This window comes from Pseudomonas sp. 3B-A001-10F (assembly GCF_056313565.1).
This window is the reverse complement of the sequence record NZ_JBQYFW010000005.1, coordinates 1-230686: the sequence shown is the minus strand read 5'-3', so window position 1 is coordinate 230686 and position 230686 is coordinate 1. Positions and strand designations below refer to the sequence as shown.

Genomic DNA, 230686 nt, shown 5'->3' with positions numbered 1-230686 from the left:
CAAAGTACCGATGGTCAACGCCGACAGCCCGGTGAACGAGCGCATCAACTATTACCTGCAAACCGAAATCAACCCGGGGCTGGCCAGCCACGGCGGTCAGGTCAGCCTGATCGATGTGGTTGAAGACGGCATCGCCGTTTTGCAGTTCGGTGGCGGTTGCCAGGGCTGCGGCCAGGCGGACGTAACCTTGAAGGAAGGCATCGAGCGCACCTTGCTCGAGCGTATTCCGGAGCTGAAAGGCGTTCGCGACGTGACCGACCACACGCAGAAAGAAAACGCCTACTACTAAGGTGTTCGCTGCGGACATGAAAAACGGCGCCCCGTGAGCGCCGTTTTTTTATGGGTGAAATGTACCGACGCCTTCGCGAGCAAGCTCGCTCCCACATTTGATCGCATTCCAAATGTGGGAGCGAGCTTGCTCGCGAAGGCGGCTTCATGGGCGATAGAGATGCGCATGCCCGGCGCGATACAACGATGACTCGCTGAACACCTCACTGCCCAACACCCGACCCACCAGAATCAACGCCGTACGCCGAAACCCTTTGGCCTCAACCTTTTCGGCAATATCCGCCAGCGTCCCCACCACCCAATCCTGATCAGGCCACGTCGCCCGGTGAATCACCGCAATCGGGCAATCCGCGCCGTAATGCGGCAGCAGTTCCACCAGAATCTTCGGCAAATGGTTAACGCCCAGATGAATCGCCATGGTCGCGCCATGCTGCGCCAGACTGCCAAGCTCTTCGCCTGCCGGCATCGCGGTTTTGTCGGCATAGCGAGTCAGAATCACACTTTGCGACACGTCCGGCAGCGTCAATTCCGCGCCAAGCAGCGCCGCACAGGCTGCGGTGGCCGTCACGCCGGGAATGATCTCGAACGGAATATCCAGCTCACGCAGATAACGGATCTGCTCGCCAATCGCGCCATACAGACTCGGATCGCCGGAATGCACCCGCGCCACATCCTGACCCTTGGCATGCGCGGTCTTGATCAATTCGATGATCTGTTCCAGATGCAGTTCGGCGCTGTTCACCACCGTTTCGGCTTGATGGCCGTCGAGTACCGCCGCCGGCACTAGCGAACCTGCGTAGATAATCACCGGGCAACTGCGAATCAGCCGCTGGCCTTTGACAGTGATCAATTCCGGGTCGCCGGGGCCGGCGCCGATGAAGTAGACGGTCATCGTTGAATCCTGAGTAAAAGAGGGCACGACTGCGTTGCAGATGAACAACGCTCATGATCAATGGCGGGGATTATCGGGATTTTACGCCGCGCCGGCCAATGCCAGCGTGGCCTGAGCGTATTTTTGCCGGGAGATCAGCAGTTTTGCCGGCGCTTGAATCAGCTGTTCAGCGAGCGCAAGCGCGGCACTTTCGGCGACGCCGTAGCAACCGGTGCGTTCGTAAGCAATCTGTGAATGGTGACTGAGCCGCTGTTGGTAGCTGGCCAGTTCGTCACTGCTGAAGTACAACAGGGGCAGAGCCAATTGTGCAGCAAGTTCTTGCAGGCCCGGCTCGTCGCGCTTCAAGTCGATACTGGCCAACGCTTTCACCGCCTCAAGCTCAATGCGATGCGCCTGTAACGCTTGATCGAGTAACGCGCGCAGCGTGCTGGCCGGGCAGCCGCGCTGGCAGCCCAGGCCGACCACGAAGGTCGGCGCTGCGCGGTCATCGGTCATGCGTGGTATTGACCAGCGCTTTTGCGGCGGAACAACCAGGCGCTGATCAGGCCCAGGGCCAGCCAGAACGCCACGTTGGTCAACTGCGAAGCGATTTTGAACTGAGCTTCGAGTGCTTCGGGGGCGAGCATCGAATGCACTTCCGGTTGCGGTGCGCCGATCACGTGGGGCACAGCGAGGATGGCCACACCGAGGACCTTCATAAGCCAGTGACGGCTGAACGCGATCAGCGACAGACCTACAGCCGTCGAAGCGGCCGTGCCGATCCACCACGTCTGCCGCGAAGCCAGATCGGCCGCAGCGGTGCCCGGCAGTTCTGGTGGCAGGCCCAAGGTCGGAGCAAGCACGAACGTCGCGTAACCGGCCAGGCCCCAGAGCAGGCCCTGCGAAGTTTTGGTCGGCGCGCGCAGGGTGTAGAGGCCGGCGAGCATCAGGGCGAAACCGACGGCTACGACCAGATTACCGCCAGTGGTCGAGACTACGCGTTGCCAGCCGTCTTCCGGCTCCCAGGCCTCGGCATCATGGGTGTGCGCAGCCACGCCAGCGGCATGTTCGTGAACCGCCACCGGCTCGGACTTCTCGAAGGTTTCCGCCTGCAGAATCAGCGGCGAAACCCAGAAGCTTTGCAGCAGAGTGAGGAGCAGGGCGGCCAGCAGACCAGAGAATCCTGCAGTTTGCGCGATACGCTTGATCATGTCGGCAGGTCTCAATGGCACGGGAACGCGGCGCTGTGGCGGGTATCGTGGGCGGCGTTGTGCACCGCTTCGATGTGCGAGAAGCCGGCAAAGTAAACCAGACTGGCGCCGAGGATCGATGCAAAGATCGCGGCGGTCAGGCGTTGGCTCAGGGTGGTGGTGCTGGCGATTTTGTCCGTGTTGCTGCCGGTGCTGCTGATGATCGACATGGCGCTTCCCTCTGGAGTGTCAGCGGGTGAATAGAGCGCATGAAAACCCCTGCGGGTCAGGCTCGCAGAGGTTCGAACAGCGCCCGCCCACCGCGGGTTTGTTATGTGCAGCGCCGCGCAAATGCGGGCTGTGTGTTGCGGGCCGGTCTCCGGGCTCACGAGGGGTTGGCGTCAGGCCGACCTGCAAGCGTCACCTTCCCATACCGTATCGGCACAGTGGTTTTGACGCTTCGCTCGCTTACCGTTGCGGGGGCAGCACCGGACTGACATGGGCTTGAGTAAAGCACATGATTCACCGGTTTCCCGTTTCACCCTGTGAAGGGCACCCGTAACAAGTTGTGTAGGAGAGCATGGGCGGGGGATTTGAGTCAATCGGCGCCTAGCGCATGATCAGCAGGACGTACACCCCCAGCGCCATCAGGAACGCATAATAGGATTTGATTCGCGTCAGGCTCAGCAGCCACGCCAACGCCACCGGGAGGATCCATGGCATGGCCGCCAGGTGCTGGCTGGCCAAAGGATAGAGTGAGACCGCCAGCAGGCTGACGAGCATCGCCACCGATGTGTATTTTCCCAGACGATCGATGAAAGCGCGGGCAGTTACCGAAAGCCGTTCGACATCGACGGCCAGCGGCAGCAAGCGGCAGACGATCGAAACCAGCGCGCAAATCAGTACGTACAGCCAGAAAGTACCAGGTTCAATCATGGACATAGCTCGTCAGAACGGTGATGGCGAGCACCAGCAGCAAGCTGACCTCGCCCAGCCACAGCAAGCTCGCGGCGGTGGCCAGGCCGGCAATCCATTGCGCATGGAAGCTGTGACGGTCGCGGGCCATCTTGCCAAGCGAAGCGCTGATGAAAATCGCGATTACTACACTGACGTGATCCATCACTGCGTTGTCGGCCACGCTGGCGAAACAGTACCCGACCACGGTGCCAAGCAGGGCGGCGGCGTACAGCAGAAAGCACACGGTGTTGGCATACGGGCGGCTGATCGGTTGCTGATCCTTGCGGATCGACATCAACGTGAAAGCCGCATTTGCCATCACCGCCAGGGCGGGGACGAACGCTTTGACCGGGCCCTGGAGGCTGGATTTCAGGCTCAGTGTGAAGACCAGAAAACGCAAGTTGATACTCAGCGCCGAGACCAGCACGCCAAAGGCGTTAAGCAGGTGCGCGGGGGTTTCCAGCAGCGTCAGTTGCAACGGCGAGGCCATTACCGTACCGCTGAAAACCACCATGGCCGGAAGATCCAGACCATGGCGGCGCCCGAGCATGCCGATCAGGGTGAAGGTCAGCAGCAGCGAGAAGACGAACGGTAGCGCATCGCGGATACCGGTCGCGATCTCGCTGCGCGACGCCGGTTTTGCCAGGTTCGACTCAACCAGCATGAGTGCTGTGCCGCGAGCCGGCCAGCAATTGCTCTACGCCGTTCTTGTAGGCCAGGGCTTTTTCCAGGTAGTACTCGGTGGAGAAGCGCGGAATGAACTCTTCCACCACGGCCACACCCCGATAGCCGTTGACCGCGAAGCGATTGAGCACATCGCTCAGGCGCAAGTTGCCTTCGCCAATCGGCAGATGTTGATGGTGGGTGTTGTTGAGGTCGGCAATGTGCAGATGCCGGGTAACCGGCGCCAGATCGGCAATGGCTTTGAACAGGCTTTCACCATACGGCAGCAGTGAGCACAGATGCGTCACGTCGATGGTCACGAAGCACCCGGTCTCCTTGTGAAAGCGCAGGTGTTCCTCGACGGTGAAGACCGGGAATTTCGGCCGCTGACCGCCCATGTTCTCCAGGCACAGGGCGATGCCATCGGTGTTGCAGCGCTTGGTCACCTGGTTGATCGCTACTATCAGGTTGTCCAGCAGTTCGCCGTTTTCCAGTTGATCTTTGTAGCCGGGATGAAAAGTGACGCTGGTGGCGCCGGCCTCGTGGGAAAACTCCACGGCGGCACTCAGGCAGTCCACCGCTTGGGCACGTTCGGTCAAATCCGGGGAGCACAGGTTGTACTGGCGACCCCACCATCCGGCGTGGACGGTCAGCGTGATGCCATTGTGTTCGGCGAAGCTGCGGATTTTCCCGGCAAGCTCAGAGCGGTCTTCGGCGCTCAGCGACCAGAAGGTTTTTTCGGCGTCTTCGCCGATCTCGAACTCGACCGCTTGGAAATGTCTGGCCAGATCGGTGATCGAACCCAGGATGTCCGCAGGGTTGTCGTAGACATTGGTGGAAAAGGAGATCATCGGGAAGTGAGCGCTGATCGGGCCTTCGATATGATATAGCGGGTCTTTACGGGTCATTGCGCTGGTCCTTGCGTAGTGAACTCTGGGTGGGTGATCGCGGCGTTGAAGTCCGCCGGATCGTCGGCGTCGCTGCAGCCCAGCAGCGTGTAGCCGTGGCGGTCTGCGGAACGGCTGATGCTCTGGCCGAACTTGTCGGGGTTGAGGTTCACGCGTAATGCAAACGGGTGTTGCAGCAGGCGTGCCTGGAGCTGTTGCGGATCGGCGGTCGGGGCCGCCTCGATGTAGCGGATCGCCATTTTGGCGTAGGTTTTCTCGGGCGTCGGCAGTGACGTGCCGGTCATCGCGGCGATGGTGCTGGCTGCCAAATGCACCCCTGTGGTTTTCCAGACCATCTCCCAGATCTGGTCACCGCCGAAGCGGGTCTGGGTTTCGATGAATTGCAGGCGTGAACCGTCCAGCTTGATTTCCGTGTGGGCCGGGCCCCAGCGGTTGCCCATTCGCCCGAGCAGCCACAGCACCGCTTCTTCGATCTGCGCGGCGGTTTTCTCGTCGAGCCCGGCAGGAAAGTCATGCCCGGTTTCGACATAACCGGGGGCACCGCTGGTGTATTTGCGCGTGATGCCGAGAATCCGGTGCTGGCCATCCAGGCTGAGGGATTCAACGCTGTATTCGTCGCCGCTGGCGAAGGCCTCGATCAGATTGTTTCCCTCCAGCGAGAGGTGTTCGACATCCTCGGGCCTGTCTATGGCATAGACGCCCTGACTGCCCGAACCGTTGACGGGTTTGACGATGGCCGGGCCATGGCGCAGCACGAAAGCGCGAGCCTCGGCACCATGGTTGATAGCGGCAGTGGGCAACTCGTAGCGACTGCCTTTGAGCAATTGGCGAAACAGCAGTTTGTCGCGACTGACTTCCACACTGCGCAGGTTGTTGTGGACGATGCCCAGACGTTCGCCCAAGCGTGACGCGGGCAGCAGGCCCAGTTCCGAAAACGAAACCACGGCATCGAATGGTGATTGCCGGTGCAGCCGTTCTACCATCGTGCTGTAGGCCGGCAGATCGGCGATGTCAGGTGTCAGCACTAGCGTTGCGCGCTCGCGCTGATAGTCAGATAACTCGCCGGGTTGCTGGACGAGAGTAAATCGAAACTGCCGCGCAGTATCCCAATCCAGTCCCGAATCACGCCCGCCGATGAGCAGAATGTGTTTGGTGTTCGCCGCCGTGGGCTGCTCGCCATAGACATCAATGTCGCTGACGGCGAGCAAGGATTGTCGCAGGCGGGCGGTGTCGGGTTGCCTGAACTCGATGTACAGGTAGTTCTGAAAGCCGTTGCTGACCGGCCCGATGGCTTCGCCCGGAGTGACGTAGGCGTACCAACGCTGGAAACCTGGCAAGCGGCAGATCCGGTCGGCGCCGTGCAGTCCGTCATAGAGCCGGTCTGTGCGGGCAAAAGGGGTGGCGATGCCGAACGCATCCGGCGCTTCGCTGGCGCTGGGCAGAGGCTCGGCGGACAGCGCGCGGTGGTAGCAGACATCCAGCGCCAGCCCCCAGGCTTGACGAATCACATGAATCCGGCTGCCGCCGGGGCGTGCGCCGACTTCGAGAACTCTTGGCCCGCGGGGGGTGAGAATGAACTCGACATGGGCAAACGTGCCTTTGAGCGCTAACGCTTTCACGGCGTCATGGGCCAGGCGATGGCAACGCTCCTTCAGCGCTGCGTCGGGCTCCAGCAGCGACGGCGTGTAGCGGGCGAAATGGTGAAAGTCGCCGCGATCGATATCGACGCCGGCAATCACATCGACGATCGGAAAACTGCTGATCGTGCCATCGGCGGCAATCGTGCAATCGATGGAATGGTTGGAGCCCTGGAGAAATTCCTCCAGCAGCAGTTGATCGGTTTCGCGGCTTTTGCCCGCCACATAGCGCTGCAGCGCCGGCCATTCATGACGGGCGTAGTCGAGCAGATCCTGCTGATCGTCGATGCAGCGTACGAACAGGCTGCTGTAAAGGTTCGCTGGCTTCAGGATGAACGGGTAGGGCAGCTCGCCCGGGCGCGCCAGCAGGTCGTCGATACGAACCTGGCGAGAGACCACGTGCAGATCCAGGTTGCGCGACTGTTGGAAGTATTGGCGTTGCAGCACCTTGTCCAGCGTGTTTTCCACGTTACGGTGCAAGTGGGCCAGCGCCGGCAGCGCCGCACACAGCCGCCCCGTGATCGCGACATAGCCTTCACGGAAATTCAGGACACTGGTGAAGCCATGCTCGTCCAGCAACTGCTGCGTCAGCTGGATCAGATCCGCGGTCAGCCCTTTGGAAAAGTCGTACAGCGCCACCGGCGAGATCTGTTTCGCATCGGCGATCTTGCTGGTTTTGCGACTATCGGCAATCAGCAAAGGGGTGATGCCCTCGGCAATCAGGCCCTCGTATTCTCCGTCACGAATATTGCCGATGATCAGGCAGGCCGCAGCACTCATTAGTCAACCTCCTGATCGAAGCTGTAGTGGACCCGGTTCAGGCGCTGGCAAATGTGAGCCAGACGAATCCGGTCCACGCCGTAGGCGCCACCGCTCAAGACATTGCGAATGATGTGCGCCATGGCATCCAGGTCTTCGCTGCTGATGCCCAGACGAGTGACTTCCTGCAGGCCGAAGCGCAGGCAGTCGCGGCCATTGATCTGTTTATTGTTGATCCGGATCCCCAGTTCATTGAGCTGCTGCGCCGCTTGCCGGGCCCGTTCGCCTTCGAGCAACAGCAGGTGCGTGTCGGAGGGGTGCAGCGTCCAGCCCGGCAGGTCGGCGAGTGCGTCGTGCAACTGGCGAGTATTGGCGCACATGCGTTGGGCGTAGGCCTGGCCGTAGCGCTGGGTTTCCAGCAGGCTGACGAACAGTTGCAGCAGACCGGGCAGATTGGGCGAGGACACCAGCGCACCGCTGAGCGTTTGCTCGATCCGCTGGGCCAGATCGGCACGCCGGCAGACGATCAGTGCCCGGTGCGGACCTGCCAGGGATTTGTGGGTGTTGCCTTGAAGAATATCCGCCCCCTCGTCAAGCGGATTGGGAAAGGCCTTCCCGGCGATGAGGCCCAGAGTGTGCGACGCATCGTAGATGATCAGTGTCCGCTCAAAGCCCCGGCGGTTCAGCAGCGCGCGCAGTGGTTTAAGGGCGATTACCCGTGTGGTCAGACCATGGTCGAGCAGTACGGCTGCCGGTTGTACACCGCACGCCTGGAGTTGCCGATCAACGTCCCCGAGATCAATTTGTCCGTCAGCCGTCAGTTTCAAAAAGACGCTGTGCCGGCCCATCTTCTGCACCAGAGGCCCGGTTGCGAAATGCCCGCCGCTTTCAGGCGCCAGTGATAATACGCAGTCGCCCGGCTCGGTCAGGGCGGCCAGCACGCTCAGCGTGCAGTGCACGCCGGAGAGCACACGGTATTCGACGAACGGCGCGTTGAACATCGCCTGCACGGCTTGGGTCGCCAAAGCCTTTAATGTTTCGACTTCGGGGAAGTGTTCGACCTGCATGCCATTGAATTCGGCGGCATAGCATTGACCGTCAATGGCCTGTGCATTGAACAAGTAACGCTCGTAATGGCGATTCTGTCCTAGCGTGCGTGCAGTCTCGGACAATATGTTTTCATTGGCGGTCAGCGATAGTGTGGAAGTTCTTCGTGCGCACGCCTGTTGAAACTGTTCAATGATGAAGTTATGCGCGAGTGGGGTACTGACTGAAAGTGCATGAGTCGAATGATTCATTAGTAGTCCGCCAGGTCGAAGTCGATAATCAACATATCGCGACTGCCGCGATCCGAATTAATGCTCGATGTTTGCAGTGGGGAAACTTCATGCAGAAGTATTCGGTCATTCAATACGACGGTTTCCAGATAGTCAGTCAACGTTGCACTGAATACTTGGCCACCTTCTTCATCAAATATCCGGCTTTCGCCACCGATGACATGCTGACGTTGAATCAGGTGTTGAAAGACAAAATCGTGCCCGTCGCGATGTCTGCCCTCAGGGGTGGCCTGGCCAGCATTGCCTTGATCGCAGAGGATACGGAACTGATGGCAGGTCACGAGCCAGTCGCGCGGGCCCAGCGCCATGTCCAGCAGTGCCAGGTCGGCGGCCAGCAGTGTCTGCAGAATCGGGGAGTCAATGAACGTCGCCTCGCAGCGGGTGTAGGTGCGCTGCACCCCGCCCAACAGCGGGTTGTCGGTCTCGGCTTGAAAAAAGTGGCAGTCTTGCAGCGCCGTCCACTGGCGTTCCCGTTGGCGATACTGGAACTTGCAGATGCGTCGTTCGCGAAGACCGTTCTCTGCGCTGAGATACGCATCGGTATGCAAATGCTCCCAGGTCGCATTGAATGCCCGGCATGCTTCGCGTCCCAGCAGCGCAACATCCAATGCTGGATAGTGGGCACTGTGCGCATAGTGGCAATTGCGCAGTAGTTCGGAAAGTTCCTTTAGTCCGGCATCACTTGAAAGCCGTAACGCGTTACCGGCACTCATGTTGTGGATACCCATGGGTGCAGGAAAGAAACAGGCAGGATCAAATACTGATAATAATCAGCCATGCAAGAAATCCTTTCTTGAGAGACTCATAGTCCTTGTGCGAACTCATCGTTCATATCTTGTATTGATTTATCAATTTGGTTTTTGTAAAGATATGTAATCGAATGCGCGCAGCCGCTCTATTTCAGGGTTTAACCCGGTGGTGGTTTTTTAATTTAACGGATAGGGCATGTAAGACATAACTTACAACTACTTCTTAAGTGAGAAGTGTTCGCGATCATTAGATGAAAAAGTTGCTGTCCTTATAACCACAATGATCCAGGCGTTGACCCGCCTGCCGTGCATGCGTAGCCTTGCGCAATCGAGGTTCTCCGGCGTGTGCCGGAGCTAAGAAGGGAACGCGGTCAATGCCGCGGCTGCCCCCGCAACTGTGAACGGTGATGTTCGCTGCCACGCCACTGCCAGCTCAATCGATGAGCCCGCGGGAAGGCGCAGCCAACGCCAGGCCCAGCGCCTGAACGCCGTCAGCCAGGAGACCTGCCTCGTCACAGATTCTCACTACAACCGGGCGGGGTGATCCGGTGGCGAACTCTCCAGGCACGCGCGCGCGTTGCCGGTTCTCGTCCCGTATGCCCGCCGCTTGCCAAAGGGCATACCGATGAAAACACTGGCCAAACTCCCCGTCACCATCGTCACCGGCTTCCTCGGCTCGGGCAAGACCACGCTGCTGCGGCACATGCTTGATAACGCGCAGGGCCGTCGTATCGCGGTGATCGTCAACGAGTTTGGCGAGTTGGGCATTGACGGTGAAATCCTCAAGCAATGCACCATCGGTTGCACCGAAGAGGAAGCCACCGGCCGCGTTTACGAGCTGGCCAACGGCTGCCTGTGCTGCACCGTTCAGGAAGAGTTCTTCCCGGTGATGCGCGAACTGGTTGCCCGTCGCGGCGATCTCGACCATATCCTTATCGAAACTTCGGGCCTGGCCCTGCCAAAACCGCTGGTACAAGCCTTCCAGTGGCCGGAAATCCGCAGCGCCTGCACCGTTGATGCGGTGATCACCGTGGTCGACAGCCCGGCCGTCGCCGCTGGCACTTTCGCCGCGTTCCCGGATCAGGTTGATGCCCAGCGCAAACTCGATCCGAACCTCGACCACGAATCGCCACTGCACGAACTGTTCGCCGATCAACTGGCCAGCGCCGACCTGGTGATCCTCAACAAGGCCGACCAGACCAGCGCGGAAGATCTCGCTCGTGTCCGCGCCGAAGTCGCCGAAGAACTGCCGCCAGCGGTGAAAATCATCGAAGCCAGCAACGGCCGTCTGCCGCTGGACGTGCTGATCGGCCTCGGCGCCGGTTCCGAGGAGCACATCGACAGCCGCCACAGCCATCATGATCACCACCACGGTGAAGGCGATGACGACCACGATGACCACGATCACGACGCCTTCGATTCGATCTCCATCGAACTGCCACAAGCCGACGAAAGCCTGCTGCTCGACGCCCTGACGCAACTGGTGGTCAAGCACGGCATCCTGCGCGTCAAAGGTTTCGCCGCCATCCCGAACAAGCCAATGCGTCTGCTGATCCAGGGTGTGGGTACGCGTTTTGACAAGCATTTCGACCGTCAGTGGGGCGCTGATGAAGCGCGCGTCACGCGTCTGGTGTTGATCGGTCAGGAACTCGACGCCGCGCAACTCGAAGCGCAACTGCGCGCTGCGCTCAGCGTTTAAGCCATGCACCTGCTCAGGACTCAGCCCGGCGGTTTCGTCTCGGATGACAATATTGCCGACCTTGGCCAAACCCCCGCCGAGCTGGTGATCCTGTGCAGCGGCGACTCCAGTCTGGCGCTGCTCGCCGAAGCCGCGCAGCAGTTGCCGGAAGATTACCCGAGCCTGCGTCTGGCCAACCCGATGCAGGTGCAGAATCACGCTTCGGTCGATTTGTACGTCGATGAAGTGCTGCGCCACGCCAAGGTGATTCTGATCTCGCTGCACGGCGGCATCGCCTATTGGCGCTACGGCGTCGAGCGTCTGATCGAACTGTCCGAGCGCGGTGTGCAGGTGATTCTGGTGCCGGGCGATGACCGTCCTGACCCGGAACTCAGCGACCTGAGCACCGTCAACGCTGTGGATCGTGATCGCCTCTGGCAATTCCTGCGCCAGGGCGGACTGGGCAATGCGCTGGACTTTTTCCGCTGCCTCGCCAACCGTTGGCTGGCTCGCGATTACGTCTGGGAAGAACCGCAGGCGCTGCCGCGCACGGCGATTTACCACCCGAATAAAACCAGCGCCGCACTGAGTGACTGGCAAGCCGATTGGCTGCCTGCACGCCCGGTCGCGGCGGTGTTGTTTTACCGCTCGCATTTACAAGCGGCGAACACCGCGTTCATCGATGTGTTTTGCCAGCGCTTGCAAGCGGCGGGGCTGAATCCGCTGCCGATCGCGGTGGCCAGTCTGAAAGAACCCGGCTGCCTGACGGTGATCGAGGACTGGCTGGACGAGGTTGAGGCCGGGGTGATTCTCAACACCACCGGGTTCGCTCAATCCAGCCCGGAAGCGCCGCATCTGCGACCGTTTCGCCGCAATATCCCGGTGATCCAAGCAATCTGCGCGCAGGACAACGAGCCCGGCTGGCGCGACAGCGAGCAAGGCCTGGGGCCACGGGATCTGGCCATGCACATTGCCTTGCCGGAACTCGACGGGCGCATCATCAGCCGGCCGATCAGTTTCAAGGATCTGGCCTGGCGCAGTGAGCGCAGTCAGTCCGATGTCGTCTGCTACCGCGCGCAACCTGAGCGCATGGATTTCGTCGCTGAACTGGCGCGGCGCTGGATTGATCTGGCGCGGGTGCCGAATGGCGAAAAACGCATCGCATTGATCCTCGCCAACTATCCGACCCGTGATGGGCGCATCGGCAACGGTGTCGGTCTCGACACGCCGGCGGCGGCGCTGAACATCCTGCGTGCATTGCAGGCTGAGGGATATCCGCTCACCGCTGAACTGCCGAATAGCGGCACCGAGTTGATCGAGCAATTGCTCGGTGGCGTCAGCAACGATCTCGACACCATTGATCTGCGTCCGTGCCAGCAAAGCCTGGCGATGGACGCTTATCTGACGATGTTCAACGCGCTGCCCGAGGCTAATCGCAGCGCTGTGATCGAACGCTGGGGCACGCCGCAAAACGACCCGATGTGCCGCGACGGGAGGATGATGATCGCCGGTCTGCGCTTCGGCCTGACCTTCGTCGGTATTCAGCCGGCGCGCGGTTATCAGGTCGACCCGAGCGCGGTCTATCACGACCCCGATCTGGTGCCGCCGCACGCTTATCTGGCGTTCTATTTCTGGTTGCGCAACACCTACGGCGCCCACGGCGTGATTCACGTTGGCAAACACGGCAACCTCGAATGGCTGCCGGGCAAAGGCGTCGGGCTTTCGGAGAACTGCTGGCCGGATGCGTTGCTCGGTCCGCTGCCAAATATCTATCCGTTTATCGTCAACGATCCGGGGGAGGGCGCGCAGGCCAAACGGCGCACACAAGCGGTGATTATCGATCACCTGATGCCGCCGCTGACCCGTGCCGAAACCTACGGCCCGTTGCGCAATCTGGAGCTGCTGGCCGACGAGTATTACGAAGCGCAGCTGCTTGATCCGCGCCGCGCCCGTGAACTGCAGCGCGACATTCTGCAACTGGTGCGCGAGACGCAGATCGACCGCGAACTGCAACTCGATGCCGCGCTGGACAGTGATGCGGATGCGGCGATCTGGCTGCCACGTCTCGATACCTATTTGTGTGATTTGAAGGAATCGCAGATTCGCGATGGCTTGCACATTTTTGGCGAGTCACCGACGGGGCGTCTGCGGATCGATACGTTGCTGGCGCTGCTACGGATTCCGCGCGGAGACGGGAAGGGCGCACAGTCGAGTCTGCTGAGAGCACTGGCCAAAGCATTCGAACTCGGTTTCGATCCGCTCGATTGCGCGCTAGCCGATCCATGGACCGGTCCTCGCCCGCCAGAGCTGCAATCGCAAAGCAATGAAGTCTGGCGTAGCGCCGGCGATACCCGCGAACGCCTTGAACTGTTTGCCACACAGCTGATTTCCCAAGCCCTGCACGATCCATGTGGGAGCGAGCTTGCTCGCGAAGGCGTCGTGTCAGCCAACACTTCATTCACTGACACACCGCTTTCGCGAGCAAGCTCGCTCCCACAGGGTCCGGGGTGGTCTGATGTAAATGTGATTATCCAGTCGCTGCGCGAAGTCGTCGCCCCACGCCTCGATGCCTGCGGCCCCGCCGAAATGCGCGGCCTGCTCGACGCCCTCAGCGGTTGCTTCGTCCCCGCCGGCCCCAGCGGTGCACCCAGCCGTGGTCGCCTTGATGTGCTGCCCACCGGCCGCAACTTCTACTCGGTCGACGTGCGCAACCTGCCGACCACCACCGCGTGGCGCATCGGTTTCCAGTCGGCGACGTTGATTCTGGAACGGCACCTGCAAGACCACGGCGATCACCTGCGCCAGCTCGGATTATCCGTGTGGGGCACCGCGACCATGCGCACTGGTGGCGACGACATCGCCCAGGCCATGGCACTGATGGGCGTGCGTCCGGTGTGGGCCACTGGCAGTCAGCGCGTTGATGATTTCGAGATTCTGCCGCTGAGCCTGCTTGATCGTCCGCGCGTCGATGTCACGCTGCGAGTTTCCGGTTTTTTTCGGGATGCCTTCGCCAATCTGATTCGCCTGTTCGACGCCGCCGTGCAAGCAGTGGCAGCGCTGGACGAGCCGGACGACCTCAACCCGCTGGCCGCGAAAGTGCGTGCCGAGCGCGAGGCGCTGCGGCAATCGGGCCTCGATGAGGACACCGCGCGGCGTCAGGCCGGATGGCGGATCTTCGGCGCCAAACCCGGCGCGTACGGCGCAGGCGTGCAGGGCGCCATCGACGGTCGCTTGTGGCAGAGCCGTGAAGATCTCGCTGAGGTTTATCTGAACTGGGGCGCGTACGCCTATGGCGGTGCTGATGAGGGCACCGCTGCGCGCGAGCAGTTCGTTCAGCGCCTGAGTCAGGTACAAGCGGTGCTGCAGAATCAGGACAACCGCGAGCACGACCTGCTCGATTCCAATGATTACTACCAGTTCCAGGGCGGCATGCTCGCTGCCGTGGAAAGCTTGCGCGGTGAAGCGGCGGCGAGTTATCACGGCGATCACAGTCAACCGGATCTGCCAAAGATTCGCACCTTGAAAGAAGAGCTGAACCGGGTGATCCGCTCGCGGGCGGCCAATCCGAAATGGATCGACGGGGTCAAACGCCACGGCTATAAAGGCGCGTTTGAAATGGCCGCGACGGTTGATAACCTGTTTGCGTTCGATGCCACCACGCAGTTGATCGATGACCACCAGTACGCTTTGCTGGCCGATGCTTATCTGCTGGATCCGGCAACCCGGGAATTTGTTCGCGAGCACAATCCGCATGCGCTGCGGGACATGACCGAGCGCCTGCTTGAGGCACAGCAGCGGGGGATGTGGCAGGAGCCTGGGGCTTATAAGGAAGCGCTGGAGAATCTGCTGCTGGATATTGAGGAAGATATGTAACCGGCCAAAAGCTACCCTCACCCCAGCCCTCTCCCGGAGAGAGAGGGAGCCGATTTGTGTTGCTGTCGAAGTCTGAGTTCGGCCCGACGTATCAGGTCGACGGAATTCGAAAGAACACCTAGGTCAGTTCCCTCTCCCCAAGGGAGTAAGGGGGTAAGGGAGCCGATTTGTGTTGGCTTTGGAGCCTGAGTTCAACTCGATAATTCAGGTCGGCGCAACTTGCAAGAACACCGCAATCAGTTCCCTCTCCCCCTGGGAGAGGGCTAGGGTGAGGGCCACCCCGACTGACACACCACAACACTCAAGCACACCAAAGACCACGACAGAGAAAACCCAAATGACCGACACCCCGCATTTCCCGCTCTCCGCCGTGGTCGGCGCCGATGACCTCAAGCTCGCCCTGTGCCTCACCGCCATCGACCCGAAAATCGGCGGCGTGCTGATCGAAGGCCCGCGCGGCATGGCCAAATCCACCCTGGCCCGGGGCTTGGCCGATCTGCTCGCCAGCGGTCAATTTGTCACCTTGCCGCTGGGCGCCACCGAAGAACGTCTGGTCGGTACCCTCGACCTTGACGCTGCCCTCAGCGAGGGCCGCGCACAATTCTCACCAGGTGTGCTGGCCAAGGCTGACGGCGGCGTACTCTACGTCGATGAAGTCAATCTGCTGCCCGATCACCTCGTCGATCTGCTGCTCGACGTTGCCGCCAGCGGCACCAATCTGATCGAGCGCGACGGCATTTCCCATCGGCATTCGGCGAAGTTCGTGCTGATCGGCACGATGAACCCGGAAGAGGGCGAGTTGCGTCCGCAACTGCTCGACCGCTTTGGCCTGAACGTCGCCCTCAGTGGCCACACGGCACCGACCGAACGCGGACAGATTATCCGTCGCCGACTGGATTTCGACAGCGACCCGCAAGCGTTCTGCGCACAGTGGCAAGCCGAGCAGCAAGCCTTGCGTGCGCGTTGCGAAAACGCTCGTGATGCCTTGGCCAATATTCCGCTGGATGATGCCGCACTGGCGCAGATCACCGAGCGTTGTTTCGCCGCCGGGGTTGATGGTCTGCGTGCCGACCTGGTCTGGTTGCGCGCCGCACGTGCCCACGCGGCATGGCGCGGAGCTGAGGTGATTGGCGCAGAGGATATCGACGCTGTCGCCGAGTTTGCCCTGCGCCATCGGCGCCGTGAGCAAGCGCCATCGAGTCCGCCGCAACCGGCCCAGTCGCCGGCCGCGACTCAGGCATCACCGAGTGAAGGGCAGGGCCAGTGGGGCGACATGCCGGCGCCTGCGCTCGCCACCGGCGCCCGCCGCGAAGTGCCGAGCTGGCCAAAAAAGCCTTAGGCATTCGCCCCCGATCCGACGCGGGGGCGAATGCCAGACCCCGCGCCGGTCGGCTGGACAACGGACGCCAAGGCAAGCGCCATAAGGCGCGCAGCGGTACGGTAAATTGGCCGGGCACGTTGCTCAACGGGCGGCCCCGGACGCGTGAAGATTTGCTGTTTCAACTGCGCACGCGCTCACCGCATGAATTGTGGCTTGTGATTGTCGATGCCTCCGCCTCGACCCGCCGCCATCAGGCCTTGAGCGATGCCAAAGGTTTGCTCGCGCAATTGTTCGATGATGCTTACCGCCAACGGGCGCGACTCGCATTGTTGACGGCCAGTGGCTCGGTGCCGAAATGGCAGGTGCAGGGATTGAAGGCGTCCAGCGGCTTGCGGGTGTGGCTGGAAGCTTTGGGTGCAGGCGGTGGCACGCCGTTGCTGGCGGCGCTGGAGCAGGCCGGGCAGTGGCTGACGGTTCGGCGCAAGCGCTTTCCTGCCGAGCAGCAACGCTTGCTGGTGGTGACCGATGGGCGTCTGAAACAGTGGTCGGGATTACCGGCGCTGGCGTGCCCGGGGTTGTTGATCGATATCGAGCGTGGGCCGATCCGGTTGGGCCGGGCCAAGGATCTGGCGACGGCATTGGATGCGCAGTATCGACATATCGATGAACTGATTTCCCTCTGATACTTTCTGTGTCTGGTCGGGCCTCATCGCGAGCAGGCTCACTCCTACAGGGGAACGCATTCCAAATGTAGGAGTGAGCCTGCTCGCGATTGCATCGACCCGGTCTAGAGCCGAACACTCAAAACCCGCATCACTGCTCTATGCTGCCCCCAGCCCAATCACAAGGAGTGAGCGATGCGCGTTCTGGTCAAAAACCCTCAAGACGACTTCCGCGTCAAAGCCTACGCCGGCACCAACGGCGTGCTGCTGGCCATGGACCTCGCCGAGTCCCGGCGCCAAGGCCTGCTCGGGTTTGCCATCGAAAAGCAGCAGGGCGCCAAACCCTGGTTGTTCCTGTTCAACAGCCTGACCTTCCCGAATAAGGCTCACACCTTTCCCCAGTTCCACGCCACCCCAAGCGATAAAGCCCCGCTGCAGAAATTTCGCTGGGCCGATTACGCGGTCAATCCGGGCATGACCCTTCACTATCGCGTGCATCTGGCCTACGGCACTGCGGATGCCGTGCAGTTGGGTGAGTCGCTGGAACTGACGATCACCTCCGATGACGGTCACCCGAGCAATCAAAGCGTGATATTCAACCGTGCGGTCGCCGCCAGTCAGGCATTCCAGCGCAAGTTTCCCGATCTCGACGCGCAGATCAGCGCCAACAAAAACATGCCCATCGAAGCCTGGCCCGATGCCGCGCGACAGTGGCTGGAAAACGGTTTGCTCGGGCGTTTGCTGGGGTTTATCGAGCGTGCGGTCGATGGTCAGTGGGCGCTGGACATCGCGATTTACGAGTATCAGTTGCAGGCAATCGTCGATGCGGTCAACGCGGCGTTCACGCGAGGCGTACAGGTGCGGGTGCTGTATCACGCCCGGCCCGATGATGAAGACACCACGCTCAACGAAGCGAGCCTGGCGGCACTGCCTCCTACGAGCAAACGCGGGCGGGTGACCCACAACATCTTTCACAATAAATTCATGGTTCTGAGCCGCGTCGATGCCAGCGGCACTCATCAGCCTGAAGCGGTTTTGTGTGGCAGCACCAATTTCACCGCCAACGGGGTTTATCGTCAGGCCAACGTGGTGCATGTGCTGGACGATGCATCGATTGTCGCCAGTTATCTGCAAACATTCGAGCAGATCTGGGCGCAGCCGGATGATATCGGCGTTACCCGTGACTGGATTACTGAACACAACCCGATGGATCCGCAGCAACCTGTGTTCGCCGGGTTCTCGCCGCGCACCGGCGGGGCCGATCTGCAGGCGTTCGTGCAGATCATCAGCGCGGCGAAAAAGGACGTGCTGTTCGTCACCGCGTTCTCGCTGCCGGACGCGATTCTTAACGCGTTACTCGGCCAGCCCCACGACGATGTTTTGCGTTATGGCCTGCAGAACACTGCCAGCCGAATCACCGGTTTTCACGCCGACCGCAGCGCCGAATTCGCCGCCACCGCATTGCTCAACACCGGGCTGGAAGGCTGGCTGCGCGAGAACATGAAAGGCCAGAAAGGCAATCTGCTGGTGCACACCAAAGCCGTGGTCACCGACTTCACCACGGACACACCAACGATCATCAGCGGCAGCCACAACCTCAGCGTTTCGGCGAGTAATGGCAACGATGAAAACTACCTGATCATTCGCGGCGACACCGATCTGGCAGATCGTTACGGGCTGGAGCTGCTGCGGTTTTATGAGCATTACCGCTTTCGTTATTTCGCCAAGAAGCTGGCGTTGAAGCAGGTGAGTCCGTTGGCGGTGGATGACCATTGGACGAATGACTATTACATCGAAGGGGATTTGCGGCAGTTGTCCCGCCTACGCTTCGCTGGCCGCTGACATTGCCCCTGCGGCAGCTCCTACGGGGGAATCTGGAGCGCTGTTACAAATTTAGAAATGATTTGCCGCTGTAGGAAATGTTCCCAAAGCCTGTACGCTCCAAGGCCATTTTTCATTCAGGATTTGCATGAACACCCTCTCGGAGCCTCCCAGTCGCACCTTCCCCTCGCGCCATGGCGCGGTCTTGACCCACTCGCAGCATCCGGTTTTCCGACATCCGACTATCGTTGCTAACGCGGCCCCAGAGCCTTCGCGTTGCGCTTTGCCGTGTCCGGCAGCCTGAATTCATCGAGAGAGATAGAGACGTTTTATGGAATGGTTAGCGGATCCCACAGCCTGGCTGGGCTTGTTGACATTGATCGTGCTGGAACTGGTGCTGGGTATCGACAACCTGGTGTTCATCGCAATTCTGGCAGACAAGCTGCCACCGCATCAGCGTGACCGCGCGCGGATTATTGGCCTGTCGCTGGCGCTGATCATGCGCCTTGGCCTGTTGGCGAGTATTTCCTGGCTGGTCACCCTCACACAGCCATTGTTCGAGGTGTTCGACAAGAGTTTCTCTGGTCGCGACCTGATCATGTTGTTCGGTGGTGTGTTCCTGCTGTTCAAAGCGACGATGGAGTTGCATGAGCGATTGGAAGGCCACGTTGGCGAACGCTCGAGCAACACCGCCTATGCGCTGTTCTGGCCGATCGTTGCGCAAATTGTGGTGCTCGACGCGGTGTTCTCGCTGGATGCGGTGATCACGGCCGTCGGCATGGTCGATGAACTGGCGGTGATGATGATCGCGGTGATCATCTCGATTGGCTTGATGATTGTCGCCAGCAAACCGCTGACGCGCTTCGTCAACGCGCACCCGACGGTGATCATGCTGTGTCTGGGCTTCCTGATGATGATTGGTTTTGCCCTGACGGCCGAAGGTCTGGGCTTCCACATTCCGAAAGGTTATCTGTACGCCGCCATTGGCTTCTCGATTTTGATCGAGGTGTTCAACCAGATCGCCCGGGCTCGGCGCAAGCGTTCGATGCAGGGTTTGCGGCCGATCCGCGAGCGCACGGCTCACGCGGTCATGCGCTTGCTGGGTGGGCGTAAACTGGCGGCTGAAGAGGTCGGCGAGGAAATTTCCGACCTGCTCGACGACGGTGACGCGTCAAGCGCGGAACTGTTCGACCGTCGCGAACGGGTGATGATCAGCGGCGTGCTGCAACTGGCCGAACGCCCGATTCGCGGGCTGATGACCGTGCGCGCCGATGTCGACACGCTTGATCTGGCCGATGATCGTGAAGCGATTCGGACTCGCTTGATGCACTCGTCCTACTCGCGTCTGCCGTTGATTCGTAACGGTGCGGTGGATGAGCCGTTGGGCTTCGTGCACAAGAAAGAATTGCTCAAGGAGTACCTGGCCGGCGCCGAGCCGAACCTGGAACACCTGGCGCGCAAGACCATCAATTTGCTCGACAGCTATTCGATCCTCAACGCGCTGGAGCAAATGCGCGCCGCCTCGACGCACATTGCTTTTGTGGTCAACGAGTTCGGTGATTTCGTTGGTGTATTGACCATGACCGACATCCTCGAATCGATTGCCGGTGAGTTGCCCGATGCCAGCGAAATCGAAGGCCCGGATGTGGTCGAGGAGCAGGGCGGGTTTATCGTCAGTGGTGCGTTGAACCTGTCGCGAGTGCGCCAACGCACCGGGTTTGGTGCGCAGCCGACCGAGGACTATCAGACGATGGCCGGGCTGGTCATGAGCCTTCTTGATCGTCTCCCGGTCATTGGTGATCGTCTGGAACTTGAAGGCTGGCAGATGACGGTCAAAGCGGTGGAAGAGCGGCGGGTGACGCGGGTGCTTTTGGAGCGCGCGCCAGCGTAATCCTTGAGTTCTCTACTAACTGTGCCGGCCTCTTCGCGAGCAGGCTCGCTCCCACTGGAACGCGTTTCAAATGTGGGAGCGAGCCTGCTCGCGAATGCTTGGGCTCAGGCACCGCAGTATTCACTGATGAAAAGTGTAGCGATCCTTCCCGATATGCTTTGACGCAAACAACGCCCCTTACGCCTTGAGCGCCGCCTGATTCAGCGAATCGCAATCCTCGACCCGGGTCTCACCGATACTGGTTGTCACCGGTCGAGGAATTTCCGCAGGCGAGCACGTGCAACAGTGCGCAGAGTACGAAGTGTCTGACGCAGCCAAGGCAGATCATGCGTTTGTTTGCGGACGGCAACGGGTGCTTTGGTCTTGCCGATATGCTCGGCGAAATCCCGTGCGAGGGTTTCTTCGGTGCCGATGCCTTTGAGTTTTTTCACCAGTCTACCGTTCTTGTAAAACAGCACGGTGGGCGTGCCGGTGACCAGCGGATGGCGCGGGGACTCGCTGGTATTGAGCATGTAGATATTGGCGCGATATCGGTATGGCTCGGCCGTCTGGCGAAAAATCGGTCCGGCCCATTCGCAGGCGGGGCAGTGTTCGTTGGCGAAATACAGAATCACCGGGCGCCAGGTTTTCAGCGTTTTTCGATAGGTGGCCGGCAAGGCTGCGAAAGGGGTTGTCGAGTTCATTGGAAACTCCCTTTTCGGAATGCAGTGGTTCACGGAAAAAGCGAGCCGTCACGAGATGAAAGCTCGCTTTCAAGAGTATTGGCTCAGAGCAACTTGGATAGCGTTAAATCGCTGAAATAAGAGCCAAGTTCATGAAACGTACCGTCATTTGACTCTGCCTTCACCGTGAATTTGAGTGTCGCAAGAGGTGCTTCGAACTCTTTGAACTTGATCGTCCAGTTCTGACCTCCAGAGACGTCAAGTTCAACCGGGTTGCCTGTCGGAAGTGGTTGCACAGTGACGCGGCCAGCATAGCCAGGCAGTGTTTTCATTCTTGCCGAGATCATGAATTTACCGCCGCCCTCGCTACCCAAGAGAACGTCCTGACTAATGGAGTCAGGAGTCGCGATTATGCAGTGACCATTCACATAACTGACGTTTTCTTTATTTGTTGCGGTCCAGTGGTCGCCTTGATTGGCAAAATCACCATTTTTAATCAGATTGGCCATTTCAAAAGTCCTTATTGAGATTCTAACTTCGGTTCCTGACCCGTTCGGTCCAAACCAGTAGGCCTATCAATCCACCGGTCAACAACTGTCAACTCTGACAGGTTCAGCCGCAAATCCGATGAACGGTCACCTGTGCTCAGTTCATTTTTCAAGACCGATTCATTGCTCTATGTGTGCATCAATTGGTCGCGCACATGCCCTTGAATGTGACGTTACTTCCCAATTGGTTGCCCTCAGTAGCGATGGTCAAACTTCTACTGGCAATAGTCGCGTGTAGATACGCGGGCTAACTTGTTGAACCGATTAATGTTTCCGAGGACCTGGGTTTTATTGCCAAAGCTATGGCACACTTTCTGCTGTCTATTCCGTAGTAACAAACCGTGTTCCGGTATAGCGGAATAAACACCATCCTGGAGTGCTTGCCATGCATCGCCGTCCTTCGTTGTTCAAAGCGTGTGTTTTTGTTCTTGTGGCTTCGTCCGCTGTCATGGGTATGGCCCAGGCAGCCGACAGCAAGCTCGACAGTGTTCTGGCCCGTGGCAAGTTGATCGTGGGCACTGGCAGCACCAATGCGCCGTGGCACTTTCAGGGCGCGGACGGCAAGTTGCAGGGTTTTGATATCGACATCGCCAGGATGGTGGCCAAAGGTCTGTTCAACGACCCGAGCAAGGTCGAATTCGTCGTGCAGTCGTCCGATGCGCGGATTCCCAACCTGCTCACCGACAAGGTCGACATGAGTTGCCAGTTCATCACCGTCACCGCTAGCCGTGCGCAGCAAGTGGCGTTCACCCTGCCGTACTACCGCGAAGGCGTCGGCCTGCTGCTGCCGAACAACAGCAAGTACAAGGAAATCGAAGACCTGCAAGCCGCCGGCGACGGCGTCACCGTGGCCGTGCTGCAAAACGTCTATGCCGAAGAGCTGGTGCATCAAGCCCTGCCCAAAGCCAAGGTCGATCAGTACGACAGCGTCGACCTGATGTACCAGGCCGTGAACTCCGGCCGCGCCGATGCCGCCGCCACTGACCAGTCTTCGGTCAAATACCTGATGGTGCAGAACCCTGGCCGCTATCGCAGCCCAAGCTACGCATGGAGTCCGCAAACCTACGCGTGTGCTGTGAAACGCGGCGATCAGGATTGGCTGAACTTCGTTAACACCGCACTGCATGAAGCGATGACCGGCGTTGAATTCCCAACCTACGCGGCGTCGTTCAAACAATGGTTCGGCGTTGACCTGCCGTCGCCTGCGATCGGTTTCCCTGTCGAATTCAAATGATCCCGTGAGAGTGGGGCGATTAAAGTCGCCCCGCTCAAGGTACTGCTGACCATGAACTATCAGTTGAACTTTGCCGCCGTGTGGCGCGATTTCGACACCTTGCTGGCGGGGCTCGGTCTGGGCCTTGAACTGGCCTTGGTGTCGATCGCCATCGGCTGCGTGATCGGCCTGCTGATGGCGTTCGCCTTGCTCTCGAAGCATCGCGCCTTGCGCGTGCTGGCCTCGGTGTACGTCACGGTGGTGCGTAACACGCCGATTCTGGTGTTGATTCTGTTGATCTACTTTGCCTTGCCGAGTCTCGGGATTCGTCTGGACAAGATCCCGTCGTTCATCATCACGCTGTCGTTGTATGCCGGGGCGTACCTGACCGAAGTGTTCCGTGGCGGTTTGCTGAGTATCCCCAAAGGCCAGCGCGAGGCCGGACTGGCTATTGGTCTCGGCGAGTGGCAGGTCAAGGCCTACGTCACCGTGCCGGTAATGCTGCGCAATGTGCTGCCGGCGCTGTCGAACAATTTCATTTCGCTGTTCAAGGACACCTCGCTGGCCGCCGCAATTGCGGTGCCGGAGCTGACCTATTACGCGCGCAAGATCAACGTCGAGAGCTACCGGGTGATTGAAACCTGGCTGGTGACCACGGCGTTGTATGTCGCGGCCTGTTACCTCATTGCCATGTTGCTGCGTTACCTCGAGCAGCGTCTGGCGATCCGCCGATAGGAGGCTGCGATGTACGAATCTCCCAGTTGGTTACATGAATTGTGGGTCGCGCGTGAGCCGTTGTGGCAGGGCTTTCTGACCAGCGTGCAAGTGTCGGCGCTGGCGATTCTGCTCGGCACGATGCTCGGCGTGGTCACCGGTCTGGTGCTGACCTACGGCAAATTCTGGATGCGCGCGCCGTTTCGTTTTTACGTCGACCTGATTCGTGGCACGCCGGTGTTTGTGTTGGTGCTGGCCTGCTTCTACATGGCGCCGGCACTCGGTTGGCAAATCAGCGCATTTCAGGCCGGGGCCTTGGGCCTGACGCTGTTTTGCGGTTCCCACGTCGCCGAGATTGTTCGCGGTGCATTGCAAGCCTTGCCGCGCGGGCAGATGGAAGCGAGCAAGGCCATCGGCCTGACGTTCTACCAATCGCTCGGCTACGTGCTATTGCCTCAGGCGCTGCGGCAGATCCTGCCGACCTGGGTCAACTCGTCCACCGAAATCGTCAAGGCGTCGACCTTGCTCTCGGTGATCGGCGTCGCCGAATTGCTCCTCAGCACCCAACAGATCATCGCCCGGAACTTCATGACCCTGGAGTTTTACCTGTTCGCCGGTTTTCTGTTCTTCGTCATCAACTACGGCATCGAATTACTCGGCCGGCACATTGAAAAGCGGGTGGCCTTGCCATGACTCAAGCTCAAGTTTCCCCACAGAATCAGGCGTTGCTGGACATCCGCGGCCTGCACAAACAGTACGGCGCAGTCGAAGTGCTCAAAGGTGTCGATCTGAGCATGCAGCGCGGCAACGTGGTCACGCTGATCGGCTCCAGCGGCTCGGGTAAAACCACGCTGCTGCGTTGCGTGAACATGCTCGAAGAATTCCAGGGTGGGCAGATCCTGCTCGACGGTGAATCCATCGGCTATGACGAGGTCAACGGCAAGCGTGTGCGGCATGCGGAAAAACTCATCGCCCGTCATCGTGCGATGACCGGCATGGCGTTCCAGCAATTCAACCTGTTCCCGCATTTGACCGCATTGCAGAACGTCACCCTGGGCCTGCTCAAGGTGAAGAAAATGCATAAGGATGAAGCCGTGGCGCTCGCCGAGAAATGGCTGGAGCGCGTCGGCTTGCTGGAGCGGCGCAATCACTTTCCCGGTCAGTTGTCCGGCGGTCAGCAACAGCGCGTGGCGATTGCCCGGGCGATTGCGATGAACCCGAGCCTGATGCTCTTCGATGAGGTCACTTCGGCACTCGACCCGGAGCTGGTCGGCGAAGTGCTCAACGTGATCAAGGGCCTGGCCGAAGACGGCATGACCATGCTGCTGGTGACTCACGAAATGCGTTTTGCCTTTGAGGTCTCGGACAAGATCGTTTTCATGAATCAGGGGCGGATCGAAGAGCAGGGGCCTCCCAAGGAACTGTTCGAACGCCCGCAATCGCCGCGTCTGGCTGAGTTTCTGAAAAATACGCGGTTTTAATCTTACGTTTTCACATCAGGAGAAACACCCATGAGCATTACGCGTTACGGCACCGGCAGCACCGCCGCTGGCGGCCAGCCACGTCCCTTCGCTCGCGCCGTTGAAGCGGATGGCTGGCTGCATGTGTCCGGCCAGGTACCGGCGGTGGATGGCGAGATTATTGTCGGCGGTATCGTCGAGCAGACCCATCAGACCATGAAAAACCTGATCGCGATTCTCGAAGAGGCCGGGTATGGCCTCGAAGACGTGGTGCGCGCGGGCGTGTGGCTGGATGATCCGCGGGATTTCAGCAGTTTCAACAAGGTCTTTGGCGAGTACTTCAAGCCTGAGCACGCACCGGCGCGCGCCTGTGTGCAGGCGAGCATGATGGTGGATTGCAAGGTCGAGATCGACTGCATCGCCTACAAGAAAAAGCCTTGAACATTGCTGCGTTGCTTAGGCCGCAACCCCTCACCCTAACCCTCTCCCAAGGGAGAGGGGACTGATCTGTATCGATGCGGATTTTGCGTATGACGCTTACATTTACATCGATACGGTCAGGCTCTTTCTCTCTGGCAGAGGAGACTGATCGCTGTCGATGCAGATTTTGGCAAATGACCACAACATGTGCATCGATCCAGTCAGGCTCCCTCTCCCTCTGGGAGAGGGCGGGGGGTGAGGGCAGCAATCCAACTGACACAACACCAAGGGCCAGTTACCATCCGGCGACTTTGAATGGGAACCACTGAAATGACCGAAGACACCATCAAGCGCCGGGCTCGCGGTCTGGACCGGGCGTTCGATATTCTCGATTTCCTCAAGGAGATCGGCCAGCCGCTGCGCCCGAATGACATCGCCAACGGCATCGGCAGCCCGAAATCCACGGTCTACGAACTGGTTGCATCGTTGCTGGAGCGGCGAATTCTGGAGCCGGTGGGCAAGGACGGTCACGTCTACCTGGGCCGGCAGCTGTACTTCCTCGGTCAGGCGCATTTGCGTCATTTCGACCTCAGCCGCGAGGCCGATCACGCCTTGCAGGAGATCGTCAGCCAGACCCATGAAACCGCGCAGATGTGCCTGCTCAACGGCCGTAAATACACGGTGGCACTGATGAAGGAGGGCGAGCGGCATTTCCGCATTTCCTCCGACATCGGTGAAAACGCGCCCATCCCGTGGACCGCTTCCGGGCGCCTGCTGCTTGCGCATTTAAGCGATCAACAGATCATCGACCTGATCGACGAAAACGACTTCATCCTGCCCGACGGCGAGCGCCTGCCGCTGGAGCGTTTTCTGGCGGAAATCCGTCAGGCCGGCATCGATGGTTTCTTCTCCTTCGACAGTGTTGCCGACACCTTTACCCATTGCTTCGCCGCGCCGGTCAAAGACGCGCAAGGCGTGGCCATTTGCACCTTGTGCATCGTCGCGCCACGGGCCGATGCGAAAAACAATTACAACGACTATCGCCGGGTGCTGATCGAGAGCGCCAACAGCCTCGCCCGGCGGATCAACGAATAACCGCGGCTGGCTGCAGCCGCGAATGTGAGGAGTTCGACCATGACCACTGCCATCAATACTGCTGGAGAAAAGGGCGACGCTGCCATCGGCGCGCACCTGGTACGTGACGTCAGCCTGCCGGCGCTGGTGCTGCATCGCGCAGCGCTGGAGCACAACATCCACTGGATGCAGAAATTCGTCAGCGACAGCGGCGCGGAACTGGCGCCCCACGGCAAAACCAGCATGACCCCGGCACTGTTCAAGCGTCAGCTCGACGCCGGTGCGTGGGGCATCACCCTCGCCAGCGCGACCCAGACCCGGGCGGCTTATGCCCATGGCGTGCGTCGGGTGCTGATGGCCAACCAATTGGTCGGCACGCCGAACATGGCGTTGATTGCCGACCTGCTTGCCGATCCGTCGTTCGATTTCTATTGCATGGTCGATCACCCGGACAACGTCGCTGATCTCGGGGCGTACTTCGCCTCGCGCGGGGTGAAGCTCAACGTGATGATCGAGTACGGCGTGGTCGGCGGGCGTTGCGGTTGCCGCAGTGAGCAGGAAGTCATTGAGCTGGCCAAGGCGATCAGCGCGCAACCGGCGCTGGCCCTGACCGGCATCGAAGGTTACGAAGGGGTGATCCACGGCGATCACGCCGTCAGCGGCATTCGTGAATTTGCCGCGTCGCTGGTGCGCCTGGCGGTGCAGTTGCAGGACAGCGGCGCATTCGCCATCGGCAAGCCGATCATCACCGCCTCGGGTTCGGCCTGGTATGACCTGATTGCCGAGTCGTTCGAAGCGCAGAATGCTGCTGGACGTTTCCTCAGCGTGTTGCGTCCGGGCAGCTACGTGGCGCACGACCATGGCATCTACAAAGAGGCGCAGTGCTGCGTGCTCGACCGCCGTAGTGATCTTCACGAAGGTTTGCGCCCGGCGCTGGAAGTCTGGGCGCATGTGCAGTCGCTGCCGGAGCCGGGTTTTGCGGTGATCGCACTGGGCAAGCGTGATGTCGCGTTCGATGCCGGTTTGCCGGTGCCGTTGCTGCGCTACAAGGCGGGCGTAGTGCCGGCGCTGGGCGAGGATGTCGGTGCGTGCAAGGTCACGGCGGTGATGGACCAGCACGCGTTCATGACGCTGGCGCCGGGCGTTGAGTTGCGCGTGGGCGACATCATTTCCTTTGGTACGTCGCACCCGTGCCTGACGTTCGACAAGTGGCGTGTGGGGTTGTTGGTGGATGAGCAGTTGTCGGTGATCGAGAGCATGGAGACTTGTTTCTAAAGCTTGAGACCGAGTCGCGGCCATTCGCGAGCCTGCTCGCTCCCACAGTGGAATGCATTCCAAGTGTGGGAGCGAGCTTGCTCGCGAAGGCGCCAGTCCAGACACCACCGATCAACCAGAGACAGCACAAGATGAACACCCTCAGCCCCTTGGGCCCGAACACCCCACGCATTGCCCTGATCGGCGAATGCATGATCGAACTGCAGCAACGCGCCGACGGCAGCCTGCAACAAAGCTTCGGCGGCGACACCCTGAACACCGCGGTGTATCTGTTCCGCGCCATGGGCGACAAGGCGCAGGTCGATTACGTCACCGCACTGGGCGATGACAGCTTCAGCGACGCCATGTGCCAGATCTGGACCAGCGAAGGCATCGGCCTGGATCTGGTGCAGCGTCTGCCGGGGCGTTTACCGGGCCTGTATTGCATCCAGACCGATGCCAGCGGCGAGCGGCGTTTTCTCTACTGGCGCAACGAAGCGGCAGTTCGCGACTGTTTCACCACCCCGGCCGCCGAGCCGATTCTGGCGGCGTTGCCGGATTACGATGTGCTGTATTTCAGCGGCATTACCCTGGCTGTGCTCGGTGCGTTGGGCCGGGAAAAACTTATCCAGACTTTGATCGAAGCGCGGCAGCGTGATGCGCGCATCGTCTTCGATAACAATTACCGGCCACGCCTGTGGGCCTCGGTAGAAGACGCGCGGGCGGCTTATCGCAACGTGTTGCCGTACGTTGATCTGGCGTTGCTGACGGTGGATGACGAACAGGCGCTGTTCGGTTTCGCCGATTGCGAAGCGGTGTTTGCTGCTTACGCGCAGTTCGGCACGCCGGAAGTGGTGCTCAAGCGTGGCGCCGAAGCTTGTTTGATTCAGTGTGATGGTGAAGCGTTCGAAGTGCCGGCGCAGAAGGTCGAGAAAGTGGTGGATACCACGGCGGCGGGGGATTCGTTCAGTGCGGCGTATCTGGCCAGCCGGTTGCTGGGAGAGAGTCCGGCCGAGGCTGCGCAGGCCGGACACCTGCTGGCCAGCAAGGTGATTCAAGTACCGGGTGCATTGATTCCGAAACAGGCTTGAATGGCCGCTTGCTGCGCAATCGGTTCGCGAGCAGGCTCGCTCCCACAGGGGAATGCATTCCAAATGTGGGAGCGAGCCTGCTCGCGAAGAGGCCCTGGAACCAAGCACTAATCGCGGTAAAACACCTGCACCAGGTGGTACCCGAACTTGCTCTTGATCGGCCCATGCACGGTGCGCAGCGGTTTTTTGAAAATCACCGCATCAATCGCGCCAACCATCTGCCCGGGCCGCACTTCACCCAGATCACCGCCGCGCTTGCCGGACGGGCAGGTCGAGAATTTCTTCGCCAGCACATCGAACGCTTCACCCTTGGCGATGCGTTGTTTGAGCTGTTCGGCCTCTTCGGCGGTTTTCACCAGAATGTGGCGGGCTTGGGCTTTCATCGTGCGATACCTGATAACGGGGTGACGGCGGGGCGCGGATTATGCCTCAAGTCACAGGGGTTGGCTGATCATCGTGCGGATCTTGCTGGCCAGCAGCTCAATGGCAAAGGGTTTGGCAACCATGTCCATGCCATCCTCAAGAAATCCCTGACGCTCGGCGGCTTTCTGCGCATAACCGGTCATGAACAATACCTTGAGGCCCGGCCGATGCTGGCGGGCGATCTCCGCCAGTTGCCGGCCGTTCATGCCTGGCAGGCCGACATCGGTGACCAGCAGATCGACGCGTAGATCGGACTCCAGCAGGGGCAGGGCGGTCTTGGCATCTTCGGCTTCGTGGGCCTGATAACCCAACTCCCGGAGCAGATCGAGCACCAGCATGCGCACCGCCGGGTCGTCCTCAACCACCATCACGGTTTCACCGGTCGCCCTCGCCGACGGTTGTTCAACGGCGACGATGGCCGGCCGTTCCGGTTCGACGCCATACAAGCGCGGCAGGTACAAGCGCACGCAAGTGCCCTGGCCCGGCAGGCTGTCGAGGCTGACATGACCACCCGACTGCTGGGCAAACCCATAAATCATCGACAGCCCCAGCCCGGTGCCCTGGCCGATGGGCTTGGTGGTGAAGAATGGATCGAAGGCCTTGGAACGAACCGAGGGCGTCATGCCGGTGCCGTTGTCGCTGACCGCCAGCATCAGGTAATCGCCGGCCTTGACCGGTTCGAGCGTGGTGATGTCGCTGCCGTCGAGGTAGACGTTGGCCGTTTCGATCACCAGTTCACCGCCATCGGGCATCGCATCACGGGCATTGATGACCAGGTTGAGCAGGGCGTTTTCCAGTTGGCTGACGTCGGTGCTGACCGGCCAAACGTTCTCGGCCAGACGCAGGGTCAGTTCGATCGGGTCGCCCTTGGTACGGCGGATCAGATCTTCCAGCGAATGCACCAGTTCATTGGCGTCGAGGGTTTTGCGATCCAGCGACTGGCGCCGCGAGAACGCCAGCAATCGATGGGTCAGCGCTGCCGCACGGTTGGCCGATGACACAGCGGCTTCGGTAAAACGGCCAATTTCGTCAGCCCGGCCGTTGGCGATGTAGCGCTGCATCAAATCGAGGCTGCCGATGATCCCGGTGAGCATGTTGTTGAAGTCGTGGGCGATACCGCCGGTGAGCTGGCCGACAGCCTCCATCTTCTGCGCGTGGCGCAAGGCATCTTCGGCGCGCTCGCGTTCGAACATCTCGTTCTGCAAACGCTGGTTGGCCTGGGCCAACTGTTCGGTGCGGGCGCTGACCCGTTCTTCCAGGGTTTCGTTGAGATTGCGCAAGGCTTCTTCGGTTTTCTTGCGCTCGGTCTCATCGATCACAAAGATATAGAAACCACTGATCGCGCCGTCGGCGGCGTAACGCGGCAGGTAATTCATCAGCGCGTGGCGATTGCTGCCATCGCGGTGCGGGGTATACAGGCTGAATGAGCACGGTCTGCCGGCCAGCGCCTCGGCAATGTAGGGCAGGCGCAGGAAATACGCTTCTTCACCGATGACTTCGCGAATCGTGCGCCCGTAGAGTTCCTGTGGCGTGAGGCCGTACCAGTCCAGATAGGCCGCGTTGTTGAGGCGAAAGCGCTCTTCACAGTCGACATAACTGATCAGGATCGGCATGGCGTTGATGATCAGTTGCAGTTCGGTCTGGCTTTGGCGCAACGCCTGTTCGGTGTGTTTGCGCTCGGTCAGGTCCAGCGCCGCGCCGAGAAAACGCATGGGCCGGCCATGATGATCTTTGTAGCAGCGCCCGCGGGCGAACACCCAGCGTACCTCGCCATCGCCTTGCTGCAAGCGATATTCCTCAGCGTATTCGGTGCCGTGGGTGATGCAGTGCTTGATGCTGCGCGCAATCATGGCGCGGTCTTCCGGGTGCACGCCTTGCAAGTAATCGCTGATCGGCAACCGGCCGGCGAGGCTGGGGTCGACGCCATGCAATTGGGCGAAATGCGCATCGGCGATAAAGCGGTCTTCGCCGATGTCCCAATCCCAGGTGCCGACAGCATCGGTCGCAGCCAGGGCCAGTTGCAGGCGCTCCTCGGTTTCCCGTTGGGCTTTGAGGCTTTCTTCCGAGCGTCGCTGCAGCTCCAGAGCGATGCGGCGGCGTTCGTTGGTTTCGATCGCGGTGACGAGGATTCCGGCAACTTGCGCGGTCTCATCACGAATCGGGCTATAGGTCAGATCCAGCCAGAAGTCGGATTCTCTGCCGTCTCGTTGCAGGGTGAAGCGTCTTTCGCTGTAGGTGCGAACCTGGCCCTGTAGGACGGCGCTGTAAATAGGGTCGGTAAAGTCGCGAAGTTCCGGCCAGATCTGGTGCGCAGGCTGTCCGAAAGCGTGCGGATGCTTGTGGCCGGCAAGCAGGGCGAAACCGTTGTTGTAGATCTGCGTGAGCTGCGGCCCCCACAACAACAGCATCGGCATCGGCGAGTGAATCACGATGTCCACCGCGGTGCGCAGGCTCTGCGGCCAGTTGCCGGCAGCGCCCAGGGGGCTGCGGCTCCAGTCGGTACGGGCGATCAGTGCCTGTGCGTCGTCGGTGTTCGGTACAGCATTCATTACATCAATCCTGAGCGTGGTTCGTTGAGGCGACGTCTATCATTGTTGCAGTTGATCTGCGCCAGGCGCAGGCCGTTGTCTGTTCATTGAATGCTTCGCGGGTGCTTTTTGCCATGGAAATCGATGCACTGTTGTCAATTTTGTCCAATAAAAACGGTTCGGATCTGTTCCTGTCAACGGGGGCACCGCCCAGTGCGCGTATCGACGGCGTGCTCACGGCGTTGAGCGAACGACCTTTCAAAAACGCTGAAACCGCCGCCATCGCTGCCTCCCTGATGGACGCCGAGCAACGACGGGAGTTCGACCGGGATCTGGAAATGAACCTGGCGATTTCGCGAGCGGGCATCGGGCGTTTTCGCGTCAATATCTTTAAGCAGCGCAACGATGTATCGATCGTCATTCGCAATGTCAAACTCGACATCCCGCGTTTTGCCGATCTGAAATTGCCGACAGTACTGCTCGACACCGTCATGCTCAAGCAGGGGTTGATCCTCTTTGTCGGGGCCACCGATTCGGGCAAGTCGACCTCGCTGGCCGCGCTGATCGATCACCGCAACCGCCATAGCAGTGGGCACATCATCACCATCGAGGACCCGATCGAGTACATCCATCGCCACCAGCGCTCGATCATCAATCAACGGGAAGTCGGGGTCGATACACGCAGCTTCCACGCGGCCCTGAAAAACACCCTGCGCCAGGCACCGGACGTGGTGCTGATCGGCGAAATCCGTGACCGCGAAACCATGGAACATGCCTTGGCGTTTGCCGATACCGGGCATCTGGTGCTCTCGACGTTGCACGCGCACAACGCCAATCAGGCACTGGATCGGATTATCAATATGTTCCCGGAAGAACGGCGACCGCAGTTGTTGCATACGCTGGGAAACAACCTGAAAGCATTTATCTCGCAACGCTTAGTGCGCACCGTCGATGGGCAACGCAGGGCGGCTGTCGAGGTGCTGTTGGGCACGCCAACCATCGCAGATCTGGTTCGGCGCGGACAGTTCGAGGAGCTGAAACCGATAATGGAAAAATCCCCCGAACTGGGTATGCAGACATTTGATGCGGCGCTGTACGCATTAGTCGCTGAAGGTGCAATCAGTGCACAGGAAGCTTTAAAGAATGCAGATTCGGTGAATAATCTGAAGTTACGGATGAAACTTTCTGAAGAGGCAAATGCTGGTAACGATACTGCGTCCGAAGAATGGGGTTTGATCGATTAATATTTTCTTGATTGTTTGTGTGTGGGTGCCCGGAAACAGTTATTCATGTTTTTTAGATGGATTGGTCGTATCAAAGAAAGTAGAACGTCATCGCGCTGAAGTTGTCAGCTAATTAACTTGATGAGGTTCTAATATGAATGATAAGACCCGGAATAAAACCTTCTGGTCTTCGCCTGTTGCTCTTTCCGAATGGAAGAGCAGGGATGAAGCCGATGCCGTTGAGCGTCAATTGGTTTTGGCTCAACTAGAGGGGGCGTTAAGCCAATACACGGATGATCAAAAGATCAATTGGTATGGGCATGAAGTAGAGTTGCAAACCGGATCGTCGTTGTTCGAGATCTATAATCCCGGCAGTCTTTTGCTTAATGAGTTGCTTGCTACCGGCCCGGTATTCGGTGCGATTGCCAGGGAAGGCGCAAGCGATCATGACGGACTTCTGCGTGTTACGCCCGACGGCAAGATGGAAGTCCGTGCGGTCAGGGGGTGGGTGGATCTGGTCGCGGCGCGGCACTTTGAATACAGTGTTCCGACACAATCTGCACTAACGTTGATTTCGGATATAGCAAAAGTGGCCGGTGGTTATATATGGCCTGATAACGCTATAACCCTCGATCAATGGTTCCGCTTTCATGACATAAACTTGCCCGACAACAAGGCAAAGGTCAGGAATTTGATCGATTTATTCGAGTTTGATCCGCCAGTGCCAGAGCCGGGCAACTACTGGGAGCATTTTCAAACCGAAGATCCGGCATTGGTCGTATTAAGCGAGGAACAGTTTTCAGCTATTCGTAATGCGACTGCCAAGTTGATGCCCAACAGAAAACTTCTCACGGCCCTCTACAATGTTACCGGTCGCGCCGCCGTCACACATGAACGTGCGGCTCAACGGGTCATTGAACTCGTCAATCATCCGATTGCTCTGAATCTCGCCGGTGACTACCTGAAAGAACTGGGCTGGTTCGGTGTGAACGAGGGACAGCAGGCTTCCGATGACATTCTCCGGCAATTGCTGATGACGGCGATATTGCTCGACCTTGATCCATCGATTGGTCACGGCATACAACGTAATCGCGTGGTCGGACTTGATCTGTATGCGCCGAAAAATGTTGATCGTCACCCCTCGGTCATACTTGAGGCGCTGACGGCTGTGCTGCGAACCCGACAATGGGTTGAGGCTGGTCTGGAGCCGTTGGTTGCCCACTTGCTGTTGGCACGCAACGCACCCGAGTTTCTGGTCAGGGAGATTCCCTCGTCGGTTACCTTGGGTTCGATTGGATGGATCAATTTCTGTCGCGCCGTCATGCTGGTCGAGACACTGAAAACCGGTGCGACGCGTGGCATGACCTACGCGCAGGTCATGGCGTATGGCGAGCTTGAACCGGTCAGTGAGTCGCAGAAACACAAGCGTGACCTGGCCATGATTGACCCGATCGTCGATTGGGCATTGATCAACCAGATTGTGACCGCCGCTGAACTCGAGCAGGCCGAGCAAACCACTACCCGACGTGCAATTGACGCATTCGAGCGCCACTCGGAAACGTTCGCTCAAATCGCCAAGGCATTTTCGACGCCGTTACCCGACAGAGCGAAGATTGCCCGATCCGCTTTGCAAGTCGCCGCGCCTGGTTGCGACAGCCTGGACGAAAAAGCACTGTCCGAGAAAGGCGGACAGCAAGTCATGTCGATGGTCGACTTGCATCAATCAGGTGATCTGGTCACTGGCCAGTGGGATAGACGTACCGTGCGCCTGGTCACTAACGGTGTCCTCAGGCCGGCCATCAACTACAACCCGTCCGGTGTCAGCCTTTACGCGCGTTACCCGAACCTGTTGAAGCTAGGATCCTGTGACGAGGAGATGGATCGTCAGCTGGCTGTGCATTTCGATGATTTGAACAGCGCCATGTTGTCTAGCGTAAAACTGGCTTTGGCGCAGATGCCAGAGGCGGATTTGCACGTCTTCATGAATGCCGATATTCACTTCCTGACCGTACGCGAGTCCGCCATTTATTCTAAATCGCGCGGCCTGGGCGGGCCCCTGAAAATTGATCTTGACCAGGAAACAATGCAAAGCAGAGATGCCGCCACGGGACGTTTTGGCATTGTGATGTATGCGTCTCACGAGAATGCGGACATCTGCTACGAACTGTTCACATCGCGCGCCGAGACTCGAAAAAATGACGCCTTGGCGGTTTTCATCAAGCGAGAGCGAAAACTGCGACAACGTTCAAGAATGAGTGCCAGTGCGGATCTAACGTTTCCACTGAGCATCACCGCGACGCAACTCCTGCCGCTCGATGTAAAACGCTATACCCATGCGACTGCTGAAGACTCTTCGATCACCAGCAGCATGGCCATTATCGATAATTTTGGCCTGCTGAACGCACCGCGAGCACCTTCGACGCCAAAGCCGGGGTTCTATCAAAAATTCAACGACCCGAATATCGAACGTATCGCCACGTTTCTGGTTAAAAATCGACCTTATCTGAACAAGAACGAGCTGAGAGAACTGGTACGCGTACCGACTCCGCTTGAACTTTCCAGGGAGGAGGGCGAGCGATTGCTGACTTATTTCATCGACCTGGTGGTGCCTTTCAAAAAGTGCATCGAGGATATTGCCTCGGGTGAACATGACAAGGTCGTCGACGGAGTTTACGGATGTCTGATGGATGGCATCGGCCTGGTGGGCACGGTGGCAGGAGCCACCTCCAAAGTCTTGAGCATATCGGCGAAGGCTATTTCAACCACATCCAGGGCGGCGCGTTTTACCCGATTGGCATTCACCTCGGCCGTTTCCCTTTTCAACCCGCTGGATGGGGTGCCCTCTGGCATTCAGTCGGGCGGAAAACTGGTGAATAAGGGCTTGTTGCGTTGTAGCAAAAACAGCCATGAACTGGTTGCCAGGGCCAATAGCCAATTGCACAAACTCAGTGGTCGTCGGCAGTCCTATGATTTGCTCGGTGCGTCGCAAAGTACCCATTTGGGGTTGGGTCATTGGCAACCTCGCGGCACGCCTGGCAGCGTTGTTGTTCTGGCGGCCCGCAGTGGCAACGAATGGTACGCCTTGAACCGCCGTGGCAAGTTGTGGGGTCAACCGCTGAGCGGCTTCGCCTATCAAACGCCCTTGCAGTTGCCGTATTCAACCAAGACACTTCCCGCTAGCTACACGCGCAACTTCATCGAAACAAGTCTGCCTCGCGCTCGGGCGAAGATTGACAACGCTATTGCTGTGATCAGCCGACATGAGTTCAAGCGAGACGGCGATCTGCTGATGAAAGCACTGTTCGGTAGCACGCCGCAGGTAGCGACCGATCGACTGGTGAATTATCTGCGCTTGATTCGCTTTGATTTCGCTGGCTTCTCGGTGAGCAACACGCTTCTCGATGCAGTGAAGCATAACGAGACACTCGCCTCTTTTGATGTGAACAACTACAAGCGATGGAAAAGTGCCAGCTCCAACGACGCATCGGGTATTGCGTTTATCGAGATTTATACTCAAAACCTGAACAAACACTTCGTCAATCTGGGCTTCAACCATGACGTGGTGGCCGATGACCTGATCCATGAACTGTTCCATGGCAGTGCGCAGACCGTGGATGTCGGCTACGCCACGGACACAGAGCATGCAAGCCACAGCGGGCAGCGACTGGATGTAGCGCAATTGCTGAATCTTGCGTCCGGCAACCTCCCTGTCGCGGACTCGATCGCTGGCAATCATGCGGTATCCAAGGCCTTTGAGAATGCCGACTCGCTGGCAATTGCCACTTCGTTACTGAGTCAAATGGCTACGGACAAAACGACATTCGACCGCAACATGACGATCATTCGCAGGGCACTCGATGCCAGTGGCGGTAGAGCGATTGGTCAGCCGGTTGTGATTACGCTGAACAAACCCCGCTGACGCCAGGCACCGTCGCCAACGCTTGCCGTAAGCGTATCAGCGCCGGGTTCAAATGCTCAGTTCCAGCCGATCCCGAAACTGCTCCAGCGCTTCGGGATTGGCCAACGCATCGGTGTTTTTCACCGGCCTGCCGTGCACCACCTCGCGCACTGCAAGTTCGACAATCTTGCCGCTGATGGTGCGCGGAATGTCCGTCACCGCAACGATCTTCGCCGGTACATGCCTTGGGGTGGTATTGGCGCGGATCTCCTGACGGATGCGTTGCTCCAATGCGTCATCCAGTGCCAGCCCTTCGCGCAACTTCACAAACAGCACAACCCGCACGTCATCCTGCCACTGCTGACCGATAGCGACGCTGTCCAGCACTTCGCTGACTTTCTCGACCTGCCGATAGATCTCCGCTGTGCCAATGCGCACGCCACCCGGGTTGAGCACTGCGTCAGAGCGACCATGGATCAGCATCCCGCCGTGAGGCCGTTGCTCGGCATAATCGCCCTGTGCCCAGACCCCGGGAAACAGGCTGAAATACGATTGCCGCAATTTTGCGCCGTCCGGGTCATTCCACAGGCCAATCGGCATGGCCGGGAAATGCCGGGTGCAGACCAGTTCACCTTTTTCACCGAGCACCGGTTGGCCGGCGTCATTCCAGACTTCGACCGCCATGCCCAGGCTCTTGCCCATGATCTCGCCGCGCCGCACCGAGGACAGCGGATTGGCGTTGACGAAGCACGAAACAATATCAGTGCCGCCCGACATCGACGCCAGGCATACATCCGCTTTCAAGTCGCGATAGACGAAGTCATAGCTTTGCGGCGATAACGCTGAGCCCGTGCACAGCAGCGTCTTCAGGCTGCTCAGATCATGACTTTCCCGGGGCTTGGCGCCGCTGCTTTCCAGGGTGGCGAGAAACTTGGGGCTGGTGCCGAACACACTGATGCGCTCGTCGTCGATCAAGTCGAGCAAACGCTGGTTGTCCGGGTGAAACGGCGAGCCGTCGTACAGCACCACGGCGCTGCCGACCGCGAGCGCCGAGACCAGCCAGTTCCACATCATCCAGCCGCAGGTGGTGTAGTAGAAAAGTCGATCGCCGGGGCCGAGATCGCAATGCAGGCCGTGTTCCTTGACATGTTGCAGCAACACGCCGCCGGTGCTGTGGACGATACATTTCGGCACGCCGGTGGTGCCGCTGGAATACAGCACGTACAGCGGATGATGGAACGGCACCGGGACAAAGTCCGGTTCGCCACCGACCTGATAAAAGTCATCCCACAAAGTCACTTCGGCGGGAGTCTTGTAAGCCTCGACACGGGCCTGCGGCTGGGCGTATGGCACGATGATCAACTGCCTCAGGGTTGGCAGTTGCTCAAGTATTCCGTTGATCTTGTCGGTCTGCCCGATGACTTTGCCGGCATAGCAATAACCGGCGCAGGTGAGCAGCACCTTGGGTTCGATCTGGCCGAAGCGATCGATCACCCCATGGGTGCCGAAATCCGGTGAGGAGCACGACCAGATCGCACCGAGGCTGGTGGTGGCGAGCATCGCCACCAGGGTCTGCCAGGTATTGGGCATGCAGGCGGCGACGCGATCGCCAAGACCAACACCGGCGGCCTGCAAACCGGCCTGAAATCCGGCGACATGCTCGGCGAGTTCGGCCCAGGTCAACTGCTCGCGTTGACCGTTTTCCGCCACGCTGATCACCGCCACGGCATCGTCACGCCGCCGCAGCAGGTGTTCGGCGAAGTTCAGCGTGGCGCCGGGAAACCACTCGGCGTCGGGCATCTTTGAGCCTTCGCGCAGCACGGCATCGGGTTGCGTGTGGAAGCGGATATCGAAGAAATCGACAATCGCCTGCCAGAATTCCGCGCGCTGCTCGACGCTCCATTGGTGCAGGGCAGGGTAATCGTCGACTTTCAGTGAATGGCGTTGATTGACCGCACGACGGAAGGTGTCCATGCGCGACTGGGCGATACGGTTGGCGTCGGGTTGCCAGAGGATGTCGGACATTGTTTGCCTCTTGTTTTATTCATGCACAAGGTCGAGCGCACACATAGCACCTGTGGGAGCGAGCCTGCTCGCGATAGCGGTGTGCCAGAACGGTAAAATTTAACTGACACAAAGCTATCGCGAGCAGGCTCACTCCTACCGGGACGCAGCATTATTGCGCCAACCACCCACCATCAATATTCCACGCCGCGCCGCGCACCTGGCTGCCAGCCTCGCTGCACAAAAACAACACCAGTTCGCCCAGATGTTGCGGCGTCACGAATTCCAGCGATGGTTGCTTCTCGGCCAGCAAATCATGCTGCGCCTGCTGCGGATCGACCCCCTTGGCCGCACGGTCGTCGATCTGCTTCTGCACCAGTGGCGTGAGCACCCAGCCCGGGCAGATCGCGTTGCAGGTGACATTGCTGGTCGCGGTTTCCAGGCCGACCACTTTGGTCAAGCCGATCACACCGTGCTTGGCGGCGACATACGCCGCTTTGCCGGTCGAACCGACCTGGCCATGCACGGAGGCGATGTTGATGATCCGCCCCCAGCCTTTGGCGCGCATTCCCGGCAAGCTCAAACGCGTGCTGTGAAACACCGAGGACAGGTTGATGGCAATGATCGAGTCCCAGCGCTCGACCGGAAAATCCTCCACGGCGGCGACGTGCTGGATGCCGGCGTTGTTGACCAGAATGTCGACACCGCCGAATTCGCGCTCGGCGTAATTGATCATGTCGGCGATCTGCGCCGGGTCACTGACATCGGCCGGGTGATGGCCGACCTTGCCGCCGAACCGGGCGACTTCGGCGATGACTTTCGACGCGTCGCCAAAACCATTGAGAATCAGATTCGCGCCAGCCTTGGCCAGGCTCAGTGCGATGCCCAGACCAATGCCGCTGGTGGAACCAGTCACCAGCGCGGTCTTGCCGGAAAGAGTCGTCATGAATACCTCACACAATGCCAGTGGCGTAGAAAGTGCCGATCACTACGAAAACCGCCAGGGTCTTGATCAGCGTAATACAGAAAATGTCTTTGTAGGCTTCGCGATGGGTCAGGCCCGTCACCGCGAGCAAGGTGATGACCGCGCCGTTGTGCGGCAGGGTGTCCATGCCGCCACTGGCCATCGCGGCGACGCGGTGCAGCACTTCCAGCGGAATGTTCGCGGCGTGGGCCGCACTGATGAACTGCTCGGACATCGCCGCCAGCGCAATGCTCATGCCGCCCGACGCGGAGCCGGTGATACCGGCCAGAAGGGTCACGGTGATGGCTTCGTTGACCAGCGGATTGGGAATCTGCTTGAGCCAGTCCGCCAGCACCAAAAAGCCTGGCAGCGACGCGATCACCGCGCCGAAGCCATACTCCGAGGCGGTGTTCATCGCCGCCAGTAATGCGCCGCTCACGGCACTTTTGCTTCCTTCGGCGAGCTTGCTGCGAATCGCCTGAAAGCCAAACGCCAGCACCATCAGAATGCCGACCAGCAAAGCCGCCTGCACGGCCCAGATCGCCGTCAGTTTGGCGATCTCGGTGGTCACCGGAGCCGCCATGCCCGGCAGCGCGAGACTGTGGGTCTTGCCGTACCACTGCGGAATCCATTGGGTGAACAGCAGGTTCATGATGCCCACCGCCAGCAATGGCGACAGGGCAAGCCATGGGTTTGGCAGTTTCAGATCTTCAGCGGTTTCCGGCTCGTTGCGCAATTCAGTGCCGTAGCCTTCGCCAGCACGTTGCGCCTTGTTGCGTTGCCGCTGCAGAAACAGCATGCCGGTGCAGAACACGAAAATCGTGCCGATCACCCCCAGCCACGGCGCCGCCCATGCGGTGGTGTTGAAAAAGGTGCTGGGGATGATGTTCTGGATCTGCGGCGTGCCCGGCAGGGCGTCCATGGTGAAGGAGAAAGCGCCGAGAGCGATGGTGGCCGGGATCAGCCGCTTGGGGATATTGCTCTGGCGGAACATCTCGGCAGCAAACGGATAGACCGCGAAGACCACCACGAACAGCGACACGCCGCCGTAAGTAAGCAGAGCGCAGACCAGCACGATCACCAGCATCGCTTGCTTGGTGCCGAGCAAGCGAATGGCCGCCGCGACAATCGAACGGGAGAAGCCCGACAGTTCGATCAACTTGCCGAACACGGCGCCGAGCAGGAATACAGGGAAATACAGTTTGATGAAGCCGACCATTTTCTCCATGAACACCCCGGTGAACGCAGGGGCGACGGCGGAAGGGTCGGTGAGCAGAACTGCGCCGAGGGCGGCAATCGGGGCGAAGAGGATAACGCTGTAGCCACGGTAGGCGGCCAGCATCAGCAGCGCCAGGGCTGCCAAGGCAATGATCACACTCATGGTGTGTCTCTCCAGAATTGTTATTTTTGTGGGTAGAACGGGTGTGGGAGAGGCTATAGCGAGATCTGTGCCAGATAGCTAACTCATTGAAATATAAGGATGTTATTGATTGGTTTGAGGGGTTTTCAGGTGTTTTGTCTCATTTTAGAGACCGGGTTAAGCCGAAAAGATCGCAGCCTTCGGCAGCTCCTACAGTGCGGACGCGAATTTCCCCTGTAGGAGCTGCCGAAGGCTGCGATCCTTTGATCTTCAAACAATCGATCTACAGAAAGAGATCATTGTCTCTATTTAGAGACTCAGGCAATCCCCAACGCCACCATCTTCTTGTACAACGTCGACCGCCCAAGCCCCAATCGTACCGCCGCTTCCGGCACGTTCCCCGCACATTTCGCAAGAGCTGCCTGAATCAACTGCCGATCAAACCGCTCCCGCGCCTGAGCAAAAGTCTCGTCAGCCAGCGTCTCCATCGTCGGCACCGAGGCACGCTCAACTGGCGTCAACGTGCCAATCGCCGCACGAATATCCTGCTCGGTCAGCATCAAGTCATCACTGAGCAACGCCGCCCGTTCGAGCACATTACGCAGTTCGCGAATGTTCCCCGGCCAGGCATGCTGGCCGAGCAACGCCAGCGCATCCCGGTGCAGTTCGTGTTGGCTGCGCAGTTCTTCCAGAATCGCTTCACTGAGTGCCGGTAAATCATCAAGGCGTTCACGCAATGGCGGCACCTGAATCGGCAACACATTCAGGCGATAGTACAAATCGGCGCGGAACTCGCCGCGCTTGATCGCCGCTTGCAGATCGGTCGAGGTAGCAGCGATCACGCGCACGTCGCTCTGAATCACCTCGTTGGAGCCGACCGGTTCGAACTCCTTTTCCTGCAACACGCGCAGCAGCTTGCTCTGCAAGGGCAGCGGCATGTCGCCGATCTCGTCGAGGAATAACGTGCCGCCCTGGGCGATTTGCAACTTGCCGGTGCGACCCTTACGGTCGGCGCCGGTGAACGCGCCCGGTGCCGTGCCGAAAAATTCCGCCTCCAGCAGTGCCTCGGGAATTGCCGCGCTGTTGATGCTGACGAATGCTTTGTGCGCCCGTGGCGAAGCGCTGTGAATCGCTTGGGCCAGCAGCTCTTTGCCGGTGCCGGTCTCACCGAGCAGCAACACCGGTGACTCGGCGCTGGCACTGCGCCGGGCGCGGCGTTTGACTTCAAGGCTGGCGGCGCTGGTGCCGATGAAATGGGCGAAGTTGTATTTGGTCTGCCGGGCGCGCAGCAGAGAACGGGTCGAGGCCAGTTCTTCCTGCATGCTCAAGTAGCGTTTGAGCATCGGTGACAACGTGCGCAACTCGTCGAACAGGGCAAAACCGATCGCGCCGATGACCGTGCCGGCGTCATCGTGGATCGGCAGGCGCATCACCACCAAAGGCTCCTTCGGCGTGTCCTGCATGTCCAGAAGAATAGGGCGACCGGTGCGCACGACTTCCCGCAACAGGCTGCCGGGAATCACGCTTTCACAGGATTTGCCGATCGCGCCTGCAGCCGATTCAAGACCGAAACGCCGAGCATAACGCTCGTTCATCCAGACGATGTTGGCATCGCGGTCGACAATCACCGTGCCTTCGCTGGATTGCTCGATGATCTCGAACAGCGAACGGATCGCCAGGGTGCGCACCCGTTGGTAGTCCTTGAGGCTTTCGGTGGTGTTCATGGAGGCTGATCCTGATTGTATGTTGCCTGTGCCGGCCCTTTCGCGAGCAAGCTCGCTCCCACAGTAGATTGGGTCGTGGCCAAATTTTGTGTCCGGCGTGAACCTTGTGGGAGCGAGCCTGCTCGCGAAAGCCTCGACCCGGTTTCACGCCGAACACATATGACGCCTACCCCGGATGCGCCGCCGCCAACAGCTCTTTGGTGTACGGATGCTGCGGCGCATCGAACACCTCATGGCTGGCGCCACGCTCGACCACTTTGCCGTCCTTGATCACGATCATGTCGTGGGCCAGGGCGCGCACCACCGCCAGATCGTGGCTGATGAACAGATAGGTCAGACCGTGTTTTTCCTGAAGCTGGCGGAGCAGGGCGACCACTTGTTTCTGCACCGTGCGATCCAGCGCCGACGTCGGCTCATCAAGCAGGATCAGCGCCGGTTTCAGCACCAGAGCTCGGGCGATAGCGATGCGTTGGCGCTGGCCACCGGAGAATTCGTGGGGATAGCGATGGCGACTTTGCGGGTCGAGACCGACCTCTTTGAGTACGCGGATCACTTGCTCATCGCATTCATCAGCTGTCGACTCGCAGTGCACTTCCAGGCCTTCGCTGATGATCTGCGCGACTGACATGCGCGGGCTGAGGCTGCCGAACGGATCCTGAAACACCACCTGCATCTGGCGGCGCCATGGGCGCATTTGCTTCTGATTGAGACCGTCGAGTGCCTCGCCCTGAAAGCGGATACTGCCTTCGGAGTCGAGCAGACGCAGGATCGCCTGACCCAGCGTCGACTTGCCCGAACCGGACTCGCCGACGATGCCCAGCGTCTTGCCACGCTGGATGCTCAGGCTGATGCCATCCACCGCCCGCAGGTACTGCTTGCGCTGGAACAGACCGCCACCGACGACAAACTCAACCTTGAGATCGTCGACCTCCAGTACGTTTTCGCGCTCATCCCGAGGCAGTGCTTCGCCTTCGGGCTCGGCGTTGAGCAGCACGCAGCTATAAGGATGCTTCGGTTCGGTAAACAGGGTTTCGCAGGGCGCCTGCTCGACGATTTCCCCGGCCTTCATCACGCACACCCGTTGCGCGATGCTGCGCACCAGATTGAGGTCATGGCTGATCAGCAGCAGCGACATGCCCAGGCGCTGTTGCAGGGATTTGAGCAGCAGCAGGATCTTGCGCTGCACGGTCACGTCGAGCGCGGTGGTCGGTTCATCGGCGATCAACAGCTCCGGTTCGCAGGCCAGGGCCATGGCGATCATCACCCGCTGTCGTTGTCCGCCGGAGAGTTGATGTGGGTAAGCCTTGAGGCGTTCCTTGGGTTTCTGGATGCCCACCAGTCCGAGCAGTTCGAGGATCCGCGCCTGCGCCGCTTTGCCGCCGAGGCCACGGTGTAGCAGCAGGGTTTCGCCGATCTGTTTTTCGATGGTGTGCAGCGGATTCAGCGAGGTCATCGGTTCCTGAAAAATCATGGCGATGCGGTTGCCACGCAGTTCGCGCAAGACTTTGGGATCGGCGCCGATCAGTTCCTGTCCGCGATAGCGAATGCTGCCAGTGGTTTGCGCTTCGCTTTCGGGCAGCAATTGCAGAATCGAATGGGCAGTCACCGATTTGCCTGAACCCGACTCGCCAACCAGGGCCAGACACTCACCGGGGCGAATGTCCAAGCACAGGTCGCGCACCACGGTCTGGTCATGGAAGGCAACGTTGAGGTTACGGATTTCAATCAGGTTGTCAGTCATGGCCACGCTTCAGGATCGAGGGTCGAACGCGTCACGCAACGCTTCGCCGATGAACACTAATAAAGAAAGAATCAGCGCCAGGGTGAAAAACGCCGTCAGCCCGAGCCACGGTGCTTGCAGATTCTGTTTGCCCTGACCGATCAACTCACCCAGCGAGGCGCTGCCGGCGGGCATGCCGAAACCGAGAAAATCCAGCGCGGTGAGGGTGGAAATCGCCCCGGTCAGAATGAACGGCAAGTAGCTCAATGTTGCATTCATGGCGTTGGGCAGAATGTGTCGGAAGATCACCTTGCGATCGCTCAGGCCCAGCGCGCGGGCGGCTTTGACGTACTCCAGATTACGTCCGCGCAGAAACTCGGCGCGCACCACATCCACCAGCGCCAGCCATGAGAACAGCGCCATGATCCCCAGCAGCCACCAGAAATTCGGCTCGACGAAACCGGAGAGGATGATCAACAGGTACAACACCGGCAGCCCCGACCAGACTTCCAGCAAGCGCTGCCCGAGCAAATCGACCCAGCCACCGTAGTAGCCCTGCAATGCCCCGGCGGCGATGCCGATCAGAGCGCTGACAAAGGTCAGCATCAAGGCAAACAGAATCGACACCCGAGCACCGAAAATCACCCGCGCAAGCACGTCTCGCGCCTGATCATCAGTGCCCAGCCAGTTGACCGCCGTCGGCGGGCTCGGCGCCGGTTTGTTGAGGTCGTAGTTCGGTGTGTCGTCACTGAACGGAATCGGCGGGAACAGCAGCCAGCCACCGTCCTTGCGAATCAGGTTCTGCACATAGTCGCTGCGGTAATCGGCCTGGAACGGCAGTTGTCCGCCGAACTCCTGCTCGGTGTGGCGCTTGAACACCGGGAAGTACCACTGGTCCTGATAGCTGACGACCAGAGGCTTGTCATTGGCGATCAACTCACCACCCAGTGTCACCACAAACAGGCCGATAAACAGCCATAACGACCACCAGCCACGACGGTTTTTCTTGAAGCGCTCGAAGCGCCGGCGGCCCAGAGGCGAGAGCTTGAACATCAGGCGTTCCTCGCAGCGAAGTCGATACGCGGGTCGACCAGCGTGTAACACAGGTCACCCACCAGTTTTATCAGCAGGCCGAAGAGGGTAAAGATGAACAGCGAACCGAACACCACCGGATAATCCCGCGAAACTGCTGCTTCGTAGCTCATGCGCCCAAGACCATCGAGGGAGAAGATCACTTCGATCAGCAAGGAACCGGCGAAGAACACACTGATGAATGCCTGAGGAATGCCGGACACCACCAGCAGCATCGCGTTGCGGAACACATGGCCGTACAGCACGCGACGCTCGCTCAGGCCTTTGGCGCGCGCGGTCACCACATACTGGCGGGTGATTTCATTGAGAAACGAGTTCTTGGTCAGGATCGTCAGCGTGGCGAAACCGCCGATCACCAGCGCCGTCACCGGCAGCACCAGGTGCCAGAAGTAGTCAGCGATTTTGCCGAGGGTCGACAGCGATTCGAAGTTGTCCGACACCAGGCCCCGCACCGGAAACCAGTTCAGCGACGTGCCGCCGGCAAACACCACGATCAGGAACATCGCAAACAGAAACGCCGGCATCGCGTAGCCGATGATGATCGCCGTGCTGCTCCAGATATCGAAATGACTGCCATGGTGCACGGCCTTGCGGATCCCCAGCGGGATCGACACCAGATAGGTGATCAGTGTCGCCCATAGCCCGAGGGAAATGGTCACCGGCATTTTTTCCAGGATCAGGTCGGTGACTGTCGCGCCACGGAAAAAGCTTTTGCCGAAATCCAGTTGTGCGTAGTTCTTCAGCATCAGCCACAAACGTTCATGGGCCGGTTTGTCGAAGCCGTACTGTTTTTCGATGTCCTTGATCAGTTGCGGATCGAGGCCGCGACTGGCGCGGGAAGTACCGCTCATGGTTTCGCTGGCGCCGCCGATCCCTTGCAGGTGAGCGATGGCCTGTTCCACCGGACCGCCGGGCGCGGCCTGGATAATCACGAAATTGACCAGCAGGATGATCACCAGCGTCGGGATGATCAGCAGCAGGCGCCGCAGTATGTAACCCCACATCAGTGCGGCCCTCCGGGTCTGCCACGGGCAATTTTTTCCGCGGTCATCTGCTGATTGGTCAGCGGTGTGCTGCTGATTTCCCACCAGCTCTCGATGGCTTCGTCATTGCTGGCTTGCACCGACGGTATGCCGAAGCGGTTCCACCACACGGTCGAGGTGCCCGGTGGATAGTAGTTGGGAATCCAGTAGTAATTCCATTGCAGGACCCGGTCCAGGGCGTGCGCGTAATGCAGCATGTCGGACTGGGTGGAGGCGCGGATCAGGCCGTTGATCAACGTATCCACGGCAGAATTTTTCAACACCATATAGTTGTTCGCGCCTGGGTCGTTGGCCGACGCGGAGGCGAAGTAATTGAGCAATTCGCCCCCCGGCGAGGTGCTGACCGGGTAGCCGGTGACGATCATGTCGTAGTCGCGGCTCATCAAGCGATTAACGTATTGCGAGGAGTCGATACGGCGAATGTTCAGATCGATGCCGATCTGTTTCAGTGTGCGCTTGTACGGCAGCAGCAAGCGATCCATGCCGTTCTGGCTGACCAGGAAGGTGAAGCTCAGTGGTTCGCCCTGGGCGTTCACCAACTGATCGCCATCCGGTTTCCAGCCCGCCTGTTCGAGCAGTTCGAGGGCCTGCAACTGTTTGTCACGGATGACGCCGCTGCCATCGGTTTTCGGCGCTTCGAAGACTTTAGTGAAAACCTCTTCGGGAACCTGGCCGCGCAGCGGTTCGAGGATTTTCAGTTCCTGCGCATCGGGCAGTTCGCTTGCCGCCAGTTGTGTGTTGGAAAAGTAGCTCTGCTGGCGGATATACATACCGCGCATCATCTGCCGGTTGCTCCACTCGAAATCCCAAAGCATGGCCAAGGCCTGGCGTACGCGGCGATCGGCGAACATGGGTTTCTGCAGGTTGAACACAAAACCCTGGGCTGACTGTGGCGCCTCGGTGGCCAGATGCGCCTTTTGCAGGCGTCCGTCGCTCAGTGCCGGGCTGTCATAGCCGATCGAGTAGCCAGTGGCCGAAAACTCGCGGTTGTAGTCATAGGCGCCACCGCGCAGCACTTGGCGGGCGACGTCGGTATCACCGAAGTACTCGATGCTGAAATGATCGAAATTGTACAAGCCACGACTGACCGGCAGATCCTTGCCCCACCAGTCGGCGTTGCGTTCAAACGTGATACTGCGCCCCGAATCGACCTTGCCGACTCGATACGGGCCGCTGCCCAAGGGGGCTTCATAACCGCCGCCGCCGGCGAAATCGCGACGCTTCCACCAATGCTCGGGGAATACCGGCAGGGTCGCGATGTCCAGTGGCAGGGTGCGGTTTTCATTACTCTTGAAATCGAAGCGCACGGTCAGCGGCGCTTCGACTTCGACGCCTTTGACGTCGGCAAACTGGGTGCGATAACGCAGGCTGCCCTGGGTCATCAATAAATCGTAGGTGTAACGCACGTCTTCGGCGGTGATCGCTTTGCCGTCGGCGAAGCGTGCCTTGGGATTGATGTAGAAGCGCAGCGACAGACCATCGTCCGAGCGTTCCATCTTTTGCGCGACCAGACCGTAGACCGTGTAAGGCTCGTCGAGCGAACGCTGGGCCAGCGGCGAATAGAGCAAGCCATCGATCTGAGTGACGCCGATGCCTTTGTCTATATAAGGAAGAACATGGTCGAAGTGGCCGATCTCGATGGCCGAGCGGCGCATTGTCCCGCCCTTTGGCGCTTGCAGGTTGGTGTAGTCGAAATGACTGAAACCGGCAGGATACTTGGCAGGCTCGCCATAAACGGTCAACGCGTGTTGCGGTGCAGCGTTTGCGCCGGTGGCGCCCGTCAACAGGGCGAGGGCGGTGAGCATCAATGTGGGGAAAACCAGTCGCATTGTCAGCCTTGGAACCGGGAAATCGATAAGCGCAAGTTGTACGCGAGAGGCGCGTCAGTCGCCAGCCGTATATGTAACTGAAACACAACGGCCCACCAGAAGGCGGGCCGTTGGCAAGCAATCAGGCGACGGATCAGTCCTGACGGCTGGTGACTTCCAGCAGGTGATAACCGAACTGGGTTTTTACCGGACCTTGCACGACGTTGATTGGCGCGCTGAAGACCACGGTGTCGAATTCCTTGACCATCTGGCCAGGACCGAACGAACCCAGATCACCGCCCTGACGGCTCGATGGGCAGGTGGAGTTGGCCTTGGCGACTTCGGCGAAATCAGCGCCGCCTTCGATCTGGGCCTTGAGTTCGTTGCACTTGTCTTCGCTGGAAACCAGGATGTGGCGGGCAGTGGCTTTAGCCATGGGGAAACTCTCCAATCTATTTCAGTAAAAGTGTGGAGCCTACCGGATTCAGTGGGCGAATTCTCGGCAAAGTTCCGTTCGGTTGTCCGTGGCTTTGATCAGAGATTCGCGGCTCGCAGGCGTTCAGCATGTTCGACGTACAGCTCAATCGGGTCGAGCAGTGCGGTTGCCGTGCTGGCCGTGCGGCGCAGGCTGCCCAGATGGTCCAGCGGGTAGTCGGAGCGGATCACTTGCCCCAAGTGAGAACTGAAGCGGCCAACGAAGCCGTCATTCTGCTGCGTTTCGGTCATGAAGTACTGCGATAACGCGTGGCAAATGCTTTGGGTTGGATCGAGTGTCGACGGGCTGTTGGCCGGCAGGACGCCGCTCCATGAGTAATAGCGTACGCCGTTGACCTGTTCCGGGCCTTGTCCGCCCCAAGTGCTGGGCAATCCCTGCGGAAACTTGTCGTTGAACTCGCCTACGCCTTCGGTCGTCAGTGCATTGAGCGCCGCCAGTGCGTTCTGCGGCAAGGTGACACTGCCACTGAGCAACGATAGAAAATCGGCAAATAGCGTCGCTATATTTTGGGCGACGACCTCCGGCAGCCGCCCGGGTATCAGGGCCTTACGCAGAAAGTCGGCCAGTTCTGAACCGTGATTCGGGCCGCTGACAGAGGTTACGGAAGCGACGGCGTGTGGCGCGAGCGCCGCAGCGTATCGAGCAGCCAGTGCTCCCTGACTGTGTCCTATGAGGTTGACTTTGTCTGCACCTGTGCCTCGCAAGACACGATCAATCTGTGCAAGTAATTGTTCACCCCTGATTTCGTTTTTATGGGTGGCAGAAAGGTGCGGAACAAACACTCGGCTGCCGGCCGTTTTCAGAGCGTCCTTTACGTCATGGAACAGCTCGAAGTGACCGATGCGCTCGAATCCGAACAGGCCATGTACCAACAGGACGGGATAGCGAGTTGAAGCATTCCGTTGCATGTTCTTACCTTTTTCGCAGAAGTTCATCGGGGAATCCGGAGGCCACTCTAAAACACTCATCCCGTTGAAGAAGTAAGAAGGGGCTTCTCTTGGCCGTTGAATCTGGACTAGTGGCTGTACGAATTTTCAGATACTTATGAAATCCGAATCGGAAGTTGAGGACATCTTTCGCTCGGTTGATGGCGTTTTTGCGTAGTTTGCCTACCCGGTGGGAGGCCTTTGCCGGATGTTCGCGGCGGCTGAGGCTGACATCGAAAGTGTGCGCAATAGCGTTCAATGTTGGCTGTCGACGCCGCCCATGAAAGCGGCGTTCTTTCCAAGGAATGGAGCCACTAATGCACACGCACGAAGTCGAGTTTTGCTACCGGATGCGCCACCCCGCCAGCCCCTGTGTTTCGAACGAACTGCTGCCAGCGGCAACCGTTGATAGTCTGAAGGGGGCGGTGCTTGATCCATCGCTGGGCAAGGTCGTTGTCCGTATTGCTCCTTATGCAAACATGAGCTGCGGCGATCAGTTGCTCTTGAGTTGGGACGGTCTGGACATAGAGGGCTTTGCTTATCAGCATGAAATGGTTCGCTATATCAGCGAAGCCCAGGTCGGCAAAGATATCGTTTTCGTGATCAAAGGCCTGCACATCGCTGCACTGGATGGCGGTTCGCTGGCGGTCTACTGGAAACTGCTCAGTGCGCGCTCGGCTGAACCGGCGGTGTCTGCCCGTGTGCATTTGTCCGTGGGCGATGTCCGGCCACAATTGCTTGCACCGATTGTCGAGGGGGCGATCGGAGGGGCGCTGGATCCGGCGCGGGTGCCGGACGGCACGCTTATCGTGCTCCAGCCTTATGCCCGAATGGCGGCGGGGGATCGAGTCACGTTGCTGTGGGGCGCTGACGCATTGTCAGCAACGTTCAGCGACAGCTTGAAGGTCGAAACCTTTGCTGTCGCAGACGTACTGTCATTCTGGGTTGAAGGGGCGCACATCGCTGCTCATCTCGGCGGCGAGGTGGTGGTGCGTTATCAGGTCGAGCAGGCGGGCGGAGTCATTCGCGAGTCCGAGGCGGCAAGAATTCTCGTAACCCCGTTCCTGCGGGGAGAACTTGAGGCTCCCGATGTACTTGAGGCTGAAGACGGCGTGCTGTTGAAAGAGGACTCCGTCGATGGCGTCACCATCGTGATCGGTAATGCCCGGACGCAGGAAGGCGAGTTGGTCTATCTCAAGTGCGACGGGGAACTGTTCAATCATCGGGATGACCGTGAAATCACTCGGGAGACGGCGGGGAAGCCGCTGATCTTCATTGTGCCGCACCGATTCTGGCGTGAGCACCTTGGCACGACCGTGCGGGTGGCCTACACGGTTGAACGTCTGGACGATGTCAGTCAGACGTCTGCGGCCACACAGGTGCGAGTGGAGGGGTAACGCGGCGTGACCAGCCCTGCGGTTTGCAATAAATCTGCGGGGCTGGCCGGATAATCAGCCTTTTGTCTGTGTACTGAGGCGTTGAGAGGCGTCCAGCAGCAAACGCTCCGTTGCGCTGAAACCGAGGCAGCCATCGGTAATCGAAACCCCGTAACGCAGGGATTCGCTCAGCGGCTGGCAGCCCTCGAACAGGTGAGACTCGATCATCATGCCGATCAGAGAACGGTCACCTTGCAGGCGTTGCTCAAGCACTTCGTTGAAGACGCCAGGCTGGCGTAGCGGGTCCTTGCCACTGTTGGCGTGGCTGCAATCGACCATGATCCGGCTCGGAATCTTCAGGCGATCCAGGTCGGCATGGATTTTGGCCACACTCTCGCGATCATGGTTCGGCCCTTTATGGCCGCCGCGCAGAACGAGGTGGGTGTCGGGGTTGCCTGGCGTTTGAATGATGGCTGGATGGCCCTGACTATCGACGCCGAAATGCCGGTGCGGATGGGCTGCCGAACGCATGGCGTCAACTGCAATGGCGGCACCGCCGTCGGTGCCGTTCTTGAAGCCGACGGGCATGCCCAATCCACTGGCCATCTCCCGATGGATCTGCGATTCAGTGGTGCGCGCGCCAATGGCCACCCAGCTCAACAGGTCATCGAAGTAACCGGCAGCCATGGGTTGCAGCAGCTCGGTGGCCACCGGCAGGCCGAGGCGGATCATTTCCAGCATCAGCTCACGCGAAAGCGTAAGGCCGCCAGCCATGTCATCACTGCCATCCAGATGCGGGTCGTAGGCCAGACCTTTCCAGCCGACCGTGGTGCGCGGTTTTTCGACATAGGCTCGCATCACCAACAGCATTTCGCCGCTGACTTCTTCAGCCAGTCGAGCGAGCTTGCCAGCGTATTCGAGTGCGGATAGCGGATCATGGATAGAGCAGGGCCCGACGATGACCAGCAGGCGCTGATCCTGGCCGTTGAGAATGGCGCGAACCGCCTGACGGTGGGCGGTGACTTGCTGGCTCAAGGCATTGCTCAGGGGCAATTGCTGTTTGAGTTGCAACGAGCTGGGCAGACGCAGAGTCAATGCTTCGTTGGCAGGATTCAGAGTGGACAGCGGCAGAGCAGAAACGGACGAGTTCATATTCGGTCTTCCTGGGCTGGCGGCGGGTTCTCCCGCTCGCTCGGCCCTACTGGGGTGTTCGACAATTGGCCGTATTGGCTACGTGTGTGTGCTTGCCACCTGTAGGTGACCGATCGGAGGCGGCAGGCTGTCCCGAGCGGAAGCTGGTAAATCGCCAGGCGTTAAAGCTGTCGTAACGGTAATAAGTGGCGTAGTTCATTTCGTGAATCCTCAAAGTGTCTGGTGTGTTGCTGAAAAGTTTGGGGCTGAAAAAACAAAACCCCCGGTCGGGAGGCCGACCGGGGGTTGAGAATTCTCTGGTAGGCGACCCGTTGTTATGGGCGCCGTTTGGGTATCAGGCGCGCCAGTGGCTAAACCAATACCCAAAATAAAAGCTGACCGGAGCGCAAACGTCATTCACCCGGGCAGCCGCAACCGAGCGCAAGGCGCTGGCTGTACGAAGCTGTGAGAGGGCGTTGAACATGGTCTGTCTCCAATGAATGGGCCGAGCTTACTAGAGGGCGATACGCCTCAGCAATCAGAAATTGCTATCGCGTAATCAACAAAACATCTATTGCTAGCGTCGCGCTGGAGTTGTGACATTCTGCACTTCGCTTGATGACCAAGGATGAACCGTGTCGACACAAAACATTGCTGCTGCTCAGTCTCTGCTCATTGCCGATGATCTGTTGGTCAAGGCCGAGCGCGTCGTGGGTGCGTGGCTGGGGCGAATTGTTCCTGCTGTGCAAGCCTGATGACATTCCACTTACGATTGGCGGTTCCAGAAGATCTGGCGTTTGCCCGTGATCTTACCTGTCAGAACATGCTGCGCTACTACATTCGCCATGACCTGCTATGGCAGGACGAAGCGTTCGACGTGGCATGGTTGGGGCGGCAAAACTGGCTGATAGTGAAGGGTGATGTGCCAGTGGGCTTTCTCAGTCTCAGTCGGGATATGCGCGCGCTGTACATTCGTGAACTGCAGGTTGCTGAAACGCATCAGGGGCAGGGCGCTGGTTCTTGGGCGATCGATCAGGTTATCGACATGGTCCGCAAAGAAAGACGCCCGGCTCTACGCCTGACCGTATTTGAAAATAATCCGGCGAGAAACTTGTATGAGAGAAAAGGACTACAGGTTCGGGGCGCGGACGAGTGTTTTCTGCGAATGCAGCTTGATATCAGTACACATGTGCTCTGAAACCCACGGCCGGCAAGCCTTCAATGATGAATTGAAACTTTTTAAATGACGCTTTCCGCTAGGTCTGCGTGGCACTTTTTGCTAAGGTGTCCGGCATCCCAATATGACCATATCGCGAGGTGTCTGCTTGATTAGGGTGCTAGTGGTCGATGACCATGATCTCGTTCGTACAGGCATTACACGTATGCTGGCCGATATCGATGGCTTGCAGGTGGTTGGCCAGGCCGAATCCGGGGAAGAGTCCCTGATCAAGGCTCGAGAGTTGAAGCCCGATGTGGTGCTGATGGACGTCAAGATGCCTGGCATCGGCGGCCTGGAAGCCACGCGCAAACTGTTGCGCAGTCATCCGGATATCAAGGTGGTCGCGGTCACGGTGTGTGAGGAGGATCCTTTCCCGACACGCTTGTTGCAGGCCGGTGCTGCGGGTTATCTGACCAAGGGCGCGGGTTTGCCGGAAATGGTCCAGGCGATTCGCCTGGTATTTGCCGGCCAACGCTATATCAGTCCGCAGATTGCCCAGCAATTGGCGATCAAATCCTTCCAGCCCTCCAACGATTCTCCCTTCGATGCCTTGTCCGAGCGCGAAATTCAGATCGCCTTGATGATTGTCGGCTGTCAGAAGGTACAGATCATTTCCGACAAATTGTGCCTGTCGCCGAAAACCGTGAACACCTACCGCTATCGTATTTTCGAGAAGCTTTCGATCAGCAGCGATGTCGAGTTGACCCTGTTGGCGGTTCGTCACGGCATGGTTGATGCCAGCCTCTGACCATGACTGAAACATTCGATTCCGGCGCGTTTCTGTCGACAGTCAGCGGGCGCCCAGGCGTCTATCGCATGTTCGACAGCGATGCACGCCTGTTGTACGTGGGCAAGGCCAAGAACCTGAAAAAACGCCTGGCCAGCTACTTTCGCAAAACCGGCCTGGCGCCGAAGACTGCCGCGTTGGTGGGGCGCATTGCGCAGGTCGAAACGACCATCACCGCCAACGAAACCGAAGCGCTGCTGCTTGAGCAGACGCTGATCAAGGAGTGGCGGCCGCCGTACAATATCCTGCTGCGCGACGACAAATCCTATCCCTATGTGTTTCTGTCCGACGGCCAGTTTCCGCGCCTGAGCATTCATCGCGGGGCCAAAAAGGCCAAGGGCAAGTACTTCGGTCCCTATCCGAGTGCCGGCGCCATACGTGAAAGCCTGAGTCTGCTGCAAAAGACCTTCTTCGTTCGGCAGTGTGAAGACAGCTACTACAAGAACCGTACCCGTCCATGTCTGCAGTATCAGATCAAGCGCTGCAAGGCGCCTTGCGTGGGGCTGGTCGAGCCTGACGTGTATGCCGAAGACGTGCGCCACTCGGTCATGTTTCTTGAGGGGCGCAGTCACGCGCTGACCAACGAGCTGTCCACGGCGATGGAGGAGGCGGCGATCAACCTGGAGTTCGAACGAGCCGCCGAGTTGCGTGACCAGATCGCGCTGCTGCGCAGGGTTCAGGATCAACAAAGCATGGAAGGCGGCACAGGGGACATCGATGTCATCGCGGCATTCGTTAACCCGGGTGGCGCCTGCGTGCACCTGATCAGTGTGCGTGGCGGGCGCGTGTTGGGGAGCAAGAATTTCTTTCCGCAAGTCGGCATCGAGGAGGACGTGTCGGAAGTCATGGCCGCGTTTCTTGGCCAGTATTTCATCAGCAGCCCTGAGCGCGATTTGCCGAGCGAACTGATCGTCAACGTGGTGCATGAAGATTTTCCAACGTTGATCGAAGCGATCCATGAGTTGCGTGGTCGCGAGCTTGCCATCAGTCACCGGGTGCGCGGTACGCGGGCACGCTGGCAGCAACTGGCCGTCACCAACGCCGAGCAGGCATTAGGTGCACGCCTGGCCAACCGCCAACACACCGCTGCGCGCTTTGAAGCCTTGGCCGAAGTGTTGAATCTCGATGAACCGCCGCAGCGCCTGGAATGCTACGACATCAGCCATTCCAGCGGTGAGGCGACGGTTGCTTCCTGTGTGGTCTTTGGCCCGGAAGGCGCGATCAAGTCGGACTACCGGCGCTATAACATCGAAGGGGTCACGGCGGGTGACGACTATGCCGCCATGCATCAGGCCTTGACGCGACGCTTCAGCAAACTCAAGGAAGGCGAGGGCAAGTTGCCAGACATCTTGCTGGTGGACGGTGGCAAGGGCCAGCTGTCGATGGCTCGCGATGTTCTCAACGAGTTGGCCGTACCAGATCTGATTCTGCTCGGTGTTGCCAAAGGCGCTACTCGCAAGGCGGGCTTCGAAACGTTGTATCTGAATGATGCGGCGCATGAGTTCACCTTGCGTGGCGACTCGCCGGCGCTGCACTTGATTCAACAGATTCGCGATGAGGCGCACCGCTTCGCGATTACCGGACACCGCGCACGCCGTGGCAAAACCCGCCGTACGTCAACGCTGGAAGGCGTTGCCGGCGTTGGGCCGACCCGACGTCGCGACTTGTTGAAACATTTTGGTGGATTGCAGGAGCTGACTCGTGCAAGCATCGAAGAGATCGCCAAAGCCCCGGGGATCAGTAAAAAGCTCGCAGAGTCGATTTATGCGAACCTGCATAGCGAGTAGAATGCCCCTTCACCTCGTAGCCAGTTGTGCCGATGAATATCCCTAATCTGATTACCGTTCTACGCGTCCTGCTCATTCCGATCTTCATTTTGCTGTTCTATCTGCCTTATCAGTGGAGTTACATGGCCTCCGCCTCGGTGTTTGCCTTTGCGGCAGCGACGGATTGGCTGGACGGTTATCTGGCTCGCCGTCTGGAGCAAAGCACTCCGTTCGGGGCGTTTCTCGATCCGGTAGCCGACAAGCTCATGGTTGCGGTGGCACTGGTGCTGCTGGTTCAAGAGCACGGCAATCTCTGGCTCACTCTGCCGGCTGCTGTCATCATCGGTCGCGAGATTGTGGTGTCGGCATTGCGTGAATGGATGGCCGAGCTTGGTGCTCGTGCCCACGTAGCCGTTTCAAATCTGGGCAAGTGGAAAACTGCGGCGCAGATGCTTGCGCTGGTCATTCTGTTGGCCAACCCGAAGGACTTCAGTTTCTGGGTTATCTTGGGTTATGCCTTGCTGATGGTCTCTGCCGGCCTGACCTTGTGGTCGATGGTGCAGTACCTGCGCGCCGCCTGGCCGCACCTGAAGACTGATGTTGAAAAGAAATAAAACTTTTTTGAATCAAGGGGTTGACGGAGCTTCTTAATTCTATAGAATGCGCATCACCAAGCGGGAATAGCTCAGTTGGTAGAGCACGACCTTGCCAAGGTCGGGGTCGCGAGTTCGAGTCTCGTTTCCCGCTCCAAGTTTGTACAGTGTTTGTTGTTGTGCTACTGACAGCAGATACTTTGAGGCCGAGTAGCAAAATGGTTATGCAGTGGATTGCAAATCCACCTACGCCGGTTCGATTCCGACCTCGGCCTCCACTATAAACAAGCTCCGTAGATCCATGATTTACGGAGCTTTTTTATTTGCACTGCGCTGCAAGATTTAGTCTTGAATAACGGCCATTGCAAACTTGCTTCACCGGGAAGTGATGTATATATTTCCCGCACTGCTGTTCAAGGCTTGATCCTGTCAGGATCGCGACTGTGCAGCAGAAGATAGCAGCACCGCGCTACCGCCCGAATGGCGAAACTGGTAGACGCATGGGACTTAAAATCCCCCGCTCGTAAGGGCGTGCCGGTTCGATTCCGGCTTCGGGCACCATCTTAAATCAAGGGTTTGCGGGCGAAAGCTGATGCAAGCCCTTGTTTGTTTCTGGTCCACAATCATTTGGTTGGCATTGCTGTTTGCCCTTGCAATTCCTGATGTATGGCTCGGTCATTATCACGGTCGTACACTCAAGTTGATTCCCCGCCTGCAAAATCTCACGCTGGACTCTGCCTTGTCTGTACCTGCCTAGGCGCGCAAATCTTGCCTCTGAAACTCAGCCTTAAGCCATCCGTTCCGCTGGTTGCCGTTGGGCGCGGAGGGGAGTGCATTCAGGTGGTGTGCCAGCGGTTTGGTACGAGACGGTTGTCATAGCTCGCAGTTTCATCCAAATCTCTCGATTGCCCAGCGGCTAATATCTGCAAGCTGCATGGCGTTACGAAAAGATGCCCGGACGTAGCCGGGCTTTTAGGGAAGAGTTCAGCGCGAATCCACTTCTTTCGGAGAACGAGACGAAGTTTTTTCACTTCGTCTCCGAAGCCAGCTAAAGAACGCGTGTACCGGATGCAGGAAGGCCACAAGCACGCCGATGAGCATGATGATGAAGATGGCCACAAGCGGGATGCTTTCGTGCGAGAACATGGTGGGTTACTCCTGTAGTCACTATGTCGGAACCCGCAGCCTAGACGCATCGAACCATGTTTTCGATGAACGTATATTCATCCTTCAGCGCCTCGGTTGTGCTACAGCGAGGCTCACCAGTCAGGCGGTATCTGGAAATCAGCGAGCAACCAAAAGACCCTCCCGAGTTGGCTGGGTTATTTGAAATTTGGTTCGTAAAACATTCGCTGTATCGCCGCGCAACCGCCAGACAAAACCATTTGCTCAATGCTGAACCCGCTTGTGAAGTGCCTGTTCGGGTATTAGCACCCGGCAAACTGTGCGTCCGCCGGGAACCCGGCGCGTTTAAGGCATCAAGACAGAATCGACAACGTGGATCACGCCGTTTGACTGCATCACGTCTGCGATGCTGATACTTGCCTTACCGCCTTTGGCGTCCACCACCCATAGCTTGCCTTCGTACAGCTTGATACTCAGCGACTCACCTTGAACGGTTTTCAGCATAACGGTGCCGCCGTTCTTTTTGGCCTCGGCCATTATTTGTGTGGATGTGTGAGTGCCGGGCACAACATGGTAGGTCAGGATTTTGGTCAGATCGGCTTTGTGTTCAGGCTTTACCAGCGTGTCGACGGTGCCTGCCGGAAGCTTCGCAAACGCTTCGTTTGTCGGAGCGAAGACGGTGAATGGACCTTTGCTGTTGAGCGTATCAACCAGCCCGGCAGCCTTGACCGCCGCTACAAGTGTCGTGTGATCCTTCGAGTTGACTGCGTTCTCAACGATGGTTTTAGTGGGGTACATCGCTGCGCCTCCGACCATCACCGAGTCGGCGGCAAAGCTGAGCGTTGCAGTTACACAGAGAATGGCGAAGCAGGCTGCTGCAGCAATTTTTTTGTAAAAGGCATGCATGATGTATCTCCTTGGCTCTTGTGCCCTCCGAGTGAGGGTATTGGATCTACGAGCCAGCGATCAAAATGGATGCATCGGTTGTTGAAATGATTTTGTGAGTGCTGTCGGTGTCAGGCTTTTGTCCTGGTACTGGTGGCCGCTCATAACGGTGTGCCGGTTCGGCCACCCTGAATAGCAAAGGCCTACATGAGTTTCCTCATGCAGGCCTTTTTTGTGCCTTGCTTACACGCACTGCTAGACGAATGCTTGCCCGCTAAAGCCGCGAGGCAAGCGCTGAAGACCGGCCATTGCAGTCAGGCGCTCGATCCACTCTGCGCGCCAGTTGGTTGCACCGTGGGAGGTTTTGGCCTGACGGGCCATGCGGCGGGTGGCGTTGCGCTGATCCTTTCGCGCCTGTTTGTAGGCATCGGTATTGCGGCAACTGCGGCACTTCACGCGATTGAGTTCGCGGCTTGCCGACAGTTGTTTGCCTTTATGGCCGCAGGCCAGATGCCCGTCGACGTTGAAATGGATAACCATAACTGTCTCCTTTGCGACATGTATAAGTTATGACAACTCACGCACGGCAACCGTTCGCCATTTGGGCGCTGGTCAAAAAAACACCCACATGCGGGCGGGAGAGGGCGTTACTTTGCAAAGGAGTGATTTCACTGTCGTCGCGCAGATGCAGTCGTCACGTGAAAAACTGGAAAAATAGACATTACGGGCAGACACAAGCGCGGTGACTCCTGTGTCACCGCTAATGAGCAAATTCCTGACACCCTGGCCGGGTCGAGGTCATCTGAACCGAGGCAGTGGCCGATCAACAGGCTTTAGCGCCGACAGCGTGTTGCGAATCAGCGGAGCATCCTTCTCGATGTCGTTCAGCCGGTCTCGAATGCGCAGGGCGGTGGGGTGTCCACCTTGGTGATCGACCCAGTCGGCGATCTCTTTGCAAGCGGCGGCGAGGCGCGCTTGTCGAGCGTCGAGCAGGGTGAGGAGGGTGGTGATGGACTCTTTTTCGGACATGGAACACCTCCGTTCTATGAAACCTGAGCTGCAGCAAAAAGCCCGCGTGTTGCGAGCCTTCTGCCGTGGGGCGCTGCTCCTTCAGCTGGTTTCAGTATAGACCCGCTTCTGATCGGCATCAGCCTGAAGACTGGCGGGCCGCTGATGGGGAACTCGCTGCGTTGAGGCGTCTGCATTCACCTCGTGCTTCACCCTCCGTGTCGTAGCCATCGCCGATGAAACCGCCAGTACGTGTGTCGCAGATGCGAAACCAGCTAGTGGCTTTGGCGGGATCATGCTGGCTGTCTTCGGCACGTCGGCCGTAAATAATGATCTTGTTGCAACGCTTCACGACGAAAATGTCTTCCATGGCGTCACCGCAGCTGATTCGTGTCAGATCAACTATAGAAGCCCTCGGCAATCGTGCAAAAAATAGGCAGGTCAGCTCGTCGGTTGCCAGCGCCAGCCTTCGGGGTGCCAGGTCAAACAATGGCTTGGGTTTAACGCCTGTAGAAACGCTTGATCGTGGGAAACCGCGACAATCGCTCCGGGAAATGCCTGCAAGGCGTGTTCGAAAGCGTGCACCGACGCCAGGTCCAGATGATTGGTCGGCTCATCCAGCAGCAGTAATTGTGCGGGCGTCTGGCGCCACAACGCCAGCGCAAGGGCTGCTTTCAAGCGTTCGCCGCCACTGAGTGAGGCGCACGGGCGGTTAACGCGTTGTGCGTCGAGTTGCAGATGAGCGAGAAAGCTGCGCAACTCACCTTCGCTCAAAAGTGTTTGCTGTGCCTGCAACTGATCGACAATCGACGTTTGATCATCCAGCAGCTTCAGTTGTTGGTCGAGAAAGGCAAAAGGCACGTGCGTGATGCACTCGCCGCTTACCGGCGCCCATTCACCTGCCAGCAATTTCAACAGCGTCGATTTGCCACAACCGTTGTGACCGCTGACAGCGATGCGCATCGGCCCTTGAATGGCGAGGTCAAGGCGGGTGCTGGGCGCATCTGCCGGTAACCATGGCAAGCACGCGTCGATCAGCGTGCACACCCGCCGATTGCTCGGCACCATGCTGCCCGGCAGATTGATCAGCACGCCGTCGGCGGGCAGGACGTTTTCGTACGCCTCGCGAACACGCTGATCCAGATCGGCCTTGCGTACCTGGTGACCGACTTTTACCTGCCCCATGATGTCCCGCGCAGCGGCTTTCAACGCTGCCTGTTCGAAGCCCGAAACGTTGGCACTTTGTGCGTGGCGACGGCTGCCGGCCGCATGGCGCTGGATCGTGTCGTGCTCGCGTTGCAGCCGCGTACGTTCGCGCTGACGTTCGATACGGGCCCGATCGAGCAGTGTCTGCGCCGCCTGTTGATGGATCCTGCGTTGCTCGGTGAAATCCGAAAACCTTCCGCTGAAAACCGTTACTCCCAACGCCGTGAGTTCGACAAATCGCTGCATCTGCTCCAGAAGCTGGCGGTCGTGACTGACGATAATCAGGCCGCCACGCCAGCGCTCAAGCAGGCTCATCAGCCATTGCCGACCGGCGCTGTCGAGGTGATTGGTGGGCTCGTCGAGCACCAGCAATGGCGCCTGACTCAGCAGTGCGCCGATCAAAGCGATTCTGGCTTGCTGGCCACCGCTGAGGTGCTCCGTCAGATCCGACCCGGTGAGGTCGGTCAGCCCGGCCCCATCGAGCATCTGGCGCAAGCGTTCGGCCAGATCCCAGCGTTCATCGATGAGGTCGAAGTCGTGCGCAGTGGCAGCACCGCATCTTAGTCGCTCCAGTGCGCTGAGCGCCGGGGCCGTCCCCGTTGCATCGGCGACGGTTTGCCCGGGTGTGGCGATGAACGTTTGTGCGACGTAATGCACGCAAACCAAGCGTGCCACGCTGCCGGTGCCGGGTTGTAATTGCCCGGCAATCAAACGTGCAAGCACGCTTTTGCCAACACCATTGCGCCCGACGATCGCAGTCGGTTGATGATCGAAAGTCAGGTTCAGGTCTTCGAACAGTGTTGCGCCATTGGCGAACTGAAAGCCCAGTTGATTCAGGGAAACGAGTGCGGGTGTACGCGAGACGTGAGTCATCGGCACCTCCAAAAAATGTCGTGAAAACTGACAAGCGCCGAGAACGGCGTGTCGCGATTACATTTTTAGAAGGCTGGATTGTTCACTGCTGCGGTCGTCCGAAGGAGGAGAGGTCGCTAGCCTAGATGACGCTCCCTTGCGGATCAAGATGCATCGGTCATCTCGCTCATTCGCTCGAGAAACATCGCCAGTGCCACTTCCTCCGCACGCAGGCCTTTGCGCACGCGCGGGCGAGGCAGTTCAGCGAGGGCGCCGAGCATGAATTTCTCCACCACGGCGGGGTGAATGTAGCATTTTCGGCACACCGCCGGGGTGTTGCCCAACTGCTTGGCGACGCCTTTGACCATCTCCACCACATGCCGCTTGGCCTCGGTCTCGGACTCCCATTGCAACTCGCGCAACACCGCCAGCGCCAAGGCACTGCCGGCCCAGGTGCGGTAATCCTTGGCGGTGAAATCGGCGCCGGTCAGGGTTTGCAGGTAGGCGTTGACGTCGGAAGAACTGACGGTGTGTCGCTCACCGTTTTCATCGAGATACTGAAACAGGTTCTGGCCGGGAATCTCCAGGCAACGCTTGATGATGCGCGCCAGACGCCGATCCTTGACGGTGATCTGGTGTTCGATGCCGCTTTTGCCGCGAAACTGGAACAGGATCGCGCTGCCGTTGACTTCGACATGTCGGCTGCGCAGGGTGGTCAGGCCGTAGGAACGGTTGTCGCGGGCGTATTGCGTATTGCCGACCCGGATCAATGTGGCGTCGAGCAGAGTGATCACCGTCGCCATGACCTTGTCACGACTGAAGCCGGGCGCGGCCAATAGCGCCTCCAGTTGCTTGCGCAGTTTCGGCAACGCGAGACCGAACTCACGCAGGCGCGAATACTTGTCGGCATCGCGCACTTCGCGCCAGCGCGCGTGATAGCGATATTGCTTGCGGCCACGGGCATCACGGCCGGTGGCTTGCAGATGACCGCGCGGATCCGGACAGATCCACACATCGGTATAGGCGGGTGGTACGGCAAGGGCATTGATGCGTTTGATTTCATCCGGATCACTGATGCGCTGGCCGGACGGCTCGAAATAGCTGAACTTGCCACGCAGCTTCTTGCGGGTGATACCGGGCTGGGTGTCGTCGACGTAATGCAGGTCGGATGGCAGGTCGGCAGTCAGCACGGTGTCGGGCATGGCAGTTTCCTTTGATGGCGCGGCGGTCTGTAAAACGATTGACCGCATGCCGTTGCCGTGGTGCCGAATGATTTAAGCGAGGACTGCGACCGCTTTGATCTGCGCCCATAAATGCTGGCCCGGATGCACGCCCAACTGGTCCCGGGAGTAGCGTGTAATACGCGCGAGCAGCGGGGTGCCGCCAACATCCAGGCGAATCAAAACGTGGGCGGCGTTGTCCGCCGATTGTTCGCTGACCACCGTCACCGGCAGTCGATTGAGGATGCTGCTGAATTCGCTGTTCTGCAGGCTCAGGCTGATATCCCGCGCGTGTACTTTGCAGCGCAGGGTCTGACCCGGTTCCATCGGCGCGTGCGTCACACGGATGCTCATCTCGGTGGCCGGCAATTGCAGGCTCAGCAGTTGATATTGCGCATCGTAGGCGCAGACCTGACCTTCAATGATCACCCCGGCGTCATCACCCATCGCCATCGGCAGGTCAAGACGTGCGAGGGTTTCGCCAATCGGGCCGCTGGCCAGCGCTTTGCCTTCGCTGAGCAAGACCAGATGATCGGCCAGTCGCGCCACTTCATCCTGGGCATGACTGACGTACAACAGCGGAATGTCCAGTTCGTCGTGCAGACGTTGCAGGTACGGCAGGATTTCACTTTTGCGCTGGCTATCGAGAGCGGCCAGCGGCTCGTCCATCAGCAGCAGTTTCGGGCTGGTCAGCAGGGCGCGGGCGATGCCGACACGCTGGCGTTCGCCTCCCGACAAATGCTGCGGATGACGCTCGAGCAAATGCTCGATGCCCAAGAGTTCAGTGGCCTGCGCCATGTCGACCCGACGCTGGGACTTGGCGATGCGCTTGAGGCCGAACTGCAAATTGGCCAGCACTGACAGATGCGGAAACAGGCTGGCTTCCTGAAATACATAGCCGAGCGCGCGTTTGTGTGGCGGGACAAAAATACCGTTATCGCTGTCCTGCCAGACTTCATCGTTGATCTGGATGAAGCCATGTTCAGCGCGCTCAAGCCCGGCAATGCAACGCAGACAGGTGGTTTTACCCGAGCCGGAATGCCCATAAAGCGCAGTCACGCCACGGCCTGGCAAGTGCAGGTCGACATCGAGGCTGAAGTCCGTATAGACCCGTTTCAAACGCACATCGATCATCGATCAGCTCCAGCCTGCACGGGTCTTGCGGCTGGAATACAGCGCCAGCAACACCAGAAACGAAAACACCAGCATCGCCCCGGCCAGCCAATGGGCCTGCGCGTATTCCATCGCTTCGACGTGGTCATAAATTTGTACGGAAACCACGCGGGTCTTGTCGGGAATGTTGCCGCCAATCATCAGCACCACGCCGAACTCACCGACGGTATGCGCGAAACCGAGTATCGCTGCGGTGATAAAACCGGGGCGCGCCAACGGCACAATCACGCTGAAAAACGTGTCCCACGGATTGGCACGCAAGGTCGCGGCCACTTCCAGGGGACGGGTGCCGATCGCCGAGAACGCGTTTTGCAACGGTTGCACCACGAACGGCATGGAATAGATCACCGAACCGATTACCAGCCCGGTGAAGCTGAACGTCAAAGTGCCCAGGCCCAGCCATTGGGTGAACTGGCCGAGAAAGCCGTGCGGACCCATCATCAGCAACAGATAGAAACCGATTACGGTCGGAGGCAGTACGAGGGGCAGGGCGACGATCGCTCCGATCGGGCCGCGTAGCCATGAATCGGTGCGCGACAGCCACAGGGCGATCGGCGTGCCGACCACCAGCAGGATCGCGGTGGTCAGGGACGCCAGTTTCAGGGTCAGCCAGATCGCCGCGAAATCGGCGCTCGTCAGTGACATTTTAGAGCTGGTAACCGTAGGACTTGATCACCGCAGCGGCTTTCGGGCCTTTGAGGTATTCAACCAAGGCTTTGGCGGCGGCGTTGTCTTTGCCTTTGTTCAGAATGACCGCGTCCTGTTTGATCGGGTCGTGCATGCTCGCAGGGACGATCCATGCCGAACCGCTGCTGACTTTGCCGTCCTTGTAGATCTGCGACAGGGCTACAAAACCCAGCTCAGCGTTGCCGGTCGAGACGAATTGGTAGGCCTGAGTGATGTTCTGGCCTTCAACGATCTTGGCTTTGGTGGCGTCGGTCAGTTTGAGTTTTTCCAGCACTTGCGTGGCTGCCAGACCATAGGGCGCGGCTTTCGGATTGGCGATGGACAGGTGCTGGTATTCGTTCTTTTTCAGCACTTCGCCTTTCGCATCGACATAACCTTCTTTCGCCGACCACAACGCCAGCGTGCCGATCGCGTAGGTGAAACGCGAACCTTTGACGGTCTCGCCTTCTTTTTCGAGTTTTTCCGGGGTGGTGTCGTCAGCGGAGAGGAACACTTCGAACGGCGCGCCGTTCTTGATCTGAGTGTAGAACTGGCCAGTGGCGCCATAGGCTGCGACCAGTTTGTGCCCGGTGTCTTTTTCGAAATCGGCGGCGATGGCCTGGATCGGCGCGGTGAAGTTGGCTGCCACAGCCACCTGCACTTCATCAGCCTGAACTGCGCCGATGGCGAAGACGGCGAGCAAAGAGGCCAGGCAACCAGGGGCAAGACGTGAGGCACGAATGGTCATGTAACAGCTCCGTTATTGACGAGTGCAGCGGGCAGCTATTGTTTGAAGTGGGCTGCGCCGATGCGAGGGGTGAATTCGCTATATAGCGAAATATATAGCGAAATGCCGCCAAACAGAAAGTGTTGGTTAAAACCAGCGTGAGGATGTTTGAATCTTCACGCTGTGCAGCTTCAGCGGCGAGCGAGTTTTGCCAGTGCGCCTTCGGCCAATTGTCGAGTCAGTTCAGCGCTACCGAGGTCTTTGCCCAGGGTGAATGCCTGACCGGCCCAGAGGTTGGCAAACTCTGCTTCGTTGATCGCTCGCAGCGGCATCAGCGCACCCCCGGCCAAGGGAAATGCTGGTGCCTGGGGCGAAATCGGGCCCAGTTCACGCATGACGCGATTGAGAATGCCCCGTGCCGGCCGCCCGGTAAAAATATTGGTGATTGCCGTTTCGCTTTCCTTGGCGGTGCGCAGCGCCTTGTGGTGAGCGGCGCTGACTTTTGCTTCCGGCGTGAACAGATAGGCGGTGCCGACCTGTACCGCTGAGGCCCCCAACATAAATGCCGCCGCCATGCCGCGCGCATCAGCAATTGCCCCGGCGGCAATCACCGGTACGCTCACCGCATCGACCACCTGAGGCACCAGGGCAAACGTGCCGACCTGACTGCTCAGATCATCACTGAGAAACATGCCGCGATGGCCGCCGGCCTCGTAGCCCATGGCGATAATCGCGTCGCAGCCGTTCTGTTCCAGCCAGATCGCTTCATCGACCGTCGTGGCCGATGAGAGAATTTTCGCCCCGGTTGCCTTGACCCGCTCGAGCAAGGATTTCTCTGGCAGGCCGAAATGGAAGCTCACCACTTCAGGTCGAAACTCTTCCAGCACTTCACAGGCTGCGGCATCGAACGGCGCGCGGTTGGACACCGGCGTCGGTGCAGCGAAATCGGCGCCCAGTTCACGGTAATACGGTTCCAGTAAATGCTTCCAGTCACGTGCACGTTGCTCATCGGCTGCCGGTGGCTGATGGCAGAAGAAGTTCACGTTGAAGGGCTTTTCGGTGTGCTGGCGGATGGTTTTCAGCTCTTCGCGCAATTGCTCGATGCTCAACATCGCGGCCGGCATCGAACCCAGGCCACCGGCATTGCACACGGCGATGACCATGGACGAATTCGTCGCACCGGCCATCGGGCCCTGGATGATCGGCAATTCAATGCCGAGCAGATCAAGAAGACGGGTGTCTGGCCATTGGCTCATGAGGGCGGTTCTCCAAACGGTGTAGCGGGCAGGGGGCAAAACCGGTTTTTAGCAGCAAAACCGGATTCGGGGCCAGTTGGAAATTCAGAACAACCCGTGCAGTTTTTCAGCGTCGATGACATCCGCCGTTCTTCGGCCTCCAGGAGCGTGATGAAAATTGCTGGTACGTCGGTGGTCGCGGCAATGGCGGACTGTTTAAAAATTTCAGCGAAACCACGACCGTCGAAAAAGCATAGATGCGGGCCATGGAAATGCCCGGCGAATTCGCCGATTGGCGCAAAGTCGAATGTGGCAAGGTGTTGCGATGTGCTATTTCAAGGCACGACATTCTGAAAACAGTCCAGCGAGGCAGTCATGTTTAACGCCATTGTGATCGACAAAGACGACAGCGGTTACCGCGCCAACCTGCAACAGGTCAACGAGGAGCAATTGCCTGAAGGCGATGTCACCGTGGCTGTTGCGTACAGCACGCTGAACTTCAAGGATGGCTTGGCGATTACCGGCAGCAGTCCGGTGGTGCGCAAGTTTCCGATGGTGCCGGGGATCGATCTTGCGGGCACCGTGGAAGCCAGTTCACACCCCGACTATAAGGTGGGTGATCAGGTGCTGCTCAATGGCTGGGGTGTTGGCGAGAATCACTGGGGCGGTCTGGCGCAGAAGGCGCGACTCAATGGCGATTGGCTGATTCCATTGCCCAAGGCCTTTACGGCGGCGCAAGCGATGGCTGTCGGTACGGCCGGTTATACGGCGATGCTGTGCATTCTGGCGCTCGAGCGTAATGGCGTGACGCCAGAGCAGGGTGAGGTGCTGGTCACGGGGGCCAACGGCGGTGTCGGCAGTTTTGCCATCGCCCTGCTGAGCAAACTCGGCTACCGCGTCGTCGCGTCCACCGGCCGGGTCTCCGAGCATGAATATCTGCAGCAGTTGGGCGCCGGCGAAATCATTGACCGTGCGATGTTGTCAGCGCCCGGCAAGCCACTGGCCAAAGAGCGTTGGGCGGCGGTGATCGATTCGGTTGGCAGTCACACCCTGGCCAATGCCTGCGCGAGCACCCGCGCCGAAGGCACCGTCGCCGCCTGTGGTCTGGCCCAAGGCATGGACTTCCCGGCGTCAGTGGCGCCGTTTATTTTGCGCGGTGTGACCCTCGCCGGCATCAACAGCGTGACCCAGCCCAAGGCCCGCCGGCTGCAAGCGTGGGAGCGTCTGGCCAAGGATCTGGATTTCTCGCTGCTGGCATTGATCAGCCACGAAATCGGCCTGAGTGAAGCCATCGAGGCGGCGCCAAAACTGCTCGCCGGGCAACTTCGCGGACGGGTTGTGGTGGACGTCAATCGCTGACAGATTTTCAGGTTGCGTAGCATCCATTGACCGTTCACGCCGGCGTCTCGCGCTCAAGCAACTGACGCTTGCGCTCGACCCCCCAACGATAACCGGAAAGGTTGCCATCGCTGCGCACCACGCGGTGGCAAGGGATTGCCACCGCCAGGCGGTTGGCCCCGCACGCCTGAGCCACTGCGCGCATGGACGTCGGCGCGCCGATGCGCTGGGCAATCTCGGCATAGCTGGCGGTGCTGCCGAGCGGAATCTCCCGCAACGCTTGCCAGACACGTTCCTGAAACGCCGTCCCCCGTACGTCCAGTGGCAGATCCAGGCCAATGGCCGGCGCTTCGATAAAGCCCACGACTTTGGCAATCAACTGTTCAAACCCGCTGTCTGCGCCAATCAGGTTGGCTTTGCGAAACTGATCCTGCAGGTCGCACACCAGTTGATGCGGGTCGTCACCCAGCAAAATCGCGCACACTCCACGCTCGCTTTGCGCCACCAGAATCGCGCCCAGCGAGCATTGGCCTACGGCAAAATGGATGTCGTTGTTTTGACCGGCAGCGCGGTAGTCGCCAGGTTTCATACCCAACAGTTGGTTGGCCGATTCGTAGAAACGGCTGTTGGAGTTGAAGCCTGCGTCATATAGAGCATCCGTCACCGAATTGCCGTCCGCGAGACGTTCACGCACTCTGCGCGAGCGATGGGCGGCGGCGTAGGCTCTTGGCGTCAGACCAGTGGCGGCTTTGAACACGCGATGAAAGTGAAACGGGCTCAAACCGGCCGTCTCTGCGAGCTCGTTCAGGGCGGGCGGATTTTCGGCTATCTCGATTTGCCGGCATGCCGTGGCGACGGTCGCGGCATGCTGCGCGGCGACATCACTTTGATCCTTGCTCGCACGTTTGCTCGGCCGATAACCCGCGGCTTCGGCCTGTTGGGCGGTGTCGAAAAACTCGACATTCTGCGGTTTCGGCAAGCGTGCCAGGCTGCTCGGGCGGCAGTAGATGCCCGTGGTTTTTACCGCATAGACAAACTGTCCGTCCGCCTGCGGATCCCGTGCAAGCACGGCGGCCCAGCGTGGATCATGTTCGGTATCAAGCGGGGTCGAAAGCGTTTTCATGATGAGTAATCCGTTGACCTGTTTGATTCAGGTTAACCAGCCTCGCCAGGCACAACACTCCGGGCCTTGCGGTCAAATTTTTCGGGTTTAGCGAGCCAGCCGAAATGTCAGATTGATCCGCTGTTGACCCAAGCGCGGATGCTGACCTTGCTTGATTGGCAATACGCCGTGGTAGCGCAATCGGTCGACGCCGCCCCAGACCACCATGTCACCGTGCAGCAGCGAAATTCGCCGGGTCTTGTCGCTGCGCGCAAAACCGCCGAACAGAAATATGGCTGGTAATCCGAGTGACAGGGAAACGATCGGCGCGGCGTAGTTCTTTTCGTCTTTATCCTGATGCAATGACATTTTTGCGCCGGGGACATAGCGATTGATCAGGCAGGAATCTGCATTGAAGCCAGAGAAACCAGCTCGCTCGGCTGCCGAATGCGCCAGAGCAGCGAAGGATTTCGGCATCTGCGGCCAAGGCAGCCCGTTGAGCGGGTCGACAGCCGAATAACGATAGCCGCTGCGATCAGTGATCCAGCCCCACTCACCGCAACTGCTGGTGCCGACTGACATGCTGAAACCGCCCGGTGTGACCATGTGGCGCAAGGGGGCCGTTGCGAGAACGGCGTCCAGTGCCGGCAGCAATTGATCGACAATCGGCAGGGCGAAGCCGCGCAATAGCCAGGATTGCTCGCCAATCTGTTCGGCTCGGGCTTGTTGTTCGGGTTCGTGGTCAGCGAACAGGTCGAGAGTTGTTGAGGACATGGCCATCAGGTTGCGTCGTGAAAGATGATGCCTAGGGTATGCCTTTTTCCACTGTGCAGGCGACTGACGCCGTGGCGCATGGTCACCCGGTAGTCGCCGCGCACGCCTCTGACCGGGCGCTGATTCACGGCAAAAATCAGCGCATCACCTTTCGTCAGATCGAGTACGTGCGGGCGAGATTGCATTCGCGGGCGCTGCTCGGTGAGAACGAACTCTCCGCCGCTGAAGTCTTGTCCGGGTTCTGACAGAAGAATCGCCACTTGCAGCGGAAAAACCGATTCGCCGTACAGGTCCTGATGCAGGCAGTTGTAGTCCTGCGGGCCGTACTGCAACAGAAGAGGGGTAGGGCGTCGTTGACCGGCGGCATGGCAACGCTGAAGAAACTCGGCGTGGTTCGCCGGAAAACGTTCGGGCAGGTGCATGCGTTCGTACCAGCGATTGGCTAAGGGGACCAAGCGCGGATACAACGCGCAGCGAAGGCGTTCTACCGGTGTCGGCAGGGGATATCGAAAGTATTTGTACTCGCCGCGACCGAAACCGTGGCGGGCCATGATGACCTGCGATCGAAACGGTTCGGTCTGTGGATACAGCGCACTCAGGTGATCGCAGGTTTCGGCCAGCAGCAGCGAACGGATGATCGCGTAGCCGTCCTGATCCAGTTGCTGCGCAAGGCTTGCCCAGTCGAGCGAATCCAGACGCGAGGGTGACATCGACATGCTGACTCCTTGACGCTTGGTCGAAGAAAGTCAGTCTAGGCAGGACGTAGCGGCAGAACACTCCGCCGCTTGCGGTCGAATTCCTGCCGATGCTTACAGCGCTTTGCTGACGGCGATCTCGCTGATCACATCATCTTTGCCGTGGATCGCGTCAAGCGCAGCCTTGGCTTCTTCTTCAGTGCCGTTTTCCAGCTGCGCGAACTCGAAGCGGCGTTCACCGTTGAGTTTGTACTTGATGACGTATTTGGTTGTTTGGGCCACGGTCATGCTTTCCTTTCTGGTTGAGCGGCGTGTCTCAGCTGAGTTTGGTGCTGGAGCGACGGATGATCTTGATCGAGTGGGTCAGCGTCGGCTTGCGGGTTACGCTGATCGCACGGCGGTTGACCGTGTCTATGGTGATGTTCCAGAAACCGGTGCTCGGCGCGGTGATACGGGCCGGGAAGGTGTCGAAGGCGCCGCCGTGATAGGTGTGACGGCCGCCGTTCTTGAAGCTGCGGAAATTGGCGTCGTTCATCAGACGGATGTTGCACATTTGCGAGCATTGGATGACGACGATGTCGTCTTCGTTGAGGTGTTCGCGCTGGTGAATGAATTTCATGGGCGCCTCCAGAAGGGCTTTTTCTACAAAATCAAAACGATAGCTTGTAATTGCGCGCAGTTTATCAGCCCGCACGGGTTATTATCTGGCCGTCGGGCGTTGGTTTGACAATTTTGAACAGATATTCGCAATCGGATGCGGGTTAAATGCAGAAGGCCCCGGAGAAAAACGGCATTTGTGCTGTCGGACGGTCTTTAACGGAGGTTTTGTATGAAGTGGGGTGTGGTGTGTCTGCCGTTGATTCTGGCTGTGGGTGGTTGTGCGAGTGTTTCCGAAATCAATGAAACGCTGCCGACCATGAGCGTGATCTCCGGCAAGAAACCCCATGAATATGCCCAGTGTCTGGCCGATAAACTGGCAGACAGCCGCGGCGCGCTGCAAGTGCAGCCGCACAAGGACGGGGTTCGGGTCATCGTGCCGGGGAAACTTTCTACCGGTGCAGCCGCAGTGTTTGATATCGAAGATCGCTCCGGTGGCAGCAGCATCAAGTTGCATGAGCGCATGTCGAATGTGCCGGTTCGCCCGCGTGACGTGCAAAAGGCCGCCAATGCGTGTATTTCCGGCTGATAGACTGACAGTCATCAGCACCGATGCCGTCGCAGTCATGCTGTGACGGCATTTTCATTTCTGGAGTCGCGATGAAGCGAGAGCAAGTACGGGAGCGCCACGTAGAGGGCCTGATCTCTGCCACCCATGTTATCCAGAACCCGGCGAATCCGGGTGAGTGGATCGTGTTTTTCAAGAAGAGCGCCGGGCGCAGCTACTTTCTGGTCGACGATAACGACGAAGTCGAATCCTTCAACCGTCTCGACGATCTGATCGAAGTCGTTCGTGGACTCGGGATCAAGTTCGCCGAAATTCATATGTAAGGTCTATTTGCAGACCACGACAACGCTGCGGTTTTTGTAGTTGCCGACATCAACGCCCAGGGTTTTGTCGCTTTCCTTGGGCTGGGGTGTGCCGTCGGTGCCAACGATTCGGTAGCCAGTGCCCGCGCAGGAGGCATCGGCTTTTTCATAGCAGGTCGCCCAGGAATTCGCTTCGCCGGAGCAATCGATCGACAGCCCCTGTTCACCATTGTTCAGGTACGTAGGTTGGGAGGTGGCGCAACCGGCCAGTGCCAATACCGCGATCAGGGGCAGCCATTTTTTCAGATTCATGTTTGTGGTCTTCAGCGAGGGGGACTAGACGCTCTGACAGCGCCGGTGTGAAAAGGTTATAGCGTTTGGCCACTTGTTTGTAAGTGGGCACAAAAAAGCCCTGCGCAAGGGCAGGGCTTGGGGTGTCGCAGTCGATCAGTCCTGATCTTTGCCACGGCGCTTGGCCGATGCCGGAGTGTCGGTGAACACTGCCGCTACATCGGTCGCCATTTGTTCGCTGTCGAAAGGCCCGGCGATGTGTTCGCCATTGGTCGTGGTCAGCGTCCACTTGCCGTCTTTCTTGTCGATCACATACCCGTTGACGATTTTTACCGCAGCCATCTATCTGTCTCGTTCGCTGGTTCAAAGGCGCCATGATACCGGCAAATGCTCGCATTGGGGGGCGATGAGCGTATGGTGATTCAGTTTCTCGGCTGCTTTGAGCTACGCTGATCTGGCTGCGCCAGGATGTCGATGGAACTATCGGCGAGAATATTTCTCTATGTTGGCATCGGTTAGCCAGTGCGGGGCATTGTAAGGTGCACGCCGCCTGATTAGACTGCGCCGAAACTCGTACACACAGCCCTTTCAAGGACTTATATGATCAAGAAATGCTTGTTCCCAGCAGCCGGTTACGGTACTCGCTTCCTGCCAGCGACTAAAGCCATGCCTAAAGAAATGCTGCCGGTGGTAAACAAGCCACTGATCCAGTACGGCGTTGAAGAAGCTCTGGACGCTGGCCTGACGGAAATCTCCATCGTGACCGGTCGTGGCAAGCGTGCTCTGGAAGACCACTTCGACATCAGCTACGAGCTGGAAAACCAGATCAAAGGCACCGACAAAGAGAAATACCTGGTCGGTATCCGCAAACTGCTCGACTCGTGCTCGTTCTCCTACACCCGTCAAACCGAAATGAAAGGTCTGGGTCACGCGATCCTCACCGGTCGCCCACTGATCGGTGACGAACCGTTCGCCGTGGTGCTGGCGGACGACCTGTGCGTCAACCTCGAAGGCGACGGTGTACTGACCCAGATGGTCAAGCTGTACAAGCAGTTCCGTTGCTCGATCATCGCCATCCAGGAAGTCGATCCGCAGGAAACCAGCAAGTACGGCGTTATCGCCGGCGAGATGATCCGCGACGACATCTACCGCGTTCACAGCATGGTGGAGAAGCCAAAGCCGGAAGACGCGCCTTCGAACCTGGCAATCATCGGTCGTTACATCCTGACTCCGGACATCTTCGACCTGATCGAACAAACCGAGCCAGGCAAGGGCGGCGAAATCCAGATCACCGACGCCCTGATGAAACAAGCCCAGAACGGCTGCGTCATGGCTTACAAGTTCAAAGGCAAGCGTTTCGACTGCGGTGGTGCTGAAGGCTACATCGAAGCAACCAACTTCTGCTTCGAGAACTTCTACAAGACTGGCAAGGCTTATTAAGAGCGCTTGAATTGTCTGTAAAAAAAACCCGCTTCGGCGGGTTTTTTCATTTTGCGCCCCCATATGACTGGCAGCGCTTGCCCAATGGGTGGCTGCAGGTATGCTGATCCCCTGCCGAGGAGATAGAAATGGCCTACGATTTTGACCTTTATGTGATTGGTGCCGGTTCCGGCGGTGTGCGTGCTGCGCGTTTTGCGGCCGGTTTCGGCGCGAAAGTGGCGGTGGCGGAGAGCCGTTATCTGGGCGGGACCTGTGTTAACGTCGGCTGTGTGCCGAAAAAGCTGCTGGTGTACGGCGCGCATTTCGCCGAAGACTTTGAGCAGGCGTCCGGTTTTGGCTGGAGCCTGGGCGAAGCGAATTTCGACTGGGCGACGCTGATCGCCAACAAGGATCGTGAGATCAATCGCCTCAACGGCATCTATCGCAACCTGCTGGTCAACAGCGGCGTGACCTTGCATGAAGCGCACGCGAAGATCGTTGGCCCGCATGAAGTTGAAGTGAATGGTGAGCGTTTTACAGCGAAAAACATTCTGATCGCTACCGGCGGCTGGCCGCAGATTCCGGAGATTCCGGGGCGCGAACACGCCATCGGTTCCAATGAGGCGTTCTTCCTCAAGGAGCTGCCAAAGCGTGTGTTGGTGGTTGGCGGCGGTTACATTGCGGTCGAATTTGCCGGGATCTTCCACGGCCTTGGCGCGAACACCACGCTGCTGTATCGCGGCGATCTGTTCCTGCGCGGCTTCGATGGTTCGGTGCGCAAGCATTTGCAGGAAGAGCTGACCAAGCGTGGTCTGGACCTGCAGTTCAATGCCGACATCGCGCGTATCGACAAGCAGGCCGATGGCAGTTTGAAAGCCACCCTTAAAGATGGTCGTGAGCTGGAGGCGGATTGCGTGTTCTACGCCACGGGTCGACGCCCGATGCTCGACAATCTGGGCCTGGAAAATACCGATGTGCAACTCAATGACAAAGGCTTCATCAAAGTCGACGAGCAGTATCAGACCAGCGAGCCATCGATTCTGGCGCTGGGCGATGTCATTGGTCGTGTGCAACTGACGCCGGTGGCGCTGGCTGAAGGTATGGCTGTGGCGCGACGTCTGTTCAAGCCAGAGCAATACCGTCCGGTAGATTACAAGATGATCCCGACGGCGGTGTTCAGCCTGCCGAACATCGGCACGGTCGGTTTGACCGAAGAAGAAGCGCGCGAGGCTGGCCACGACGTGGTGATTTTCGAAAGCCGGTTCCGGCCGATGAAGTTGACCCTGACCGAGTGCCAGGAAAAAACCCTGATGAAACTGGTGGTCGACGGCAAGACTGACAAAGTCCTCGGCTGCCACATGGTCGGCCCGGACGCTGGTGAGATCGTCCAGGGCCTGGCGATTGCGTTGAAAGCTGGCGCAACCAAGCGTGATTTCGACGACACGATCGGGGTGCACCCGACGGCCGCCGAAGAATTCGTCACCATGCGTACGCCGGTCGGCGCTTAAGCGTCTTTCGGCTTGGCCGAGTCTGGCGCTGCCGTAACGGCAGCCGCCAGACGCTGGCTTTCTTCCAGGCTTGCCTGAGCCTTGTTCAATTCCTTTTCCAGTGACTGGTTGAGCAGCGCCTGCTCCTCGACGCTCTGCTTGAGTGTCTGGCTTTCCAGGGTGGCCACGCGCAGGCGTTCCTGGAGGAGGGTGCGTTCGCTGTCGACGCGGGTCGCTTGCTCGAGCAATTGGTCCTGACGCTGATTGCTCTGCTTGAGCTGATCCTGCAGCAGACTCAGTTCGCGCTGCGTGCCACGGTTTTCCGTGAGCAGGCGTTCGTTGTCGCGGTGCAGTTGCGTGATCTCGTCCTGACGAACCAGTGCGCTTTGCTGCGCCTGACGCAGTTCGGCCTGAATCTGTTGCACCTGCGCTTCGTGGCGGCTCTGTTCCTGCTCGCGCTGCTCTTTGCTGGCGTTGCGGTAGTGCTCCAGCGCGTCACGGGCATGCAGGTGTTTTTCTTCCAGCGAGCGGATCTGCTCGTCCTTGTCCTGCAAGCGCAACTCAAAGTCGGCTAATGCCTGATTCAGCCCGGCATTGCGGGTCTGCTCGGTCTGCAGCATCGAGCGTGTGTTGTTCAGCGCTTCGGATTCACGCGCCAGCGCAGCGCCTTGAATGTCGTGCTCGTGTTCGAGCTTTTCCAGTGCCTGACGCGTCTGTTGCAGCTCCGACTCCAGTGCTTCGCGCTGCTCCTCGAACTGCTCGCGGGCTTGCTCGATGGGCTCTTGCGCTTGTTCTTTGAGACGTTGGGCGAGCCTGGAGACGAGGGCGGTCAACTCGTCATCGATAGGCTCAGCCGAGGCTTCAACGAGCTGGGCGCCGTCATCCAGTTCTTTCAAATAGCGATGGATCGTGGTTTTCGAGCCGGTGTTGCCCATTTCAATGCGTACTGCATCGATGCTCGGGTGTTCGCCACGGGCGAGGATCGCTGTGCGCGCGATCTGCACCAGTGCTTTGGTAATGCCGCCACGGGCCATGTGAACTCCTACGGTTACGTACTGTGGTACATGCCACTAAAGTACGCAGTGTACCATCTCAAAAATAAAGATAAACCTTTGATATTGAACGCGCGGGATATACTGGTATTACCCAGTGTCAGGCGGCAAAATGCGCCTTTGCATTCCTGCATCAGTACGCCAGCGAGAAAACAGCCCATGAGCGATCTGGATCGCTATCTGCAAGCCGCCACCCGTGACAACACGCGCCGTAGCTATCGCGCGGCCATCGAGCATTTCGAAGTTAAGTGGGGCGGGTTCTTGCCGGCGACGGCCGACAGCGTCGCGCGGTATCTGGTGGCGCACGCCGAAGAGTTGTCGATAAACACGCTGAAGCTGCGTCTGTCGGCGCTGGCGCAGTGGCACAACAGCCAAGGGTTTGCCGACCCGACCAAGGCGCCGGTGGTGCGCAAGGTTTTCAAAGGGATTCGGGCTTTGCATCCAGCGCAGGAGAAACAGGCTGAGCCGTTGCAGTTGCAGGATTTGCAGCGCGTCATCGACTGGCTGGAGCATGAGGCGCAAACCGCAAAAGAGCAGCAGGATCGTCCGCTACTGCTCAAGGCTTATCGTGATCGCGCCTTGATTCTGCTGGGTTTCTGGCGCGGCTTCCGCAGCGATGAGCTGTGCCGCCTGCAAATCGAACATGTGCAAGCGCATGCCGGCAAAGGCATCACCTTGTATTTGCCGCGCAGCAAAGGCGATCGGGAAAACCTCGGGCAGACCTATCAAGCGCCGGCGCTGCTCAAGCTCTGCCCGGTGCAGGCCTACATCGACTGGATCACCGAAGCGGCGCTGGTACGCGGCCCGGTTTTCCGCAGCATCGACCGCTGGGGCAATCTGAACGAGGAGGGCCTGCACGCCAACAGCATCATTCCTTTGCTGCGCCAGGCGTTGCAGCGTGCCGGGATTGCCGCCGAAAACTACACCAGCCATTCCCTGCGTCGCGGCTTTGCCACTTGGGCACACCAAAGTGGCTGGGATCTGAAATCGTTGATGAGTTACGTCGGCTGGAAGGATATGAAGTCGGCGATGCGCTATGTTGAAGTCAGCCCATTCCAAGGGATGGCTCGGATTACGGATAACCCGGCTTCGTTGTAGATATCGTTTTCTTCTATTAATACAGTCGGCTAATAGCGAAAACAAATCAGCAGCATCAGGTTTGCCAATGAGCCATCCGTCGAGTGAGTGGGTAGGATTCACCCATCGAATTCACAACCCTGACGGAGAGTCATCAATGCCTATCATCAACAGCCAAGTTAAACCGTTCAAAGCTACCGCGTTCAAAAACGGCGACTTCGTTCAAGTCTCGGACGCTGACCTGAAAGGCAAGTGGTCGGTTGTATTCTTCTACCCAGCCGACTTCACCTTCGTTTGCCCAACCGAGCTGGAAGACCTGGCTGACAACTATGCTGCTTTCCAGAAATTGGGCGTAGAGATCTACAGCGTTTCCACCGATACCCACTTTGCCCACGCTGCCTGGCACAACACTTCGCCAGCCATTGGCAAAATCGAATACACCATGATCGGCGACCCGACCCACGTCATCTCCCGCAACTTCGACGTGCTGATCGAAGAAGCTGGTCTGGCTGACCGTGGCACCTTCGTGATCAACCCAGAAGGCCAGATCAAAATCGTTGAACTGAACGATGGCGGCGTTGGCCGTGACGCTTCCGAGCTGCTGCGCAAGATCAAGGCTGCTCAGTACGTTGCTGCTCACCCAGGCGAAGTTTGCCCAGCCAAGTGGAAAGAAGGCGAGGCCACTCTGGCACCGTCCCTGGACCTGGTCGGCAAGATCTAAGTCTGTGACACGCAACTCGGGGCGGATCTCCGCACCTACTTAAGTTAGCTGCACCGCCCCATAAAAATGCCCGGGCGAGATTCGCTCGGGCTTTTTTTCGCCTCAAATAAAGGAAATCGCCCGTATGTTGGACGCCAATCTTAAAGCCCAGTTGAAATCGTACCTGGAACGGGTCACCCAGCCGATCGAGATCGTTGCCTCCCTCGACGACGGTGCGAAATCCCGTGAAATGCTGGAACTGCTGAAAGACGTTGCCAGTCTTTCGAGCCAAATTACCCTGATCGACAGCGGTGACGATGCACGCAAGCCATCGTTCTCGATCAACCGCCCGGGCGCCGACATCAGTCTGCGTTTCGCCGGTATCCCGATGGGCCACGAGTTCACCTCGCTGGTGCTGGCCCTGCTGCAAGTCGGCGGCCACCCATCGAAAGCCAGTGTTGAAGTGATCGAGCAGATCCGCTCGCTCAAAGGCCAGTTCAGCTTCGAGACCTACTTCTCGCTGTCCTGCCAGAACTGCCCGGACGTGGTCCAGGCGCTGAACCTGATGGCTGTGCTCAACCCGAACATCCGCCACGTCGCCATCGACGGTGCGTTGTTCCAGGACGAAGTCAACGATCGCAAGATCATGGCCGTGCCGAGCATCTACCTCAACGGTGAGAACTTCGGTCAAGGCCGCATGGGCCTGGAAGAGATTCTGGCCAAACTCGACACCGGTGCCATCGAGCGTCAGGCTGAGAAAATCAGCGCCAAAGAGGCCTTTGATGTGTTGGTCGTCGGTGGTGGCCCGGCCGGTGCGTCGGCAGCGATTTACGCTGCACGTAAAGGTATCCGCACTGGCGTCGTTGCTGAGCGTTTCGGCGGCCAGGTGCTCGACACCATGGCCATCGAGAACTTCATTTCCGTACAGGAAACCGAAGGACCGAAACTGGCCACGGCGCTGGAAGAACACGTCAAGCAATACGACGTCGACATCATGAACCTGCAACGTGCCGACAAGCTGATTCCGGGCAAAAACGGCGAGCTGCACGAAGTCCGTTTCGCCAGCGGCGCGACCCTCAAAGCCAAGAGCGTGATTCTCGCGACCGGTGCGCGCTGGCGTGAAATGAACGTGCCGGGCGAGCAGGAATACCGCAACAAAGGCGTGGCGTACTGCCCGCACTGTGACGGTCCGCTGTTCAAAGGCAAGCGCGTGGCAGTGATCGGCGGCGGTAACTCCGGCGTTGAAGCGGCCATCGACCTGGCCGGCATTGTCTCGCACGTGACGCTGCTGGAGTTCGACGTACAACTGCGTGCCGACGCGGTATTGCAGCGCAAACTGCACAGCCTGCCGAACGTCACGGTGATCACCAGTGCGCAAACCACTGAAGTCACCGGCAATGGCGAGAAGGTCAACGGCCTGCGCTACAAGGATCGCAACACCGATGAGTTGCGTACCGTCGAGCTGGAAGGGATCTTCGTGCAGATCGGTCTGTTGCCGAACACTGACTGGCTGAAGGGCACCATCGAGTTGTCACCGCGTGGCGAGATCATCGTCGACAACCGGGGTGAAACGTCGATCCCGGGCATCTTCGCGGCCGGCGACGTGACCACCGTGCCGTACAAGCAGATCGTGATCGCGGTGGGCGAGGGCGCCAAGGCTTCGCTGAGTGCTTTTGATCACTTGATCCGCACTTCGGCTCCGGCGTAAGCGTCCAGCCAGAAATGAAAAAACCCGTGAGCGATCACGGGTTTTTTATTGCGCGTGAAAAGCTGCCCCTCACCCCAGCCCTCTCCCGAGGGAGAGGGAGCCGACCGAGGTGTCTGGCGTTTTCCATCGACCTGAATGACCGAGTCGATTATGGATTCGGTAAAGATCTTTCACGTCGGCGGAATTCTTGCTTATCCCCCAATCAGTTCCCTCTCCCTATGGGAGAGGGTTAGGGTGAGGGGCTTTTCAGCTTTTACAGCGGCGCAGGCTGAATGATCTCGACCCAGTAACCATCCGGATCCTTGATGAAAGCCAGGCTCTTCATGCGGCCATCGGTCAGGCGCTTCTGGAAGTCGCAGCCCAACTCTTCAAAGCGCGCACAGGCCGCGACGATATCCGGCACCGAAATGCAGATATGACCAAAACCACGCGGGTCGGTATTGCCGTTGTGATAGGCAAAATCCGCATCGTTTTCGGTGCCGTGGTTATGGGTCAGTTCGAGAATGCCCGGGATCGATTTCATCCACTCAGTGCGGGCAGCCGCGTCGGCCGGGATCTGCGCTTTGTCGACCAGTGCGAGGAAGTACAGGCTGAACTCGGCTTCCGGGAAATCGCGTTTCTCCACCAGCGAGAAGCCCAGGACGCGGGTGTAGAAGTCCAGGGATTTAGTGATGTCTTTGACGCGCAACATGGTGTGGTTGAAAACGAAGTTGCGGGTTGCGCTGTCTGGGGTGGCGGTGACGCCGGGGAACGTATTGAGTTCGTGCAGGCTCATGAGCCCTCCAATAACTATGGGCGAGTGAATGGACGCAATGATACGCATGCCTGTCGGCATCGCCAAATGAAAGGGCAGGCTTGCCCTGCGTGCGGGCGAGCCTCAGACTTTACGGCTCAATCTGCGAGTGCGTCCGGCAATGATCCGACTGTTTAAATCCGTGTTTGTTTTTTTTGTGTTGTCGCTTGTGGCGGTCTGCGCGTCAGCGGACGAACCAAGCATTACCTGGCCAGCCGGTTGGCAAGTCGAGGCGCTGCCCGAGGCGGCTGCACAGGTTTCCCGTCAGCGCGCGGTCAAGAACGACGCCGATGGCAATCAGGTGATGGTCATGGAATTGACCATGACTCATGTCGAAGCAGGGCATCAGGTCAATTTGCAGGGCGTGCTGCTGGAGATGCGCAAGTCGATACAGAAGGACTTCTTCCAGGGCGGTTACCAAAGTGTCTGCAACAAAGTGCATCCGGCGACGCTGGGTACTTTGCCGGCACTGGAAACCACTTGCACCATCACCGAAAACGGTCGGCATGTGTTGTCGCAAACCCTAGTGGCGGCAGTCGAGGCGGACAAGGCTTATGTTCTTTCCTACGCCGGGCAAGCTGAGATTTATAAGGCCAGCGCAGACGAGATAGTGGCGCTGAGAAACAGCTTGAAACTTTAAGGCGCTGTACTCTTCACGGAGGAGGTTAGATACCCGAACGGATTAAGCACAAAGTTTAATGGCGGCCTTGATCGCAACATCGCGCCGCAAAATGTTTAGCTTTCTGACTCAGCAACGTTACAGAAAACCCGCAACTTGTTCGATGAAATTCATTTCATTTGTTAGATATTGTCAACAAAAAAGCCCTGCGTCATGCAGGGCTTTTTTATTGGCGTTGGATTAACCGCGCAACCAGGAATCAACGGTGGCTGCACCGTATTGTTCCTTCCAGGCTTTCAGGCCACGGTGATTGCCGCCCTTGGTTTCGATCAGTTCACCGGTATGCGGATTCTGATAAACCTTGACCACGCGAGCGCGGCGGGTTTTAGGGGCTGCAGAAGTCTGCAAAGCGGATTTTGCCGGGTTCGGATCGAGGATGGCGACGATGTCCTTCAGGCCTTTGCCGTAGGTTTTCATCAGCCCCTGGAGCTTTTCTTCGAATTCGATTTCTTTCTTGAGCCCGGCATCGTTCTTCAGCGATTCCAGCTGTTTGAGCTGTTCCTGAAGGGCCTTTTCAGCTGCACGAAATTCAGCGAGTCTGGACAATATCTTTACTCCAATAGTGTGTTTGGCTGATACCAACCGCAAACAAAGCTAATAAGCCAAGAGCCTTGAAGCGACTCGGTGATAAATGGCTCACCTGCCAATCTTGCTCAGGTTGAAAAAATTGTAGTAGTTAATGCGCCAAGAGTAAATCCTGATGTTGTCCTCATGTAACAACAGCGGTCTTTTGTATCAATTTGGTGCGCCTGGCCGGTACGCTCGTCTTAATCTGGCTTAGTTAATGGTGAGTTAACGCGCTGATGAATTCCGCAGCCGGCATCGGTTTGCCGAACAGATACCCTTGCAGGAAGTTGACGTGATGTGCGGTCAGATAATCGGCTTGCGCCTGAGTTTCGACACCTTCGGCAACAATACCCAGATCAAGCTTGGCCGACAGGTCGATAATGGTATCGAGAATGTGTCGGGACAACGCATCGACACCGATCATGGCGACGAAACTCTGATCGATCTTGAGGAAATCCACATTGAATTTGCGCAAGTAGCCCAGGCTTGAGTGGCCGGTGCCGAAGTCGTCAATCGCGATCTTCACGCCCAGCGCGTGCAGTTGCTCGAACAGCTGGCGAGTGATGTCGGTCGGCTCGATCAATTCGCGCTCGGTCAACTCCAGCACCAGGTTGATGCTGTCGGCGGCGAACGCGGCGAGAAACGTTCGACAATCCTCCACCAGTTCCAGGTCTTTGCAATGGCTCGCGGTGATATTGATGCCGATATGAAATGGCGCGGTGAACGTTGCTGATAGCGGCCCCAGCAGCGCGGCAGTTTGTTGCATCAGGGCGCGGGTCATCGGCACGATCAACCCCGAATGCTCGGCGAATGGAATAAACAGATCCGGACGTACCAGGCCTTCTTTCGGGTGAGTCCAGCGCATCAACACTTCAGCTCCCGACCATGCCTTGCTGTCGCCATGCACCACGGGCTGGAAGTAGGGAATGAACTCGCCAGCCTCGAGCGCGCGAAGCATTTCGTGGCTCGGTGAAGTGGAGCGCTTCTGCAGGACATGGCCGATGGCCCCCGACACCACGCCAAAAAAGATCAGCAGACTGAACAGCGGCGGATATTCATCGACCATGTAGCGCCAGGTTTCGCCCTCGGGAAACCCGGCAGAAACACTGAACGCATAACGGGAGGAGGCCAAGGTGTTTTGCGCTATCGGCAGCGTGGGGAGGGGGCCGGTGTGGACTTTGCCGTCGGCCGACAGCCAGTTATCGCCCACTTGCAGCACCAGCAACATGTGCCGGCCGATCAAACGCAACATGTTGCTTAGATGGTAACCGTCCAGTGTCGTCAATGCGCCGCCGCGACCTTCGCTGAGCCGATAAACCAGCAGCGCGGTGTTGGGGGTGACCGGATTGCCGTTCATCAGCCACAACTTGCCCTGGTTGTAGTCGCCCGCGTTGACGGCTTCCTTGAAGTCGCCAAACAAAGAGCTGCAATAAAGGTTGTCGTCCCACACCAGATTGGTCGAGCGCACGAACGGGCGGCGGGTTACTTGCTCGCGCAAGGCGAGTTTGACGTTTTCGCAATTCTGACCGGCCAATGGCAGCAATTCGCGCGCCGCTTGCGCGGTGTTGTCGAGCATCAACTCGAACTGCTGCAGTGCCTCTTCGGCGGTCTGTTGTGAACCTTGCTCCAGCGTGCGTCCGGCCTGGATGTAAAGAATGGCGCTGCCCAGCAGCACCGGAAGCAAACCGCTGAGTAGTGTGACGAGAATGCGTGTGCTGCGTTTGCGGCGGGGTCTGACGGTCAACGGCATGGGCGCATCCTGTCGCGGGGGAGTGGGGCTCTCGAACGCAGGCCGGATAACGGCGCGCCGCTGAAAAGCATAGTGCAACAAAGCCCTTGCGCCGGGCGCAAAAAAGCGGATTTTATAGGGAGGGCAGACAAGCCTATTTACGCTGTGTAGAATCGGGTTACGCATACAATAATAATCGTCTTCTGGCAGCAGAAGCCTCGCCCGCAAGAGCCTTGGGTCGACAATGAAGATATTCGGGTTTCAACTGATCTACGGTGACTTCCTCGCCCGCAGTGTGCGTGGCATCTCCTGCGCGCCACCCACCGACCTCGCATGACTGACAAATAACCCTGGTTAATTGATAAGAAATGATGAGGCGCCACCATGGCAGATTTATACGAAAACCCAATGGGCCTGATGGGCTTTGAATTCATTGAACTCGCATCGCCGGTGCCGGGCACCCTGGAGCCGATCTTCGAGATCATGGGCTTCACCAAAGTCGCGACCCACCGCTCCAAGAACGTGCACCTGTACCGTCAGGGCGCGATCAACCTGATCCTCAACAACGAACCGAACAGCGTGGCGTCGTACTTCGCCGCCGAACACGGCCCATCCGTGTGCGGCATGGCATTCCGCGTCAAGGATTCGCAAAAAGCCTACAACCGCGCACTGGAACTCGGCGCTCAGCCGATTCATATCGAAACCGGTCCGATGGAGCTGAACCTGCCGGCGATCAAAGGCATTGGCGGCGCGCCGTTGTACCTGATCGACCGTTTCGGCGAAGGCAGCTCGATCTATGACATCGACTTCGTGTTCCTCGAAGGCGTTGATCGCAACCCGGTCGGTGCCGGCCTGAAGATCATCGACCACCTGACCCACAACGTCTATCGCGGTCGCATGGCCTACTGGGCGAACTTCTACGAGAAGCTGTTCAACTTCCGCGAGATCCGTTACTTCGACATCAAGGGCGAGTACACCGGCCTGACCTCGAAAGCGATGACCGCACCGGACGGCATGATCCGCATCCCGCTGAACGAAGAATCGTCCAAAGGCGCGGGCCAGATCGAAGAGTTCCTGATGCAGTTCAACGGTGAGGGCATCCAGCACGTTGCGTTCCTCACCGATGACCTGATCAATACCTGGGATCAATTAAAGAAGATCGGCATGCGCTTCATGACCGCGCCGCCAGATACTTACTACGAAATGCTCGAAGGTCGCCTGCCGAACCACGGCGAGCCGGTTGATCAACTGCAATCGCGCGGCATCCTGCTCGACGGCGCCTCGGAGCAGGGCGACAAGCGCCTGCTCCTGCAGATCTTTTCGGAAACCCTGATGGGCCCGGTGTTCTTCGAATTCATCCAGCGCAAAGGCGATGATGGTTTCGGCGAAGGCAACTTCAAGGCCCTGTTCGAGTCGATCGAGCGCGATCAGGTGCGTCGTGGTGTGCTTGCTACCGAGTAATCGGCCACTGAAATGAAAAAATCCCGGCCTGCTGAAATGCAGAGCCGGGATTTTTTTGTAGATCAAAAGATCGTAGCGTTCGCTTTTAAGGACGGCGTTGGCGCATCAGGTGTTTGAAGCCTTCGAAGACCAGCACCACAACGGCCAGCCAGATCGGAATATACGTCAGCCACTCCCCGGACTTGATGCTTTCGCCGAGCAGCAACGCCACCCCTAGCAACAACACCGGCTCAACATAACTCAACAAGCCAAACAGACTGAACGGCAGCAAACGGCTGGCAATGATGTACACCACCAGTGCCGACGCACTGATCAAACCCAGCAACGGAATCAGCCACATCAGCCCCGGGTACTGATCGAACACGCCGAAGCCTTGCTCGCCACCCTGCACAAACCACCAGGCGACCGGCAGCATCAGGGTCATGTCGACCCACAACCCGCCCAGATTGTCGGTCTTCAGGTATTTACGCAGCACGAAGTAAAGCGGATAGCCGACGACCACCACCAACGTCGCCCAGGAAAACCCGCCGACCTGATATAGCTCGTTCAACACGCCCAGGGTGGCGAAGAACACCGCAACCTTTTGCAAATACGACAGGCTGTCACCGAAGGCAATCCGCCCGGTCAGCACCATCGCCAGTGGCAGCAGGAAGTAGCCCAGCGAAACATCGAGGCTGTAGCCGTTGAGCGGCGCCCACATGAACAGCCACAATTGCACACCGAGCAGGGCAGCTGAAACGATCAGGCCTGCGATCAATTTCGGCTTTGCCGCCATCAACCGCATCAGCTCCAGCACCCGCCGCCATTCCCCGGACACCAGCATGAACACGGTCATGCACGGCACCGTCAGGAGCATCCGCCAGCCAAAGATCTCCACGCCGCTCAACGGTGTGAGCAACGAGGTGTAGTAATACATGACGGCAAACAGCACCGAGGCTGAAACCGATAGAGCGATACCTTTAGACAAACTGTCCTCGCGGGTTGATGGTCAAACGGGGCGCGAAGGATACGTGGTTTTTGTGCTGAATATTGGGCAGATGCTCAATATTCTTCACACATATACCGTCTAGACGTTGCCGCACACTGCGATCTTTTGGTCTTGCCTTTAAAAGTCGAAGATCGCAGCCTGCGGCCATTCCTCCACAAGCGTAGTCAGTGCCAGGAAAACATTACTGAGCAACCTTCAACGGATTACCGAAGCGCTTGAGGTACATCTCGCCGAACTTGTAAGAGGCGTAATCGGTGACGTGACCAATATCACGATAGACCGGCAAGCCATCGACGGTGGTCATACACGCGTCGTCTTTGCATTGCACGATTTTCGGGTCAATGACGATCAAACCGGGATATTCAGCCTTCAGGTCATTGAAGAGTTTTTCCAGCACCGGCTCTTTGGCACCTGACCATGGCGCTGTGGCGCAGATACTGCTTTGCTCGGCACTGCCCATCAAGCCGCGCAACTTGACCTGTTGCAGCAGGCAGGTGTTGATCCCGGCAGGCATGGGCAGCGTGTTTTCCAGAAGGACCGGCGTAGCGCCTGACTCGACAATCTTGTCCAGCGCCTTGCGGATCGCGGTGCCGAGGCGTTGTTGCGACAGTTCCGGGCTGCGCGGGTCGTCCCGTCTGGTGACGATGTCGTCGTCGAGATAGGCCTCCCAGAACTGACCCACGATCACATACTTGAAATGCTGCTTCGCAATCATCTCGTAATAGCGTTGAGTGGCGTTATGGCATTTTTGATACAGCCCGTTCGTGTATTTACTCTCGTCATAGAGGTAGATCCCGGGCAAGGCCAGGCACGCCGGGTAGCCCTGTGTGAGGACGGCAAGGTTGGCATCCCTGGCCAGTGTTTCAACGAAACCCCAGTAATGATTCGAAAACGAATCGCCCATCAGCAATATTTGCGGCGCGGCCTGCACGGCGCCTGATATGCAGCCAGGATCGGCGCCATCGCTGACGCCCAGGCATCCTTCCCGATTGGCTGGAACAGAGGCTTTCAAGCCATTGAACACCTCGTTATAGCCTTGGTTGAAACGGTCGGGCCAGCCTTCATGCCTGATGCTGGCAGCGTGGAGCAGCGACAGACCGATAGCCGGTACGATCATCAGCACGACCAGCGTTTTGGCAAAGCCGAGCCTGGCCTTTCGAAACCGGTTTTCGACCAGCACATAGCAGAGCCAGGCCATAACGAACGTCGAAACAAAGTAAAAGATGGTCATCGGCAGGGTGAGGGCGATGCCCATGTAACTCATCACCGCCAGTATCGGCCAGTGCCACAAATACAAGGAGTACGAGAGCGTGCCGATAAACACCAGCGGTTTGAAGGCCAGCAGTTTCGAGGTGATGCTCGCATCACCAATACCCTGAAACAACAACGCTGCAGTGGCCAGGCACACGGCAATGGCGTGGTACTGCGGGAAGCCCGGCAGGATATCGTCGAGGGTGGCGCAATAGATAATGGTGACAAGCGCAAGTGCACAGACCAGAGAGGCGCTCAGGCGATTGAGCCTGAACTTGCCTGTGCCGAAGATGACTGCGCAGGAGCCAATCATCAATTCGAAAATTCGCGCGGTGAAGAAGTAGTAATTTTTTTCTGGATTGGTGTAAGACAGGTACAGCGCGAGCGCCATTGCCGCCAGGGTCAAACTGAGCACCGCCGCTTTGAAAACGCTTTTTGCAAGATAGCGGTTAAGCAACCAGAGGCCCAGCGGCAGGGCCAGATACCACTGCCATTCGATGGCCAGTGACCAGGTGTGCAGCAGTGGCAGGCTCGCCGTATCCGGCGTGGCGTAACCCGTTGTCACTTTGGAAAAGTATTGGTTGGAGATGATTAACGACGTGTACTTTTCGCTTTTGAGAAAATCGACATAGTCATCGGGCAAATACAGCAGCGTGCTGACTATCAGCGTTACGACCAGCAACGCAATCACGGCCGGTTGCAAGCGCCAGATTCGACGCGTGTAGAACCCCGAGAAAGTGAACGTGCCGTTGTTCAGCGATTTCATGATGATCGCGGTCGTCAGATACCCCGAGATCACGAAGAAGATATCGACGCCAATAAAACCGGACGGAAAAAACGTCAGACCACCGTGAAAAATCAATACCAACAACACCGCGATTGCGCGCAGTCCGTCAATATCCGCACGGTATTCAATCGATGGTTTGCGCTTGCCGGTAGTGGCGTTTACTTGCGACGAAGAGGGATCGCGCAGTTTATCGCCTGGCAGTTTGAACAGCAGACTGCGCAAAAGCTTGCTGGAAACCGCAATGGGGCGATTGGGCATTTATCAGTCCTTGGTTATTTCTGAACGATCAATCAACTCATTCCGTTTGATCGCGCTTTGACCGCTGAAAAAACAGCCGAGGGTGTCGGCTGTCGAAGGGAGGCGGGCAAACTCAAGCCTGGTTTGGTTTACGCCCCGACACAAAATGACTCACATCGTTGAATCCAGGTGTCGATGAGTGCCCTGGCGTGACCAGCGAATCGATAAATGCCTCATCTTCAGCGCTGATCTTCACGGCCTGCGCCTTGGTGTACGCATCCCATTGCTGCTCCGTCCGCGGGCCGACGATCGCCGACGTCACGGCACTGTTGTTCAACACCCAAGCGATCGCAAACTCCACAGTTCCGACGCCGCGCTGCTCGGTGTACTGCTGAATCTGTTGGGCAATACGCAGCGACTCGACGCGCCATTCGGTTTCCAGAATGCGCTTGTCCTGACGTCCGGCGCGGCTGTTGGCGTCCGGTTTGGCGTCCGGTGCGTATTTGCCGCTCAGCACGCCCCGGGCCAGCGGACTGTAAGGCACCACACCAAGGCCATAGCTTTGCGCTGCTGTGATCTGCTCGGTCTCGGCCTGACGGTTGACGATGTTGTACAGCGGCTGGCTGATCACCGGGCGGTCAACACCGAGTTTATCGGCGATACGAATCACCTCGGCGATCCGCCAGCCGCGATAGTTGGACAAGCCCCAGTAGCGAATCTTGCCCTGACGGATCAGATCGCCAATCGCCGACACGCTGACTTCAAGCGGTGTGTTGTGGTCTTCACGGTGCAGGTAATAAATGTCGAGATAGTCGGTGCCGAGCCGGGTCAGGCTGGCATCGATGCCATTGAAGATATGTTTGCGGCTCAAGCCGCTGCGGTTTGGCACGCCGTCCACCGGGCCGAAACCGACCTTGGTCGCCAGCACCCATTCATGCCGATGCCGGGCAATTGCTTCACCGACGATCTCTTCGGAGCGGCCGTTGGTGTAGACATCGGCGGTGTCGATGAAATTGATCCCCTGATCCCAGGCCTTGTCGATGATGCGCAGCGAATCCTCTGCGCTGGTCTGCTCGCCAAACATCATCGTGCCGAGGGTGAGGGTGGACACCTGTAACCCTGAGTGCCCGAGAGTGCGAAAGCTCATGCCGAAATCCTTTTGTCGGTGGGAAAGGGTTAATCAAATACCAGAAGCGTGCAATGCGGCAAAGTGAATTATTGGCTAAACGCAGCCCTCACCCTAACCCTCTCCCGGAGGGAGAGGGGACCGACCGAGGTGTTTCAAAGAGGTACACCGACATGCAATACCGAGTCGAATTCAGATCCTGAATAGCCCGGCAATCGGCTCCCTTTCCCCCTCGCCCCCCTGGGGGAGAGGGCTGGGGTGAGGGGGCAAAGGTCTCCAGAACACTACAAAAACCAAGCCGAACCCCCAATAAAAAACGACCCTGAAAAGGGCCGTTCTTCCGTGCATCAAAAACTCAAGCCCGCAACGTCCGCGTCATGCGCAACGCCAGTAGACTCCCGCCCACAATTATACCCGCCAGCAAATACAACGCCGCATCCGTCGAACCCGTGCTGTCCTTGACCCAACCCACCAGATACGGACTGAGAAACCCAGCCATCTGCCCCATCGAGTTGATCAACGCCAAACCACCAGCCGCAGCGCCCGCGCTCAACATCGCCGTCGGCACCGGCCAGAACATCGGCAGACCCGTCAACGCGCCCATGGTGGCAATGGTCAGACCGAGAATCGCAATCGCCGGATTAGCCGCAAAATTCACCGCAATCACCAGACCGATCGCGCCCATCAGCATCGGCACCACCAAATGCCAGCGACGTTCTTTACGAAGGTCCGCCGAGCGCCCGACCACCAGCATGAACACCGCCGCCAGCAGATAAGGAATCGCACTCAGCCAGCCAATCACCAGGTTATCGCTGAAGCCAAGGTTCTTGATAATCGACGGCAACCAGAAGTTGATCGCGTACACGCCGCTCTGGATGCAGAAGTAGATCAGGCCAAATGCCCAGATCGCCGGCTTCTTGAACACCGCCAGCAGCGAGTCGGAGGTGGTTTTCGGTTTGTTCGCCAAATCTTCGGCCTGATCCGCTTCCAGCACTGCACGCTCATGCGGGCTCAGCCACTTGGCGTTGGCGAAGCTGTCGCTCAGCAGGAACCAGGCGAGGGCGCCGAGGATTACCGTTGGAATGCCTTGCAGCAAGAACATCCACTGCCAACCGGCCAGACCGCCCTGGCCTGCAGCAAAGTGATTGAGGATCCAGCCCGAGAAAGGGCTACCGAGCAAACCGGACACCGGGATCGCCGACATGAACAGCGCCATGATCCGGCCACGGCGGAAGGTCGGAAACCACTGCGAGAGGTACAGCACGACGCCCGGGAAGAACCCGGCTTCAGCCGCACCGGTGAACAGGCGCAGGGTGTAGAACTCGGTCGGGGTGGTGACGAACAACAGGCAGGTCGACAGCGTGCCCCAGGTGATCATCATCAGCGCGATCCAGCGCCGTGGGCCGAATCTGGTCAACGCCAGATTGCTCGGCACGCCGCACAGCACGTAGCCGATGAAGAAGATACCGGCACCGAGGCCGTACACGGTTTCGCTGAATTTCAGGGCATCAAGCATCTGCAATTTGGCAAATCCAACGTTGACCCGGTCGAGGTAGTTGAACAAGTAGCAGATGAAAATGAAGGGGATCAAACGCAGGGTGATGCGTTTATAAACGGCGTTTTTACCGTCATCGATGGTCTGGGTAGCTGCGGCGCTCTGCGACATAGCGGCTCTCTCTTTATTATGATTTTTTGCGATGCAAAGGGTAACGTTGATCGCCCCGAGAGTCTCGGTCACCTTTGGCTGGATTGTCTTTGTGCCTGCGCACAGGGTTTACCGTCAGACCCTGTGCGGGTGAACAACCGCCAGTGCCATAAATCAAGGATTGCCGCCGCTATGTTTGAACTCGATCACGACCTCGCCCAGGATATCGTCGACCGGGCCATGGCCATTTTGCCCTACAACGTCAACGTCATGGACAGCCAGGGGTTGATCCTCGGCAGTGGCGAACCGGAGCGCATCAATACTCGTCACGAAGGCGCGCAACTGGTGCTGGCCAACGGTCGCGTGGTCGAGATCGACGCGCAGACCGCCGTGCATTTGAAGGGCGTGCAACCGGGGATCAACCTGCCGCTGTTGCTCGATCAGCGCTTGATCGGAGTACTTGGCATCACTGGCGAACCGGAGCAGTTGCGCACTTACGCCGAACTGGTGCGCATGACCGCCGAAATGCTCGTTGGCCAGCGCAATCAACAGGCCGAGCAACAATGGCGGCGCCAGCGTTGTGATGATTTGCTGGCGCTGCTGTTGAGCGAGGCGGGGGACTCGCCGCGTCTGGTCGATGAGGCGCAGCAACTTGGGCTCAAGCCGCAATTGACGCGAGTGCCGTATCTGTTCGAGCTGGGCCTTGAACATGGACCTGGGCAAACCGTCGAGGCGTTGAGTGCCTGGCTGACGTCGCGTTATCCCGATAGCTGGTGCGTGAGTTCGGCGAAGTCATCGCTGTTGTGGTGCCGCCCGGCAAGTCAAAACGTCGAGCATGATCGCTTGCTGGAAAAACTCGACAGCCTCGGCTGGAAGATTCTGCGCATTGCCGTGGGCGGGCAGGCCGATGGACTCGCCGGGCTGCGCCGTTGTTATCGCCGCGTGGGCGACTTGCTCGCCTATGGTCGCGAAGTGTTGCCGCATTCGCGATTGCTGACGCTGAACCGTTATCGATTGCCAGTGATGTTGTGGCGGCATCGTAACGATGATGCACTGGACGAATTGCTCAAACCGCTGCGCAAGGTGATCGCCAAGGACGGCAACGGCCAGTTGCTGGCGACGTTGCGCAGTTGGTGCGAGCACGATGGCCAGAGTCAGGCCTGTGCCGATGCCTTGGGCATTCATCGCAATAGTTTGCGTTATCGGATGGAGCGGATTGCCGAGTTGAGTGGGGTTGATCCGCTGCGGCTCGATGGGATGCTGGCGCTGTATCTTGGGGTGCAGCTGTTACCCCAGACAGATCTGTCGGCGTGAGGTGATTTTGAGGCCGCCATCGCTGGCAAGCCAGCTCCCACAAGGGTTGATGGTGTTCACTACATTTGTGTTCACCGACAATCCCTGTGGGAGCTGGCTTGCCAGCGATGGCGGCCGAACATTCACCGCCACTTTCCCTGTCTTTGTGAAAATGAACAATAAACGCCCCCGCCACTTGTGCAGCGGACAGGCGTCAAGGCGCAGGCCGACTGGCAGCATGAGGGGCATTGCAACCGGAGAATTCCCATGAAGATCGTCATCGCCCCCGACTCGTTCAAGGACAGCCTCAGTGCCCAAGGCGTCGCCGAAGCCATTGCCCTCGGCCTGGCCCAGATCTGGCCGCAGGCAACGATGATCAAATGCCCGATGGCTGATGGCGGCGAAGGCACGGTCGAATCGATTCTGGCTGCCTGCGAAGGCGAACTGCGCCGTACCCGCGTGCGTGGACCGCTGGGCACAGCCGTCGACGCCGCGTGGGGCTGGTTGCCGCACAACCACACGGCAATTATCGAAATGGCCGAGGCCAGTGGCTTGCAATTGGTACCGCTGGGGCAACGCGATGCCTGCATCAGCAGCACCTTCGGTACCGGCGAACTGATTCGCGCAGCGCTGGATGCCGGCGCGCAACGGGTGATTCTGGCGATTGGCGGCAGTGCCACCAACGATGGTGGCGCCGGGGCGATGCAGGCGCTGGGCGTGAAGTTGCTCGATGCACAGAATCAAGCGTTGGTGGCCGGTGGCTTGGCCCTGGCGCAACTGGCACGCTTGGACTTGAGCGAACTCGACCCGCGGCTGGCGCAGGTGCGTTTCGATATCGCCGCTGATGTGAACAATCCGCTGTGTGGCCCACACGGTGCCTCGGCGATTTTCGGCCCGCAGAAAGGTGCGTCGCCGGCGCAAGTACAGCAACTCGATCAGGCGTTAGGGCACTTCGCCGAACTGTGTGCGCAGGCGTTGGGCAAAGATGTCCGCGACGAACCAGGCAGCGGAGCGGCGGGAGGTTTGGGCTTTGCGGCCAAGGCTTTTCTCGGCGCGCAGTTTCAAGCCGGGGTTGAAGTGGTTGCCGAACTGGTCGGCCTCGCCGAAGCGGTCAAAGGCGCTGATCTGGTGATCACCGGAGAAGGGCGATTCGATGCGCAGACGTTGCGCGGCAAGACCCCGTTCGGTGTTGCGCGGATTGCCAGGCAGCACGACGTGCCGGTGATTGTCATCGCCGGGACATTGGGCGAGGGTTATCAAGACCTCTACAATCACGGTATCGATGCGGCATTCGCCGTGACCAGCGGCCCAATGACGCTGGAACAGGCCTGCGCCGAAGCTCCGCGCCTGTTGCGCGAACGCGCCACCGATATCGCCCGTGTCTGGCAGCTCGCCGCCAAATGTTGAATCAGATCGGGATCTACCCCTTCGGCAGCTCTTACACCAAGCGATCAACAGTGTTTCATTGTTGTAACACCCGGAAAAATAGTTGCTATTGACCCGCAATCTTCCTAAAGCCTGGCCGATACAGCTAACAGGCGCGCACATAACTTCCTAAAACAGTGACGCCGGACTGAGCCCGCCCCCTCGGGCCAGTGATGACGCATGGACGCTCGTAGTTTCTATCTTTCGAGAGCTCAACTATGTCCCTGCGTAACCTGAATATCGCGCCCCGTGCCTTTCTCGGTTTTGCCTTTATCGCCTTGCTGGTGATCGTACTCGGTGTGTTCGCCGTCAATCGCATGTCGATCATCCGTCAGGCTTCGATCGATATGGACTCGACGCAATTGCCCAGTGTCACCCACCTCAGTGCGGTAACGGAAAACGTCCTGCGCATGCGCATCCTGTCGTTCCGTGTACTGGTCAATCGCGAGCCGGCCAGCCTGCAAGAGGCGCAAACGCGCATTGCCGTGCTGGTCGACAAGGCGCGCAAGGCTCAAGCCAGCTATGCCGCGCTGCCGGCAGGCCCTGAAGAACGTGAAATCTACCAGACCTTCTCAACCACCCTGGACAACTACCTGCAAGCGCAGAGTCAGATGATTGAGCTGTCGCGTCAGGACAAACTCGACGAGATGCGCACCCTGATCAACACGCGGATCAAGGAGGGTACCGACCAGATGGGCGAGCAGCTCAACAAGCTGATTGCAATCAACACGACCGATGCGAAAACGGCGGCCACCAAGGCTGGTGAACACTACGACAGCGCCGTGACCGGGATCATCATCGTTGCCGTGATCGCAGCGCTGGCCACCGTGCTACTGGCCTGGCTGCTGACCCGCAGCATCGTCACCCCGCTGAACCGCGCCGTACTGGCCGCGCAAACCATTGCCGACGGTAACCTGAGCAAAACCATCGAAGTCGACGGCAAGGACGAAGCGACGCAGTTGCTGCAGGCGCTCGCCACCATGCAGAGCAACCTGCGCAAAACCATCGAACAGATCGCCGGTTCCGCCACACAACTGGGCGCCGCTGCCGAAGAACTCAGCGCGGTGACCGAAGAAGCCTCCCGTGGCCTGCAGCAGCAGAACAACGAAATCGAGCAAGCCGCCACCGCCGTCAACGAGATGACCGCCGCTGTCGAAGAAGTGGCGCGCAACGCCGTGTCGACCTCCGAAGCCTCGAACCAGTCGACCCACGCCGCCCGCGAAGGTCGCGATCAAGTGGTGAAAACCGTCGACGCGATCCAGACCATGACCCACGACGTGCAGAACACCGCGCAGATGATCGAAGGCTTGGCCGCGCAGGGCCGTGATATCGGCAAAGTGCTCGATGTGATCCGCGCCATCGCCGAACAGACCAACCTGCTGGCCCTCAACGCAGCGATCGAAGCCGCCCGCGCCGGTGAGGCCGGGCGCGGTTTTGCCGTGGTCGCGGACGAGGTTCGGGCATTGGCTCATCGCACCGCGCAGTCGACCCAGGAAATCGAAAAAATGGTCGCCGGCATCCAGAACGGCACCGGCGAAGCGGTGTCGTCGATGCAGCAAAGCAACCAGCGCACCCAGACCACCCTGGAAATGGCCCGCGCCGCTGGGGTTGCGCTGGAGCAGATCACCCAGTCGATCCATCAGATCAACGAACGCAACCTGGTGATCGCCAGCGCCTCGGAAGAGCAGGCGCAAGTCTCGCGCGAAGTCGACCGCAACCTGGTCAACATCCGCGATCTGGCCACGCAATCGGCCGCCGGGGCCAACCAGACCAGCGCCGCGACCCACGAACTGTCGCGTCTGGCGGTGGATTTGAATGCGATGGTGGCGCGTTTCGTGATTTGAGATACGGTGAAGGCTGGAGACCGCGCAATCAGGAGACGTACATGCGCTATTCAGCCTTGACCCAACGAATCGCCGGGGAGGGAGCCGCTGCCTGGCAGATTCACGACCGAGCGCTGGAGCTGCGCGCCGAGGGTGTCGATATCCTGCTGCTGAGCGTGGGCGACCCGGATTTCGATACACCGCTGCCGATTGTCCACGGCGCGATCGACAGTTTGCTGGCGGGCGATACCCATTATTCCGAAGTGCGTGGTCGTCTGGCGCTGCGTCAGCTGATTGCCGACCGCCATCGTCGGCGTAGCGGGCAAGCGGTGGATGCCGACCACGTGATCGTCATGCCCGGCGCGCAATGCGCGGTGTATTCGGTGGCGCAATGTCTGCTCGATCCCGGCGATGAAGTGATCGTCGCCGAACCCATGTACGTCACCTACGAAGGCGTGTTTGGCGCGTGTGGCGCGACGGTGGTGCCGGTGCCGGTGCGCCCGGAAAACGGTTTTCGTGTCGATCCGGTCGACGTCGCCGCGCGTATCACCCCGAAAACCCGCGCCATGCTGCTCAACAGTCCGAACAACCCCAGCGGCGCGAGCCTGTCACTGCTGATCTGGCAAGAACTGGCGGCGCTGTGCATCCGCCATGACTTGTGGCTGATCAGCGACGAGGTCTACAGCGATTTGCTTTACGAAGGTCAGCACGTCAGCCCGGCGAGTCTGCCGGGCATGGCCGAGCGCACGGCGACGATCAACAGCCTGTCGAAATCCCACGCCATGACCGGCTGGCGCATCGGCTGGATGATCGGGCCGAAGTCGTTGGCCGAGCATTTGGTCAATTTGTCGCTGAGCATGTTGTTTGGCCTGCCGGATTTTGTGCAGAAAGCCGCAGAGATTGCGTTGCAGTCAGACCTGCCGGAAGTGACGCAGATGCGCGAGGAATATCGCCTGCGCCGGGATCTGGTGTGCGAACGTTTGAGCGGTTGCCCGGGGCTGTATCCGATCCGTCCGGATGGTGGCATGTTCGTGATGGTCGATGTGCGCCAGACCGGTCTCGGCGCACAGGCGTTTGCCGAACGGTTACTGGAGGGCTATGGGGTTTCGGTCCTCGCCGGTGAAGCGTTCGGGCCGAGCGCGGCGGGGCATATCCGCATTGGTTTGGTGGTCGATCGGGTGAAACTCGCGGATGCCTGTGCGCGGATTGCCTTGTGTGCGGCGCAGCTGTTACAGGCGCGTAGTGCCTGATGGTTTTGGGTTACCTGTCCCGGCCTCTTCGCGAGCAAGCTCGCTCCCACATTGGATATGCATTCCCCTGTGGGAGCGAGCTTGCTCGCGAAGGCGGCATGACTGCCACCCTAGAGTTCAGCCCTGCCATGCCAATGGATTCACCAGATTCGCCGGCTTCTCCCCACTCAACGCAGCCAACAGATTCTCCACCGCACACCGCGCCATCGCCTCGCGCGTCTCATGCGTCGCCGAACCCATGTGCGGTGTCGCCACCACATTATTGAGCTGCAACAGCGGCGAGTCATGCTGCAACGGCTCACGCTCAAACACATCCAGCCCCGCCGCTCGAATCCGTTGATGACGCAGCGCATCGATCATCGCCGCCTCATCGACCACCTTGCCCCGCGAGATATTGATGAAGATGCTTTCCGGGCGCATCAGTGCAAACTGCTCGGTGCCGATCAAACCTTCGGTCTGCGCCGTCAGCGGCAACGTCAGGCAAATGAAATCGGCCTGCTTGAGCAGATCTTCCAGGCTGCGATAGTGCGCATCGAATCGCGCTTCGACCGCCGGTTTGCGCGACTGGCTGTGATAGATCACCGGCATGCCGAACCCGAAATGCCCACGCTGCGCCAGCGCTTCGCCGATGCGGCCCATGCCGATAATCCCCAACGTCTTGCCATGCACATCGGTGCCGAAATGCGCCGGGCCGATATTGCGGCTCCATTGGCCGCTGCGCACCATGTTCGCCAGTTCCACCACACGCCGCGCGGCGGCGAGGATCAGGGCGAAACCGGTGTCTGCGGTGGTTTCGGTGAGCACGTCCGGGGTGTTGCTCAGCAAGATCTTGCGCTGACTCAGGTAATCGATGTCGTAGTTATCGACGCCGACTGAGACGCTAGCGATAGCTTCGAGTTGCGGCGCCAGATCAAGCAACGCGGCATCGAGCTTCAGGCTGGCGCCGAGCAAACCGTGGGCGCGGGGCAGGGCGTCGCGCAGTTGCATCAGACCGTCGGCATCGAGGCTTTCGATCAGCGTGACTTCGCACTGTTCCTGCAAACGCGCCATCAGCACGGGCGAAAGTTTCTTGTACAACACGACCTGTTTTTTCATGGCAAAAATCTCTTCAGGAATGCGCCGGCACGGCAGGCGTGGCGACGGCTTTGGCAACGACGCGATCACTGGCGCCGGGCTTGAGAAAAATCGTCAGCACCACCGACAGCAGCAACGCGCCGCTCATCAGCAGGTAAGAAGCGCCGGGCGAACCGGTGGAGCTGTTCAAATAACCGACCAGATACGAGCCGCCGAACGAGCCGAGTGCGCCCATGCTGTTGATCAGTGCCATCGCGCCACCAGCGACGTTGGCCGGAAGAATCTCCGGGACGATGGCAAAGAACGGACCGTAAGGTGCGTACATGCAGGCGCCGGCAATCACCAGCAGCGTGTACGACCACCAGAAGTGTTCTGCGCCCAGGGCGTAGGAACCGTAAAACGCGATGGAGGCGATCAGCAGCGGTGGCCAGACAAAGCGTTTGCGCTTCTGCAACTTGTCCGAACCCCACGACACCACGAGCATGCCGATCACCGCCGCCAGATACGGCAGCGCCGACAGCCAGCCGGCCTCGATCATGTCCATTTGCGCGCCGGCCTTGAGAATCGATGGCAGCCACAGTACAAAGCCGTAAACGCCGATGCTCCAGCAGAAAAACTGCAGCGCGAGAATGATCACCTTCGGCGAACGGAATGCCTCGGCGTAGTTCTTCACTGCTTTGATACCGACCTGTTCAGCAGCCAGTGCGCTTTCCAGATCCTGCTTTTCCTGCTCGTTGAGCCACTTGGCCTGCGCTGGACGATCATCGGCCAGACGCCACCAGATAAACGCCCACAGCACCGCCGGCAGGCCCTCGATGATGAACATCCAGCGCCAGCTGAAATGCTGCACCAGATACCCCGAAACCACCGACATCCACAGCATCGTCACCGGGTTGCCGAGGATCAGGAAGGTGTTGGCCCGTGAGCGTTCGGCACGGGTAAACCAATGGCACAGATACACCAGCATCGCTGGCATCACCGCCGCTTCAACCACGCCGAGCATGAAGCGGATGACGATCAGCCAATAGGCGTTGGAGACCACGCCGGTCAACGTGGCGAGGCCGCCCCAGAGAATCAGGCTGACGAAAATCAGCTTCTTCACGCTGTGTTTTTGCGCGTAGATCGCACCCGGCACCTGGAAGAAAAAGTAACCGAGGAAGAACAGCGCACCGAGCAGCGATGACAGGCCCGGGGTGATCATCAGGTCTTCGGCCATGCCCGATGCGGCGGCGAAGCCGTAGTTGGCGCGATCCAGATACGCCAGGCTGTAGGTGATGAACACGATAGGCATGATGTACCACCAGCGGCGGGTGGCGAGGGTTGCGGTTTTCATGGGTCTTGCTCCTGAGCTTGTTGTTTTTGTCGCAGCAGGTTCAATTGATCAGTTGTCTGTGACGGCCCCATCGCGAGCAGGCTCACTCCTACATTTGAAATGCGTTCCCTTGTAGGAGTGAGCCTGCTCGCGATCGGCGCCTTCGAATTCAGTGAGGAGTTCAGCCCGAGTTGGAAGGCCCTCCATATCCCCGCGACTCTGCACCGCCCGACTGCCAATCCAGTTCGCACGCTGCACTGCCTCGGCAAAACTCTGGTGTTCAAGCAGGGCACTGATCATCCCCACCGCAAAACCATCACCGGCACCGACCGTATCGACGACATGCGCCACCGGCACACCGGCGACAAATCCCGATGCCAGATGCGTTCGGTAATAAGCGCCTTCCGGGCCAAGCTTGATCGCCACGGCCTCTGCACCTTGATCAAGATAAAACGCAGCAATGTCCGCAGGATCTTCGAAACCGGTGAGCAAACGACCTTCGCTCAACCCCGGCAGCACCCAATGGGCGAGGGCGGCGAGGCGGTTGATCTCGCCGATCATTTCGCCCTCGCTGGCCCACAGGCTCGGGCGCAGATTGGGATCGAACGACACGCTGCGTCCGGCGTTGCGCATGCGTGTCATCAATTCAAAGGACATCTCTCGCGTCGAGGCCGAGAGCGCTGGAGGAATGCCGGTGGCATGCAGATGGCGGGCGCTCAACAGGTTGGCCGTGATCGACTGTGGCGACAAATGACTGGCCGCCGAACCGCGCCGGAAATACTCGACCTGCGGATCGCTGCCATCATCATTGCGCGATTTGAACTGGAACCCGGTCGGGTGCTGTTTGTCGACGTCGACGTGACTGCAATCCAGACCCTCCTTGATCAAGGTCTCGACCACAAAGCGTCCGAGCGAATCATTGCCGACCCGGCTCAGCCACGCGACGTTGAAACCCAGGCGCGACAGCCCGATCGCGACATTGCTGTCGGCCCCGGCGATACGCTTGTGAAAGTGCTCGACCGCCGCCAGATCACCGGTCTGCTCGGCGACCAGCATCGCCATGGTTTCGCCGAACGAAAGAATATCGATCTCAGACATGAGCAGGCTCCAGACGCGATTGGCCGAGGCGGGCGAGGGCGGCGACGTGCTCGGTGGTCAGTTGCACCAGATCATCGCCCTGCAACGGATATTCGGCGGCGCGCATAACGCCTTGGGCCATGTGCCGCAACAGTTGTTCCCATAGATGCAGGTCACTGACGGCCGGCGGCACCGCCACCAGTTTGCCGTCGGCGCGACGGGCCACGGCTTTGCAGTGCACATAACCGACATGCCGGCCGAGCAGGCGGGCGGCGCTGGCAGCGGACTGGTCCTGCCACTGCCAGTTGCCGATGTCGAAGGTCATCTTGATTGGCACGTTGTGCTGCTCGACGGCGGCGAAGAAGCGCTGAAATGGCTCGATCCGACCGCCGTGCAGGGTCTGGTCGTTTTCCACCAGCAACTGCACCGGGCTGAGCTTCAAGCGTTCGGCCAGGGCTTGCAGATCGTTGGTGTCGGTGAAGTAGCCGAGGGAGACTTTCAGCCATTTCGAGTCGAACGCTTCGGCTTGTTGCAGTGCGGTGATCAACTCGGGATTGGGCTGCGCCTGCCCGGCCAGCCACAGTTCGGTCGGCGAGGAATAGATGCTTAGCAAGCCCTGCGCCTGCGTGGCCTGCGCCAGTTGCGCCGGGTCTTCGCGCGTCAGCAGCTCTTCGCGCCATTCGATGCGATTGGCCCCGGCGGCAGCCAGAACATCAATGAAAGCATCCTGCCCGCGCTGACGCACAAGCTCGGCGCCGTAGCTGGACAGGCTGATGGAAACGTCGGGTTTATTCATTGTTATTGACCTCTGAAACCGGTTTCATTTTTGTTCAAAAAAATATCAGGTGTTTCTGTGTTGTGCTCGCGAAGGCGTCAGATCAAGCACTACCAACCTCACGGGTTGACCCACGCTCAACCAGCACCGGCGCAAAATCCACCACCCGCGCCACCTCATCATCCCCACGCAAGCGCATGAGCAAACACTCAAACGCCCGCGCGCCGATCTCCTGCGTCGGCTGAGCCAGCGCGGTAATCCCGCTGCCCACCAACGGATACCAATCCAGATCATCCAGGGCAATCAGCCCGACATCCTCAAACAACCGCACACCCATCTCCCGCAATGCCGTTGTGGCAGTAAGCGCCGCCACACCATTGGCGCAAAACAATGCTTTCGGGCCGTCGCCGGGAGTGTTTAAAAAGGTTTGAAGTTGCGTGTTCAGGTCATCGCCGGTTTCCAGCACCGCCCCGGCCAGGTTCGAATGCAGCGCGATCTGCGCCTGAAAACTGCTGACCCGCTCGATCCGCGAGCTGGTGCCGTCATACGGTTCAGTCACCAGCACCAGATCCCGATAGCCACGTTGCTGCAGATGCGTAAGCGCCATGCCGACAGCCTGCGGGTTGTTCAACCCAACCATGTCGCTGTCCAGTCCGTCGACCTTGCGATCCACCAGCACCAGCGGCATCTCCCGGCGCAGCTCGTGCAGTTCGTCACGGTGATGGCCAAGGGTGTTCACGATCAACCCTTCGATGTTGTACGAGCGCAACAGGGCCAGATGCTGGCGTTCCTGCTCGTCATCGCGGTCGGTGTTGCACACCACCAGGCTGTAGCCGTGCGCTCGGCAGGCGGTTTCCACCCCGTGCATCACGGCAATCGAATAAGGGTTACGAATATCGGCCACCAACATGCCGATCAGGCGCGTACGTCCGCGTTTCAGACCACGGGCCATTTGGTTAGGGCGATAGCCGAGTTCGGCAATGGCTTGCTCGATGCGCAGGGCAATGGCATCGGAGAGCAGGGCGCGATCATCGCCAATGAAGCGCGAGACGCTGGCCTTGGACACGCCGGCGCGTCCGGCGACGTCGAGCATGGTCACGCGGCTGCGCTGGGCGGTTGAGAAGTCGTTCATTAATGAACCTTGTTGTTATAGGAATGCGCTGAAACCGGTTTCAGGAGATCCGATTTGCAGGAAAGTCGTCAAGCGATTTTATCTGCTGACAGGGCGATATTCCGACAGGCGGTCGAAATACCTGTCAGATATGACAGTAGGCAAGAAGTCTGACACGACGTCTAATCGGACCGAGGCTTTTCATCAATTCCAATAGGTATTAAGGGGCTTTGACGTATGTCTAATCGAGGGCCGCTAAACTTTAATCCACCGAGAGTCATCGGTGTAGAAGATGCCGATATTGACCCGGACGGATATATCCCGCTGGATTTGTTACTGGCAGGAATCGACGTGGTCATTCCCCTGTGGCCCAGTTACGCAACGCTGCCTGATGATAGGGACATTTTAACGGTTTACTTTGATCAGCCAGGGCAGCCGCTGTTCAAGATCGAAAATATCTACACAGCAGCGGACATCCAGCCAGAATTTATTATTCGTATCGATGCGAGCTTTCTGCAGGTTAACGGCGTTGGTCAGTTGCGCTACGAGGTTTTGGATACTGCGGATCAACTCTCAAAGTCAGATCCTCGCAATCTAACAATTGATCACACCCCCATTCCACGAGATCTCGAGAAGCCGGATTGCCCGGATAAAGATGACCATGGATATCTGAACTGCGACACATCTCCGCCTTTATGGGAGGGCGTTAAAGTATCTGTTCCCCCCTTGTCGGGATTCAAAGTTGGAGATCGAGTTGAGTTGCTTTGGAGAGGTTATCCAAGTTTAAACGGAAGTAATGTGGAGTACGTTAGGGCTCGCAAGAAAAGTATCCGTTTTCCACTGAGCGAGAATGATATAAAAGACGGGTACTCGCTGGTGATCGAGCCTTACGATGTTCATATAAAACCCATGGTGAAGAACTCTTCAGCGCTCGTTCAGTATCGGGTTTTTCGCGGCCGGAGACTCATTGGAGTCTCCAAAGTCAGAGTGGTTAAAATTGATCGAATAGTTGTTGGCGAGGAATTTCCATGCGGGCCGTAAAGTATGGAGCGAAAGTGGTAAGTAATAAGTGTGGGATAACCAAGAGACTAGAAAGATTTCCTGATATGCAGACGTATGGAGAGAACCATGAACGCTATAGTTAAAAAGGCACACCTGTCCAGGCTGGCGGCGCTGAAAGCAAGGTCCACCGTGCATAACGCTGTGGATGCGGATCCGCCATTGGCTGTTACATTCCCTGCGCAAACACTACTTCCTGATTTGCGCATCCCGATTGCTTCTCTTAACGGTGATTTGGAATATGTGGTGCCAAAGCCGGTAATTGAGGACGACGATGATTCATTTCAACCACAGATTCGAATAGCAGGTACGACGACGTGGCTGGACGTTGTTGATTCAGCTGATCCAGACTCTCCGTATATCATTCCCGGTGCGGTCACTGGTCGAGACTGGACGGTGCCCTACAAGATTCGACGCAGCTTGTTTAGAGAGGAGCTTACGCCCGAAGCGCCTACCCAATGGGAGTTCCGATATATTTTCTTTGCTGGCGGTATTAATGATGTCGCATCCAGTACCGCTACCTTCGCCATCGATCTTACACCGCCCTACAAAGTAAAAACCCCGCCCGGCTCCGACCGAAACCCCGGAGCGCCTACATGGCCTGCCGATTTAGGGCCGACTGTTCCCATTGATGAAGCCTACCTCGAAGGCAAAACCCATATCATCGTCAAGCCCGCGATTCCCGCAAACTACGAGGCAACTGACGTTTACAGATTTTTCTTCGGGCCTGCGCCGGATCCCGGCCGCGATACTCCCGTATTTAATGCTGTACTGTCGACGGCTCGGGAAGCTGCAATTGAAGTCAAAGTGTTTGTCGATGCCGCTGATGGTCCTCATCAGCTTATTTATGTGTCCAAAGATCTGCCAGGAAATGAAGGGCGCCGATCAAACTTCAGTCAGCGTACCGTTCAACATGCCAAGGATCCCGATCCCGATACGGTGGTACCACCGATTGTCACGCTGGCAAATGGTACCGATGGCGACAACTTGATCGATCTTGCAGACACTCAGTTTGATTCTCAAGGTGTGGAGTTCAAGGTCAAAGTGCCTACTCCCAATGCTCCAGCGGATACGATTGCCGGCTACTGGGGGGGGCAACAGGTAGGCACCGAGCAGCGCGTGGGTGCCAATACCGAACTGACGTTTTACGCCCCCTATGATCTGGTCAAGCAGGTATACGGCGATACCGATGGCATCGTTAAAACCAATGTCAGTTTCAATATGTTTCGTGGTATCCGTCCGTTGGCTGACTCAAACGTTGAAATCGATGTTGATATTTCATATATCGGTCCGGATCCAATAACCATTGGTCTGGAGGCGCCAACGCTGAAGACAACTGCGGGCACTGACAACGCAATCGAGGAGGGTGATTACGGAGATAACGCCATTACTGCGACTATCAAACTTTTTGCTGCCCCTCCGACAGAGGAAGGTTGGCTGATCGATCTGTTTTATGACGACATCCAGATTGGCGACCCCATCCCGTTAACAACAGGTCAAGAGGGCAAGGAAATAACTCATGTCATTCCGTGGTCTGTTATTCAACAGCAGGAAAGTGGGCCCAAGGTTCTACGGTATACCCTCTACATTCCGGGCTCGAACAACCCAACTCCGTCGAGACCGAGGGATATCCCGGTCGACCCATTCCCGATTGAAATGGCTGCGCCGGTAATATTGGGTCTGGCGGGGTCGGTAAGAAGGATTGGATGCTCCACCTTGAACTTCCCTACGGAGACTGTCCCAAATGATGGTACCGCGAGACGAAATTTGCTCGTTCGTGTATTGCCCAATACGTTTACGGTCGATGGTGAAACCATTACTTTGAAGTATCAGGCATTTGAGCGGGCGGAGCCGACGAAACCTATTCCCAATACTGATGCAACGGCGACTTACCCAATCTCGGGGACATTTCCTACCGATGGTGCGCTAATCAATATTGGTGATTACGAGGAAGATTTCAAACCGGCTCATATGCAGCTTGGCAGGTTGACTTATTCCATTTCCCGCGGGGGAGCTGGTAATAATCCGACACCAGACTCGCTGCCTGCTGAGAGCACGCTGGATCTGGATGACAGTCAAGGTCGTTTTTGTGAGGAATTTATTCCCGTGCCAAATCCATGATGGATGATTTTTGGGGGGGCGATCGCAAAGTTTGTGACCGCCTCCTCCGATTACTTACATCTGATATTAAAACTTTTAGCCCGAAAGAATTTTCGCCAACTAATTGAGGATAACTCCTACATAAATTTATGAGTCTTCTCTATAGCCTTGCGCCCCTCCAGGAATGGCTACGACTGCCATTTCACCAGTCAGACAGCAGGTATTCACTATGCGGGGTAAGTCATTGTCGGGTCCAGGCCGTTCGCGGCGTTACATAGTTTTGAGCCCATCGTTGTTGGCAATTTTGAGTGCCTGCGCCAGCGCGGCTCCGGTGGTGGGCCGCGAGGAAACGGTAAACGGCGGCACGCCGGAACGCTGGGACCTTTCCCAGAACGCCACGCTGACAGTCAACGGCGCGCAAACGCTGGCCATCAACTCTGAAAATTCAACATTGATCGTGAATCCTGGTAGCACAACGCAGCAGATCTCGGCTCGCGAAGGGTCAACGGTCAATCTGAGCAATGCGACCGTTTCGGCTACCGGGGGCTTGGCGGCGGTCTTTTTAAGTAGCTCTCAAGCGACGATCGACAGCAGTTCGATTACCGGAAATCGTGTTGGACTCCAAGTGGTTCGCGATGCCAATACACAGGACGGCTCCAATGTTTCTGTTACCAATGGCACGAAGATCACTGGTGTGACCGGGGGAGCGTTGGTCAGTGCCTTCAGCGTCCTGAACCTCAGCGATTCCGACCTTCTCGGCACCGGAGCCAGCAGCTACGGACTTCGGCTGAATAGCGGTCAAGCCACGGCCCGAAACAGCTCTATCATTGGTGGTCGAGAAGGCGTCGTCATCGATGCCGATCTCAATCAGGTTCAACCGGCGACGTTGAATCTTGAGAACACTACAGTGCAAGGCAAAACCGGCGCTGCCATTCTGGTCGACTTGGCTAACACCACGGATTCCACGGCGGCCATTACGTTGACCAACTCGCGCTTGCTCGCTGGCAACGGCACCTTACTGGATGTCCGAGGCGGGGCGGATGCCTCGCTGGTGGTCAACGACAGTACGCTCAATGGTGACATCGTCACGGAGCAGGGCAGCACCACAACGTTGACTCTGCAAAACAACTCGAAGCTGACAGGCCAATTGCAAAATGTGGCCAGTGCCACGATCAATGACAGTTCCCAGTGGGTACTGACGGGTAATAGCAGTATCGACCAGTTGAGCCTGAACAACGGTGGCTCGGTGGTCTTCGGGGCTACCGACGCCTTTTATCAACTCAACGTAACGTCCTTGTCTGGCAATGGCCGTTTTGTGATGGGCACCAACTTCACCACGGGTGAAACGGATGTGTTGAATATCACGGGCACCGCCCAAGGGACACATGAACTGCTGATCGCCAGCAGTGGGCTTGACCCTGCTAGCGGACAACCTGTCCGCGTGGTGCAAACCGCAGGCGGCGACGCTCGGTTTTTCATGAGCCGTGATGTCGATCTGGGGACGTATTCCTATGGTCTGGCGAAAAGTGGCAACGACTGGATACTCGATCCCACTACGCGGACCATCAGTCCTGGGGCTCGCTCCGTACTCGCCCTGTTCAACACGGCCTCAACGGTATGGCTGGGCGAATTGACTTCATTGCGCACGCGTATGGGCGAATTGCGCTTCAACGGTGGTCAATCCGGCGCGTGGGGGCGTACTTACACCAACAAGTACAACATCGCCGATGGCTCGGGTGTCGGCTATCAGCAACGTCAGAGCGGGTTTACTTTAGGGGCGGATGCGCCGCTACCGGTGGGTGACGGGCAGTGGCTGGTCGGGGTGATGGCAGGTCAGAGTCAATCCGACCTCGATCTTGACGCAGGCACCTCCGGGAGCGTGGACAGCTACTATGTGGGTGGTTATGTGACCTGGCTGGATGCGCAAACCGGTTATTACTTTGATGGAGTATTGAAGGCCAACCGCTTCAACAATGATGCCAAGGTAGGGCTGAGTGATGGAACGCGGGCCAAGGGTGACTACGACAATTCCGGGGTCGGTGGTTCGGTGGAAATCGGTAAACACATCAGTCTTGCTGACGGAAACTTCCTGGAACCCTACACGCAATGGTCTGCAGTGGTCATTGAGGGCAAGGACTATTCCTTGAGTAATGACCTGCAGGCAGAAGGTGATCGAACTCGTTCATTCATCGGTAAAGTGGGTGTTACTGCCGGTCGAAATATCGAACTGGATCAGGAGCGGATTTTACAACCTTATATTCGACTTGCCTGGGCACATGAGTTTGCAAAGAACAATGAAGTCCAGGTGAATAACAATGTGTTCAACAATGACCTGTCCGGCTCTCGTGGGGAACTGGGTGCTGGCGTCGCTGTAGCGATAGCCAGGAGTTTCAGCGTGCATGCCGATTTCGAGTACAGCAACGGCCGGTACTTTGAGCAGCCCTTGGGTGCCAACATCGGAATTCGCTATATCTGGTGAACGAGGCAATAAAAAAGGAAGCAAAAGCTTCCTTTTTTTTGTTTGCCGGTATTATGGTTATGCGGCGATCAACCGATATCCACGCAATTTCATGATGTCTCCCTTTGCTGCGAATCTAACCTCCAAGGTTAGTTCTTTCTCCACATCGTCGTCTCGATTCTCCACCACGACGTTGTTCAAGTTCCCGGAAAGAGTAGCGGAATCAGGATCATAAGCGATGATGGTTGTCCCCGAACGCTGAGTATAAGTTACAGGCTTGGCTGGATCGCTGTTGTCGACAAATGTCAGGCGAACCTCATGGGATGTTGGTGTCAGTTCGTAGCTGTCATTCGGCAGGTTTTTGGAGAAGGACAGGGTGATTTCTTTGGTCGTAAAGTCCGTTTTACGCTGACGAGCAAACATTACGTAGGCCTCACCATGCGGCAGCGGGAAGGTTTGCTCGGAGAGTTCAACCAGGCTTGCTTCAAACTGTTCTACGGCGTTGATTGTCCCTACACACTCACCTGTGCCGATTGCATTTCTACGTTTGAGAATTTTATTGATCATTTTTGCGGTCTCCATGTCATGACGAGATATCCCGTGATTAAAGGAAACTTTCGGGATGAGCTATCAGAGCGCTAATGAGGCCAACTGTAAACTGTCAGACTTGACAGTTTACAGTTGGCCAGAAGTGTGGTTTCCGAAATTTGGTTATTGGCGAAGGTTAGTTTTGATGGGGAACGTGATTTAAACGGGTCAGGCTCCCGATCATCAGGTTAGCGGATCTGCGCCGCCCGCTTGGAAGGACGGTCTCTGTGGACAATAAAATAATCAGCCAAACAGTCCCGCCGCAATATTGATTGAAAATCCCAAAATAGCCGTGTTGAACACAAACCCGATCAGTGATTGCGCCAAAACGATTTTGCGAATATCCCGCGTTGCAACACCTACATCCGCCGTCTGCACCGCCACGCCGATGGTGAACGAGAAGTACAGGAAGTCCCAATAGTTGGGCGTGGTAAGCCCTTCAGCAAAACGCAACGCCGGCTCCTTGCCATCCCAGGTGTAATACAACCTCGCGTAGTGAACGCAGAAAATCACCCCGATCAGCAGCCACGAACCGATTACCGTCAGCGCGGTAAAACCGTAGTGCATGAGCTTGGGCGTGGTTTCCAGATCTTTGCTGCCCGCGAGTTCGAAGGTGATGGTCGCCAGACTGGCCAGTGCAGCGATGCACACCACGAAAAGCACCAGCCCGGCATTTTCGTCTTCGACCTCAGCGATACGTTTGACGTCCGGCGCCTTGGCGCGCACGGTCAGCCAGAACATCAGGATCAGGTAAGTCCAGACACCGGCGTTCCAGCCGATGAGGATTTTGCTGACGATGGAATCGGCGGGGGCCAGCAAACCGCTGGCGAGGCCGAGGAGGGCGGCGGCGGACAGGCGAGGGTGGGTGCGGGCGAGGAAGCGCATGGGGACTCGATGGGCCAGGGTGGTTCAGACACCTTAGCCCAGCGATGGCCGGTGTGACCACAGTGCTGGATGTTTGCAGAATCTCTGTGGGAGCGTGCCTGCTCGCGAAGGCGTCCGGTCAGTCAACATCGACGTTGAATGTACCGACGCTTTCGCGAGCAAGCTCGCTCCCACAATTGGTATCAGTGGGGTTTGGTGAAGCGTTGTACGAGCTTCATGACGACGACGAAGAAGACCGGCACGAAGATCACCGCCAGCGTCGCGGTAATCATCCCGCCGATCACTCCTGTACCGATCGCTTGCTGACTCGCCGAACTGGCACCCGTGGCAATGGCCAATGGCACCACGCCGAGAATGAACGCGAGCGACGTCATCACGATCGGCCGCAAGCGCAAGCGAGCAGCCTGCAACGTCGCATCAATCAGATCGTGACCTTCGTCATACAAGCTCTTGGCAAATTCGATGATCAGGATCGCGTTCTTCGCCGACAGACCGATGATGGTGATCAGGCCAACCTTGAAGAACACATCGTTGGGCATGCCGCGCAATGTCACCGCCAGCACCGCGCCGAGCACGCCCAGCGGCACTACCAGCAACACCGAGGTCGGAATCGACCAGCTCTCGTACAGCGCCGCCAGACACAGGAACACCACCAGCAACGACAGCCCAAGCAGAATCGGCGCCTGATTGCCGGACAAGCGTTCCTGCAACGACAACCCGGTCCATTCCTGGCCCAGTCCTTTCGGCCCCTTCGCCACCAGACGTTCGATCTCCGCCATGGCCTCACCGGTACTGTGCCCCGGTGACGGTTCGCCGGAAATCGCGATCGCCGGATAGCCGTTGTAACGGGTCAACTGCGCCGGGCCCTGAATCCAGTTGGCCTGCACGAACGCAGACAGCGGCACCATGTGTCCGGCGCTATTGCGTACGTGCATTTTCAGCAGATCGGCCACCTGGCTGCGTTGATCGCCTTCGGCTTGCACGACAACACGCTGCATGCGCCCCTGATTGGGGAAATCGTTGATGTAGCTGGAGCCGACGGCAGTCGACAGCACGTTGCCGATATCGGCGAACGATACGCCAAGGGCATTGGCCTGCTTGCGGTCGACCACCAACTGCACCTGCGGCGCTTCGGCCAGCGCACTTTCGCGCACATTCATCAGTACAGGGCTTTTCTCGGCGGCTGCGAGCAGTTCGCTGCGCGCTTGCATCAAGGTCGCATGGCCGAGGCCGCCGCGATCCTGCAAACGGAACTCGAAACCGCTCGATGTGCCGAGGCCATCCACGGGCGGTGGCAGCACCGAGAACGCCATGGCGTCCTTGATTTCAGTCAGTGCGATATTGGCGCGATCGGCAATCGAGCTGGCGGAGTCATCACTGCCGCGCTGCGACCAGTCCTTCAGCGTCGAGAACGCCAACGCTGCGTTCTGGCCGCTACCGGAGAAGCTGAAACCGAGAATCACCACCGTGTCACTGATCCCCGGCTCGCTGGAGTTATGTGCCTCAAGCTGTTCAGCCACGGCCACCGTACGATTCTTGGTCGCACCGGGCGGCAGTTGAATATCCGTGATGGTGTAGCCCTGATCTTCCACCGGCAGGAACGAGGAGGGCAGACGCGCAAAGCACAGGCCCAGGCCAACCAGCAGCACAGCGTAAATCAGCAGGTAACGGCCGCTGCGTTTCAACGCATAGCCGACCCAGCCCTGATAGCGATCAGTCAGGCGCTCGAAGCGGCGGTTGAACCAGCCGAAGAACCCGGATTTTTCGTGGTGTTCGCCCTTGGCAATCGGCTTGAGCAGCGTCGCGCACAGTGCCGGCGTCAGGGTCAGGGCGAGGAACGCCGAGAACAGAATCGATGTCGCCATCGACAGCGAGAACTGCTGGTAAATCACCCCGACCGAGCCTTGCATGAACGCCATCGGAATGAACACCGCGACCAGCACCAGCGTGATGCCGATGATCGCGCCGGTAATCTGCGTCATGGCTTTGCGTGTGGCTTCCTTGGGCGACAGGCCCTCGGTGGCCATGATCCGCTCGACGTTCTCCACCACGACGATGGCGTCGTCCACCAGAATACCGATGGCCAGGACCATGCCGAACATGGTCAGCACGTTGATCGAGAAGCCCAGCGCGAGCATGGTCGCGAACGTGCCCATCAGCGCCACCGGCACCACTAGCGTCGGGATCAACGTGTAGCGCACGTTCTGCAGGAACAGGAACATCACCGCAAACACCAGCAGCATCGCTTCGCCCAAGGTGTAAATCACTTTGGTGATCGAGACTTTGACGAACGGCGAAGTGTCGTACGGAATCTTGTATTCCACGCCCGCCGGGAAGTAGCGCGACAGCTCATCCATCTTCGCCCGCACCAGGGTCGCGGTGTTCAGCGCGTTGGCGCCCGGCGACAGTTGCACGCCGACTGCGGTCGACGGTTTGCCGTTGAGACGCGTACCGAACTGGTATTCCTGACTGCCGATCTCGACCCGCGCGACGTCACCGATGCGCACGGTGGAGCCGTCGCGATTGGCCTTGAGCACAATGTCGGCGAACTCTTGCGGTGTCGACAACTGACCTTTCACCAGAATCGTCGCAGTGATTTCCTGGCTGGACGGATTGGGCAGATCACCGATGCTGCCAGCGGACACCTGAGCGTTCTGCGCGACGATGGCGGCGTTGACATCGGCCGGCGTCAGGTTGAACGCGATCAGCTTCTGCGGATCGATCCAGATGCGCATGGCCCGTTCGGCGCCGTACAACTGCGCCTTGCCGACACCGTCCAGACGCTTGATCTCGTTCATCACGTTACGCGCCAGATAATCGCTGAGCGCCACGTCATCGAGCTTGCCATCGCTGGAGGTCAGGGTGATCAGCAAGAGAAAACCGGACGAGACTTTTTCAACCTGCAAACCCTGCTGAGTCACCGCTTGCGGCAGGCGCGACTCGACCACTTTGAGGCGGTTTTGCACGTCGACTTGCGCCAGCTCCGGGTTGGTACCCGGCTGGAACGTGGCTTTGATCGTCGCACTGCCGAGGCTGCTTTGCGATTCGAAATACAGCAAGTGATCGGCGCCGTTAAGCTCTTCCTCGATAAGGCTGACCACGCTTTCATCGACGGTCTGCGCCGAGGCGCCGGGATACACGGCGTAGATTTCGATTTGCGGCGGGGCGACGTCGGGGTATTGCGCCACCGGCAACTGCGGGATGGCCAGCGCACCGGCCAACAGGATGAACAGCGCGACGACCCAGGCAAACACCGGGCGGTCGATAAAGAACTGCGGCATAGAAAAGCGTCCTGCTTACTGACCAGAGGTCTGGGCAAGTGGAAGAGGGGTGTCGTCGATCTGCACGGTTTCGCCGGCACGGGCGTGTTGCAGGCCTTCGATGACGATGCGGTCGCCGGGCTTGAGGCCGCCGGTGACGATCCAGCGATTGTTCTGCACCGCGCCCAGTTGCACCGGTTGTTCAGCGACGCGCATCTGCTCATCGACGGTCAGCACCTGAGCTATGCCGGCGCTGTCACGCTGCACGGCACGCTGCGGCACGGTAATGCCGTTCTGGATGGTTGCCTGTTCCAGACGCACGCGGATGAAACTGCCCGGCAGCAAGTCGAGATCCGGATTTGGGAATTCGCTGCGCAGGATGATCTGACCCGTGCCCGGGTCGACGGTGATGTCGCTGAACAGCAGCTTGCCTGGCAGCGGATACAGGCTGCCGTCATCCTGAATCAGCGTGGCTTTGACCTGATCCTGGCCGACTTCCTGCAACTGCCCGGAGCGGAACGCGCGGCGCAATTCGTTGAGTTCACGGGTCGACTGGGTGAGGTCGGCGTGAATCGGGTTGAGCTGCTGAATCAGTGCCAACGGTGTGGTTTCGTTCTGCCCGACCAGTGCGCCTTCGGTGACCAGCGCACGGCCGACGCGACCGGAAATCGGCGCGGTGACGGTGGCATAACCCAGATTCAGTTTCGCCCGCTCGACGGCAGCCTTGTTGGCCGCAACGTCAGCGGCGGTTTGCCGGGCATTGGCGCGGGCGTTGTCGTAGTCCTGAGCGCTGATGGCTTTGTCGTCGATCAACTGGGCATAGCGCTGCTCTTGCAGTTTCGCCTGGAACGCATTGGCTTCGGCCTTGCGCAGCGCGGCTTCGGCGCTGTCGAGGTCAGCCTTGAACGGCGCCGGGTCAATGCGGAACAGCACGTCGCCTTTTTTCACGTCGCTGCCTTCGCGGAAGGTGCGTTGCAAGACCACACCGGCCACCCGTGCGCGCACTTCGGCGATGCGTGGCGCGGCGATGCGGCCGCTGAGTTCGCTGCTGATCGTCAGGGGATGCGCTTCGAGCGTCTCGATGCGCACCGTGGCCGGTGATGCCTGATCCTCGGCTTTCGAGGATGAATCACAGGCGCTCAGTGTCAGCGCCATCGCGATCAGGCCGAGTCCGGCCAGCAGTTTCTTCGACATGTACAACCCCCAATATTGATGTCCGCATCCTACGGGCAGACGCCGAGATTAGCGGTGAAGCTTTGTAGGCGCTGTGTGAAATTGTGTAAGGGTTTTGCTCAGGGATGGGCGAGGGCGTATATCCTTCAGGTCTTGAATTCTTTTGTGACGGTTAAACCGCTTTCGCGAGCAAGCTCGCTCCCACATGGGTTTTGTGAACAGTGCAAAACCACTGTGGGAGCGAGCTTGCTCGCGAAAGCGGTCTGACATCCACCACAGCAATATCTGGATCACCCCATGCCCAACATCCTCCTGGTCGAAGACGACACCGCCCTCGCCGAACTGATTTCCAGCTACCTGGAGCGCAACGGTTATTCCGTCAGCGTGATCGGCCGTGGCGACCATGTGCGCGAGCGGGCGCGGGTCAATCCGCCGGATCTGGTGATCCTCGACCTGATGCTGCCCGGCCTTGATGGACTGCAAGTCTGCCGTTTATTACGCGCCGATTCGGCGACGCTGCCGATCCTGATGCTGACGGCTCGCGATGACAGTCACGATCAAGTGCTGGGCCTGGAAATGGGCGCCGACGATTACGTCACCAAACCGTGCGAGCCGCGCGTGTTGCTGGCACGGGTGCGCACCTTGTTGCGCCGCAGCAGCCTCGGCGAACCTTTGACCGCCAATGACCGCATTCTCATGGGCAATCTGTGCATCGACCTGTCTGAGCGCACCGTGACGTGGCGCGATCAGCCAGTCGAGCTGTCCAGCGGCGAATACAACTTGCTCGTGGTGCTGGCTCGCCATGCCGGCGAAGTGTTGAGCCGCGATCAGATCCTGCAACGCCTGCGCGGTATCGAATTCAACGGCACCGACCGCTCGGTGGACGTGGCGATTTCCAAGCTGCGCCGCAAATTCGACGACCACGCTGGCGAGGCGCGCAAGATCAAGACCGTGTGGGGCAAGGGCTATCTGTTCAGCCGCTCAGAGTGGGAATGCTGAGCTGATGTTTCGCATCCTGTTTCGCCTGTATCTGGTGACGATCGTCTCCTACAGCGCGGCGATCTATCTGGTGCCGGATCTGGTGGTCATGGCGTTCCGGGATCGCTTCGTCACTTACAACCTCGATTATTCGCGCGGTCTGCAATCGCTGATTACCCGTCAGTTTCACGCCGTGCCGCAGGAGCAGTGGCCGGCGCTGGCGGCGTCGATGGACAAGGATTTCCAGCCGCTGCACATCGTCCTCGCGCGGATCGACGATGCCGGGTTCACCGCTCTCGAGCAGGAACGCCTGCGCCGTGGTGAAAACGTCGTACGCATTGGCGACTGGGGCTGGCGCACGCTGGCGGTGACGCCGCTGGACGACACCACCGCCGTGCAAATGGTCGTGCCGCCGGATCCGCTGGACGTCAATCTGTTGTACTGGAGCATCAACGTCCTGATCGGCGCGAGTCTGCTCGCCTGCCTGTTGATGTGGCTGCGCCCGCATTGGCGTGATCTGGAACGCCTCAAAGGCACTGCCGAACGCTTCGGTAAAGGTCACTTGAGCGAGCGCACAAAAATCGCCCCGAGCTCCAACATCGGCAGCCTCGCCAATGTTTTCGACACCATGGCGGGCGATATCGAAAACCTGCTCAATCAGCAACGTGACCTGCTCAACGCCGTGTCCCATGAACTGCGTACGCCACTGACGCGCCTGGATTTCGGCCTGGCTTTAGCCCTGTCCGATGACTTGCCGAGCGCCAGTCGCGAGCGTTTGCTGGGGCTGGTCGCGCACATTCGTGAGCTGGATGAGTTGGTGCTGGAGTTGCTTTCCTACAGCCGCTTGCAGAATCCGGCGCAACTGCCAGAGCAGGTCGAGGTGTCGCTGGATGAGTTCATCGACAGTATTCTGGGCAGTGTCGATGAAGAGCTGGAGTCGCCGGAGATCGTCATCGATGTGTTGCTGCACGGTCAGCTCGAACGCTTCTCGCTCGATCCACGCCTGACCGCGCGGGCGATCCAGAACCTGCTGCGCAATGCCATGCGCTATTGCGAAAAACGCATTCAGATAGGCGTGCAGGTCAATGCCGAGGGCTGTGAGATCTGGGTCGATGATGACGGCATCGGTATTCCCGATGATGAGCGAGAGCGGATTTTCGAGCCGTTCTATCGACTTGATCGCAGTCGGGATCGGGCTACGGGTGGTTTTGGTCTTGGTCTGGCGATCAGCCGTCGCGCGCTGGAAGCACAGGGCGGCACGTTGACCGTTGAGTCTTCACCGTTGGGCGGGGCACGCTTCCGGCTGTGGTTGCCCAATAACGCCTGAGCTGCGTGACGCTGAAAATCTACCTGTGGGGCCGAGCCTGCTCGCGAAGGCGTCGGGTCAGTCAACGCATACCTGGCTGACATACCACCTTCGCGAGCAGGCTCGCTCCTTGGGAATTTCGTTGTTCAGACCAGCTCTGTGGATTGAATCAACCCGACCCCGGCACTTTGCATCCGCTCAATCGCTGTCGCCAGTGATCCATTCAGATCGATCTCCCGGCACGCATCCAGCACCACATAAGTATTGAACCCCGCCGCCCGTGCATCCAGCGCCGAAAACATCACGCAGAAATCCAGTGCCAGCCCCACCATGTAGACCGTATCGATCCCGCGCTCTTTCAGGTAACCGGACAGCCCCGTGGTGGTGCGGCGATCGGCTTCCAGAAAGGCTGAATAGCTGTCGATATCCGGATTGCAGCCCTTGCGAATGATCAGTTGGGCGTGAGGCAGGTCAAGTTCCTGGTGAAACTCGGCCCCCGGTGTCGATTGCACACAATGGTCGGGCCAGAGCGTCTGCTCGCCATAAGGCAACTGGATGACATCGTAGGGCTGGTGCCCGGGATGACTGGACGCAAATGAGGCGTGACCGGTCGGGTGCCAGTCCTGTGCGACGACAACCTGGGTGAACTGGCGGGCGAGCCGGTTGATCAGCGGCACAATCAGGTCTCCTTCGGGGACCGCTAATTGACCGCCGGGGGTGAAGTCGTTTTGAACGTCGATCACCAGTAAGGCAGAGCGGGATGAATCTGGCATCGTGGAGGCATCCTCGGAAAAAATACGCGCTGAGCATAGTGCAGGAACTAGCTAGTGATTAAGCGGCTTTTTAACAGTTTTGCCTTGTCTTCCAGCGCCATCGGGGCGTCGTGTCCGATCAGCATCCAGGCGTGTTCACGTTCAGTCCAATACACCACGTTCATCTCTCGCCGACGCTCATGGGCCAACGGCTGACTGCCGCTGTTCGAGCGGGTCACACACAGCGCCAATGGCCCATGTTTCGCATCCAGATAAACGATCTGCGCAATCGGTACGCCGTCGTACTCCAGCATCTGCGCCCGTATGAATTCGGCATCAGGCAGCTTCAAAGTGGCTGGCGCAAGTCTCAGGCCCAGGCGCGCATCGACGGTGCGCAGTTGCGCGCGTTGGGAGGCTTCGTCGGTGGGCAGGTGATCGAGCGTTTGCGGCACATACAGCGCCATGTAATCGCCCACCAATGCCCGCCAGTTGTTCGATTGCACGGCGTGCCAGCCGAGGAATAACCGGTCGGCCAACACGCCACCGGCCAACAGCGCAGCGGCGGCGCCACCGATAAACCAGCGGCGATTGAAGCCCGGAGGCTGCGGCGCTGGAATGGCGTCCAGCCGCGCTTGCAGACGCTCCAGCGGGGCCTGTTGCGCCAGCTCGTCATAGGCGTTCTTGTACGGCAGGTTGCTGCGACTGAGCCATTGCACGCGCAGACTCAGCAGTGAGTCTTCGGCAATGGCGTTGTCGAGTTGATGGCGATAGTCGCCGTCGAGTTCGCCGTCGAGGTAGGCGACCAGTTGCTCATCCGAAGGTGGGTTCATGATCGGTCTCCTTCGGTGGATTTCGGCACGGTCTGCAGCGGTGGGTATTCGGCGAGTTTGAGGCGGGCGGTGGCCAGACGGCTCATGACCGTGCCGATCGGCACTTGCAGGATTTCAGCGACTTCGCGGTAGGACAAGCCTTCGACATAGGCGAGGTAGACCGTTTCGCGCTGGGTCTCGGGCAGCGCATCGACGCGGCGGATCACTTGCGCGGCCATCACATGCGTTTGCGCGGCGTACTCACCATCAAACGCCAGTTGGCCATCGGCATCGACCTGGCCCGCACCCTGTCGCACGCGACGAGCGCGTACTTCATTGAGCCAGATCGAATGCAGAATGCTCAGCAACCAGCGATCCATGCGCGTACCGGCGATGTACTGATTGGCGCGCTCCAGCGCTCGCACGCAGGTGGCTTGCACCAGATCCTCGGCCACATGCCGATTGCGCGACAGCAGTAGACCGTAGCGCCACAGTCGCGCCAGGTGCTGCCCGAGTTCTGCTCTGAATGCCTGATCGTTGAAGATGATGGCGGCCCTTATAAGTGCTCAGGTTTTCGATGAGTCGTTGATGGCTTCGGCCAGGTCCTGATATTCCTCGCACGACGTGCCGCAAATCGATTGGATCTGCTGCAACTGCTCCTGCGCCAGGTCAACGCGGCCTTTGATCACATAGGCCTCGCCGAGGTATTCGCGCACTTGCGCGTACTGCGGATCGAGTTTCACCGATTGCAGGTAATAACCGATGCCCTCGTCAGTGCGCCCCAGTTTGCGCGTGGCGTAGCCGCGATAGTTGAGAGCCTTGGCGGTGTGCGGTTGCTTCAGCGTGTCGAGCAACGCCAGGGCCTCTTCGTAGCGACCGGCCTTGGCAAGGCGATAGGCGTAATCAGTACGGTCGGCATCCGAAAGTGCTTTGCTGACTTGCATCACACACTTCTGGGTTTTGCTGTCCCAGACCTGGCCTTTCGGGCATTCCGGCTTCTGCACCGGCGCGTCTTCATCGCCATTGGCCAGGGCCAATTGGCTGGACATCGCCGCGGCCAGTAACAACGGGGCGGCGAACATAACGGAACGGATAGTCATGGGCAAGGCTCCACAGAAAGTTATGGTTCACTTTGAACACCACAGGGTGAATTTTTATTCATTGCTTTATCAGTGACTGTTCAAGGTAAGCGTAAATTCAAGCGCTATGCTCGGGAGCGTCTGCCGTCGATCCGATGTTTTGCCGTAAGGAGAGTTGCCATGACCGATCACGTCCATCATTCAGCCGCTGCCGGCTACAAAAGCGCTGCCGACACCTATGTGAAAGGTCGGCCGGACTATCCGCCGCAGGTCAGTGAGTGGTTGGCCGCGACGCTGGGCCTGGATGGGCATAAAACGGTGATTGATCTGGGTGCCGGCACCGGCAAGTTCACCGGGCGTCTGGTGGTGACGGGCGCGCAAGTGATCGCGGTTGAACCGGTGCCGCAGATGCTGGAAAAGCTGTCTGACGCCTGGCCTGATGTGCTGGCCGTGAGCGGCACGGCGACCGATCTGCCGTTGCCGGACGCTTCAGTCGATGCGGTGATTTGCGCGCAAGCGTTTCACTGGTTCGCCAGTGCCGAGGCGCTGACCGAAATCGCTCGAGTACTCAAGCCCGGAGGCAAGTTGGGGCTGATCTGGAACCTGCGTGACACCGACGTCAGTTGGGTGCCGAAACTGGACGCCATCGTCAACGCACTGGAAGGGGACACGCCGCGCTATTACACAGGTGCCTGGCGCAAAGCGTTTCCGCACCCGGCATTCGCGCCTCTGCAGGTCGAGCGGTTTCACCATGGCCATACCGGATCGCCGGAAGACGTGATTCTCAATCGGGTGCGCTCCACCAGTTTCATCGCCGCGCTGCCGGAGGCGCAACGGGCGAAAATCGATGAACAGATTCGTGCGTTAATCGCCACAGAGCCGGAACTGCGTGGCAGGGATGTGGTGACAGTGCCTTACGAAACCGCCGCGTTCGTCGCCGTGAAAAAAACCTGACATGTGGGAGCGAGCCTGCTCGCGAAGGCAATCTACCCGGCATTCGATAACCCGGATCAACCCACCCGAGCCAGATCCACCGCCTTCCTGTTGCGCTCGCGAACCCCACGCACCACCAGATACAACAACGGCCCAACCGAGACAAAAACCGCCGTCAGCAACAAATACGGCACCACCGACCAAACCGACTGCCCACGCGACCGGGCATCCTTGACCATCCACACCCCGGCCAGAGTCGCCAGCAGATACAGATCAATCACCACCTGCGCGGTATCTGGCCGCGACATCAGGCTGATGCCGAAGTCGATCAACGACTGTTCAGCCTGGAGCATCACCGAAACGGTGTAACCGCTAAAAGCGAGCAAAGCCGCGAGGGGCAGGGCGATCGACATCATGCATTCCTTCCGTGGTGTGATGAGAGAGTCGCCAGACTAACGCCGCCGCGCAAAATTGGCCATTGACTCGCCAATAGCGCACAGGCTAATTTCCAGCCCATGACTTCGACTGTATCGCGTTGGCAGCCAATGATTATTACCGCCATTCCTCATTTGGCGGGCTAGCTCACGACTGCAGCACCCAACCCGCCCTAGAGGCGGGTTTTTACTTTCTGTCTCCGGGGTTTTTGAAGTGTGGCTCATGTAGGAGCTGCCGAAGGCTGCGATCTTTTGATCTTGTTTTTGATTTAGAAAAACCAAAGTCAAAAGATCGCAGCCTTCGGCAGCTCCTACAGGGACCGTGTGAAATTCTGCCAAGGAGATGTTCATGAGTTACACATACGATCAGCAAACCCTGCTTGAGCACTACGTGAAAAAGATCCTCGCCGCGCCAGTGTACGACCTCGCGGTGCGCACGCCTTTGCAAGCGGCACCGGCGCTGTCGGAGGCGCTGGGCAACCGGATTCTGCTCAAGCGCGAAGACCTGCAACCGACGTTCTCTTTCAAGATCCGTGGCGCCTACAACAAACTGGTGCAGCTCAGTGAAGAGCAAAAGGCGCGCGGGGTAATCACCGCATCGGCCGGCAATCACGCGCAAGGCGTGGCGTTGGCCGCGCGAGAGCTGGGAATTGCGGCGACCATCGTCATGCCGGCGACAACGCCGGAACTGAAAGTGCTGGGTGTGCGCAGTCGTGGCGCTGAAGCGTTGCTGCATGGCGAGAGTTTCCCGTTCGCCCTGGCGCATGCGCTGCAACTGGCAGAACAGAGCGGACGCACCTTCGTCTCACCGTTCGATGACCCGGAAGTGATCGCCGGGCAGGGCACCGTGGCAATGGAAATCCTCCGCCAGCATCAAGGTTCGCTGGATGCGATTTTTATCCCGGTAGGTGGTGGCGGTCTGATCGCAGGCATCGCGGCCTACGTCAAATACCTGCGCCCGGAAGTGCGGATCATCGGCGTCGAATCCGAACACTCAGCGTGCCTGAAGGCCGCGCTCGAAGCCGATCAGCGCGTCGTGCTGCCGAATGTTGGCACCTTCGCCGATGGCGTGGCGGTAGCGCAGATCGGTGCGTTCGGGTTTGAGGTTTGCCGTTTCTGCGTCGACGAAGTGATCACCGTCAGCAATGACGACCTCTGCGCAGCGATCAAGAATATCTACGACGATACCCGCTCGATCACCGAACCTTCCGGCGCCCTGGCCGTTGCAGGCATCAAGCAATACGTAGCGCAAACCGGGGTGAAAGAGCAGACATTCGTGGCGATCGACTCGGGCGCCAATATCAACTTCGACAGCCTGCGCCACGTTGCCGAGCGCGCCGCGATGTGCGGCGTCTCGGCATGATGAGGCTTACGGCAGCAAGGGGCGCAGGAAGCTGCGCTCGTAGCTGACGATAAACTTCTTCTCGACCAGGCTGGCAACCAGAGCGGTGCTTTCCGGATCGGTCATCGCGATGTGCCGATAGCTTTCGTAATCCGCCAGCGACGGAAAACTGAACAGGCAATAAGCGATGTTGCTCGCGCCTTCGGACGGCAAAAAGTAGCCGTGATGGGTGCCGCCCAAGCGCTCGACGATGCCGAGCCAGGCCTTGGCGTAGGCCTCGAACTCAGGCAATTGGTACGGATCAATGACATATCGGACGTGGCAGGTAATCAAACGACGCACTCCTTGTTCGGGTTATTCCTGCAGGGCTGTACCGACTTTGTCCGACGCCGACCAGATGCGATAACGCACTTCGACATCGGACGGCGCATACACCACGACCGGCAACTTGCTGTTGTACCGCAGCATGAAGCCGTCACCAACGACCGGCACGAAGGCGCGTTTCTTCTGGCTGCCGGGTGGGCAGGCCATCATCGTGCTCATCGGCCCAATGACTTTTTCCAGGCGATAGAACGGATAACCCCAACCTTCAAGATTCTTCTCATCGAGAACACCGCCCAACCGCTGGCGATTGCAGTCCACTTCAAGCGTTTTGCCGGCAAGAATTTCCACCTGGAAGTTCTCTTCCTGCTCTTGCTTAGGCAAGTGAATGACCTGGCGGGTAAACCCTGCTTCAGCTTTTGGGTACGGCGCGACGTCTTCAAGCTTGGCGGCGTGGGCGAGGGTGGACAGGCTGGCGATGATCAGCCCGGTGGTCGCGTAAACGCGGAAAGAACCCATGGAAGCCTCCGTGCGGGTGTAGGGTGGATTACGGGCATTCTTACCGTCATGGGCCGTGATTGCAAACCAGCGTCGAGTTGCAAATTGCAGTGCCGGCAGGGGCCATTCTTGCAATTTGCAAGTAGCCAAATACTGGCACCGCCGCCAAGTGCTTGATTTCATGAGGGTGAAAATGAACCGATGAAAGGCACGCTTTATGCGTCTTTTCAGTGCGGCGCACCGGCCTTGGGCGCCTACACTCCAATGGGCATTTCGCAGTACCACCGCTTGTCGCACCAGGGAAACAGCGGGGACACACCCGTGCAGGGGCAGCAACGGTCAGCGTGAATACTTGATTGGCATCTCACAGTAAGGAGAGGGTTTCGCCATGTTTCTGTCTGCCTTGGAACTACGCAATATCATTGAAAGCAGTTTTCTGCCGAAACGCTGCCAGTGCACGCTGTCGCCGGACTTGTCGATGACCGTCAAGGTCTTCGGCGATCACCAGACCGATCAGGTCGATCTGCTGGTCAGCGGTATCGACGCCAGCCACCTCAATGGCTGTCGTGAAATCAACGAACTGATCGCGGGGCTGCGCTCGGACTTGAAAGAACAAACTACGCCACATCACTACAGCCCACGCTCCAGAGCCGTCTAACGCACCGTTTCACCCAGTTCGACCGTCACGCGCCGGGCCTGCACAAAACCAAGGCCCAGCGCGAACTCGACCAGCACCGCGAGCAAAATCCCGGGGCCGGCATGGCCGTTGAGCCATTCCGCAAAACCCAGCACCGCCAAACCAAAACAACCGACGATAAAGCCGTTGCTCAGCGCATTGCGCCCCAGCGACGGCGGCGCGTTGCGCACCAGATAAAACATCACCCCCAACGCCGCAAACAGCACCGCACTGCGCCGCGCGACAAACCCCGCAGCGTCGGAATACTCGATGCTCCAGATCGCCAGCAGCCTCTCCGGGAAAACGCCCCAGGCCAGCGCCAGCAAAAAACACAACGAACACGTGAAGCCCGACAACGAGCGAAACGACAACTGCATGGCGAATCCTTGCGGCAGTGAGGAGGGCTCCGAGCATAACCGCCGAAACTCCCCACGCCTACCGCAAACCCGCAAATCAGACGTTTCTGTCAGTTCTGGAAGTTGCACGCGTCAGACAATTTCCGATAGCTGATTTCTTCAGGCTTACCGGCGTTGTCGATGTACTTCATGTCGGCCGTAACCACTTTGCACAGTTGCGTTGGCGGCTCGGTCAACGACACCACTTTGGCCACCTGCAGCGGCATGCCGTACTGATACGGCACGGCTTTGGACGTGGCCGAAGTGTCATTGGCCTGTGCCAGCCCGGCAAACGCGGTGCAGGCGAGGGCGGCGGTGAGCAATAAAGGACGAATGTTCATGAAAGGACTCCCGAGTGGCGGTTCTAGAGTTCGGCGTGATGCACCCGAACCTGCCGCACTGGGCAACAGCCAGAATGGCTGAGGGCGTGCGGTTCAGTAGAGTTTTTGACCACGGCGTTAAGGGATGGTTAACCGAGCTGAACGCCGGCTGTCAGGGAGTGCGGCGGTTTTCTCAGGAAGGTTTGGCGAATTCCTACAAAGGCTGGTGCCTTGTCTGCTTTCGGCGGCTGGAGCGGGGCGGTTATTGTCGGTTGCCGCTGCAAAATCAGTGGTTCGGGTTTGGTCACTTGATAACTTCCCTTATTGCAGATGTGCCATCATTTGCGCTGCGGACATCTGTGTCCGTGCGGTGCATAGCTGTGGCGGCTGTGTGCAGGACGCCTTCGGGCGAGCTGAGTTGGGGTTGTTCTCGGTTGACCAAGCCTGCACACAGTCCGCCTCCCACTGTTTGGTCACAGTGCTGGCGGTTACTTTCGACCCAATTGAGTAATCACCTATGCCGATAATCAAACTGCTACAAAACCGCTACCTCCCCCTCACAAGCAACGTCACCGAAACCCCGACACTGCTCATCGACACCCAAGCCAACCCGAAAGACATCCTCGAAGCCGCCGTCCAGCGCATCCGCGCCGCCGCCGACCTGCTCGAAACCCTGCATTGCCTATGCTTCAAGCACGCCGACGTACAAGACATTCCACACATCACCCATGCGCTTTACCTGCTGACGCAGGATGGCAATGATTTGCTGCAGGTCGCGCAGCAGCAGATGTTGAACTGGAAAGCGCCTGCTTGAGTTCACCCCTCAAAAAAGCCTGCCGTCGAAAGAGGGCAGGCTGAGTGGTTTAGCGATGGATTCGAAAAGCTCATTGTGATTGCAGGTTGCGAGCGTATTCGACCAGATCTTTGGGGTAGACCATGTGATCGATTTTGCTGTCGTCTATACCGTATAAAAACGCGATGGCAGCAGCCTCGAAAGCCCAATAACCAACGTAGTTGCCGTCATCGTCTTCAATGTCGAGATGACTGTCATGCCAGTTAGTTTGTAAATCTTCGAAGCCTTGGTACCAACCGTCACAGTATTGCTCAAGTAGCTCGCTGGACTCTTCAGCGCTCTCCGCGTAAATCGCCCGAACCAGCGGCGTGTACAAATCGTGATACCACTCATCAAGGTCAGCTCGCCCGGGCAAGCACTTGCGCAGCAGATCCTCATATAACGTGTCCTCGCCTGCGTAGCCGGCTCGGTCAATCAGGGCGGAGAACCTGGCCAGTAAGTCGATACGATGCAGCAGGATGCACAAACTCATGACCTGGACGCATTCTTCGTACCGCTCCGGCCAATAATCGATTGCCAAAGGCGAAACGTTGGGTGCATCGTTCAGAGCAAGCGCTTGCTGATTGATTTCATAGTGATCTACGAGCTTCTCCAGTCGCGGAACCAAAGAGGCTATCGGTTCGCCTGCCGTGTAACTGACCAACAAAGCGTTGAACGCGGCATCTTTGAAATAAGTAGTGCGTAACGCCTGCTCTTCAGCAGCGCTATCCGCCTGCATGGTCTCGCCCACCCAGCGGGACTCGGTTTCATCATAGAGTCGGATGGATTTTCGATAGTACGAGTCAGTGAGAAACGCTTGGCGTTTACGCACTAGGGGATCTTCCTTTTCCATAACACCTGCTCAAGATCGAGAACTGAAAAGTCTTTATGAGATCCGCTACGAAGGTTGAACGTTGTTGGTGGGCCGTTGGCTTCTTGCATATTCGACTCCCCTGACCAATGCCAGAGTGTGTCGCCCCGGCGAGAGTCGGTGATGTTAGGAAAGATCTCACCCTGTTGAAGTTGTCTGCGAGAGTTTTCTTGGGTTGGCGTAAACCAATAACCTCGCTCAGCGCTCAAAGAACAAACCCGAATGAATGCTTGTTACTTCAGATCGAACACCTCAAAACCTTTTCGACCGGGCAGAGTGTTGATACCTTTCGGTTCCTCTGGCTGCCCTTTGATTGCGATGTAGTCATAGACAAGGAATTTTGAGGGGTCTTCATAACCCTCATTCGGTATCACTAAGCGCATTTGTTGTGCATTTAAGTACAACAGGCTCGGAAGCGCTTTTTCGGCGAAATCGATTCGCTCCAGGTTTTTAGTCTTTGGATTTTTGCGTACAACGGCTCCTTTCAAGTAGGGGGAGCCATAGTTCAGAGCGTAAATCAGACTGGCTCCTGAGCATCTTGCTAATACGATGTCGCCAACGAAGTTTGTATCTGGCATGTCCGGAAAAGCGGTATCGACATTATCGCCAATCATCACGAATAGCTGTTGCCCATCCTTACTTGAGCTGGCGAGCAAGGCCGCACTGGTTCCGTCGGGAAATGGGCAGTCCAGGACGACTTTCTTGGGATCAGCTAAAAGCGGACGACAAAAAATGGCAAAAACTAAAACGATCCACAAGTTTTTCATTGTAATGCCGTCCGCAAAACGTCCATCGAGTCAGGATTCGCCGCTAGTTTTTTGGCGCACTCACTTATTTTTTTGTAATAGACTCCATTGGTTTTGCCCCGGTATTTTTTATACGCCTCTTCCGTTGAACTGGAAATATCCAGCCAGTACTGCATGTACTCTGTTCCCAGTTGAATATTCTGAGCTTCGTCCCATATGGATTGGGATGCGTAGAAGGCTGCCCCAGCCGCAAAGGCTTCTTCAGTCTGAGCATCGCTCGGAGAACGTCCCAATTGTTTTTTCTTTCGGTACTTATAGACTTGTTTTACTGCAGGCTCTTGCATCTGCATAAGGCCTCGGGCTGAATGTTTACCTAAACCCGCATTCGCGTCAAAGCGTGACTCCATATAAATCTGGCAAATCACCAGGTTATTTCTAATTTTTCGGTGTACGAGATGAACAGTTTCTTTAAGGCTGCGTTTTTGAAACGCGTAGCTCTTAAAGAGGCTTCTTGCTCTGGAGTGTCTGACTCGAATGTATTGTTCGCCCAGAACTCTTTGGTTTCGTCGCTGTAAGCGAGAAAGTCGTTATATCTGACCTCGGTTAAAAAATCTTGTCTTCTGTTCATAACAGAGTTTTTACTCAAGAGTGAAAGTGATAGTTACGCTATTTCTTCGTGAAACGTTTTTTGTTTAATGCAGATAGTTTGACTTCGCCTCCATTAGGGAGTGCGAAGTGGTCCTGAAAGTGCGTCCAAGTATATTCATTTTCCGTTCTTAGACGCTTCGCTCAGCGCTCAAAGCGCTAGCGCCGAGCGAAGGGTAAAGCAGCTTATTCTTCGCCTGACCAATACCAAATAGTGTCCCCCCAATGAGAGTCTTTGATGTCAGGCATAACCTCACCTTGAATGAAGTGACGACGAGACTCAGCTTTGGCAGGGGTAAACCAATAGCCAGTTTTGCTACATGGCTGACCAGCGTCAACACGAGCAACCTGTGACCCATTTGTTGGTCGATAATTTCTAGCGTACTCGACCAAGTCTTTGGGATAGACCATATGGTCTATTTTGCTGTCGTCTATGCCATATAAAAATGCAATAGCTGCTGCTTCGATGGCCCAGTACCCGACATAATTTCCATCCTCTCCTTGTAAGTGAGTATCGTGCCAAGGAGCCTGTTTAAAGGCTGGGTACCATTGTTGGCAATATTTTTTTAGAAGCTTTGAAGATTCTTCTTTATTATTAATGTATAGGGCTTGTACAAGTGGTGTATATACGTCGTGATACCAACGATCGACGTCGTGACGGTTTGGTAGAACTTTCTTCAATAAGTCTTCGTAAAGAGTGTCATCACCAGCATACCCCGCTTGGTCAATGAGTTTTACGAAGCGAGGTAATAGGTCAGTTCGATGCAACAAGATACAGAGACTGATAACTTGAACGGCTTCCTCGTACTGATCCGGCCAGTCATCAAGTGCCAATGGCGATATTTTGGATGATTTTTGATATTCGGCCAGAGTTTTTTGACGGATCTCGTATTTTTCAATTAGATCCTCCAACAGAGGGACGAGTTTCTCTATGTTTTCCCCTGCGGTATAGCTGGCAAGAAGCTTGTCAAGAGCTAGAGTCTGAAAAAAAGCTGAGCGAAGTGATGCTTCCTCCTCGGCAGTGTCGGATTTGAATTTGTTACTCTTGAAGAACTCGATTACTTCGTCGTGTTCTCTTAAGAAGTTTTTATAATGGTTTTCGCTAAAATAAGCTTGTCTTATTTTCATATTAGCCAGTCTCATCTTGAGCGAGTCTGATGCAAAGTGTTTATAGTGTATGGTGACCTATGTGGAGGCGTATTTACTATTTGGATTGCAGGGGTTGTAATAGTGTGTCATGAGAATTTCGCTCAGAACTGTTGGCCAAGTTCTGAGCGGGTAGAAAGCAAATTTATTCTTCGCCTGACCAATACCAAATAGTTTCGCCCCATTTGGAATCACCGAAACTCGGCATCGTTTCACCTTGAATGAAGTGACGCCTTGAGTTGGCCTGTGCCGGAGTGAACCAATAACCCGTAATGCTGCAGGGCTGGCCAGCATCTATACGAGAAATCTGGGAATTATTAGTCGGTTGATAATTTCTGGCATATTTCACTAGGTCTTTTGGATAAACCATGTGACTGATTTTGCTGTCATCTATTCCATACAGGAATGCAATAGCTCCGGCTTCTATAGCCCAATACCCCACGTAGTTCCCATTTTCTCCTTGCAAATGCAAGTCATGCCATGGGGCTTGTTTGAAAGCGGGGTACCATTCGCTGCAGTATTTTTTTAGAAGCTTGGAAGCTTCCTCTTTGCTATCTGCGTAGATGGCTTGAACTAACGGAGTGTAGATGTCATGAAACCACTGATCTACATCTTGTCTGTTCGGTAATAATTTGATGAGTAAATCTTCATACAAAGTGTCGCTACCAGCATAACCTGCGTCATCCAGTAATTTGACAAAGCGTTTAAGAAGGTCGATGCGATGCAGTAATACACAAAATCCTATAACTTGCACACACTCTTCGTACTGGTAAGGCCAATCATCAATTGCCAGTGGTGATATTTCAGGAATGTTTTCGTATATTTCAAGTTTTGCCTGACGGATTTCATATTTTTCAATCAGATCATCTAGAAGTGGTATTAATGAAAAAATTTCTTCGCCCGCAGTATAAGCAGCCAGAAGTCTGTCGAGCGCAAGCTTTTGCAGGTGTCTAGAGCGAAGAGCTGCCTCTTCTTCAGGGGAGTCTGATTCAAAAGTATTTGTTTTTAAGAACTCGATTACTTCATCATGTTCTCTTTGGAAGTTTTTATAATGATTTTCGCTAAAAAAGGTTTGTCTTTTGTTCATTTTGATCACGCCTCAATTTTCAGGGAACTCAGTGCGCCGTATTTTCGGGCCAAGGATTTCTTGCGTTTGTTTACAAAAGCTTTCACTTCGTGATCAGAATAATGAAAGGCTTTGTGATTTTGGTGCGTTCCTTCGTCCGAATTTCCTAACTGTGCAGCGGCGTGTTCCTTTGGACTCAAGCTGGTGTGGAAAAGCGGTGCGTAGAAAAGATGTCTGCTATGCGAACTCATTACCTGAATTGCAAGACTCCTTCCTTGAACAGCTCTTTCAATGTTCTCGTCGATCCATTCGCGACTCATTTGAACGAGTAGAGGTTTTTTCCTCTTAATAGAGTCTTCTTTTTTCGAAGCTGTTTTATTCTTTTTACCGCTCACTACCGGTTTGCTGTTTTTACTTTGGGCAGCCGTTTCGATTTGCTCTACAGGTTCGATCAGATCACTGGGGTCAGCGATACCCGAGACACCCAATTTCGAACTGATGCCGGGTTTTCGGGTGTTATTAGGTTTACGCATGAATTTAGGCGCATCTTCATCACGGCTTGCCTTAGCTTCCACGATGGCAAATTTCTTACCTTCGTTATTTGCCGGATTAGCGCGCCACACAGCATCGATGCCTGTTCCGTTCGCACCATCCGTTAGTTTGTACAGTACGTGGCTAGCCTTAGGACTTCCGCCTGCGGAAAGTTTCCCCAACTTACTGGCACTAGGTTCACCCTCGAGCCACTTCCCATCAGCACCCTTGTCATGCCCGTCCCAATCCTTGCCCCAGCCAAACTCCACTGCGCAGATGTAGTCCGCAATGTGTTCGCCGCTCACTCCCAAACCTTCGTTCAAAATGCTGGAAGGGGCCTGAAGGCCCATTTTCGAGGCTTCGACCTGATTGGAGTGGGTGCCACTGGCGCCATCGGTGCCTTTCGCTGCAACCGAGGAGTCTTTGTTGGCGGGTTTTTCTGCTCTTTTCGGGTGGCTGGAGCCGGAGCCGGCCGCTGAGCTATTGCGCTGCATGCCTTTCCATTTCACCAGTCGTTTTTCAACGATCCCGACCATGGCCGGCATGTTGTCGCGGGAGGAGGCGAGGACGGTGACGACGGAGGTTTTTGCCCAGTTGGGCAGGCTCTGGAACGTCGAGGAGCCTTTGACGCCGGTGATGATTTCATCGAGTTCGCCGCGTAGCTTGCCAGCGTTGAATATCTGCTTGAGCAGTTCTTCGGGGCTGGTTTTGATTCCGCACTCTTGCAGGACAAAGCGGAGCAGGTCGAACAGTACCGGGGCATAGCGCTGCGGGTCTTTGTTGACGATGCGCAGGCTTTTTTTCAGGCCGTCGCCGGGGCCTGGAATCCAGCCGATGACGGCCATTAGCAGGTCGAACTGTGCGTCTTCCTTGCCATCGGTCGACTCTGCGTTGTAGAGGACGATCGCGGATTCAATGGTGTCGTAGGCATCGATGGCTTGCCCCAGGAACGGCACTGCGCCTAGCGCGATGCCTTTTGCCAGCTCAACGGCGGCTTCTTGATAGGCGGCGCTACGGTCTTCGCCGCCGTCGTTTGCGCTCTCAGCTACTGCCTCGCTCATGTCAGCCTCCCTGCGGCTTTCTCCACTAATGCTTGTAAATCAACCTGGTTTGGGTCCAGGCCGAGCTTGCGTAAATCTTCGTTAACTTTTTCGTCCGAGTTCTGCACCACCGCGACACTTTCGCGGCTGAACGGCCGTGGATCCTCGCCGTAATACACTTTGGCCGGTCCTTTCGGCACCTCTTCCAACCGGGCGAAGCCGTCATCGTCCAGCACGCCTTCACGGGTCGAACCGTCGGCAAAATCAACGCGATAAGACGCGCCGGGCACCGGTTCCAGATTGTCGTAGTGCAAATTCAACTCCAGCCACGTCGGGTTGGCCTTGGCTTTTTCCATCAGCCTTCCGGCAACGTCTGCCGCTGCCAACCCCGGAATCAACGGCACCAAAATCCCGATGCCGCTGCCCACCCCAGGCGAGCCGCCAGTGTTGACCTTCACCTCGGCGCCGCTGATGGTTACGCCACCAGCGTCGACTTTCACGAAATTGCCGCCAGCCTTGGCGGTGAGTTCCATGCCGGCGTCTACCACGACCTTGTCGCCAGCGTGGTAGTGGATTTCGCTGCCGGCTTCGACGAATTGAGCAGTGCCGACTTTTACATGCTGCGTCACACCCACCGTCAGGTGATCATCCGCGCGCATCTCGCTGATTCGATCCAGATGGGTAATCCGGTGTTCCTCAACCTTGAACTCGCTCAGCGTATTGGCTTCAACGGTGTCGTGCCGTTCGTTACCGACGCGGATCTTCTGGTCGTGCTCGATGTTTTCGTCCCAATCGCGTTGGGCGTGGATGTAGATCTGCTCGACGCCTTTCTTGTCTTCGATACGGAATTCGTTGTAGCCCTTGCCGCCCGGTGAACTCAGGGTTTTGAAGGTGCTGCGGGTCTTGTTTGCTGGCAGGTCGTAGGGGACGACGTTTTCCTTGTGGTACAGGCAACCGGTGACCAGTGGCTGGTCGGGATCGCCTTCGAGGAAGGTGACGAGGACTTCCATGCCGATGCGCGGGATGGCGATGCCGCCGTACGCGGCGCCGGCCCAGCCGCTGGCGACGCGCATCCAGCAGGTGGTTTTGTCGTTGGACTGACCGTCACGGTCCCAGTGGAATTGCACTTTGATCCGGCCGTACTGGTCGCAGTGGATTTCTTCGCCTGCCGGGCCGGTGACGACGGCGGTCTGGCTGCCGAGGACTTTTGGTTTCGGGTGTTCGAGGGCAGGGCGGTAGTGCGCGTCCCACGGGGTGGCGAGGAAGCTGTTGCGGTAGCCCTGGTGGAAATCGCTTTTGTTGTCGGTGACGTCGCTGGTGACGTTTTCGCCGAGTACTTGCGGTTGTTTGCCTTCGTGGAAGACTTCCAGCAGCAGCCACAGGTCGTTCCACTCGGCGCGCGGATGTTCGGCGAGCGTGAGGAAATGGCCGCTGGTGAGGGTCGGTTCGTCACCTTTGCCTTCGGCGAGTTTGTAGTCGCTGCGATGGCGTTCGAGGGCGCGGGTGGAAAGGAACTTGCCGCGTTCGCGGGTGGTGAAGCGGCCGGGGTAGTCGTAGTCTTCGAGGTCCGGGGCAAAGGTGCTTTTCGCGGTGCCTTCGGGGAGGATCTGCGGTTTTTCGAAGTCGTAGTCGCGGCGGCTGACGCGGGTGGTGCGGGTTTCCAGGCGCAGGTTGAAGCGTTTGATCACCGGTTTGTCAGCGGCCATGCCGGAGTCTTGCTGGTAGCTCACCGGTTTCAGCTTGCGGAACACGGTCTGGTCGTCGCCGAACACCAGTTTGTGGCCGCTGCCGCTGTGCTGGAAGTGGAAGTGAATGCCTTCCTCTTCGCACAGACGCTGGATGAAATGCAGGTCGGATTCGTCGTACTGCACGCAGTAATCGCGTTCCGGGTATTCGGCGTTGAGCTGGAAGCTGTAGGCGTCGGCAAGAATGCCGCGATCTTCCAGCACCTGGGCGATGATCTTCGGCACGGTCAGTTGCTGGAAAATCTGCTGATCGTGGTTGTGCCGCAGGTAGGCCAGTTGTGGCACCAGGCTAAGGCTGTAACGGGTCAGGGTCTTGCCGGAGTCGCCTTGCTCGATGCGATAGACCAGACCGTGGATCTTGCCTTCGCCGGTCGGGCCGAAAGTCAGGACGCCGGGCTTGTGCAACAGCTCTTCGAGTTTGAGGTCGGGGCGCGCGCTGACGAGTTCGAGATCGAAACGGAACGGTTGGTTGAGGGCTTCGCGACCGGTGAAGCTGAGGACTTGCAGGTCGGCGTTGGCGCCTTCAAGCGTGAGGGTAATGTGGGTTGCGTTGGCGTCCAGCATGCCTTGAATTCCGTCCGTTGAATAAGCAGGTGACGGATGATGGAGGATTCAGCCGCCTCGTTCAAGGCACAAAAGCCGTAGGTCTGGCAGGTTTGCGGTATAGGGAAAACCCTTAGATGAGGTGTTTCGCCCAGTGAAACCGGGCGTTTGGTGCGAATTGGCGTTGATTGCCGGCAACTTTTCCCACGACCCTGGGTTGAAGAATCCTCAGTCAGATTCAGACTAAAGTCGCCTGTAGCACGTCAAAGCCATCTGCCATCATTGCCGCTCACCCCTGCGTGTTCACTTTCTCCTGGTTCAATCTGACCCGGGACGGGAGCTATTTTTCTGGCTTGTTGCGCGCTTGCGCAAACGCTGCATTGTTGGAGTTTTTCATGCGTCCCCCATTTCCCCTCATCACCCCGCGCCAGTCGTTTGGCTTCGGAGCCTTTGTGCTGTGCGCAGGTTTTACCGCACAGGTTCAGGCCAGCGGATTTTTTGAAGACACCACGGCGAAGATCGAATCGCGCACGGTGTACTTCAACCGCGATTTCCGTGATGGGCACACCACGAACGATCAGGGCGCGTCCAAGCGTGAAGAGTCGGCACAGGGCTTTATTCTCAACCTGCAATCGGGCTACACCGAAGGCACGGTGGGTTTTGGTATCGATGCGCTGGGCATGCTCGGCTTTCAACTCGATTCCAGCCCGGACCGCAGCAACAGCGGCTTGCTGCCCTCCAGCGGCAACGACCCGCGCGGCTCGAAGGGCCAGTACGCGAAAATGGGCCTGACCGCCAAGGTCAAGGTTTCGGACACGGTGCTGAAGTACGGCGCGCTGCTGCCGGATCTGCCGTTGCTGAAATACAACGACGGTCGTTTGCTGCCGACCATGTTCAACGGCGCCATGCTGACTTCTAAAGAGGTGAAAGACCTGACCTTCATGGCCGCGCGCCTGGACAAGTACACCGCGCGTGATTCCACCGATTCGCAAGACATCCGCGTGCACTGCAAGAACAAGCGCTACGCCTGCAACACCACTGCCGATCATTTCGACATGTACGGCTTCGACTACAAGATCAACGATCGCCTGACTGCGCAGTATCACTACGCCGAACTGGAAGACATCTATCGTCAGCACTTTGTCGGGCTGTTGGGTAATCAACCGTTAGCTGGCGGTGTACTTAAAGCGGATCTGCGCGTGCTGAAAAGTGCCGATAGCGGTGATGCCAAGGCCGGTTCAATCGATAACCGCGCGTTGAGCGGCATGCTGTCGTATGCGCATAGCGGTCATACGTTCAGCGCCGGTTGGCAGCGCATGAACGGCGACAACTCGATGCCTTACCTCGATGGCAGCAACCCGTATCTGGTCAACTACGTGCAAGTCAACGACTTCGCTGCCGCGCAGGAACGTTCGTGGCAACTGCGTTATGACTATGACTTCAAAGCCATTGGCATTAATGGTTTGAGCTTCCTGACGCGCTATGTGAGCGGTGATCATATCAAGGTGTTGGGCAGTGATCAGGAAGGCAAGGAGTGGGAACGCGACAGCGAGTTGAAGTATGTGATTCAGACGGGCACGTTCAAGGATGTGAGTTTGCGTTTGCGTAATGCGACTTACCGTACCAACTATGAGAAGTTTGCTCGGGATGTGGATGAGACACGGTTGATTGTGAGTTATAGCTTTTCGGTGTTGTAGGTCTTGGATGTGTAGTGCTTGATCGGGCGCTATCGCGAGCAGGCTCACTCCTACAATGGATTAATGTTGATCGCAATATCCGCGTCCGCTGAAGATCCCCTGTAGGAGTGAGCCTGCTCGCGATGAGGCCCTTGAAATTGCTGCTACAACCAATGCCAGAACCGGCTCCAGAACCCCCGATTCAAATCCTCTTTGCACCCGGCATATTGCCGCGCATAAACATCCGAACGATTCTGCACTTTGCGCGCCGTCGGCATCAGCCAGGCTTTGCTCGCGTAAGTCTTGTTGCGGAAGCCGCCCCAGCCTTCGTGGTAGTTGAGGTATTGGTTGTAGGCGTCGTACTTGTACACGCCGTTGATCGAATAGGTCTTGTCCATGTACCAGCCGACAAAGTCGATGGCGTCGTCGAAGTCTTCGCGGTCGGCTCCGCTGCGGCCGGTGCTTTTCTGGTAGTCGGCCCAGACTTCATCTTTGGCTTGCGCATAACCCGAGGCGGTCGAGACGCGGCCCCACGGGATCACCCACAGCAAGTATTTGCGCGGGGTTTTGGCGTCGTAGCGGTAACCGGATTCCTGATACATGATCGCGAAGGGCACCTGAATCGGCACGCCCCAGCGTTTTTGCGTGACTTGCGCAGCGTCGTACCAGTCGCTTTTTTCCCGGAAGATTTCGCAGATGTCTTCCGGCGAACGGGGCGGCGAGGTGCCGCACCCGCTCAGTAGCGTTGCCAGTGTCAGTAGTCCAAGCGTCTGCCTGTAATTCAAAAGCCGTTATCCCGTCGTGCGCAAAAAGGCCGACAGTCTACGCGCTCAGCTCAATTGATGACGATAGGGCAGATCCGGGCCAGTCTTGCTGCAGGTCAGCGCGGCGGCTTGCACGGCGAACCTGAGCATGGCGTCGATCTGCTCGCGCGCGAGTTGCCGCACGCCTTCGACCGAATCCAGACCGTGCTCGGTCAGCCAGGTGATCAACGCAGCCTGAAAGGTGTCGCCCGCGCCAACGGTGTCGGCAATCTTTATCGAGGCTGCCGGGACTGACCATGTGCCGTGTTGGCGGCTGAACACAGTAGCGCCGTCGCCGCCACGGGTGAGGAAGACGACCTGGCAGCGGTGTTCGAGCCAGCCTTCGATCACCCGTTGTGGGTCCTGTTCGGGGTAGAGCAGGCTCAGGTCTTCGTCGCTGACCTTGATCAGATCGGCCAGTGGCACCAGCGTCGCGATGCGCTCGCGCCACAGGTGGATATTCGGCTGGGGATTTAAGCGTACGTTCGGGTCGAGGGTGATCAGGCGTTTGCCGCTTTCACGCTGTACCAAGGTCAGCAAGGTGTCGCCGATCGGCTGCACCACTAGCGAGTACGAGCCGATATGCAAGCCGCGCACCTCAGGACCCAGCGCTGGCAGATGCGCCAGACTCAGCTGCCGGTCGGCGCAGCCTTCACCGCGAAAGCTGTAGTGCGGCGAGCCATTGGCACCGACGGCGACCATGGCCAGCGTGGTCGGTGCGGCGAAATCCACCAGATAGTCCGGGCACACACCTTCGTCCTGCAGCACTTGCTGCAAGCGGCGGCCGAGGTAGTCGGTGGACAGCCCGCCAAACAAGGCTGAGTCCACGCCCAGACGGCGTAAACCGACGGCGACGTTGAACGGCGAGCCGCCAGCAATCGCCTTGAAAGTCACTTTCGAGGCCAGACCGCTGGCGTCGTCTTCACTGAAAAAATCAAACAGGGCTTCGCCACACACCAAATACATAATTGTTTGCTCTTTATAGGGTTGCGACATGCTGTTGATAGCGTTCATAGGCCTGCTGGAACGCCGCGACGTTGGCGGCAATCGGCAGGGTTTCACTGCTTGAGTCGAGTTTCACGCAGCGCTGGCACAGGTCGGCGAGGCTGTCTTCGTGGCCGTTCGACCAGGATTTGCACCACGCCGATTGAATCGCTGCGCCGAGGGCGGCGGCTTCGCTTTGTTCGGTACAGATCACCGGGGTGTTCATGATGTCGGCGACGATCTGCCGCCACACCGCACTTTTCGAACCGCCGCCGATCAGGCAAATGCTGCGGCTTTGTAAACCATTGTGGCGGAGCAAATCCAGTCCGTAACGTAGACCGAAGGTGGTGCCTTCGACGGCGGCGCGGCACAGATTGGCCTGGGTCAGGTTGTCCAGCGTCAGACCGTGCAGGCTGCCGGTGGCGTGGGGCAGGGCGGGGACGCGTTCGCCGTTGAGAAACGGCAGCATGCTCACGCCGTCAGCGCCGATGGGGGCTTGAGCGACGAGGTCGTTGAATTGCTGCAGATCGAGGTCAAACAGCTCGCGGATCGCGCCGGTGGCGTTGGTCAGGTTCATCGTGCAGATCAGCGGCAACCATCCGCCGCTGGACGAGCAGAACGTCGCGACCGAGGCGTCCGGGCTGACTTTCGGCACTTCGGAATAGGCGTACACCGTACCGGAAGAGCCGAGGCTCATGGTGATCGCGCCGGGCTGAATATTGCCGGTGCCGATGGCGCCCATCATGTTGTCGCCGCCACCGCTCGATACCAACGCGTTGGGGTTGATGCCGAGGTGTTCGGCAATCGCCGGGAGGAGAGTGCCGACGCTTTGGTGCGCATCGATCAGCTCAGGTAGCGCCGCTTGCAGGCGTCCGCTGGCGTCGATGTCGCGCAGCAGTTGCAAGTCCCATTGGCGGGTGCGCACGTTGAAATAGCCGGTGCCGGAAGCGTCGCCGTATTCACTGCAGGCGCGGCCGGTGAGCCAGAAGTTCAGGTAGTCGTGGGGCAGCAGGATGCGCGCGATGCGCGCGAACACCACGGGGTGTTGTTCTTTGGTCCAGAGCAGTTTCGACACCGTGTAGCCCGGCGCGATGACCACGCCGAGGCGTTCCAGCGAACCTTTTTCACCGCCCAGATGAGTCAGCAGACGGTCGTTTTCGGCGCTGGTTTCGGTGTCGCACCAGAGCTTGGCCGGGCGCAGGACTTCACCTTGATCATCGAGCAGGACCAGACCGTGTTGCTGGCCGGAGACGCCGATGCCGAGGATCGACTGGCCATCGACATTTGCCGCCAGTAATGCCTGGCGGGTAGCGATGGCGAAGGCGTCCAGCCATTGCTGGGTGTCTTGTTCGCGGCGGCCGTTGGCGCCGCTGATCATCGTGTGTGCGGCGGCACCTTGGCCGAGGACTTGACCGCTGGCGGCGTCGAGGATGATGGCTTTGGTGCCTTGGGTGCCGCAGTCGATGCCTAGGAAGAGTTGTTGTGTTGTCATGTGTGAACCACTCGGGTGTGGTGAAGATCAAGAGTGTACCCCCTCACCCCAACCCTCTCCCCCAAGGGGGCGAGGGGGAAAGGGAGCCGATTGGGGGGCTGTTCAAAAGCTGAGTTCGACTCCGGTTCTCTCAACCGGGGCTGTACAAAATTTGAGTTCGACTCCGGTTCTCTCAAACCGGAGCTGTTCAAAACCTGAGTTCGACTCAGGACGTTCAGGTCGATGTAACTTGCACAAACCACTCGGTCAGTTCCCTCTCCCTCCGGGAGAGGGCTAGGGTGAGGGGCTTTTCAATCCAGAATCCGCTGCAAAGTCCGCGTCACACCATCCTCGCGCAAGCTGTTGCAGCACCACTCAAACGCCGCGACAAACTCCGCCGAACGCGGTATCGCCGTGCCAAAAATCTCCTCAACCGCCAACAACCGCTGCGTGATTAAAGCATCGTCCGCCACCAACGCCTGACAAAACGCCGCGCGCGGATCAGGAATCGAATAGCTATCGCCATTCTCATCCACCCCCTTCAAATACAACGCCCACGCCGCCACCACCAACGCCGCACGTTTAGTCTCCTGCCCATCAGCAATCAAGCGGTTGATGGTAGGAATGGTGAACTTGGGAAACTTCGACGAACCGTCCGAACACACTCGCTCCAACTGATCGGCAATCGCCTGATTGGAAAACCGCGCTACCAGCGTGTTTTTGTAATCCGTCAGATCAATGCCCGGCACCGGCGCCAATTGCGGGGTCACGTCCAGATCCATGTAAGCGCGCATATAACGCACGAACAGCGGGTCATTCATGGTCTCGTGCACAAACCGGTAACCCTTCAAAAAGCCCAGATAGGTCAGCGCCAGGTGGCTGCCGTTGAGCAGTTTGATTTTCATCTCTTCATACGGCGAAACATCGTCGGTGAACTGCACACCAACCTTTTCCCAGGCCGGACGACCGTTGCCGAATTTGTCTTCCAGCACCCACTGCACGAACGGCTCGCAGACCACCGGCCAGGCATCGTCGACGCCGTGTTTATCGGCCAGTTGTAGGCGATGCGCGGTGCTGGTCATCGGCGTGATGCGGTCGACCATGGCGTTGGGGAAACTGACGTTGGCGTCGATCCAGCTGCACAGGTTGCTATTGCGCAGCGTGGCAAACGCCAGCAGTGCCTTGCGCGTCACGGCGCCGTTGTGCGGCAGGTTATCGCAGGACATCACGGTAAATGCCGGAATGCCCGCCGCCCGGCGTTTTTCCAGGGCCGCACACAGGAAACCGAATACGGTTTTCGGTGCGTTCGGATGGGCAAGGTCATGCTGAATCTGCGGCAAGTGCGCCATGAATTCGCCGTTGCTGTCATCGATGCAATAACCGCCCTCGGTGATGGTCAACGAGACGATGCGGATTTGCGGATCGGCGAGTTTGTCGATCAACGCCTGAGCGCCGTCCTCGGCCAGCAGCATGTCGCGAATCGCGCCGATCACGCGGACTTCGGTGTCGTCGCTGTCGCCAAGTTCGAACAGCGTGAACAGGTAATCCTGCTCCTTGAGATCGTCGCGGGCGCGGCGATCTTCGGCGCGCAGGCCGACGCCACAGATCGCCCAGTCGAGGGCTTCGCCGGTGTTCATCAAGGCATCGGTGTAATACGCCTGATGCGCGCGGTGGAAGCCGCCGACGCCAATGTGAGCGATGCCCTGGCGCGTGTCGCTGAGGCTATAGGCCGGCAGTTGCACTTCGGCGGCCAGGCGATGGAGATTCTGTTGGTTGAGTTTCATCGGGAATTCTCGAAGTCAGGCCGCAGCGCGCAGCGGACGGGTCAATGCGACACCTTCGGCATCGAATAAATGGCAGTGCGACGGGTCGAGGTGCAAGCTCAACTGCTCGCCGTAACGGCTGGCCAGATCACCGCGCACGCGCATGGTCAGGGCTTCGCCAGCATTGGTGGTGACGTGGCAGAAGGTGTCGCTGCCCAAGCGTTCGCTAACGTCGGCGGTGACTTGCAGGGAGCAGTCGCCCGGTTGTGCCAGCTCCAGATGCTCCGGGCGAATACCGAGGGTCACGGCGCTGCCGACACTCAGATTGCCGGCATTAAAGGGCAGGGTGATGCGCGTACCGGCGTCCAGCGAGACTTCGCAGCTCTGGCCATCGACGCGGGCGATTTTACCTTTGAGGAAACCCATTTTCGGCGTGCCGAGGAAACCGGCGACAAAGAGGTTCGCCGGGTTGTGATACAGGTCCAGTGGCGAGCCGACCTGTTCGATCTTGCCGCCATTGAGTACCACAACCTTGTCGGCCATGGTCATCGCTTCGACCTGATCGTGGGTCACGTAGATCATCGTCGCTTGCAGGTCTTTGTGCAGGCGCAGCAGTTCCAGACGCATCTGTACGCGCAGCGCGGCGTCGAGGTTGGACAGCGGTTCGTCGAAGAGGAAGATTTTCGGATTGCGCACGATCGCGCGACCAATCGCCACGCGCTGGCGCTGGCCACCGGAGAGCTGTTTTGGCTTGCGTTCAAGCATCGGCCCGAGTTCGAGAATCCGCGCCGCTTCGCCGACTTTCTTCTCGACTTCGGCTTTCGGCACGCCGGCCAGATCGAGGGCGAACGACATGTTCTTTTTCACGGTCATGTGTGGGTACAGCGCGTAGGTCTGGAACACCATCGCCAGATCGCGCTTGGCCGGGCTGACTTCGGTGATGTCACGGCCATCGAGTTCGATGGTGCCGTCGCTGACTTCTTCCAGACCGGCAATCAGCCGCAGCAAGGTGGATTTGCCGCAGCCCGACGGGCCGACGAAGACCACGAATTCCTTGTCGTTCACTTCAAGGTCGATGCCTTTGATGATGGAGAAGCCTTCGAAGCCTTTTTGCAGATTCTTGATTTTCAGGTTGGCCATGATGATGGGCCTCCGCAATTTATTATTGGGTTAAACCAGATCGCCTTTTCTGTGGGAGCGACGGTGCGACGATTCGACCTGCTCGCGAATGCGGTGTGCCATTCAACAATGATGGCGACTGACACGGCCTCATCGCGAGCAGGCTCACTCCTACAGGGGAATGTGTAGGGTTCGGGATGTTCATTTCACGGCGCCGAACGAGAGGCCGCGCACCAGTTGTTTCTGGCTGATCCAGCCGAAGATCAGAATCGGCGCACACGCCAGGGTCGACACCGCCGACAACTTGGCCCAGAACAAGCCTTCAGGACTCGAGTAAGAAGCGATCAAAGCAGTCAACGGCGCGGCCTTCGACGAGGTCAGGTTCAGCGACCAGAACGCCTCGTTCCAGCACAGAATCAGCGACAGCAGCACGGTCGAAGCGAGGCCACCCTTGGCGATCGGCAGCAGCACGCGAACCATTTCCTGCCACAGCGTGGCGCCGTCGAGGCGGGCAGCTTCGAGGATGTCTTTGGGGATGTCCTTGAAGTAGGTGTAAACCATCCAGACCACAATCGGCAGGTTGATCAGCGTATAGATCACGATCAGCGCGATGCGCGTGTCGAGCAGGCCGAAACTCTTCGCCAGCAAGTAGATCGGCATCAGCACGCCCACCGGCGGCAGCATCTTGGTCGAGAGCATCCACAGCAGCGTGCCTTTGGTGCGCTGGGTTTCGTAGAACGCCATCGAGTATGCGGCCGGCACCGCGATCAGCAGACAAAGGGCCGTGGCACTGAAGGAAATCACCACTGAATTCCAGGCGAAACTGAAGTAATCGCTGCGCTCATTGATGTGCAGGTAGTTCTCCAGCGTCGGCGTGAAGATGAACTGCGGCGGCGTGGCGAAGGCGTCGATTTCGGTTTTGAAACTGGTCATCACCATCCAGAAGATCGGGAAGAAAATCACGATCGCGATGGCCCAGGCCAGGGTGCCGAGCAGCAGGCTTTGCAGCCGGCGGGATTGTTGAAGAGTCATGGCAGGCCTCAGGCTTTGTCAGTCAGGTTTTTGCCGATCATCCGCACCAGAATGATCGCGGCGATGTTGGCGATGACCACGGCAATCAAGCCGCCCGCCGAGGCCATGCCGACATCGAACTGCACCAGCGCCTGGTTGTAGATCAGGTAGGCGAGGTTGGTCGAGGCGTAGCCGGGGCCGCCGTTGGTGGTGGTGAAAATCTCGGCGAACACCGACAGCAGGAAGATCGTTTCGATCATCACCACCACGGCAATCGGCCGCGCCAGATGCGGCAGGGTCAGGTGCCAGAAGATCGCGATCGGCCCGGCACCGTCCAGGCGCGCGGCTTCCTTCTGTTCCTGGTCGAGGGACTGCATGGCCGTCATCAGAATCAGGATCGCGAACGGCAGCCATTGCCACGACACAATGATGATGATCGACAGCAGCGGGTAGTGCGCGAGCCAGTCCACCGGTTGCGCGCCGAACAGCTTCCAGGTGTAGGCGAGGATCCCCGAGACCGGATGGAAAATCAGGTTCTTCCAGATCAGCGCCCCAACCGTGGGCATGATGAAAAACGGCGAAATCAGCATGACCCGGACGATGCCGCGCCCGAGAAATTCACTGGCTTCCAGCAATGCACTGATCAGCACGCCGAAGACCACGCTGATCAACAGCACGCTACCGACCAGCAACAGCGTGTTGGTAGCGCCGGGCATGAAGCCCGAGTCGGTCAGAAAGTAGCTGAAATTCTCCAGCCCGACGAACTGGTTTTCACCGGGGTAGAGCAGGTTGTAGCGGATCATCGAGAAGTAGATGGTCATGCCCAGCGGCACGATCATCCACAGCAGCAACAGGGCCACCGAAGGGCTGACCAGAAACCAGCCGGGATTGCGTACGCGGGCTTTGCGCGCAGGCTGCGACAGGTCGATGTGGGCTTTGGCAGTTGAAGTATTCATGGTGATCACAACCGAGTCATACAGACCTATGAAGATCTAATGTAGGAGTGAGCTGTTGCGGTTACTTGGGATAACCGGCGCGCTTCATCTCGCGTTCAGTGGTTTGCTGCGCGGCGGTCAAGGCTTGATCCACCGTGGTCTGGCCGATCAGCGCCGCCGAGAACAGCTTGCCGACCTGGGTGCCCACCGCCTGGAACTCTGGAATGGTCACCAGTTGAATACCGATGTACGGCACCGGTTTCCGCGTTGGCTTGCTCGGATCAGCCGCTTTCAGCGATTCCAGCGTGACCTTGGCAAACGGCGCGGCGCTCATGTAGGCATCGCTGTAGGTCGAGGCGCGGGTGCCTGGCGGTACGTTGGCGATGCCGTCAGTTTTGGCCACCAGGTCGCCGTACTCTTTGGAGGTCGCCCAGGCGCTGAACTCTTTCGCGGCGTCTTTGGCTTTGGAGCTGGTCGGAATCGCCAGCGCCCACGAGTACAGCCAGGCCGAGCCTTTGTCAGTCACTTGATGCGGGGCGAAGGTGAAGCCGACATGATCGGCAACCTTGCTCTGGGTCTTGTCGGTGACGAACGAGCCGGCGACGCTGGCATCGACCCAGATCGCGCATTTGCCGCTGTTGAACAGTGCGAGGTTTTCGTTGAAACCGTTGCTGGAAGCGCCCGGCGGGCCGGATTTCTTCATGGTGTCGACGTAGAAATTCAGCGCGTTCTTCCATTCCGGCCCGGTAAATTCAGGCTGCCATTTCTCATCGAACCAGCGCGCGCCATAGGCGTTGGCGACGGTGGTGATCAGCGCCATGTTCTCGCCCCAGCCGGCCTTGCCGCGCAGGCAGATGCCGTACTGTTCCTTGTCCTTTTTCGTGAGCTTTTCGGCGAAACCGGCAATCTCTTCCCAGGTCGGACGCTCGGGCATGGTCAGGCCGGCATCCTTGAACAGGTCGGTGCGGTAATAGGTGATCGAGCTTTCCGCGTAGAACGGCAGGGCGTACAGCGAACCCTTGACCGACAGGCCTTCACGCACCGACGGGAACACATCGTCGAGGGCGTAACTGGCCGGCAGATCCTTCATCGGTTCGAGCCAGCCCTTGGCGCCCCACAGTGCCGCTTCGTACATGCCGATGGTCAGCACGTCGAACTGGCCACCCTGGGTGGCGATGTCGGTGGTCAGGCGTTGACGCAGGACGTTTTCTTCGAGCACCACCCAGTTGAGCTTGATGTCCGGATGCTCGGTCTCGAAGGTTTTCGAGAGCTTTTGCATGCGGATCATGTCGCTGTTGTTGACGGTGGCGATGGTCAGGGTCTGGGCGCCAAGGCTGACGCTGCTGAGGGTCATGCAGGTGAGGGCAAGCAGAGCTTTTGCAGTCGGTTGCATCGTGCACTCCTTTTCTGCACCCGGAGGGTTACAGAAGGACAGTTATTGTTTTTGTGTCTTCCTGTGCAGGAAGAATGTGCGCTGATTACAGCCTTCAATCGCAGGGCTGACAAATCATCCCTAGCACTTTTATCGATACTTTTTTGCACTGGGCGTTGGCCGGGTGAACGCAGGGAAGGGGGTTACAGCGGGGAGCAGTTAATGAATACGTACAGGTTTCAGAGCATTGCGAGGTCCATTGTGGGAGCGAGCTTGCTCGCGAATGCGTTGTATCAGTTTGCAAATTTGTTGCCTGACACGCCGCTTTCGCGAGCAAGCTCGCTCCCACATGGGAACTGCATTGTCAGTGGTGGTTCTGTTCAGTCAGGCGCTGCACGGCGAGCCGTCGGTAATGCGAGGGCGTCATACCCTTGAGCTGCTGAAAGCGCCGATTGAAGTTGGAAATATTGTTGAATCCGGACTCGAAACACACGTCGGTCACCGGTTTGTCGCCATCAGCCAGCAATTCGCAAGACTTGCTGATACGCAGCCGATTGACGAACTCGATGAAATTGCGCCCGGTGGCCTGTTTGAATACGCGACTGAAATAGGTCGGCGTCATGCCCAAATGCTCGGCCACTTCCTCCAGGGAAATGTCGCGGGCGTAGTGGCTGAAGATGTAATCGACCGCGCGGTTAGTGCGGTCGATATTGTGTTCATCGGCCAGTTGCGGCGTGGTCGCACCGGACAGCAATTGGAAATCATCGCTCGCCGCGAGCAACTCCATCAGGATGAAGAAGTGCCCGAGGCGGGTGATGCCCTTGCTGTCGGCGATACGCTGCATCAGCGTCATGGCCTGGTGGATCGTGCGCTTGCAGCGAAATTCGATGCCGTACTGCGCGCGCTCCAGCAGGGGCGCCAAGGTTTTCAGTTCGGCAAACACCTGGTGGCCACTCTCGAATAACTCGTCGGTGAAGTTCACCAGCATGTCACGCTTCTCCACGACCTCGTCTTCGGCCACCTGACTGATCCAGTTATGCGGCAGGTTGGGGCCGGTGAGAAACAGGGTTTCGGGGTAAAAGTTGCCGATGTAGTCGCCGATGAACACCTTGCCTGAGCTGGCCACGATCAAGTGCAGTTCGTATTCCTTGTGGAAATGCCAGCGCACCAGTGGGCACGGAAAACCATGCTGGCGGTAGATGATGGACAACCCGTTATGGTCATCCATCAACTCGTACGAGGGGTCGGTCACGCGGGCGGTTCGGGTCATGGCCTGAGTACTTTTTCATGATCGCCAGGCGATCATGCCTCGTTTGCCGTGTGGTGCGCCAGCCTCGTTCAAGCCGGCTGTTGGTGGAGGGGCATTCTGGACTTCTCGATGGCTTTCTCCATATTGGCCTGTTGGCAAAAAAACACCACTTTCGAGTTTTTAATGAAGTCGAAGTTAATGATATTGCACTTTTTTGCCCAGTCTGACTTTGCGGGATCAAACCAGTTGTCCAGATTATTGAGAATGCGCAAAGGGCCGCTGGCGATATAACAAGTTGCGCTCAGAGACCAAGGACGCAAGTGGCTGATGGAAGTGCCCATGACTTCTTTTATATAGCCGTGCAACTGGTGGGTGGTCACCAGGGTCTGGTTGATCCATTTATGATTGATTTGTGCCTGGAACCGGCTGTCTCGGGTTTCCCATGTCATCGGCGCGGCAACCAGGACCCGCTGTAGTCGGCTGACTTGTTTAAGTTGGCCTAGTGTCAGGTGGCGGTTTTCGGCAGGAATCATGTGTTGGCCAAAATGCTCGAGCATCAACTGTTTGAATTCAGCGTGGTTGAATTGCGCGTTGCCATTAGCCAATTCGTGGAAGTCAAGAATGATGAACTCATCGAAGCTGCGCTCAAGAAATGCCTTGACGTCGCGGATCAGATCGCCGAGATGGCGCGAAGATGTAAAGCCGTTGTGCTGGAAGCGAAATCTCTCAAGCCCCTGTGCCTGCGCGTCGTACAGCAGGCGTACATCAAGTGCCCGGGAGCCGCGATTGAGCTGCGCATAAAAGGGGATGTCCTGGCATGCCAGCCAGAGGCTCCCGGGGAGCAGAGCGTAGGAGGCTTCCAGGTCGCAGCCTGCATTGTGTGTACCTGGCAACGTCAACTCATTGAGAGACAAGTTATCAATCTGTGGTGTGTTGACCATCCATTGATGGGGTTGGAAATCATGAAAGTTCATGGTGTATATCCTGCGTGGATAGTGATTTAAAGTTATATGAGTGCGCGCAGGATCGTTATAGAGACAAGTTTGTATTTGGCCAATCGCTGTTTGAATGCAAGTTATGTAGAAGTTCCGGAATGATCTTGGTTTGCTGTGGTGTTGCGGTTTTTTGCTTCAATCCATTGCGCCATATATTGAGTGCTTTTGTGTGCGTGATGGCGCAGCATGCTGCCGGTGAAGTTGTTGTTTCTGAGTGTTTGCAAGTGCTGTTGGCAGTGACGAAGTTTCTCAATAAGTGCCGGTCCGTGTATCGCTTGTTGGTAGCGCTCGGTGAGTAGCTGGGTTCCCGCCAGACAAGCTTTTTGCCAACGCGCCTCGTCCTTGTAAAGCGCCACGGCAGTGTTGGCGAGCTCGATTGCGCTGTTTGAAATGGAACCGGGCCAAGTGTGATCACCCTGCATTGCCTCAGCGCCAACCGGCGTCGTGACGCTGGGTGTACCGCACAGCATGGCGTCGACCAGTTTGCCCTTGATCCCGGCACCAAAGCGCAAAGGCGCCAGGCACACCCGCGCAGCGGACATCACCTGCAATGCATCTTCGGCCCAGTTCATGATGTGGAAGCCTTCGCTGGCGTTATGCAGCGCCGTGGCTTTGGGCGGCGTGTAGGCGCCGTAGATGTGCAATTGGGCCTGGGGCAACTGTTGGCGAATCAGCGGCCAGATGGTGCTCTTCATCCACAGCACAGCATCCCAGTTGGGCGCATGGCGGAAGTTGCCGATGCTCAAGAAGTTCGTCCGATCTGCAAATGCTAGCGGCTTGGCCGTCGGCGGGTCGATCATCAGCGGGCACCAGTGCAGCAATTGCCGAGGCAAGCCGAACTGCTCGATCAGCAGTTCGATTTCCACTTCGGAGATCATCAGGTTCAGATCGCAACGATACAACGCGGCAATTTCGCGTCTGGCCAGATCGGTCTGGGCCATCAGCTCGAACTCGTCACGCAGGGCCGGGGCAAATACATCACTGAAATCATTCTGGTCCGGATTGACCTTGAGGCGAGACTTGAGCCGTTGGTGGCGCGCATGCCGCAGACTTTGCAGGTCGGAAGTTTCCAGCACGCGCAGTGCCTGAGGGCATTGTTTTTCAACCCGCCAGCCGAACTGTTCTTCCATCATGAACTGGTCAAACAACACAATGTCCGGCGCCAGTTCACTGATGAAGTGGTCAAAGCTGCTGTTGTTGAGTTCGATGGCCACTTCGCGGATGCCGAGTGCAGCAAGATCTGCTTTGTGCTCACCGGGGCCGGCCGGGCTGCTGAAGGTAATGTCCCAGCCTTGTTGCAGGAAGGTTTCGAGGATCTGCATGACGTGCCCGCTCGCCGCTGAGGAGCGCGGTTCTGGCCAGACGTATCCGATGACCAGGACTTTGGTGGCGGGAGGCTGAATCATGCGAGTTTTTCCTGTGCAGCAAACGAGGGATGCGATGAAGGCGCAATTAAACCATGGCAGGGGCGGTATTTAACACTGTTATCAATATGCTTGGGCTTTACGGTAAAAATGCAGGTGAGAGGGTTGTTCTGCTATTGATTAGTGTAATTGTTGTGCAAGATTTGCTAATGGTTATTAGCTTTATAAGTGTGCAGCAGTATTGATAGTTTCGCTTGCGCCACAGTCGTTGAAAGATGCGGTCCGCGTTTTAGTGCTGTGCGCAGGAGACTATATGAACAATCAACTATCCGGGCTTTATGCCGGCTCCGAAGAATCGTTGCTGTGGTTGCTGGACCCTTTGGCAGATGCCGATGAGACGCCAGTATTGTCGAGGGCGAGAAACGCCAGTTCGGTCTTGTCGTCAGGGGATGTCGTGGAAGGCGTCAATGTAAAAGAGCTGGCTCAGGAGATACTGCAAGGGTGTGCCGCAGTTATGGATGAGGTGAGTTTTGATCCTGCTCATTTCATTCGCGAGCGTATTGATGAAACTGTATTGGAAATTGTCATTGAAGACGATGTTCGCAAGCGTATTCAGCATGATTCCGCGGTCAGCGTTAAGTATTACGAGTTGGAAGCGCCCAAGCGCAGCGACTCGCTCCAAGGAGAGAAAAAAGCGGTTGTCTGGAAAGAAAAAGCATTCACTCTCGCAGAAATCTGCACTGACTATCACGTGCGTGTTCTCAAAGGACTCTATGGAGTGACCATACAGTGGCCTTCCTATTATCCGCAGAAACTCAGGGAGGTGTTCAATGATGCGGACTATCAAGAGGACTTTAAACAGTATGTAAAAGATAACTTGCGATCGCCTGCGGTTAGCGCATTTGGCCGCTTATTGAAAAAAACAGAGCTGAACAAGTTGGTCGTGGAATTCATCAAGAGTGGTGATCGCTCCCTGGATGATCAAGTCATCGCTTTCGAGTATCTCAAAGGCATGATTCCACCACGCTTGCTTAACTTGCACAGCGATCCTGATTTGAATGTAGATAACGCTGTCTTTATCGGACGAAGCAATCTGGACCGTGGCCTGGTGTTTTTCCTGGGGGAAGACAGTGCGGCCTTCGAATTTCCCGCCGGACATGATGCCCGTGGGCGTTTTGTTGAAAATAACCAAGACTTCCAGAAGCGCCTGCTCAAGCGCGTGCCGTTACGCGATCAACAGAAACCGTATGTTCGTGATTTCAAATATCGCGGCGCAGAATTTCCCGTGTTCGTCACCCGTGCCAACTACCGGGAATTGGTCTTTCGATCCAGTTCGGATATCGGTCAGGATTTGTTCGATCGTCAAATCGCGCGGGCACTTGCCGACATCGATACGCTCGTTTCAACGGAAGCCGAACGCTGGACCGATTTTGCATTGGAGGCGGCCGGTTATCTCCTGCAATGTGTTGCGTTTGCCGCCTCGTTGCCTTACGGCGGAACGGCGGCATTCGCGTCTGCTCCGATTCGCATGCTGATTCCTTTTCTCCTGGGACTCGGGGCTTCCGCGACCGATTTGATTCGTGCAGAGATATCGGATGATCCTTCCGAGACCGAGCGGTTGCGGATCAACGCCGCGATCGGTTTGCTGGCCGAACTTGCAGGCCCGATCGCCGAAAGGCTGATCGGCAAGACATTGTCGCTTGCGCTCAAGAGAGACGTGGGGCGCCGGGTGCTCCAGGCGCTCAAAAACAGCAATCGGCCTTCGGTCTTTCGCCGCTCGGCGACACGGCTGCGTCAACAGTTGGCGAGCACGACAGGAAAAGAGATTCCAGACGCGGCTAAAGGCTTGCTAGTTGCCGGTTATCTCGCCGAGTTGTCAGGCGGCCCGAACGTAGCGCAAAAGCTGGCAACGGAGACGCGGGTCATCCGCTTGTCCGGTCCCGAAAAAGGCTTTGTTTATCAGGGGTTCGTCTTTCGGGGAGACATGCGAGACCCTTCACTCATCTTTCAGAAGGGATTTACCCAGCGCGCACCGATCAAGCACCTCGATCAGATCAACGGTTTGAAGGGGGGATATGGCGGCGCTCATGACGCACTCAGTCCTGATGGCGCGGGTATTTCCACCTCGGCATTCTATAAAAAGGACGGGGCGGGAGCCTTTGTCTATGGGGGACAGAAGGGGGGATTTACCTATTTCATCGACGCACGCCAGGTGGAAGGCTTTCATTTATACGCCAACACCGAACTGGCTTTTCGCCCCAACTCAGGCTTGAAAACCCTGCCACCGCTGGAGATCAATTATGGCGTTGACCTACCACCGGGTCTGATTCTGGGCGCCTATGACCCGGCCGGCAACTTCATCGCCAATCCCAAAGCGATCAATCGGGCCATTGCGGCGAGTGAAATCAACCCGCTGGCGGGAGCGGGCCGGGATGTGGGCAACAAATTACGTCAGCCATTTGCTGACGGAGAGTTGTTGTCACCCGTCGATTTCGGCAACGAAGCGCTGAACGCGCAGGAAGCGCTTGTGATGGCGGCTCAGTCTGCGTCGGAGGGCATGCGACCTGCGACAGGGAAGGTTGATAGCAGTGATATCAGTGCCTTCCGGGAGCGGCAGAACGCTAAACGAGATCGCTTGAACGCGAGAAACTGACACCTCAGGAAACCTCTGCCAGTTCGCGGTAAAGCATTTTGCCGATGAAGAATGGCAATCGTGCGCCGGACTGGCATCCATGGGCTGGACAAAAACGAGTGTTGCGGGGGCACTGGCTGCGGCTGAGGTAAGCGAATATCAATATGCAGGAGTCGAGCAAAGCTATTCCGTGAACGATACGCTTTGAAGAATGCTCTTGACTTTGTCGCGTAATTGATCGATTGAAAATGGTTTGCCGATAACATGCATGTCAGCAGGGGCGTCAATGTTTTCGGCATAACCACTGGCAAACAGAATCGGCAGGGCGGGGCGCAGTTTTCGTGCTTCGCCTGCCAGTTCGCGGCCATCCATGCCAGGCAAACCGACATCGGTCATCATCAGGTCAACCTCTTTGGTGGCGTCCTTGAGAACCTCCAGAGCCTGTTCGCTCCCATCTGCTTCGAGCACCTTGAACTCCAGCTCCTCCAGCACATCGACGATCAGCATGCGCACGATGTTGTCGTCTTCTACGACAAGGATGGTGGGGGCGGGGTTAGACATATTAAGGCTCTCGAAAGTCAGTTCAGGGTCGCCGGTCGATCAAAAGTGCCGGGCTCTTTCATCAGTAAGTGGCGCAGTGCCACAAGTTCCCTGCCTGGGACAAAAAAAGCATAGCCGCAGACGGGACCGCAAGGATAACTGTTCAAGGCTGTAAAGGTGCTGGTGCATGTAGGAATTTGCGGCGAAAGATGTGAGAAAAATGGATCCACGCCGTCGTTTTGGGGCAAACTGCCGGTTTTTCAACAGTTCGACAAGGCTGCCCCATGTCCTCTCCGTCTACGGTTGATGAGCAACGATTTCGCAAACTCCTGAGTCGCAACATCAGTCTGCCTTTGGGCGTCGGTGTGCTCAGTGCCGTGTTCTTCGTGTCGCTGATCACTTATCTACTGTCGGTAATCCAGTGGGTGGAGCACACCGACCGGGTGATCAATAACGCCAACGAAGCGGTGAAGCTGACCGTGGACCTTGAAACCGGCATGCGTGGTTTCCTGCTCAGCGGCGACGAGCATTTCCTCGACCCGTACGAAACGGCCAAGCCGCGCATCGCGGTGGCCCTCAGTACCTTGCTCGAACTGACCGCCGACAACCCTGTACAAACCGATCGTCTGCGCCGTCTGCAAGCCTTGCAGGTTGAGTGGTCCAATTACGCCCAGTCGATGATCGATCTGCAGCGCTCCAGTGGCGACTACCGGGGCGCGGTCAAGGCGGGACGCGGCAAACGCCTGACGGACGAGATCCGCAAGCAATTCGAAGACGTCATCGAGACCGAACAGGTCCTGCGCACCACGCGTAATGAAGACGTGCGCCGCACCACGATCTGGAGCATCAGCCTCTATCTGGTGTTCATTGCCGGTATCAGTGGCTTGCTGGCCTATATCGGCCGGCGTGATCTGGTCAACCTGTCGACCAACTACAGCGCCAACCTTGCCGCGCAGCAAGCCAGTGCCGAACGTCTGGAGCAGCAGGCGTGGTTGCGCAATGGTCAGACCGAGCTGGCCGAGCAGGTGCTGGGGCAACTGACGCTGAATCTGCTGGGGCGCAATATTCTGCAGTTCTGCGCGCAATATCTGGGCACCGCCGTGGCCGCATTGTATGTGCGTGAAGAACATGGCGGCCTCAAGCGGGTGGCTACTTACGGTTTCTCCCGCGAGCAGGAAGAACAAGATCAGTCGATCTACAGCGGCGAAGGCATTGTTGGCCAAGTGGCGCAGCAGGCGCGGTTGATCCGTCTGGATTCGGTGCCGTCGGACTACTTCAAAGTCAGCTCGGGGCTGGGCGAAGGCTTGCCGCACAGTGTGCTGGTGGTGCCGACCAGCGATGACGACCGCGTCAATGGTGTGATCGAGCTGGGTTTCCTGCGGCCGCTCAATGATCGCGATATCGAACTGCTGGAGCTGATTGCCGCCAACATCGGTACGTCAATCGAAGCTGCGCGCTATCGCCAGCGCTTGCAGGAAGTGCTGGCCGAAACCCAGCAGCTCAACGAAGAGTTGCAGGTGCAGCAGGAAGAGTTGAAAACCGCCAACGAAGAACTGGAAGAGCAGTCGCGGATTCTCAAGGAATCCCAGGCGCATCTGGAAACCCAGCAAGTCGAACTGGAACAGACCAACGAGCAACTTGCCGAACAGGCGCAGACGCTGGCCGAGCAACGCGACGCCATGGATCTGAAAAACACCGAACTCAATCAGGCTCAGGTACAACTCGAAGAGCGCGCCGAAGAGCTTCAACGCTCGAGCAAGTACAAGTCCGAATTCCTCGCCAACATGTCCCACGAACTGCGCACGCCGCTGAACAGTTCGCTGATTCTGGCCAAGTTGCTCGCGGAGAACCCACAGGACAACCTCAGCGCCGAACAGGTCAAGTTTGCCGAGTCGATCTACTCCGCCGGCAACGATCTGCTCAACCTGATCAACGACATTCTGGACATCTCCAAGGTCGAGGCGGGCAAGCTCGAAGTGATTCCGGAGAACACCAGCGTGGCGCGTCTGGCCGATGGTCTGCGCAGCGTGTTCGAACCTTTGGCGGCAGACAAACAGCTGACCTTCAGCGTCGATGTGCAACCTGGCGCACCGGGCATGCTCTACACCGACCGTCAGCGGCTGGAGCAGGTGATCAAGAACCTGCTGTCCAACGCCGTGAAGTTCACCGAGAAGGGCGCGGTCAGCCTGACCGTCGCCGGTCAGCCGGATGATCGGGTCGCGTTCATCGTGCGCGATTCGGGTATCGGCATCGCTGCCGACCAGCAGGAGAGCATTTTCGAAGCCTTCCGCCAGGCCGACGGCACCACCAACCGCAAGTACGGCGGCACCGGTCTGGGCCTGTCGATTTCGCGGGATCTGGCGACCTTGCTTGGCGGTTCGATCAGCGTCAGCAGCACACCGGGGCAGGGCAGTGTGTTCACGTTGCTGCTGCCGCAGCAGTTCAACGAGGCCAATGAAGTTGCGTTCGCACCGTTGACCTTTACCCCGCCAGCGGCGGTGGCCAGCGCGCCACTGGCGCCGGTTGTTTCGCCGTTGGCGCCGGTGCATATTCCGCGCTTCGCCGATGACCGCAATAAGGCGCCATTCGCCACGCGCTGCATTCTGGTGGTGGAAGACGAGCCGAACTTTGCGCACATCCTCTACGATCTGGCGCATGAACTGGGCTATCAGTGCCTGGTGGCCCATGGCGCGGACGAAGGTTACGACCTCGCCAAAGAGTTCGTGCCGGACGCGATCCTGCTCGACATGCGCCTGCCGGATCACTCCGGCCTCACCGTGCTGCAACGCCTGAAGGAACACGCTGGAACCCGGCATATCCCGGTGCATGTGATTTCCGTCGAGGACCGTGTCGAAGCGGCAATGCACATGGGCGCGATCGGCTATGCGGTCAAACCGACCACCCGCGAAGAGCTCAAGGACGTATTCGCCCGTCTCGAAGCCAAGCTGACCCAAAAGGTCAAACGCGTGCTGTTGGTCGAGGACGACGATTTGCAGCGCGAAAGCATTGCGCGTCTGATCGGTGACGAAGACATCGAAATCACCGCCGTCGGCCTCGCGCAGGACGCGCTGGAGTTGCTGCGCACGACGATCTACGACTGCATGGTCATCGACCTGAAGTTGCCGGACATGCTCGGCAATGACCTGCTCAAGCGCATGTCCACCGAGGACATCTGCTCGTTCCCGCCGGTTATCGTCTACACCGGGCGCAACCTGACCCGCGATGAAGAGGCCGAACTGCGCAAGTATTCGCGCTCGATCATCATCAAGGGCGCACGTTCGCCAGAGCGCTTGCTGGACGAGGTCACACTCTTTCTGCACAAAGTCGAATCGCAGTTGTCCCATGAACGGCAGAAGATGCTCAAGACCGCGCGCAGCCGCGACAAGGTCTTCGAGGGTCGCAAGGTGCTGCTGGTGGACGACGATGTGCGTAACATTTTCGCCCTCACCAGTGCCCTGGAGACCAAAGGCGCAGTCGTGGTCATCGGCCGTAACGGGCGTGAGGCGATTGAAAGACTCAATGAAGTCGAGGACATCGATCTGGTGTTGATGGACGTGATGATGCCGGAAATGGACGGTTTTGAAGCCACCATTGAAATCCGCAAGGATCCGCGCTGGCGCAAGTTGCCGATCATCGCGGTGACGGCCAAGGCCATGAAAGACGATCAGGAGCGCTGCCTGCAGGCGGGCGCCAATGATTACCTGGCCAAGCCTATCGACCTGGATCGCCTGTTCTCGCTGATTCGCGTGTGGTTACCAAAAATGGAACGCATTTAGTGGAACGCAGTACGCCAGCCGAACGAAACAGTGAAATCGAACTGCGCTTGTTGATTGAGGCGATCTACCTCAAGTACAGCTACGATTTTCGCGATTACTCCGGCGCTTCGATCAAACGCCGGGTGCAGCACGCGCTGAGCCAGTTCGAGTGCGCGACCATTTCGGCATTGCAGGAAAAGGTTCTGCATGACCCGACAGCGTTCATGCAGTTGCTGCAATTGCTGACGATTCCGGTCAGCGAGATGTTTCGTGACCCTTCGCACTTCCTCGCGATCCGCCGGGAAGTGGTGCCGCTACTGCGCACTTATCCGTCGATCAAGATCTGGATCGCCGGGTGCAGCACGGGCGAGGAGGTCTATTCGATGGCGATTCTGTTGCGCGAAGAAGGCCTGCTCGATCGCACGATCATCTATGCCACCGATATCAACCCGCGCTCGCTGGACAAGGCCAAGCAGGGGATTTTCTCAATGGAGAATGTTCGTGCGTACACGGCCAACTATCAGCAGGCTGGTGGCCAGCGCTCGTTTGCCGACTACTACACTGCAGCTTACGGTTACGCGATTTTCGACAAGAGCCTGTGTGAGAACGTGACCTTCGCCGACCACAGTCTGGCGACGGACAGCGTGTTCTCCGAAACTCAATTGATTTCCTGTCGCAACGTACTGATTTACTTCAACAAGAAACTTCAGGACCGCGCCTTTGGTCTGTTTCATGAATCGCTGTGCCACCGCGGCTTTCTAGTGCTGGGCAGCAAGGAAACGCTGGATTTCTCCGGTTACGCGAATCAGTTCGAAGCGCTGGTCAAACAAGAACGGATCTACCGTAAAACATGAACGAGGCTGTGGATTTACCTCGCGTCGAGGCAATAGTGGTCGGAGCTTCCGCCGGTGGCGTCGAGGCGCTGCTGAGCCTGCTCGGACCGCTGCGCCGAGGCTACAGGTTGCCGATCATTGTGGTCCTGCACCTGCCCGAAGAGCGCCGCAGCCAATTGGCCGAGGTCTTCTCCCGGCGTGTGGAGATGCCGGTGCACGAGGCTGCCGACAAACAGGACATCGTTGCCGGCAACGTGTATTTCGCCACGCCCGGTTATCACCTGTCGGTGGAGCAGGATCGCAGCCTCTCGTTGAGCCTGGAAGAGCGCGTGCATTATTCACGGCCATCGATCGACTATCTGTTTGAATCGGCCGCCGACGCCTACGGTTCTTCCCTGGCCGCTGTACTGCTGACCGGCGCCAATCACGATGGCGCGCGCGGGTTGGCCGAGGTCAAGCGTTGCGGCGGTTTGACCATCGTCCAGGACCCCGACGACGCGCAAGTCGCCACCATGCCCTTGGCTGCCCTGAAGATTCAGCAGCCGGATCATGTCCTACCCATTCACGGCATCGGCCGTCTGCTTGTCGAGCTGGAACGAATCGCATGCTGAGTAATATCCAAGCCAAACTGCTGATCGTCGACGATCTGCCGGAGAACCTGCTGGCGCTCGAAGCGCTGATCAAGCGCGAAGACCGTACCGTCTATAAAGCTCTATCGGCGGATGAAGCGCTGTCGTTGTTGCTGCAACATGAGTTCGCCATGGCCATCCTCGACGTGCAGATGCCGGGCATGAATGGCTTCGAACTCGCCGAGTTGATGCGTGGTACCGAGAAAACCAAGAATATCCCGATCATTTTCGTCAGCGCCGCCGGCCGTGAACTGAATTACGCGTTCAAGGGTTACGAGAGCGGGGCGGTGGACTTTCTGCACAAACCGCTGGATATCCATGCGGTCAAAAGCAAGGTCAATGTCTTCGTCGATCTGTACCGCCAGAGCAAAGCGCTCAAGCAACAGCTTGAAGCCCTGGAGCAGGCCCGTCGCGAGCAGGAAGCGCTGCTGCAACAACTGCAGAACACCCAGCTGGAGCTGGAGCAGGCCGTGCGCATGCGTGATGACTTCATGTCGATCGTTGCCCACGAAGTGCGTACGCCGCTCAACGGCCTGATCCTCGAAACCCAGTTGCGCAAGATGCACTTGGCTCGGGACAACGCAGCGGCGTTCACCCTCGACAAGATGCACGCCATGGTCGACCGCGATGAACGGCAGATCAAAAGCCTGATCCGCCTGATCGAAGACATGCTCGACGTGTCGCGCATTCGCACCGGCAAATTGTCGATCCGACCGAGCCGCTTCGATCTGGTGCAACTGGTGAGCAACCTGCTGCAAAACTTTGCGCAACAGATCGAAGCCGCTGAAACCGAAGTGTCGTTTACCGCGCCAGTACCGGTGGAAGGCCATTGGGACGAGTTCCGCATCGAGCAGGTAGTCACCAATCTACTGACTAACGCTCTGCGTTACGGCGGTCGCAGTCCGATCCAGGTGCGGGTTTACTGTGAAGGTGATGAAGCGCGGATCGAGGTGCAGGACCGTGGCATCGGCATCAGCCAGGACAACCAGAAGCGTATTTTTCAACAGTTCGAACGGGTTTCCGCCAAGACGGTAGTAGCCGGACTCGGGCTGGGTCTGTTCATTTCCGAGCAGATCGTCGCCGCCCATGGCGGCTCCATCGTCGTCGAGAGTGAAATCAACGAAGGCGCCCTGTTTCGCGTTTGTCTGCCAATCCAGGAAAACGGCAAATCCGACGCAACCTCTGAGTGACCACACGGTCGTATCAGCAGCTATTGACCGAACAAAGGCTTCCCATGAGCGTAGATGCACAAGATGTAGTACTCGTCGTCGAGGACGAACCGGTTATCTTGATGGTCCTGACGGATTACCTGTCAGGGCAGGGGTATCGCGTGTTGCAGGCCGAAAACGGCGAGCAGGCGTTCGAAATTCTTGCGAGCAAGCCACATCTGGACATGTTGATCACCGATTTCCGTTTGCCCGGCGGGATCTCCGGTGTGCAGATCGCCGAGCCGGCCGTTAAGCTGCGCCCGGACCTTAAAGTGATTTTCATCAGCGGTTATCCGCAGGAAATCCGCGAAACCGGCAGCCCGATCACGCGCAAGGCGCCGATCCTGGAAAAGCCGTTCGACCTGGATGTGTTGCAGGAAAAGATTCAGGAATTGCTCGCCTGATATCTGTGTAGGAGCTGCCGCAGGCTCGGGCCGCGATCGGACGATCTTTTGATCTTTTTTAACGATCAACATCAAAAGATCGCAGCCTGCGGTAGCTCCTGCAGTTTCAGTATTATCAGCTTTTGATCATCTCCCGCACTTTGGCGGTCAACAGGTCGAAAGTGAACGGTTTGGTGATCATCTGCATCCCCGAATCGAGGAACCCGCCACGCACTCCCGCGTGCTCGGCGTATCCGGTGATAAACAGGACCTTCAGACCTGGCCGATATTGTCGACCAACCTCCGCCAGTTGCCGGCCGTTCATGCCCGGCAGACCGACATCACTGATCAGCAGATCGATGCGCTGCGTCGAGTTCAGAATCGGCACCGCGCTGTCCGCATCCCAGGCCTCGACGAAGGCATAACCCAATTCACCGAGCACTGCGCAAACCAGCACGCGCACGGCCGGGTCGTCTTCGACGATCAGCACGGTTTCGCCGTCAAGCGCATCCGGCAATTGCGGAATATCGGCGACGGGGCTGGCCAGTTCTTCGCCGCGAAAGCGCGGCAAGTACAGCCTGACCGTGGTGCCTTCATCGATCTCGCTGTCGATCGAGACATGGCCGCGTGACTGCTTGCTGAAACCGTAGATCATCGACAGGCCCAGTCCCGTGCCCTGGCCGATCGGTTTGGTGGTGAAAAAAGGGTCGAACGCACGGTTGATGACACTTTGTGGCATGCCACTGCCGTTGTCGGTGACGCTGAGCATCACGTAATCACCGGGTTCGAGGTTGTTGTAAGCCTCGGTGAATTCGCGCTTGAGCACCTGGTTGCTGGTCTCGACCACCAGTTTGCCGCCGTCGGGCATCGCGTCGCGGGCATTGATCACCAGGTTGAGCAGGGCGCTTTCCAGTTGATTGGGATCCGCCTCCGCAACCCACAGATTGTCGTTGAGGCGCATGTCCAGCTGAATGCTTTCGTTGAGGCTGCGTTGCAGCAACTCGCCCATGGACTGAACCAGGGCGTTCATCTGCACTGCTTTGGAGTCGAGCGACTGCCGACGCGAAAACGCCAGCAAGCGGTGGGTCAGACCGGCGGCACGGTTGGCCGAAGTCACGCCCAGATCGATCAGGCTGTCGAGGTCATCGGTGCGACCACGGGCCAGACGTCGACGCAACAACTCAAGACTGCCGATGATGCCAGTGAGCATGTTGTTGAAGTCGTGGGCGATACCACCAGTGAGCTGGCCGACCGCTTCCATTTTTTGCGACTGGCGCAGCGCTTCTTCGTTGTGGCGCAGTTGCGCGGTGCGCTCTTCGACCTGTTGCTCAAGGGTTTCCAGGGTCGATTGCAGGCGCCGTTCGCTCTCACTCAGATCGATCAGCCGGTCGCGAGCTTCGTATTGTCGTCGGCGGCCGCGCAATGCAGCGGAAACCATACTGACCAGCGTCGCCGGATGAAACGGTCGCTCAAGGAACGTCACGTTGCCCAGCAGATCGCTGAGGCGTGAGGAGGGGCCTTGTTCCTGACCGCCGTGATGGGTCAACAGCACAATCGGCAGATCCGACCAGGCAGGTTGCTCTTGCAGATACAGGAACAGCGCTTCCAGTTCCGGCCCGCGCAACGCTTCAGCGGCGACCAGCAACAGACCGGCACCGATTTCCAGTTCCGTACACAACGAACTCAGACTCGGAGTGACGACTCCACTGTAACCCGCCTCGTTGAGGATCATCTGCGCAATCTGGCTGTCGCGACCCACGGGCGCCAGAATCAGCGCCCGTTCGGCCAGCGGAACCTCGACCGTCACAAGCGCTCTTCCTGCAACAACGGGTTACTCGCGCCGAGGTAGGTGGGGACGCCGCGCAGTACACCCTGAAAGGCTTCCAGCGGTTCGCCGATGGTCATGCCTTGCGAGGAAATGCGGTATTCACGAATGGTCGATTCGTGGCTGCCGGTGCGTTTCTTGATGATCGAGATCGCGCGGCGGACTTTGCCCAGTGCTTCGAAGTAGCGCAACAGAATCACCGTGTCAGCCAGATAAGTAATGTCGACCGGCGCTTGCATGTCGCCGACCAGACCATGCTGGGCAACCGTCATGAACGTCGCCGCGCCTTTGCGGTTCAGGTAGAGCAACAGTTCGTGCATGTGCAGCACCAGCGCGTTTTCTTCCGGCATTGCTGCCTGATAGCCGTTGATGCTGTCGATAACCACGGTTTTGATTTGACCTTCATCGACACAGCGCCGCACGCGGTGGGAAAACTCGCCCGGTGACAGTTCGGCGGCGTCGACCTGTTCGATCAACAGATTGCCGGTCGCCTGCAGGGCCTTGAGATCGATGCCGATGTTTTTCATGCGCTCGAACAGCAGGCCCAGTTCTTCATCGAAGATAAACAGTGCGGCTTTCTCGCCACGGAGCACGGCAGCGGCGGCGAAGATCATCGAGATCAGCGATTTACCGGTACCGGCAGGGCCGAGAATCAGCGTGCTGGAGCCGGTCTCGATGCCGCCGCCGAGCAGGGCGTCCATTTCCGGGATGCCACTGGACAGTTGCAAGCGCGCATAGTCGCCACGGTGTTCAGCCGCCACCAGACGCGGGAACACGTGCACGCCGTCGCCCATGATGGTGAAGTCGTGGAAACCGCCGCGATATTTCTGGCCTCGGTACTTGACCACTCGCACGCGTCGCCGTTCGGCGCCGTAGTTAGGCGTCAGCTCTTCGAGGCGAATCACCCCGTGGGCCACGCTGTGCACGGTTTTGTCGAGGGATTCGGTGGTCAGGTCGTCAAGCAGCAGAACCGTGGCGTTGTAGCGCACAAAGTAATGCTTGATGGCCAGAATCTGGCGGCGATAACGCAACGAACTCTGCGCCAGCAAGCGGATCTCCGACAGGCTGTCGAGCACCACACGCGTGGGCTTGTAGCGTTCGACCGCTTCGAAAATCTGCTTGGTGGCTTCGCCCAGTTCCAGGTCGGAGGAATACAGCAGGCTCTGTTGGTGTTCAGCATTGAGCAGGCTTTCCGGGGGCGTCAGCTCGAAGATCTTGATGTTGTCATCCAGCGTCCAGCCGTGCGACGACGCCCCTTGCCTCAGTTCGCGCTCGGTTTCCGAGAGCGTGATGTACAACGAGCGTTCGCCGGCTTTCGCGCCGGCCAAGAGGAAATGCAACGCGACCGTGGTTTTGCCGGTTCCGGGCTCACCCTCCAGCAAAAAAACATGACCGCGAGACAAACCACCGGCCAGGATGTCATCCAGACCCACAATGCCGGTAGCGGCTTTCGCACTGATCAACTCGTTAGAAGTAGACAAAAAATGCCCTCTCATGACTAAGGGAAGCGAGGCCGCCAACTAATTGAGCGGCCTGATTAACTTGACCCTATGGCGTGATGGCAGTTCCGAAATTCCTTGCCGGATGTGTCCAGCGAGCGGTCAAAAGTACTTCAGAGGCCTTGCTGTAACTCAGGATCATCCGGGTTCAGCTGCTCCAGTTGCGCCAGCAGGATCTGCACATTCTGCAGTTGTCCGCTTTCCTTCCAGTAATTGATCAGCAAGACCCGCGCCTTGCGGTCGGCGGGGTGGCGCTGGACGATTTCCTGCAACTGCTTCTGCGCCGCTTCCAGTTCTTCGGCGCTGTGCAGGGTGGTGGCGAGGTCGTAGCGATAATCCTTGTTGTCCGGCTCAAGCTCCACGGCTTTGGACAAACCGAGCAGGGCGTATTCGCGCTGATCGTGGTGCAACAGCCAAAGGCCCAAGGCATGTTGCAGATAAGCCGAGTCAGGTTGTGCCTTGAGTTGTTGGCCCAGCAATTGGCGGGCGGCATCGGTTTGGCCCTGGCGATCGAGGACATCGATCTGCATCACCAGCGCCTGCAGATTGCCGGGTTCCATGCGCAGGGTATTCTCAAGCGCGACCTGTGCCTCCTTGAGTTCGGCGTTGTGTAGATGCAGTCGGGCCAGTTGCGCGTAGTTGCCAGCGCTTTCCGGCAATGCCTTGAGCGTTTGCTCCCAACCGTCGATCGCTTGTTGCAGCGGCGCGAAATACAGCCCCAGCTCATCCGGGGTCAAGCCGAGCAGGGCGTTGATCGCGGCGAAGCGAACAGTTTGATCCTCATCCTCGAGCATTGGCCCGAGCAACAGGCTCCGTTGCCCGCCCGGCACCAGTCCGACCACGCTTTTGATCGCCGCCAGCCGCACGGCGGGGGATTCGTTTTGCAGGTCTGTGTCGGCCAGCTTCAACGCCTGTGGACTCGGGTAGTTAGGCAGCTCGCCATGCAGCCACACGCGGCGCTTGACCGAAATGTCCGGACGGCCCAGTTGCTGATACAACTGACGCGCCGCGCCCGGTTGACCCTTGCGCGCGGCATCCAACGCCTCGCTATAGCCGTGTTTGATCGCATCGGGTATGACCGGCACGGTGCTGCGCACGGACAACCACGCGACAATGACGACAAGCACAAGGCCCAGGCTGATAAGCAAGTAGCGGCGAGACTGAGGCATGCAGGTTTCCGAAACAGGCGTTCTTGAGCAGAGCGGCAAGCTTCGGTCAGCTTCGGCCATGAGTCAAACTCTTGCATGCGAATCGCCCTACAAACTGCGTCGACTCAGTTACCCGTCAGTCTTTCGTTGCAGTGTCTACGCTTGCAGAAGTCGCTTCGATGAGTGTGCCCATGCAAGCCCTGTTCAATTACTTCAAGGCCGTGATTCACCCTGGTCAGGCCGTCCTGCTGTTTGCCCTGCGGACCATTGCGGCGGGGTTGCTGACGCTGTATCTGGCGTTTCTGTTCGATCTCGATCAGCCCAAGTGGTCGATCATGGCGGTGGTCATTGTCAGCCAGCCGTTGGCCGGGATGGCGCTGGCACGCAGTTTCGGCCAGGTGATCGGCACGACGCTTGGGGCAGCGGTGGCAGTAGTGATCATGGCGATCTTTCCCCAGGCCCCGCTGCCATTCATTACCACCCTGGCCCTGTGGCTGGCGCTGTGCACGGCCGGCGGCACGTTGCTGCGCTACACCAGCTCGCAAGCGTTTGTGCTCAGTGGTTACACCGCTGTGGTCGTGGCGCTATTGGCAATTCCCGACCAGGACGGCACGTTTCTGTTGGCGGTAACCCGCGTCACGGAAACCTTGCTGGCCGTGGCGTGTGTATGTGTGGTCAGTCTGCTGACGGCGCGGCCGCAAGCGGTGGCCAAGGGGTATTTCGCCAAAGTCGATCAGGTGATCAAACTGGCCGCCAGCCATGCCGCCGCCGTGCTTCGTACGGAAGAAAGCGAAGTGGAGTTCCAGCGCCGGCAAATGCAACTGCTCGGCGAGATCAGCGCCCTTGAAGGCCTGCGGCGGCACTTGTATTTCGATGCGCCGCGCTTGCGCAGCGCCAGCCATCTGGTGCTGCTGTTGGGCAACCAACTGATGCTGCTGACCTCTCGGTTGACCGCATTACGTCATCAGCGCGAACTGCTTACCGAACGCTGGGAAGGCGATCTGCCGCTGGACATCCAGCGCTTGCGCGCCGAAGAGCTGGCGCTGCTCGATCAGTTGGCGGAGCAGGGGCGAGCGCTGCCCGAACCCGCACGCCAGCACTTCGTCAAGCTGCAACAACAGTTCGAGGCGTTGGCGTATCAGGCCGAGCAGTTGACTGAAGACATGAGCGCCACCTTGCGCTCGCTGGCCTGGGCGCTGCGCTGGGAACAAGCGCGGCTATTGCAGCAACTGGAGCAAATCCTTGAACTGAGCGATGCGATTCAGGAAGGGCGCGAGGCCAGTTGTCTTTATCGCGGTCAGGTCAGCCCTCTGCATCTGGATTTCACCCTGGCGTCGATGAATGCGATCCGTGCGTTCACCGCGCTGCTGGTCGCCGGATTGATCTGGATCGAAACCGCGTGGGACGGCGCGCGGGGCGGGATGATTCTGGTCGGAATCCTCTGCTCGCTGATGGCGACGTTCCCGCGTCCGCTGATGGCCGCGCAGAGTTACGCCCGTGGCCTGGGGCTGGCGCTGGTGGTCTCGGCGTTCTACCAATTCATGCTGGTGCCGGCGATCAGTGATTTCGAGCTGTTGGCAATGTTGCTGGCGCCGCTGCTGTATGTGATCGCAATCGGTCTGGCCAGCCCGGCGACGGCGGGCATCGGCATGGGGCTGGGGTTGTCGAGTTTCCTGATGCTCGGCCCGCAGAATGTCGGTACCGGGCAGAACACCGCGATTCAATGGTTCGAATTTGCCGGCGCCTATGTCAGTGCGGCCATGCTTGCCCTGATCGTTTACGCGTGGATTTTCCCGTTTCGCCCGGCGTGGCGCCTTCGCCGTTTGTATAACGAAGCGCGCGAGCAGGTGTATGCGCTGACCAAAACGCCCGCGACCGATGAGCAACAGTTTGCCTTTGAAAGTCGCATGGTCGATCGCCTGACCAGCATGCTCGGCCTGCTGCCGGCGGTGAACAACCGGCCCATGCAGCAACTGTATGAAATCAGCCTGGCTTGCGTAGCTCTGGGTGTAGCGATGCATCAATTGAGGCAGCAGGCACACAACAATGCATTGCTGACGGACGCTTTCAATCAGCGTCTGGCTTCGGCCGTGCGCAAGACCGGGCGCTTTGTCGCCGGGCGGCAGGACGTTCAACTGGCGCCATTGCTGGCCACCCTGCACACATTGGGCGACGAGCTGGATGAACTGCACGTCGCCAGCCATGAGCATGTGTGGTCGCTGTTTCGTATGCGCGTGGCCCTGCTGATCGTGGTGTCATTCCTGCAGCGCCACGGTGACGCTATCCAGCATTCTGTTCCGGAAGGAGAAGCAGCCCTTGCCCATTGATTTCGAGATTGGCGGTGTCTATCTGCCACCGATTGCTCAGGCGCTATTGTTGGCCATCCCGATATTCATGCTGCTGGACTGGGGATTGCGGCGTTTGGGCGTGTTGCGTCTGGTCTGGCATGAGGCGCTGTTCGAGGGCGCCTTGTATGCCTGTGTGTGTGCCACGCTGATTTTGCTGATGGGAGCCTGATGCCTTGAAAGTGCTATTCACGCGATTGATCACATTGGCGGTGGTGCTGCTGGCGATCGTCCTCGGCTGGTTTGCCTGGGAGCATTACACACGCGCGCCGTGGACTCGCGATGCCCGGGTCAGGGCAGACGTGGTGACGCTGTCGGCGGATGTATCGGGGCGTATTGTCAGTCTGGCGGTGCAGGACAACCAGCATGTGCAGAAGGGGCAGCTGTTGATGGAGATCGACCCGGCGCGCTACCGCCTGGCGGTAGAGCACTCGCGGCGTTCGGTGGAAGTGGCGAAGGCAACGCTGGGGCAGTCGCAAGCGGCCATTGTTGCCAGTGAAGCCTTGCTCAAGCAGCGGCAAAGCGAAGAGCGTCGGCGGCGTACGCTCAAGCAGGGTTTTGCGATTTCCGGGGAGGAGTGGGAGAAGTCCAGTACCGATGTGGCGGTGGCCCAGGCGGATCTGCTGCGCAATCAAGCCAATCTCGGCCTCGCAGAGGCGAACGTGCAGTTGGCGATTGCCGCAATGACCCAGGCCGAACTGGATTTGCAGCGCACCCGCGTCGAGTCGCCAGTCAGCGGTTACGTGACCAATCTCCTGACCCGGGAGGGTGACTACGCGGTAAGCGGCGGCGCTTTGATGGCGCTGGTCGACAGTGATTCGTTCTACATCAGTGGTTACTTCGAAGAAACCAAACTGCCGCGAATCGGCGAGGGCGATCGGGTGCGGGTGCAATTGATGGGCGGGCAGACGTTCGGCGGCACGGTGCAAAGCATTGCCTTCGCCATTGCCGACCGCGAAAACGCACCGGGCAGCCGGCTGCTGGCCAACATCAACCCGAGTTACACCTGGGTGAAACTGGCGCAACGGGTGCCCGTACGGATCGAAATCGATGGCGACTACGCCGGCAAAAATCGCCTGCGTGCGGGTACCACAGCGACCGTCACCGTGCTGGAAAACCCCCAATCTGAGGAACACCGTTAACCCTGTGGGAGCGAGCCTGCTCGCGAAAGCAATGGATCAGCCCCGATGGTGTCGCCTGACACACCGCATTCGCGAGCAGGCTCGCTGCCACAAGATTTCATTGATCAAAAATAAAAAAAGCCCCGCGACCGAATGATACGCGGGGCAAAAAAATTGGTTGGTTGCGGCCAACCAAAGGAGCTCTTTAACAATCGATTACTTGCTGGCGACAGTCTCCGGTTGCCAGCCGCCGCCAAGGGCCTTGTAGATCGCGACGATGCCGCGATACAGGTCGACTTCGGCCTGGGCCTGGCTGTCTTCGGCGTTCAGACGTTCACGCTGAGCGTCGAGCAGCACGAGGAAGTCCGTGGTGCCTTCGCGATAGCGGATTTCAGCCAGGTCAGCAGCCTTGCGGCTTGATTCACTCTGACGGATCAACGAGATCAGGCGTTGCTGGCGCTTGCCGTAATCGCTGAAGGCGTTTTCTGATTCTTCCAGTGCCAGCAGCACTTGTTGCTCGTAAGTCGCCAATGCGCCTTCGGCTTCAGCATCGGCGCCACGCAAACGCGCGCGCACGCTGCCAAGGTCGAACGCGGCCCATGTGATGCTCGGGCCAAGTGCCCAGGCGTTGGCCGCCGAGGAACCGATTTGCGAACCACGCCCGGCTGTCCAGCCGAGGAAGCCGCTGAGGCTGACCCGTGGGAACAGATCGGCTTTCGCCACGCCGATACGCGCCGTGGCCGAAGCCAGATTGCGTTCGGCGCTGAGGATGTCCGGACGACGTTGCAGCAGTTCGCCCGGGTCACCGATCGGCAAGGCTTTGGCAATCGCTGGTAAGTCTTTTGGACTCAGATCAACGGTCAGCTTGTCCGGACGCTCACCGAGCAGGGTGGCGATGCGGTTTTTCTGCCGAACCTGTTCCGCCTGCAACTGCGGCACGGTGGCTTCAACGTTGGCCAGACGCGCATCGGCGCGCTCGACATCGAGCTGATCACCGACACCGGCGTCTCTCAGGCTGATGGTGATCTTGCGCGACTCTTCTTGGTTTTTCAGGTTGGCCACGGCGATCTTTTCGCGCAGTTGCGCACCACGCAGTTGACCATAAGCGTCCACCAGTTCGGCAATCATGGTGACTTGCAGTTGGTACAGATCGGCTTCGGCGGCTTGCTGGTCGGCGTCGCTGGCTTCCAGATTGCGCTGAATGCGGCCAAACAGGTCCAGCTCCCAGGCCATGTCCAGACCGAGGTCATAGCGTTCGCTATTGACCCGGTCAGTGGTCTGGCCGGGAATTTGGCCCTTGGCCAGATCACTGCTGGCGCGGCTGGTGATGGTCGGCATCGCATCGTTGCTGGCGTCGTCGCGGATCGCCCGGGCGGCTTTCCAGCGCGCGAACGCCACGCGCAGTTCACGGTTGCCTTGCAGCGATTGGGTCACCAACTGGTTGAGGGTCGGATCGTCGAATTGCTGCCACCAGATGCCTTCGAATTTAGAACGGTCGAAGTTCTTTTGCCCGGCGGCGCCGTCGGTGGCGGCCGTGATATTGGCTGCCTCCGTGGCTGGGGTCTTGTAGTCGGGGCCGACGGCGCAGGCACTGAGGGCCAGCACCAGCAGACTCGGCAGGAAGACTTTCAGACTCATTGTTGCGCCTCCAGTTTCATGGCCTTGGCCGCTTTGCGGGCCTCACCGCGTTCAACGAAGTTACGGATCAGTACGTAGAACACTGGCGTCAGCAACAGACCGAAGAAGGTCACCCCGAGCATGCCGGAGAACACCGCCACACCCATGGCGTGACGCATCTCGGCACCTGCGCCGCTGGAGAACACCAGTGGCACCACACCCATGATGAACGCGAAGGAGGTCATCAGGATCGGCCGCAGACGCAGACGGCAGGCTTCGAGTACCGCCGCGAGCGGATCGAGGCCTTCTTCCTGTTTGTCCTTGGCGAACTCGACGATCAGAATTGCGTTCTTACAGGCAAGTCCCACCAGTACGATCAAGCCGATCTGGGTGAAGATGTTGTTGTCACCGCCCGAGATGATCACGCCGGTGATGGCCGACAGCAGGGTCATCGGCACGATCAGGATCACCGCCAGTGGCAGGCTCCAGCTTTCGTATTGAGCGGCGAGCACCAGGAACGCCAGCAGTACGCAGAGCGGGAACACGAACAGCGCGGTGTTGCCGGACAGGATCTGCTGGTAGGTCAGGTCGGTCCACTCGTAGGTCATGCCGTTTGGCAGTTCATCCTTCAGCAGTTTCTCGATGGCTTTCTCGGCCTGGCCGGAGCTGTAGCCCGGGGCAGCCGCGCCGTTGATTTCTGCAGTGATGAAGCCGTTGTAGTGCATCACGCGATCCGGACCCGAGGTGTCGCTGACCTTGATGAAGGTCGCCAGCGGGATCATTTCGCCTTTGTTGTTGCGTACTTTCAGCTGACCGATCTGATCGGATTCGAGGCGGAACTGTTGCTCGGCCTGAACGTTGACCTGATAGGTGCGCCCGAAGCGGTTGAAGTCGTTGGCATACAGCGAACCCAGGTAGATCTGCAGGGTGTCGAAGATGTCGCTGACAGCCACGCCGTGAGTCTTGGCTTTTTCACGGTCGATGGCGGCATCGACCTGAGGCACGTTCACGGTGTAGCTGGTGAACAGCCCGGCCAGTTCCGGCACGCTGTGGCTTTTGTTGATGATGTTCATGGTCTCTTTGTACAGCTCGTCGTAGCCCAGGTTGCCCCGGTCTTCGATTTGCAGGCGGAAACCACCAATGGTGCCCAGACCTTGTACCGGCGGTGGCGGGAAGATCGCCATGTACGCCTCTTGAATATTCGCGTACTGGCCGTTCAAGGCCCCGGCAATCGCACCGGCGGACATGCTTGGGTCTTTACGCTCGTCGAACGGTTTCAGGGTCACGAAGACGATGCCGGCGTTCGGGCTGTTGGTGAAGCCGTTGATCGACAGGCCCGGGAACGCTACGGCGCTTTCCACGCCTGGCTGTTTCAGCGCCAGGTCGGACATGCGCTTGATCACGTCTTCGGTGCGATCCAGGCTCGAAGCATCGGGCAGTTGCGCGAAGGCCACCAGGTATTGCTTGTCCTGGCCGGGTACGAAACCGGTCGGGGTGCTGGAGAAACCGAAGAAGGTCAGCACCATCAGGCCTGCGTACAGCAGCAGGGCGATGCCGCTGCCACGGATAACCCGGCGTACGGTGCCGACATAACCATGGCTGGCACGGTCGAAGAAACGGTTGAACGGACGGAACAACCAGCCACCGAAGATCTTGTCGAGCACTTTGGAGAAGCGGTCTTTCGGTGCGTCATGGCTTTTCAGCAACACAGCGGCCAGTGCTGGCGACAGGGTCAGCGAGTTGAACGCCGAGATCACGGTCGAGATTGCAATGGTCAGTGCGAACTGCTTGTAGAACTGCCCGGTGAGGCCGGAGATAAACGCCGCCGGAATGAACACCGCACACAGCACCAGAGCCGTAGCAACGATCGGGCCGGTCACTTCACGCATGGCGCGCTTGGTGGCTTCGACCGGATTCAATCCGAGCTCGATATTGCGCTCGACGTTCTCCACCACCACGATGGCGTCGTCCACCACAATACCGATCGCCAGTACCAGGCCGAACAGCGACAAAGCGTTGAGCGAGAAGCCGAACAGGTGCATCACCGCAAACGTACCGATCAACGACACCGGCACTGCCACCAGCGGAATGATCGATGCACGCCAGGTTTGCAGGAACAGGATCACCACCAGCACCACGAGAATCAGTGCTTCGAAGAGGGTGTGAACCACCGCCTCGATCGAGCCTCGCACGAAGATCGTCGGGTCATAGACGATGCTGTAATCCATGCCTTGCGGGAAGTTTTTCTTCAGCTCGTCCATCTTGCCGCGAACTTCGTTCGAGATGTCGATGGCATTTGAGCCTGGGCGCTGGAAGATCGGAATGGCCACTGCCGGCTGGTTGTCCAGCAACGAACGCAGCGCGTATTGGCTGGAGCCCAGCTCGACGCGAGCGATGTCTTTGAGGCGAGTGATTTCACCGTTGTCGCCTGCGCGAATGATGATGTTCTCGAACTCTTCCTCGCTGACCAGTCGGCCCTGAGTGTTGACCGACAGCTGGAAGCTCTGGGCATTCGGGGCAGGGGGCGCACCGAGTTGACCGGCCGCGACTTGACGGTTCTGTTCACGAATGGCGGTGACCACATCAGTCGCCGTCAGATTGCGCGAAGCGGTCTTGTTCGGGTCAAGCCAGACACGCAGCGAGTAGTCGCCCATACCGAACAACTGCACATCACCGACACCGTTCAGACGAGCGAGCTCATCCTTGATGTTGAGGATCGCGTAGTTGGACAGGTAGAGCATGTCGTAGCGCTTGTCCGGGGAGGTCAAGTGCACAACCATGGTCAGGTCGGGCGACGCTTTGTCGACGGTGATACCGATGCGCGTCACTTCCTCGGGAAGCTTCGGCTCGGTGCGGGTCACCCGGTTTTGCACCTGCACCTGCGCATTGTCCAGGTCAGTGCCCAGGGCGAAGGTGATGGTCAGGGTGATCTTGCCGTCGGCGGTCGACTGCGAGGACATGTACAGCATGTTCTCGACGCCGGTGATGGCCTGCTCCAGCGGAGCGGCCACGGTTTCACCGATGACTTTAGGGTTGGCGCCCGGGAAGTTGGCACGCACCACCACGGTCGGTGGCACGACTTCCGGGTATTCGCTGATCGGTAGCTGGAACAGCGAGATCGCACCGGCGATCAGGATCAACAGCGACAGCACCGCTGCGAAGATCGGCCGTGAAATGAAGAATTGGGAAAAATTCATCGGAGTTGTCGTCCCTTAACCGCGTGGGGTCGTAGCGGCCAGCTTCACAACCGAACCAGACGCGCCTTTGGCAGGAGCGACTTTGGGCAGGTTGCTGGCTTCCAGCGCTTGACGTTGTTGAGCGAGTGCCGCGATGGTCTGTTCGCTGGCCATCGGCACCACTTCAGGGGTAACCGGGGAGCCAGGACGAACCCGTTGCAGACCCTTGACGATGATCGTGTCGTCCTTGTTCAGGCCGGTACGGACGATGCGCAGGCCTTCGATCTTCGGACCCAGTTCAACGGCGCGGTACGCGGTTTTGTTGTCCGCATCCATTACCAGTACGAACTTCTTGCCCAGGTCAGTGCCGACCGCTTCATCGTTGATCAGCATGGCGTTGTAGGTGCCGCTGCCGACCAGTTTCAGGCGTGCGTACAGGCCCGGGGTGTAGGTGCCATCGCTGTTGTCGAACACCGCGCGACCACGGATGGTGCCGGTTTTCGGGTTGACCTGGTTATCGACGAAGTTCATCTGACCGAGGTGCGGGTTGCCGTCTTCGTTGGACAGGCCCATGTACACCGGGGTGGTCGCGCCGCGCTGACCGTTACGGGCGAGTTGAGTGTATTTGAGGAACACACGCTCGTCGGCGTCGAAGTAGGCATAAACACGGTCGGTGGAAACCACACTGGTCAGCGGCGTGGTGTCGGCGGTCACCAGGTTACCGGCGGTGATCTCGGCACGGCTGACGCGGCCACTGATCGGCGCGGTGACACGGGTGAAGCTGAGGTTCAGTTTGGCCAGATCCAATTGCGCTTGCAGGGCACCGACGGCGGCGCGGGCTTCTTGAGCGGCGCTGGTGCGCGAGTCAGCCAGTTCGGCGGAAATGGCGTTGCTGGCACGCAGGCGTTCACCACGACCGGCTTCGTTTTCACTGCGGGTGGCGTTGGCGCGGGATTGAGCGACCAGGGCTTCGAGGCGGCGTACCTCAGCCTGGAATGGACGCGGATCGATCTGGAACAGCAGGTCGCCTTTCTTGACCAGTGCGCCTTCAGTGAAAGCGACGTCATCAATCTGGCCGGAGACCCGTGGACGGATTTCAACGGTTTCCGGCGCTTCGAGGCGCCCGGTGAATTCGTCCCACTCGTTGACCGGTTGCTCGAGCACCTTGGCCACGCTGACTTTCGCAGCGGGCATAGTGGCGGCAGTCTCCGGAGTCTTGCCGCAGGCGCTCATCACCAGTACGGCCAACATGGCCAACGGGAAGCGCAAATGTTTGAGTGACTGTTCCATGGATGCATCCGCCAATGTATTGAAGATGGGCGGATGATGCTCGGCGGGGTGTGATGGCACGAATCGAATGAAGCAAAGGTAACTATCATTCGGAATGATATAAGACCCGAACGAGCCCTCTAGCATGCACCTTTCGTTAGGTGGCTATCAATCTACTTGGTGGCAATTCTCTGTTGCCTGACCTGCAAAAGTCAGGAGCGAGGCTGCGCGGCGGGGATCATGCGGGGATTAAAAATGCCGAACCCGCCATGGCGGCGGGCTCGACAATGCGGTCAGAGTTTCGGCAACTGGCCGATGCGTCCGATCATTTCCGTCACGATCTGCAGATCCAGCTGGAATTGCTCCACAGTCTTGAACTCGCCATCGGTGTGACCGGTGTATTTCACGTTCGGCATGGCCAGACCGAATTGCACGCCGTTCGGCAATTCATGCACCGAGGTGGCGCCAGCGGAAGTGCCGAACTCGTGTTTCATACCCAGATTTTCAGTCGATACCGCCAGCAGCGCCTTGACCCACTCACCTTCAGGGTTGCGGTACATCGGCTCGGCGATCGAATAGTCGAAGGCAACGGCTACATGGCTCTTCTTGCTCCACGCCGCCAGTTTCTCAGCGATTTCAGCTTTGAGCTTCTCCGGCGACTTACCTTTCGGAACGCGCAGGTTGACCGCGAGTTTGAAAGCTTTTTCGTCCATGCCGACGTAGGTCAGCGAGGTCGTCAGCGGCCCCATGAAGGCATCGGAGAAACCGACATTCAACTTGTTGCCCAGGTAATCCAGACCCCAATTGTCGGCAGCGTAACGCGCGGCATCGGTGATGTGGTTGTGCTTGAACGCGACTTTGCCATCAAGGCTATTGATAAAGACCAGCATCCGCGCGACCGGGTTGACCCCGGATTCGGGCTCGGAAGAGTGCGCAGATACGCCAGTCACGGTCAGTTTGACGTCTTTGCCGTCGACCTTGGCGCTCACCTGGAAATCGCCGCCATTGCGCTTGGCAAACTCGTCACCGGCCTTTTGCAGACTGGCGGCCAGTTCCGCAGGCTTGTCGGTTACCAGGGTGGCGACCGACGCCGACGGAATCTGGTTGGTTGCCAGGCCACCGGTCATCGAGATGATTTCCGCGCCTTTGCCTTCACCTTTGCGCTTGGCAAAGTTGGCCATGACGGTGCCGTAGCCTTTCTCGGCAATCACCACCGGGTAGCCGCCGTCCAGCGCCAGGTTGTAGTTCGGCATCGGGTTGCGTTCGAAGTAGTAAGGGATTGCGTCGCCCGTGGTTTCTTCGGTGGTGTCGACCAGCAACTTGAAGTTGCGCACCAGCGGCAGTTTTTCTTCCTTGATGACTTTCATGGCATACAGCGTGACGACGATACCGTTCTTGTCATCCTCGGTGCCGCGACCGTACATGCGATCGCCGATCAAGGTGATCTTGAACGGGTCGAGGCGGGTGCCATCCTTGAGCACCCAGTTTTCCGGCGTCACCGGCACCACGTCGGCATGCGCGTGAATACCAACCACTTCATCGCCACTGCCATCGAGGGAAATCTCGTAGACGCGGTTGTCGATGTTGCGGAATTTCAGATTGAACGACTCGGCGAGACTTTTGATCTTCGCCGCGATCTTGATGAATTCCGGGTTGTCGTGCTGCTCAACGCCGTCCTTGCGAAAGGTCGGGATTTCCACCAGTTCGCGCAGGGTTTCAGCGGCGGCAGCGCTGTATTTCGCTCGCGTGTAGATGCCCAGCAGACGATAGATTTCATTCTGCTGATCGGCCGTCAACGTCTCGTTGTCAAGGTAAGCACCAATGGCCGGACCGATGTCGGCGGTTTTCGCCAGATCGCCCTTGCCCAGATTGCCGAGGAACTGGCGGAAATCAGTGACCTTGTCAGCACTGTAAGTCTTGAGAATCTCAGCGCTCTGCTGCGGGGTGATATTGGCTTGCGCGGGCGCCGTGAACACGGCAAGACCGGCCAGCATTAACGTGGTGGCAGCCAGTTTTTTGAAAGGGACATTCATTACGAAGGGCATTCCTTTGCAGGGCAGTGAGTTAGGCGTGTCTCAAGGTTGAGACACATACGCTTACAACCTAACACCGTGTCAGAGCCTTGCGGGAGTCCTGAAAGGGGATGTGTCGCACAAAAATGCAAAAGAGGCGCACAAATGAAAAAGCCCGGGGAAGGTTTCCGGGCTTTTTTATGGGTACTCACCTGACGACCAGCGCTTCTCCAAATCCTTGCGCCAGGTTCAGCAAAGCGCGGCTATCTGAAGATCTGTTCAATCATGATCCTGGAGGGGATGAATAACGTATTCGTGTAATAGGCCTCATACCCATAGGCGGTTATGCGAACTTTGCACGGGATGGAAGTTTGCGACGTCAGCAACGGTTTGATGGCGTCGTAGTCATTCAAGTCGCGTTGCGTGCCATCCGGATTGGTGTAGTAGAAGATCAGGTCGGAGGAAAACTTGTAATTGGGCCTGGCTTGACCGCTTGCGTTCACTCGCCCTTCGGCTTTTACCGCGATTGAATGCTCGGATGAGAACTCCATGTCGCGATTGAGAGAGCAGATCAGGGTAGGGTTGAGCTGGTTGGAGTTTTCGTAATCATTGAAAGCGTTCTGCAAATCCACGGTGGAGTTGAAGTGTGCCGTGAACAGATTGGCGGGGCCGAGCTCAAACGACGATAGCGTGAGGTCGGCGGGCGGAATGCTGGCCGTTTTTACGCAGCCGGTGCAGAGTAGAACGCCCAGGTATATGACCGCGCGGAAGCTGTTCATTGGCCGAAAATACCGTTGATTGAGTCAAAAATCAGATCGCAGGCGGACTTCGTCCCTTGCACAGGTTCTATAAACATCCAGTCAGCAGATGCATGGTGCCTATCAATGGTCTTGTTGATGGTCGGACCAGACTCGATCATCCAACGCTCCCCGAATTCTGCGACACCGTCAGATTGGTCAGGTGTACTGGCGTTGGCCCGGATGTTGATCCATGTTTCAGCGACAGGCGTTGGCTCCGAAAAATAGATGTCGGAACCCAGCCATACCAGGAATCCTTCACCCACTGGATCGAGTGTCACCAGATATTTGATGGTGTAGCCGGCTTCGGAAAGGATCTGTGACAGATGTGCGCCGTTCCATCCGCCGAGGCTGTGGCCGACGATGTAAACCGGGCAGGATTTGCTGGGAATGTTGTCGATGAAGTGAGTCTGGATATCGCCGGACCCTCTTGCATCTTTATAACTTTTAGGGAACCCCGTGTACTTCGCCGGCAGCTTGGCGCTGGCGGCAATTTTGCCGTCGAGCTGTTTTTTTGCGTCGTCGATATTGTGGAACGCGCCTTGAAAATAATATTTCTCTTGGTCGGCAGCCCCACCAATGAAAAAAACGATCGCCTTCTTTACGGGAACGGGAGCCGTCTTTACCGACTGATCCTTCACGAGTGTTAACGTCGGCGTGACGGCCAGACTCGCGGTATTTCCATTGGGAAGCTGGATTTGCTCTGCCGGCATGTTTTCAATCTTCCAGAAATAGTTTGAAGGTTTCTGCCACGTGTGAACTCACGACATGCGTGAACCCCAGCGAATCACTGGTGCCGTATTCGAAACTGCCGTCCGCGCGCTGGATCGCGTAGGCATGATTAGGCATGGGCTCACCGGTGCTTTCGTCGATCAATTTGATCTTGTCGCTGAAGTGCACCGGCATCGGCAGCAGACCGCTGAAAGGTGCCGAGACGAAGGTGTCGCCGATGATGACTGTTCCGGAACCGCCCACAACGATGTTGCCGTGTCCGCCCGTGCTGTCGATCGTCGCAGCATTCAAACCATTGATGAAAACGGTCGAGCTGACGCCTCCCGTGATCGGACTGCCACAAGCGGATTTGTCGGTCATCCGGGCGGCAGCAAGCCCGTCAAAGTTCACATTGGGGGAGCCACTGGCAATGGGATTCGTGCCATGTCCCGGAAGAGGGCAGCTAGTGGGGTCCGTGAGGCGTGCAGCAGGTTTTCCGCTCATGCGAAGTTCCGTTTCAAGAGGTCAGATCGGGCAGCCGTGATGAATAGCCGTATCGTAGAACAGCCAGGGCTGTTCGCTGGATCGACAGCCTTGGCGGTCGTAGTAATCGGGAATGGTGAGGATGTGGTGTCAGCTCTGCGTGACATTGACCCCATGTGCATCCGGACGGATGCGAGTGTTCGCCTTCAATCACACCGGTGGTGTTTGAAGAGGCGAGGGGCACAATCGCTTGCATACGTGAAGTACGCATCAAATTTTACCGTCCCTGGAAATTTCGTTGCGAAGAATGCCGCAAGCTACGCTTGCGTTCAATAATATTCAGAACTGCCAGCGCGGATTCACAGGCTATCTGGATCGCCAAAAAACATTTTGACTAGGCTCTAGGAAGGCGTTTTCAGGTCGATAATGCTGTTATTTGCCCCCCCTTTTGCCCCCAATCGCATTGAGTGTGCGAGTGATCTTGAATGGTGACCTGCGACTGACTCCAGTATGGCAGTACCTGGTATTCGGTGCACGCAAGCTAAAGCGGCGCTCCCGAGCAACGCAATCAGCGTGAGCGAGGATCTTTATTTGATCCGAAACACACTGGTTTTATGCTTGCCTCTCATTCAGCCCTGATTGTTTCGTGAAATATTTCTGCATAAAGCCGAGCGACGGTCGGTGTGAGGTTGTGTACTGAAGGAATCAGAAAATTTGAGTTGGGGGCGAGTCGTTTTGCGTAGATGACTTCGTAAACCCTGCGAACGATTCCTGGCTCTGTTTCCTCTTGGTCGAAGCCAGGCATTATTCCTACGGCTTTGTAACCCGCATGCTCCAATGCTTGTTGCATATACGGAGCGCGGGTTGTCGCCATACCATAGATCAAGCCGGCGCCCATGAACCTTCCCATTTTTTCTCCGAGGTCTTGGGCAGCTACGGCCAGTTTGGTTTGTCTATGATGTTTGGCTACCGCGCCCACTCGCCCGAAGATGACATCAGCGCCGTCAATTTTTTCCCACGTTGCTATCGCGACGATTTCATGATTCTGGCGGACCACGATAGCGAACATTCCCCGCTCTAGGTCGTTTTCGAGCACTACGTTGTCTTCATAAAATTGCTGGTTCACAAAAGGGCTCCCTAACCCCACCCTTATGGAGGGGAACCACGTCTGGAAAAAAATTATCGCTACATCGATCTCCTCGCGTTTCAGGTAATCCCATGTGTAGCCAGAGGGTAAAACAGTGAAACTGCGAATTTGATCGATCGTTGGCCATTTCATGCGGTTCTGCTCGTCTTGATTGTCTAATTGCCTTCAGGAATCGGTCGGAGAAGGGGCTTATTCAGTCGCGTCTCTATCGAGTTGTCTGCGATCTATCGGCAATTCCAGGGCGTCTAGTGGAGGTAGGCGGCGGGTTAGACGGCGGTATTTTCAGGTTTGAGGACAGCGCCCTTGCATAATCCTGGGGCATGCCTGGCCGCAAATTGTCTGTGGCGGTCGACCACTTCACCGATGACAAACTGCATCAGCTTCTGGACGAAGGCCGTATCGAGTTTGGCCTCTTGGGCGAGGGCTGTCAGGCGTTCGTATTGAAGCAGCTCTCTGTTCTTGTCTACCGCAGGCAATTGATGTCGGGCTTTAAGCAAACCGACCTCATCAGTACAGCGGAATCGTTCAGCAAGCATGTGGATGAGCGCGGCGTCGATATTGTCGATGGTTTGTCTGAATGCAGAGAGTTGACGCGTGATGTCGGAATTTTCCATGGATAACCTCGTGGCAGTTGTTCTATGGGGCTTGTCTGTACCCATCCTTGGTCCCTTCATGATTGGACGGAGAGCCTGAGCCGGCGCTTTACGCGGGATCGGGCATGCTCAACGATTTCTCCAGCCACTGCGTGACTACCTTGAAAGCCGAATCTGAATTGCGTTCATAAATCAATCCGTGGCCGTTGCCGTGAATACCGAGCGCCGGTAGATCCAGGTGGTGAATGTTGGCACCGGCATTTCGCAGGAAAGGGACGATGGTGGATGCGTAAGCAGCAAACGCTGATGTCTCACCTGTCACCAGCGCTACCGGAACGCCCTGCAACCCGGGAATTTTCAGGGTTGATGGTTCTGCTGTGCGGACTTGCTCCGCCGTCTTGCGAGGCGGATCAAAAGTCAAAGGAGCGGCGGTCAGTCCCCATTCGAGGCTACCTATACCCGGCGTGTGGCCAAATACCGGCCCCATAGGTTCCACCGCCACAATCCCTGCGATCAGGTCGGGTCGACGATCGGCGACCAACCAGCCACTGGGCCCGGAAGCGGAATGCGTAACGATGATGGCCTTACCGATTCTGTCGAGCAGTTCGGCCAGTCGATCCGCGTCCAGGTTCTGCGAAGTTCCGAGGTCGGCCGGCATAGGACCGTAGGCTGCAATGAAGGCGTCAAACGCTGCTTCGTCATCCAGCTCAAACGGCCATTGTGTTTCTCCGCCTCCCTCTGGGAAGTAAACTTCGCGGGCGCGCTCATAGGAAAACGCTGGACCCATCGGTCCCATGATGTCGGGGTGATACGGCGATCGCCCGTGGCCGGGTCTGTCGACGCGAAAGACTACGAAGCCTGCTTCGACGAACCGCTGGGCCCAGCCCGGGCGACCATCGGGTGTATCCAGCCATTCAGTGCCTTGCAGCGTGCCTCCATGCACCAGCACTACAGGATAGGGTTGAGTGATGTGCTCGGGGGACTCCCAGGCTACGTACATCGGACCTTTCTGAAAGCTTTTACCGTTCTGGGTAACGCGGGCTCCGGTCACCCAGAAGTTGCCACGCCGCGTACGTTTTATCGGTGCGCTTCGCCAGGGTTGCTGGGCATGATCGGTTGATTGGGTAACTATCTGCGTAGCGAAAACCGACCAGTCCTTGTGCCCATCTCCTCGGGCTACTGCGGATGTCATTTTCGATCGCACGGCATCGGCTGCAGGCAGTTCCAGGCGCTTGAGACGTGCCGCATCAATAGCCAGATTTATATCCTTGAGGCCAAGAGACAGTTTGAAACCCGGTTCAAAACGTCTGTGCACGATGTTCTGCCCATAGCGCTGGTAACCAGGGCCGGTGAACAGAGTCTGGGTCATGAGGTTGAGGAACATCGAGGGGCTCAGTCCATGGCGTTGAACAAGTTCTGTTGCTTCGCCCAGCGACTGGATGGCTTGAGTGATCATCATGTTGCCGGCGATTTTCGCGATACACGCCAGTTCAGGTTGATCGCCCAAATACCAGGTCTTTTTCCCGAGTAGGTCAAACAGCGGTTGGACCCTCGAGACAGCTACCTGCGATCCGGCCGCAAGGATATTCAACTCGCCATTTGCCGCCACGGCAGGCACACCGAAAACCGGCGCCGCGATCAATTCAATGCCGATTGCATCATGTATGCCCTGCAACTCCACCATGATCGAAGGCGACAAAGTCGACATCACGATATGCACGCAAGCCCTGTCTGCGTTTTCCAGGGCTGCGCTGGACAGCAGCACCTCCCTGACGGCGGCATCATCGGCAAGCATGTTGATGACGACCTCTTGCTGAAATGCCGAGGACGGTGATTCGAGAACGCTTACTCCCTCAAGATCCATCATCGCAGCGTGACTACGGTTCCATGCCGATACGTGATGGCCGGCCCGGATGAGCAACGGAATGATCGCTCTGGCCATGCTTCCCACACCGATAAAGCCAATCTTCATGTTCAATCCCCCGGTTGGTGTTTCGACGAAGGTGTATGCAGCGAAGTATGTCGGGCCTGGGATTGCTACGGCAGTGCCATTGCTGCACTCTCAATGTTCATTTTTGTACGGGGTAAAGCATGGACTGGAGTGATGTGCGGGTCTTTCTTGCGATTGCCCGCAGCGGGTCATTGGGCGCTGCCGCCAAGCTATTGGGTGTTAGCCATCCGACCGTGGGGCGGCGCTTGCAGGTGTTTGAGCAGTCCAGTGGCCAGCCCATTTTCCTGCGTACCACCCAAGGTCTGGTACTGACTGACAGCGGAGAGAAGCTGCTCAGCCTGGCGCAGGAAATGGAGCAAAGTGCGTTGGGCATCGAAAGGCGCCTGGCGGGGGACAGCGCGCAGCCGGAAGGCGTGTTGCGTATTTCCTGCGCTGACTGGTTCGCCTGTTATGTGCTGGCTCCGGTGCTGGCCGAACTGGGGCGACGTTATCCGTTGATCGTGCCTGAGGTGATTGCCGGACATCGATTGTTCGACCTGGCTCGTCGCGACGCCGATATCGCGTTTCGAATTGTCCCTTTCACCGAACCCGATATCGTGCACCGCAAGCTGATCGCCCTGAGCTATGGGTTATACACGGCCGTCGGATCTGCTGATCCGGAGCCACAGGGCGAAGGGGGTGGTTTGATTACCATGAGTGTTGCCCAGTCTCATTATCCCGATGTGCAGTGGCTGCAGCAGCGTTACCCTCTGGCGCGTACCGTGTTTACCAGTAGCAGCCGCACAGTCCAGGCGCAAATGTGTGCGCAGGGGCAGGGCGTCGCGGTATTGCCCCGCGCTTTGGGCGACCAGTTGACGGCGCTGCGTCTGATCGATTCAGATGAACCGCCACCAGGCCGCGACATTTGGATGGGCTACCACCAGGACATGCGCCAGATGGACAGTCTGCGCGCGCTTGCCGACCTGGCCTCCGTCATGATCGGCACTCAGGCAGGCGGTTGATTCACTCTGCCGGCTGCATGGCCGCCGTTTGCAGCTCTGCAGCAGATTGGCGCGCCAGACTCAGGCTCAGTCCTGCGCCTACGGCCAGACAGGCAGCGATGCACAGTATGGCGACGGTGAAGGCGTGGGTGATGGCCGCCGCGTCCGTGTCCTTGCCCAGAAGCGTGTAAAAAATTCCACCGATGATCGCCACGCTCAGTGCCGTGCTGATTTGCAGGGTGGAACTGGTGATGCCCGCAATCATGCCGGAATACGCCGGTGCCACGCGTCCAGTGATCATGCGCATCAATGTCGGAAGGGCCAGTCCTTGTCCGAAGCCGATCAGAAAGAGAATCACGGCAAGGGACAGCGCAGAGGGCGTGACGGCCGTCGGTGTGTGCGCCACGAGCCAGGCCAATAGCACGAACCCCAGCACTTCGAGTGCCATTCCGAAGGGATTCACATAAGACCCCAGCAAACGCCGGAATAGATGGGTGGCGAGCGGCCCCAGCAAGAAACCAGCGCCGAATGGCAGAAAGACCAGACCTGCACTGAGCGGGCTCGTATGCAGCGCTCCCTGTAAATAGATGGAAAACAGCAGGAAGAACACGCCGATCGCGTAAAAAGTCAGCGCCACCAGCAATGCCCGGCCCAGCCCGGGCGCACGCAGTGCAGCAGGGTTCAGCAACGGCGCGCCTTGCGCTTGATACAAGCGGGCTTCGTAGCGCCAGAACAGCCAGGCCAGCAGTGGCACCGCCGCCAGCGACAGCCAGGCCCACCACGGCCAGCCCGCTTCACGTCCCTCGATCAGTGGAACGATCAGCGCCGCAAGCGTCACCATCGACAACAGCGTTCCACCCAGATCCAGCTTGCTGGTCTGGGGTGCGCGGGTTTCCTTGACCACGGGGATGGCGATCAGAATGACCAGCAACGCAATCGGTAGATTTACCAGAAATATCGACCGCCAGCCCAGGTTCATCAGGTTGAGCGAGATCAGAATCCCGCCAAGTGCCTGGCCGACTACCGACGCCAAACCAAACACCGCACCGTACAGGCTCAACGCCAAGGGTTTTTCCGACTCAGGGAATATCGCCTGCACTGAAGCGAGTGCCTGCGGCGCCATGACAGCGGCCGTCACGCCTTGCAGCGAGCGTCCGGCGATCAACACCCAGGGTGACTCGGCGACACCGCAGATCAGTGAGGCGACGGCAAAGCCAATCAGGCCAACGAAGAACATTCTCATGCGGCCAAAGATGTCGCCAAGCCTTCCGCCGGTGATCAGTGTCACGGCATACAGCGCCGCGTAAGAAGAGATGATCAACTGTTCGGCAGAGGAGGCCGTGCCCAGCGATTGCTGAATCGAAGGCAGCGCTACGTTCACGATGAAGAAATCCAGCGGCGGCAAGAATGCACCGACCAACAGGATGGCGAACATCAGCCAGCGCCGCTGTTCCGGAAGGGCTACTATTTTCTCAGGCATAAGGTCTCCTTTCTGAAACCCTTCGGCTCCAGAATATTTTCGATTGCGAGTCATACTTTGAATAAGCTGACTTCAATCTAAACGATCAAACCCTGGCTGACGCCTCACATAAATGAACGGCCAATGTTCATTTATGGCAGTGCCGCTGCGCCCCTGCCTCCTCGCAAAATGGCCGCACTGTGGTTGCAGTCGAGCCACACAACCGAAATCGAGGAGTCAGTTATGTCAGGTAAATTCGCTGATCAGGTCGCAGTCGTCACCGGCGCGTCCACCGGGATCGGATTTGCGATTGCACAGGGTTTGATTGCCGAGGGCGCCAGGCGCGTTTACATCACCGGGCGTTCTGCAGCCACGCTGGAGGCTGCGGTGGCCAAGCTTGGCGACAGGGCGGTCGCGGTCATTTCCGATGTCGCGCGCCAGGTTGATCTGGACGAGCTCAAGGCGACGATTGAGGCGCACGACGATCAACTGGACTCAGTGTTTGCCAATGCGGGTATTTGTGAAAAGAACCCGCTGGGCGAGACCACCGAGGCCGCCTATTTCAACATGTTCGACATCAACGTAAAGGGAGTCTTTTTTACTGTACAGACGTTGATGCCATTGTTGAAGAATGGCGCTTCGATCGTACTGACGGCCTCTATCTGTTCCAGCAATGGCATGGAAGGACTGAGCCTCTACAACGCCTCCAAAGCCGCGGTACGTTCCTTTGCCAGGACGTGGGCCAACGAACTCAAAGTTCGCAAGATCAGAGCGAATGTCCTGAGCCCTGGCTTCACCCGCACACCGCTGATGGATAACGGCTTGAAGATGAGCGAAAGCGACGTCGCCGCGCTGCGTCAGCACGTCGAGCAGATCACGCCATTGGGGTACATGGCCGAGCCTGAGGAAATCGCCTCGTCGGCGCTGTTTCTTGCGTCTGCCGATGCGAAATATGTCAACGGTGTGGAGTTGATGGTCGACGGCGGCCTGTCGCAGATCTGACCACGTGCTCAACCGTAGCGCAGCCCTCGCGCAGGGCTGCCTTCCTCGCTTATGCGCAGCCCCTGCAGGAAACCTCATCATGAACAATGAACAACTGACAGCCCGACTGGACGCCCTGGAAAGTCGCGCCGCCATCGAGTCGCTGATCAGCGCCTACGCCAATGCTTTCGACCGCATCGACGCCTCGCTTCTTAGCTCAATCTGGCACGAAGAGTCGACACTGGATCTACCGGGTTTTGGCCAGGCTGGAAACCGTGACGAAATCCTGGCGATGGCGCAAAACAGCTGGCGCCAGATGCCCCATATGCACCACTGGATGGCCAACCCGCTGATTGAAATCGAGGGTGACAGCGCAGTGGGCACGGTAGCTGCGGATTGCCTGTTTCATGACATTGAAAAAGGCCCGGTGCAAGTCAGCGGTCTTTACCACGACAGGTTTGAACGGCGGGACGGAAAGTGGGCGTTCCTGTCACGTCGTTTTGAACTGCACTTCCTGACGCCGTTAAAAGATTGGGTACCCGCAGCGGGCGAAGAACAGTTTGCAGCGGTCGGGCAGCTCAAGGGAACGACAGCGAAAAACGAATAGTCCCGGCCCTTGGCTGTTCGACACCCACGTGGCCGCCATGCAGTTGCATGATGGCCACGACAATGGCGAGGCCAAGCCCGTAGGAGTCGGAATTCTGGTGCCGAGACGCATCGCCACGGTAAAAGCGGTCGAAGAGTTTGCCCAGGGTTTCGTCGCCCAGCACCGGCCCTTGGTTCTCCACTTCAATCCGGGCACCTCCGTGGGTTTCCAATACCCGTATCAGAATCTCGGTGCCCTCGTAAGCGTAGCGAACAGCGTTCGCCACCAGGTTGCTCAACGCTCTGCGCAGCAGCAAGGGGTCAGCGAGCACGATACCATCGCCCGTTATTTGGAAGCTCATTCGCCGCTCTTCAGCCAAGCCCTCAAAATACTCAGCGATGCGCTGTGATTCGTCATGCAGCGACAGTTGCTGGCGCTCCACTACGGCTTGCGCTTCATCGGCGCGCGCCAGAAACAGAATGCTTTCGACGATGCGCGAGATCCGTTCGAGTTCTTCAAGGTTCGAAGCGATCAGCGCTTGATATTCGTCCTCGCTACGGCGTTGGCGTAGGGCAACCTGACAATGTCCCATCAACGACCCGACCGGCGTGCGGATTTCATGGGCAAGGTCGGCGGAAAATTGCGTCAGTCGCTGATAACCCTGGGCAAGACGATCAAGCATCGCGTTATAGGCGTCACTCAGCTGTTGCAATTCAACCGGCGTATCGGCGCTGTCCATGCGGCTGTGCAGACGCTCAGGCGTTATGGCTGCGGCATGGGCGGCCATTTTGCGCAGCGGACGCAGCCCGCGACGCAATAACAGATAACCCAGCAACGCGGTTGCCAGAAAGGCAAGGGCCACGGCCAGGTAGATGCGCTCGCGATACGCTGCAAGCATCGCCATTTCCTTGCCCATAAGGTGGGCGGCCGTCAATCGGACTACACGGCCACCCGACGTCGTGACTACGGAGGCGGCGCGCAGCCTTGTTCCCGAGTCGGTCACGCCGCTGCGCAGATCACTGACGCTCAGCTTTGTGTCCTGGCCGATCACCGGCAGTTCAGGCAACGTGACGTTGAGTGGATTGACCTGGATGACCGGTGGCTGCCCCGGCTCTTCAATGATGAAGATGTCGTCTTCGCTGTCGAGCATGTTCTTGAAAATCTGCGGGCTGTCGCGCAGCTTTTCGATGGCGAGTTCGTAATGCAGGAGCTTGCGAAAATGCTCCAGACGGCCCATCACCGCGTGATCGCTGTAGATCAATACCGAGGCTTTCATCGTCTGATACAGATAGAAGCCCGCGCCGGCCACGGCCAGCATCGCGACCATGGCAAACGCCACGGTCGATCGCAGCGTCAGCGAGGGTTGGCGTCGGGACCGCATGGCCTCACCTCGCAGACATAGCCGATACCGCGAATGGTATGGATCAGCTTGATCGGGTAGGGCTGGTCGACCTTGTTGCGCAGGCGCTTGACAGCGACGTCCACCACGTTGGTATCGCTGTCGAAATTCATGTCCCAGACTTCCGAAGCGATTTGTGTCCTGGACAACACATCGCCGGCTCGACGGAGAAACAGATGGAGCAGGGCGAACTCCTTGTTGGTCAGCACGATCACCTGTTGTTGGCGGGTCACGCGGCGCCGGACCAGATCCAGTTCGAGATCGGCAAGGTGGAAATGGTCGGCTTCGCGCACGACACCGCGGCGCAGAATAGTGCGGATGCGCAACAGCAGTTCGGTAAACGAAAAAGGTTTGATCAGGTAATCATCGGCGCCCAGTTCCAGACCGCGAATGCGGTCTTGCAACTGGTCGCGCGCGGTAAGGAACAGCACGGGTACGTCTTGTCTGGCGCGCAACAGCTCGATGATCTGAAACCCGTCAATCCCGGGCAACATCACGTCCAGCACGATCAGGTCATAGGTCGTATGCAAGGCCATGTGCAGGCCGTCAGCGCCATGCTGGGTCCAGTCGACGTTGTAACCGGACTCACCGAGCCCCTTTTTCAGGTACTCACCTGTTTTGGTGTCATCTTCGATCAGCAGGATATGCATCGTCAGGCGCGCTCGGGTTTCTTCATGACGGGGTTAAGTCCGCGACATCGGTATCTCGGCTGTGCAGTGTAACGGGATGAGCGGGCGCAGTCGGTTACATTTCTGTCATACATGGTCAGGGTTGGCGAATGACAAAAATGTCATTCGACGGTCATCGTGACGTCCCGGTCTGCGGTCGAGGATGGCGACACATCAACCCATGAGGAATCGTCGCCATGCAACTCAAAAACGCCCTGTCTACCACGTTCGGTTTGGTGATGCTCAGCGCTGCCGTCATTGCCACCGCCGCCGACATGCCGGTCATCAAACCACTGCGCGGTACGGTGGAAAGCGTCAGCAACAACACGCTGACCTTCACTGTCCGCTCTGGCGCCCAGCAGACGATCGGACTGACTGACAAGACCGGTATCAGCCGGGTATCGAAGGCCAATATCGACTCGATCAAATCCGACAGCTTCATCGGCTCGGCGGCCATCCCGCAGGCCAACGGAACCTTGAAGGCGCTTGAGGTCACGGTATTCGACGCCAGGCTCAAGGGCAGCGGCGAAGGTCATTACGGTTGGCAGAACGCAGACGGCAGCACTGGCACCATGACCAACGGCACCGTTGGCAAACTGTCTAAAACCGACGGCCGCACGTTGACCGTCAACTACCAGGGCGGCGAGAAGCAGATCGTCGTACCGGATGATGTGCCCATCGCCTATGTCGAGCCCGGCAAGGCCGATGAACTGGTCAAAGGCACCAAAATTGTCGTGTTCCCCGCTGCAGATGGCACCGCACGCGGCATTGCAGTCGGCAAGGATGGCTTCCAGCCACCGATGTAATCATCTGAGAAAGCTTGAGCGTTGCCGTCTGGCAACGCTCCGCTACACGGAAGGCTTGCAAGGGGAAACACGTGAGACAGAAAAAGCTGCATCCCTGGCCGGTTCGCCTCACCCACTGGCTCAACGCTGCCTGCATGGTCTGCATGTTCATGAGCGGCTGGGCCATTTACAACGCCTCGCCACTGTTCGGCTTCAGATTTGCGGCGGCGCTGACCGTGGGCGGTTGGCTGGGCGGGGCACTTGCCTGGCATTTTGCGTTCATGTGGCTGCTGCTGATCAACGGTGCGATCTATGTGCTGTACGGGTTCGTCAGTCGCCATTTCAAACGTGAGCTGCTGCCCATCGGCATTGCCGCATTGAAGCATGATCTGACCGATGCCTTGCGCTTTCGGCTGGTGCATGAAAAGGGTGTCTATAACGCAGTACAGCGCCTGATGTACTGGATCGTGCTGGCGGCAGGTGTACTGATCGTGATCTCGGGTGTAGCGATCTGGAAACCGGTTCAACTTCAAGAGCTGGTCGCGTTACTGGGCGGCTATGACGTTGCTCGTTACGTACATTTTGCGGCCATGGCGATGATTGCAGCGTTTGTGGTGATTCACCTGGTCTTGGTGATTCTGGTACCAAAAACCCTGGTGCCAATGATCACGGGTGGAGTGCGGACGCCTGATAACGAGAAAAATGGGTCATGACTGAATTTACAAAAACAACGCGTCAGCGCATCAGGCTTGAACCTGCGCAACAGCTAGAACTGGAGAACATTCAGCGCCGGCATTTCCTTCGTGCCGGCTTGACCGTGGGCGCGATGTCGATGTTGACCGGTTGCAACCTGCAGGACGGCGATCAGGTCGACAAGGTTCTTTGGGCCATGTCGCGTTGGAACGATCGGGTCCAGGCCTGGCTGTTCAGCGGACATAAACTGGCGCCGACCTTCACCAGCGCGCAGATCACCACGCCATTTCCGTTCAACGCATTCTATGGTCAGGACGATATCCCTGAAGTGGACTTGGCAAGTTACTCGCTGGCTGTCTCCGGCCGGGTCACGGACAAGGCACCCTGGACACTCGAAAGCTTACGCAAGCTGCCGCAACGTAGCGATATAACCCGTTTGATCTGTGTTGAAGGCTGGAGCGCCATCGGGCAATGGGGAGGCGTACCGCTCAAAACCTTCCTGGAACACATCGGGGCCGACACTACGGCGAAATTTGTCGGTTTCAAATGTGCTGATCGTTATTACTCCAGTCTGGACATGCCAACAGCCTTGCACCCACAAACACTGCTGGCACTGGATTACGCTGACGTTGCATTGCCGCCCGAGTACGGCTATCCCCTCAGGGTTCGAGTACCCACCAAGCTGGGCTTCAAAAACCCCAAGCATGTTGTCGAGATTTTCGTAAGCAACGACAACCCGGGCGGGTATTGGGAAGACCAGGGATACAACTGGTTCAGCGGGATCTGATGAGGCAAAAACCAAAACAATAGACATTCGATTTGCCAACTGCTTCCGACGCATACGACCGAATCAGTTTTCTATTGGATGCGCGTTCGCTCCCCATCTCATTCGCGCGACTAGTCACTCTTGACCCCAATGGTCAGGCAGGTCGAGGTGGCGCAGTTGCGTTCTGGTAGTGCATAGCAATGCCAGGAGCATCGGAGTTAGTGATGACATCAGTCTGGTATGAGGTGCTTTATGACCGGTATTTCTGCCGTACCGCCAGGTCCAACCGTGTTGCCGACATCAGAAAACAAAATGCGAGCTCCTACCAATGGAGCGGATTTCCGCTCCCACTTGCAGGCTCAGTCCAGGTCACATGTGCAGCAGCCGGATACAACGAGCGCACACGTGCTATCGGACTCGACCACGACCTTGTCACGCCGACCGGAGATGGACGCAATGCTTCAAATGTTGGCATGGCGCAAGCGTACGGTGAGCGCTCCGAGCAGACCAGGTCGATCAGTGCCAGGTACGCGAGCCAGTGGCCTAGATATTGCGGACTTCAACTTCCCCGTTCGAGGCGTTTTGGCTAACAGTGTGATCACCCAACAGAGCTGCCTGAATGAAGCGGGTAGGCCGCTCTACTTGAAGTCTTTTGATGACCGGACCGAGTGTGGCGAAGAAAGCGAACTCTCCTCTGACATTATCTTCGGAGGCGGGCTGAATGCCTTCGCGATCGCAGTGGCTCTGTCCGCAACAACCTTCACCTGGATACCGATTGAGATTGTTCGAGCGCCACTACGATCGCCCAATATTCGGATTTTGCGCCGTCGCAAGTCTTCTTCAGCCGAGAGCCATCTTTTCGACCAGTCAGATTCAGAGAAAGGGGAACGGACGGCTCTCGATAGTTCTTTCGTCGCGGGCTAGGATTTCCAGGGGCAATGCAGCTACGGCGATTTCGATAGGTCTCTGATTATCCTACCCCATCGGAGGAAGCAGGCGGCTGGTCGACTGTTCAGATTCCGCGTAAGTGTGCGCCTGATACCTGCCGGATTTGATTGATCAATGACGCGTGACCCGAGTGGACGCCGCTCTGGCGCCTGGGTCAGCTTTCGTATCCGTTTATATTTTGGGCTCCACAACCATGACTGATCGTCAGATTATTGTTCCAGATGGCATGAGATTGCTCTTCGAGCAGGCTGGTTATGCACCCGCTGTAAAGGTAGGAAAAACGCTTTATTGCGCTGGTCAGGTAGGCCGGACGCCGGAATTATCAGTTATCGAAGACCCTGAGCAGCAGTTTTTGGCGGCATGGGAGAATCTTCGGCTCGTCTTGGAAGCCGGTGGCTGCGAATTTGAAGATATTGTCGAAATGACAACTTTTCACGTCGATATGCACAGCCACATGCCCATTTTCAGACGCGTGAAAGATGAAGTGTTTCCTAGGGGCACTTGTGCATGGACATGCATAGGTGTCGGTGAACTGGCTCGCCCCGGCCTTCTCGTGGAGATCAAATGCGTCGCTGTAGAGCGATAATTTATCTGCTAGGCACCAGTCTGCCCGACGAAGCCTAGAGACTGTCAGGATCGCCAAAAAACATCTGAATCCGAGACCGCAACCACCGCTCACCCGGATCATTATCCTGCGACCCACGCCACGCCATATGCAGTTCAAACGTGCGCGTCGGCAGCGGTGGATCTTCCGCCCGAACCCCACCAGCCGCCGTCAACGCGTCCGCCGTGTAATCCGGTACGGTCGCCACGATGTCGGTGCCCGCGAGCAACGTACTCAAACCATTGAACTGCGGCACCGCTAGCACCACATGCCGCTTGCGCCCCAGTTTCTCCAGCTCTTCATCAATAAAGCCACTGAGATCGCCAGCAAACGACACCAGCGCATGCGGACGCGCGCAGTAGTCATCGAGGCTCAACGGCCCCGGCACGGTATCGGCGCGCAGCAATTTTGGCGCGCTGCGGCGCAGGACTTTGCGCTTGGCATTGGCCGGCAGGTCTGTGGTGTAGCTGACGCCAATGGATATCTCGCCGGAGGCCAACAGGCCCGGCATCAATATGTAATTGACGCGACGGATCACCAGCACGATTCCCGGTGCTTCCGCGCGCAGGCGTTTGAGCAGCATTGGCAGCAGGGCGAATTCGACGTCGTCGGACAGGCCAATGCGAAATACCGAGGTGCTGGTCGCCGGGTCGAATTCGGCCGCACGGCTGACGGCGGTCGAAATCGAATCGAGGGCCGGCGAGAGCAGGGCGAAGATTTCCACCGCGCGGGCGGACGGTTCCATGCTGCGCCCGGTGCGTACAAATAGCGGGTCATCGAACAGGCTGCGCAGGCGCGAAAGGGCCGCACTGATTGCAGGCTGACCGAGAAAGAGCTTTTCTGCCGCCCGGGTCACACTGCGTTCGTGCATCAATGTTTCGAATACGATCAACAGGTTCAGGTCGACACGACGCAGGTCATTACGATTCATCTGGAGTCCTGGCAGAGTCATCAAGCTTGACGAGAGCGGCCATATGAGAACAATGGCCGGCATGAATCTTACGGGGAAAGGCTGGTACTCTGCACCGGAAAATTCAGCTTGAGTGAGACGTTGGCAGCAGTTTTTTCATGGATTTTGCCAATGCCGCCCCTGGTGCGGAATCAATGACAGGCATGTCGACTATTAATAGCCACTGATAGTCTTGGGTCAAAAGCCCAGATAGAGTTCAGGGCATTAGAGGTTACTTTGACGAGGTTTGCGATGTCCCGCACGATCCGTTTTCACAAGTTTGGTCCGGCCGAGGTGCTCAAATGCGAAGAGCATGCGGCCGCTCAGCCAGGTCCTGGCGAAGTGCAGGTGCGTGTCGAGGCGATCGGCATCAGCTGGTATGACACCCTTTGGCGTCAGAATCTGGCCTCGTCTCAGGCGCGACTGCCTGCGGGTCTTGGTCACGAGATGGCCGGTGTGATCACCGCTGTCGGCGATGGTGTCGATGATCTGGCAGTGGGTGACAAGGTCGCCAGCTTTCCGGCTGAGAGTGCGAACGACTACCCGGTCTACGGCGAATCGATCGTACTGCCGCGTACTGCGCTGACCCGTTATCCGGATGTACTCAGCCCGATCGAGGCCAGCGTGCACTACACGCCGCTGCTGATCGCCTACTTTGCCTACGCCGATCTGGCGCGGGTCAAGCCGGGGCAGTTCGCGCTGGTCACTGACGCCAGCCATTGCGCCGGTCCTTCGTTTGTCCAGTTGGGCAAGGCGATGGGCGTGCGGGTGATTGCCGCGACCAAGGAAGCCGAGGAACGCGAGTACCTGCTGTCCCTTGGTGCGGAAAAGGTCATCGTCACCGAAGAGGAAGATCTGTTGATGCGAATCAACAAGATCACCGACAACCGTGGTGTCGACGTGGTGTTCGACGGTCTCGGCGGCCCGCAGATGTCGCTCTTGGGCGATGTGCTGGCGCCACGTGGCAGCCTGGTGTTGTACGGTTTGCAAGGCGGCAACCAGACGCCGTTCCCGGCCTGCGCAGCGTTCCAGAAGAACATCCAGTTCTTTGTGCACTGCATCGGCAACTTCACCGGCAAGCCGGAATTGGGCATCACTCAGGATCACGTCGCTTTGCAACGTGCCTTGCGTGACATCAACCAGTTGACCGCTGACCGCGTGCTGCTGCCGCTCAAGACGCGTGTATTTCCGTTCAACGAGTTCGTCGAAGCGCATCGTTACATGGACGAATGCCCATGCCGCGAACGGGTCGCTCTGCAGGTCGAACCGGCGTAAGCCCCTTTAATCAGAGTCCGTGGCCCCACGGACTCTTGTGCGTTTATCCTCCCCTGAAAACCGAGCTCCCTGGCGCTATGCCCGGGTCCGTTCAGCAACTGAACTGGTTTTTGCTCTCTATCTGTATCTTCTAATCACAATATAAGCCCTGATAATTGAATGATTACTTTCATCTCAAGGAATGAGCCATGTCTGTGCATTCAATTTGTCCTGTTCGATATAACGCGTCGAAAACCGTTGATCGCGGCAACTTTTGTTTAATTGTTGTAGGGCTATTCGGAAACTGCTTCTCTTTTTCTTGTGCTCACTTGGCGTGGGACCCTGTGGGAAATTTCCTAGGACTGCGCTCCGAAAAAAATATCCCAGTAATTACAGAGGTTTGAGACCGTTTTTGAGCGGCGGAAGGCGCTTTGTCAGTTCAAGTGTTTCAAATAACTTCAAACTTGTAAGTGTTAGCATCTGAGCGTCTATTACTTATTGATCAATTGTCGCTGGGCTGATGTGTCAGTCTGCGCGGCATGAAACTTTTTATACCGGGTAAATACCGATGAGCACGATCCATGATCAGGCAATGAACTATGTCTACCAGCAAGTATTGCAACGTTTGCTGAGTTTCTTCTCGCGCGCAGAACGCACGGCGCTGCAACTGCTGATCCAGCGACTGGCAGTGGCCGCCGGCGGTATGGAGAACATCGGTCATTTCAAGGTGCTGGTGAACCAGTCAGGGTCGCGCGACAGTTGTTACACGCTGGCGTTATTGCGGGCGGCGCAGTTGACCATCGCTGGCCGTTCACCCGCGACCTTTCAGTTGCGGGTGGCCAACCTGCGCTGGAACGGCAGCAGCCAGGTGTCCCTGCAAAACATGCATCGCAGCTACAGCGCACTGTTCCTGTATGACGATCCCCGGGTAGAACTGGTGATGGTCGACCACCGCGAGGTATTGCCGTTTGATCACCAGCTACCCATAAGCGAAGCCGGGCGCGAGGCCAACCGTATCAACCTGCTGCTGATCGGGCATCGTCGAACCTGGAACGAACCGCTTGAGCTATGGGATGACGCTTATCTGGCAACTGCCGAGTTCTATGGTCAGGTGGCCCGCTGGAACAATGGCGTCGATGCCATGGTCGGCAGTGAGTCCCCGCGTCGACAGAGCCACTTCCTCGAAGGGCTGGGGCGTGCCGCGCAGAAGGCTGAGATTGCCGCGCCACCGGTGAGTTCTTGCGGCTTTGAAATGCTGTTTACGCTGCTCGACGGGCTGGGCGGTGATTATTACCGTGAGTTTTATCCCGAAGAGGAGCGGGTGGCGTGGCGTCCGGAGGGTCAATTCGAGGCCTGTCGGCGTACCAGTTTTATCAGTATCAACGACATGATTGTCGGCAAACTCGAAGAGCGCTGGCCTTTGTTGAGTGATTTTCTAGGGTTTCAGGTTGACGATCTGACGCTTTATCAAGGTGATGACGAACACGTAGAGCCTAAGGTGGCTGCACATTTACGAGGTTTGCAGGCGCAACTCATCGAGGAGCGGAACTATGAGGACGGCGTCGGTGATTACCTCAAACGCAGCCTGATAACGATGCGGCAAAAACAGGTCCCTGAACCGGTATGCGAACAGTTGCTGGCCAGCTTCGACAATTTGCAGGAGCCCGGGAATCTGCGCGCCCAGGCGGAAAGCTCTCTGCTGGCCAGTTTTGAACTGAATGAAATCCAGCTGACGTGCCTGTTGTTTTCACCGTTCATTAATGCGGGGGCCGGACTTGAGCGATTTTTGCGTAATTGTCACCCCGGCATGTTGGTGGCATTGCCGGATCTGCACCGGGCGATGCAGGGCCTGCATGCGCCGGAACAGGTGATGAAATGGATGACGGATGTCAGTGGGCTGCCGGTCAGGTTGATTGTGCGTTTGTATGCAATGGGGCCGGTTCGTATGTCTGCGCCGGGAGATTCGGCCGCGCAGAGCCTCGGTGCGGTTGATGCGGCGGCCGAGCCGACCGCTGATCGATCGGCGGAAGGTTGATCGTGAGCCGCTTGCCTGGAGATGAACCCATGCCCACGGATACGGGGTTGTGAAGGGGTCGAGGGAGAATGACTTCGTTTATCAGGCGGTTTATCGATACCTGACGCTGCTGATAGATGAGGCGGGGAACGGTGGGGCGGTGCGCCTGCCCTCACTCCGGCAATTGTCTGACCGGCTCAATGTGTCGATCTCGACCGTCCAGTACGCCTACTCGCTGCTGGAAAAGGAAGGTCGAGTCTATTCAATTGCCAAGTCCGGGTACTACGCGCAAGCGCTGCACATGATGGATTCGCCGGATAGCGGCAGTGATTTGCTGGAAACCGTTTACGTCAATGCCAGGCGCCCGGGCATGTGCGTGCTGAGCGCCGATGAGCCGGCCTCGCTACAGCCGCTGGACAGCCCGTTATTGATGTTGGAGCGGGAATTGCTGCGTCAGTACCCGCGTCAGCCACATGCGTTGGTGCAACCTTGTGGAGAGCTGGAGTTGCGCACGGTGCTGGCCGCCCGCTACACCTCATCCACGGCCAATTACTGGCGTGCGGATGACGTCTATATCGGCGCCGACCTGCGCGGTGTATTGGAAATTCTGATTTCCGTGCTTGAGTTGCGTCGGGCCACCGTGGTCGTCGAATCGCCCTGTGACTGGGTGATCCTGCGTCTGCTGGAGGCCGCCGAAGTACGGGTCATCGAGTTGCCGCTGCTTCCCGGGGGCATGATTGATCTTCAGCGGCTGGAGTCGGTGCTCAAGAGCGAGACGGTACGTTTGATGCTTTTGTCGTCAGTGCTGAGCATGCCCCGGGGCAGTCTTCTACCGCTGAGCAATCAGCAGGCAGTCGCGCATTTGCTTGGCCGTCATGGTACCTGGGTGCTGGAAAACGATTGTTACAGCGAACTCCATGAAGGCAATGACGCGCAACGGATGCGCGACTGGCTGGACCCCGATCGTTTAGTGGTGTTTTCCACGTTCGAAAAGTTCGTCGGGGCCGAGGCGCCTTTCGGTTATGTGCTGTCGCGTCATTGGCGCAGTGAGTTGCAGCGGCATTTCCTGTTGCGCGCGTTTCGGTTGTCGCCGATTCGCCAGAAAGCCATTGCCAGGTTGTTGGGGGGAGGCCGACTGGATCAGCATTTATTGGTACTGCGGCGAATGCTCAAGGAGCGTCGTACGCAATTGATCGAATTGTTGCGCGAACGTCTTGGCGATGCGATGCAGGTTGTCGAACCCGAGGGTGGCGCGACCGTGTGGGTACATTCGCTGCGACCAGTGAACATGGCGCAGGTCTTCCAGCGATTGCTCAGGCAGCAGATCGTTATTGCACCTGGCGAGCTATTCAGCCTGCAAAGCCTGCATGCGCACCATCTGCGGTTGAGCCCGCTGAGCCATGGTGAGCATGACCTGGCCAGTGTGGTCGGGCTAATCGGTGACGCCTTGCGCCTTGCACCTGCTGACTAACGTTAAAAAACATCGGGAGAGTCCCGGATAGATCCCATCGCACTGCGGTCAAACTGCCAGTAAACTGCGCTCTATTCCTGAACCACTCTATTTCAGAGGTTTTGCATGACACTCAGTCCTTTTGCGGGCAAACCGGCACCGGCAGAATTGTTGGTCGATATCCCGCGACTGGTAACGGCTTACTACACTGGCCAGCCCGACGCCTCGATTTCCACTCAGCGTGTGGCGTTCGGTACGTCCGGGCACCGGGGCAGCTCGTTCGACTTGAGTTTCAACGAGTGGCACGTTCTAGCCATCAGCCAGGCGATCTGTCTGTACCGCGAAGCCCAAGGGATCACCGGGCCGCTGTTTGTCGGCATCGACACCCACGCATTGTCGACTCCGGCCGGCGCCAGCGCGCTGGAAGTCCTGGCCGCCAACGGTGTCACCGTGATGATCGCCGAAGGTGATGAGTACACGCCGACACCCGCCATTTCCCACGCCATTCTGTGCTACAACCGTGGCCGTACTTCGGGTCTGGCTGACGGCATCGTCATCACGCCGTCGCACAACCCGCCACAAAGCGGTGGGTACAAGTACAACCCAACCAACGGCGGGCCGGCCGATACTCACATCACCAAGTGGATCGAAGCCAAAGCCAATGAATTGCTGGCCAACAAGCTGGCTGGTGTGAAGCGCATCAGCTACGAACAGGCGCTCAAGGCCAGCACCACGCATCGTCATGACTACGTGAACACCTACGTCGCCGACCTGATCAACGTGATCGACTTCGACGCCATCCGTGACGCCAAGCTGCGCCTGGGCGTTGATCCGCTGGGTGGAGCAGGGGTGCGCTACTGGTCGGCGATTGCCGAGCATTACCGCCTCGATCTGCAAGTGGTGAACAAGGAAGTCGACGCGACGTTCCGTTTCATGACCGTCGACTGGGATGGCCAGATTCGCATGGACCCGTCGTCCAGCCACGCGATGCAAGGCCTGATCGGTCTCAAAGAACGTTTCGACGTGGCCTTCGCTTGCGACCCGGATCACGACCGCCACGGTATCGTCACGCCGTCCGGTGGACTGCTTGCGCCGAACAACTATCTGGCCGTATCGATCGATTACCTGTTCCAGAACCGCCCGCAGTGGCGTGCGGATGCCGGCGTGGGTAAAACCGTGGTCAGCAGCGGTCTGATCGATCGCGTGGCCAAGCGCTTGGGGCGTCGTCTGTACGAAGTGCCGGTCGGTTTCAAATGGTTCGCCGACGGCCTGTTCGATGGCTCGCTCGGCTTCGGTGGCGAAGAGAGCGCGGGCGCATCGTTCCTGCGCAAGGACGGTGGCGTGTGGAGCACCGACAAGGACGGTCTGATCCCTGCGTTGCTCGCCGCTGAAATGACCGCACGCACCGGTCGCGATCCGAGCCAGGCCTACAAGGCATTGACCGATGAGCTGGGCGAGCCGTTCTCGGTACGTGTCGACGCCAAGGCCAATCCGGAGCAGAAAGCGTTGCTGAGCAAGTTGTCGCCTGCACAGGTCACCTCGACCGAACTCGCTGGCGAGAAGATCCAGAGCATTCTCAGCCATGCACCGGGCAACGATCAGGCGATTGGCGGTCTGAAAGTGATGACGGAAAACGGCTGGTTCGCCGCGCGTCCGTCGGGTACTGAAGACATCTACAAGATCTACGCCGAAAGCTTCATCGGTGACGACCACCTCAAGCAATTGGTCGTCGAAGCGCAGGCGCTGGTGGATGGCGCAATCGCCGGCTGATGATGTTGGCGAGCGCATGAAAAAAGGGGCAACCGTGATGGTTGCCCCTTTTTTTGCCTGCCGTTCAAGCCATCAGGCCAGATCCACCAAGACGATTTCGCTGTCCTCAAGGGCCGTAACGCTCAGCACTCGCTCCAGCGCTACCGCCACGCCGTCTCGAGCTTGCGCGCGCAAGCCGTTGACTTCAATCAGGCCAGTGGCCGGCACCAGATAGGCGCGACGGCCTGCATCCAGATGATATTCGGCAGTTTCGCCCGCCTTGAGGTTGGCTGCGACCAATCGCGCATCAGCGCGAATCCGCAGGCTCTGATCATCGCCGTCCTTGCCGCTGGCCAAGGTGACAAAACCTTCGCGCTGGCCTTTCGGAAACGGTTTGGCCCCCCAGGAGGGCGGTGCGCCGGTTTCCGTTGGCAGGATCCAGATCTGGAAGATCTTGGTGTCCTTGGCTTCCAGGTTGTATTCGCTGTGAGCAATGCCGGTACCCGCGCTCATCACCTGCACGTCGCCAGCTTCGGTGCGGCCCTTGTTGCCCAGGTTGTCCTGGTGAGTGATCGCACCTTCACGGACATACGTGATGATTTCCATGTCGCGATGCGGATGCTGGGGAAAGCCAGTGCCGGCTGCGATCACGTCATCGTTCCACACCCGCAGGTTGCCCCAGCTCATGCGCTGCGGGTCGTAGTACTCGGCGAACGAAAAGTGGTGATGGGCATCCAGCCAGCCGTGATGGGCGCCGCCCAGCGAGCTGAAGGGTCTGAGTTCAAGCATGATCGTCTCCTCAAAAGGTTCGACGCGAGGTGTGAAGGGCGCACCCGACGCGGGACCGGTGGTTTATGACGGCCATCATCTATCAGTCAATAATCGATAAAAAGCGTAAAAAGTGCGGCGTTATAATCGAAATACTCGATAAGAAAATAGTTGTGAAGCATCTCATCCCACCTTCAGTTCATCGCCTAAACCAATGACCTGAAAGCATTTCGCTAGAACTGAGCGGCAAATACAGACACCATAGCCGCAACAGCCTCACACACTGGAGCCCGTCAGCGTGGCGCAACACACCCCCGATCTTCCTCCCGAACTTCGCCCCTTGGCCGAGATGCCATGGTTCAAACGCCTGGCTGCACGCTTCTTCGGCCACGGTTTGACCCGACTGCGCGCGCAGCACCGTGCGTCGTGGTTGCACGGTCAGGCCGATGGTTTCCGCAGTGGCCATATCGCTGGCGTCGAATATGGCTTTAAGGAAGGCAAGCTTGAGGGGCTGGAAGAGGGCCGGCAGGTGCTGCTGATCCGTGACAGCCGCAACACCGAGCATCGCCCGCCCAGCGTCGACAATCATCTGTTCGATGATTGGCGCCTGCCGTTGACGGCCGAGTTGAAAAAACGCATGAAGGCCGATGTTGCCCGTTTGTTGCCTGAGCATGCTCAGCCAAGTACCGCGCAATGGAAGATGATTTTCAGCGAAACCCCGTCAACCTCGGTGGTTGCCGGCGCGGGCGCGGGTAAGTCCACCACGCTGGTCCTGCGTATTCTGTTGCTCAACCACTATCTGGGTTTTGAGCTGGATTCGATGACCGTAGTGACCTTCACCCGCGAGTCGCGCAAGGATTTCATCAACAAACTGATCGAGCTGTTCGCGCTCTGGGGGCAGGCGCTGAACCTGCGCCAGGCACGCGAACTAGTGCGCACCTTCCACTCGCGCATCCTGCCGATGGTGCGCAGCTTGCCGGGTTTCGAGCGCTTGCAGGCCTTTGAAAACCTCAGTCATCGAGTTCAGGGTGCTGAAGAGGAGGTCGACAGTAATCCGTTCGACCTGCGCATCAACGATGCGCAACGTCAGCAACTCAACGCCTGCTATCACCGCTTGTTCAACGAGGACGAGCGTTTTCGACATTTGATTCAGCCACTGTCCCGCGCCGGTTTGCAGCTCAAGGAGCTGGAGCGTGATCACCCGGATGTGCAGAAGCGCGTCGCGGTAACGGAGCTGGCATCGCGGCGCGACGAAGAGCTGTGCGACGCTATCGAAGATCTGTGGTTCCGCGCGGGTGCCTGGCCGATCAAAGGCATTGAGCCGAATCGGCAGAGTTTCGATATCAACGGCGCGAAATTTCATTGTCATGGTTACATTCCGAGCTTGGATGCGTGGGTGGTGCTCGGTTTCGATCCGCGGGAAAACCCGCAGGTCAGTCGGCCAAACGCCAAGCTCAGCGTGCGCGCAGAGTGGGCAGTCAAGCGCACCCTGTTTCAAGCTTTCTGTCGTAAGCCTTTGATTTGGCTTGATAGTTATGAGTCATCAAAACGTGTTCTGGCTACATTGGCAGGCGATGCCAGTGCCGGGCCGGGCTTCGATTACAAGGTCAAGGGTGAGCTGGCTTCCGCGCCATTGCTCGACTGTTTTGTGGCGGCGGCAGGCTTCATCGAGAACCTCGGCCTGGATGTGCCTGACGCGGTCGGTCGCATGAGTTTCGCCAAGGACGACCCGGATCGTTTCTTCTTTGAGGCCTTGAGTCTGTTCTGGCGCGCCTTTGAAGATCATTTGCTCGATCAGAAACCGCCGATCATGACCTACAACCGCATGTTCGCGCTGTTCAGCGAGCATTCACCGGAGAACCTCAAGCTGTTGAGCGACGAGTTACTTAGGCCGTTGTCGCACTTGATGATCGACGAATTTCAGGACGTTTCACCACAGATCGTCTCGTGGATTCGCGCAAGTCTGACGGAAATCCGCAGTCGTGGCCCGGCCATGCACGTCGGGCGGGGCGCGCAGCGTTCGTCGCTGCTGTGCGTCGGTGATGACTGGCAGTCGATTTACGGTTGGCGCGGCAGTTCGCCGAGTTATTTCATGGCGTTCGACAAGGAGTTCCCGTCGCCGAGCACTACGCGGGTAATGCTCAGTGATAACTACCGCAGTCACCAGCACATCATTGATGCCGCTGAACATATCGTTCGCGCGGCACCGGCGATCCCGGGCAAAAAAGCCAAGGCCAGCGGCGCACCCAAGCCGTTGCAACCGGTCAACGTGCTGGAACGCGACGATCAGGCCTTGGGCCAGCGCCTTGCCGAACATTATCGTCAAGGTCATTCGATCTTGATGCTTTATCGAAAAAGCAGCGATAAGTTATTGATTGAAGAGCATATTCAGTCAGTAGTTAATGTGGATTCGAGATTGCCTTACGAAGCGCGACGCCTGAAGCAACTGACCTACCACAGCGCCAAAGGCTTGCAGGCTGACGCGGTGTTTCTGCTCGGCGATTGCCAGCATCTGACCAGTTCGCCCTACAAGAATCAGGTCTATCGCATGGCGGGACTGGGCAAGTCGGGCGACAGCGAGCCCTACGACACGGCGCAAAAAGACGAAATCCTGCGCCTGGCGTATGTCGGCATCACGCGGGCGGTCAGCCATTGCTACTGGTATGTCGAACCGCAGGAAGCGCAAGCGGTGAACATGCCCCGGGCGTCCGACCGGGTGGCCAAGGGCAAGCCGTTCTTCATTGATCACCGCACCGCCAAGCAAACCGCGTGAACACAAAAAAGCCCGCATCGCTGCGGGCTTTTCGTTTTAAATCATAAGCTTACGCGTAACTCCTGAGAGACTCCGGAGGAACGAACGCTTCCAGCTCGTCCTCCACAGCCTCGATGATTCGCTCGACATCCGCTGCATTCATCACCGTCGCGCACGGGATCCCGGCGATAGCGATCATGGTTTCGCCGCTGGCACGATCGAACAGTCGGGCGATCATACTGCCCGGTGCGTCCATCGTTGCCTCGAAACCCATCGGATGGAAATGCCAGCGCATCAACTGGCATGCGTTGGGAAACGTGACTTTGCTTGACCCTTTATTCATATGTTGCCCGCCTTCTTCATCGAGCGCTTCCGTTTGCTCATGTTAGGTGGGAAGAGCCTTCATTGGCTCAACCGGTGACTGACATTAAAAGTAGCATCCGCATGTGAAATTCCTGTGAGATTTTTCAGTTCATTTTGCGATTGCTTCGCATTTTTTGATGTAAGTCACGGCCTACGCAATCATCGCCAAAACGCCATTACGGATTAGTCATTGAAGCCTGTGGCGAACTTGGGCAAGCTCGGGTTTTTTGCGCCGAGCCTTTTATGCACGCCGACGACGACGGCCCTGTACAGACCCAAGCCACGGCTGCAACGGTCATGCGCTATCACCTGAGCTGGAAACACCGCGACCTCGACAGCGTCATGGCGCTGTATCATCCGGACATTCAGTACAACGATTTCTTCCAGAACCGCGTGCTCGGCCTCAACGAGTTACGCGAGTACGTGCGCGTCAGCATGCCGCGAGAATCCGACGAACTGCTTGAGCATTGCGACCGCATTCGCGTCGACGGCAACACCGCATTCATCCAATACGAAGTGACCTTGCGCGGCGGCGACGGTCTGGTGTCGTTTCGCTCCAGCGAGGCGCTCACGGTCAGGGACGGGCTGATCTGGCGCGTCAACGAATACGCTTCGCTGGTGCGCACGCAAACTGCTGGCAAGGCCTCGTCAAGTCAGCGCCCGGCAGTCAGTCGCCTGGGCTTGTCGCCGCGTCAGTTGAGCTTCATGGCCGAAGACCTGCAGCAGTACTTCGAAAAACAGCAACCGTACCTCGATCCCGAACTCGATTTGCAGCGGGTGGCGAAGGAGTGCGGGTACAGCCGCAATCAGATTTCCTATCTGCTCAATCAGGTGCTTGGGCAAAGCTTCTATCGCTACGTCAATCAGGCGCGCCTGCAACATCTGCTGCGCTCGCTCGATAACGCCGCGCCGCCGGTGCGCATCGATGAACTGGCTTTCGCTGCGGGTTTCAATTCGTTATCGGCGTTCTACAGCTGTTTCCGCCAGCACACCGGCCAGTCGCCGAAGGCTTACGCCAAACAAATTTCTTTGCGGGCACGCGCGCAAGACATCCACTGAGCACAGCCACTAGGATCGACGCCATCGAAGAATTTCAGTGGCGGAGTCTTGCATGCCGGCGTGGCGCACTATCAGTTTGTGGATGGACCAACTCGATGAGCCGCTGACCGCGCGGCCCGAGCTTGAGCGAGATCTGGACGTCGACGTGGCGATCATCGGCGCCGGTTACACCGGGCTGTGGACCGCGTACTACCTGAAGAAGCTTGCGCCGGGGCTCGACATCGCGATTGTCGAAGCACAGACCGCCGGTTTCGGCGCTTCCGGTCGCAATGGCGGCTGGTTGATGGGCAACCTGCTCGGCGAAGATCGGTTGTTGGCCGGCCTCTCGCCGGAACAGCGCCGCGCTTCCTTTGATCTGCTGCACAGCATTCCCGATGAAGTGGAAGTCGTCCTCGAACGCGAAGGCATCGATTGCGATTACCGCAAGGGCGGCGTGTTGTACTGCGCGGCGCGTTATCCGGAACAAGAAGCCTCTCTGCGCGAGTACTTGGGCAAACTGCACGCCCAAGGCCTGACCGACGACGATTATCGTTGGCTCAGCCCCGAGCAACTGGCCCAGCAGATCCGCGTCGCCAAGCCTTATGGCGGGATTTACGCGCCGCACGTGGCGACCATCCACCCGGCGAAACTGGTGCGCGGCCTGGCGCGCACCGTGCAGAGCATGGGCGTGAAGATCTACGAAAACAGCCCGGTTACCCATTGGCAGTCGGGCAGTCTACGCACGGCGAAAGCCTCCGTGCGCAGTCGCTGGATTGTGCCAGCCGTCGAAGGTTATTCGGTGACCTTGCCCCCGCTGGGCCGCTATCAGCTACCGGTGCAAAGCCTGATTGTCGCCACCGAGCCATTGTCTGCCGCGACTTGGGACGAAATTGGCCTCAACCGTGGTCAGGCGTTCAGCGAATTCAGTCGTCAGGTCACTTACGGCCAGCGCAGCGCCGACAATCGGCTGATCTTCGGCGCCCGTGGCGGTTACCAGTTCGCTGGCAAGCTGCGCCATAACTTTGATCTGACTCGTGATGAAGTCGAGTTGCGCCGTTATCTGTTCGGCGAACTGTTCCCGCAACTGAAAAACGTGCAGATCACCCACGCCTGGGGCGGCAACCTCGGGATGTCCCGGCACTTCAAACCGCACATGCTTTGCGATCGTGCCAACGGCATCGCGTTGTCCGGCGGATATGGCGGGGAGGGCGTCGGCGCTAGCAATCTCGGCGGGCGCACCCTGGCGGACTTGATTCTTGAGCGCGACACCGAACTGACTCAGCAACCGTGGGTGCTTCCGGATGGTGGCATTCATGCGCTGCGCGCGTGGGAGCCGGAGCCATGCCGCTGGTTGGGCTACAACGCGATCATCAAAAGTTTCGTCCACGAAGACCAGACCCTGGCCAACCCGGCGACCGCGCCATGGCGGCGCAAGCTCGCCAGCCAGGTGGCGGGTTTCATGGAAGGCTTCATGCATTGAACGTCGATTTACTTTAAGAAAGCCCAAAAGACAGGTCAGACCATGAGCATTACCCAGTTTAAAAACACCGCAACCCTGCAACTGGATGAGTCCAACCCGGTGGCCGTGCCCCTCGGCGAACCGGTGGCGATTGCTTCGACCACCAGCGTCGAGCGCGATGACGGCGTCGAAACCGGCGTCTGGGAATGCACGCCCGGGCGCTGGCGTCGGCAGATCACCGCGCAGGAGTTCTGCCATTTCATTTCCGGGCGCTGCACGTTCACCCCCGACGGTGGCGGCGAAACCCTGCACATACAAGGTGGCGACGCACTGATGTTGCCGGCCAACACGCTCGGTGTCTGGGATATCCAGGAAACCGTGCGCAAGAGCTACGTGCTGATTTTCTGATTGTTTGATCCTTTGATTGCCTGCCAACAAAAAAGAAAACCCACACAGGAATCGATCCATGATCCGCAAGACCCTCGCTCTGGCACCGCTGATGCTCGCCGTTTCCCTTGCTCAGGCAGCGGAAACGGTCAAGGTTTACAACTGGTCCGACTACATCGCGCCGGACACCACCAAGAACTTCGAAAAAGAGACGGGTGTGGGGGTCACCTATGACGTCTACGACAGCAACGAAACCCTCGACGGCAAGTTGATGACCGGTAAATCCGGGTACGACGTGGTGTTTCCGTCCAACCACTTCATGGCCCGGCAGATTCAGGGCGGGGCGCTGAAGAAACTCGACAAGAGCCAGCTGCCGAACTGGAAGAACCTCAATCCGGTGCTGCTCAAAGCGCTACAGACCAATGACCCGAACAACGAACACGGCTTCCCTTATCTGTGGGGCAGCACCGGCATCGGCTACAACATCGCCAAGGTCAAAGCGGTGCTGGGCGACAACGCACCCGTGGACTCCTGGGACCTGATCTTCAAGCCCGAGTACATGGAAAAACTGCAGAAGTGCGGTGTGGCGATCCTCGACAACGGCCCGGAATTACTGCCGGCGGCGCTCAACTACCTGGGTCTGCCACACCACAGCAAAAATCCCGAGGACTATAAAAAAGCCGAAGCGCTACTGATGAAAGTCCGGCCTTACGTCAGCTATTTCCACTCCTCGAAATACACCAGCGACCTGGCCAACGGCGACATCTGCGTGGCGGTCGGTTTCTCCGGCGACATCCTGCAGGCCGAGAACCGCGCCAAGGAAGCCAAGAATGGTGTCGACATCGGCTACAACATTCCCAAGGAAGGCGCAGCCATCTGGTTCGACATGGTCGCCATGCCGGCCGATGCGCCGGACGAGAAGGCCGGTTACGCCTTCATGAACTACCTGCTGCGCCCGGACGTAATGGCCGGCATCAGCAACTATGTGCACTACGCCAATGGCAATGAGCAGGCGGACAGCCTGATCGACCCGGCGATCAAGAACGACACCAAGGTTTACCCGAGCCCGGAGATGATGGGCAAACTGTTTGCGCTGGAGGCGATGCCGTTGAACATTGACCGGATCCGCACGCGGGTGTGGAACAAGATCCGCACGGGTAGCTGACCCGCTTTTCCCCTGTAGGAGCTGCCGCAGGCTGCGATCTTTTGATCTTGCTTTTGAAAGGCAAAGTCAAAAGATCGCAGCCTCGTTTCACTCGTCAGCTCCTACAGTTTGGGCGAGCAATCTGGTTGATATCAATACAATGTCATTGCACTAATAAAGTGCAGGAAAGTGAGACGCGCCTAACAAAAAACAACTTACCCATATTTAATATTTAAATAGAAAATCGTCAGACAATTAGGCAAAAGCTCCGCAACTAAAACATTCTTTCGACCTCGCACGCTTTGTTTACGGCAGTTTCCGGAAACAGCTCGACTTGATCTCAAAAAAATCCTTTACGGCAGATTTCAAATTGTGTCAGGTTTCTTACGCCTTCATTGGGCGAGTGATAGGACGATCTCGCCAGAGAGAGTCCTATCGGACAAAAACTGTTCCATTGCTAAACAAGGAAGTGTGTTTATGTCGAAAGTTAAAACGAATGCTATTGATACCGCCGAACAGGCTTTCCAGCTGTCAGCCTTCAGCTCGGCGTACAACCAGATCAATAGCTTCAGCCATCAATACGATCGTGGCGGCAACCTCACGGTCAATGGCAAACCCTCCTTTTCCGTCGACCAGGCCGCAACCCAGTTGCTGCGCGACGGCGCTGCCTACCAGGACAAGGATGGCAGCGGCAAGATCGAACTCACCTATACGTTCCTGACCTCGGCATCGTCCAGCACGATGAACAAGCACGGGATCACTGGGTTCAGTCAGTTCAGTGCACAACAACAAGCCCAAGCCAAGCTCGCCATGCAATCGTGGGCTGACGTGGCCAACGTGACCTTCACCGAGAAAGCCTCTGGTGGTGACGGCCACATGACCTTCGGTAACTACAGCGGTGGCCAGGATGGCGCTGCAGCGTTCGCCTATCTGCCAGGCACCGGCGCCGGTTATGACGGCACCTCGTGGTACCTGATCAACAGTGGCTACACGCAGAACAAGAATCCGGATCTGAACAACTACGGTCGTCAGACCCTGACTCACGAAATCGGCCACAGTCTGGGCCTCGCTCACCCTGGTGACTACAACGCCGGGAATGGCAATCCGACCTACAACGACGCGTCCTACGGCCAAGACACTCGCGGCTATAGCGTCATGAGCTACTGGAGCGAAAGCAACACCAGTCAGAACTTCAGCAAGGGCGGTGTCGAAGCGTATTCGTCCGGCCCGCTGATGGACGATATCGCTGCCATCCAGAAGCTCTACGGTGCCAACACCACCACCCGTACCGGTGACACCACCTACGGCTTCAACTCCAACACTGGCCGTGATTTCCTCAGCGCTTCGTCGTCGAGTGACAAAGTGGTGTTCTCGGTGTGGGACGCGGGCGGCAAGGATACTCTGGACTTCTCGGGCTTCACCCAGAACCAGAAGATCAACCTCAAAGACGCCTCGTTCTCCGACGTTGGCGGCATGGTGGGTAACGTATCCATCGCCAAAGGCGCGATCATCGAGAACGCTATCGGTGGTTCCGGCAACGATCTGTTGATCGGCAACAGCGTGGCCAACGAACTCAAGGGCGGTGCCGGCAACGACATCCTTTGGGGTGGCGGTGGTGCTGACAAGCTGTGGGGCGGTGCCGGTTCGGACACGTTTGTGTTCGCTGCCAGCTCTGACTCCAAGCCAGGTGCAATCGATCAGATCCTCGATTTCGTCAGCGGTCTGGACAAAATCGATCTGACCGGTATCACCAACGGTGCCGGCCTGCATTTCGTCAGCAGCTTCACCGGTTCTGCCGGCGACGCCATCCTGACTTCGTCGGGCGGCAATAGCCTGCTGTCGGTGGACTTCTCCGGGCACGGCGTGGCGGACTTCCAGGTCAGCACCGTTGGCCAGGCAGCGACCAGCGACATCGTGGCGTGATGTAGAAGTGGAAAGCGGCGTGTGATACGTCGCTTTCTCCACTTGCATCGTGTTGCTCGGTAAGCAAGGCTACACGCCGGAGCGAATATTCCTATGATCTATAAAGCTTTTACCTACAAGGCAATGGCGTGGCTCTCGGCGGCGCTCATCATGATTTCAGGAGAAACCGGTATGGCAAGCAGCCTCAGACTTGAAGAGCCCTCGGTGTTTGCGGGGCAGTGGCAAGCGACATTGTCAGAGCGTTCTGATGATGCAAAAGCGCAAAAGCACCAGGACAAGCCTTCGAACACGTGCATCGTCGAATTGCAGGCAAACAAAACCTTGAGCAAAGGTGCTGACTGCCTCGGAGCATGGCTTGAAGCAACCCCGATCGGCTGGTTTCCCGATCCGGACGGCCTGTCGATCACCGGCGAGGAAGGTTCAAGAATCCAGTTTTTCAGTCGACAACGTGACGGGTTTTATCAGACTACTTTGAAGTCTGGCTTGATGATTACCCTTGAGCGCGTGGCGCAATAACCTTGATTATCCAGAACGCGACAAAGTTTTAATATAAAGCGCCACGCTATGGTTATAAGCAGCGCGGACTGACAACTGCACCGCAATTAATTACGCAAGTTGTTATGAAAGTGTAAGCGGGTACTTGCAAGTCATCTTTCGCAGGTAAGCGGAACATTAATTGAAGCCTCGCCCAAGTGTGGCGGGTCCAATCATTTCAGGAAGAATCGATGAAGATGGCGAAGGCCCCAGCCACCGCTCCCTTATTCAAGGCATTGGGTGACTATAAAAGTATTCTGATCAGCGTCGGCTGCTTTACCGCACTGATTAACGTGCTGATGCTGGTGCCCTCCATCTATATGCTCCAGGTCTATGACCGGGTGCTGTCGTCGCAGAACGAAACGACCCTGGCAATGCTGTCGTTGATGGTCGTCGGCTTCTTTGCCTTCATCGGCATGCTGGAAGTGATCCGCAGCTTTATCGTCATCCGCATCGGCAGTCAGTTGGAGCGCCGCTTCAACCTGCGGGTTTACCAGGCGGCATTCGAACGCAACCTGTTCAAGGGCGAGGGCAACGCCGGGCAGTCGCTGGGCGATCTGACGCACATTCGCCAATTCGTCACCGGGCCGGCGCTCTTCGCGTTTTTCGATGCGCCGTGGTTCCCGGTCTACCTGTTTGTGATTTACCTGTTCAACGTCTGGCTCGGCGTCCTCGCAACAGCGGGCGCACTGTTGCTGATCGGGCTGGCCTGCCTCAACGAATACATGACCAAAAAGCCGCTGGGCGAAGCCGCCGGTTACTCGCAGAAGTCCAGCCAGTTAGCCACCAGCCATTTGCACAACGCCGAAACCATTCAGGCGATGGGCATGCTCGGCTCACTGCGCAAGCGCTGGTTCCAGGTGCATTCGCGTTTCCTCGGCCTGCAAAACCAGGCCAGTGACACCGGTGCGGTGATCAGCTCGTTGAGCAAAACCCTGCGCCTGTGCCTGCAGTCATTGGTCTTGGGCTTGGGTGCTTTGTTGGTGATCAAAGGCGACATGACCGCCGGGATGATGATCGCCGGTTCGATCCTGATGGGCCGCGTGCTCAGCCCGATCGACCAATTGATCGCGGTGTGGAAGCAATGGAGCGGGGCGAAGCTGGCTTACCGCCGTCTCGATGCCTTGCTGCAAGCGTTCCCGCCCAGCGACGACGCCATGGCGCTGCCGCCGCCGAAAGGCCAGATCACTTTCGAACAGGTCAGCGCCGGCCCACCGGGACAACGTGCGGCGACTTTGCAGATGGTCAATTTCAACTTGGGCGCCGGTGAAGTGCTGGGTGTGCTGGGTGCTTCCGGTTCCGGCAAGTCGACGCTGGCCCGTGTGCTGGTCGGGGTCTGGCCTACCCTCGGCGGCACCGTGCGTCTCGATGGCGCGGATATCCATCGCTGGAACCGCGACCAACTCGGTCCCTATATCGGTTATCTGCCGCAAGACATCGAGCTGTTCAGCGGCAGCATCGCCGAGAACATTGCGCGTTTCAGCGAGGCCGATCCGCAGAAAGTCGTCGCCGCTGCGCAACAGGCCGGCGTCCACGAAATGATCCTGCGCCTGCCGCAAGGCTACGACACGCAACTGGGCGAGGACGGCAGTGGTTTGTCCGGCGGCCAGAAGCAGCGTGTGGCACTGGCGCGTTCAATGTACGGCACGCCGAGTCTAGTGGTGCTGGATGAGCCGAATTCCAACCTCGACACCGTCGGTGAAGCGGCACTGGCCAGCGCCATCGCCGCGCTCAAAGCCCAAGGCACTACGGTGGTGCTGGTCACGCACCGTTCTTCGGTGTTGGCCCAGGCCGACAAACTGCTGGTGCTCAATGACGGGCGTTTGCAAGCCTTCGGCCCGAGTCAGGACGTGCTCAAGGCACTTTCCGGCCAGCAAGAACAACAACGGGAAAAAGCTGCACCGGCACCGGGCGGGCTCAGCATGAGCCGACAGTATCAGCCCTCGACAAGGAATTCGGGTGTATGAGCAGCGCAAGCACGAACACTGAAAACGAAGCGAGCATGGAGCACGCCTACATCACCGAACGCCCGGAGCGCGATGCGAAGTTTTTCGCGCGCATGGGCTGGGTTCTGGCGATCGTTGGCGCCGGCAGTTTCTTCACCTGGGCGGCCCTGGCGCCGCTGGATCAAGGTATTCCGGTGCAAGGCACGGTCGTTGTGTCGGGCAAGCGCAAAGCCGTGCAGTCGATGAGCAGCGGCGTGGTCAGCCGGATCCTGGTGCGCGAAGGCGAAATCGTCAAGCAGGGCCAGCCGCTGTTCCGCCTCGACCAGACGCAAGTCGCCGCTGACGTGCAGTCGTTGCAGGCGCAATACCGCATGGCCTGGGCCAGCCTTGCGCGCTGGCAGGCCGAGCGCGACAACCTCAAGCAAGTGACCTTTCCCGCCGAGCTGAGCAATGACCCGGATCCGCGCCTGGCGCTGGTGCTGGAAGGTCAGCGGCAACTGTTCAGCAGCCGTCGCGAGGCTTACTACCGCGAGCAGGCCGGACTGCGTGCGAGCATCGAAGGCGCCACCGCACAACTGGCCGGCATGCGCCGCGCCCGTACCGATCTCAATGCCCAGGCCGACTCGCTGCAACAGCAGTTGAGCAACTTGCAACCGCTGGCCGACAACGGCTACATCCCGCGTAACCGCTTGATGGAGTACCAGAGGCAACTGTCGCAAGTGCAGCAGCAACTGGCGGAAAACACCGGCGAAAGCGGCCGGGTCGAGCAGGGCATCCTCGAGTCGCGGCTGAAACTGCAACAGCACGCCGAGGAGTATCAGAAGGAGGTCCGTACGCAACTGGCCGACGCGCAGCTGAAAAGCGTGACTCTGTCGGAGCAACTGACTTCCGCCGGTTTCGATCTGCAACACAGCGAAATCATCGCCACTGCCGATGGCGTGGCGGTCAATCTCGGCGTGCACACTGAGGGCGCGGTGGTGCGTCAGGGCGAAACATTGCTGGAGATCGTCCCGCAAGGCACGACGCTGGAAGTGGAAGGGCACTTGCCGATCAACCTGATCGACAAGGTTGGCGCGCATTTGCCGGTGGACATCCTGTTTACCGCGTTCAACCAGAGCAAAACCCCGCGTGTACCGGGCGAAGTCAGCCTGATTTCCGCCGACCAGATGGTCGATGAGAAAACCGGCGTGCCGTACTACGTGTTGCGCAGCAGTGTCAGCGACCAGGCCATGGAAAAACTCAACGGTCTGGTGATCAAGCCCGGCATGCCGGCAGAAATGTTCGTGCGTACGGGCGAGCGTTCACTGCTCAACTATCTGTTCAAACCGCTGCTTGACCGGGCCGGCTCTGCGCTGACCGAAGAATAAGGATGTTCGGCTGTATGAATAAGCTTTCCACGCTCGCAGCAGCATTCTTGCTGCTCGCGAGTCACTCGGCAGTGGCGGCCATGGGGCCGTTCGAGATCTACGAACAGGCGTTGCGCAATGACCCGGTGTTCCTCGGCGCAATAAAGGAACGCGATGCCGGCCTGGAAAACCGCGCCATAGGCCGCGCCGGCCTGTTGCCGCGCATCGGTTACACCTACAACAAGGGGCGCAACTCGTCGAAAGCGACGTCTCTCGATGAGCGCGCGCGTAACCGTACCGACGATCGTAACTACAGCAGTTACGGCTCGGCGCTGACCCTGCAACAACCGTTGCTCGACTACGAGGCTTATGCCGCGTATCGCAAAGGTGTCGCGCAATCGTTGTTTGCCGACGAGAACTTTCGCGGTAAGAGCCAGGAGTTGCTGGTTCGCGTACTGGACAACTACACCAAGGCACTGTTCGCGCAGGACCAGATCGATATCGCTCAGGCGAAGAAGAAGGCGTACGAGCAGCAGTTCCAGCAGAACGAACACATGTTCAAGCAGGGCGAGGGCACGCGTACCGATATTCTTGAGGCCGAGTCGCGCTATGAACTGGCGACCGCCGAGGAGATCGAGGCGCGCAACGAACAGGACGCCGCACTACGGGAACTCGGTGCACTGGTCGGCACGCCGGCGGTGGACATCGGGGATCTGGCGCCGCTCGATCAGAACTTCCAGACTTTCGCGCTGATGCCTGCCAATTACGACACCTGGCATGAAATGGCGGTGAGCAATAACCCGAATCTGGCCTCGCAACGTCAGGCCGTGGAAGTCGCGCGGTATGAAGTGGAGCGCAATCGTGCCGGGCATTTGCCGAAAGTCAGCGCCTATGCCTCGATGCGCCAGAACGAATCGGAAAGTGGCAACACCTACAACCAGCGCTATGAAACCAACACCATCGGTTTTGAAGTCAGTGTGCCGCTGTATGCCGGTGGCGGGGTGTCGGCGTCGACGCGTCAGGCCAGCCGCACTATGGAGCAGGCGCAGTACGAGCTTGATGGCAAGACGCGTGAGACGTTGATTGAACTGCGTCGTCAGTTCAGCGCTTGTTTGTCCGGGGTGAGCAAATTGCGCGCTTATCAGAAAGCGCTGAGCTCGGCGGAAGCGCTGGTGGTGTCCACCAAGCAAAGCATCCTCGGTGGTGAGCGGACCAACCTCGACGCGTTGAACGCCGAGCAGCAGTTGTTCACCACGCGCCGCGATCTGGCGCAGGCGCGGTACGACTATTTGATGGCCTGGACCAAGTTGCATTACTACGCCGGGACCTTGAACGAGCAGGATCTGGCGCGGGTGGATGAGGCATTTGTGGTCGCTCAACAGCCCTCACCCTAACCCTCTCCCAGGGGGAGAGGGGACCGTTCCGGGGATATTGCAGAAGTACACCGACCTGAACGAGCGGCACCGAATCCAACATCGAGCCGGTTTTTCAGGTCGATGCGAGACCAGCTGAATCCACAATCGACGCGGTTTTTCACGTCGATGCATGACGCAAGACATCTCGGTCAGCTCCCTCTCCTGAGGGAGAGGGCTGGGGTGAGGGGATGAGCGACCCGGTCTTTCAGGTCGATGCATGACGCAAGACACCGCGGTCAGCTCCCTCTCCTGAGGGAGAGGGCTGGGGTGAGGGGATGAGCGACGCGGTTTTTCAGCTCGATGAATGCCGTAAGACACCTCGGTCAGCTCCCTCTCCTGGGGGAGAGGGCTGGGGTGAGGGGAACAGGCGACACCGCAAAAGAACCTGCATAAAACAATAAAAGTGAGTGGTGAACATGGACGTACGCATCAAGCCAATTTCGGTCGGTACCCTGCTGCTTGTGATTTCCGCAACCCAGGCTCAGGCCCAGTACCTTGAAACCGGCCAACCCGGCGATCCCGGCAGTTGGCGCAGCGCCGAATTCCTCCGCGACTGGGGCCTGAGCCGGATGCAGGCCGAGCAAGCCTACGCCGCCGGCATCACCGGTAAAGGCGTGAAAATCGGCGCCCTCGACTCCGGTTTCGATGCCGCCCACCCGGAATTCGCCAGCGACCGCTATCACCCGGTACTGGCCAGCGGCAGCTACATTGACGGTTCACTGTTCAACGTCAATGGCACCCTCAACCCCAACAACGACTCCCACGGCACGCATGTCGTCGGCACCATGGGCGCCTCACGCGACGGTACCGGCATGCACGGCGTGGCGTACAACGCACAAATCTACGTCGGCAACACCAACAAAAACGACAGTTTTCTCTTCGGCCCCAACCCCGATCCGCGCTATTTCAAAGCGGTATACGACGCCCTCGCCGATGCCGGCGTGCGCGCGATCAACAACAGTTGGGGCAGCCAGCCGCCGGATGTCAGCTACCGGACACTGGCCGATCTGCACGCCGCGTACGCTCAGCACTGGAATAAAGGCACCTGGCTCGATGCGGCAGCGGATGTTTCCCGGCGCGGCGTGATCAACGTATTCAGCGCCGGCAACAGCGGCTATCCGAACGCCAGCGTGCGTTCGGCGCTGCCGTATTTTCAGCCGGATCTGGAGGGCCACTGGCTGGCCGTGTCGGGCCTCGATCAAAGCAATCAGCAAAAGTACAACCAGTGCGGCCTCGCCAAATACTGGTGTATCACCACGCCGGGGGCGAAGATCGACAGCACCATTCCCGGGGGTGATTACGCGATCAAGTCCGGCACCTCAATGTCGGCGCCGCATGCGACCGGGGCACTGGCGCTGGTGATGGAACGCTACCCGTACATGACCAATCAGCAGGCGCTCGAAGTGCTGCTGACTACCGCAACGCAACTGGATGGCTCGGTCACCGCTGCGCCGACCGAGCGGGTCGGCTGGGGCGTGGCCAACCTGAACCGGGCGATGCGCGGGCCAGGGCAATTGCTCGGTGCGTTTGATGCCAACTTGGGGGCAGGGCAGCGCGATGTCTGGAGCAATGACATCTCCGACAAGGCGCTTAGCCAGCGGCAGGCTGAAGACCTCGCCGAGCACAGCGCCTGGCAGCAAACCCTGCAAGACAAGGGCTGGCAGAACGGCGTTGCGGCGGGCGCCAGTCAACAGGATCAGACCGATTACGCGGTCGGCACTGCCCGTGGTGCGGCAGCGGCGAGCAGGATTTATCAAGGCAGCCTGATCAAATCCGGCGGCGGGCAGTTGATCCTCACCGGCGACAACACCTATCGCGGTGCAACCACGGTCAATGGTGGCTTGCTCACGGTCAACGGCTCGCTGACTTCTGCCGTGACGGTGAACGATAGCGGCAGCCTCGGCGGCTCCGGACGGATTGGCGCGTTGACCGCCAACAGCGGCGCTCGCGTGGCGCCGGGCAACTCCATCGGCACCTTGAACGTGGCCGGCGATGTGACGTTCGCGCCGGGCTCGACTTACGCTGTTGAACTGTCGCCGACCAGCAGCGACCGCATCGTTGCCGGCGGCACCGCCAACATCAGCGGCGCCACGGTCAGCCTGTCGCTGGAAAACAGCCCGACGCTGCTCAGCACCACCGAGGCGCAAAGCCTGCTCGGTCGCCAGTACGACATCCTGCAAGCGGCCGGCGGCATTCAGGGCCAGTTCGGTGCCGTGCTGCCGAATTACCTGTTTATCGGCGGCAGCCTCGACTACGCCGCCAATGGCATTCAGCTCGACATCGAACGTAACGCGACCAGCTTCGCCAGCGTCGGGCAAACGCCGAATCAGCGCTCGGTGGCCGCTGCCGTCGAAGGTTTGGGCGCGGGCAACTCGGTGTACGAAAGCCTGTTGCGCTCACCTGATGCGACTTCTGCGCAACAGGCGTTCCAGCAGTTGAGCGGCGAGATCTACCCGGCGTTGAGTTCAATGCTGATCAACGACAGCCGCCAGTTGCGCGACGCGGTGGGCGAGCGTCTGCACGACAGCAATGCGGCGCAAAGCAATGGCTGGGTCAAGGCGCTCGGCGCTTGGGGCACGACCGATTCGCGCCACGACACGGCGGGCTACAACACTTCGATTGGCGGGCTGCTGGCCGGTGTCGATGGCGCGCTGGACGAGCAAACGCGCATCGGTCTGGTCAGCGGTTACAGCGACAGTTCGCTGAGCATGGGTTCGGGCACGCATTCCTCGACCAAGGTCGACAGCTATCACCTCGGCGCGTACGCCGGCCGTGAACTCGGCGCCTGGCGCTTGAGCACGGGCGCAGCCTACAGCTGGCATCGCGCCGATGTGAAACGCGACCTGCAATACGGCAACGTCAGTGCCAAACAAAAAGCCAAGGTCGATGCGGCGACCACACAAGTGTTCGGCGAGGCGGCTTATCGCTTGCACCTGCAACCACTGGCGCTGGAGCCATTCGCCAACCTGGCTTACGTGCATCTGAACACTGAAGGTTTGACCGAGAAGGGCGACGCTGCGGCGTTGAAAAGCTCCGGCGATCAACGTGACGCGGTGCTGAGCACCCTCGGCGTGCGGGCGATCAAGACGTTCAATCTTTCGCCCGCGCAATCACTCGACGTGAGTGGCCATCTTGGCTGGCAGCACAGCCTCAGCGACATCGATTCCGAGCAGCATCTGCGCTTTGCCAGCGGTGGCACGCCGTACGCGGTGGAAAGCTCTGCGCTGGTGCGTGACGCGGCGTTGGTCGGCGTGCAGGCCAGCCTGGCGCTGAGCCGCGATGTACGGGTGAACCTTGATTACAACGGACAACTGGCCAGTCGCGAAAAGCTGCATGGCGTTGGCTTGAGCCTGAACTGGCAGTTCTAACCCACGCTGATCGTTCCCACGCTCTGCGTGGGAATGCAGCCCGTGCCGCTCCGCGTCACTGGACGCAGAGCGTCCCTAGAGGCATTCCCACGCGGAGCGTGGGAACGATCAACAGCTGAAGAGACGGATTTTTCGCAACATCACTAAGGAAGGTCGCTGGATGAATAACAACAATACCCCCGCGCAAACGGGAGGCCGCTTTGCCCTGAAAACCCTCACGCTCGCCGTGCTCTGTGCCATCGGCACCGCCCACGCCGCACCCTACGTGGAGAGCGGTCGTACGGGCGATCCGTCGAGTTGGCGCAGTGCCGAATTTCAGGCCGATTGGGGCCTGGGCGCGATCGGTGCCGATCACGCCTACGCCGCCGGCTATACCGGCAAAGGCGTGAAACTGGGGATCTTTGATCAGCCGGTGTATGCCGCGCACCCGGAGTTCTCCGGCAGCAATAAAGTCGTCACCCTGGTCACCAGCGGGATTCGCGAATACACCGACCCGTACATCCCGGTCAAAGCCGGCGATGCGTTCCGCTATGACGGTTCGCCCTCGGTCGGTTCCGACGGCAAACTCGGCGCCCACGGCACCCACGTCGGCGGTATCGCCGCCGGCAGTCGCGACGGCGGGCCGATGCACGGCGTGGCATTCGGTGCGCAGATCATCAGCGCCGACAACGGTGACCCGGGCCCGGAGGACGGCATCGTTCGTGGCAACGACGGCGCGGTGTACAAGGCCGGTTGGGACGCACTGATCGCCAGCGGCGCGCGGATCATCAACAACAGCTGGGGCATCGGCATCACTGACCGTTTCGACCTCGGCGGCCGCGATCCGGCGTACCCGCACTTCACCGTCAATGACGCGCAAGTGCAGTTCAACGAAATCCGCACGCTGCTCGGCACCAAGCCCGGCGGCGCCTACGACGGTGCGATTGCCGCCGCGCGCAGTGGCATCGTGACGATCTTCGCCGCCGGCAATGACTACAACCTCAACAACCCGGACGCCATCGCCGGTCTCGGCTATTTCGTTCCGGACATCGCGCCGAACTGGATCACCGTCGCTGCGTTGCAGCAGAACCCGGACCTGGCCAGCGCCAATCCGTACATCATGAGTACATTCTCTTCGCGTTGCGGCTATACCGCGAGTTTCTGCGTCTCGGCACCGGGCACGAAGATCTTCAGCGCGATCATCGAAGGCACCAACGCCGACAACCTGACCACCGGCTACAAAAACTACAACGGCACCTCGATGGCCGCGCCGCATGTCGCCGGTTCCATGGCGGTGCTGATGGAGCGCTTCCCGTACATGAGCGGTGATCAGGTCGCCACGGTCTTGCGCACCACCGCCACTGACCTCGGCGCGCCGGGCATCGACGCCTTGTACGGCTGGGGCATGATCAACCTGCGCAAGGGCATCGACGGCCCGTCGATGTTCGTCACGGAGCAGGACATCCCGGCCGAATTCCGCATCGACGGCGCTTACGGCTCCGGCCAGTTTGTCGCGGATCTGCCGGGTATCGGCGCGATCATCGATCAAGGCAAACCGACCGAGCGCGTGTGCACCGACATCACCTGCGGCCTCGACACCTGGCGCAACGACATTTCCGGCCACGGCGGTCTGACCAAGCAAGGTATCGGCACACTGGTACTGACCGGCAACAACACTTACAGCGGCCCGACCCTGGTCAATCAGGGGCGCCTGGCCATCAACGGTTCGCTGCAATCGGCGGTGACGGTGAATGACGGCGGTATCCTCGGCGGCAACGGCCACATCGGCGCGCTGTCGGTGAACCGCGGCGGTACGGTGGCGCCGGGTAACTCCATCGGCACAATGAATGTGGCCGGTGACGTGACCTTTGCACCGGGTTCGACTTACGCCGTAGAGCTGTCGCCCACCAGCAGCGATCAGATCATCGCCACTGGCAAAGCGGTCATCGAAGGCGCGACGGTGAGCCTGTCGCTGGAAAACAGCCCGACGCTGCTGAGCACCAATGAAGTGCAAAGCCTGCTCGGCACGCGCTACAACATCCTGCAAGCGGCGGGCGGTATTGAAGGCCGCTTCGGTCAGGTGTTGCCGGATTACGCCTTTCTCGGCGGCACGCTGGCGTACTCGGCCGATGGCATCCAGTTGGCAGTCGGGCGTAACGACGCTTCGTTCGCCAGCGTCGGTTTGACGCCGAACCAACGTGCGGTCGGTGCGGCGGCTGAGCGTCTGGGCGCTGGTAACGCGCTGTTTGAAACCCTGTTGCTGTCGCCGAATGCGGCGTCGGCGCAGCAAGCCTTCCAGCAGTTGTCCGGCGAAATCCATCCGGCCATTGGCACGATGCTGATCAACGACAGCCGTTACCTGCGTGAAGCCGTTGGCGAACGTCTGCGCGAGCGTGATCTGTTCAACGCTGGCGCACCGACCGATGACCGCAGCAACGCCTGGGTCAAGGTCCTGGGTTCGTGGGGCAAAAGCGATGGCGGGCATGACAATGCCGACTCCAACAGCTCTATCGGCGGCTTGCTCGCCGGTGTCGATGGCTTGATCGCTGAAGATACCCGTCTCGGTTTCGTTACCGGTTATAGCGACAGCTCATTGAGCATGGGCAGCGGCACGCATTCGTCGGCGTCAGTCGACAGCTACCACTTGGGTGCGTACCTGGGCCATCAGATCGACGCGCTGCGTCTGACCGTCGGTGGCGCCTATAGCTGGCACCGTGTCGACGTCAAACGTGACCTGCAGTTCGGGGACGTCAGCGGAAAACAAAAGACCAAGCACGATGCCGCAACCACTCAAGTGTTCACCGAGGCCGCCTATGATCTGGGCCTGCAACCGATGAACCTGGAGCCGTTCGCCAATCTGTCCTATGTGCACCTGAACACCGAAAGCTTCACCGAAAAAGGTGACGCCGCCGCGCTGAAGGGCGGTGAGGACAACCGCGATGTGGTGCTGTCGACCCTCGGCGTGCGCGCCAAGCGCAGCTTCGCGCTGTCGGATCAGCATCAGCTAGAACTGGGCGCAAGCCTCGGCTGGCAGCACAACCTGAGCAACGTTGATGCCGACAGCCATCTGGCGTTTGCCAATGGCAACAGCGCGTTCACCGTGCAGAGCGTGTCGATGGATCGCGATGCGGCGGTGGTCGGTGTACGTGCGGGTCTGGCGCTCAATCGCGATGTGCGGGTGAACCTGGATTACAACGGCCTGATCGGTAACAACGAGAAAGACCACGGCGTGGGTCTGACCCTCGACTGGCAGTTCTAAGGCGTACCGGCAGTTCGTTTGAGAACTGCCGGTTTTTGAAGGAAGAGAGAGCACAACATGGGACTGTTCGATTATAAAAATGCCGATGGCAAAGCGTTGTACAGCGACGCCATCGCACTGACGCTGTATGCCTACATGCCGACCGGCAAGCCTCTGCCGGCCACCGCTTGGGCGCCGCTCACAGCGACGGCGCTGGGCTATCAGGGCAAGGTTGGGCCGCAAGGCACGTTCTTCGGCGAGAAGGACGGCTTCACCAGCGCCGAGGCCGAAGTGCTCGGTAAATATGATGCTGCCGGCAAACTGATCGGCATCGGCGTCGCTTTTCGTGGCACCGGCGGGCTGGGTTACAGCGACACCTTCGGCGACCTGAAAAACAACCTGCTGGCCGCCATCGGGCCGTCGGATTACGCGAGCAATTACGCGAAAAACGCTTTCGACAATTTGCTCAAGGCGGTCGCCACATTCGCCATTGCCAACGGCATTGCCGCCAAGGACGTGCTGCTCAGCGGTCACAGCCTCGGTGGGCTCGGGGTCAACAGCGTGGCCGAACTGAGCGCGAGCAACTGGGGCGGCTTCTTCAGGGATGCCAACTACATCACCTTCGCCTCGCCGACTCAGAGCAGCACCGGCAATAACGTGCTGAACATCGGGTTCGAAAACGACCCGGTTTTTCGCGTGCTCGATGGCACCACATTCAGTAGCGCGTCGATGGGCAAGCACGACAAGCCCCACGATTCGACCACCGACAACATCGTCAACTTCAACGACAACTACGCGTCCACCGCGCAGAACCTGGTGCCGTTCAGCATCGTCAATCCGCTGAACTGGTCGGCCCACAGCTCGCTGGGTTATGCCGATGGCTTGAATCGGGTGATCGATTCGAAGTTCTACAACCTGACGCATAAAGACTCGACGATCATCGTCTCCAATCTGGAAGAAGCTTCTCGCGGCAAGACCTGGGTCGAAGATCTCGGCCGCAGTGGCGAGCCGCACACCGGCAGCACGTTCATCATCGGCACCCAGAGCAGCGACTGGCTCAAGGGCGGCGCGGGCAACGACTTCCTTGAAGGCCTGGGCGGTGATGATCGGTTCCGTGATGACGGCGGTTACAACATCCTGCTCGGTGGCCAGGGCCACAACACCTTCGAACTGCAGAAACCATTGCAGAACTTCAGCTTCGCCAACGACGGTGACGGCACGCTGTACGTGCGCGACGCCTACGGCGGCATCAGCATGACCCGCGACATCGGCGCGCTGGTGAGCAAGGAGTCGGGTTCGTGGTGGGGCAGCAAGGAAATCACCTGGAGCGTTACGGCCAAAGGTTTGACCAATGGCAACGAACTGACCCAGTACAACCACTCGCTGAGCGGCGATGGCTACGGCAATGCGCTGCACGCCACGGCTGACGGTGACTGGCTGTTCGGCCTCGGTGGCGACGACAAACTGATCAGCGACAAGGGCCATGTGACCTTCGTCGGTGGCGCCGGCAATGACGTGATGAGCGCCGTGGGTGGCAACAACACCTTCCTCTTCAGTGGCGCGTTCGGTTTTGATGCCATCAACGGTTATCAGGGCAGCGACAAACTGGTGTTCATGGGCGTCGAAGGCGCGGGGCAGGGCTACGACTACAAGCAGCACGCGGCGCAGGCCGGCAACGACACCGTGCTGAAGATTGGCGACTATGCCGTGACCCTGGTCGGGGTGGGAGTGGCTAACCTGTCGGACTCGGCGTTCGTGTTCGCCTAAACAGTAATCCTGTAGGAAGCTGTCGAGTGAAACGAGGCTGCGATCTTTTGATCTTGCTTTTAAGAGCCAAGTCAAAAGATCGCAGCCTTCGGCAGCTCCTACAGAGGCAGCGTTAAAGAAGTGTTGTATCGAAATGCTCCGGGGCGTCCCCGTGGGGCGCCCTGGCTGTGAGCTATCTCTAACAATTCCAACAAGAGAGAGGCAATAGCAATGGGTGTGTATGACTACAAGAACTTCGGCACAGCCGATTCCAAGGCGTTGTTCAGCGATGCCATGGCGATCACGCTGTATTCCTATCACAACCTCGATAACGGCTTTGCGGCCGGTTATCAGCACAACGGTTTCGGCCTCGGCCTGCCCGCCACGCTGGTCACGGCGCTGCTCGGCGGCACCGATTCGCAAGGGGTGATCCCCGGCATTCCGTGGAACCCCGACTCGGAAAAACTCGCCCTCGACGCGGTGAAAAAGGCCGGCTGGACGCCCATCACCGCCTCGCAACTGGGCTATGACGGCAAGACCGATGCGCGCGGAACCTTCTTCGGCGAGAAGGCCGGCTACACCACCGCGCAAGTGGAAATCCTCGGCAAGTACGACGCCCAGGGCCATCTCACCGAACTCGGCATTGCCTTTCGCGGCACCAGCGGCCCGCGTGAGAACCTGATCCTCGACTCCATCGGCGACGTGATCAACGACCTGCTCGCCGCCTTCGGCCCCAAGGATTACGCGAAGAATTACGTCGGTGAAGCCTTCGGCAATCTGCTCAATGACGTGGTGGCGTTTGCCAAGGCCAACGGCCTCAGCGGCAAGGACGTTCTCGTCAGTGGTCACAGCCTCGGTGGCCTGGCGGTCAACAGCATGGCCGACCTGAGCGGGGGCAAGTGGGGTGGTTTCTTCGCCGATTCCAACTACATCGCCTACGCCTCGCCAACGCAAAGTAGCACCGACAAAGTGCTCAACGTCGGCTACGAAAACGACCCGGTGTTTCGCGCCCTCGACGGCTCGACCTTCACCGGTGCTTCGATCGGCGTGCACGATGCGCCCAAAGTCTCGGCCACCGACAACATCGTCAGCTTCAACGATCACTACGCCTCGACCGCGTGGAATCTGCTGCCGTACTCGATCCTCAACATTCCCACCTGGATCTCGCACTTGCCGACCGCGTATGGCGACGGCATGAATCGGGTGATCGACTCAAAATTCTACGACCTGACCAGCCGCGACTCGACGATCATCGTCGCCAACCTCTCGGACCCGGCGCGAGCCAACACCTGGGTACAGGATCTCAACCGCAACGCCGAAACCCATAAGGGCAGCACGTTCATCATTGGCAGTGACGCCAACGACTTGATCCAGGGCGGTAGCGGCAACGATTATCTGGAAGGCCGCGCAGGCAACGACACCTTCCGCGACAGTGGTGGCTACAACGTTATCCTCGGCGGGCAGGGCAGCAACACCCTCGATCTGCAAAGTGCGGTGAAAAACTTCGACTTCGCCAATGACGGTACCGGCAATTTGTACGTGCGCGACGCCAACGGCGGGATCAGCATCACCCGCGATATCGGCAGCATTGTCACCAAGGAACCGGGCTTTCTCTGGGGCCTGTTCAAGGACGATGTGACCCACAGCGTCACGGCCAGCGGTTTGAAGGTCGGCAACAACGTCACCGCGTACGAATCCAGCGTCAAAGGCACCAGCGGCGCCGATACGTTGAAGGCGCATGCCGGTGGCGACTGGTTGTTCGGGCTGGACGGCAACGATCACCTGATTGGCGGCGCGGGCAATGACGTGTTTGTCGGCGGCGCGGGTAATGACCTGATGGAATCGGGGGGCGGGGCGGATACGTTTCTGTTCAACGGCGCGTTCGGGCAGGACCGGGTGCTCGGTTTCACGTCCAATGACAAACTGGTGTTTCTCGGAGTGCAGGGCGTTTTGCCGGCGGAGGATTTCCGGGCTCATGCTGCGACTGTCGGGCAGGACACGGTGCTGACGTTTGGCAACGATTCGGTGACGTTGGTCGGGGTGTCGCTGAATAGCCTGAGTGCTGACGGTATTGTGATTGCCTGATGTTGATGGGGCGCCTTTAAGGCCCCCTTCGCGAGCAAGCTCGCTCCCACAGGGGATTTGTGAACGACGCAAATCCCCTGTGGGAGCGAGCTTGCTCGCGAAGAACGATAACTCGGTTTCAAAAGTGACTCGATGGCCACGACCTGACTCAAACCCCTGCGAAAACAGGAAATGCGGCCTAAAGCCAGCACGTGCACACACGTTCTATAGCTAGCCGCCATTGAGTACAGGAGATTCAAACGTGAAAGGTTTCAAGGGGTATGTCGGGTTCGTCGCACTGGCGCTGTGTTCGGCCAATGCCTGCGCCGATCTGCCTCAAAGCTCGATTCTGAGCCGTTACGGTGTCACCACCGAGCAACTGCCGAGCCCGCCGAAAACCGCGGCGGTCGAACCGGTCGAAGAGAAGAGCCGCTTTCAGATTCAGCCCGAACAACCGTTCGTGACCCTGCGTCTGGGTGACGGTAAACAGCCGCAAACCACCGGCAATCTGAGCATCGATCGCATGGCGCAGCAGGACCTGGAACGTTGCCGGCGTTTGCAGGGCGAAGTGGTCAAGCGGGGTGGCACGTACATGCCGTGCGACGGCAGCCTGCCGGGTATGCCTACCTTCGAATAAAAAAGCTGCTTTGATGATCGTTCCCACGCTCCGCGTGGGAATGCCTCAACGGACGCTCCGCGTTCGGCTCTGGATGGGACGCGGAGCGTCCCGGGCTGCATTCCCACGCAGAACGTGGGAACGATCGACGCGAGCGAAACCTAGTCTTCTTCGCGAACGGTGGCCACTTCATCGGCACGGACCTTCACCTTGGCCCCGGAAATATCCTCGAACTCATAGAAGCCGTCCTTGGTTTTGGTCTTCGGCATGTCCTTGGTCAGGTACTGGGTGCCGTTCTGCAGGGTGACCACTGTCGGCGTCGAGCAACCGGCCAGTGCCAGCGCGGCGGCGATGGCGAAAGGGATGCCCAGTGCTTTGATTTTCATACCCACCTCTAAATCCTCATTCGATGTGATGCCGAGCATTGTCGGCCCTCTAACGCGGTTGGTGCCATCCCCGGGGGAAAAGTTCGATAGCCCGGCGAAAAAATGCCATTGATCACTTTCCGTTTGCGCCGGGCGGGGCACAGCTGGTATCTGTACGCATAACCAGTACTCGCTTGCCATGGCCCAGAATTCCCGTGACTGCCAATCCCCTCGACGACCCGTTCTATTACCTTAACAACTTCCGGCAAGTGCTTGATTGGCTTGAGCTTCGTTACGCCGATGTAATGAGCGAACCGGAACACGCGTTCATCCGCGACTTCAAGGCCTTGCCGCGCGCGTCGCAGGGTTTGCTAGTGCGGATGGTCATGCGCAAGGGTGTGCATTTTCGTGCCGGCAAACTCAATTACGTTGAAATCGGTGACATCGCCGAGGCCGCGCAGCCCTTGCTGGAACGTGGCTGGATCGATGAACACGCGCCGCTGGCCCTCGCCGAGTTGTTCGACGTGTTGCTCAAGGCCGAGATCCTGCAAGCGTTTGCAGCCTTTATCGAGCAACCCAAGGGCCGCAAGGACGATTGGCTGCCGCTCCTCGCCGAGCGGTTTGCAGAGGCTCGCAGCCTGCGCGACTGGGCGCCGCTGCTCGATGATCGCTTGTTCAGCCTGACCATCATGGACCTGTGCGATCGCTTGCGGCTGATGTTCTTCGGCAACCTGTATCAGGACTGGTCGGAATTCGTCCTCGCCGACCTTGGCATCTTCACTTATGAAAAAGTCGAATTCTGCGCCGACTCGCGGGGCCTGCGCAGTCGCGATGACGTCGATGCGTGCCTGTTCCTGCACAACTGTCAATTGCGTTTCGAGGCCGGTGAACCACTGGACACCATTGTTGCGCAGGTCAGCGCCTTGCACTTCGACAACCCGTGGCTGCAACGCCGGCGTGGCAAGGTGCTGTTCCAGATCGGCCAGTATTGCGAGCGCATCGGCGAGTTTGCCCTGGCCCTGAGCATTTACCGCGACTGCGCCTATCCCGGCGCCCGTTTACGCATGATCCGCGTGCTGGAGCGCAGCGGCGAATACTCATTGGCACTGGAGCTCGCCACGCTAGCCGAACAGGCGCCGGAAAGCGCTGCCGAGCAGCAAGGCCTGCAACGGATATTGCCAAGGGTGCGGCGCAAACTCGGTGGCCCGCCGCTCAAACGCGTAGCGGCCAGACCGGTCGAGCGGCTGGATCTGCAATTGCCACGCACCGACCCAGCCTTGTCTGTGGAGTTTTACGTGCAGGCGCATCTGCACGATGACGATGGCCCCGTGCATTACGTGGAAAACAGCCTGATCAACTCGCTGTTCGGCTTGTTGTGCTGGCCGGCGATCTTCGCGCCATTGCCCGGGGCATTCTTTCACCCGTTCCAGCGCGGCCCGGTGGACCTGCTCAACGAAGATTTCCAGCAACGCCGCGCCGAGCTGTTCCAGGCGTGCCTGAGCGAACTCGACGACGGTCGCTATGCCGCGACCATTCGCCAGCGCTTTGTCGACAAATGGGGTGTCCAGTCGCCATTCGTATTCTGGGGCGCGGTGAATGAACTATTGCTTGAGCAGGCATTGGCCTGTCTGCCCGCCGAACATCTCAAGCACTGGTTCAATCGTTTGCTGCTCGACATCAAGGCCAACCGCGCCGGCATGCCTGACCTGATCCAGTTCTGGCCGCAGCACAAAACCTACCGAATGATAGAAGTGAAAGGCCCCGGCGATCGCCTGCAGGACAACCAGTTGCGCTGGCTGGAGTTCTGTCATCAACACCAGATGCCAATAGCGGTGTGTTACGTGCAATGGGCGGAGCAGAGCGCTTGAGCTACAGCATTGCCGTGCGCGCACTCTGCGAGTTCACCGCCAAGACCGGCGACCTCGACCTGCGCTTCACCCCATCGCCCACGGCGCTGGAAGGCATCGCCGGCCACCGCACTGTGGCCTCGCGGCGCAGCGAAAAGTATCAAAGCGAAGTGGCGCTCGAAGGCGAGTTTCTGCAGTTGAAGGTCAAGGGCAGGGCGGACGGCTACGACCCGGCGCAAACCTGTCTGGAGGAAGTCAAAACCTACCGTGGCGACCTGAGTAAGCAACCGGCCAATCATCGCCAGTTGCACTGGGCGCAGGCGAAGATCTACGGCTGGTTGATGTGCCGCAAACTCGAACTTGAGCAAATCAATCTGGCGCTGGTGTATTTCGATATCGTCAGCGAGAAGGAAACCTGCCTGGTCGAGGCCTTCAGCGCCGAAACCCTCAAGGCCTTTTTCGAGCAGCAATGCACGCTGTTCCTGCAATGGGCCGAACAGGAAATGGCCCATCGCGAGGCGCGCAATCTGGCCGCGCAACAACTGGCGTTTCCCCATGCCGATTTTCGTCCCGGTCAGCGGCACTTGGCGGAATCAGTGTTCAAGGCCGTCAGCACCGGCCGTTGCCTGATGGCCCAGGCACCGACCGGCATCGGCAAAACCCTCGGCACGCTGTTCCCGATGCTCAAGGCCCTGGCGCCGCAGCAACTGGACAAGGTGTTCTTCCTGACCGCGAAGACACCGGGGCGCAAACTGGCGCTGGATGCCAGTCAGGTGTTGTTCGATCGGTCACCAGCCTTGCCCTTGCGGGTGCTGGAAATGGTCGCCCGGGACAAGGCCTGCGAACATCCGGACAAAGCCTGTCACGGCGAATCCTGCCCGTTGGCCCAGGGCTTTTATGATCGTTTGCCGGCCGCGCGGGAAGCGGCCAGTCGAATCCGCCTGCTCGACCAAGCCGCCATGCGCGAGGTCGCCGCGCAACACGCGGTGTGCCCGTATTACCTGAGTCAGGAGATGGCCCGTTGGGTAGACGTGGTGATCGCCGACTACAACTATTACTTCGACTTCAGCGCCATGCTGTTCGGTCTGGCCCAGCTCAATCAATGGAAAGTCGCGGTGCTGGCGGACGAGGCGCACAACCTGGTCGAGCGGGGCCGGCAGATGTACAGCGCCAGTCTTGATCAGTTCACCCTCGGCAGCGTGCGCAAAACCGCGCCGGCACCGCTGAAAAGCTCCCTGCAACGGATCAACCGTGAATGGAACGCGCTGCATGCGCCGCAACTGGCGGCATATCAGGCTTACGACAAGGCCCCGGAAAAACTCCTGCAAGCGATCTCGTTGTGTTGCGCGGCCATTGGCGATTATCTCAATGACCATCCGCAGGGCCTCGACAGCGCCTTGCAGAACTTCTATTTCGACCTGCTGCAATTCGCCCGGGTGGCGGAGCTGTACGACGAGCATTACCTGTTCGACATCAGCAAGCGCGACCTCGACCGCAAAAAGCCGCTTTCGCAGTTATGCCTGCGCAACGTGGTGCCGGCCGCGTTCATTGGCCCGCGCCTGAAAGCGGCGCGCAGCAGCGTGCTGTTTTCCGCAACCCTCAGCCCGCGTCACTATTACGCCGATTTGCTTGGCACGCCCGCCGACACCGTGTGGATCGACGTCGAATCGCCGTTTTGCGCCGAGCAGTTGCAGGTGCAGATCGTCAGCCGCATTTCGACACGCTTCAACCATCGTCAGGCCTCGCTGGAGCCGATCGTCGAATTGATCGCGCGGCAGTTCAGCGAGCGTCCGGGTAACTATCTGGCGTTTTTCAGCAGCTTCGATTATCTGCAACAAGTGGCGTCGTTACTCGCTGAGCGTTACCCGCACATCAGCCTGTGGCAGCAATCGCGGGGCATGCTCGAAGGGGCGCGGCAGGCCTTTCTCGATCAGTTCACCGCGCACAGCCAGGGCGTCGGCTTTGCCGTGTTGGGCGGTGCGTTCGGCGAGGGTATCGATCTACCCGGTGCGCGGTTGATCGGCGCGTTCATTGCCACGTTGGGGCTGGCGCAGTTCAATCCGGTCAACGAACAACTCAAATACCGCATGGCCGCCATCTTCGGTGCCGGTTACGACTACACCTACCTGTACCCCGGCGTGCAGAAAGTGGTGCAGGCCGCCGGGCGAGTCATCAGGACCCGCGAGGATAGCGGCGTGGTGATGCTGATTGACGATCGCTTTGCCGAGAGCCGGATCAAACAGCTGCTGCCGCGCTGGTGGGCAATCAATCATGAGACGGACGCTTCCCAATTTGCCGGATTACCGCATACTTCTGCTCATGACAATGGCTGGTGAGTGTGATGAGCGAGAAAAACAAGACCGCGGCGATCGAAGAGGTGCGTTTTCGTCTGTTGATCGATGCGGTGGTCGACTATGCGATCTACATGATCGATCCCGACGGCATCATCACCAGTTGGAACTCCGGCGCCAAACGCTTCAAGGGCTACGAAGAAGCGGAAATCCTCGGCGAACATTTCTCTCGCTTCTATACAGCTGAGGATCGCGCCGCCGGTCTGCCGCAGCGTGCGCTTGACACGGCGATCCGTGAGGGACGTTTCGAAGGCGAGGGCTGGCGGGTGCGCAAGGACGGCACCAATTTCTGGTCGCATGTGGTCATCGACCCGATCATTGATCCCGACGGCAAATTGCTCGGTTTCGCCAAGATCACCCGCGACCTGACCGACCGCAAAATGACCGAAGAAACCCTCAAGCAAAGCGAGCAGCAGTTCCGCTTGCTGGTGCAGGGCGTCACCGACTACGCCATCTACATGCTCAGCCCCGAAGGCCGGGTCAGCAACTGGAACCAGGGCGCGCAGCGGATCAAAGGCTATCTGCCGGAAGAAATCATCGGTCAGCATTTTTCGCTGTTCTATACCCCTGAGGACCGCGAACTCGGCGAGCCGCAACGGGCGCTGGAAATCGCCACCCGCGAGGGCCGTTTCGAGAACAAGAGCTGGCGCATGCGCAAGGACGGCACGCGGTTTCTCGCTCATGTGGTGGTCGATGCGATTCGTGGTGACACCGGCACATTGCTTGGTTTTGCCAAGATCACCCGCGACATCACCGAAGCCCACCAGGCGCAACAGGCGCTGGAGAAAACCCGTGAAGCGCTGTTCCAGGCGCAGAAGATGCAGGCCATCGGTCAGCTCAGCGGTGGCATCGCCCATGACTTCAATAATCTGCTGACGGTGATTCTCGGTAACCTCGAGATTGTGCAAAAGCGCGTGGGCGACGATGCGAAAATCAGCCGCCTGCTGGAAAACGCCACCCAAGGCGCCTTGCGTGGCGTCTCGCTGACCCAGCGCATGCTGGCATTTGCCCGCCGTCAGGAATTGAAGACCGAGTCGGTCGATATCGCGCAATTGGTTCAGGGCATCAGCGGTTTGCTGCGCAGTTCGCTGGGGCCGGGTATCCGTGTCGACACGCGGTTTCCCGACGATCTCGAGCCGGTGCTGGCGGACACCAACCAGTTGGAGCTGGCCCTGCTCAATCTGGCGACCAACGCCCGCGACGCCATGCCCGATGGAGGTACGGTGAGCATCAGCGCTGAACCGCAAGTGGTGCTTGAACTGGGGCATTCGGACCTGCCTGCGGGGCGTTACGTCTGCCTCAGCGTAATCGACACCGGGGAGGGCATGGATGAGCACACGCTGGCGTCGGCCAGAGATCCGTTCTTCACCACCAAAGGCTTGGGCAAGGGCACCGGGCTGGGCTTGTCGATGGTCCACGGCTTCATGGAGCAACTCGGTGGCCGTTTCATCCTCAAGAGTGCCAAGGCCCAGGGCACCACGGCAGAACTGTGGATTCCGGTGGCCGGCGAGGGTACCGTCAGCAAGTCGCTGCAGCCACACGCCGAGCCGGTGGTGGTACCAAGACTCAGCGTGCTGGTGGTGGATGACGACTCACTGGTATTGACCAGCACCAGTCTGCTGCTCGAAGACCTCGGCCATCGGGTGGTCAGTGCGACGTCCGGTGCGCAAGCGCTGGCGTTGTTCGATCAGGGCGAGGTCATCGACCTGATGATCACCGACATGGCCATGCCGAAAATGAGCGGCGCGCAACTGGCCCATGCCGTGCGCGTGCTCAAACCGGATCTGCCGATCATCCTGGCCACCGGCTACGCCGAACGTCTGGAAGGCTTTGCCGCGCAACTGCCACGATTGCCCAAGCCGTTTACGCAGATGAATCTGGTGGCAATCATTGCCCAATCGATGAAACAAGGCGTCGGTCAATCCGTCTGAACTTGCGCGCCAACGGGGACTTCTAAACGTTTTCCCCACCCCGGAGCGTGCATCTTTTGTCTCGCATACTGACTGAGCCCACCGCTGAAGAAACCCTGACCGAACATGACGCCAAGATGTTTGGCTCACCCAAGGAACGGCTGGATTTCTATCGGCGGGAGATCCAGTACGAAACCAGCATCCTCGCCAACCGTACCGACGCATATCTGGCGGCGCAGTCGTTTCTGGTGATTGCCTTTGCCTCGTGCATGGCCAACCTCAACCCGGAGTGGGGCAAGTTGTTCACGCTGGTGGTGCCACCGTTTCTTGCGCTGCTCGGGCTGCTCAGCTCACTGAACGCCTGGCCGGGGATTCGCGCGGCGTACGACATCATTGATCACTGGCATTTCAAGCAGAGCCACTTGCTGCACAGCGAGCCGCTGATGGGCCTGGCGTATGACGAATCGCCGCTGTTCAGCGAGATGGAATCGAGCCACAAGGGCTATCGCAAGTCGCTGCTGTTTTCGGTGCGTACGCCGTGGATCTTTGCGACGTTCTGGGTGTTGCTGGGGAGTTATGCGGTGTTTATTCAGGTGACCAATCCGGGCGGGTGATTGGTCTTCACGCAAAAGCCCGGCTTATATCGCCGGGCTTTTTCATTCGCTCGGATTTTGTGTTGCCATTCAGATCGATCCCCCTCACCCCAGCCCTCTCCCCCAAGGGGGCGAGGGGGAAGGGAGCAGATCTTCGTTGTACTCAAAATCTGCGTTCGACTCGGTATCTCAATGTCGTGGTCAAAATCTGCGTTCGACTCGGTATCTCAGGTCGGCGTACCTCGACCATTCACCTCGGTCAGTTCCCTCTCCCTTTGGGAGAGGGCTAGGGTGAGGGGCTGTCAGGGTTCACACCGTGTGAGCGGATTTCTGTCGCGATCAAAATCTGCGTGCAACCCGGTATCTCAGGTCGGCGTACCTCAACCATTCACCTCGGTCAGTTCCCTCTCCCTTTGGGAGAGGGCTAGGGTGAGGGGCTGTCAGTGATCTGGCTTAATGATTCTGGACACCCCTAAAGGGCGTTAATCTACGCCCAACGAAGAGGTGTGATTTGACCAGAAGATATTTTTCGACAGATTTCAAACGGGATGCGGCTTGCCTGGTTTTGGA

192 protein-coding genes, 3 tRNA genes, 1 pseudogene and 2 riboswitches (1 of these 198 cut by a window edge) are annotated in these 230686 nt (G+C 58.4%); of the genes and pseudogenes, 88 read left to right on the top strand and 108 right to left on the bottom strand.

Going from position 1 to position 230686, the window contains the following annotated elements; all coding sequences use genetic code 11:
* Positions 1-289, top strand: the end of a protein-coding gene (nfuA, locus tag AC0ZWN_RS07860) for a Fe-S biogenesis protein NfuA (RefSeq protein ID WP_007912592.1). It extends 296 nt beyond the left edge of the window; 289 of the gene's 585 nt are visible here — the last part of the coding sequence; the start codon falls outside the window, past its left edge; its stop codon occupies positions 287-289.
* A gap of 144 nt (positions 290-433) precedes the next feature.
* On the opposite strand, the gene cobM is transcribed toward nfuA, so the two are convergent.
* The 10 genes from cobM to AC0ZWN_RS07810 all read right to left on the bottom strand — a co-directional run bounded on the left by cobM (position 434) and on the right by AC0ZWN_RS07810 (position 9323).
* On the bottom strand, positions 434-1180 hold the full coding sequence (gene cobM / locus AC0ZWN_RS07855; protein ID WP_093430883.1) for a precorrin-4 C(11)-methyltransferase: 747 nt from the start codon (positions 1178-1180) through the stop codon (positions 434-436).
* Between the two features lie 81 nt (positions 1181-1261).
* Entirely contained in the window at positions 1262-1675 is a 414-nt protein-coding gene (locus AC0ZWN_RS07850; RefSeq protein ID WP_003225490.1) for a cobalamin biosynthesis protein, read from the bottom strand.
* A complete protein-coding gene (locus tag AC0ZWN_RS07845; protein ID WP_093430887.1) occupies positions 1672-2370 on the bottom strand; it encodes a CbtA family protein in 699 nt (232 codons plus the stop codon). The genes AC0ZWN_RS07850 and AC0ZWN_RS07845 overlap by 4 nt, the downstream gene beginning before the upstream one ends.
* Positions 2371-2381: 11 nt before the next feature.
* Positions 2382-2579 (bottom strand): CbtB domain-containing protein, encoded by a 198-nt coding sequence (locus AC0ZWN_RS07840; protein WP_093430890.1) that lies wholly within the window; start codon positions 2577-2579, stop codon positions 2382-2384.
* A gap of 123 nt (positions 2580-2702) precedes the next feature.
* A riboswitch (cobalamin riboswitch) is annotated at positions 2703-2924 on the bottom strand.
* A 34-nt stretch (positions 2925-2958) separates the two neighbouring features.
* A complete protein-coding gene (locus tag AC0ZWN_RS07835; RefSeq protein ID WP_476334625.1) occupies positions 2959-3285 on the bottom strand; it encodes a hypothetical protein in 327 nt (108 codons plus the stop codon).
* Positions 3278-3970 carry an AzlC family ABC transporter permease gene (locus AC0ZWN_RS07830; protein WP_476334624.1) on the bottom strand — a complete coding sequence of 231 codons (693 nt, stop codon included), beginning with the start codon at positions 3968-3970 and terminating at the stop codon, positions 3278-3280. The genes AC0ZWN_RS07835 and AC0ZWN_RS07830 overlap by 8 nt, the downstream gene beginning before the upstream one ends.
* Complete coding sequence (locus tag AC0ZWN_RS07825; RefSeq protein WP_099756449.1) at positions 3960-4877, bottom strand: sugar phosphate isomerase/epimerase family protein; 918 nt, start codon at positions 4875-4877, stop codon at positions 3960-3962. Before AC0ZWN_RS07825 ends, AC0ZWN_RS07830 begins: the two co-directional genes overlap by 11 nt.
* Entirely contained in the window at positions 4874-7294 is a 2421-nt protein-coding gene (locus AC0ZWN_RS07820; RefSeq protein ID WP_476334623.1) for an ATP-grasp domain-containing protein, read from the bottom strand. Before AC0ZWN_RS07820 ends, AC0ZWN_RS07825 begins: the two co-directional genes overlap by 4 nt.
* The gene (locus AC0ZWN_RS07815; RefSeq protein WP_476334622.1) at positions 7294-8571 is read right to left on the bottom strand and encodes a hypothetical protein; all 1278 of its coding nucleotides are present in this window, start codon (positions 8569-8571) and stop codon (positions 7294-7296) included. Before AC0ZWN_RS07815 ends, AC0ZWN_RS07820 begins: the two co-directional genes overlap by 1 nt.
* Positions 8571-9323: a 2OG-Fe dioxygenase family protein gene (locus AC0ZWN_RS07810; RefSeq protein ID WP_186624549.1), complete on the bottom strand. Its 753-nt coding sequence runs from the start codon at positions 9321-9323 to the stop codon at positions 8571-8573. Before AC0ZWN_RS07810 ends, AC0ZWN_RS07815 begins: the two co-directional genes overlap by 1 nt.
* A gap of 350 nt (positions 9324-9673) precedes the next feature.
* Positions 9674-9885: riboswitch (cobalamin riboswitch) on the top strand.
* Positions 9886-9984: 99 nt separating this feature from the next.
* Here AC0ZWN_RS07810 and cobW point away from each other — a divergent pair.
* From cobW to AC0ZWN_RS07780, 6 genes are all read left to right on the top strand, one after another.
* The gene (gene cobW, locus AC0ZWN_RS07805; RefSeq protein WP_093430911.1) at positions 9985-11058 is read left to right on the top strand and encodes a cobalamin biosynthesis protein CobW; all 1074 of its coding nucleotides are present in this window, start codon (positions 9985-9987) and stop codon (positions 11056-11058) included.
* A 3-nt stretch (positions 11059-11061) separates the two neighbouring features.
* Entirely contained in the window at positions 11062-14910 is a 3849-nt protein-coding gene (gene cobN, locus AC0ZWN_RS07800; protein WP_476334621.1) for a cobaltochelatase subunit CobN, read from the top strand.
* 337 nt (positions 14911-15247) lie between these two features.
* Positions 15248-16249, top strand: coding sequence for a magnesium chelatase ATPase subunit I (locus AC0ZWN_RS07795; protein ID WP_476334620.1), 1002 nt, complete (start codon positions 15248-15250; stop codon positions 16247-16249).
* Complete coding sequence (locus AC0ZWN_RS07790) at positions 16231-16914, top strand: vWA domain-containing protein (protein ID WP_476334642.1); 684 nt, start codon at positions 16231-16233, stop codon at positions 16912-16914. The genes AC0ZWN_RS07795 and AC0ZWN_RS07790 overlap by 19 nt, the downstream gene beginning before the upstream one ends.
* Positions 16915-17088: 174 nt before the next feature.
* Positions 17089-18735, top strand: coding sequence for a phospholipase D-like domain-containing protein (locus AC0ZWN_RS07785; protein ID WP_476334619.1), 1647 nt, complete (start codon positions 17089-17091; stop codon positions 18733-18735).
* A gap of 310 nt (positions 18736-19045) precedes the next feature.
* A complete protein-coding gene (locus tag AC0ZWN_RS07780; protein WP_476334618.1) occupies positions 19046-20605 on the top strand; it encodes a TerC family protein in 1560 nt (519 codons plus the stop codon).
* 245 nt (positions 20606-20850) lie between these two features.
* On the opposite strand, the gene AC0ZWN_RS07775 is transcribed toward AC0ZWN_RS07780, so the two are convergent.
* Complete coding sequence (locus AC0ZWN_RS07775) at positions 20851-21288, bottom strand: thioredoxin family protein (RefSeq protein WP_476334617.1); 438 nt, start codon at positions 21286-21288, stop codon at positions 20851-20853.
* An 83-nt stretch (positions 21289-21371) separates the two neighbouring features.
* Complete coding sequence (locus AC0ZWN_RS07770) at positions 21372-21776, bottom strand: hypothetical protein (protein WP_476334616.1); 405 nt, start codon at positions 21774-21776, stop codon at positions 21372-21374.
* 424 nt (positions 21777-22200) lie between these two features.
* Here AC0ZWN_RS07770 and AC0ZWN_RS07765 point away from each other — a divergent pair, with 424 nt between their 5' ends.
* The 8 genes from AC0ZWN_RS07765 (at position 22201) to AC0ZWN_RS07730 (ending at position 29041) form a co-directional block, all read left to right on the top strand.
* Entirely contained in the window at positions 22201-23049 is an 849-nt protein-coding gene (locus AC0ZWN_RS07765) for a transporter substrate-binding domain-containing protein (protein ID WP_476334615.1), read from the top strand.
* A gap of 51 nt (positions 23050-23100) precedes the next feature.
* Complete coding sequence (locus tag AC0ZWN_RS07760; RefSeq protein WP_003225455.1) at positions 23101-23763, top strand: amino acid ABC transporter permease; 663 nt, start codon at positions 23101-23103, stop codon at positions 23761-23763.
* Between the two features lie 9 nt (positions 23764-23772).
* A complete protein-coding gene (locus tag AC0ZWN_RS07755; protein WP_095047813.1) occupies positions 23773-24435 on the top strand; it encodes an amino acid ABC transporter permease in 663 nt (220 codons plus the stop codon).
* Positions 24432-25223 (top strand): amino acid ABC transporter ATP-binding protein, encoded by a 792-nt coding sequence (locus AC0ZWN_RS07750; protein ID WP_093430931.1) that lies wholly within the window; start codon positions 24432-24434, stop codon positions 25221-25223. Before AC0ZWN_RS07755 ends, AC0ZWN_RS07750 begins: the two co-directional genes overlap by 4 nt.
* A gap of 30 nt (positions 25224-25253) precedes the next feature.
* Positions 25254-25643 carry a RidA family protein gene (locus AC0ZWN_RS07745; protein WP_003225452.1) on the top strand — a complete coding sequence of 130 codons (390 nt, stop codon included), beginning with the start codon at positions 25254-25256 and terminating at the stop codon, positions 25641-25643.
* Positions 25644-25952: 309 nt separating this feature from the next.
* The gene (locus AC0ZWN_RS07740; RefSeq protein ID WP_476334641.1) at positions 25953-26717 is read left to right on the top strand and encodes an IclR family transcriptional regulator; all 765 of its coding nucleotides are present in this window, start codon (positions 25953-25955) and stop codon (positions 26715-26717) included.
* A gap of 39 nt (positions 26718-26756) precedes the next feature.
* On the top strand, positions 26757-27971 hold the full coding sequence (locus tag AC0ZWN_RS07735; RefSeq protein ID WP_476334613.1) for an amino acid deaminase: 1215 nt from the start codon (positions 26757-26759) through the stop codon (positions 27969-27971).
* A 131-nt stretch (positions 27972-28102) separates the two neighbouring features.
* On the top strand, positions 28103-29041 hold the full coding sequence (locus AC0ZWN_RS07730; protein ID WP_476334612.1) for a sugar kinase: 939 nt from the start codon (positions 28103-28105) through the stop codon (positions 29039-29041).
* 107 nt (positions 29042-29148) lie between these two features.
* Here AC0ZWN_RS07730 and AC0ZWN_RS07725 read toward each other — a convergent pair whose 3' ends face one another.
* A complete protein-coding gene (locus AC0ZWN_RS07725) occupies positions 29149-29424 on the bottom strand; it encodes a peptidylprolyl isomerase (RefSeq protein WP_007912322.1) in 276 nt (91 codons plus the stop codon).
* A 51-nt stretch (positions 29425-29475) separates the two neighbouring features.
* On the bottom strand, positions 29476-32013 hold the full coding sequence (locus tag AC0ZWN_RS07720) for a hybrid sensor histidine kinase/response regulator (RefSeq protein WP_476334610.1): 2538 nt from the start codon (positions 32011-32013) through the stop codon (positions 29476-29478).
* Positions 32014-32126: 113 nt separating this feature from the next.
* Between AC0ZWN_RS07720 and AC0ZWN_RS07715 the strand changes: the two genes are divergently transcribed.
* Both AC0ZWN_RS07715 and AC0ZWN_RS07710 read left to right on the top strand, forming a co-directional pair.
* Positions 32127-33236, top strand: coding sequence for a PilT/PilU family type 4a pilus ATPase (locus AC0ZWN_RS07715; protein WP_460100207.1), 1110 nt, complete (start codon positions 32127-32129; stop codon positions 33234-33236).
* 133 nt (positions 33237-33369) lie between these two features.
* Positions 33370-37134, top strand: coding sequence for a hypothetical protein (locus AC0ZWN_RS07710; protein ID WP_476334609.1), 3765 nt, complete (start codon positions 33370-33372; stop codon positions 37132-37134).
* Between the two features lie 48 nt (positions 37135-37182).
* On the opposite strand, the gene AC0ZWN_RS07705 is transcribed toward AC0ZWN_RS07710, so the two are convergent.
* From AC0ZWN_RS07705 to AC0ZWN_RS07660, 10 genes are all read right to left on the bottom strand, one after another.
* On the bottom strand, positions 37183-39138 hold the full coding sequence (locus AC0ZWN_RS07705; protein WP_476334608.1) for an acetoacetate--CoA ligase: 1956 nt from the start codon (positions 39136-39138) through the stop codon (positions 37183-37185).
* Between the two features lie 151 nt (positions 39139-39289).
* Entirely contained in the window at positions 39290-40063 is a 774-nt protein-coding gene (gene hbdH / locus AC0ZWN_RS07700; RefSeq protein ID WP_007912316.1) for a 3-hydroxybutyrate dehydrogenase, read from the bottom strand.
* 7 nt (positions 40064-40070) lie between these two features.
* A complete protein-coding gene (locus AC0ZWN_RS07695; protein WP_093430962.1) occupies positions 40071-41462 on the bottom strand; it encodes a GntP family permease in 1392 nt (463 codons plus the stop codon).
* Positions 41463-41758: 296 nt separating this feature from the next.
* Positions 41759-43165, bottom strand: coding sequence for a sigma-54 interaction domain-containing protein (locus AC0ZWN_RS07690; RefSeq protein ID WP_476334607.1), 1407 nt, complete (start codon positions 43163-43165; stop codon positions 41759-41761).
* 166 nt (positions 43166-43331) lie between these two features.
* Entirely contained in the window at positions 43332-44906 is a 1575-nt protein-coding gene (locus AC0ZWN_RS07685; protein ID WP_476334606.1) for an ABC transporter ATP-binding protein, read from the bottom strand.
* A 9-nt stretch (positions 44907-44915) separates the two neighbouring features.
* Positions 44916-45938 carry an ABC transporter permease gene (locus tag AC0ZWN_RS07680; RefSeq protein ID WP_093430971.1) on the bottom strand — a complete coding sequence of 341 codons (1023 nt, stop codon included), beginning with the start codon at positions 45936-45938 and terminating at the stop codon, positions 44916-44918.
* Positions 45938-46981: a microcin C ABC transporter permease YejB gene (locus tag AC0ZWN_RS07675; protein WP_257355297.1), complete on the bottom strand. Its 1044-nt coding sequence runs from the start codon at positions 46979-46981 to the stop codon at positions 45938-45940. The genes AC0ZWN_RS07680 and AC0ZWN_RS07675 overlap by 1 nt, the downstream gene beginning before the upstream one ends.
* Positions 46981-48849: an extracellular solute-binding protein gene (locus AC0ZWN_RS07670; RefSeq protein WP_476334605.1), complete on the bottom strand. Its 1869-nt coding sequence runs from the start codon at positions 48847-48849 to the stop codon at positions 46981-46983. The genes AC0ZWN_RS07675 and AC0ZWN_RS07670 overlap by 1 nt, the downstream gene beginning before the upstream one ends.
* A gap of 133 nt (positions 48850-48982) precedes the next feature.
* Positions 48983-49264 (bottom strand): peptidylprolyl isomerase, encoded by a 282-nt coding sequence (locus tag AC0ZWN_RS07665; protein WP_007912303.1) that lies wholly within the window; start codon positions 49262-49264, stop codon positions 48983-48985.
* Positions 49265-49362: 98 nt separating this feature from the next.
* Entirely contained in the window at positions 49363-50232 is an 870-nt protein-coding gene (locus tag AC0ZWN_RS07660) for a lipase family alpha/beta hydrolase (protein ID WP_476334640.1), read from the bottom strand.
* Between the two features lie 335 nt (positions 50233-50567).
* On the opposite strand from AC0ZWN_RS07660, the gene AC0ZWN_RS07655 reads away from it, so the two are divergent.
* Positions 50568-51647 carry a hypothetical protein gene (locus AC0ZWN_RS07655; RefSeq protein WP_476334604.1) on the top strand — a complete coding sequence of 360 codons (1080 nt, stop codon included), beginning with the start codon at positions 50568-50570 and terminating at the stop codon, positions 51645-51647.
* Positions 51648-51701: 54 nt separating this feature from the next.
* On the opposite strand, the gene AC0ZWN_RS07650 is transcribed toward AC0ZWN_RS07655, so the two are convergent.
* Complete coding sequence (locus tag AC0ZWN_RS07650; protein WP_476334602.1) at positions 51702-52778, bottom strand: 3-deoxy-7-phosphoheptulonate synthase; 1077 nt, start codon at positions 52776-52778, stop codon at positions 51702-51704.
* A 733-nt stretch (positions 52779-53511) separates the two neighbouring features.
* Between AC0ZWN_RS07650 and AC0ZWN_RS07645 the strand changes: the two genes are divergently transcribed.
* The 7 genes from AC0ZWN_RS07645 (at position 53512) to AC0ZWN_RS07615 (ending at position 57683) form a co-directional block, all read left to right on the top strand.
* Complete coding sequence (locus AC0ZWN_RS07645) at positions 53512-53955, top strand: GNAT family N-acetyltransferase (protein ID WP_476334601.1); 444 nt, start codon at positions 53512-53514, stop codon at positions 53953-53955.
* A gap of 127 nt (positions 53956-54082) precedes the next feature.
* Positions 54083-54724: a response regulator transcription factor GacA gene (gene gacA, locus AC0ZWN_RS07640; RefSeq protein WP_016984198.1), complete on the top strand. Its 642-nt coding sequence runs from the start codon at positions 54083-54085 to the stop codon at positions 54722-54724.
* Between the two features lie 2 nt (positions 54725-54726).
* Positions 54727-56550 carry an excinuclease ABC subunit UvrC gene (gene uvrC / locus AC0ZWN_RS07635; RefSeq protein ID WP_093430986.1) on the top strand — a complete coding sequence of 608 codons (1824 nt, stop codon included), beginning with the start codon at positions 54727-54729 and terminating at the stop codon, positions 56548-56550.
* Between the two features lie 32 nt (positions 56551-56582).
* Complete coding sequence (gene pgsA, locus AC0ZWN_RS07630) at positions 56583-57143, top strand: CDP-diacylglycerol--glycerol-3-phosphate 3-phosphatidyltransferase (protein WP_007950102.1); 561 nt, start codon at positions 56583-56585, stop codon at positions 57141-57143.
* Between the two features lie 60 nt (positions 57144-57203).
* Positions 57204-57279, top strand: a tRNA-Gly gene (locus tag AC0ZWN_RS07625).
* A gap of 47 nt (positions 57280-57326) precedes the next feature.
* Positions 57327-57400 (top strand) — tRNA-Cys (locus AC0ZWN_RS07620).
* 196 nt (positions 57401-57596) lie between these two features.
* Positions 57597-57683: transfer RNA gene (locus AC0ZWN_RS07615), tRNA-Leu, on the top strand.
* 423 nt (positions 57684-58106) lie between these two features.
* Here AC0ZWN_RS07615 and AC0ZWN_RS07610 read toward each other — a convergent pair.
* The 11 genes from AC0ZWN_RS07610 to AC0ZWN_RS07560 form a co-directional block, all read right to left on the bottom strand.
* Positions 58107-58268 carry a hypothetical protein gene (locus AC0ZWN_RS07610; RefSeq protein WP_476334599.1) on the bottom strand — a complete coding sequence of 54 codons (162 nt, stop codon included), beginning with the start codon at positions 58266-58268 and terminating at the stop codon, positions 58107-58109.
* A 324-nt stretch (positions 58269-58592) separates the two neighbouring features.
* On the bottom strand, positions 58593-59153 hold the full coding sequence (locus AC0ZWN_RS07605) for a fasciclin domain-containing protein (protein WP_099759294.1): 561 nt from the start codon (positions 59151-59153) through the stop codon (positions 58593-58595).
* A 234-nt stretch (positions 59154-59387) separates the two neighbouring features.
* Complete coding sequence (locus AC0ZWN_RS07600; protein WP_093431037.1) at positions 59388-59672, bottom strand: hypothetical protein; 285 nt, start codon at positions 59670-59672, stop codon at positions 59388-59390.
* Between the two features lie 258 nt (positions 59673-59930).
* Entirely contained in the window at positions 59931-60161 is a 231-nt protein-coding gene (locus AC0ZWN_RS07595; RefSeq protein ID WP_008082703.1) for a hypothetical protein, read from the bottom strand.
* A gap of 118 nt (positions 60162-60279) precedes the next feature.
* A complete protein-coding gene (locus AC0ZWN_RS07590; RefSeq protein ID WP_186621397.1) occupies positions 60280-60510 on the bottom strand; it encodes a hypothetical protein in 231 nt (76 codons plus the stop codon).
* Positions 60511-60581: 71 nt separating this feature from the next.
* Positions 60582-62219, bottom strand: coding sequence for an ABC-F family ATP-binding cassette domain-containing protein (locus AC0ZWN_RS07585; RefSeq protein WP_476334596.1), 1638 nt, complete (start codon positions 62217-62219; stop codon positions 60582-60584).
* 143 nt (positions 62220-62362) lie between these two features.
* Positions 62363-63400 (bottom strand): DNA topoisomerase IB, encoded by a 1038-nt coding sequence (locus tag AC0ZWN_RS07580; RefSeq protein WP_093431046.1) that lies wholly within the window; start codon positions 63398-63400, stop codon positions 62363-62365.
* 72 nt (positions 63401-63472) lie between these two features.
* Positions 63473-64552, bottom strand: coding sequence for a molybdenum ABC transporter ATP-binding protein (gene modC / locus AC0ZWN_RS07575; protein WP_414926097.1), 1080 nt, complete (start codon positions 64550-64552; stop codon positions 63473-63475).
* A 3-nt stretch (positions 64553-64555) separates the two neighbouring features.
* Positions 64556-65236: a molybdate ABC transporter permease subunit gene (modB, locus tag AC0ZWN_RS07570; RefSeq protein WP_093431052.1), complete on the bottom strand. Its 681-nt coding sequence runs from the start codon at positions 65234-65236 to the stop codon at positions 64556-64558.
* Position 65237: 1 nt separating this feature from the next.
* The gene (gene modA, locus AC0ZWN_RS07565) at positions 65238-66005 is read right to left on the bottom strand and encodes a molybdate ABC transporter substrate-binding protein (protein ID WP_194933046.1); all 768 of its coding nucleotides are present in this window, start codon (positions 66003-66005) and stop codon (positions 65238-65240) included.
* A 170-nt stretch (positions 66006-66175) separates the two neighbouring features.
* Positions 66176-67240, bottom strand: coding sequence for an NAD(P)H-dependent flavin oxidoreductase (locus AC0ZWN_RS07560; RefSeq protein WP_476334595.1), 1065 nt, complete (start codon positions 67238-67240; stop codon positions 66176-66178).
* 354 nt (positions 67241-67594) lie between these two features.
* On the opposite strand from AC0ZWN_RS07560, the gene acuI reads away from it, so the two are divergent.
* Complete coding sequence (gene acuI / locus AC0ZWN_RS07555) at positions 67595-68578, top strand: acrylyl-CoA reductase (NADPH) (protein ID WP_476334594.1); 984 nt, start codon at positions 67595-67597, stop codon at positions 68576-68578.
* Between the two features lie 34 nt (positions 68579-68612).
* Here the strand turns inward: acuI and ada are convergent, their stop codons facing one another.
* From ada to AC0ZWN_RS07530, 5 genes are all read right to left on the bottom strand, one after another.
* On the bottom strand, positions 68613-69680 hold the full coding sequence (gene ada, locus AC0ZWN_RS07550; RefSeq protein ID WP_460128997.1) for a bifunctional DNA-binding transcriptional regulator/O6-methylguanine-DNA methyltransferase Ada: 1068 nt from the start codon (positions 69678-69680) through the stop codon (positions 68613-68615).
* A gap of 87 nt (positions 69681-69767) precedes the next feature.
* A complete protein-coding gene (alkB, locus tag AC0ZWN_RS07545; protein WP_476334592.1) occupies positions 69768-70433 on the bottom strand; it encodes a DNA oxidative demethylase AlkB in 666 nt (221 codons plus the stop codon).
* Between the two features lie 5 nt (positions 70434-70438).
* On the bottom strand, positions 70439-71149 hold the full coding sequence (locus tag AC0ZWN_RS07540; RefSeq protein ID WP_476334590.1) for a 2OG-Fe(II) oxygenase: 711 nt from the start codon (positions 71147-71149) through the stop codon (positions 70439-70441).
* A 93-nt stretch (positions 71150-71242) separates the two neighbouring features.
* Positions 71243-71410 (bottom strand): hypothetical protein, encoded by a 168-nt coding sequence (locus AC0ZWN_RS07535; RefSeq protein ID WP_176471335.1) that lies wholly within the window; start codon positions 71408-71410, stop codon positions 71243-71245.
* Between the two features lie 34 nt (positions 71411-71444).
* Positions 71445-71747 (bottom strand): DUF1883 domain-containing protein, encoded by a 303-nt coding sequence (locus tag AC0ZWN_RS07530; protein WP_007912251.1) that lies wholly within the window; start codon positions 71745-71747, stop codon positions 71445-71447.
* Between the two features lie 210 nt (positions 71748-71957).
* Between AC0ZWN_RS07530 and AC0ZWN_RS07525 the strand changes: the two genes are divergently transcribed.
* The gene (locus AC0ZWN_RS07525; protein ID WP_093431070.1) at positions 71958-72314 is read left to right on the top strand and encodes a hypothetical protein; all 357 of its coding nucleotides are present in this window, start codon (positions 71958-71960) and stop codon (positions 72312-72314) included.
* 71 nt (positions 72315-72385) lie between these two features.
* The gene (locus AC0ZWN_RS07520; protein WP_008082673.1) at positions 72386-72616 is read left to right on the top strand and encodes a hypothetical protein; all 231 of its coding nucleotides are present in this window, start codon (positions 72386-72388) and stop codon (positions 72614-72616) included.
* A 3-nt stretch (positions 72617-72619) separates the two neighbouring features.
* On the opposite strand, the gene AC0ZWN_RS07515 is transcribed toward AC0ZWN_RS07520, so the two are convergent.
* Both AC0ZWN_RS07515 and AC0ZWN_RS07510 read right to left on the bottom strand, forming a co-directional pair.
* A complete protein-coding gene (locus tag AC0ZWN_RS07515; protein ID WP_093431076.1) occupies positions 72620-72907 on the bottom strand; it encodes a hypothetical protein in 288 nt (95 codons plus the stop codon).
* Positions 72908-73042: 135 nt separating this feature from the next.
* Entirely contained in the window at positions 73043-73228 is a 186-nt protein-coding gene (locus tag AC0ZWN_RS07510; protein WP_090283267.1) for a hypothetical protein, read from the bottom strand.
* A 258-nt stretch (positions 73229-73486) separates the two neighbouring features.
* On the opposite strand from AC0ZWN_RS07510, the gene galU reads away from it, so the two are divergent.
* Both galU and gorA read left to right on the top strand, forming a co-directional pair.
* Positions 73487-74326 carry a UTP--glucose-1-phosphate uridylyltransferase GalU gene (gene galU, locus AC0ZWN_RS07505; RefSeq protein ID WP_093431079.1) on the top strand — a complete coding sequence of 280 codons (840 nt, stop codon included), beginning with the start codon at positions 73487-73489 and terminating at the stop codon, positions 74324-74326.
* A 128-nt stretch (positions 74327-74454) separates the two neighbouring features.
* Positions 74455-75813, top strand: coding sequence for a glutathione-disulfide reductase (gene gorA / locus AC0ZWN_RS07500; protein ID WP_476334587.1), 1359 nt, complete (start codon positions 74455-74457; stop codon positions 75811-75813).
* Here gorA and AC0ZWN_RS07495 read toward each other — a convergent pair.
* The gene (locus AC0ZWN_RS07495) at positions 75810-76826 is read right to left on the bottom strand and encodes a DNA-binding protein (RefSeq protein ID WP_476334586.1); all 1017 of its coding nucleotides are present in this window, start codon (positions 76824-76826) and stop codon (positions 75810-75812) included. The two genes, gorA and AC0ZWN_RS07495, sit on opposite strands and share 4 nt — an antisense overlap.
* A gap of 177 nt (positions 76827-77003) precedes the next feature.
* Here AC0ZWN_RS07495 and AC0ZWN_RS07490 point away from each other — a divergent pair, with 177 nt between their 5' ends.
* The 3 genes from AC0ZWN_RS07490 (at position 77004) to ahpF (ending at position 80329) form a co-directional block, all read left to right on the top strand.
* A complete protein-coding gene (locus AC0ZWN_RS07490) occupies positions 77004-77942 on the top strand; it encodes a site-specific integrase (protein ID WP_476334585.1) in 939 nt (312 codons plus the stop codon).
* A gap of 136 nt (positions 77943-78078) precedes the next feature.
* Complete coding sequence (gene ahpC, locus AC0ZWN_RS07485) at positions 78079-78642, top strand: alkyl hydroperoxide reductase subunit C (RefSeq protein WP_003224621.1); 564 nt, start codon at positions 78079-78081, stop codon at positions 78640-78642.
* Positions 78643-78766: 124 nt separating this feature from the next.
* Complete coding sequence (gene ahpF / locus AC0ZWN_RS07480) at positions 78767-80329, top strand: alkyl hydroperoxide reductase subunit F (RefSeq protein WP_093431092.1); 1563 nt, start codon at positions 78767-78769, stop codon at positions 80327-80329.
* 253 nt (positions 80330-80582) lie between these two features.
* On the opposite strand, the gene gloA is transcribed toward ahpF, so the two are convergent.
* A complete protein-coding gene (gloA, locus tag AC0ZWN_RS07475) occupies positions 80583-81104 on the bottom strand; it encodes a lactoylglutathione lyase (RefSeq protein ID WP_007963339.1) in 522 nt (173 codons plus the stop codon).
* A 139-nt stretch (positions 81105-81243) separates the two neighbouring features.
* Here gloA and AC0ZWN_RS07470 point away from each other — a divergent pair, with 139 nt between their 5' ends.
* Complete coding sequence (locus AC0ZWN_RS07470) at positions 81244-81762, top strand: DUF4946 domain-containing protein (protein ID WP_476334583.1); 519 nt, start codon at positions 81244-81246, stop codon at positions 81760-81762.
* Positions 81763-81981: 219 nt separating this feature from the next.
* On the opposite strand, the gene AC0ZWN_RS07465 is transcribed toward AC0ZWN_RS07470, so the two are convergent.
* Both AC0ZWN_RS07465 and AC0ZWN_RS07460 read right to left on the bottom strand, forming a co-directional pair.
* Complete coding sequence (locus tag AC0ZWN_RS07465) at positions 81982-82347, bottom strand: histone-like nucleoid-structuring protein, MvaT/MvaU family (RefSeq protein ID WP_093431101.1); 366 nt, start codon at positions 82345-82347, stop codon at positions 81982-81984.
* Between the two features lie 235 nt (positions 82348-82582).
* The gene (locus AC0ZWN_RS07460; RefSeq protein WP_476334582.1) at positions 82583-84118 is read right to left on the bottom strand and encodes an EAL domain-containing protein; all 1536 of its coding nucleotides are present in this window, start codon (positions 84116-84118) and stop codon (positions 82583-82585) included.
* Positions 84119-84481: 363 nt separating this feature from the next.
* Between AC0ZWN_RS07460 and hppD the strand changes: the two genes are divergently transcribed.
* A complete protein-coding gene (gene hppD / locus AC0ZWN_RS07455; RefSeq protein ID WP_476334581.1) occupies positions 84482-85558 on the top strand; it encodes a 4-hydroxyphenylpyruvate dioxygenase in 1077 nt (358 codons plus the stop codon).
* A gap of 85 nt (positions 85559-85643) precedes the next feature.
* Here the strand turns inward: hppD and rarD are convergent, their stop codons facing one another.
* The 4 genes from rarD to AC0ZWN_RS07435 all read right to left on the bottom strand — a co-directional run bounded on the left by rarD (position 85644) and on the right by AC0ZWN_RS07435 (position 91613).
* Positions 85644-86525: an EamA family transporter RarD gene (rarD, locus tag AC0ZWN_RS07450; RefSeq protein ID WP_476334580.1), complete on the bottom strand. Its 882-nt coding sequence runs from the start codon at positions 86523-86525 to the stop codon at positions 85644-85646.
* A 202-nt stretch (positions 86526-86727) separates the two neighbouring features.
* Positions 86728-88842, bottom strand: a complete 2115-nt coding sequence (locus AC0ZWN_RS07445) for an acyltransferase family protein (RefSeq protein WP_476334579.1) — start codon at positions 88840-88842, stop codon at positions 86728-86730.
* A 112-nt stretch (positions 88843-88954) separates the two neighbouring features.
* Positions 88955-89968: an aldo/keto reductase gene (locus tag AC0ZWN_RS07440; RefSeq protein ID WP_476334577.1), complete on the bottom strand. Its 1014-nt coding sequence runs from the start codon at positions 89966-89968 to the stop codon at positions 88955-88957.
* Between the two features lie 334 nt (positions 89969-90302).
* Positions 90303-91613: an MFS transporter gene (locus AC0ZWN_RS07435; RefSeq protein WP_476334576.1), complete on the bottom strand. Its 1311-nt coding sequence runs from the start codon at positions 91611-91613 to the stop codon at positions 90303-90305.
* A 171-nt stretch (positions 91614-91784) separates the two neighbouring features.
* Between AC0ZWN_RS07435 and AC0ZWN_RS07430 the strand changes: the two genes are divergently transcribed.
* The 4 genes from AC0ZWN_RS07430 to AC0ZWN_RS07415 all read left to right on the top strand — a co-directional run bounded on the left by AC0ZWN_RS07430 (position 91785) and on the right by AC0ZWN_RS07415 (position 97383).
* A complete protein-coding gene (locus AC0ZWN_RS07430) occupies positions 91785-92906 on the top strand; it encodes a sugar diacid recognition domain-containing protein (protein WP_476334574.1) in 1122 nt (373 codons plus the stop codon).
* A gap of 246 nt (positions 92907-93152) precedes the next feature.
* Positions 93153-94292: a glycerate kinase gene (locus AC0ZWN_RS07425; protein WP_476334573.1), complete on the top strand. Its 1140-nt coding sequence runs from the start codon at positions 93153-93155 to the stop codon at positions 94290-94292.
* A 236-nt stretch (positions 94293-94528) separates the two neighbouring features.
* Entirely contained in the window at positions 94529-96154 is a 1626-nt protein-coding gene (locus AC0ZWN_RS07420) for a methyl-accepting chemotaxis protein (RefSeq protein WP_095050896.1), read from the top strand.
* A 41-nt stretch (positions 96155-96195) separates the two neighbouring features.
* Positions 96196-97383 (top strand): pyridoxal phosphate-dependent aminotransferase, encoded by a 1188-nt coding sequence (locus AC0ZWN_RS07415; RefSeq protein WP_186621448.1) that lies wholly within the window; start codon positions 96196-96198, stop codon positions 97381-97383.
* Positions 97384-97500: 117 nt separating this feature from the next.
* Here AC0ZWN_RS07415 and AC0ZWN_RS07410 read toward each other — a convergent pair whose 3' ends face one another.
* The 5 genes from AC0ZWN_RS07410 to AC0ZWN_RS07390 all read right to left on the bottom strand — a co-directional run bounded on the left by AC0ZWN_RS07410 (position 97501) and on the right by AC0ZWN_RS07390 (position 102753).
* Complete coding sequence (locus AC0ZWN_RS07410; RefSeq protein ID WP_460091058.1) at positions 97501-98478, bottom strand: 2-hydroxyacid dehydrogenase; 978 nt, start codon at positions 98476-98478, stop codon at positions 97501-97503.
* 13 nt (positions 98479-98491) lie between these two features.
* On the bottom strand, positions 98492-99790 hold the full coding sequence (locus AC0ZWN_RS07405; protein WP_476334571.1) for an MFS transporter: 1299 nt from the start codon (positions 99788-99790) through the stop codon (positions 98492-98494).
* A 48-nt stretch (positions 99791-99838) separates the two neighbouring features.
* A complete protein-coding gene (locus AC0ZWN_RS07400; protein ID WP_476334570.1) occupies positions 99839-100867 on the bottom strand; it encodes a sugar kinase in 1029 nt (342 codons plus the stop codon).
* Positions 100860-101642, bottom strand: coding sequence for a sugar phosphate isomerase/epimerase family protein (locus AC0ZWN_RS07395; protein WP_476334569.1), 783 nt, complete (start codon positions 101640-101642; stop codon positions 100860-100862). Before AC0ZWN_RS07395 ends, AC0ZWN_RS07400 begins: the two co-directional genes overlap by 8 nt.
* A gap of 82 nt (positions 101643-101724) precedes the next feature.
* Complete coding sequence (locus tag AC0ZWN_RS07390) at positions 101725-102753, bottom strand: LacI family DNA-binding transcriptional regulator (RefSeq protein WP_476334568.1); 1029 nt, start codon at positions 102751-102753, stop codon at positions 101725-101727.
* Positions 102754-102969: 216 nt separating this feature from the next.
* Between AC0ZWN_RS07390 and AC0ZWN_RS07385 the strand changes: the two genes are divergently transcribed.
* The 3 genes from AC0ZWN_RS07385 (at position 102970) to AC0ZWN_RS07375 (ending at position 108370) form a co-directional block, all read left to right on the top strand.
* Positions 102970-103773 carry a hypothetical protein gene (locus AC0ZWN_RS07385; protein ID WP_460128972.1) on the top strand — a complete coding sequence of 268 codons (804 nt, stop codon included), beginning with the start codon at positions 102970-102972 and terminating at the stop codon, positions 103771-103773.
* 87 nt (positions 103774-103860) lie between these two features.
* Positions 103861-105912, top strand: a complete 2052-nt coding sequence (locus AC0ZWN_RS07380; protein ID WP_476334567.1) for a hypothetical protein — start codon at positions 103861-103863, stop codon at positions 105910-105912.
* A gap of 208 nt (positions 105913-106120) precedes the next feature.
* Positions 106121-108370: an autotransporter outer membrane beta-barrel domain-containing protein gene (locus tag AC0ZWN_RS07375; protein ID WP_476334566.1), complete on the top strand. Its 2250-nt coding sequence runs from the start codon at positions 106121-106123 to the stop codon at positions 108368-108370.
* Positions 108371-108427: 57 nt separating this feature from the next.
* Here the strand turns inward: AC0ZWN_RS07375 and AC0ZWN_RS07370 are convergent, their stop codons facing one another.
* From AC0ZWN_RS07370 to AC0ZWN_RS07355, 4 genes are all read right to left on the bottom strand, one after another.
* Positions 108428-108916: a hypothetical protein gene (locus tag AC0ZWN_RS07370; protein WP_476334565.1), complete on the bottom strand. Its 489-nt coding sequence runs from the start codon at positions 108914-108916 to the stop codon at positions 108428-108430.
* Between the two features lie 264 nt (positions 108917-109180).
* The gene (locus AC0ZWN_RS07365; protein ID WP_476334564.1) at positions 109181-109822 is read right to left on the bottom strand and encodes a DUF1345 domain-containing protein; all 642 of its coding nucleotides are present in this window, start codon (positions 109820-109822) and stop codon (positions 109181-109183) included.
* Positions 109823-110004: 182 nt separating this feature from the next.
* Complete coding sequence (locus AC0ZWN_RS07360; RefSeq protein WP_476334563.1) at positions 110005-113103, bottom strand: multidrug efflux RND transporter permease subunit; 3099 nt, start codon at positions 113101-113103, stop codon at positions 110005-110007.
* A 15-nt stretch (positions 113104-113118) separates the two neighbouring features.
* A complete protein-coding gene (locus AC0ZWN_RS07355; RefSeq protein WP_460091049.1) occupies positions 113119-114276 on the bottom strand; it encodes an efflux RND transporter periplasmic adaptor subunit in 1158 nt (385 codons plus the stop codon).
* A 276-nt stretch (positions 114277-114552) separates the two neighbouring features.
* On the opposite strand from AC0ZWN_RS07355, the gene AC0ZWN_RS07350 reads away from it, so the two are divergent.
* Both AC0ZWN_RS07350 and AC0ZWN_RS07345 read left to right on the top strand, forming a co-directional pair.
* Positions 114553-115254 (top strand): response regulator, encoded by a 702-nt coding sequence (locus tag AC0ZWN_RS07350; RefSeq protein WP_007912171.1) that lies wholly within the window; start codon positions 114553-114555, stop codon positions 115252-115254.
* Between the two features lie 4 nt (positions 115255-115258).
* Positions 115259-116560, top strand: coding sequence for an ATP-binding protein (locus AC0ZWN_RS07345; protein ID WP_476334561.1), 1302 nt, complete (start codon positions 115259-115261; stop codon positions 116558-116560).
* Positions 116561-116685: 125 nt separating this feature from the next.
* Here the strand turns inward: AC0ZWN_RS07345 and pncA are convergent, their stop codons facing one another.
* From pncA to AC0ZWN_RS07325, 4 genes are all read right to left on the bottom strand, one after another.
* A complete protein-coding gene (pncA, locus tag AC0ZWN_RS07340; protein WP_476334559.1) occupies positions 116686-117312 on the bottom strand; it encodes a bifunctional nicotinamidase/pyrazinamidase in 627 nt (208 codons plus the stop codon).
* A 47-nt stretch (positions 117313-117359) separates the two neighbouring features.
* Entirely contained in the window at positions 117360-118121 is a 762-nt protein-coding gene (locus AC0ZWN_RS07335) for an anti-sigma factor (RefSeq protein ID WP_476334558.1), read from the bottom strand.
* Positions 118118-118576 carry a sigma-70 family RNA polymerase sigma factor gene (locus tag AC0ZWN_RS07330; RefSeq protein ID WP_256573860.1) on the bottom strand — a complete coding sequence of 153 codons (459 nt, stop codon included), beginning with the start codon at positions 118574-118576 and terminating at the stop codon, positions 118118-118120. Before AC0ZWN_RS07330 ends, AC0ZWN_RS07335 begins: the two co-directional genes overlap by 4 nt.
* A gap of 90 nt (positions 118577-118666) precedes the next feature.
* The gene (locus tag AC0ZWN_RS07325; protein WP_476334557.1) at positions 118667-119200 is read right to left on the bottom strand and encodes a tetratricopeptide repeat protein; all 534 of its coding nucleotides are present in this window, start codon (positions 119198-119200) and stop codon (positions 118667-118669) included.
* Between the two features lie 159 nt (positions 119201-119359).
* On the opposite strand from AC0ZWN_RS07325, the gene AC0ZWN_RS07320 reads away from it, so the two are divergent.
* On the top strand, positions 119360-120133 hold the full coding sequence (locus AC0ZWN_RS07320; protein ID WP_476334556.1) for a class I SAM-dependent methyltransferase: 774 nt from the start codon (positions 119360-119362) through the stop codon (positions 120131-120133).
* Positions 120134-120189: 56 nt separating this feature from the next.
* Here the strand turns inward: AC0ZWN_RS07320 and AC0ZWN_RS07315 are convergent, their stop codons facing one another.
* On the bottom strand, positions 120190-120528 hold the full coding sequence (locus tag AC0ZWN_RS07315; protein ID WP_476334555.1) for a DUF2834 domain-containing protein: 339 nt from the start codon (positions 120526-120528) through the stop codon (positions 120190-120192).
* Between the two features lie 361 nt (positions 120529-120889).
* Between AC0ZWN_RS07315 and ilvA the strand changes: the two are divergent.
* A pseudogene (gene ilvA / locus AC0ZWN_RS07310) lies at positions 120890-121891 on the top strand (threonine ammonia-lyase, biosynthetic); the annotation flags it as partial.
* Between the two features lie 24 nt (positions 121892-121915).
* Here the strand turns inward: ilvA and AC0ZWN_RS07305 are convergent.
* On the bottom strand, positions 121916-122221 hold the full coding sequence (locus tag AC0ZWN_RS07305) for an NIPSNAP family protein (protein ID WP_064362707.1): 306 nt from the start codon (positions 122219-122221) through the stop codon (positions 121916-121918).
* Positions 122222-122242: 21 nt separating this feature from the next.
* Positions 122243-122728, bottom strand: a complete 486-nt coding sequence (gene eco, locus AC0ZWN_RS07300) for a serine protease inhibitor ecotin (protein WP_016983102.1) — start codon at positions 122726-122728, stop codon at positions 122243-122245.
* Between the two features lie 367 nt (positions 122729-123095).
* Here eco and AC0ZWN_RS07295 point away from each other — a divergent pair, with 367 nt between their 5' ends.
* Positions 123096-123365: a DUF1652 domain-containing protein gene (locus tag AC0ZWN_RS07295; protein WP_093431200.1), complete on the top strand. Its 270-nt coding sequence runs from the start codon at positions 123096-123098 to the stop codon at positions 123363-123365.
* Here the strand turns inward: AC0ZWN_RS07295 and AC0ZWN_RS07290 are convergent.
* Together AC0ZWN_RS07290 and AC0ZWN_RS07285 are read right to left on the bottom strand one after the other, a co-directional pair.
* Entirely contained in the window at positions 123362-123760 is a 399-nt protein-coding gene (locus tag AC0ZWN_RS07290; protein WP_095126326.1) for a hypothetical protein, read from the bottom strand. The genes AC0ZWN_RS07295 and AC0ZWN_RS07290 overlap by 4 nt on opposite strands.
* An 89-nt stretch (positions 123761-123849) precedes the next feature.
* Positions 123850-124119 carry a DUF2790 domain-containing protein gene (locus AC0ZWN_RS07285; RefSeq protein WP_427119641.1) on the bottom strand — a complete coding sequence of 90 codons (270 nt, stop codon included), beginning with the start codon at positions 124117-124119 and terminating at the stop codon, positions 123850-123852.
* Between the two features lie 496 nt (positions 124120-124615).
* Between AC0ZWN_RS07285 and AC0ZWN_RS07280 the strand changes: the two genes are divergently transcribed.
* On the top strand, positions 124616-124912 hold the full coding sequence (locus tag AC0ZWN_RS07280; RefSeq protein ID WP_093431206.1) for a hypothetical protein: 297 nt from the start codon (positions 124616-124618) through the stop codon (positions 124910-124912).
* A gap of 70 nt (positions 124913-124982) precedes the next feature.
* Here AC0ZWN_RS07280 and AC0ZWN_RS07275 read toward each other — a convergent pair whose 3' ends face one another.
* From AC0ZWN_RS07275 to AC0ZWN_RS07245, 7 genes are all read right to left on the bottom strand, one after another.
* Positions 124983-125783 carry a PoNe immunity protein domain-containing protein gene (locus AC0ZWN_RS07275; RefSeq protein ID WP_476334554.1) on the bottom strand — a complete coding sequence of 267 codons (801 nt, stop codon included), beginning with the start codon at positions 125781-125783 and terminating at the stop codon, positions 124983-124985.
* A 251-nt stretch (positions 125784-126034) separates the two neighbouring features.
* Positions 126035-126568: a hypothetical protein gene (locus tag AC0ZWN_RS07270; RefSeq protein ID WP_460128946.1), complete on the bottom strand. Its 534-nt coding sequence runs from the start codon at positions 126566-126568 to the stop codon at positions 126035-126037.
* On the bottom strand, positions 126565-126897 hold the full coding sequence (locus AC0ZWN_RS07265; RefSeq protein WP_286079805.1) for a hypothetical protein: 333 nt from the start codon (positions 126895-126897) through the stop codon (positions 126565-126567). Before AC0ZWN_RS07265 ends, AC0ZWN_RS07270 begins: the two co-directional genes overlap by 4 nt.
* 481 nt (positions 126898-127378) lie before the next feature.
* On the bottom strand, positions 127379-128320 hold the full coding sequence (locus AC0ZWN_RS07260) for a PoNe immunity protein domain-containing protein (protein ID WP_460128944.1): 942 nt from the start codon (positions 128318-128320) through the stop codon (positions 127379-127381).
* 163 nt (positions 128321-128483) lie between these two features.
* Positions 128484-129425: a PoNe immunity protein domain-containing protein gene (locus tag AC0ZWN_RS07255; RefSeq protein ID WP_476334553.1), complete on the bottom strand. Its 942-nt coding sequence runs from the start codon at positions 129423-129425 to the stop codon at positions 128484-128486.
* Positions 129426-129430: 5 nt separating this feature from the next.
* Positions 129431-130996, bottom strand: a complete 1566-nt coding sequence (locus AC0ZWN_RS07250) for a hypothetical protein (protein ID WP_460128942.1) — start codon at positions 130994-130996, stop codon at positions 129431-129433.
* Positions 130993-133284, bottom strand: a complete 2292-nt coding sequence (locus AC0ZWN_RS07245; RefSeq protein ID WP_476334552.1) for a type VI secretion system Vgr family protein — start codon at positions 133282-133284, stop codon at positions 130993-130995. Before AC0ZWN_RS07245 ends, AC0ZWN_RS07250 begins: the two co-directional genes overlap by 4 nt.
* Positions 133285-133658: 374 nt before the next feature.
* Between AC0ZWN_RS07245 and AC0ZWN_RS07240 the strand changes: the two genes are divergently transcribed.
* On the top strand, positions 133659-134960 hold the full coding sequence (locus AC0ZWN_RS07240; protein ID WP_414926073.1) for an OprD family porin: 1302 nt from the start codon (positions 133659-133661) through the stop codon (positions 134958-134960).
* Between the two features lie 143 nt (positions 134961-135103).
* On the opposite strand, the gene AC0ZWN_RS07235 is transcribed toward AC0ZWN_RS07240, so the two are convergent.
* From AC0ZWN_RS07235 to AC0ZWN_RS07185, 11 genes are all read right to left on the bottom strand, one after another.
* The gene (locus AC0ZWN_RS07235; protein ID WP_007912129.1) at positions 135104-135724 is read right to left on the bottom strand and encodes a transglycosylase SLT domain-containing protein; all 621 of its coding nucleotides are present in this window, start codon (positions 135722-135724) and stop codon (positions 135104-135106) included.
* A 45-nt stretch (positions 135725-135769) separates the two neighbouring features.
* Positions 135770-136708: a carbohydrate kinase family protein gene (locus tag AC0ZWN_RS07230; RefSeq protein WP_476334551.1), complete on the bottom strand. Its 939-nt coding sequence runs from the start codon at positions 136706-136708 to the stop codon at positions 135770-135772.
* A gap of 13 nt (positions 136709-136721) precedes the next feature.
* On the bottom strand, positions 136722-138218 hold the full coding sequence (xylB, locus tag AC0ZWN_RS07225) for a xylulokinase (protein WP_476334549.1): 1497 nt from the start codon (positions 138216-138218) through the stop codon (positions 136722-136724).
* A gap of 290 nt (positions 138219-138508) precedes the next feature.
* Positions 138509-139981: a mannitol dehydrogenase family protein gene (locus AC0ZWN_RS07220; protein ID WP_476334548.1), complete on the bottom strand. Its 1473-nt coding sequence runs from the start codon at positions 139979-139981 to the stop codon at positions 138509-138511.
* Positions 139982-139996: 15 nt separating this feature from the next.
* Positions 139997-141100 carry a sn-glycerol-3-phosphate ABC transporter ATP-binding protein UgpC gene (locus tag AC0ZWN_RS07215; protein ID WP_122599968.1) on the bottom strand — a complete coding sequence of 368 codons (1104 nt, stop codon included), beginning with the start codon at positions 141098-141100 and terminating at the stop codon, positions 139997-139999.
* A 180-nt stretch (positions 141101-141280) separates the two neighbouring features.
* Positions 141281-142111, bottom strand: a complete 831-nt coding sequence (locus tag AC0ZWN_RS07210) for a carbohydrate ABC transporter permease (RefSeq protein WP_034154211.1) — start codon at positions 142109-142111, stop codon at positions 141281-141283.
* Positions 142112-142119: 8 nt separating this feature from the next.
* The gene (locus tag AC0ZWN_RS07205) at positions 142120-143046 is read right to left on the bottom strand and encodes a carbohydrate ABC transporter permease (protein WP_476334547.1); all 927 of its coding nucleotides are present in this window, start codon (positions 143044-143046) and stop codon (positions 142120-142122) included.
* 61 nt (positions 143047-143107) lie between these two features.
* Complete coding sequence (locus tag AC0ZWN_RS07200; RefSeq protein ID WP_476334546.1) at positions 143108-144418, bottom strand: ABC transporter substrate-binding protein; 1311 nt, start codon at positions 144416-144418, stop codon at positions 143108-143110.
* A gap of 343 nt (positions 144419-144761) precedes the next feature.
* Positions 144762-145667: a helix-turn-helix domain-containing protein gene (locus AC0ZWN_RS07195; protein WP_476334544.1), complete on the bottom strand. Its 906-nt coding sequence runs from the start codon at positions 145665-145667 to the stop codon at positions 144762-144764.
* A 68-nt stretch (positions 145668-145735) separates the two neighbouring features.
* Complete coding sequence (locus tag AC0ZWN_RS07190) at positions 145736-146620, bottom strand: phosphatidylinositol-specific phospholipase C domain-containing protein (RefSeq protein WP_476334542.1); 885 nt, start codon at positions 146618-146620, stop codon at positions 145736-145738.
* Positions 146621-146721: 101 nt separating this feature from the next.
* Positions 146722-148047 (bottom strand): glycosyltransferase, encoded by a 1326-nt coding sequence (locus tag AC0ZWN_RS07185; protein ID WP_476334541.1) that lies wholly within the window; start codon positions 148045-148047, stop codon positions 146722-146724.
* Positions 148048-148318: 271 nt separating this feature from the next.
* Here AC0ZWN_RS07185 and AC0ZWN_RS07180 point away from each other — a divergent pair, with 271 nt between their 5' ends.
* Positions 148319-150658 (top strand): hypothetical protein, encoded by a 2340-nt coding sequence (locus tag AC0ZWN_RS07180; protein WP_093431248.1) that lies wholly within the window; start codon positions 148319-148321, stop codon positions 150656-150658.
* 162 nt (positions 150659-150820) lie between these two features.
* Here AC0ZWN_RS07180 and AC0ZWN_RS07175 read toward each other — a convergent pair whose 3' ends face one another.
* Positions 150821-151198 (bottom strand): response regulator, encoded by a 378-nt coding sequence (locus tag AC0ZWN_RS07175; protein ID WP_476334540.1) that lies wholly within the window; start codon positions 151196-151198, stop codon positions 150821-150823.
* A gap of 263 nt (positions 151199-151461) precedes the next feature.
* Between AC0ZWN_RS07175 and AC0ZWN_RS07170 the strand changes: the two genes are divergently transcribed.
* From AC0ZWN_RS07170 to AC0ZWN_RS07150, 5 genes are read left to right on the top strand one after another with little or no spacing between them, the layout of a single operon-like run.
* Positions 151462-154953, top strand: a complete 3492-nt coding sequence (locus AC0ZWN_RS07170) for a response regulator (protein ID WP_476334538.1) — start codon at positions 151462-151464, stop codon at positions 154951-154953.
* On the top strand, positions 154953-155786 hold the full coding sequence (locus AC0ZWN_RS07165) for a CheR family methyltransferase (protein ID WP_093431257.1): 834 nt from the start codon (positions 154953-154955) through the stop codon (positions 155784-155786). Before AC0ZWN_RS07170 ends, AC0ZWN_RS07165 begins: the two co-directional genes overlap by 1 nt.
* On the top strand, positions 155783-156376 hold the full coding sequence (locus AC0ZWN_RS07160; protein ID WP_476334537.1) for a chemotaxis protein CheB: 594 nt from the start codon (positions 155783-155785) through the stop codon (positions 156374-156376). The genes AC0ZWN_RS07165 and AC0ZWN_RS07160 overlap by 4 nt, the downstream gene beginning before the upstream one ends.
* The gene (locus tag AC0ZWN_RS07155; RefSeq protein WP_095050852.1) at positions 156370-157584 is read left to right on the top strand and encodes a hybrid sensor histidine kinase/response regulator; all 1215 of its coding nucleotides are present in this window, start codon (positions 156370-156372) and stop codon (positions 157582-157584) included. The genes AC0ZWN_RS07160 and AC0ZWN_RS07155 overlap by 7 nt, the downstream gene beginning before the upstream one ends.
* A 44-nt stretch (positions 157585-157628) precedes the next feature.
* On the top strand, positions 157629-158006 hold the full coding sequence (locus tag AC0ZWN_RS07150) for a response regulator (protein WP_003225116.1): 378 nt from the start codon (positions 157629-157631) through the stop codon (positions 158004-158006).
* A gap of 115 nt (positions 158007-158121) precedes the next feature.
* Here AC0ZWN_RS07150 and AC0ZWN_RS07145 read toward each other — a convergent pair whose 3' ends face one another.
* The 3 genes from AC0ZWN_RS07145 to AC0ZWN_RS07135 form a co-directional block, all read right to left on the bottom strand.
* Positions 158122-159792, bottom strand: a complete 1671-nt coding sequence (locus tag AC0ZWN_RS07145) for an ATP-binding protein (RefSeq protein ID WP_476334536.1) — start codon at positions 159790-159792, stop codon at positions 158122-158124.
* The gene (locus tag AC0ZWN_RS07140; protein ID WP_476334534.1) at positions 159789-161291 is read right to left on the bottom strand and encodes an ATPase domain-containing protein; all 1503 of its coding nucleotides are present in this window, start codon (positions 161289-161291) and stop codon (positions 159789-159791) included. The genes AC0ZWN_RS07145 and AC0ZWN_RS07140 overlap by 4 nt, the downstream gene beginning before the upstream one ends.
* 131 nt (positions 161292-161422) lie before the next feature.
* The gene (locus AC0ZWN_RS07135; protein WP_460128917.1) at positions 161423-162478 is read right to left on the bottom strand and encodes a tetratricopeptide repeat protein; all 1056 of its coding nucleotides are present in this window, start codon (positions 162476-162478) and stop codon (positions 161423-161425) included.
* 170 nt (positions 162479-162648) lie between these two features.
* Between AC0ZWN_RS07135 and AC0ZWN_RS07130 the strand changes: the two genes are divergently transcribed.
* The 3 genes from AC0ZWN_RS07130 to AC0ZWN_RS07120 are packed head-to-tail and all read left to right on the top strand — an operon-like array spanning position 162649 to position 165944.
* Complete coding sequence (locus AC0ZWN_RS07130) at positions 162649-164784, top strand: FUSC family protein (protein WP_476334533.1); 2136 nt, start codon at positions 162649-162651, stop codon at positions 164782-164784.
* Entirely contained in the window at positions 164774-164974 is a 201-nt protein-coding gene (locus tag AC0ZWN_RS07125) for a DUF1656 domain-containing protein (protein WP_007914938.1), read from the top strand. Before AC0ZWN_RS07130 ends, AC0ZWN_RS07125 begins: the two co-directional genes overlap by 11 nt.
* 4 nt (positions 164975-164978) lie before the next feature.
* Positions 164979-165944, top strand: coding sequence for an HlyD family secretion protein (locus AC0ZWN_RS07120; protein ID WP_476334532.1), 966 nt, complete (start codon positions 164979-164981; stop codon positions 165942-165944).
* Positions 165945-166139: 195 nt separating this feature from the next.
* Here AC0ZWN_RS07120 and AC0ZWN_RS07115 read toward each other — a convergent pair whose 3' ends face one another.
* The 10 genes from AC0ZWN_RS07115 to AC0ZWN_RS07070 all read right to left on the bottom strand — a co-directional run bounded on the left by AC0ZWN_RS07115 (position 166140) and on the right by AC0ZWN_RS07070 (position 179700).
* Complete coding sequence (locus AC0ZWN_RS07115; protein WP_095126067.1) at positions 166140-167561, bottom strand: efflux transporter outer membrane subunit; 1422 nt, start codon at positions 167559-167561, stop codon at positions 166140-166142.
* Positions 167558-170737 carry an efflux RND transporter permease subunit gene (locus tag AC0ZWN_RS07110; protein ID WP_476334530.1) on the bottom strand — a complete coding sequence of 1060 codons (3180 nt, stop codon included), beginning with the start codon at positions 170735-170737 and terminating at the stop codon, positions 167558-167560. Before AC0ZWN_RS07110 ends, AC0ZWN_RS07115 begins: the two co-directional genes overlap by 4 nt.
* A 15-nt stretch (positions 170738-170752) precedes the next feature.
* Entirely contained in the window at positions 170753-172006 is a 1254-nt protein-coding gene (gene mexE / locus AC0ZWN_RS07105; RefSeq protein WP_093431287.1) for a multidrug efflux RND transporter periplasmic adaptor subunit MexE, read from the bottom strand.
* 272 nt (positions 172007-172278) lie between these two features.
* Positions 172279-174018, bottom strand: a complete 1740-nt coding sequence (locus AC0ZWN_RS07100; protein WP_476334529.1) for a dipeptidase — start codon at positions 174016-174018, stop codon at positions 172279-172281.
* A gap of 242 nt (positions 174019-174260) precedes the next feature.
* Positions 174261-174776: a hypothetical protein gene (locus AC0ZWN_RS07095; protein ID WP_093431292.1), complete on the bottom strand. Its 516-nt coding sequence runs from the start codon at positions 174774-174776 to the stop codon at positions 174261-174263.
* Positions 174773-175507, bottom strand: coding sequence for an alpha/beta hydrolase family protein (locus AC0ZWN_RS07090; RefSeq protein WP_186621559.1), 735 nt, complete (start codon positions 175505-175507; stop codon positions 174773-174775). Before AC0ZWN_RS07090 ends, AC0ZWN_RS07095 begins: the two co-directional genes overlap by 4 nt.
* A 4-nt stretch (positions 175508-175511) precedes the next feature.
* Positions 175512-176009 (bottom strand): PAAR domain-containing protein, encoded by a 498-nt coding sequence (locus tag AC0ZWN_RS07085; RefSeq protein WP_007914923.1) that lies wholly within the window; start codon positions 176007-176009, stop codon positions 175512-175514.
* A gap of 604 nt (positions 176010-176613) precedes the next feature.
* Positions 176614-177267, bottom strand: coding sequence for a hypothetical protein (locus AC0ZWN_RS07080; RefSeq protein ID WP_476334528.1), 654 nt, complete (start codon positions 177265-177267; stop codon positions 176614-176616).
* A gap of 134 nt (positions 177268-177401) precedes the next feature.
* The gene (locus AC0ZWN_RS07075) at positions 177402-177749 is read right to left on the bottom strand and encodes a chorismate mutase (RefSeq protein WP_051065908.1); all 348 of its coding nucleotides are present in this window, start codon (positions 177747-177749) and stop codon (positions 177402-177404) included.
* Positions 177750-177837: 88 nt separating this feature from the next.
* Positions 177838-179700 carry an NAD(P)-binding domain-containing protein gene (locus AC0ZWN_RS07070; RefSeq protein WP_236010356.1) on the bottom strand — a complete coding sequence of 621 codons (1863 nt, stop codon included), beginning with the start codon at positions 179698-179700 and terminating at the stop codon, positions 177838-177840.
* Between the two features lie 119 nt (positions 179701-179819).
* On the opposite strand from AC0ZWN_RS07070, the gene AC0ZWN_RS07065 reads away from it, so the two are divergent.
* Positions 179820-180680, top strand: coding sequence for a LysR family transcriptional regulator (locus tag AC0ZWN_RS07065; protein ID WP_223025857.1), 861 nt, complete (start codon positions 179820-179822; stop codon positions 180678-180680).
* Position 180681: 1 nt separating this feature from the next.
* Here AC0ZWN_RS07065 and AC0ZWN_RS07060 read toward each other — a convergent pair whose 3' ends face one another.
* A complete protein-coding gene (locus AC0ZWN_RS07060) occupies positions 180682-182139 on the bottom strand; it encodes an MFS transporter (protein ID WP_476334526.1) in 1458 nt (485 codons plus the stop codon).
* Between the two features lie 222 nt (positions 182140-182361).
* Here AC0ZWN_RS07060 and AC0ZWN_RS07055 point away from each other — a divergent pair, with 222 nt between their 5' ends.
* Positions 182362-183120 carry an SDR family oxidoreductase gene (locus AC0ZWN_RS07055; RefSeq protein ID WP_116255015.1) on the top strand — a complete coding sequence of 253 codons (759 nt, stop codon included), beginning with the start codon at positions 182362-182364 and terminating at the stop codon, positions 183118-183120.
* A gap of 79 nt (positions 183121-183199) precedes the next feature.
* Positions 183200-183706, top strand: a complete 507-nt coding sequence (locus tag AC0ZWN_RS07050) for a nuclear transport factor 2 family protein (protein ID WP_223025855.1) — start codon at positions 183200-183202, stop codon at positions 183704-183706.
* On the opposite strand, the gene AC0ZWN_RS07045 is transcribed toward AC0ZWN_RS07050, so the two are convergent.
* Entirely contained in the window at positions 183678-185066 is a 1389-nt protein-coding gene (locus tag AC0ZWN_RS07045) for a heavy metal sensor histidine kinase (RefSeq protein ID WP_116254813.1), read from the bottom strand. The two genes, AC0ZWN_RS07050 and AC0ZWN_RS07045, sit on opposite strands and share 29 nt — an antisense overlap.
* Entirely contained in the window at positions 185039-185734 is a 696-nt protein-coding gene (locus AC0ZWN_RS07040; RefSeq protein ID WP_039760267.1) for a heavy metal response regulator transcription factor, read from the bottom strand. Before AC0ZWN_RS07040 ends, AC0ZWN_RS07045 begins: the two co-directional genes overlap by 28 nt.
* Positions 185735-185949: 215 nt before the next feature.
* Between AC0ZWN_RS07040 and AC0ZWN_RS07035 the strand changes: the two genes are divergently transcribed.
* The 4 genes from AC0ZWN_RS07035 to AC0ZWN_RS07020 all read left to right on the top strand — a co-directional run bounded on the left by AC0ZWN_RS07035 (position 185950) and on the right by AC0ZWN_RS07020 (position 189530).
* Positions 185950-186558, top strand: coding sequence for a hypothetical protein (locus tag AC0ZWN_RS07035; protein WP_042609816.1), 609 nt, complete (start codon positions 185950-185952; stop codon positions 186556-186558).
* A gap of 71 nt (positions 186559-186629) precedes the next feature.
* Entirely contained in the window at positions 186630-187250 is a 621-nt protein-coding gene (locus AC0ZWN_RS07030) for a cytochrome b/b6 domain-containing protein (RefSeq protein WP_116254812.1), read from the top strand.
* On the top strand, positions 187247-188017 hold the full coding sequence (locus AC0ZWN_RS07025) for a molybdopterin-dependent oxidoreductase (protein WP_223025854.1): 771 nt from the start codon (positions 187247-187249) through the stop codon (positions 188015-188017). Before AC0ZWN_RS07030 ends, AC0ZWN_RS07025 begins: the two co-directional genes overlap by 4 nt.
* Before the next feature lie 1120 nt (positions 188018-189137).
* Positions 189138-189530: a RidA family protein gene (locus tag AC0ZWN_RS07020; RefSeq protein WP_030138712.1), complete on the top strand. Its 393-nt coding sequence runs from the start codon at positions 189138-189140 to the stop codon at positions 189528-189530.
* A gap of 34 nt (positions 189531-189564) precedes the next feature.
* Here the strand turns inward: AC0ZWN_RS07020 and AC0ZWN_RS07015 are convergent, their stop codons facing one another.
* Positions 189565-190479, bottom strand: a complete 915-nt coding sequence (locus AC0ZWN_RS07015) for a LysR family transcriptional regulator (RefSeq protein ID WP_093431295.1) — start codon at positions 190477-190479, stop codon at positions 189565-189567.
* 270 nt (positions 190480-190749) lie between these two features.
* Between AC0ZWN_RS07015 and AC0ZWN_RS07010 the strand changes: the two genes are divergently transcribed.
* From AC0ZWN_RS07010 to pgm, 4 genes are all read left to right on the top strand, one after another.
* A complete protein-coding gene (locus AC0ZWN_RS07010) occupies positions 190750-191772 on the top strand; it encodes a zinc-dependent alcohol dehydrogenase family protein (RefSeq protein ID WP_016983050.1) in 1023 nt (340 codons plus the stop codon).
* 547 nt (positions 191773-192319) lie between these two features.
* The gene (locus tag AC0ZWN_RS07005; protein ID WP_476334525.1) at positions 192320-193786 is read left to right on the top strand and encodes a hypothetical protein; all 1467 of its coding nucleotides are present in this window, start codon (positions 192320-192322) and stop codon (positions 193784-193786) included.
* Positions 193787-193835: 49 nt separating this feature from the next.
* Positions 193836-195236 carry an aminotransferase-like domain-containing protein gene (locus AC0ZWN_RS07000; protein WP_093431301.1) on the top strand — a complete coding sequence of 467 codons (1401 nt, stop codon included), beginning with the start codon at positions 193836-193838 and terminating at the stop codon, positions 195234-195236.
* Positions 195237-195341: 105 nt separating this feature from the next.
* The gene (pgm, locus tag AC0ZWN_RS06995) at positions 195342-196985 is read left to right on the top strand and encodes a phosphoglucomutase (alpha-D-glucose-1,6-bisphosphate-dependent) (protein ID WP_095126062.1); all 1644 of its coding nucleotides are present in this window, start codon (positions 195342-195344) and stop codon (positions 196983-196985) included.
* Positions 196986-197057: 72 nt separating this feature from the next.
* Here the strand turns inward: pgm and AC0ZWN_RS06990 are convergent, their stop codons facing one another.
* Positions 197058-197753 carry a pirin family protein gene (locus AC0ZWN_RS06990; RefSeq protein WP_476334524.1) on the bottom strand — a complete coding sequence of 232 codons (696 nt, stop codon included), beginning with the start codon at positions 197751-197753 and terminating at the stop codon, positions 197058-197060.
* 277 nt (positions 197754-198030) lie between these two features.
* Here AC0ZWN_RS06990 and AC0ZWN_RS06985 point away from each other — a divergent pair, with 277 nt between their 5' ends.
* The gene (locus AC0ZWN_RS06985; protein WP_476334523.1) at positions 198031-200505 is read left to right on the top strand and encodes a UvrD-helicase domain-containing protein; all 2475 of its coding nucleotides are present in this window, start codon (positions 198031-198033) and stop codon (positions 200503-200505) included.
* A gap of 49 nt (positions 200506-200554) precedes the next feature.
* Here the strand turns inward: AC0ZWN_RS06985 and AC0ZWN_RS06980 are convergent, their stop codons facing one another.
* Positions 200555-200827, bottom strand: a complete 273-nt coding sequence (locus AC0ZWN_RS06980; RefSeq protein WP_038367758.1) for a DUF1652 domain-containing protein — start codon at positions 200825-200827, stop codon at positions 200555-200557.
* Between the two features lie 263 nt (positions 200828-201090).
* On the opposite strand from AC0ZWN_RS06980, the gene AC0ZWN_RS06975 reads away from it, so the two are divergent.
* The 14 genes from AC0ZWN_RS06975 to AC0ZWN_RS06910 all read left to right on the top strand — a co-directional run bounded on the left by AC0ZWN_RS06975 (position 201091) and on the right by AC0ZWN_RS06910 (position 223071).
* Positions 201091-201906, top strand: a complete 816-nt coding sequence (locus tag AC0ZWN_RS06975) for a helix-turn-helix domain-containing protein (RefSeq protein ID WP_476334521.1) — start codon at positions 201091-201093, stop codon at positions 201904-201906.
* A gap of 52 nt (positions 201907-201958) precedes the next feature.
* On the top strand, positions 201959-203365 hold the full coding sequence (locus AC0ZWN_RS06970; protein ID WP_476334520.1) for an NAD(P)/FAD-dependent oxidoreductase: 1407 nt from the start codon (positions 201959-201961) through the stop codon (positions 203363-203365).
* Positions 203366-203407: 42 nt separating this feature from the next.
* A complete protein-coding gene (locus tag AC0ZWN_RS06965; RefSeq protein ID WP_034154173.1) occupies positions 203408-203752 on the top strand; it encodes a cupin domain-containing protein in 345 nt (114 codons plus the stop codon).
* Between the two features lie 58 nt (positions 203753-203810).
* Positions 203811-204896: a polyamine ABC transporter substrate-binding protein gene (locus AC0ZWN_RS06960; RefSeq protein ID WP_160058009.1), complete on the top strand. Its 1086-nt coding sequence runs from the start codon at positions 203811-203813 to the stop codon at positions 204894-204896.
* 456 nt (positions 204897-205352) lie between these two features.
* Positions 205353-206798, top strand: coding sequence for a serralysin family metalloprotease (locus AC0ZWN_RS06955; protein WP_095049082.1), 1446 nt, complete (start codon positions 205353-205355; stop codon positions 206796-206798).
* Positions 206799-206891: 93 nt separating this feature from the next.
* Positions 206892-207314 (top strand): AprI/Inh family metalloprotease inhibitor, encoded by a 423-nt coding sequence (locus AC0ZWN_RS06950; RefSeq protein ID WP_476334519.1) that lies wholly within the window; start codon positions 206892-206894, stop codon positions 207312-207314.
* 209 nt (positions 207315-207523) lie between these two features.
* Positions 207524-209299: a type I secretion system permease/ATPase gene (locus AC0ZWN_RS06945; RefSeq protein ID WP_476334518.1), complete on the top strand. Its 1776-nt coding sequence runs from the start codon at positions 207524-207526 to the stop codon at positions 209297-209299.
* Positions 209296-210645: an HlyD family type I secretion periplasmic adaptor subunit gene (locus AC0ZWN_RS06940; RefSeq protein ID WP_476334517.1), complete on the top strand. Its 1350-nt coding sequence runs from the start codon at positions 209296-209298 to the stop codon at positions 210643-210645. Before AC0ZWN_RS06945 ends, AC0ZWN_RS06940 begins: the two co-directional genes overlap by 4 nt.
* A 2-nt stretch (positions 210646-210647) precedes the next feature.
* Positions 210648-212018 (top strand): TolC family outer membrane protein, encoded by a 1371-nt coding sequence (locus tag AC0ZWN_RS06935; RefSeq protein ID WP_476334516.1) that lies wholly within the window; start codon positions 210648-210650, stop codon positions 212016-212018.
* A 437-nt stretch (positions 212019-212455) separates the two neighbouring features.
* Positions 212456-215407, top strand: a complete 2952-nt coding sequence (gene eprS / locus AC0ZWN_RS06930; RefSeq protein ID WP_476334515.1) for an autotransporter serine peptidase EprS — start codon at positions 212456-212458, stop codon at positions 215405-215407.
* Positions 215408-215567: 160 nt separating this feature from the next.
* Entirely contained in the window at positions 215568-218645 is a 3078-nt protein-coding gene (locus AC0ZWN_RS06925; protein ID WP_476334514.1) for an autotransporter domain-containing protein, read from the top strand.
* 57 nt (positions 218646-218702) lie between these two features.
* Entirely contained in the window at positions 218703-220391 is a 1689-nt protein-coding gene (locus AC0ZWN_RS06920; protein WP_476334512.1) for a polyurethane esterase, read from the top strand.
* A 210-nt stretch (positions 220392-220601) separates the two neighbouring features.
* Entirely contained in the window at positions 220602-222455 is a 1854-nt protein-coding gene (locus AC0ZWN_RS06915) for a polyurethane esterase (RefSeq protein ID WP_476334511.1), read from the top strand.
* Between the two features lie 241 nt (positions 222456-222696).
* Positions 222697-223071 carry a hypothetical protein gene (locus tag AC0ZWN_RS06910; protein ID WP_476334510.1) on the top strand — a complete coding sequence of 125 codons (375 nt, stop codon included), beginning with the start codon at positions 222697-222699 and terminating at the stop codon, positions 223069-223071.
* Positions 223072-223211: 140 nt separating this feature from the next.
* On the opposite strand, the gene AC0ZWN_RS06905 is transcribed toward AC0ZWN_RS06910, so the two are convergent.
* Positions 223212-223436 (bottom strand): YgdI/YgdR family lipoprotein, encoded by a 225-nt coding sequence (locus AC0ZWN_RS06905; protein WP_095049074.1) that lies wholly within the window; start codon positions 223434-223436, stop codon positions 223212-223214.
* 194 nt (positions 223437-223630) lie between these two features.
* Between AC0ZWN_RS06905 and AC0ZWN_RS06900 the strand changes: the two genes are divergently transcribed.
* From AC0ZWN_RS06900 to AC0ZWN_RS06885, 4 genes are read left to right on the top strand one after another with little or no spacing between them, the layout of a single operon-like run.
* Positions 223631-225283: a VRR-NUC domain-containing protein gene (locus AC0ZWN_RS06900; protein ID WP_476334508.1), complete on the top strand. Its 1653-nt coding sequence runs from the start codon at positions 223631-223633 to the stop codon at positions 225281-225283.
* Positions 225280-227598, top strand: a complete 2319-nt coding sequence (locus AC0ZWN_RS06895) for an ATP-dependent DNA helicase (RefSeq protein WP_476334507.1) — start codon at positions 225280-225282, stop codon at positions 227596-227598. Before AC0ZWN_RS06900 ends, AC0ZWN_RS06895 begins: the two co-directional genes overlap by 4 nt.
* A 5-nt stretch (positions 227599-227603) precedes the next feature.
* Positions 227604-229544, top strand: coding sequence for a hybrid sensor histidine kinase/response regulator (locus AC0ZWN_RS06890; RefSeq protein WP_476334505.1), 1941 nt, complete (start codon positions 227604-227606; stop codon positions 229542-229544).
* Between the two features lie 56 nt (positions 229545-229600).
* Positions 229601-230137, top strand: a complete 537-nt coding sequence (locus tag AC0ZWN_RS06885) for a hypothetical protein (protein WP_016983364.1) — start codon at positions 229601-229603, stop codon at positions 230135-230137.
* Positions 230138-230686: the final 549 nt, after the last annotated feature.

Coding starts and splice junctions, on each gene's coding strand:
- cobM (WP_093430883.1), bottom strand. CDS start 1,180: ATGACCGTCTACTTCATCGGCGCCGGCCCCGGCGACCCGGAATTGATC.
- AC0ZWN_RS07850 (WP_003225490.1), bottom strand. CDS start 1,675: ATGACCGATGACCGCGCAGCGCCGACCTTCGTGGTCGGCCTGGGCTGC.
- AC0ZWN_RS07845 (WP_093430887.1), bottom strand. CDS start 2,370: ATGATCAAGCGTATCGCGCAAACTGCAGGATTCTCTGGTCTGCTGGCC.
- AC0ZWN_RS07840 (WP_093430890.1), bottom strand. CDS start 2,579: ATGTCGATCATCAGCAGCACCGGCAGCAACACGGACAAAATCGCCAGC.
- AC0ZWN_RS07835 (WP_476334625.1), bottom strand. CDS start 3,285: ATGATTGAACCTGGTACTTTCTGGCTGTACGTACTGATTTGCGCGCTG.
- AC0ZWN_RS07830 (WP_476334624.1), bottom strand. CDS start 3,970: ATGCTGGTTGAGTCGAACCTGGCAAAACCGGCGTCGCGCAGCGAGATC.
- AC0ZWN_RS07825 (WP_099756449.1), bottom strand. CDS start 4,877: ATGACCCGTAAAGACCCGCTATATCATATCGAAGGCCCGATCAGCGCT.
- AC0ZWN_RS07820 (WP_476334623.1), bottom strand. CDS start 7,294: ATGAGTGCTGCGGCCTGCCTGATCATCGGCAATATTCGTGACGGAGAA.
- AC0ZWN_RS07815 (WP_476334622.1), bottom strand. CDS start 8,571: ATGAATCATTCGACTCATGCACTTTCAGTCAGTACCCCACTCGCGCAT.
- AC0ZWN_RS07810 (WP_186624549.1), bottom strand. CDS start 9,323: ATGAGTGCCGGTAACGCGTTACGGCTTTCAAGTGATGCCGGACTAAAG.
- cobW (WP_093430911.1), top strand. CDS start 9,985: ATGAAAACACTGGCCAAACTCCCCGTCACCATCGTCACCGGCTTCCTC.
- cobN (WP_476334621.1), top strand. CDS start 11,062: ATGCACCTGCTCAGGACTCAGCCCGGCGGTTTCGTCTCGGATGACAAT.
- AC0ZWN_RS07795 (WP_476334620.1), top strand. CDS start 15,248: ATGACCGACACCCCGCATTTCCCGCTCTCCGCCGTGGTCGGCGCCGAT.
- AC0ZWN_RS07785 (WP_476334619.1), top strand. CDS start 17,089: ATGCGCGTTCTGGTCAAAAACCCTCAAGACGACTTCCGCGTCAAAGCC.
- AC0ZWN_RS07780 (WP_476334618.1), top strand. CDS start 19,046: ATGGAATGGTTAGCGGATCCCACAGCCTGGCTGGGCTTGTTGACATTG.
- AC0ZWN_RS07775 (WP_476334617.1), bottom strand. CDS start 21,288: ATGAACTCGACAACCCCTTTCGCAGCCTTGCCGGCCACCTATCGAAAA.
- AC0ZWN_RS07770 (WP_476334616.1), bottom strand. CDS start 21,776: ATGGCCAATCTGATTAAAAATGGTGATTTTGCCAATCAAGGCGACCAC.
- AC0ZWN_RS07765 (WP_476334615.1), top strand. CDS start 22,201: ATGCATCGCCGTCCTTCGTTGTTCAAAGCGTGTGTTTTTGTTCTTGTG.
- AC0ZWN_RS07760 (WP_003225455.1), top strand. CDS start 23,101: ATGAACTATCAGTTGAACTTTGCCGCCGTGTGGCGCGATTTCGACACC.
- AC0ZWN_RS07755 (WP_095047813.1), top strand. CDS start 23,773: ATGTACGAATCTCCCAGTTGGTTACATGAATTGTGGGTCGCGCGTGAG.
- AC0ZWN_RS07750 (WP_093430931.1), top strand. CDS start 24,432: ATGACTCAAGCTCAAGTTTCCCCACAGAATCAGGCGTTGCTGGACATC.
- AC0ZWN_RS07745 (WP_003225452.1), top strand. CDS start 25,254: ATGAGCATTACGCGTTACGGCACCGGCAGCACCGCCGCTGGCGGCCAG.
- AC0ZWN_RS07740 (WP_476334641.1), top strand. CDS start 25,953: ATGACCGAAGACACCATCAAGCGCCGGGCTCGCGGTCTGGACCGGGCG.
- AC0ZWN_RS07735 (WP_476334613.1), top strand. CDS start 26,757: ATGACCACTGCCATCAATACTGCTGGAGAAAAGGGCGACGCTGCCATC.
- AC0ZWN_RS07730 (WP_476334612.1), top strand. CDS start 28,103: ATGAACACCCTCAGCCCCTTGGGCCCGAACACCCCACGCATTGCCCTG.
- AC0ZWN_RS07725 (WP_007912322.1), bottom strand. CDS start 29,424: ATGAAAGCCCAAGCCCGCCACATTCTGGTGAAAACCGCCGAAGAGGCC.
- AC0ZWN_RS07720 (WP_476334610.1), bottom strand. CDS start 32,013: ATGAATGCTGTACCGAACACCGACGACGCACAGGCACTGATCGCCCGT.
- AC0ZWN_RS07715 (WP_460100207.1), top strand. CDS start 32,127: ATGGAAATCGATGCACTGTTGTCAATTTTGTCCAATAAAAACGGTTCG.
- AC0ZWN_RS07710 (WP_476334609.1), top strand. CDS start 33,370: ATGAATGATAAGACCCGGAATAAAACCTTCTGGTCTTCGCCTGTTGCT.
- AC0ZWN_RS07705 (WP_476334608.1), bottom strand. CDS start 39,138: ATGTCCGACATCCTCTGGCAACCCGACGCCAACCGTATCGCCCAGTCG.
- hbdH (WP_007912316.1), bottom strand. CDS start 40,063: ATGACGACTCTTTCCGGCAAGACCGCGCTGGTGACTGGTTCCACCAGC.
- AC0ZWN_RS07695 (WP_093430962.1), bottom strand. CDS start 41,462: ATGAGTGTGATCATTGCCTTGGCAGCCCTGGCGCTGCTGATGCTGGCC.
- AC0ZWN_RS07690 (WP_476334607.1), bottom strand. CDS start 43,165: ATGAACACCACCGAAAGCCTCAAGGACTACCAACGGGTGCGCACCCTG.
- AC0ZWN_RS07685 (WP_476334606.1), bottom strand. CDS start 44,906: ATGACTGACAACCTGATTGAAATCCGTAACCTCAACGTTGCCTTCCAT.
- AC0ZWN_RS07680 (WP_093430971.1), bottom strand. CDS start 45,938: ATGTTCAAGCTCTCGCCTCTGGGCCGCCGGCGCTTCGAGCGCTTCAAG.
- AC0ZWN_RS07675 (WP_257355297.1), bottom strand. CDS start 46,981: ATGTGGGGTTACATACTGCGGCGCCTGCTGCTGATCATCCCGACGCTG.
- AC0ZWN_RS07670 (WP_476334605.1), bottom strand. CDS start 48,849: ATGCGACTGGTTTTCCCCACATTGATGCTCACCGCCCTCGCCCTGTTG.
- AC0ZWN_RS07665 (WP_007912303.1), bottom strand. CDS start 49,264: ATGGCTAAAGCCACTGCCCGCCACATCCTGGTTTCCAGCGAAGACAAG.
- AC0ZWN_RS07660 (WP_476334640.1), bottom strand. CDS start 50,232: ATGCAACGGAATGCTTCAACTCGCTATCCCGTCCTGTTGGTACATGGC.
- AC0ZWN_RS07655 (WP_476334604.1), top strand. CDS start 50,568: ATGCACACGCACGAAGTCGAGTTTTGCTACCGGATGCGCCACCCCGCC.
- AC0ZWN_RS07650 (WP_476334602.1), bottom strand. CDS start 52,778: ATGAACTCGTCCGTTTCTGCTCTGCCGCTGTCCACTCTGAATCCTGCC.
- AC0ZWN_RS07645 (WP_476334601.1), top strand. CDS start 53,512: ATGACATTCCACTTACGATTGGCGGTTCCAGAAGATCTGGCGTTTGCC.
- uvrC (WP_093430986.1), top strand. CDS start 54,727: ATGACTGAAACATTCGATTCCGGCGCGTTTCTGTCGACAGTCAGCGGG.
- pgsA (WP_007950102.1), top strand. CDS start 56,583: ATGAATATCCCTAATCTGATTACCGTTCTACGCGTCCTGCTCATTCCG.
- AC0ZWN_RS07610 (WP_476334599.1), bottom strand. CDS start 58,268: ATGTTCTCGCACGAAAGCATCCCGCTTGTGGCCATCTTCATCATCATG.
- AC0ZWN_RS07605 (WP_099759294.1), bottom strand. CDS start 59,153: ATGCATGCCTTTTACAAAAAAATTGCTGCAGCAGCCTGCTTCGCCATT.
- AC0ZWN_RS07600 (WP_093431037.1), bottom strand. CDS start 59,672: ATGGTTATCCATTTCAACGTCGACGGGCATCTGGCCTGCGGCCATAAA.
- AC0ZWN_RS07595 (WP_008082703.1), bottom strand. CDS start 60,161: ATGTCCGAAAAAGAGTCCATCACCACCCTCCTCACCCTGCTCGACGCT.
- AC0ZWN_RS07590 (WP_186621397.1), bottom strand. CDS start 60,510: ATGGAAGACATTTTCGTCGTGAAGCGTTGCAACAAGATCATTATTTAC.
- AC0ZWN_RS07585 (WP_476334596.1), bottom strand. CDS start 62,219: ATGACTCACGTCTCGCGTACACCCGCACTCGTTTCCCTGAATCAACTG.
- AC0ZWN_RS07580 (WP_093431046.1), bottom strand. CDS start 63,400: ATGCCCGACACCGTGCTGACTGCCGACCTGCCATCCGACCTGCATTAC.
- modC (WP_414926097.1), bottom strand. CDS start 64,552: ATGATCGATGTGCGTTTGAAACGGGTCTATACGGACTTCAGCCTCGAT.
- modB (WP_093431052.1), bottom strand. CDS start 65,236: ATGTCACTGACGAGCGCCGATTTCGCGGCGATCTGGCTGACCCTGAAA.
- modA (WP_194933046.1), bottom strand. CDS start 66,005: ATGACCATTCGTGCCTCACGTCTTGCCCCTGGTTGCCTGGCCTCTTTG.
- AC0ZWN_RS07560 (WP_476334595.1), bottom strand. CDS start 67,240: ATGAGCCAATGGCCAGACACCCGTCTTCTTGATCTGCTCGGCATTGAA.
- acuI (WP_476334594.1), top strand. CDS start 67,595: ATGTTTAACGCCATTGTGATCGACAAAGACGACAGCGGTTACCGCGCC.
- ada (WP_460128997.1), bottom strand. CDS start 69,680: ATGAAAACGCTTTCGACCCCGCTTGATACCGAACATGATCCACGCTGG.
- alkB (WP_476334592.1), bottom strand. CDS start 70,433: ATGTCCTCAACAACTCTCGACCTGTTCGCTGACCACGAACCCGAACAA.
- AC0ZWN_RS07540 (WP_476334590.1), bottom strand. CDS start 71,149: ATGTCGATGTCACCCTCGCGTCTGGATTCGCTCGACTGGGCAAGCCTT.
- AC0ZWN_RS07530 (WP_007912251.1), bottom strand. CDS start 71,747: ATGAAATTCATTCACCAGCGCGAACACCTCAACGAAGACGACATCGTC.
- AC0ZWN_RS07525 (WP_093431070.1), top strand. CDS start 71,958: ATGAAGTGGGGTGTGGTGTGTCTGCCGTTGATTCTGGCTGTGGGTGGT.
- AC0ZWN_RS07520 (WP_008082673.1), top strand. CDS start 72,386: ATGAAGCGAGAGCAAGTACGGGAGCGCCACGTAGAGGGCCTGATCTCT.
- AC0ZWN_RS07515 (WP_093431076.1), bottom strand. CDS start 72,907: ATGAATCTGAAAAAATGGCTGCCCCTGATCGCGGTATTGGCACTGGCC.
- AC0ZWN_RS07510 (WP_090283267.1), bottom strand. CDS start 73,228: ATGGCTGCGGTAAAAATCGTCAACGGGTATGTGATCGACAAGAAAGAC.
- galU (WP_093431079.1), top strand. CDS start 73,487: ATGATCAAGAAATGCTTGTTCCCAGCAGCCGGTTACGGTACTCGCTTC.
- gorA (WP_476334587.1), top strand. CDS start 74,455: ATGGCCTACGATTTTGACCTTTATGTGATTGGTGCCGGTTCCGGCGGT.
- AC0ZWN_RS07495 (WP_476334586.1), bottom strand. CDS start 76,826: ATGGCCCGTGGCGGCATTACCAAAGCACTGGTGCAGATCGCGCGCACA.
- AC0ZWN_RS07490 (WP_476334585.1), top strand. CDS start 77,004: ATGAGCGATCTGGATCGCTATCTGCAAGCCGCCACCCGTGACAACACG.
- ahpC (WP_003224621.1), top strand. CDS start 78,079: ATGCCTATCATCAACAGCCAAGTTAAACCGTTCAAAGCTACCGCGTTC.
- ahpF (WP_093431092.1), top strand. CDS start 78,767: ATGTTGGACGCCAATCTTAAAGCCCAGTTGAAATCGTACCTGGAACGG.
- gloA (WP_007963339.1), bottom strand. CDS start 81,104: ATGAGCCTGCACGAACTCAATACGTTCCCCGGCGTCACCGCCACCCCA.
- AC0ZWN_RS07470 (WP_476334583.1), top strand. CDS start 81,244: ATGATCCGACTGTTTAAATCCGTGTTTGTTTTTTTTGTGTTGTCGCTT.
- AC0ZWN_RS07460 (WP_476334582.1), bottom strand. CDS start 84,118: ATGCCGTTGACCGTCAGACCCCGCCGCAAACGCAGCACACGCATTCTC.
- hppD (WP_476334581.1), top strand. CDS start 84,482: ATGGCAGATTTATACGAAAACCCAATGGGCCTGATGGGCTTTGAATTC.
- AC0ZWN_RS07445 (WP_476334579.1), bottom strand. CDS start 88,842: ATGCCCAATCGCCCCATTGCGGTTTCCAGCAAGCTTTTGCGCAGTCTG.
- AC0ZWN_RS07440 (WP_476334577.1), bottom strand. CDS start 89,968: ATGAGCTTTCGCACTCTCGGGCACTCAGGGTTACAGGTGTCCACCCTC.
- AC0ZWN_RS07435 (WP_476334576.1), bottom strand. CDS start 91,613: ATGTCGCAGAGCGCCGCAGCTACCCAGACCATCGATGACGGTAAAAAC.
- AC0ZWN_RS07430 (WP_476334574.1), top strand. CDS start 91,785: ATGTTTGAACTCGATCACGACCTCGCCCAGGATATCGTCGACCGGGCC.
- AC0ZWN_RS07425 (WP_476334573.1), top strand. CDS start 93,153: ATGAAGATCGTCATCGCCCCCGACTCGTTCAAGGACAGCCTCAGTGCC.
- AC0ZWN_RS07420 (WP_095050896.1), top strand. CDS start 94,529: ATGTCCCTGCGTAACCTGAATATCGCGCCCCGTGCCTTTCTCGGTTTT.
- AC0ZWN_RS07415 (WP_186621448.1), top strand. CDS start 96,196: ATGCGCTATTCAGCCTTGACCCAACGAATCGCCGGGGAGGGAGCCGCT.
- AC0ZWN_RS07410 (WP_460091058.1), bottom strand. CDS start 98,478: ATGAAAAAACAGGTCGTGTTGTACAAGAAACTTTCGCCCGTGCTGATG.
- AC0ZWN_RS07405 (WP_476334571.1), bottom strand. CDS start 99,790: ATGAAAACCGCAACCCTCGCCACCCGCCGCTGGTGGTACATCATGCCT.
- AC0ZWN_RS07400 (WP_476334570.1), bottom strand. CDS start 100,867: ATGTCTGAGATCGATATTCTTTCGTTCGGCGAAACCATGGCGATGCTG.
- AC0ZWN_RS07395 (WP_476334569.1), bottom strand. CDS start 101,642: ATGAATAAACCCGACGTTTCCATCAGCCTGTCCAGCTACGGCGCCGAG.
- AC0ZWN_RS07390 (WP_476334568.1), bottom strand. CDS start 102,753: ATGAACGACTTCTCAACCGCCCAGCGCAGCCGCGTGACCATGCTCGAC.
- AC0ZWN_RS07385 (WP_460128972.1), top strand. CDS start 102,970: ATGTCTAATCGAGGGCCGCTAAACTTTAATCCACCGAGAGTCATCGGT.
- AC0ZWN_RS07380 (WP_476334567.1), top strand. CDS start 103,861: ATGAACGCTATAGTTAAAAAGGCACACCTGTCCAGGCTGGCGGCGCTG.
- AC0ZWN_RS07375 (WP_476334566.1), top strand. CDS start 106,121: ATGCGGGGTAAGTCATTGTCGGGTCCAGGCCGTTCGCGGCGTTACATA.
- AC0ZWN_RS07370 (WP_476334565.1), bottom strand. CDS start 108,916: ATGATCAATAAAATTCTCAAACGTAGAAATGCAATCGGCACAGGTGAG.
- AC0ZWN_RS07365 (WP_476334564.1), bottom strand. CDS start 109,822: ATGCGCTTCCTCGCCCGCACCCACCCTCGCCTGTCCGCCGCCGCCCTC.
- AC0ZWN_RS07360 (WP_476334563.1), bottom strand. CDS start 113,103: ATGCCGCAGTTCTTTATCGACCGCCCGGTGTTTGCCTGGGTCGTCGCG.
- AC0ZWN_RS07355 (WP_460091049.1), bottom strand. CDS start 114,276: ATGTCGAAGAAACTGCTGGCCGGACTCGGCCTGATCGCGATGGCGCTG.
- AC0ZWN_RS07350 (WP_007912171.1), top strand. CDS start 114,553: ATGCCCAACATCCTCCTGGTCGAAGACGACACCGCCCTCGCCGAACTG.
- AC0ZWN_RS07345 (WP_476334561.1), top strand. CDS start 115,259: ATGTTTCGCATCCTGTTTCGCCTGTATCTGGTGACGATCGTCTCCTAC.
- pncA (WP_476334559.1), bottom strand. CDS start 117,312: ATGCCAGATTCATCCCGCTCTGCCTTACTGGTGATCGACGTTCAAAAC.
- AC0ZWN_RS07335 (WP_476334558.1), bottom strand. CDS start 118,121: ATGAACCCACCTTCGGATGAGCAACTGGTCGCCTACCTCGACGGCGAA.
- AC0ZWN_RS07325 (WP_476334557.1), bottom strand. CDS start 119,200: ATGACTATCCGTTCCGTTATGTTCGCCGCCCCGTTGTTACTGGCCGCG.
- AC0ZWN_RS07320 (WP_476334556.1), top strand. CDS start 119,360: ATGACCGATCACGTCCATCATTCAGCCGCTGCCGGCTACAAAAGCGCT.
- AC0ZWN_RS07315 (WP_476334555.1), bottom strand. CDS start 120,528: ATGATGTCGATCGCCCTGCCCCTCGCGGCTTTGCTCGCTTTTAGCGGT.
- eco (WP_016983102.1), bottom strand. CDS start 122,728: ATGGGTTCTTTCCGCGTTTACGCGACCACCGGGCTGATCATCGCCAGC.
- AC0ZWN_RS07295 (WP_093431200.1), top strand. CDS start 123,096: ATGTTTCTGTCTGCCTTGGAACTACGCAATATCATTGAAAGCAGTTTT.
- AC0ZWN_RS07290 (WP_095126326.1), bottom strand. CDS start 123,760: ATGCAGTTGTCGTTTCGCTCGTTGTCGGGCTTCACGTGTTCGTTGTGT.
- AC0ZWN_RS07285 (WP_427119641.1), bottom strand. CDS start 124,119: ATGAACATTCGTCCTTTATTGCTCACCGCCGCCCTCGCCTGCACCGCG.
- AC0ZWN_RS07280 (WP_093431206.1), top strand. CDS start 124,616: ATGCCGATAATCAAACTGCTACAAAACCGCTACCTCCCCCTCACAAGC.
- AC0ZWN_RS07275 (WP_476334554.1), bottom strand. CDS start 125,783: ATGGAAAAGGAAGATCCCCTAGTGCGTAAACGCCAAGCGTTTCTCACT.
- AC0ZWN_RS07270 (WP_460128946.1), bottom strand. CDS start 126,568: ATGAAAAACTTGTGGATCGTTTTAGTTTTTGCCATTTTTTGTCGTCCG.
- AC0ZWN_RS07265 (WP_286079805.1), bottom strand. CDS start 126,897: ATGCAGATGCAAGAGCCTGCAGTAAAACAAGTCTATAAGTACCGAAAG.
- AC0ZWN_RS07260 (WP_460128944.1), bottom strand. CDS start 128,320: ATGAAAATAAGACAAGCTTATTTTAGCGAAAACCATTATAAAAACTTC.
- AC0ZWN_RS07255 (WP_476334553.1), bottom strand. CDS start 129,425: ATGAACAAAAGACAAACCTTTTTTAGCGAAAATCATTATAAAAACTTC.
- AC0ZWN_RS07250 (WP_460128942.1), bottom strand. CDS start 130,996: ATGAGCGAGGCAGTAGCTGAGAGCGCAAACGACGGCGGCGAAGACCGT.
- AC0ZWN_RS07245 (WP_476334552.1), bottom strand. CDS start 133,284: ATGCTGGACGCCAACGCAACCCACATTACCCTCACGCTTGAAGGCGCC.
- AC0ZWN_RS07240 (WP_414926073.1), top strand. CDS start 133,659: ATGCGTCCCCCATTTCCCCTCATCACCCCGCGCCAGTCGTTTGGCTTC.
- AC0ZWN_RS07230 (WP_476334551.1), bottom strand. CDS start 136,708: ATGTATTTGGTGTGTGGCGAAGCCCTGTTTGATTTTTTCAGTGAAGAC.
- xylB (WP_476334549.1), bottom strand. CDS start 138,218: ATGACAACACAACAACTCTTCCTAGGCATCGACTGCGGCACCCAAGGC.
- AC0ZWN_RS07220 (WP_476334548.1), bottom strand. CDS start 139,981: ATGAAACTCAACCAACAGAATCTCCATCGCCTGGCCGCCGAAGTGCAA.
- AC0ZWN_RS07215 (WP_122599968.1), bottom strand. CDS start 141,100: ATGGCCAACCTGAAAATCAAGAATCTGCAAAAAGGCTTCGAAGGCTTC.
- AC0ZWN_RS07210 (WP_034154211.1), bottom strand. CDS start 142,111: ATGACTCTTCAACAATCCCGCCGGCTGCAAAGCCTGCTGCTCGGCACC.
- AC0ZWN_RS07205 (WP_476334547.1), bottom strand. CDS start 143,046: ATGAATACTTCAACTGCCAAAGCCCACATCGACCTGTCGCAGCCTGCG.
- AC0ZWN_RS07200 (WP_476334546.1), bottom strand. CDS start 144,418: ATGCAACCGACTGCAAAAGCTCTGCTTGCCCTCACCTGCATGACCCTC.
- AC0ZWN_RS07195 (WP_476334544.1), bottom strand. CDS start 145,667: ATGACCCGAACCGCCCGCGTGACCGACCCCTCGTACGAGTTGATGGAT.
- AC0ZWN_RS07190 (WP_476334542.1), bottom strand. CDS start 146,620: ATGAACTTTCATGATTTCCAACCCCATCAATGGATGGTCAACACACCA.
- AC0ZWN_RS07185 (WP_476334541.1), bottom strand. CDS start 148,047: ATGATTCAGCCTCCCGCCACCAAAGTCCTGGTCATCGGATACGTCTGG.
- AC0ZWN_RS07180 (WP_093431248.1), top strand. CDS start 148,319: ATGAACAATCAACTATCCGGGCTTTATGCCGGCTCCGAAGAATCGTTG.
- AC0ZWN_RS07175 (WP_476334540.1), bottom strand. CDS start 151,198: ATGTCTAACCCCGCCCCCACCATCCTTGTCGTAGAAGACGACAACATC.
- AC0ZWN_RS07170 (WP_476334538.1), top strand. CDS start 151,462: ATGTCCTCTCCGTCTACGGTTGATGAGCAACGATTTCGCAAACTCCTG.
- AC0ZWN_RS07160 (WP_476334537.1), top strand. CDS start 155,783: ATGAACGAGGCTGTGGATTTACCTCGCGTCGAGGCAATAGTGGTCGGA.
- AC0ZWN_RS07155 (WP_095050852.1), top strand. CDS start 156,370: ATGCTGAGTAATATCCAAGCCAAACTGCTGATCGTCGACGATCTGCCG.
- AC0ZWN_RS07150 (WP_003225116.1), top strand. CDS start 157,629: ATGAGCGTAGATGCACAAGATGTAGTACTCGTCGTCGAGGACGAACCG.
- AC0ZWN_RS07135 (WP_460128917.1), bottom strand. CDS start 162,478: ATGCCTCAGTCTCGCCGCTACTTGCTTATCAGCCTGGGCCTTGTGCTT.
- AC0ZWN_RS07130 (WP_476334533.1), top strand. CDS start 162,649: ATGCAAGCCCTGTTCAATTACTTCAAGGCCGTGATTCACCCTGGTCAG.
- AC0ZWN_RS07115 (WP_095126067.1), bottom strand. CDS start 167,561: ATGAGTCTGAAAGTCTTCCTGCCGAGTCTGCTGGTGCTGGCCCTCAGT.
- AC0ZWN_RS07110 (WP_476334530.1), bottom strand. CDS start 170,737: ATGAATTTTTCCCAATTCTTCATTTCACGGCCGATCTTCGCAGCGGTG.
- mexE (WP_093431287.1), bottom strand. CDS start 172,006: ATGGAACAGTCACTCAAACATTTGCGCTTCCCGTTGGCCATGTTGGCC.
- AC0ZWN_RS07100 (WP_476334529.1), bottom strand. CDS start 174,018: ATGAATGTCCCTTTCAAAAAACTGGCTGCCACCACGTTAATGCTGGCC.
- AC0ZWN_RS07095 (WP_093431292.1), bottom strand. CDS start 174,776: ATGAACAGCTTCCGCGCGGTCATATACCTGGGCGTTCTACTCTGCACC.
- AC0ZWN_RS07090 (WP_186621559.1), bottom strand. CDS start 175,507: ATGCCGGCAGAGCAAATCCAGCTTCCCAATGGAAATACCGCGAGTCTG.
- AC0ZWN_RS07085 (WP_007914923.1), bottom strand. CDS start 176,009: ATGAGCGGAAAACCTGCTGCACGCCTCACGGACCCCACTAGCTGCCCT.
- AC0ZWN_RS07080 (WP_476334528.1), bottom strand. CDS start 177,267: ATGAAATGGCCAACGATCGATCAAATTCGCAGTTTCACTGTTTTACCC.
- AC0ZWN_RS07075 (WP_051065908.1), bottom strand. CDS start 177,749: ATGGAAAATTCCGACATCACGCGTCAACTCTCTGCATTCAGACAAACC.
- AC0ZWN_RS07070 (WP_236010356.1), bottom strand. CDS start 179,700: ATGAAGATTGGCTTTATCGGTGTGGGAAGCATGGCCAGAGCGATCATT.
- AC0ZWN_RS07065 (WP_223025857.1), top strand. CDS start 179,820: ATGGACTGGAGTGATGTGCGGGTCTTTCTTGCGATTGCCCGCAGCGGG.
- AC0ZWN_RS07060 (WP_476334526.1), bottom strand. CDS start 182,139: ATGCCTGAGAAAATAGTAGCCCTTCCGGAACAGCGGCGCTGGCTGATG.
- AC0ZWN_RS07055 (WP_116255015.1), top strand. CDS start 182,362: ATGTCAGGTAAATTCGCTGATCAGGTCGCAGTCGTCACCGGCGCGTCC.
- AC0ZWN_RS07050 (WP_223025855.1), top strand. CDS start 183,200: ATGAACAATGAACAACTGACAGCCCGACTGGACGCCCTGGAAAGTCGC.
- AC0ZWN_RS07045 (WP_116254813.1), bottom strand. CDS start 185,066: ATGCGGTCCCGACGCCAACCCTCGCTGACGCTGCGATCGACCGTGGCG.
- AC0ZWN_RS07040 (WP_039760267.1), bottom strand. CDS start 185,734: ATGCATATCCTGCTGATCGAAGATGACACCAAAACAGGTGAGTACCTG.
- AC0ZWN_RS07035 (WP_042609816.1), top strand. CDS start 185,950: ATGCAACTCAAAAACGCCCTGTCTACCACGTTCGGTTTGGTGATGCTC.
- AC0ZWN_RS07025 (WP_223025854.1), top strand. CDS start 187,247: ATGACTGAATTTACAAAAACAACGCGTCAGCGCATCAGGCTTGAACCT.
- AC0ZWN_RS07020 (WP_030138712.1), top strand. CDS start 189,138: ATGACTGATCGTCAGATTATTGTTCCAGATGGCATGAGATTGCTCTTC.
- AC0ZWN_RS07015 (WP_093431295.1), bottom strand. CDS start 190,479: ATGAATCGTAATGACCTGCGTCGTGTCGACCTGAACCTGTTGATCGTA.
- AC0ZWN_RS07010 (WP_016983050.1), top strand. CDS start 190,750: ATGTCCCGCACGATCCGTTTTCACAAGTTTGGTCCGGCCGAGGTGCTC.
- AC0ZWN_RS07005 (WP_476334525.1), top strand. CDS start 192,320: ATGAGCACGATCCATGATCAGGCAATGAACTATGTCTACCAGCAAGTA.
- pgm (WP_095126062.1), top strand. CDS start 195,342: ATGACACTCAGTCCTTTTGCGGGCAAACCGGCACCGGCAGAATTGTTG.
- AC0ZWN_RS06990 (WP_476334524.1), bottom strand. CDS start 197,753: ATGCTTGAACTCAGACCCTTCAGCTCGCTGGGCGGCGCCCATCACGGC.
- AC0ZWN_RS06980 (WP_038367758.1), bottom strand. CDS start 200,827: ATGAATAAAGGGTCAAGCAAAGTCACGTTTCCCAACGCATGCCAGTTG.
- AC0ZWN_RS06975 (WP_476334521.1), top strand. CDS start 201,091: ATGCACGCCGACGACGACGGCCCTGTACAGACCCAAGCCACGGCTGCA.
- AC0ZWN_RS06970 (WP_476334520.1), top strand. CDS start 201,959: ATGCCGGCGTGGCGCACTATCAGTTTGTGGATGGACCAACTCGATGAG.
- AC0ZWN_RS06965 (WP_034154173.1), top strand. CDS start 203,408: ATGAGCATTACCCAGTTTAAAAACACCGCAACCCTGCAACTGGATGAG.
- AC0ZWN_RS06960 (WP_160058009.1), top strand. CDS start 203,811: ATGATCCGCAAGACCCTCGCTCTGGCACCGCTGATGCTCGCCGTTTCC.
- AC0ZWN_RS06955 (WP_095049082.1), top strand. CDS start 205,353: ATGTCGAAAGTTAAAACGAATGCTATTGATACCGCCGAACAGGCTTTC.
- AC0ZWN_RS06950 (WP_476334519.1), top strand. CDS start 206,892: ATGATCTATAAAGCTTTTACCTACAAGGCAATGGCGTGGCTCTCGGCG.
- AC0ZWN_RS06945 (WP_476334518.1), top strand. CDS start 207,524: ATGAAGATGGCGAAGGCCCCAGCCACCGCTCCCTTATTCAAGGCATTG.
- AC0ZWN_RS06940 (WP_476334517.1), top strand. CDS start 209,296: ATGAGCAGCGCAAGCACGAACACTGAAAACGAAGCGAGCATGGAGCAC.
- AC0ZWN_RS06935 (WP_476334516.1), top strand. CDS start 210,648: ATGTTCGGCTGTATGAATAAGCTTTCCACGCTCGCAGCAGCATTCTTG.
- eprS (WP_476334515.1), top strand. CDS start 212,456: ATGGACGTACGCATCAAGCCAATTTCGGTCGGTACCCTGCTGCTTGTG.
- AC0ZWN_RS06925 (WP_476334514.1), top strand. CDS start 215,568: ATGAATAACAACAATACCCCCGCGCAAACGGGAGGCCGCTTTGCCCTG.
- AC0ZWN_RS06920 (WP_476334512.1), top strand. CDS start 218,703: ATGGGACTGTTCGATTATAAAAATGCCGATGGCAAAGCGTTGTACAGC.
- AC0ZWN_RS06915 (WP_476334511.1), top strand. CDS start 220,602: ATGGGTGTGTATGACTACAAGAACTTCGGCACAGCCGATTCCAAGGCG.
- AC0ZWN_RS06905 (WP_095049074.1), bottom strand. CDS start 223,436: ATGAAAATCAAAGCACTGGGCATCCCTTTCGCCATCGCCGCCGCGCTG.
- AC0ZWN_RS06890 (WP_476334505.1), top strand. CDS start 227,604: ATGAGCGAGAAAAACAAGACCGCGGCGATCGAAGAGGTGCGTTTTCGT.